The sequence below is a fragment of the Pacificimonas flava genome, assembly GCF_000342165.1.
GTDB lineage: Bacteria > Pseudomonadota > Alphaproteobacteria > Sphingomonadales > Sphingomonadaceae > Pacificimonas > Pacificimonas flava.
Genome location: NZ_AMRV01000002.1, coordinates 1 through 228,562 on the forward strand (window position 1 = coordinate 1; position 228,562 = coordinate 228,562).

The 228,562-nt window shown below is 66.0% G+C and carries 206 protein-coding genes, 1 tRNA gene, 5 pseudogenes and 2 riboswitches (1 of these 214 cut by a window edge); of the genes and pseudogenes, 116 read left to right on the forward strand and 96 right to left on the reverse strand.

The genetic code is table 11. The features are described 5' to 3' along the window. Positions 1–1,782 (forward strand): Tn3 family transposase (locus C725_RS02770; RefSeq protein ID WP_038281383.1); only part of this gene is annotated, 1,782 nt, incomplete at its 5' end. A 303-nt stretch (positions 1,783–2,085) separates the two neighbouring features. Here the strand turns inward: C725_RS02770 and C725_RS15630 are convergent. The 10 genes from C725_RS15630 to C725_RS02825 all read right to left on the reverse strand — a co-directional run bounded on the left by C725_RS15630 (position 2,086) and on the right by C725_RS02825 (position 17,843). Then, the gene (locus tag C725_RS15630; RefSeq protein WP_008600017.1) at positions 2,086–5,268 is read right to left on the reverse strand and encodes an SDR family oxidoreductase; all 3,183 of its coding nucleotides are present in this window, start codon (positions 5,266–5,268) and stop codon (positions 2,086–2,088) included. Continuing rightward, on the reverse strand, positions 5,268–6,629 hold the full coding sequence (locus C725_RS02780) for an NAD(P)/FAD-dependent oxidoreductase (protein WP_149864518.1): 1,362 nt from the start codon (positions 6,627–6,629) through the stop codon (positions 5,268–5,270). Before C725_RS02780 ends, C725_RS15630 begins: the two co-directional genes overlap by 1 nt. Positions 6,630–6,824: 195 nt before the next feature. Continuing rightward, positions 6,825–8,327, reverse strand: a complete 1,503-nt coding sequence (locus tag C725_RS02785) for an efflux transporter outer membrane subunit (protein WP_008600019.1) — start codon at positions 8,325–8,327, stop codon at positions 6,825–6,827. Then, complete coding sequence (locus C725_RS15165; RefSeq protein WP_008600020.1) at positions 8,324–11,602, reverse strand: efflux RND transporter permease subunit; 3,279 nt, start codon at positions 11,600–11,602, stop codon at positions 8,324–8,326. The genes C725_RS02785 and C725_RS15165 overlap by 4 nt, the downstream gene beginning before the upstream one ends. 20 nt (positions 11,603–11,622) lie before the next feature. Continuing rightward, positions 11,623–12,771, reverse strand: a complete 1,149-nt coding sequence (locus tag C725_RS02800; protein ID WP_008600021.1) for an efflux RND transporter periplasmic adaptor subunit — start codon at positions 12,769–12,771, stop codon at positions 11,623–11,625. Between the two features lie 190 nt (positions 12,772–12,961). Continuing rightward, positions 12,962–14,272, reverse strand: a complete 1,311-nt coding sequence (locus tag C725_RS02805; RefSeq protein ID WP_008600022.1) for a phospholipase A — start codon at positions 14,270–14,272, stop codon at positions 12,962–12,964. Position 14,273: 1 nt separating this feature from the next. Beyond that, positions 14,274–14,984 (reverse strand): ABC-type transport auxiliary lipoprotein family protein, encoded by a 711-nt coding sequence (locus tag C725_RS02810; RefSeq protein ID WP_008600023.1) that lies wholly within the window; start codon positions 14,982–14,984, stop codon positions 14,274–14,276. Continuing rightward, the gene (locus C725_RS02815) at positions 14,981–15,916 is read right to left on the reverse strand and encodes an MlaD family protein (RefSeq protein ID WP_008600024.1); all 936 of its coding nucleotides are present in this window, start codon (positions 15,914–15,916) and stop codon (positions 14,981–14,983) included. Before C725_RS02815 ends, C725_RS02810 begins: the two co-directional genes overlap by 4 nt. After that, a complete protein-coding gene (locus tag C725_RS02820; protein WP_038281386.1) occupies positions 15,916–16,701 on the reverse strand; it encodes an ABC transporter ATP-binding protein in 786 nt (261 codons plus the stop codon). The genes C725_RS02815 and C725_RS02820 overlap by 1 nt, the downstream gene beginning before the upstream one ends. Beyond that, complete coding sequence (locus C725_RS02825; RefSeq protein WP_008600026.1) at positions 16,698–17,843, reverse strand: MlaE family ABC transporter permease; 1,146 nt, start codon at positions 17,841–17,843, stop codon at positions 16,698–16,700. The genes C725_RS02820 and C725_RS02825 overlap by 4 nt, the downstream gene beginning before the upstream one ends. A gap of 607 nt (positions 17,844–18,450) precedes the next feature. On the opposite strand from C725_RS02825, the gene C725_RS02835 reads away from it, so the two are divergent. Beyond that, a protein-coding gene (locus C725_RS02835; protein WP_149864519.1) for an IS3 family transposase occupies positions 18,451–19,622 on the forward strand; the annotation gives its coding sequence in 2 pieces (ribosomal slippage) (positions 18,451–18,715 and positions 18,715–19,622; 1,173 coding nt in all). A gap of 57 nt (positions 19,623–19,679) precedes the next feature. On the opposite strand, the gene C725_RS02840 is transcribed toward C725_RS02835, so the two are convergent. Beyond that, positions 19,680–19,976 carry a type II toxin-antitoxin system RelE/ParE family toxin gene (locus C725_RS02840; protein WP_008600030.1) on the reverse strand — a complete coding sequence of 99 codons (297 nt, stop codon included), beginning with the start codon at positions 19,974–19,976 and terminating at the stop codon, positions 19,680–19,682. Between the two features lie 18 nt (positions 19,977–19,994). Then, a complete protein-coding gene (locus tag C725_RS02845; protein ID WP_008600031.1) occupies positions 19,995–20,258 on the reverse strand; it encodes a type II toxin-antitoxin system Phd/YefM family antitoxin in 264 nt (87 codons plus the stop codon). Positions 20,259–20,573: 315 nt separating this feature from the next. On the opposite strand from C725_RS02845, the pseudogene C725_RS16095 reads away from it, so the two are divergent. Next, positions 20,574–21,358 (forward strand): annotated as a pseudogene (locus tag C725_RS16095) (IS5 family transposase). A gap of 364 nt (positions 21,359–21,722) precedes the next feature. On the opposite strand, the gene C725_RS02860 reads toward C725_RS16095, so the two are convergent. After that, positions 21,723–21,799 (reverse strand) — tRNA-Arg (locus C725_RS02860). A gap of 263 nt (positions 21,800–22,062) precedes the next feature. Continuing rightward, the gene (gene nth / locus C725_RS02865; RefSeq protein WP_008600034.1) at positions 22,063–22,698 is read right to left on the reverse strand and encodes an endonuclease III; all 636 of its coding nucleotides are present in this window, start codon (positions 22,696–22,698) and stop codon (positions 22,063–22,065) included. 48 nt (positions 22,699–22,746) lie between these two features. On the opposite strand from nth, the gene C725_RS15170 reads away from it, so the two are divergent. Continuing rightward, positions 22,747–23,196 carry a DUF2244 domain-containing protein gene (locus tag C725_RS15170; RefSeq protein ID WP_008600035.1) on the forward strand — a complete coding sequence of 150 codons (450 nt, stop codon included), beginning with the start codon at positions 22,747–22,749 and terminating at the stop codon, positions 23,194–23,196. Between the two features lie 58 nt (positions 23,197–23,254). Here the strand turns inward: C725_RS15170 and C725_RS02875 are convergent, their stop codons facing one another. Beyond that, positions 23,255–24,559: a UDP-glucose dehydrogenase family protein gene (locus tag C725_RS02875; RefSeq protein WP_008600037.1), complete on the reverse strand. Its 1,305-nt coding sequence runs from the start codon at positions 24,557–24,559 to the stop codon at positions 23,255–23,257. Between the two features lie 131 nt (positions 24,560–24,690). Here C725_RS02875 and C725_RS02880 point away from each other — a divergent pair, with 131 nt between their 5' ends. Then, entirely contained in the window at positions 24,691–25,125 is a 435-nt protein-coding gene (locus C725_RS02880; RefSeq protein WP_008600038.1) for a DoxX family protein, read from the forward strand. Here C725_RS02880 and C725_RS02885 read toward each other — a convergent pair. After that, positions 25,122–26,756 carry an alkaline phosphatase D family protein gene (locus C725_RS02885; protein WP_038281391.1) on the reverse strand — a complete coding sequence of 545 codons (1,635 nt, stop codon included), beginning with the start codon at positions 26,754–26,756 and terminating at the stop codon, positions 25,122–25,124. The two genes, C725_RS02880 and C725_RS02885, sit on opposite strands and share 4 nt — an antisense overlap. A 49-nt stretch (positions 26,757–26,805) precedes the next feature. Between C725_RS02885 and C725_RS02890 the strand changes: the two genes are divergently transcribed. From C725_RS02890 to C725_RS02900, 4 genes and pseudogenes are all read left to right on the forward strand, one after another. Then, positions 26,806–27,393, forward strand: a complete 588-nt coding sequence (locus tag C725_RS02890) for a TIGR04282 family arsenosugar biosynthesis glycosyltransferase (RefSeq protein WP_008600042.1) — start codon at positions 26,806–26,808, stop codon at positions 27,391–27,393. After that, on the forward strand, positions 27,390–28,067 hold the full coding sequence (locus C725_RS02895) for a TIGR04283 family arsenosugar biosynthesis glycosyltransferase (RefSeq protein ID WP_038281394.1): 678 nt from the start codon (positions 27,390–27,392) through the stop codon (positions 28,065–28,067). The genes C725_RS02890 and C725_RS02895 overlap by 4 nt, the downstream gene beginning before the upstream one ends. A gap of 73 nt (positions 28,068–28,140) precedes the next feature. Further along, positions 28,141–28,269 (forward strand): annotated as a pseudogene (locus C725_RS16895) (DUF2256 domain-containing protein); the annotation flags it as partial. Beyond that, entirely contained in the window at positions 28,254–29,033 is a 780-nt protein-coding gene (locus tag C725_RS02900; RefSeq protein WP_008600045.1) for a class II aldolase/adducin family protein, read from the forward strand. The pseudogene C725_RS16895 and the gene C725_RS02900, both read left to right, overlap by 16 nt. A gap of 16 nt (positions 29,034–29,049) precedes the next feature. On the opposite strand, the gene C725_RS02905 is transcribed toward C725_RS02900, so the two are convergent. The 12 genes from C725_RS02905 to C725_RS02960 form a co-directional block, all read right to left on the reverse strand. Continuing rightward, positions 29,050–30,099, reverse strand: a complete 1,050-nt coding sequence (locus tag C725_RS02905; RefSeq protein ID WP_008600047.1) for a GGDEF domain-containing protein — start codon at positions 30,097–30,099, stop codon at positions 29,050–29,052. Positions 30,100–30,191: 92 nt separating this feature from the next. Beyond that, complete coding sequence (locus tag C725_RS02910; protein ID WP_038281527.1) at positions 30,192–31,601, reverse strand: DEAD/DEAH box helicase; 1,410 nt, start codon at positions 31,599–31,601, stop codon at positions 30,192–30,194. Between the two features lie 117 nt (positions 31,602–31,718). Next, positions 31,719–32,222 carry a pantetheine-phosphate adenylyltransferase gene (gene coaD / locus C725_RS02915; protein WP_008600049.1) on the reverse strand — a complete coding sequence of 168 codons (504 nt, stop codon included), beginning with the start codon at positions 32,220–32,222 and terminating at the stop codon, positions 31,719–31,721. Between the two features lie 114 nt (positions 32,223–32,336). Continuing rightward, positions 32,337–33,233 carry a polyprenyl synthetase family protein gene (locus C725_RS02920; RefSeq protein ID WP_008600050.1) on the reverse strand — a complete coding sequence of 299 codons (897 nt, stop codon included), beginning with the start codon at positions 33,231–33,233 and terminating at the stop codon, positions 32,337–32,339. A gap of 11 nt (positions 33,234–33,244) precedes the next feature. Beyond that, positions 33,245–33,514 carry an exodeoxyribonuclease VII small subunit gene (locus C725_RS02925; RefSeq protein ID WP_008600051.1) on the reverse strand — a complete coding sequence of 90 codons (270 nt, stop codon included), beginning with the start codon at positions 33,512–33,514 and terminating at the stop codon, positions 33,245–33,247. Between the two features lie 115 nt (positions 33,515–33,629). Then, positions 33,630–34,394, reverse strand: coding sequence for a hypothetical protein (locus C725_RS02930; protein WP_008600052.1), 765 nt, complete (start codon positions 34,392–34,394; stop codon positions 33,630–33,632). Between the two features lie 46 nt (positions 34,395–34,440). Continuing rightward, positions 34,441–36,132 (reverse strand): AMP-binding protein, encoded by a 1,692-nt coding sequence (locus tag C725_RS02935; protein WP_008600053.1) that lies wholly within the window; start codon positions 36,130–36,132, stop codon positions 34,441–34,443. Between the two features lie 78 nt (positions 36,133–36,210). Continuing rightward, the gene (locus C725_RS02940) at positions 36,211–37,284 is read right to left on the reverse strand and encodes an MBL fold metallo-hydrolase (protein WP_008600054.1); all 1,074 of its coding nucleotides are present in this window, start codon (positions 37,282–37,284) and stop codon (positions 36,211–36,213) included. A gap of 133 nt (positions 37,285–37,417) precedes the next feature. Beyond that, a complete protein-coding gene (locus C725_RS02945) occupies positions 37,418–38,149 on the reverse strand; it encodes a cell cycle transcriptional regulator TrcR (protein ID WP_008600055.1) in 732 nt (243 codons plus the stop codon). Positions 38,150–38,256: 107 nt separating this feature from the next. After that, positions 38,257–39,309: a glycosyltransferase family 4 protein gene (locus C725_RS02950; RefSeq protein WP_008600056.1), complete on the reverse strand. Its 1,053-nt coding sequence runs from the start codon at positions 39,307–39,309 to the stop codon at positions 38,257–38,259. A gap of 12 nt (positions 39,310–39,321) precedes the next feature. Further along, the gene (locus C725_RS02955) at positions 39,322–40,158 is read right to left on the reverse strand and encodes a UDP-2,3-diacylglucosamine diphosphatase (protein ID WP_243442695.1); all 837 of its coding nucleotides are present in this window, start codon (positions 40,156–40,158) and stop codon (positions 39,322–39,324) included. A gap of 216 nt (positions 40,159–40,374) precedes the next feature. Continuing rightward, positions 40,375–41,382, reverse strand: coding sequence for an NAD(P)H-quinone oxidoreductase (locus tag C725_RS02960; protein ID WP_008600058.1), 1,008 nt, complete (start codon positions 41,380–41,382; stop codon positions 40,375–40,377). Between the two features lie 155 nt (positions 41,383–41,537). On the opposite strand from C725_RS02960, the gene C725_RS02965 reads away from it, so the two are divergent. The 10 genes from C725_RS02965 (at position 41,538) to C725_RS03010 (ending at position 52,121) form a co-directional block, all read left to right on the forward strand. Further along, a complete protein-coding gene (locus C725_RS02965; RefSeq protein WP_008600059.1) occupies positions 41,538–41,729 on the forward strand; it encodes a DUF1192 domain-containing protein in 192 nt (63 codons plus the stop codon). A 73-nt stretch (positions 41,730–41,802) separates the two neighbouring features. Beyond that, positions 41,803–42,906 (forward strand): acyl-CoA dehydrogenase family protein, encoded by a 1,104-nt coding sequence (locus tag C725_RS02970; protein WP_008600060.1) that lies wholly within the window; start codon positions 41,803–41,805, stop codon positions 42,904–42,906. A gap of 14 nt (positions 42,907–42,920) precedes the next feature. Continuing rightward, positions 42,921–44,138 carry an acyl-CoA dehydrogenase family protein gene (locus C725_RS02975; protein ID WP_008600061.1) on the forward strand — a complete coding sequence of 406 codons (1,218 nt, stop codon included), beginning with the start codon at positions 42,921–42,923 and terminating at the stop codon, positions 44,136–44,138. Between the two features lie 292 nt (positions 44,139–44,430). Continuing rightward, positions 44,431–45,315, forward strand: coding sequence for an MBL fold metallo-hydrolase (locus tag C725_RS02980; RefSeq protein WP_008600062.1), 885 nt, complete (start codon positions 44,431–44,433; stop codon positions 45,313–45,315). Beyond that, positions 45,315–45,929 carry a DUF4230 domain-containing protein gene (locus tag C725_RS02985; protein ID WP_008600064.1) on the forward strand — a complete coding sequence of 205 codons (615 nt, stop codon included), beginning with the start codon at positions 45,315–45,317 and terminating at the stop codon, positions 45,927–45,929. Before C725_RS02980 ends, C725_RS02985 begins: the two co-directional genes overlap by 1 nt. A 13-nt stretch (positions 45,930–45,942) precedes the next feature. Beyond that, positions 45,943–46,941, forward strand: coding sequence for a quinolinate synthase NadA (nadA, locus tag C725_RS02990; protein WP_038281537.1), 999 nt, complete (start codon positions 45,943–45,945; stop codon positions 46,939–46,941). 99 nt (positions 46,942–47,040) lie between these two features. Beyond that, positions 47,041–49,125: a prolyl oligopeptidase family serine peptidase gene (locus C725_RS02995; protein WP_008600067.1), complete on the forward strand. Its 2,085-nt coding sequence runs from the start codon at positions 47,041–47,043 to the stop codon at positions 49,123–49,125. Positions 49,126–49,164: 39 nt separating this feature from the next. After that, positions 49,165–50,520, forward strand: a complete 1,356-nt coding sequence (locus tag C725_RS03000) for a DUF2254 domain-containing protein (RefSeq protein WP_008600069.1) — start codon at positions 49,165–49,167, stop codon at positions 50,518–50,520. Between the two features lie 7 nt (positions 50,521–50,527). Continuing rightward, complete coding sequence (gene nadC, locus C725_RS03005) at positions 50,528–51,376, forward strand: carboxylating nicotinate-nucleotide diphosphorylase (protein WP_038281540.1); 849 nt, start codon at positions 50,528–50,530, stop codon at positions 51,374–51,376. Continuing rightward, entirely contained in the window at positions 51,357–52,121 is a 765-nt protein-coding gene (locus tag C725_RS03010; protein WP_008600071.1) for a ribonuclease T2 family protein, read from the forward strand. The genes nadC and C725_RS03010 overlap by 20 nt, the downstream gene beginning before the upstream one ends. Here C725_RS03010 and C725_RS03015 read toward each other — a convergent pair. From C725_RS03015 to C725_RS16345, 7 genes are all read right to left on the reverse strand, one after another. Continuing rightward, positions 52,118–52,573: a DUF4112 domain-containing protein gene (locus tag C725_RS03015; protein ID WP_008600072.1), complete on the reverse strand. Its 456-nt coding sequence runs from the start codon at positions 52,571–52,573 to the stop codon at positions 52,118–52,120. The genes C725_RS03010 and C725_RS03015 overlap by 4 nt on opposite strands. Positions 52,574–52,579: 6 nt before the next feature. Then, positions 52,580–53,287: a superoxide dismutase family protein gene (locus tag C725_RS03020; RefSeq protein WP_008600073.1), complete on the reverse strand. Its 708-nt coding sequence runs from the start codon at positions 53,285–53,287 to the stop codon at positions 52,580–52,582. Positions 53,288–53,360: 73 nt separating this feature from the next. Further along, complete coding sequence (locus C725_RS03025) at positions 53,361–54,845, reverse strand: NAD(P)(+) transhydrogenase (Re/Si-specific) subunit beta (RefSeq protein WP_008600074.1); 1,485 nt, start codon at positions 54,843–54,845, stop codon at positions 53,361–53,363. A gap of 24 nt (positions 54,846–54,869) precedes the next feature. Beyond that, on the reverse strand, positions 54,870–55,157 hold the full coding sequence (locus C725_RS03030; RefSeq protein WP_008600075.1) for an NAD(P) transhydrogenase subunit alpha part 2: 288 nt from the start codon (positions 55,155–55,157) through the stop codon (positions 54,870–54,872). An 18-nt stretch (positions 55,158–55,175) separates the two neighbouring features. Further along, positions 55,176–55,544, reverse strand: coding sequence for a PH domain-containing protein (locus C725_RS03035; protein ID WP_008600076.1), 369 nt, complete (start codon positions 55,542–55,544; stop codon positions 55,176–55,178). Beyond that, positions 55,544–56,674: a Re/Si-specific NAD(P)(+) transhydrogenase subunit alpha gene (locus tag C725_RS03040; protein WP_008600077.1), complete on the reverse strand. Its 1,131-nt coding sequence runs from the start codon at positions 56,672–56,674 to the stop codon at positions 55,544–55,546. The genes C725_RS03035 and C725_RS03040 overlap by 1 nt, the downstream gene beginning before the upstream one ends. Before the next feature lie 13 nt (positions 56,675–56,687). After that, positions 56,688–56,825, reverse strand: a complete 138-nt coding sequence (locus C725_RS16345; protein WP_008600078.1) for an aa3-type cytochrome c oxidase subunit IV — start codon at positions 56,823–56,825, stop codon at positions 56,688–56,690. 156 nt (positions 56,826–56,981) lie between these two features. Here C725_RS16345 and C725_RS03045 point away from each other — a divergent pair, with 156 nt between their 5' ends. Beyond that, entirely contained in the window at positions 56,982–58,457 is a 1,476-nt protein-coding gene (locus tag C725_RS03045) for a sigma-54-dependent transcriptional regulator (protein ID WP_008600079.1), read from the forward strand. 18 nt (positions 58,458–58,475) lie between these two features. On the opposite strand, the gene C725_RS15175 is transcribed toward C725_RS03045, so the two are convergent. From C725_RS15175 to gcvT, 6 genes are read right to left on the reverse strand one after another with little or no spacing between them, the layout of a single operon-like run. After that, the gene (locus C725_RS15175) at positions 58,476–59,459 is read right to left on the reverse strand and encodes a class I SAM-dependent methyltransferase (RefSeq protein ID WP_008600081.1); all 984 of its coding nucleotides are present in this window, start codon (positions 59,457–59,459) and stop codon (positions 58,476–58,478) included. Further along, the gene (gene gcvPB / locus C725_RS03055) at positions 59,460–61,037 is read right to left on the reverse strand and encodes an aminomethyl-transferring glycine dehydrogenase subunit GcvPB (RefSeq protein ID WP_008600083.1); all 1,578 of its coding nucleotides are present in this window, start codon (positions 61,035–61,037) and stop codon (positions 59,460–59,462) included. Further along, positions 61,034–62,401 (reverse strand): aminomethyl-transferring glycine dehydrogenase subunit GcvPA, encoded by a 1,368-nt coding sequence (gcvPA, locus tag C725_RS03060; RefSeq protein WP_008600084.1) that lies wholly within the window; start codon positions 62,399–62,401, stop codon positions 61,034–61,036. The genes gcvPB and gcvPA overlap by 4 nt, the downstream gene beginning before the upstream one ends. Positions 62,402–62,415: 14 nt before the next feature. Next, a complete protein-coding gene (locus C725_RS03065; protein ID WP_008600086.1) occupies positions 62,416–63,171 on the reverse strand; it encodes a class I SAM-dependent methyltransferase in 756 nt (251 codons plus the stop codon). A gap of 5 nt (positions 63,172–63,176) precedes the next feature. Next, positions 63,177–63,548 carry a glycine cleavage system protein GcvH gene (gene gcvH / locus C725_RS03070; RefSeq protein WP_038281556.1) on the reverse strand — a complete coding sequence of 124 codons (372 nt, stop codon included), beginning with the start codon at positions 63,546–63,548 and terminating at the stop codon, positions 63,177–63,179. 42 nt (positions 63,549–63,590) lie between these two features. Beyond that, complete coding sequence (gene gcvT, locus C725_RS03075; RefSeq protein ID WP_038281397.1) at positions 63,591–64,709, reverse strand: glycine cleavage system aminomethyltransferase GcvT; 1,119 nt, start codon at positions 64,707–64,709, stop codon at positions 63,591–63,593. 54 nt (positions 64,710–64,763) lie between these two features. Next, positions 64,764–64,890, reverse strand: a riboswitch (glycine riboswitch). 3 nt (positions 64,891–64,893) lie between these two features. Further along, positions 64,894–65,002: riboswitch (glycine riboswitch) on the reverse strand. A 182-nt stretch (positions 65,003–65,184) separates the two neighbouring features. Here gcvT and C725_RS03080 point away from each other — a divergent pair. Continuing rightward, a complete protein-coding gene (locus tag C725_RS03080; protein WP_008600090.1) occupies positions 65,185–65,925 on the forward strand; it encodes a hypothetical protein in 741 nt (246 codons plus the stop codon). A gap of 13 nt (positions 65,926–65,938) precedes the next feature. Here the strand turns inward: C725_RS03080 and hemF are convergent, their stop codons facing one another. Further along, entirely contained in the window at positions 65,939–66,832 is an 894-nt protein-coding gene (gene hemF / locus C725_RS03085) for an oxygen-dependent coproporphyrinogen oxidase (RefSeq protein ID WP_008600091.1), read from the reverse strand. Positions 66,833–67,082: 250 nt separating this feature from the next. On the opposite strand from hemF, the gene petA reads away from it, so the two are divergent. The 5 genes from petA to C725_RS03110 all read left to right on the forward strand — a co-directional run bounded on the left by petA (position 67,083) and on the right by C725_RS03110 (position 71,394). Beyond that, complete coding sequence (gene petA / locus C725_RS03090; protein WP_008600092.1) at positions 67,083–67,652, forward strand: ubiquinol-cytochrome c reductase iron-sulfur subunit; 570 nt, start codon at positions 67,083–67,085, stop codon at positions 67,650–67,652. Continuing rightward, entirely contained in the window at positions 67,652–68,962 is a 1,311-nt protein-coding gene (locus C725_RS03095; RefSeq protein ID WP_008600093.1) for a cytochrome b, read from the forward strand. Before petA ends, C725_RS03095 begins: the two co-directional genes overlap by 1 nt. 17 nt (positions 68,963–68,979) lie before the next feature. Then, on the forward strand, positions 68,980–69,885 hold the full coding sequence (locus C725_RS03100; RefSeq protein WP_008600094.1) for a cytochrome c1: 906 nt from the start codon (positions 68,980–68,982) through the stop codon (positions 69,883–69,885). 115 nt (positions 69,886–70,000) lie between these two features. Then, the gene (gene mtnP / locus C725_RS03105; protein ID WP_008600095.1) at positions 70,001–70,864 is read left to right on the forward strand and encodes an S-methyl-5'-thioadenosine phosphorylase; all 864 of its coding nucleotides are present in this window, start codon (positions 70,001–70,003) and stop codon (positions 70,862–70,864) included. Further along, on the forward strand, positions 70,861–71,394 hold the full coding sequence (locus C725_RS03110; protein WP_008600096.1) for an adenine phosphoribosyltransferase: 534 nt from the start codon (positions 70,861–70,863) through the stop codon (positions 71,392–71,394). The genes mtnP and C725_RS03110 overlap by 4 nt, the downstream gene beginning before the upstream one ends. Positions 71,395–71,418: 24 nt before the next feature. Here C725_RS03110 and C725_RS03115 read toward each other — a convergent pair whose 3' ends face one another. Continuing rightward, positions 71,419–71,868, reverse strand: coding sequence for a MaoC family dehydratase (locus tag C725_RS03115; RefSeq protein WP_008600097.1), 450 nt, complete (start codon positions 71,866–71,868; stop codon positions 71,419–71,421). A gap of 54 nt (positions 71,869–71,922) precedes the next feature. Here C725_RS03115 and C725_RS03120 point away from each other — a divergent pair, with 54 nt between their 5' ends. Beyond that, entirely contained in the window at positions 71,923–73,605 is a 1,683-nt protein-coding gene (locus C725_RS03120) for a M20/M25/M40 family metallo-hydrolase (RefSeq protein ID WP_008600098.1), read from the forward strand. Positions 73,606–73,845: 240 nt separating this feature from the next. On the opposite strand, the gene C725_RS03125 is transcribed toward C725_RS03120, so the two are convergent. Together C725_RS03125 and ychF are read right to left on the reverse strand one after the other, a co-directional pair. Next, complete coding sequence (locus C725_RS03125; protein ID WP_008600099.1) at positions 73,846–74,037, reverse strand: DUF933 domain-containing protein; 192 nt, start codon at positions 74,035–74,037, stop codon at positions 73,846–73,848. Positions 74,038–74,204: 167 nt separating this feature from the next. Next, entirely contained in the window at positions 74,205–75,305 is a 1,101-nt protein-coding gene (ychF, locus tag C725_RS03130; RefSeq protein ID WP_008600101.1) for a redox-regulated ATPase YchF, read from the reverse strand. A 172-nt stretch (positions 75,306–75,477) separates the two neighbouring features. Between ychF and C725_RS03135 the strand changes: the two genes are divergently transcribed. Continuing rightward, positions 75,478–77,907: a zinc-dependent metalloprotease gene (locus C725_RS03135; RefSeq protein WP_008600103.1), complete on the forward strand. Its 2,430-nt coding sequence runs from the start codon at positions 75,478–75,480 to the stop codon at positions 77,905–77,907. Between the two features lie 49 nt (positions 77,908–77,956). On the opposite strand, the gene C725_RS03140 is transcribed toward C725_RS03135, so the two are convergent. The 4 genes from C725_RS03140 to C725_RS03155 form a co-directional block, all read right to left on the reverse strand. Then, on the reverse strand, positions 77,957–78,433 hold the full coding sequence (locus tag C725_RS03140; protein ID WP_008600104.1) for a membrane-bound O-acyltransferase family protein: 477 nt from the start codon (positions 78,431–78,433) through the stop codon (positions 77,957–77,959). Positions 78,434–78,565: 132 nt separating this feature from the next. Further along, positions 78,566–79,201 (reverse strand): PEP-CTERM sorting domain-containing protein, encoded by a 636-nt coding sequence (locus tag C725_RS03145; RefSeq protein WP_008600105.1) that lies wholly within the window; start codon positions 79,199–79,201, stop codon positions 78,566–78,568. 227 nt (positions 79,202–79,428) lie between these two features. Next, on the reverse strand, positions 79,429–79,998 hold the full coding sequence (gene pth / locus C725_RS03150; protein ID WP_008600106.1) for an aminoacyl-tRNA hydrolase: 570 nt from the start codon (positions 79,996–79,998) through the stop codon (positions 79,429–79,431). A gap of 92 nt (positions 79,999–80,090) precedes the next feature. Further along, positions 80,091–80,762 carry a 50S ribosomal protein L25/general stress protein Ctc gene (locus C725_RS03155; protein WP_008600107.1) on the reverse strand — a complete coding sequence of 224 codons (672 nt, stop codon included), beginning with the start codon at positions 80,760–80,762 and terminating at the stop codon, positions 80,091–80,093. A gap of 202 nt (positions 80,763–80,964) precedes the next feature. Here C725_RS03155 and C725_RS15180 point away from each other — a divergent pair, with 202 nt between their 5' ends. The 4 genes from C725_RS15180 (at position 80,965) to ppdK (ending at position 87,838) form a co-directional block, all read left to right on the forward strand. Then, positions 80,965–81,753, forward strand: coding sequence for a PIG-L family deacetylase (locus tag C725_RS15180; protein ID WP_008600108.1), 789 nt, complete (start codon positions 80,965–80,967; stop codon positions 81,751–81,753). A gap of 36 nt (positions 81,754–81,789) precedes the next feature. Next, positions 81,790–82,725, forward strand: coding sequence for a glycine--tRNA ligase subunit alpha (locus tag C725_RS03165; RefSeq protein ID WP_184460215.1), 936 nt, complete (start codon positions 81,790–81,792; stop codon positions 82,723–82,725). Then, positions 82,722–85,058, forward strand: a complete 2,337-nt coding sequence (gene glyS, locus C725_RS03170; protein WP_038281568.1) for a glycine--tRNA ligase subunit beta — start codon at positions 82,722–82,724, stop codon at positions 85,056–85,058. The genes C725_RS03165 and glyS overlap by 4 nt, the downstream gene beginning before the upstream one ends. A gap of 92 nt (positions 85,059–85,150) precedes the next feature. Beyond that, entirely contained in the window at positions 85,151–87,838 is a 2,688-nt protein-coding gene (ppdK, locus tag C725_RS03175) for a pyruvate, phosphate dikinase (protein WP_243442685.1), read from the forward strand. 274 nt (positions 87,839–88,112) lie between these two features. Here the strand turns inward: ppdK and C725_RS03180 are convergent, their stop codons facing one another. Next, positions 88,113–89,027, reverse strand: a complete 915-nt coding sequence (locus tag C725_RS03180; protein ID WP_008600112.1) for a LysR substrate-binding domain-containing protein — start codon at positions 89,025–89,027, stop codon at positions 88,113–88,115. A 300-nt stretch (positions 89,028–89,327) separates the two neighbouring features. On the opposite strand from C725_RS03180, the gene C725_RS03185 reads away from it, so the two are divergent. From C725_RS03185 to bla, 4 genes are all read left to right on the forward strand, one after another. Continuing rightward, a complete protein-coding gene (locus tag C725_RS03185; protein WP_160165707.1) occupies positions 89,328–89,636 on the forward strand; it encodes a hypothetical protein in 309 nt (102 codons plus the stop codon). A 190-nt stretch (positions 89,637–89,826) separates the two neighbouring features. Beyond that, positions 89,827–91,461, forward strand: a complete 1,635-nt coding sequence (locus C725_RS03190) for a thiamine pyrophosphate-dependent enzyme (protein ID WP_008600115.1) — start codon at positions 89,827–89,829, stop codon at positions 91,459–91,461. A gap of 109 nt (positions 91,462–91,570) precedes the next feature. After that, a complete protein-coding gene (locus tag C725_RS03195) occupies positions 91,571–92,653 on the forward strand; it encodes a DUF5694 domain-containing protein (RefSeq protein ID WP_008600116.1) in 1,083 nt (360 codons plus the stop codon). Positions 92,654–92,803: 150 nt separating this feature from the next. Beyond that, positions 92,804–93,583, forward strand: a complete 780-nt coding sequence (bla, locus tag C725_RS03200) for a subclass B1 metallo-beta-lactamase (RefSeq protein WP_008600118.1) — start codon at positions 92,804–92,806, stop codon at positions 93,581–93,583. A 70-nt stretch (positions 93,584–93,653) separates the two neighbouring features. Here bla and C725_RS03205 read toward each other — a convergent pair whose 3' ends face one another. Continuing rightward, a complete protein-coding gene (locus C725_RS03205) occupies positions 93,654–94,259 on the reverse strand; it encodes a hypothetical protein (protein WP_008600119.1) in 606 nt (201 codons plus the stop codon). Positions 94,260–94,596: 337 nt separating this feature from the next. Between C725_RS03205 and ffh the strand changes: the two genes are divergently transcribed. From ffh to C725_RS03275, 14 genes and pseudogenes are all read left to right on the forward strand, one after another. Then, positions 94,597–96,045, forward strand: coding sequence for a signal recognition particle protein (gene ffh, locus C725_RS03210; RefSeq protein ID WP_008600120.1), 1,449 nt, complete (start codon positions 94,597–94,599; stop codon positions 96,043–96,045). A 92-nt stretch (positions 96,046–96,137) separates the two neighbouring features. After that, the gene (rpsP, locus tag C725_RS03215; RefSeq protein ID WP_008600121.1) at positions 96,138–96,593 is read left to right on the forward strand and encodes a 30S ribosomal protein S16; all 456 of its coding nucleotides are present in this window, start codon (positions 96,138–96,140) and stop codon (positions 96,591–96,593) included. Positions 96,594–96,623: 30 nt separating this feature from the next. Beyond that, the gene (gene rimM / locus C725_RS03220; protein WP_008600122.1) at positions 96,624–97,121 is read left to right on the forward strand and encodes a ribosome maturation factor RimM; all 498 of its coding nucleotides are present in this window, start codon (positions 96,624–96,626) and stop codon (positions 97,119–97,121) included. Between the two features lie 117 nt (positions 97,122–97,238). Beyond that, entirely contained in the window at positions 97,239–98,066 is an 828-nt protein-coding gene (locus C725_RS03225; RefSeq protein ID WP_149864522.1) for a DUF5818 domain-containing protein, read from the forward strand. Positions 98,067–98,071: 5 nt separating this feature from the next. Beyond that, complete coding sequence (locus C725_RS03230; protein WP_008600125.1) at positions 98,072–98,566, forward strand: hypothetical protein; 495 nt, start codon at positions 98,072–98,074, stop codon at positions 98,564–98,566. Beyond that, positions 98,563–99,078 carry an ATP-dependent zinc protease family protein gene (locus C725_RS03235; protein WP_008600126.1) on the forward strand — a complete coding sequence of 172 codons (516 nt, stop codon included), beginning with the start codon at positions 98,563–98,565 and terminating at the stop codon, positions 99,076–99,078. The genes C725_RS03230 and C725_RS03235 overlap by 4 nt, the downstream gene beginning before the upstream one ends. Next, complete coding sequence (rimK, locus tag C725_RS03240; protein WP_008600127.1) at positions 99,075–99,980, forward strand: 30S ribosomal protein S6--L-glutamate ligase; 906 nt, start codon at positions 99,075–99,077, stop codon at positions 99,978–99,980. The genes C725_RS03235 and rimK overlap by 4 nt, the downstream gene beginning before the upstream one ends. A 157-nt stretch (positions 99,981–100,137) precedes the next feature. After that, positions 100,138–100,395, forward strand: coding sequence for an AbrB/MazE/SpoVT family DNA-binding domain-containing protein (locus C725_RS03245; RefSeq protein WP_008600128.1), 258 nt, complete (start codon positions 100,138–100,140; stop codon positions 100,393–100,395). A 3-nt stretch (positions 100,396–100,398) separates the two neighbouring features. Further along, on the forward strand, positions 100,399–100,779 hold the full coding sequence (locus C725_RS03250; protein WP_038281405.1) for a PIN domain-containing protein: 381 nt from the start codon (positions 100,399–100,401) through the stop codon (positions 100,777–100,779). After that, positions 100,776–101,516, forward strand: coding sequence for a tRNA (guanosine(37)-N1)-methyltransferase TrmD (trmD, locus tag C725_RS03255; RefSeq protein ID WP_008600130.1), 741 nt, complete (start codon positions 100,776–100,778; stop codon positions 101,514–101,516). Before C725_RS03250 ends, trmD begins: the two co-directional genes overlap by 4 nt. Before the next feature lies 1 nt (position 101,517). Then, positions 101,518–101,880 (forward strand): annotated as a pseudogene (rplS, locus tag C725_RS03260) (50S ribosomal protein L19); the annotation flags it as partial. A gap of 504 nt (positions 101,881–102,384) precedes the next feature. Next, on the forward strand, positions 102,385–103,947 hold the full coding sequence (murJ, locus tag C725_RS03265) for a murein biosynthesis integral membrane protein MurJ (protein WP_008600135.1): 1,563 nt from the start codon (positions 102,385–102,387) through the stop codon (positions 103,945–103,947). Positions 103,948–103,991: 44 nt separating this feature from the next. After that, a complete protein-coding gene (gene trpS, locus C725_RS03270) occupies positions 103,992–105,002 on the forward strand; it encodes a tryptophan--tRNA ligase (protein WP_038281407.1) in 1,011 nt (336 codons plus the stop codon). A 234-nt stretch (positions 105,003–105,236) separates the two neighbouring features. Further along, positions 105,237–105,881: a DUF4136 domain-containing protein gene (locus tag C725_RS03275; protein WP_008600137.1), complete on the forward strand. Its 645-nt coding sequence runs from the start codon at positions 105,237–105,239 to the stop codon at positions 105,879–105,881. Positions 105,882–106,095: 214 nt separating this feature from the next. Here C725_RS03275 and C725_RS16625 read toward each other — a convergent pair whose 3' ends face one another. Continuing rightward, the gene (locus C725_RS16625) at positions 106,096–107,001 is read right to left on the reverse strand and encodes a redoxin family protein (protein WP_008600138.1); all 906 of its coding nucleotides are present in this window, start codon (positions 106,999–107,001) and stop codon (positions 106,096–106,098) included. A gap of 19 nt (positions 107,002–107,020) precedes the next feature. On the opposite strand from C725_RS16625, the gene argH reads away from it, so the two are divergent. From argH to C725_RS03315, 7 genes are all read left to right on the forward strand, one after another. Next, entirely contained in the window at positions 107,021–108,388 is a 1,368-nt protein-coding gene (gene argH / locus C725_RS03285; RefSeq protein ID WP_038281579.1) for an argininosuccinate lyase, read from the forward strand. After that, the gene (locus tag C725_RS03290) at positions 108,385–108,633 is read left to right on the forward strand and encodes a hypothetical protein (RefSeq protein WP_008600140.1); all 249 of its coding nucleotides are present in this window, start codon (positions 108,385–108,387) and stop codon (positions 108,631–108,633) included. Before argH ends, C725_RS03290 begins: the two co-directional genes overlap by 4 nt. An 18-nt stretch (positions 108,634–108,651) precedes the next feature. Continuing rightward, a complete protein-coding gene (gene lysA, locus C725_RS03295) occupies positions 108,652–109,926 on the forward strand; it encodes a diaminopimelate decarboxylase (protein ID WP_008600141.1) in 1,275 nt (424 codons plus the stop codon). Then, complete coding sequence (locus C725_RS03300; RefSeq protein WP_038281409.1) at positions 109,908–112,280, forward strand: DUF4175 family protein; 2,373 nt, start codon at positions 109,908–109,910, stop codon at positions 112,278–112,280. The genes lysA and C725_RS03300 overlap by 19 nt, the downstream gene beginning before the upstream one ends. Further along, a complete protein-coding gene (galU, locus tag C725_RS03305; protein ID WP_008600144.1) occupies positions 112,280–113,143 on the forward strand; it encodes a UTP--glucose-1-phosphate uridylyltransferase GalU in 864 nt (287 codons plus the stop codon). The genes C725_RS03300 and galU overlap by 1 nt, the downstream gene beginning before the upstream one ends. A 5-nt stretch (positions 113,144–113,148) precedes the next feature. Continuing rightward, entirely contained in the window at positions 113,149–113,898 is a 750-nt protein-coding gene (locus tag C725_RS03310) for an esterase/lipase family protein (protein WP_008600145.1), read from the forward strand. A gap of 69 nt (positions 113,899–113,967) precedes the next feature. Continuing rightward, a complete protein-coding gene (locus C725_RS03315; protein WP_008600146.1) occupies positions 113,968–114,672 on the forward strand; it encodes a class I SAM-dependent methyltransferase in 705 nt (234 codons plus the stop codon). Here C725_RS03315 and C725_RS15185 read toward each other — a convergent pair. After that, positions 114,662–115,966: an O-antigen ligase family protein gene (locus tag C725_RS15185; RefSeq protein WP_008600147.1), complete on the reverse strand. Its 1,305-nt coding sequence runs from the start codon at positions 115,964–115,966 to the stop codon at positions 114,662–114,664. The two genes, C725_RS03315 and C725_RS15185, sit on opposite strands and share 11 nt — an antisense overlap. 156 nt (positions 115,967–116,122) lie before the next feature. Here C725_RS15185 and C725_RS15190 point away from each other — a divergent pair, with 156 nt between their 5' ends. Further along, entirely contained in the window at positions 116,123–117,166 is a 1,044-nt protein-coding gene (locus tag C725_RS15190) for a phosphatase PAP2 family protein (RefSeq protein ID WP_160165708.1), read from the forward strand. 48 nt (positions 117,167–117,214) lie between these two features. Here the strand turns inward: C725_RS15190 and C725_RS03335 are convergent, their stop codons facing one another. The 8 genes from C725_RS03335 to C725_RS03370 form a co-directional block, all read right to left on the reverse strand. Continuing rightward, the gene (locus C725_RS03335; protein ID WP_008600149.1) at positions 117,215–117,616 is read right to left on the reverse strand and encodes a F0F1 ATP synthase subunit epsilon; all 402 of its coding nucleotides are present in this window, start codon (positions 117,614–117,616) and stop codon (positions 117,215–117,217) included. Between the two features lie 186 nt (positions 117,617–117,802). Next, a complete protein-coding gene (atpD, locus tag C725_RS03340) occupies positions 117,803–119,257 on the reverse strand; it encodes a F0F1 ATP synthase subunit beta (protein WP_008600151.1) in 1,455 nt (484 codons plus the stop codon). A 20-nt stretch (positions 119,258–119,277) separates the two neighbouring features. Then, positions 119,278–120,156: a F0F1 ATP synthase subunit gamma gene (locus tag C725_RS03345; protein ID WP_008600153.1), complete on the reverse strand. Its 879-nt coding sequence runs from the start codon at positions 120,154–120,156 to the stop codon at positions 119,278–119,280. Positions 120,157–120,228: 72 nt separating this feature from the next. Then, positions 120,229–121,758, reverse strand: coding sequence for a F0F1 ATP synthase subunit alpha (atpA, locus tag C725_RS03350; RefSeq protein ID WP_008600154.1), 1,530 nt, complete (start codon positions 121,756–121,758; stop codon positions 120,229–120,231). After that, on the reverse strand, positions 121,758–122,309 hold the full coding sequence (locus C725_RS03355) for a F0F1 ATP synthase subunit delta (RefSeq protein WP_038281415.1): 552 nt from the start codon (positions 122,307–122,309) through the stop codon (positions 121,758–121,760). Before C725_RS03355 ends, atpA begins: the two co-directional genes overlap by 1 nt. A gap of 242 nt (positions 122,310–122,551) precedes the next feature. Beyond that, complete coding sequence (gene msrA / locus C725_RS03360; protein ID WP_008600156.1) at positions 122,552–123,169, reverse strand: peptide-methionine (S)-S-oxide reductase MsrA; 618 nt, start codon at positions 123,167–123,169, stop codon at positions 122,552–122,554. Continuing rightward, positions 123,166–123,675 (reverse strand): peptide-methionine (R)-S-oxide reductase MsrB, encoded by a 510-nt coding sequence (msrB, locus tag C725_RS03365; RefSeq protein WP_008600157.1) that lies wholly within the window; start codon positions 123,673–123,675, stop codon positions 123,166–123,168. Before msrB ends, msrA begins: the two co-directional genes overlap by 4 nt. 124 nt (positions 123,676–123,799) lie before the next feature. Then, positions 123,800–124,261 (reverse strand): GntR family transcriptional regulator, encoded by a 462-nt coding sequence (locus C725_RS03370; RefSeq protein ID WP_008600158.1) that lies wholly within the window; start codon positions 124,259–124,261, stop codon positions 123,800–123,802. Between C725_RS03370 and C725_RS03375 the strand changes: the two genes are divergently transcribed. From C725_RS03375 to C725_RS03385, 3 genes are read left to right on the forward strand one after another with little or no spacing between them, the layout of a single operon-like run. Continuing rightward, positions 124,260–125,918: an FAD-dependent oxidoreductase gene (locus C725_RS03375; protein ID WP_008600160.1), complete on the forward strand. Its 1,659-nt coding sequence runs from the start codon at positions 124,260–124,262 to the stop codon at positions 125,916–125,918. The genes C725_RS03370 and C725_RS03375 overlap by 2 nt on opposite strands. Further along, positions 125,918–127,594 carry a cation:proton antiporter domain-containing protein gene (locus tag C725_RS03380; RefSeq protein ID WP_008600161.1) on the forward strand — a complete coding sequence of 559 codons (1,677 nt, stop codon included), beginning with the start codon at positions 125,918–125,920 and terminating at the stop codon, positions 127,592–127,594. Before C725_RS03375 ends, C725_RS03380 begins: the two co-directional genes overlap by 1 nt. Continuing rightward, entirely contained in the window at positions 127,578–128,144 is a 567-nt protein-coding gene (locus tag C725_RS03385; protein WP_008600162.1) for a hypothetical protein, read from the forward strand. Before C725_RS03380 ends, C725_RS03385 begins: the two co-directional genes overlap by 17 nt. A 3-nt stretch (positions 128,145–128,147) precedes the next feature. On the opposite strand, the gene mutS is transcribed toward C725_RS03385, so the two are convergent. After that, the gene (gene mutS / locus C725_RS03390) at positions 128,148–130,841 is read right to left on the reverse strand and encodes a DNA mismatch repair protein MutS (RefSeq protein ID WP_008600164.1); all 2,694 of its coding nucleotides are present in this window, start codon (positions 130,839–130,841) and stop codon (positions 128,148–128,150) included. A 646-nt stretch (positions 130,842–131,487) separates the two neighbouring features. Here mutS and C725_RS03395 point away from each other — a divergent pair. Next, a complete protein-coding gene (locus C725_RS03395; RefSeq protein WP_008600165.1) occupies positions 131,488–133,764 on the forward strand; it encodes an NADP-dependent malic enzyme in 2,277 nt (758 codons plus the stop codon). Between the two features lie 105 nt (positions 133,765–133,869). Continuing rightward, positions 133,870–134,649, forward strand: coding sequence for an alpha/beta hydrolase (locus C725_RS03400; RefSeq protein WP_008600168.1), 780 nt, complete (start codon positions 133,870–133,872; stop codon positions 134,647–134,649). Positions 134,650–134,653: 4 nt separating this feature from the next. Here the strand turns inward: C725_RS03400 and rpoN are convergent, their stop codons facing one another. The 4 genes from rpoN to C725_RS03420 all read right to left on the reverse strand — a co-directional run bounded on the left by rpoN (position 134,654) and on the right by C725_RS03420 (position 138,532). Next, complete coding sequence (rpoN, locus tag C725_RS03405) at positions 134,654–136,186, reverse strand: RNA polymerase factor sigma-54 (protein WP_038281418.1); 1,533 nt, start codon at positions 136,184–136,186, stop codon at positions 134,654–134,656. A 15-nt stretch (positions 136,187–136,201) separates the two neighbouring features. Further along, on the reverse strand, positions 136,202–136,990 hold the full coding sequence (gene lptB / locus C725_RS03410) for an LPS export ABC transporter ATP-binding protein (RefSeq protein WP_008600171.1): 789 nt from the start codon (positions 136,988–136,990) through the stop codon (positions 136,202–136,204). A 124-nt stretch (positions 136,991–137,114) separates the two neighbouring features. Then, positions 137,115–137,771 carry a prolyl hydroxylase family protein gene (locus C725_RS03415; protein WP_008600172.1) on the reverse strand — a complete coding sequence of 219 codons (657 nt, stop codon included), beginning with the start codon at positions 137,769–137,771 and terminating at the stop codon, positions 137,115–137,117. Continuing rightward, positions 137,768–138,532 carry a prepilin peptidase gene (locus C725_RS03420; RefSeq protein WP_008600174.1) on the reverse strand — a complete coding sequence of 255 codons (765 nt, stop codon included), beginning with the start codon at positions 138,530–138,532 and terminating at the stop codon, positions 137,768–137,770. Before C725_RS03420 ends, C725_RS03415 begins: the two co-directional genes overlap by 4 nt. A gap of 201 nt (positions 138,533–138,733) precedes the next feature. On the opposite strand from C725_RS03420, the gene C725_RS03425 reads away from it, so the two are divergent. Further along, a complete protein-coding gene (locus C725_RS03425) occupies positions 138,734–138,949 on the forward strand; it encodes a DUF2061 domain-containing protein (protein ID WP_008600177.1) in 216 nt (71 codons plus the stop codon). A gap of 22 nt (positions 138,950–138,971) precedes the next feature. Here C725_RS03425 and C725_RS03430 read toward each other — a convergent pair whose 3' ends face one another. After that, a complete protein-coding gene (locus C725_RS03430; RefSeq protein WP_008600179.1) occupies positions 138,972–139,985 on the reverse strand; it encodes a mechanosensitive ion channel family protein in 1,014 nt (337 codons plus the stop codon). Positions 139,986–140,060: 75 nt separating this feature from the next. Then, positions 140,061–140,540: a (2Fe-2S)-binding protein gene (locus C725_RS03435; protein ID WP_008600181.1), complete on the reverse strand. Its 480-nt coding sequence runs from the start codon at positions 140,538–140,540 to the stop codon at positions 140,061–140,063. A gap of 32 nt (positions 140,541–140,572) precedes the next feature. On the opposite strand from C725_RS03435, the gene C725_RS03440 reads away from it, so the two are divergent. The 13 genes from C725_RS03440 (at position 140,573) to C725_RS03500 (ending at position 151,974) form a co-directional block, all read left to right on the forward strand. After that, entirely contained in the window at positions 140,573–141,385 is an 813-nt protein-coding gene (locus tag C725_RS03440) for a crotonase/enoyl-CoA hydratase family protein (RefSeq protein WP_008600182.1), read from the forward strand. Between the two features lie 76 nt (positions 141,386–141,461). Next, positions 141,462–141,998, forward strand: coding sequence for a DUF421 domain-containing protein (locus C725_RS03445; protein WP_008600183.1), 537 nt, complete (start codon positions 141,462–141,464; stop codon positions 141,996–141,998). A 95-nt stretch (positions 141,999–142,093) separates the two neighbouring features. Further along, positions 142,094–143,278: a cytochrome c oxidase subunit II gene (gene coxB / locus C725_RS03450; RefSeq protein ID WP_243442687.1), complete on the forward strand. Its 1,185-nt coding sequence runs from the start codon at positions 142,094–142,096 to the stop codon at positions 143,276–143,278. Between the two features lie 32 nt (positions 143,279–143,310). Beyond that, positions 143,311–144,975: a cytochrome c oxidase subunit I gene (ctaD, locus tag C725_RS03455; RefSeq protein ID WP_008600185.1), complete on the forward strand. Its 1,665-nt coding sequence runs from the start codon at positions 143,311–143,313 to the stop codon at positions 144,973–144,975. Then, on the forward strand, positions 144,975–145,922 hold the full coding sequence (locus C725_RS03460) for a heme o synthase (RefSeq protein ID WP_008600187.1): 948 nt from the start codon (positions 144,975–144,977) through the stop codon (positions 145,920–145,922). Before ctaD ends, C725_RS03460 begins: the two co-directional genes overlap by 1 nt. After that, positions 145,919–146,041: a hypothetical protein gene (locus C725_RS16800; RefSeq protein ID WP_008600188.1), complete on the forward strand. Its 123-nt coding sequence runs from the start codon at positions 145,919–145,921 to the stop codon at positions 146,039–146,041. Before C725_RS03460 ends, C725_RS16800 begins: the two co-directional genes overlap by 4 nt. Further along, positions 146,041–146,601: a cytochrome c oxidase assembly protein gene (locus tag C725_RS03470; protein ID WP_008600189.1), complete on the forward strand. Its 561-nt coding sequence runs from the start codon at positions 146,041–146,043 to the stop codon at positions 146,599–146,601. Before C725_RS16800 ends, C725_RS03470 begins: the two co-directional genes overlap by 1 nt. A gap of 3 nt (positions 146,602–146,604) precedes the next feature. Then, positions 146,605–147,432: a cytochrome c oxidase subunit 3 gene (locus C725_RS03475; protein ID WP_008600190.1), complete on the forward strand. Its 828-nt coding sequence runs from the start codon at positions 146,605–146,607 to the stop codon at positions 147,430–147,432. Next, entirely contained in the window at positions 147,419–147,790 is a 372-nt protein-coding gene (locus C725_RS03480) for a DUF983 domain-containing protein (RefSeq protein WP_243442688.1), read from the forward strand. Before C725_RS03475 ends, C725_RS03480 begins: the two co-directional genes overlap by 14 nt. Continuing rightward, positions 147,787–148,452 carry an SURF1 family protein gene (locus C725_RS03485; protein WP_008600192.1) on the forward strand — a complete coding sequence of 222 codons (666 nt, stop codon included), beginning with the start codon at positions 147,787–147,789 and terminating at the stop codon, positions 148,450–148,452. The genes C725_RS03480 and C725_RS03485 overlap by 4 nt, the downstream gene beginning before the upstream one ends. 11 nt (positions 148,453–148,463) lie before the next feature. After that, positions 148,464–149,888, forward strand: coding sequence for a threonine synthase (gene thrC / locus C725_RS03490; protein WP_038281606.1), 1,425 nt, complete (start codon positions 148,464–148,466; stop codon positions 149,886–149,888). Beyond that, the gene (locus tag C725_RS03495) at positions 149,888–151,117 is read left to right on the forward strand and encodes a M16 family metallopeptidase (RefSeq protein WP_008600194.1); all 1,230 of its coding nucleotides are present in this window, start codon (positions 149,888–149,890) and stop codon (positions 151,115–151,117) included. The genes thrC and C725_RS03495 overlap by 1 nt, the downstream gene beginning before the upstream one ends. Next, on the forward strand, positions 151,114–151,974 hold the full coding sequence (locus C725_RS03500) for an RsmD family RNA methyltransferase (protein WP_008600195.1): 861 nt from the start codon (positions 151,114–151,116) through the stop codon (positions 151,972–151,974). Before C725_RS03495 ends, C725_RS03500 begins: the two co-directional genes overlap by 4 nt. Before the next feature lie 4 nt (positions 151,975–151,978). Here C725_RS03500 and rnr read toward each other — a convergent pair whose 3' ends face one another. Continuing rightward, a complete protein-coding gene (gene rnr / locus C725_RS03505; RefSeq protein ID WP_008600196.1) occupies positions 151,979–154,147 on the reverse strand; it encodes a ribonuclease R in 2,169 nt (722 codons plus the stop codon). 306 nt (positions 154,148–154,453) lie between these two features. Here rnr and C725_RS16925 point away from each other — a divergent pair. The 4 genes and pseudogenes from C725_RS16925 to C725_RS03525 form a co-directional block, all read left to right on the forward strand. Continuing rightward, a pseudogene (locus C725_RS16925) lies at positions 154,454–155,794 on the forward strand (DEAD/DEAH box helicase); the annotation flags it as partial. A gap of 549 nt (positions 155,795–156,343) precedes the next feature. After that, on the forward strand, positions 156,344–156,970 hold the full coding sequence (locus C725_RS03515) for a trimeric intracellular cation channel family protein (RefSeq protein WP_008600198.1): 627 nt from the start codon (positions 156,344–156,346) through the stop codon (positions 156,968–156,970). A 134-nt stretch (positions 156,971–157,104) separates the two neighbouring features. Next, the gene (locus C725_RS03520) at positions 157,105–157,419 is read left to right on the forward strand and encodes a DMT family transporter (protein ID WP_008600199.1); all 315 of its coding nucleotides are present in this window, start codon (positions 157,105–157,107) and stop codon (positions 157,417–157,419) included. Between the two features lie 44 nt (positions 157,420–157,463). Continuing rightward, on the forward strand, positions 157,464–158,252 hold the full coding sequence (locus C725_RS03525) for a polyphosphate kinase 2 family protein (protein ID WP_008600200.1): 789 nt from the start codon (positions 157,464–157,466) through the stop codon (positions 158,250–158,252). Between the two features lie 52 nt (positions 158,253–158,304). Here C725_RS03525 and topA read toward each other — a convergent pair whose 3' ends face one another. Continuing rightward, positions 158,305–160,944 (reverse strand): type I DNA topoisomerase, encoded by a 2,640-nt coding sequence (gene topA / locus C725_RS03530; protein WP_008600201.1) that lies wholly within the window; start codon positions 160,942–160,944, stop codon positions 158,305–158,307. A 143-nt stretch (positions 160,945–161,087) separates the two neighbouring features. Here topA and plsY point away from each other — a divergent pair, with 143 nt between their 5' ends. The 3 genes from plsY (at position 161,088) to C725_RS03545 (ending at position 163,856) form a co-directional block, all read left to right on the forward strand. Continuing rightward, positions 161,088–161,813, forward strand: coding sequence for a glycerol-3-phosphate 1-O-acyltransferase PlsY (gene plsY / locus C725_RS03535; protein ID WP_008600204.1), 726 nt, complete (start codon positions 161,088–161,090; stop codon positions 161,811–161,813). Continuing rightward, on the forward strand, positions 161,806–162,906 hold the full coding sequence (dprA, locus tag C725_RS03540) for a DNA-processing protein DprA (protein ID WP_008600205.1): 1,101 nt from the start codon (positions 161,806–161,808) through the stop codon (positions 162,904–162,906). The genes plsY and dprA overlap by 8 nt, the downstream gene beginning before the upstream one ends. Positions 162,907–162,989: 83 nt before the next feature. Beyond that, positions 162,990–163,856 (forward strand): bestrophin family protein, encoded by an 867-nt coding sequence (locus C725_RS03545; RefSeq protein WP_008600207.1) that lies wholly within the window; start codon positions 162,990–162,992, stop codon positions 163,854–163,856. Between the two features lie 180 nt (positions 163,857–164,036). On the opposite strand, the gene C725_RS15195 is transcribed toward C725_RS03545, so the two are convergent. Beyond that, on the reverse strand, positions 164,037–164,423 hold the full coding sequence (locus C725_RS15195; RefSeq protein ID WP_051051206.1) for a DUF6314 family protein: 387 nt from the start codon (positions 164,421–164,423) through the stop codon (positions 164,037–164,039). A gap of 103 nt (positions 164,424–164,526) precedes the next feature. Between C725_RS15195 and C725_RS03555 the strand changes: the two genes are divergently transcribed. Together C725_RS03555 and aat are read left to right on the forward strand one after the other, a co-directional pair. Then, complete coding sequence (locus tag C725_RS03555) at positions 164,527–165,264, forward strand: class I SAM-dependent methyltransferase (RefSeq protein WP_008600209.1); 738 nt, start codon at positions 164,527–164,529, stop codon at positions 165,262–165,264. Beyond that, entirely contained in the window at positions 165,261–165,914 is a 654-nt protein-coding gene (gene aat / locus C725_RS03560) for a leucyl/phenylalanyl-tRNA--protein transferase (RefSeq protein ID WP_008600210.1), read from the forward strand. The genes C725_RS03555 and aat overlap by 4 nt, the downstream gene beginning before the upstream one ends. On the opposite strand, the gene C725_RS03565 is transcribed toward aat, so the two are convergent. The 5 genes from C725_RS03565 to C725_RS03585 form a co-directional block, all read right to left on the reverse strand. Then, on the reverse strand, positions 165,842–166,294 hold the full coding sequence (locus C725_RS03565) for a DUF2155 domain-containing protein (protein ID WP_051051207.1): 453 nt from the start codon (positions 166,292–166,294) through the stop codon (positions 165,842–165,844). The genes aat and C725_RS03565 overlap by 73 nt on opposite strands. Before the next feature lie 5 nt (positions 166,295–166,299). Further along, complete coding sequence (gene mlaD, locus C725_RS03570) at positions 166,300–166,899, reverse strand: outer membrane lipid asymmetry maintenance protein MlaD (protein WP_078056142.1); 600 nt, start codon at positions 166,897–166,899, stop codon at positions 166,300–166,302. A gap of 5 nt (positions 166,900–166,904) precedes the next feature. Further along, positions 166,905–167,306: an NADH:ubiquinone oxidoreductase subunit NDUFA12 gene (locus C725_RS03575; RefSeq protein ID WP_008600212.1), complete on the reverse strand. Its 402-nt coding sequence runs from the start codon at positions 167,304–167,306 to the stop codon at positions 166,905–166,907. A gap of 117 nt (positions 167,307–167,423) precedes the next feature. Further along, the gene (locus tag C725_RS03580) at positions 167,424–167,924 is read right to left on the reverse strand and encodes a DUF192 domain-containing protein (protein WP_008600213.1); all 501 of its coding nucleotides are present in this window, start codon (positions 167,922–167,924) and stop codon (positions 167,424–167,426) included. A gap of 2 nt (positions 167,925–167,926) precedes the next feature. Further along, on the reverse strand, positions 167,927–168,541 hold the full coding sequence (locus C725_RS03585) for a cold-shock protein (protein WP_008600214.1): 615 nt from the start codon (positions 168,539–168,541) through the stop codon (positions 167,927–167,929). 114 nt (positions 168,542–168,655) lie between these two features. Here C725_RS03585 and C725_RS03590 point away from each other — a divergent pair, with 114 nt between their 5' ends. From C725_RS03590 to C725_RS03600, 3 genes are all read left to right on the forward strand, one after another. After that, on the forward strand, positions 168,656–169,405 hold the full coding sequence (locus C725_RS03590; RefSeq protein WP_008600215.1) for an SRPBCC family protein: 750 nt from the start codon (positions 168,656–168,658) through the stop codon (positions 169,403–169,405). Between the two features lie 18 nt (positions 169,406–169,423). Then, positions 169,424–170,347 carry an XdhC family protein gene (locus C725_RS03595; RefSeq protein WP_008600216.1) on the forward strand — a complete coding sequence of 308 codons (924 nt, stop codon included), beginning with the start codon at positions 169,424–169,426 and terminating at the stop codon, positions 170,345–170,347. A 65-nt stretch (positions 170,348–170,412) separates the two neighbouring features. Further along, entirely contained in the window at positions 170,413–171,930 is a 1,518-nt protein-coding gene (locus C725_RS03600) for an NTP transferase domain-containing protein (RefSeq protein WP_008600217.1), read from the forward strand. Between the two features lie 5 nt (positions 171,931–171,935). Here C725_RS03600 and C725_RS03605 read toward each other — a convergent pair whose 3' ends face one another. Beyond that, positions 171,936–172,505 carry a regulatory protein RecX gene (locus C725_RS03605; RefSeq protein ID WP_008600218.1) on the reverse strand — a complete coding sequence of 190 codons (570 nt, stop codon included), beginning with the start codon at positions 172,503–172,505 and terminating at the stop codon, positions 171,936–171,938. Between the two features lie 201 nt (positions 172,506–172,706). Here C725_RS03605 and C725_RS03610 point away from each other — a divergent pair, with 201 nt between their 5' ends. The 13 genes and pseudogenes from C725_RS03610 to C725_RS03675 all read left to right on the forward strand — a co-directional run bounded on the left by C725_RS03610 (position 172,707) and on the right by C725_RS03675 (position 183,931). Then, the gene (locus tag C725_RS03610; RefSeq protein ID WP_038281622.1) at positions 172,707–174,464 is read left to right on the forward strand and encodes a fatty acyl-AMP ligase; all 1,758 of its coding nucleotides are present in this window, start codon (positions 172,707–172,709) and stop codon (positions 174,462–174,464) included. A gap of 10 nt (positions 174,465–174,474) precedes the next feature. Then, positions 174,475–175,389, forward strand: a complete 915-nt coding sequence (locus C725_RS03615) for an NAD-dependent epimerase/dehydratase family protein (protein WP_008600220.1) — start codon at positions 174,475–174,477, stop codon at positions 175,387–175,389. A 34-nt stretch (positions 175,390–175,423) separates the two neighbouring features. Further along, positions 175,424–175,672 carry an acyl carrier protein gene (locus tag C725_RS03620; protein WP_008600223.1) on the forward strand — a complete coding sequence of 83 codons (249 nt, stop codon included), beginning with the start codon at positions 175,424–175,426 and terminating at the stop codon, positions 175,670–175,672. An 18-nt stretch (positions 175,673–175,690) separates the two neighbouring features. Beyond that, positions 175,691–176,896: a serine palmitoyltransferase gene (gene spt / locus C725_RS03625; RefSeq protein ID WP_008600224.1), complete on the forward strand. Its 1,206-nt coding sequence runs from the start codon at positions 175,691–175,693 to the stop codon at positions 176,894–176,896. A gap of 387 nt (positions 176,897–177,283) precedes the next feature. Beyond that, positions 177,284–177,760, forward strand: coding sequence for a (2Fe-2S)-binding protein (locus tag C725_RS03635; protein WP_008600225.1), 477 nt, complete (start codon positions 177,284–177,286; stop codon positions 177,758–177,760). Then, positions 177,757–178,530, forward strand: a complete 774-nt coding sequence (locus tag C725_RS03640; protein WP_008600226.1) for an FAD binding domain-containing protein — start codon at positions 177,757–177,759, stop codon at positions 178,528–178,530. Before C725_RS03635 ends, C725_RS03640 begins: the two co-directional genes overlap by 4 nt. Continuing rightward, positions 178,527–178,835: pseudogene (locus C725_RS03645) on the forward strand (heavy metal-binding domain-containing protein); the annotation flags it as partial. The gene C725_RS03640 and the pseudogene C725_RS03645, both read left to right, overlap by 4 nt. Positions 178,836–179,013: 178 nt before the next feature. Continuing rightward, positions 179,014–179,778: a hypothetical protein gene (locus C725_RS03650; protein WP_008600228.1), complete on the forward strand. Its 765-nt coding sequence runs from the start codon at positions 179,014–179,016 to the stop codon at positions 179,776–179,778. A gap of 45 nt (positions 179,779–179,823) precedes the next feature. Further along, on the forward strand, positions 179,824–180,570 hold the full coding sequence (locus C725_RS03655; RefSeq protein WP_008600229.1) for a YebC/PmpR family DNA-binding transcriptional regulator: 747 nt from the start codon (positions 179,824–179,826) through the stop codon (positions 180,568–180,570). A 10-nt stretch (positions 180,571–180,580) separates the two neighbouring features. Further along, positions 180,581–181,072 carry a crossover junction endodeoxyribonuclease RuvC gene (ruvC, locus tag C725_RS03660; RefSeq protein ID WP_008600230.1) on the forward strand — a complete coding sequence of 164 codons (492 nt, stop codon included), beginning with the start codon at positions 180,581–180,583 and terminating at the stop codon, positions 181,070–181,072. Further along, complete coding sequence (ruvA, locus tag C725_RS03665) at positions 181,069–181,668, forward strand: Holliday junction branch migration protein RuvA (RefSeq protein WP_008600231.1); 600 nt, start codon at positions 181,069–181,071, stop codon at positions 181,666–181,668. Before ruvC ends, ruvA begins: the two co-directional genes overlap by 4 nt. Before the next feature lie 209 nt (positions 181,669–181,877). Continuing rightward, on the forward strand, positions 181,878–182,858 hold the full coding sequence (gene glpX / locus C725_RS03670; protein ID WP_008600233.1) for a class II fructose-bisphosphatase: 981 nt from the start codon (positions 181,878–181,880) through the stop codon (positions 182,856–182,858). 17 nt (positions 182,859–182,875) lie between these two features. Beyond that, positions 182,876–183,931, forward strand: a complete 1,056-nt coding sequence (locus C725_RS03675; protein WP_008600234.1) for a glycoside hydrolase family protein — start codon at positions 182,876–182,878, stop codon at positions 183,929–183,931. 9 nt (positions 183,932–183,940) lie between these two features. Here the strand turns inward: C725_RS03675 and paoC are convergent, their stop codons facing one another. Genes paoC through paoA form a run of 3 tightly spaced genes read right to left on the reverse strand, consistent with a single transcriptional unit; the run spans position 183,941 to position 187,739 of the window. Further along, entirely contained in the window at positions 183,941–186,133 is a 2,193-nt protein-coding gene (gene paoC / locus C725_RS03680; RefSeq protein WP_008600235.1) for an aldehyde oxidoreductase molybdenum-binding subunit PaoC, read from the reverse strand. Between the two features lie 4 nt (positions 186,134–186,137). After that, on the reverse strand, positions 186,138–187,100 hold the full coding sequence (locus tag C725_RS03685; RefSeq protein ID WP_008600236.1) for an FAD binding domain-containing protein: 963 nt from the start codon (positions 187,098–187,100) through the stop codon (positions 186,138–186,140). A gap of 3 nt (positions 187,101–187,103) precedes the next feature. Beyond that, positions 187,104–187,739, reverse strand: coding sequence for an aldehyde dehydrogenase iron-sulfur subunit PaoA (paoA, locus tag C725_RS03690; RefSeq protein ID WP_038281428.1), 636 nt, complete (start codon positions 187,737–187,739; stop codon positions 187,104–187,106). 350 nt (positions 187,740–188,089) lie between these two features. Between paoA and C725_RS03695 the strand changes: the two genes are divergently transcribed. Then, a complete protein-coding gene (locus tag C725_RS03695; RefSeq protein WP_008600238.1) occupies positions 188,090–189,523 on the forward strand; it encodes an MFS transporter in 1,434 nt (477 codons plus the stop codon). 3 nt (positions 189,524–189,526) lie between these two features. Here the strand turns inward: C725_RS03695 and dacB are convergent, their stop codons facing one another. The 4 genes from dacB to C725_RS03715 form a co-directional block, all read right to left on the reverse strand. Further along, on the reverse strand, positions 189,527–190,957 hold the full coding sequence (gene dacB, locus C725_RS03700) for a D-alanyl-D-alanine carboxypeptidase/D-alanyl-D-alanine endopeptidase (RefSeq protein WP_038281628.1): 1,431 nt from the start codon (positions 190,955–190,957) through the stop codon (positions 189,527–189,529). Positions 190,958–191,035: 78 nt separating this feature from the next. Beyond that, positions 191,036–191,920, reverse strand: a complete 885-nt coding sequence (locus C725_RS03705) for a LysR family transcriptional regulator (protein ID WP_008600240.1) — start codon at positions 191,918–191,920, stop codon at positions 191,036–191,038. A gap of 51 nt (positions 191,921–191,971) precedes the next feature. Beyond that, entirely contained in the window at positions 191,972–193,642 is a 1,671-nt protein-coding gene (locus C725_RS03710) for an N-acyl-D-amino-acid deacylase family protein (RefSeq protein WP_008600241.1), read from the reverse strand. Further along, positions 193,642–196,026 (reverse strand): penicillin acylase family protein, encoded by a 2,385-nt coding sequence (locus tag C725_RS03715; RefSeq protein ID WP_008600242.1) that lies wholly within the window; start codon positions 196,024–196,026, stop codon positions 193,642–193,644. The genes C725_RS03710 and C725_RS03715 overlap by 1 nt, the downstream gene beginning before the upstream one ends. A 340-nt stretch (positions 196,027–196,366) precedes the next feature. Between C725_RS03715 and C725_RS03720 the strand changes: the two genes are divergently transcribed. After that, a complete protein-coding gene (locus C725_RS03720; RefSeq protein WP_008600243.1) occupies positions 196,367–199,312 on the forward strand; it encodes a TonB-dependent receptor domain-containing protein in 2,946 nt (981 codons plus the stop codon). 175 nt (positions 199,313–199,487) lie between these two features. Next, entirely contained in the window at positions 199,488–200,438 is a 951-nt protein-coding gene (locus C725_RS03725; RefSeq protein ID WP_038281431.1) for a formylglycine-generating enzyme family protein, read from the forward strand. Positions 200,439–200,552: 114 nt separating this feature from the next. Here C725_RS03725 and C725_RS03730 read toward each other — a convergent pair whose 3' ends face one another. Then, positions 200,553–201,701 (reverse strand): glycoside hydrolase 5 family protein, encoded by a 1,149-nt coding sequence (locus C725_RS03730; protein WP_008600245.1) that lies wholly within the window; start codon positions 201,699–201,701, stop codon positions 200,553–200,555. 196 nt (positions 201,702–201,897) lie between these two features. Here C725_RS03730 and C725_RS03735 point away from each other — a divergent pair, with 196 nt between their 5' ends. From C725_RS03735 to C725_RS03745, 3 genes are read left to right on the forward strand one after another with little or no spacing between them, the layout of a single operon-like run. Continuing rightward, positions 201,898–203,502, forward strand: coding sequence for a sulfatase (locus C725_RS03735; protein WP_008600246.1), 1,605 nt, complete (start codon positions 201,898–201,900; stop codon positions 203,500–203,502). A gap of 37 nt (positions 203,503–203,539) precedes the next feature. Continuing rightward, complete coding sequence (locus C725_RS03740) at positions 203,540–204,682, forward strand: aldose epimerase family protein (protein ID WP_008600247.1); 1,143 nt, start codon at positions 203,540–203,542, stop codon at positions 204,680–204,682. Continuing rightward, on the forward strand, positions 204,682–205,779 hold the full coding sequence (locus tag C725_RS03745) for a glycoside hydrolase family 43 protein (protein ID WP_008600248.1): 1,098 nt from the start codon (positions 204,682–204,684) through the stop codon (positions 205,777–205,779). Before C725_RS03740 ends, C725_RS03745 begins: the two co-directional genes overlap by 1 nt. A gap of 87 nt (positions 205,780–205,866) precedes the next feature. Here C725_RS03745 and C725_RS03750 read toward each other — a convergent pair whose 3' ends face one another. The 3 genes from C725_RS03750 to C725_RS03760 form a co-directional block, all read right to left on the reverse strand. Continuing rightward, the gene (locus C725_RS03750) at positions 205,867–208,641 is read right to left on the reverse strand and encodes a TonB-dependent receptor (protein ID WP_008600249.1); all 2,775 of its coding nucleotides are present in this window, start codon (positions 208,639–208,641) and stop codon (positions 205,867–205,869) included. Positions 208,642–208,907: 266 nt separating this feature from the next. Beyond that, positions 208,908–209,891, reverse strand: a complete 984-nt coding sequence (locus C725_RS03755) for an alpha/beta hydrolase (protein WP_008600250.1) — start codon at positions 209,889–209,891, stop codon at positions 208,908–208,910. Between the two features lie 35 nt (positions 209,892–209,926). Next, positions 209,927–210,988, reverse strand: a complete 1,062-nt coding sequence (locus C725_RS03760; protein ID WP_008600251.1) for a family 43 glycosylhydrolase — start codon at positions 210,986–210,988, stop codon at positions 209,927–209,929. Positions 210,989–211,127: 139 nt separating this feature from the next. Here C725_RS03760 and C725_RS03765 point away from each other — a divergent pair, with 139 nt between their 5' ends. Beyond that, the gene (locus C725_RS03765) at positions 211,128–213,101 is read left to right on the forward strand and encodes a glycoside hydrolase family 2 protein (protein ID WP_008600252.1); all 1,974 of its coding nucleotides are present in this window, start codon (positions 211,128–211,130) and stop codon (positions 213,099–213,101) included. 30 nt (positions 213,102–213,131) lie between these two features. Here the strand turns inward: C725_RS03765 and C725_RS03770 are convergent, their stop codons facing one another. After that, positions 213,132–214,487 carry a chloride channel protein gene (locus tag C725_RS03770; protein WP_038281433.1) on the reverse strand — a complete coding sequence of 452 codons (1,356 nt, stop codon included), beginning with the start codon at positions 214,485–214,487 and terminating at the stop codon, positions 213,132–213,134. 162 nt (positions 214,488–214,649) lie between these two features. Here C725_RS03770 and C725_RS15200 point away from each other — a divergent pair, with 162 nt between their 5' ends. Next, positions 214,650–215,609 (forward strand): GGDEF domain-containing protein, encoded by a 960-nt coding sequence (locus C725_RS15200; protein WP_051051209.1) that lies wholly within the window; start codon positions 214,650–214,652, stop codon positions 215,607–215,609. Between the two features lie 124 nt (positions 215,610–215,733). Here the strand turns inward: C725_RS15200 and C725_RS03780 are convergent, their stop codons facing one another. Next, positions 215,734–216,384 (reverse strand): PEP-CTERM sorting domain-containing protein, encoded by a 651-nt coding sequence (locus tag C725_RS03780; RefSeq protein ID WP_008600255.1) that lies wholly within the window; start codon positions 216,382–216,384, stop codon positions 215,734–215,736. 248 nt (positions 216,385–216,632) lie between these two features. Between C725_RS03780 and C725_RS03785 the strand changes: the two genes are divergently transcribed. The 3 genes from C725_RS03785 to C725_RS03795 all read left to right on the forward strand — a co-directional run bounded on the left by C725_RS03785 (position 216,633) and on the right by C725_RS03795 (position 220,297). Beyond that, complete coding sequence (locus C725_RS03785; RefSeq protein ID WP_038281435.1) at positions 216,633–218,630, forward strand: TonB-dependent receptor; 1,998 nt, start codon at positions 216,633–216,635, stop codon at positions 218,628–218,630. A gap of 75 nt (positions 218,631–218,705) precedes the next feature. Next, on the forward strand, positions 218,706–219,554 hold the full coding sequence (locus C725_RS03790) for a cytochrome b/b6 domain-containing protein (RefSeq protein WP_051051210.1): 849 nt from the start codon (positions 218,706–218,708) through the stop codon (positions 219,552–219,554). Further along, on the forward strand, positions 219,551–220,297 hold the full coding sequence (locus tag C725_RS03795; protein ID WP_008600258.1) for a molybdopterin-dependent oxidoreductase: 747 nt from the start codon (positions 219,551–219,553) through the stop codon (positions 220,295–220,297). Before C725_RS03790 ends, C725_RS03795 begins: the two co-directional genes overlap by 4 nt. A 61-nt stretch (positions 220,298–220,358) precedes the next feature. On the opposite strand, the gene wrbA is transcribed toward C725_RS03795, so the two are convergent. After that, entirely contained in the window at positions 220,359–220,958 is a 600-nt protein-coding gene (wrbA, locus tag C725_RS03800; RefSeq protein ID WP_008600259.1) for an NAD(P)H:quinone oxidoreductase, read from the reverse strand. Between the two features lie 22 nt (positions 220,959–220,980). Further along, complete coding sequence (locus tag C725_RS03805) at positions 220,981–221,679, reverse strand: pirin family protein (RefSeq protein ID WP_008600260.1); 699 nt, start codon at positions 221,677–221,679, stop codon at positions 220,981–220,983. A gap of 94 nt (positions 221,680–221,773) precedes the next feature. On the opposite strand from C725_RS03805, the gene C725_RS03810 reads away from it, so the two are divergent. Then, positions 221,774–222,685 carry a LysR family transcriptional regulator gene (locus C725_RS03810; protein WP_008600261.1) on the forward strand — a complete coding sequence of 304 codons (912 nt, stop codon included), beginning with the start codon at positions 221,774–221,776 and terminating at the stop codon, positions 222,683–222,685. A gap of 10 nt (positions 222,686–222,695) precedes the next feature. Here the strand turns inward: C725_RS03810 and C725_RS03815 are convergent, their stop codons facing one another. Continuing rightward, on the reverse strand, positions 222,696–223,736 hold the full coding sequence (locus tag C725_RS03815) for a 2-hydroxyacid dehydrogenase (RefSeq protein ID WP_038281648.1): 1,041 nt from the start codon (positions 223,734–223,736) through the stop codon (positions 222,696–222,698). 88 nt (positions 223,737–223,824) lie between these two features. Between C725_RS03815 and C725_RS03820 the strand changes: the two genes are divergently transcribed. Continuing rightward, positions 223,825–224,343 (forward strand): SH3 domain-containing protein, encoded by a 519-nt coding sequence (locus C725_RS03820; protein WP_008600263.1) that lies wholly within the window; start codon positions 223,825–223,827, stop codon positions 224,341–224,343. Between the two features lie 11 nt (positions 224,344–224,354). Here the strand turns inward: C725_RS03820 and C725_RS03825 are convergent, their stop codons facing one another. From C725_RS03825 to fsa, 3 genes are all read right to left on the reverse strand, one after another. Continuing rightward, positions 224,355–225,266 (reverse strand): tyrosine recombinase XerC, encoded by a 912-nt coding sequence (locus C725_RS03825; RefSeq protein ID WP_008600264.1) that lies wholly within the window; start codon positions 225,264–225,266, stop codon positions 224,355–224,357. After that, positions 225,245–225,808 (reverse strand): DUF484 family protein, encoded by a 564-nt coding sequence (locus tag C725_RS16115; protein ID WP_008600265.1) that lies wholly within the window; start codon positions 225,806–225,808, stop codon positions 225,245–225,247. The genes C725_RS03825 and C725_RS16115 overlap by 22 nt, the downstream gene beginning before the upstream one ends. An 87-nt stretch (positions 225,809–225,895) precedes the next feature. Then, positions 225,896–226,549 carry a fructose-6-phosphate aldolase gene (fsa, locus tag C725_RS03835; protein ID WP_008600266.1) on the reverse strand — a complete coding sequence of 218 codons (654 nt, stop codon included), beginning with the start codon at positions 226,547–226,549 and terminating at the stop codon, positions 225,896–225,898. Positions 226,550–226,695: 146 nt separating this feature from the next. On the opposite strand from fsa, the gene C725_RS03840 reads away from it, so the two are divergent. Then, on the forward strand, positions 226,696–228,562 hold the 5' portion of the coding sequence (locus C725_RS03840) for a primosomal protein N' (RefSeq protein ID WP_008600267.1). The gene runs 329 nt beyond the window's last position; the window shows 1,867 of its 2,196 coding nt (coding positions 1–1,867); the start codon lies at positions 226,696–226,698; its stop codon lies beyond the right edge, outside the window.

Below are 228,562 nucleotides of genomic sequence, written 5' to 3' on the forward strand. Positions count from 1 at the left end.
GCCCCCGACTTGCTTGAAGCGCTCCACTTCAGGGCTGGAAAGGGCAGCGCGAAAACGATCGCCGCTATCGAGATGCTGCGCGACCTCAACAGGTCGGGCAAACGCGATCTGCCTGCCGACGCTCCGATGCCCTTCCGCAAGGAATGGCGGAAAATCGTCGTGGGCGATGACGGCAAGATCAACCGGCGGCTTTGGGAAATCGCGACGATCGCGCATCTGCGCAACAAGCTGCGTTCCGGGGATATCTGGGTGGAACGATCGGCGGGATACCGCCGGTTCGACAGCTACCTGCTCAGCGAACCGAAAGCCAAGCCGATCGTGTCGGCTCTCGGCCTTCCACCCACAGCCGGCGAATGGCTCGAACAGCGGGGGCGCGAACTGGACTGGCGGCTAAAGAAATTTGCCCAGCGCCTGAAGCGCGACGCTCTGGAGGGTGTGCGATACCGCGACGACCGCCTCCAGATATCACCCGTTCGCACGATCGCGATGCCTGACGCCGAGATGCTGGCTGACCGGCTTGATGCCATGATGCCACGCATTCGCATCACCGAGCTGCTGCATGAGGTGGCGCAGGAAACCGGCTTTCTTGCGGCGTTCACCAACCTGCGCACCGGCGAGCCGTGTCCAAATGAAAACGCCCTGCTCGCCACCATTCTCGCCGATGCGACCAATCTTGGCCTGTCGCGCATGGCGGCCGCGAGCCAAGGCGTCACGCGCGACCAGCTCCTGTGGACCCATGACGCCTATATCCGCGACGATAGCTACCGCGCGGCGTTGGCCGTCCTCATCAACGCACACCACTGCCTACCATTCTCGCGGGTGTGGGGCGATGGCACCACGTCCAGTTCCGATGGCCAGTTCTTCAGGGGCGCAAAACGCGGCGCATCGGGGGGTGACATCAACGCCCGCTATGGCGTCGATCATGGCTCCAGCTTCTACACCCATGTTTCCGATCAGCGCGCGCCCTATCACGTCAACGTGATCTCAGCGGCGACGCATGAGGCGCCCTATGTCCTCGACGGCCTCACTACCCACGGCACCGATCTGAAAATCGCCGAGCATTACACTGACACCGGCGGGGCGACCGATCATGTTTTCGCCCTGTGCGCCATGCTGGGATTTCGCTTCTGCCCGCGCCTGCGCGACTTTCCCGACAGGCGGCTCGCGCCGATGGCATCGGTCATGGCCTATCCGTCCATCGCTCCGCTATTGGGCAAGCGTATCCGCACCGACATCATCGGTGAGCAATGGGACGACGTGCTACGCCTCGTAGGGTCGATCAAGGCCGGCCATGTCGCACCATCGGTCATGCTGCGAAAGCTCGCCGCCTACGAACGGCAGAACCAGCTCGACGTCGCTCTTCAGGAAATCGGGAAGATCGAGCGAACGCTGTTCATGCTGGACTGGCTGGAAAATCCCGATCTGCGCCGGCGATGCCATGCCGGCCTCAACAATAGCGAGCAGCGCCATGCTCTGACGCAGGCGATCTACACATTCCGCCAGGGCCGTATCATCGACCGCAGCCATGAGGCGCAGAAATATCGGGCATCCGGCCTCAATCTGGTCATCGCGGCGATCGTCTATTGGAACACGATCTACATGGACGCCGCAGCCCAGCATCTACGATCAACATTGGTCCCGGTGCCTGATGATCTCCTCGCCCATACCTCCCCCGTAGGTTGGGAGCATATTGCTTTCTCCGGCGATTTCCTCTGGGATCGTGCAGCCGCTTCCGCTGGCCGCAAGGCCCTCAATCTCCCGCCGGATAGCCGCGCAGCCTGAGTGTTCGCTGATTGTTCGCCCTTAGCGTTGTTTAGCGTACCATCAACGCTATGCCCTCAATCTCTTGTTCCGCTGAATAACCTTCTACGTCCCCGTCTGAGCCCGCGAATTTCCTCCAGATGAAGTGGAATTTGGTCGCACAAGATGTGGCAGAGGCGACCTGAACCTACGGCGGCTTATACCCAGCTTCTCTGATGCTTTGTCCCGTTCCGCGGCTTCGCCCAACTGACGGACAAGCGCATGGGCCATTTCACGAAGGGCGCCGGCGCACCGAGAACGGCGGGGGATCTACCGCGGACTGCCTTATGTCCGGGTTTGGGATTCCCGTGCCGATTCCTTTGGCGAATCCTGCACCAGATGGACCATCCGGGTGGGGAAGGCGATCGCCAGCCCGGCCGCTTCCAGCCGCCCGAAGATAGCCAGGAGAAGCTCTTGCCGGATGAACACGCTCTCGGTGAAATCGCCGACGGTGATGTAGGAGAACACCTCGATGTCGAGCGAGCTTTCGCCGAAATTGCCCAGGCATGCGCGGGCGCCGTCATTGTCGATCTTATCGTGCTCCCTCAACACCTGTTCGACGATCCCGATGCCCTCGCGCAGCTTGGCGGCCGAAATGCCGTATTCGACGCCGATCGTGGGATTGAACAGGAAGCGGTCGCGCTTGGCGAAATTCTCGATCTTCTGGGAGGAGAAATCGCCATTGGGGATGGTGACCACGGTGCGCTCGAGCGTGCGGATCCGGGTCGAGCGGATGCCGATATCCTCCACCGTGCCGACCATGTCGCCCACCCGGCAGAAATCGCCCGCCTGAACCGGACGATCGGCGATCACGCTGACGCTGCCCACCAGGTTCTCGATCGTTTTCTGCGCGCCCAGCGCCAGCGCGATGCCGCCAATGCCGAGCGCGGCGATGCCGGTGGTGACATCGACGCCGAACGTGTCGAGGATGGCCACGACCGCAATGATGAACAGCAGGATCTTCGCGCTTCGCCGCAACAGGGTGACCATCGCCACCGCCTGCCGCCGCTCCTGGCGTTCCAGGCGCGTCTTGGTGACCTGCGCGACCGCGTCGACCAGCCGCAGGAGAAACCAGGCCAGCGCTACCCAGGCGATGATGCCGATATAGCGCTGCAAGGTCTGCCGGGCGACGATCGACGCCTCCACGCTCTCGGCCCAGAACTGGAAGCCGATCACCGCGAGGAGCAGGCTGAACGGTGGCAGCGCCGCACTGGTGAAACGGTAGAACGAACTCTTCTCGCGATCGGCGATCGTCGCCCGCATCACCGCGAGGATGGCCGCCGAGATCAGCCAGAACACCACGAAGCTGCCCGCTGCGATCCCCAGCAGCAGCGCCCAGTCGGACAACGGCGCGCCCGCCACGAGAACGGCATCGGCATCGGCGGGCTGGTCCAGCGCGTCGGCGGGAGGACCCTCGCTTTCCAGTGCGTTGATGGTCTGGCTCGAGATGCGCCAGATCGGGGTTCCATCGGCACTTTCGCTGCGGCTCAGGAGGATCGGAACGGCCTCCTCGCCACCGAACGCGCCTACCTGTTCGGCATCGACGGACAATCCGTCATCAATGCGGCCGCTCGCCTGATTGGAAAGCGCCGCGAAGGACAGCAGCGTTCCGCCGTGATCGAGCGCCGCCTGGAATTGCTGCGCCAGTTGCGCGCCTTGCTCCGCTTGCTCCGAATCGTCCTCGAGCGGCAGATCGAAATAATAGGCGCTGCGGGCATAATCGCGCGCGGCCAGCGCATCGATCAGGCCGGTCACCGTTCCGCGCGGGGTAAGGCGCCCCATCGGATCGGTGGGAGCGGCCGCGGCGTCGCTCTCCGGCTCGGGCGCGAGCTGTGCCGATGCCGGCGCGGCAAGGGCGAGCAGCGCCGCAACCGTCGCAAGCATCGTCCACAGCGCCGCCATCAAGCGCGGCATCGCCGGACGGCGAAGCGCGCGCACCGAGCGGGCGCTGCCGTCGCGCCGCGGCGAATCCGCGCGAGGGGACACAGATCCTATCGGGATTTGCTGGAGCGCCTCGTTCATATCGTAGCGGTCCGCCGCTGCGGGAGATTGCCGGCCAGTGAGCCCGATCGACACCGCACAACCGATCCGGAAGCGCGAATTGCCGCCTTCCGTGCCCGGGCAGTCTGCAGGCCCGAACTCGTCTCGCCAAATGGACGGCACCGAGGCGCAACTCCGTCGGCGCTGCTGAATTCGGTCACCGCCCGATGCCGGTGGAGCGTCGGTCGGCAGCGACAAAGTCATCTCGCCTCCGCTTCCTCGCCCGCCTGAGCATCGGTGCGCGGTTCGGCGGTGCGCGCGATCCAACCCGTGAAGCGCTCGACCCAGCGATCGAGGAAGGCCGCGGTACGGGCATCGGTCACTTGCCCCTCGGGGCCGAAAAGCTCCTCTTGGTACTGAAAGTAGATTTCGGGCTGCCCCATCAGCACCATGTCGCACACGGTGACCAGGCCTTTCAGCGCGTTCTGCCCGGCAGCACCGCCGCTCGCGCCCGGCGAGCAGGCCCGCGCCCGCCTTCGCTGCAATCTTGATTGCGGGCCGCGTCTCCAGCGCCGTGGCGAGGCTGGTCTCGCGCACAAAGATGTCCGATCGCACCCGGCCGTTGGCGATCGGCGTATAGAGGCTGTCGGCATGGGGGCGCTGGCGAGCCTGCTTCATGGCATCGCTGCCCCGTGCCGCCAAGCGCTGGTAAAGCCCAGGGAAACTGCGTGCGAAAGCGGTGGCGAGGATGCCGGCCGAGCCCACCGTCACCTCGCGCAGCGGCCGGGTGGCGGCCGTAAGGATGGCGTCGGCGACGATCTCGTGCGCATAGGCTATCGGCATGGCAAGCTGCCAGTCACCCAGGTCGCGGCCATGTTCGTGAATGCCCGGTGTGCCGATCATGCTCGGCTTCACCAGCGTCAGCGAAACCGGCTCGCGCCTGGCCAGCACCTCTAGCCTCAGCGAGTTGGTATAGGCGCGCACCGCATGCTTGGTGGCGCTGTGGACGGTGAGCAGCGGCGAGGAAAAGTCGGAAGCGATCGAGCCGACATTGATGATCGCTTCGGCTCCGCCCCGGGCGCGGAAATGCGCCAGCGCGGCAAGCGAGCCGAACACCGTGCCCCAGTAATCGGTCCGCAGCACGCGCTCGTGATCGGGGGTGGAAAGCGCGCTGGGATCGCCATGCACGGCGATTCCGGCATTGTTGACCCAGCTGTCGATCCGCCCGAACCGTGTCACCGCGGCCTCGGCAAGCGCCTTCATCGCCGCCTCGTCATCGACGTCGGTGGGGACCCCCAGCGCCCGGCCGCCCGCGCTTTCGATCTCGCCGGCGATGCGCGCCAGCACCTCGCCGTCGCGCCACGCCAGCACCACCGCCGCGCCGCCCGCCGCCGCTTGGCGCACGGTGGCAAGACCGATGCCCGAACTGGCGCCGGTGACGACGATCACCTGCTGGTGGAGCGGCTTCAACCGCAATCTGCCAGCCATCACGGCTCTCCGATTCCGATCTCGTCGGTCGGTAACGAATGAGGGGCGGCCTGCGTTTCGCGCATCAGCAATCTGGCGCCGCGACCATAGGTGAACCACGCCCAGGACCAGTTGACATAGACCAGCAAGCGGCTGCGGAAATCCACCAGCAGCAGCAGATGCACCAGCGACCAGGCCAGCCAGGCGACAAACCCCTTGAGCTGCATCCCGCCAAGCCTGGCCACCGCACGGGCGCGGCCGATTACCGCCATGGTGCCGTGATCGCGATAGCGGAAAGCTCCTGGCTCGCTCCGGCCGGCGACACGCGCGGCCAGCAGGCGGCCGACATGGGCACCCTGCTGCTTGGCCACCGGGGCCAGACCGGGCAATGGACGGCCCTCGCCCCCATCGAAGCTGGCGACATCGCCGATGGCGAAGATCTCGGGATGGCCGGGCACCGAACAATCGGTCTCGACCTGCACCGCGCCATTGCGGGCGGCCTCGGCGCCCAGCCAGCGGGCGGCCGGGCGCGCCTCGGTTCCCGCGCACCACAGCACCGCGCCCGCATCGATCCGCTCCTCGCCCAGCATCAGGCCGGTGGAATCGATCGCCTCCACGGCCGTGCCGGTTCGCACCTCGACGCCAAGCGAGGCGAGAGCGTCCGCCGCATAGGCCGAGAGCGCCGGATCGAAGGCCGAAAGCAGCCGCTCGCCCGCCTCGCACAGCACGACGCGGGTGCCCTGCGGGTCGATACAGGTGAAATCGCGCGCCAGCGTGGTGCGGGCAAGCTCGGCGATGGTCCCGGCGAGTTCCACGCCGGTCGGGCCGCCGCCGACGATGGCGAAGGTCAGCAGGCGGCGGGTCTCGGCCGGATCGCTCGATTGCTCGGCCCGCTCGAACGCATCGAGCAGCCGCGCGCGGATGGCGAGCGCGTCTTCCAGCGATTTGAGCACCATTGCGTGCTCGCGCCATTCATCGTGCCCGAAGAAGCTGTAAGCCGCCCCGGTGGCAAGGACGAGGTAATCGTAAGGCAGCCGGCGCCCGTCGCGCAGCAGCACCGCGCGGGTTGCGGTGTCGATCCCCGTCACCTCGGCCATAAGCACGCGCATGTTGGAACTGCCGCGCAGCAGCACGCGATTGGCCGTGGCGATGTCGGCGGGCGAGAGCGCGGCGGTGGCCACCTGATAGAGCAGCGGCTGGAACAGGTGATGATTAGTGCGATCGACCAGCGTCACCTTCGCCGATACGCGACGCAGCGCCCGCGCCGCGGCCATGCCGCCGAAGCCGGAGCCGACGATGACGATCCTGGGTCTGTCTGCCGGCATGCCTTGTCCCGGCTTCGCTGAACGGCCGGCACGAGGAGAGGCAGTTTCGGTCGTCATCGGCAAGATTTCTGATCTCTCTTCCGTCGGGCCGGGCGCGGGCTGCGATTGGGCCTGCCCGCGCCGACCGGTGCTACCAGGTCCTGCCGGAAAACGAAACGACCCGGTTCTGTTCAACTCGCGTGACCCCAATCGTTCCCGGTTACCATCGTGCCGCGAGCGCCGGGCCGTGCAGCGCTTCCGGGCGCGTTCCTTTCAGCTTCCTTGATCCTGCTCTGTCAGGACAATGCTCCCGATCGGCTCCACGCTCTCCGCCCACCAGCCGCCAAGCGCGAGATTGAGTTCGATGAACTGGTCGCGCAGTGCGCGCTCTACCTGCACGAGGTCGGTGCGCGCGGTCAGGTATCTCTGGCGGATCTGGGTCACGTCGAGAAGGCTGCTCTCGCCATAGCGATAGCGCAGCAGTTCGACCTCATAGCGGCGCTCCAACTGTTCGACGCGGATGGTGAGCTCTTCGTGGCGCAGCCGCAGGGTGGCGCCGCGATCGAGGCTGTTTTCAACTTCGCGAAAGGCCTGGAGGGCGACGCTTTCGTAATTGGCGACAGCGCTTCGCACCCGGGCATCCGCCAGTTCCGCCTGCGCCACCTCCTCCCAGCCCGAAAAGAGCGGCACGTTGAGCCCGGGGCCGGCACTCAGGAGAGTGGCAGCCGGATCGAATATACCGTCGAGCGTCTGCGAGATGAGCTGGATCATGCCAGTCAGGCTGAGCGAGGGCAGCGACGCCTTGTCGGCCTGCTCTTCCCGATAAAGCGCCGCCGCGACGCGGCGCTCGGCGGCATACAGATCCGGCCGTCTTTCGAGCAGCGCCGCCGGCACGCTCGCACCGGGCGGACGTGGCACTTCGGGGAAATAGGCTCCGTTGCCGAGTTCGGCGGCCGGATAGCGCCCCAGCAGCACTTCGAGCGCGCGGATCGCCTGCCTGCGGCTGCGCACCGCCTGGGCCAGACCGTTCCTGGCGCTGGCCAGTTCCGCCCGGGCGAGCGCGCGCTCGGCGGCGGCGATCTCGCCCACTTCGACCTGAAGCGAGACGAGCCGGTAAAGCGTCGCGGCTGTTTCGACCGTCTCTTCCGCCAGTTCCTGCTGCGCTGCGGCCTCGATCGTGGTCAGATAGGCTTGGGTGACCGAGGCTGCCACGGATTGCTGCGCGCCGCGAAAATCGGCCCGGGCTGCGGCGAGGTTCTCCAGCTCAGCATAATAGCCGTCGCGGATGCGGCCCCATAGATCCACTTCCCAGCTGGCCGACGCCCCCAAATTTGCACCGACGCCCTCGCTGGTGATCGAAGAAGGAAGCTGCGCCGCATCCATTCCGATGCCGTCGGTGAGCCCTTCCAGATCGAGTTCGATCCGCGAGGCAGTCATGGCGGCCGAGGCCGAAAGTGTCGGATAGAGGCCAGCGCGGGCGATCGCCGCCATCGCCCGCGCCTGTTGGACGTTAGCCACGGCCGTCTGGAGGTCGGTACTGCGGGCCTGCGCCTCCTCGACCAGCGCCAGCAGGCGCGGATCGTCGAACGCGCGGACCCAGCCATTCTCCACCGGACCCGCGGCGGTGGCGATCGCCCGCCAGCGCTCCGGAACCTGGGGCAGGGCGGCGCGTGCGCTTTCCACCGCGCCTTTGCCAACACTGTCGCCGCTGGCGCAGCCGGACAGGGCCAGCGAAACCGCCCCGGCGATTAAAGCGGTGCGAACGAGAGGTTTCATGCGTTGGCCTCCTCCTGGCGGGATGCGGCTTTGTGCATGTCTTCCTTCCGATCGGCGCTGATGCGGAAGAACATGGCGTAAAGCACCGGCACAACGATCAGCGTAAGGATGGTGCCGAAGCTGAGGCCGAAGGCGAGCACCACCGACATGGATTTGAAGAATGCGTCGAAATAGAGCGGGATGACGCCCAAAACGGTTGTGAGCGAGGCGAGAACGACCGGCGGCGCACGGTCGACCGTACCATCGACGATCGCTTGGAAGCGGTCCTTCCCGCCTGCGATCTCCAGATCGATCTGATCGACGATCACGATGGCGTTCTTGATTAGCAGGCCGGACAGGGACAGCACACCCAGGATGGCGACGAATTCCAGCGGTACCTGCAGCAGCAGCAGCCCGATCGTCACCCCAATGATCGCCAGCGGCACGATCAGCAGGATCACCAGCGGCTGTCGCAGCGCATTGAACAGCAGGATAAGTGTCAGCACCATGGCCAGGCCGGCATAAGGAAGCGCCGTTAGGAGAGATGAAACCGCCTCCTGCTGATCGCCGTACTCGCCGTCCCAGTTGAGATCATAGCCGCGCGGGATGGGCAGGTCCTCCACTTGCGGCTGGACCCGGTCCAGCAGTTTGGACGCGGTATCCTCCGGGCCCGGATCAGCCTGCGCATTGATCGTCCAGCGCTGGTTGATCCGCTTGAGGATCGCCTGGTCCCATCGAGTCTCGATGCCTTCGACCACCTCGGCGAGCGGCACGGTCTCGCCGCTGGCGCTGAAGACGGGCACGGTTTCCAGATTAGTGGCTTGCCTTGTTTCGTCTTGCGGTGCGCGGGCCACGATCGGGATCAGGTCGTCGCCTTCGCGAAAGGTGCCGATCCGGCGCCCGGAGAAATTCGCCTCGAGCGCCTGCGCAACGGCCTGCCTGCTGACGCCCAGGCGCCGCGCGCGCGCCTCGGCATAGAGCGGGACGATGGTCGGCACCGCCTGCCCCCAATCGTCCTTGACCATGATGGCATAAGGGTCGTCGGCCATGACTGCCTTGGCCCTTTGCGCCAGGATCGGCAGCGTTTCGGGATCGGGACCAGAATATTGCGCTTCCACCGCAGACTGCCCGCCCGGACCAAGCTTGAAGAGCCAGACCTTGATCCGGGCGAGCGGGAATTCACGGGTCAGTTCGCGCTGCAGCTCGACCTGCAGGCGATCGAGGTTCGATGCGTCCTGCAGCTGCACGATCACCTGCCCGAACCAGGGCTTGGGCGGTTCGGGAATGTAGGTGAGCTTGTAGCGCAGCGTGCCCGAGCCGACGACGGTCTGGAGTCCGGCGACATTGTCGAGTCTGGCGAGGCGGCGCTCCATGCGCTCCAGATCCTCGCTCGTGCGCTCGATCGCGCTGCCGGCCGGCAGGCGATAATCGATCAGAATGTGCGGCGTGGTCGAAGCGGGGAAGAAACCCTGCTCGACATAAGTGAACCCGAAGGCAGACAGCAGGAACATTCCGGCCGTTGCCAGCACCACCAGCTTTTTATGATGCAGCGCGGAGGTGAGCTGGCGCCGGTACCACCCCTCAAGCCTGCTGCCGAAGCCGCCACCTTCACCGTTTTCGTCTCCCGTCCAGGAACCGGGCAGCCGAGCGCGCAGGTCTCGCCGCCAGCCGGACAGACGATCGCCTACAACCGCCAGCGCTGCTCGGGCGCGGGCGAAGACTCCGCTTTCGGCCGTGCCTTGGCCGTCCGCTGTATCCCGCGTGTCCGCCTCGTCGAAGTCCTCCGCTCTGGCTGCGTGCGCTTTGCTCTCGAACAGCAAGTCGGAAAGGTAAGGCGCCACGGTCAGCGCGAACACCCAGGAGGCGAGCAGCGAGATCATCACCACCAGGAACAGGTCGCGCATGAATTCTGCGACCTGGCCGGGCGCCATGCCGATGGGCGCGAAGGCGATGATGCCGATCGCCGTTCCGCCAAGAAGCGGCCACAGCATCTGCCTGGCGATGGAGCGTGCGGCCTCCAGCCGGCTTTCCCCCCGCCGGATGCTCTTCAGCATCCCCTCCACGATGACGATCGCATTGTCGACCATCATGCCTAACGCGATGATCAGCGCGCCCAGCGAGATGCGATGCATCGCGATATCCTGGAGATACATCACGCCCAGGGTGGCGGCCACGGTCAGCAACAGGACCGCGCCGATGATAAGCGCCGGCCGCCAGCCCATGAAGAGCAGCAGCACGACGAACACGATGACGAAGGCGGTTGCCACGTTCACGAGGAATGCGTCGATCGATTCCGAGACCACACTGCCCTGGTGGTAGAATTCGTGGACTTCCATGCCCACCGGCCGCTCATCGAGCGTCTCGGCCAGGCGCCGGTCGATCAGCCGGCCCACCTCCACCACATTGGTGCCGGTTGCGTTGGAAGCGCCCAAGCCGATCGCCGGCTTGCCATTGTATCGCATCAACTGGTCGAGCGGTTCGGCATAGCCGCGCTCGACTGAGGCGATCTCGCCCAGTCGCACCACGATACCTTCCTGGTTGGTCGAGACCGGCAGGTTGCGCAGTTCCTCAACCGAGCTGATCGCACCGCTGGGATTGATTTCCAGGCGCAGGGGTCCGACCCGGGCCTCTCCGGCCGGCTCGACCAGGTTCTGTTCCGACAGGCCTTCGTAGATCCGCTGGACCGAAACCCCGATCTGCGCGATCCTTTCGCGCGAGATCTCGACATAGAAGGTTTCGGGCCGCTCGCCCGCGAGCACCACGTTGCCGACTCCCTCGACCGCGCTCAAATCGGTGCGCAGGCGCTCCGCGTAAGCGTAGAGCTCCGCCGGCGAATAGCCGGTGCCGGTGATGAAATAGAACAGGCCGAAGACGTCGCCGAAATCGTCGTTGACCGATGACGGCCCGGCGCCGGGCGGCAGCAGGCTGCCCGCGTCGTTCACGCGATTGCGCAGATCGGTCCAGACCTGGTCGAGTTCGGTTTGGTTTCTGGCATATTCATATTCGATTTCCACCTCGATCCGCGAATTGCCGGCCTGCGAGGTGGAGATGATCTCTTTCACCTCCTGCATCTGGCTGATTTCGCGCTCGAGCTGTTCGGTGACCTCGGTGGCCACCTCTATCGGCGTGGCGCCCGGATAGGGCGTGTCCACCACCGCCTGGCGGATCGTGAACTGCGGATCCTCGAACCGGGAGAGGCCGTTATAGGCGAGCAGCCCCGCCCCCATGACCAGCAGGATGAAGACATTCGTCAGCAGGCGATGCCGGATGCTGAAGACGGCGGGGTTGAAGGCCATGTTGGTTCGGGTCCAGGTGTTCAGTTCAGATCGAGGGGGCGGATCTTGGTGCCCTCTTCGAGGTTCGCCGCGCCCGTCGCCACGATGGTTTCGCCGCGGCGCAGGCCTTCCACCACCGGCACGAACTCGCCTACGCCCTCACCCAGTTCCACGATCCGCCGGCGTGCCGCGCGGGTTTCGGGATCCACCACCCAGACGAAGGTCTCGCGGCCCAATTCGTCCACCGCGGTGATCGGCACGGCCAATTCCGGACCTGGCGCGTCGCCGCCGCCGGGTTCGACCGCCACGACCAGCGTGCCGGTCATGCCCGGCCACACGGTGACGCCCGCCGGCGGGGTGAAGGTGAATTCCGCCTCGTAAGTGAGCGAGCCGGGGCTCGTCTGGCGGCCGATCGAATCGAAACGCGCCGGGATGACGACATCCTCCGCCGAATCCATGATCAGCCGGGTCCTTGCCGAAACCAGTGAACGATCGCGGCCGAGCATTGTCGCGGGAACCTGCACGACGGCTTTCGATGGTCCGGTGCTTTGCAGGGTGACGATGGTTTGTTGCGGCGTGACATATTCATAAAGCTCGACCTGGCGGCTGCCGATCGTTCCCGAGAACGGCGCGCGCAGCACGCGGTCGCTCAATCGCTCGCGCGCTGCTTCGAGCTGGCTTTGCGCATTATTTAGCTCGGTCTGCCGCTGCTCGTAGACGGCGCGCGCGATCGCGCCCGCCTCGATCAGCGCCTGGGCGCGCTCGAACGCGTCCCGCGCCAGTTCGACATGGTTTTCCGCCTGCTGAATTTCCTCGCGGATCTGCGATTGATCGAGCACCGCGATGATCTCGCCGCGGCGCACGAAATCGCCTTGTTCGACGGTCAGACGCTCCACCCGGCCACTCTGGTTGGAAAAGGAGAGCCCGGCCTCGCGTGCCGCCTCGACGACGGCGGGAAACCGGAAGGTGCGCAGGTCATCGGTCGCATCGAGCGTGTAGAGCCTGGCCGGCCGACTCTCCGGCGGCTGCGGCTCAGGTTCGCTGCCGCAAGCCCCCAGTGCGGCGAGAGAGGCGAGGGCGCAGGCCAGCCCGGGCAGTTTCGGGCGCCGGGCGAAGGCTTGGCAGCGTTGACGGGCTTGATAGGGACGAAGCCCGGCATCACGGCCATTGCGATCGAAATGCTCGGGCATTGCGCTCCTCGCGGTAAGGGACGTCAGAGTAGAGGCGACGACAGACCATCTCGGCCGTCCCCCCCGGTCGAGAGGCGTGGCCGGATCGCCACCTGGACGGAACGGCGGTGACAAGCAGCGCCAAGGCCGAGACGAAGTACAACACCAGAAATTCTCCTGCTTGGCCTGGGCGCCCGCTGCCCCAGAACATTCAGCGCACCAGTGCAAAGCCGACGCGAAAGCGCGTCGTGTGGACATCGTAATCGAGCAGATTTTCGCCGTAGCCGACAAAGCCCTGACCGAAGAGATACAGGTCCGGCCCGCCGCCCAGCAGTCTGTCGAGCGGATAGGATAAGTTCGCTTCGAGCGCGCCCTTGCCGCTGCCCAGATTGGCCCGGCCGTAGGCCGACAGGCGCACCCCGTCCTGCTTGCCCAGTTCGGCGAAGAAGCCCGTATTGCCGCGATAGTCGCGAATGTCGGGATTGTCCGAAAGGTCGCCGGCGAAAGCGCGGAGGCGCGGTCCGAAGGTGATGCGGTAGCCATCGCCGAGCGGCGCCGAAAGTGCCGGATGAAGGTAGATCGTATTCAGGCTGCGCGATTCGCTGCCTTCGCGGCCGTTCGATTCATGGCGCACGCCCGCCTGCACGCCCAGGCGGACATTATCGGCGATTTCGCCGGCGTCGAGCGCATAGAACATTTCGGGCTGAAAATCGATGTTGCGGAAAGGCGAGGAATCCGCCTCCACATTCCAGAACATGCGCTGCGTATAGCCGAAATGCAGGCCATTGAGCCATTCCCGCCCCTCGCTGCCTTCGGAAAGTTCGCCGAAAAGCTGGTACTTGAAGCTGATCTGCAGCCGCACGGCGCTGTTGGTGCCAGGGCCGTAGACAGCATAGATCGGCGCATAGGCCGAAAGATTGCGCAGAAAGGCGTTGCCGGTCGCGCGGTCGGTTGGCGGTGGCGGGACGGATGCGGGATCCGGCTCCTCGCGACCGGGTTCGCCCACCGGCGACGGCAATGGCGTAGCGCCGGAATCAGCCTGCGCCAGCACCGGTGCCTGACGCCAGCGCCCGGCGGGAAGCAGCGCCACGGCCTGCGACTGCCAGGCGGGGATCCAAATGGTTGTTCCGGCAGCCATCTGTTCTGCCGGGCGCAAGCGGTAGCGCACCGTGGCGAAACCGCCGGGCGGCAGTTCGATCAGGCGGTCCTGTCCTTCCAGCAGGTGCAGCGAAGTCTGGCGCGCCCCGGCATCCAGTTCGGCCGTGACCGTTCGGGGGATCGGCACGCTCCGCGCTTCCCGCGTGCGGTTCAACATGTGCACCTCGATCAGCGTCCAGCCCTCGGCATCCGGGGGATGAACACGGCCGAGCAGCGTCTCCAGCCCCGACAGTTCGGCGGGGATAGAGGCCGGTGCTTCGGCCACCGATCGCGCCGGAGCCTCGGCACGGCCGTGGCCCGGCACGGCAATGGCGGCCAGCGCGATGGCCGTGGCGCGCAGCGGAGAAACGCAGAAGCTTTTCATGTCAGGGCTCCCCGTCCGATCGGACAGAGCCGCTTTCACCCTTGTCCGGCCCGGTCACGTTGCGGGCCGGAGCAGCGGCGATTGCGGCTTGCGTCCAGTCGGCCAGTTCTGCGGCGGCGGTGGAAACGCCCTCGGCATGCGCATCGACGATCGCGCTCACCCGATTTTCCCGCGCCGGGACTGCGCTGGAGAAGGATCGGACCGCGACCGGCTCGCGACCCCGCCCTCGAAGGCGCGCTTCGCCCGCGAAGATCGCCACCGGCGCCGCTTCGCTCTCGACGTCGGTGCCCGCCGGGTAGCGCGCCTCGAAGCGCGTCACATGCACTTCGAGTGCGAATTCGGCGCCCGCATTGTCGCGCCGGTCGGCGAGCAGCAAGGCGGGAGCGCGCACGTCGAACGCGCTGGCGAGCGCATCGCTGACGAGGCTGGGCGCGGGCGCGACCCAGCGCGCATCCTTTATGTAGAACGCTTCGCGGCCGCGCCCGGCGAGCATCCGGTCGCCCTCGATCTCGGGGGCGAAGGACAGCGGGAGCAGCACGATTGCCGTGCGTTGTGCCGCGGGCACGCCGGCGGCGCTGCCGCCTTGCGAGGCCGGCAGTTCCGCCTGCAGACGATAGAGCTGGTCGGAATCGCCCTCTCCCAGCAATCCGCCGACGCAGCCTGCGACAAACGGCAATGCGGCCAGTGCGATTGCTGCACGCGGAACAATCATTGCGGTATCTCCAGTTCTCGGCCGCCGCTCTTGCCCAATGTGCCTTGCGGGTCGCGGCGGATGTCGTCGATCAGCCCGTCGAGAGATTCGGCGGTCTCCTCGATGCTGCGCATCGTGCTGTCTATCGTGGGCAGCGTTTCGGCCCCCAAGGCATCGGACTGGTCGCCAAGCGATGCCAGCGTGGCGCGTGCATCGCTTGCAGCGAGTTCGATTTCGCGGGCTGCACGCGATATGTCGGCAATTGCCTGGCGCCCGTCGCCCTGCACCATCTCGCGGATCGATGCGGAGACCTGCTGGACATCGCCGGCCGCGGCGTCGAGCTTGGCCAGCGCCGATGCGGCATCGTCGAACATCGCCCGGTTGGCGGCGAGCGATTCGCTGGTGGCCCGCATTGCCGCTATCGCCGCATGCAGGTCGGCGATGGTCTCGTCCGCCAGCACGCGGTTGACGCGAGTCACCGCCTCGTTGACGTTCGTCAGAACCTCGCCCCCGCCTTGCAGAAGCGACGAAAGTGCGTTGGGTTCGCTCGGGATGATGGGCCGTTCGCGGTCTGAAATCCGCTTCAGCAACGGCTGCCCTTCCGATCCGGGGCTGATCTGGATCGCTCTGATCCCCGAAATGCCCTGCAATTCGGTCGAAGCCTGCGAATCGCTGCGAACCGGCGTGCTGGCATCCACTTCGATATCGACGACGACCTTGCTCGGCGCCTGATCGTCGAGCGCGACGCGCTCGATCTCGCCCACCTTGATGCCATTGAACAGCACGTCGCCCCCTTCGCTCATGCCGTTCACGGGCCCTTCGAACAGGATTCGGTATTGGTCGTATTGCTGGTTGAACTGGGCGCGCCCGAGCCAGACCACGAACACGATGGCGGCGATCAGCACCCCGATCGAGACGACGCCCACCAGGGCATAGTGCGCGTGGCGTTCCATCAGCTCTGCTTCTCCCTGGCGGCGCGGCCGCGCGGCCCGCCGAAAAATTCGCGGATCCAAGGATGGTCCGAGCGCTCCATCTCGGCCACCGGTCCGATCGCCGCGACATGCCGGTCGGCCAGCACCGCAACCCGGTCGCAGATGGCGTAGATCGTATCGAGATCGTGGGTGATCATGAAAACGGTCAGGCCCATCGCATCGCGCAGATCACGCACGAGCGTGTCGAAACTGGCCGCGCCCACCGGGTCGAGGCCGGCGGTCGGCTCGTCGAGAAACAGCAAATCCGGGTCGAGTGCGATCGCCCGCGCCATGCCGGCGCGCTTGCGCATGCCACCGGAGAGATCGGCCGGGCGCTTGTCCCCCGCGCTCGCCTCCAGCCCCACCAGGCCGATCTTGAGCCGGGCCAGGTCGCGAACGAAATCGGGCGGCAATCGAACGTGTTCGAGGAACGGCGCCTCGACGTTCTCGATCACGGTGAGTGTGGAATACAAAGCGCCGTTCTGGAACAGCACGCCGGCACGCCGCTCCAGTTCGTCGCGCGCCTTCTCGTCCGCAAGATCGCGGCCGAACACCTCGATTGCGCCACCATCGGGTTCCTTGAGCCCCAGGATCGTGTTGAGCAGCACCGACTTGCCCGATCCCGATCCGCCGACCACGGCGAGGATCTCGCCCCGGCAGACGTCGAGGTCGAGATCCTCGTGCACGACATGCTCGCCGAAGGCGGTGCGCAGGCCACGCACGCATATGGGCGGGACTGCCGCGTCGCCGTTCCCCGGATCGCTCACAGGTCGAGCACCATGAAGATCACCGCGAAGATCGCGTCGAACATGATGATCAGGAAGATCGCGTGGACAACCGCCGCCGTCACGTGCCGCCCGAGGCTCTGCGTGTCGCCTTCCACGAGCAGGCCTTGGCGGCAGCCGATCGCGGCGATCAGCAATGCCAGGAACGGGGCCTTGCTCATCCCGATCCAGAAATGGCGCAGCTCCACGGTCTCGATCAGGCGGCTGATGAAGAAGGTCGGGCTCAGATCCATCGTGATCCAGCTGACCAGAAGCCCGCCCACCAGGCCGCCGATATCGGCCACGAAGGTGAGGATCGGCATCATCAGCAGCGCCGCCAGCACTCGCGGTACGACCAGTGCATGGAACCGGTCGACACCCATTACCTGCATGGCATGCGTTTCCTGGTTCATCCGCATGGATCCCAGTTCGGCCGCGAAGGACGAAGCCGATCGTCCGGCAAGCAGGATCGCCGCGATGACCACCCCGAACTCGCGCAGGATGGCGACACCGACCAGTTCGACCGTGAAGACCGAAACCCCCAGCGTCGTCAGCAAATTGGCGCCGACCAGCGCGATCACCGCGCCGATGAAGAAGGTCATGGTGAAGACGATCGGCAAGGCGTTGACGCCCACCGCCTCCATCATCGCGAACAAGGGCGTAAGCCGCAGCCGCCGCGGTGCCGCGAGCGTGTGGCCGAGCGTGAGGGTCAGGCGTCCGGCGAACACCATGCTGCCATAGGCTTCGTGCCACAATGTCTCGACCCGCTCACCGGTGCGCACGAAGAAGCCGAACAGGCCGTGCGGCCTGGTCTGGCGGGGCGCTTCCGGTTCGCCGGAACGCTCGATCAACTCGGCAAGGCGATCGAGGTCGTCGCGCCCCGAGTTACGCAACGCCGCGGCGCCTCCGGTGAGGCGCGCAAGCGCAAAGGCCCCGGCGGTGTCGACCTCGCCCATATGGGAAACGTCGAGCCGCGCTCTTTCAGTGCGGTGCGCGCCGAGCTGTCCCGTCACGCCGCTCAATTGAGTCACGATCCAATCGCCGGAGGCGATTAGACGCAGGTCCGGGTGTTCCTGCCACTCGACCCCGGCCGGAGCACGACGATCCGGCGACGCTTCGTTGGCCGCCGCTTGGTCCGTCACCATCGACAAGCTCCACATTCCGGCTTGGCGGCACCCGAAGCGACCGACCCGGAACGCAGCCAGACCCGGTCCCCGGAGCGCCTCTGCCACGAACATGAAAAAGCTCCACCGAGCCGCTGTGCCAGAACGGTCATGGCACGGTATATGGGGCCCGAGACGAACAGCGACCGATCACTCCTGAAGCAAGACCGACCTTGGTCTAGCACGGTCTTTCCGAGAACGAAACGGTCTGGTTTAGTTAAAAAGGTTAGGAGCGCCTCGGGCGCGAAGCAGGCAAGCGCGAAGTGGCCAATGCTTTCGTGTGCATAGCGAGCGGTTCCCCGGTCCGGCGTGTGCATAGCGAGCGGTTCCCCGGTCCGGGAATTGTCAGGCCTGCTTCTCGCTCCTGGAAGTGCGACATCCGGTCGGCGTGCCGGCGCGTAGTGCAACCATGATGAAATCGAGTGTTTCGTCGAACCACGCATTTCCCGGCTCGAGAAGATCGGGAGCCATTCCGCTCACGATCTGGTGATGCGGGCTTATTACCAGAAAATCGAAGATGATCCGTGAGGTGGTGCCGGAAATTCGGACAGGGTGTTAAGCTCATCCCGACCTGAAGGAATGGACGGGAATGAAGACGACGAGGAAGCGCTACAGCGCGCAGTTCAAGGCCAAGGTGGCGATGGAAGCGATCCGGGGCGACCTGACTCTGGCGGAGCTGGCAGCGAAGCATGGCATCCACCATACGATGATCGGGACCTGGAAGCGTCAGGCGATGGACGGCATGGCTGGCCTGTTCGAAGGTGGCGATCAGGGTTCGAAGGCTGCCAGCGAGGCGGAAATCGAGAAGCTGCATGCCAAGATCGGGGAGTTGGTCGTGGAACGCGATTTTTTAGCCAAAGCCTCCGGTCGATGAGCGTGGCACGGAGGCGGTCTATGATCGAACCTGCTCATCAGCGCCTGTCGATCGCGGCGCAGTGCCGGCTGTTGTCGATCAGCCGGTCGTCCTATTATTACGCACGGGTGCCCGAGACCGAAGTGACGCTGGCGCTGATGCGGAGGATCGACGCGACGTTCCTGGACTGTCCCTGGTATGGCAGCCGGCAGATGGTCCGGCACCTACGGCGCAATGGCCACGACGTTGGGCGACGACGGGTGCGCCGGCTCATGGCAAAGATGGGCTTGTCGCCGATCTACCAGCGGCCGCGCACGAGCGATCCACACCCGCAACACCGGGTCTATCCCTATCTGCTGCGCAATCTGGCGATCGAGCGGCCGAACCATGTCTGGTGCGCGGATGTGACCTATATTCCGATGCGTCGGGGCTTCCTCTATCTGGTCGCCATCATGGACTGGGCGACAAGGAAGGTGCTGGCCTGGCGATTATCGAACACGATGGACACCGGCTTCTGTGTCGCGGCATTGGAGGAAGCACTGGCGCGCTTCGGCAGACCCGAGATCTTCAATACAGACCAAGGCAGCCAGTTCACCAGCTTCGCGTTCACCAGCGTGCTGCGCGATGCCGAGGTGCGCATCAGCATGGATGGCCGAGGCCGCTGGATGGATAACGTCTTTATCGAGCGACTGTGGCGATCTCTCAAATATGAATGCGTCTATCTCCACGCCTTTGAGACCGGTTCTGAGCTGCGGAACGGCCTTGCCCGGTGGGTCACCTATTACAACACGCAGCGACCGCACTCTGGTCTGGCGGGGCAAACCCCGGCAGAGGCCTATGGGCGGATCGAAGAAACAGATCATGGGGGGCATGCCCCCCATGATCTGATGACGAAACTGGCGGCATAATCACTACAAGGATGAGCTTAACTTCGCCGCCAAACTGTCCAAAAAGGCGGGACCACCTCAGAAGTCGCGGCGGCTATCGGCTACGATCAGCACGGTGACAAAAGTGTTATCCGGCAGGTAAATCACGCGATAAGGCGGTAGCGACAGCTGGCGGTAGGCACGGATCCCCAGCGCCTCTAGTTCCGGCGGCACGCAACCGCGCTCGGGATAATCGATCAGTTCCTCGATGCCCTTTACGAGCCGGTCGAGAAGTGCCTCTGCTCCATCGCTGCCTTCTGCACCGCGCTGTGCCAGGCGACGCCGGTAAATGCCCGAGAGGTCATGTTCGGCGCCCGCCGCAAGGCGGACCTGCACCTTGCTCTTCCCCACGGGTCAGCGACCACGGATACGGTCGGCCAAACCTTCCACGGAACGCGTCTGCTCTGCCGCCATCTCGTCTTGGCCAAGCGCCAGCAACTTGAGCAGTGCCAGGGATTCCTGGGTCGTCTCATAGCTGCCAACGTCCTGCAAAACGGCCTTTGCCTCGCCGTTCTGGGTAATGACCAACGGTGGCGCGCCGTCGCCCAGTTCACGGATCAGGTCGGCGCTGTGCGCCTTGAGGTAGCTGATTGGCTTGATACGGGTTTCGAGGTTCATATGGATAGTCCGGCCAGAATTTGGTCAGAATATAGTCCAGATAGACGCTTTCTTCAAGTACATGTTCGGCTTTCTGCAACCGCGAACAAAGCGGCCGTTTCCGGAGCCAAGTCGAGCCGTCGAAACCCGCCCTTCGTTCATTACCGTGATTGTCGGTTCAATGGCCGGTCTCAGGCGTCGCTTCTGGCCATCTCAGCGGCGAAATTGTCGTGGAAAGCAGTAACCGATCACCTGTTTCTGATGTGACTAGGCTTCGTGGACAAAGCTTGACCTGAGACTGAGCGCTTGATTCAAGGCTACCTTTTGGAGGCAGCGTTGGGCGAGCGGATCGGTGTAGCGGATGAGGAGTGGGCGCTGATCGGGCCGCTGCTGCCTGCTGAGCGCGGCCGTGGCTGCCGCCCTGCACAGGATAATCGCCGCTATTTCGAGGGCATGATGTGGATTGCCCGGACCGGTGCGCAATGGCGGCATTTGCCGGACGAGTATGGCAAGTGGAACAGCGTCTTCAGGCGGTATCGACGATGGGTCACGACCGGCGTGTTCGATGCCATGCTCGAGACGCTGGCCGAACTGGCAGGGCGCGATATCGCTGCCGACATGATCGATAGCACCGTGGTCCGGGCACATCATTGTGCAGTCGGCATAAAAAGGGGACTCAGCAAACCGAGGCTCTCGGCCGATCGCGCGGAGGCTTCACCACCAAGCTGCACGCCAGATGCGACGCGAGGGGCCTCCCGCTCGGCTTCGTGCTGACGCCCGGCCAGACGCATGATGTGCAGGGCTTTGGGCCCCTGTTCCGAATGATCGGCGAGCGGGTCGAGGCATTCCTGGCCGATCGCGGCTACGATGCCGACGCCATCCGCGAGCAAATCGCGGCCGCTGGCGTTGAAGCGGTGATCCCGGCCAAGAGCAATCGCCGCAATCCGGTCCCGCATGACCCGACTAAATACCGCTGGCGCAACCTGGTCGAGCGCCTGTTCAACAAACTGAAGAACTGGCGCAGGGTCGCCACCCGCTACGACAAAACCAAGGAATCCTATCTCGGCTTCGTCGCTCTCGCTTCAATCAAGCTCTGGATACCCTTTGTCCACGAAGCCTAGTTGGCTCGGAAATTGCGGGGCGATACAAGGTAGTCGCGATCAGCGAGCCAGTTCCAATCGGCACCAACTTATCAGCAGGTGAACCAGAGATGGGAATCGAAATCTGCGTCGAAGAAATCTAGGGATAGGCGAGCTTAACTTGCGTCCCGTCTGCTGAAGCTGCGCTAGAGAGTGGGCCAGTCAAGATTCGGGCGCAAAACGGAGATGATTAGCGCGCCAAAAATTGCCTTCACGCACCAAGAAGCGTCCCGGAAAGCCCCAGAATGTGCTGGAAAAGCCCGCACATTGTGTGGGGCCAATCGTAGGAACGCTTTCTACAATTCTGCTAAGAGTTGTTTAAAAACAAGACACTAAGGCAGTTGACTGGCGCACCCGACAGGATTCGAACCTGTGACCTCTGCCTTCGGAGGGCAGCGCTCTATCCAGCTGAGCTACGGGTGCATCTGTGAGTGCTGCGGGCGCTTAGCAAAAGGCGGGGTGCGAGGCCAAGCGCTATTCCTTGCCGGCGTGAAATTAGCGTGGCTGCGGCGGCGGCTCGGGCGCATGGCGGCAGAACCCAGAAAATGGACGGCATCCTGAAAGTGGACGGGGGCCGCGCGCCGGAACTCTGGCGCGCGGCGGACCCCTTTACGCAACAGATCGCCAAACTCCGCGATCCAGAGCCCATTCAGCATGCGCGGGGTGAATACCCGGTTTACGAACTCTTAAGCCGTGGTTTTGCCCTCATAGGCGCACAGGTCCGCCACCGGACACCGCCAGCACTCGGGCCGGCGCGCCTTGCAGAGGTGCCGCCCGTGCAGGATCAGATAGTGATGCGCATCCATGATATGCGCCTTCGGCACCACCGACATCAGCCGTTCCTCGACCGCCTCCACCGTCTTGCCCGGCGCAAGACCCGTCCGGTTCGACACGCGGAAGACATGGGTGTCGACGGCAAGCGTCGGTTCGCCGAACGCAGTGTTGAGAACGACGTTCGCGGTCTTGCGCCCTACCCCGGGAAGCGCCTCCAGCGCGGCGCGGCTGGACGGCACCCGGCCGTCATGTTCGGCGAGCAGCTTTTCCGACAGCGCGATGACGTTCCGCGCCTTCGAATTGTAGAGGCCGATCGTCTTTATGTGTTCGCGCAGCCCCTCCTCCCCCAGGGCGACCATGGCCGCGGGATCACGCACGTCCTGGAACAGAGCGCGGGTCGCCTTGTTGACGCCGACGTCGGTCGCCTGTGCGGACAGCACGACCGCAACCAGCAGCGTGAAGTCGTTGACATATTCCAGCTCGGTCTGGGGGTCGGGGTGCGCCTCTGCCAACCGGTCGAAGAAGGTCTCGATATCCTGCGTCTTCATGCCGCCCTGCCTAGCGTCCCCGGCGGGGGCTGATAAGATCGGCCGGCCATGGCGCGCGATTCCTTCGACCTGACGCTGCAGCCGCCGGCGCCGCTGGGCACCGATGCCGCACGGATCGTGATCGGCGTTACCGCGCTCGTCATGCTCCTCGCCGCCCTGCGCTTTCTCCTGGTGGGAGCCTGGCTCGTTCTGCCCTTCATGATCGTCGATCTGGCACTGCTCGTCTGGGCGTTTCGGGCCAGCCGCCGCGCCGCTCGAGCCTTCGAGCGCCTGCGCTTGACGGGCGATCGCCTGCTGGTCGAGCGTACCGATGCGCAGGGGCGGCAGGAACGCTGGGAACTGCCCCGCGCCTGGACGCGCGTCGAACTGGAGCAGCACGCGCCGCAGAACAGGCTCTGGCTGCGTCATCGCAGCCGGCGTCTGCTGATCGGCCGGCACCTCAACCGGCGCGAGCGCGGCGAAGTCTACGACGTCATCGCCGGCGCGCTCAATCGCTGAGGTCCGGTCGGCATGTCCCGGGGTACGGGCGACCACCGGCCGCCCGTGATCCGGTCTGTCAGCTTCGGCCGATGGAGCTGTATTCGAAACCCGCCTGGCGCATGTCCTCAGACGGGTAGACATTGCGCAGATCGACGAAGACCGGCGTCTCCATACTGTCCTTCAAGCGGCGAAGATCGAGCGCGCGGAACTCGTTCCATTCGGTGATCAGAACGACCGCGCTCGCGCCCTCGATCGCCTCATAGGCGCTGCCAACCATCTCGACGTCCGGCAGCATGGGCGCGGCAAGCTGCATCGCCGCCGGGTCATAGGCCGCCACGGAAGCACCCGCCTCGATCAGCCGCGGCAGGATGTCGAGCGACGGAGAATCGCGCATGTCGTCGGTGTTCGGCTTGAAGGCCAGGCCGAGCGCGGCGATGCGCTTGCCCTTTACCGAGCCGCCGCACGCCGCGATCACGCGGTCGGCCATGGCAAGCTTGCGGTCGTTGTTGACGTCCACGGTCGCCTGCACGATCCGCACCGGGGCGCCCGCCTCTTCGGCCGTGCGCAACAGGGCCAATGTATCCTTCGGAAAGCAGGATCCGCCATAGCCCGGCCCGGCATGCAGGAATTTCGGGCCGATGCGGTTGTCGAGGCCAATGCCCTTCGCCACCACCTGCACGTCCGCGCCGACCTTTTCGCACAGGTCGGCCATTTCGTTAATATAGCTGATCTTCACCGCCAGAAACGCGTTCGCGGCATATTTGATGAGCTCCGCTGTTTCGCGCTCCGCCACCAGCAGCGGCACTTCCCGCAGGGAGAGAGGCCGATAGATGCCCCGCAGCACCTCCTCGGCATGCGCATCGCTGACGCCCACGACGACGCGGTCGGGCCGCATGAAATCCTCGATGGCCGATCCCTCGCGCAGGAATTCCGGGTTCGAGGCCACCGAGATTTTCTTGTCCGGCGCCGCCTTGCGGGCGATGTCCTCGACCTCGCGGCCCGTGCCGACGGGAACGGTCGACTTGTTGACGATGACGCATGTTGCCGGCGCGGCCCTGGCGATCTCCTCCGCCGCGGCGTAGACATAGCTGAGATCGGCATGGCCATCGCCACGCCGGCTGGGCGTTCCAACCGCAATGAAGACCGCATCGGCATTTGCGACCGCGTCCTTCAGATCGGTGGTGAAGCGAAGACGGCCCGCCTCCACATTGCGTTCAACCAGCTTATCGAGGCCGGGCTCGTAGATCGGGATCTCGCCCTTGTCGAGGCGGGCAACGATCGTCTCGTTCTTGTCCACGCAGACGACGTCGTGGCCGAACTCCGAGAAACACGCGCCGGAAACAAGGCCGACATAGCCGGTGCCGATCATGGCGAGACGCATTGGCAGAACCCCTTTTCGTAACTGTATATCCGCGAATGGACGTAGCGTCCGGCGCGGCTCCTGACCAGCACCTTCGCACATGCAGCATTAGGTGGCATTCCCAGTTTCGGACGGGACGTTAGAAAAGACCGATGAACAGGCGTATCGAAACCCTTCGGCGCATGCTGCGCTTGCTGCTTGCCGCTGTCTTCGCCGCCGCGGGTGCCCTCCACATCATGGCGCCCGCCCCCTTCCTGTCGATCATGCCCCCCTGGGTGCCCGCGGCGACGGGCGTCATCCTCTGGACCGGCATCTGCGAGCTGCTGGGCGCTGCCGGTCTCCTGCTGCCGCCGCTCCGGCGGACAGCGGCCCTGGGCCTCTCGCTTTATACGGTTGCCGTCTACCCTGCGAACGTCCAGCACATGCTGAACGATATCGGCAGCGGGACCGGCCTTGGATGGAGCTATCACGCCCCGCGACTCTTGTTTCAGCCGGTCATCGTCTGGTGGTGCCTCTTCGCGGGCAGTCTGGTCAGCTGGCCGTTCCGCCGGCCACCGGAGACCTCGGGGCCGCCCGGCCAGGGCTAGACGGCCGAAAGCCGGTTGCGGCCATACTGCACCCTCATGCTGCGTCCTGCGGTCGCGGACGCGCTGCGTTGCTTCACGCTGCGGGTGAATATCCAGTCACAGCGCGCCTCCTCGCGCGTCAGCGTCACATGCCCATATCCCCGCTGCGCCGTATCGGCCCAGACGAGTTCAGGCGAACTATCGACCACGCCCCGCGCCACGACGGCGGGATCGGTGCGCGTAAAATAGGCCTCGAAGCCGGGTGAGGTGACCGAGGGCACGCCGAACTCGGCCCCGGCCGGCTGCCCACCCTCGAACAGGTCGAAGGCCCAGCTATTGTGGCTGTCCCCCGCCAGCACGAGCAGATTCGCGTCGGCCGCCTGGGCGCTTTGAAGCAGGCGCGCCCGGGCCGCCGGATAGCCGCCCCAGGCATCGAGATTGCTGGGTATGCCGAGCTTGGCGAGGCCGATGGCGGCGGCGACACGCTGCTGCACCGCCGGGGGCGCTGCCGGATCGATCCAGTCGCGGATCGCGCCGGGCGTCATTGCGGACCCCATGACGACCTGCTGCGCCAGAACCTGCCAACGCGTTCCGGTTCTTGTCGAGGCGGCCAGGCCTTCGGCCAGCCAGCGCTCCTGCTCGGCGCCGAGCATGTGCCGCGCGGGGTCCGGCCACACCTTGCCATGCAGGCGCGCCATCCCCGCCTCCAGACTTCCGGCTTCGGCGAACAGGGCCGGCAGGTCGATCTGCGCATCCCGTCCGGTGATTCGCGTTTCCAGCCGGAACAGGGTCGCGAGTTCGCCGATCTCATAAGCCGCATAGGGGGCGTCCGACATGGGCAGCCAATGATGATGGGCTGCCAGCGCAGCCGCCTTTCGCGCCGCCCACGGCCCCTCGGTCTCCGGCTGATGGTTCTCCGCTCCACCCGCCCAGGCATCGTTGGCGAACTCGTGATCGTCCCAGATCGCAATCATGGGATAAAGCTGATGCAGCCGCTGCAAGTCGCGGTCCGCGCGGTAGACCGCGTACCGCGCGTGATAGTCGGCCAGCCTGATCATCTCCGTGGCAGGATCGACATGGCGGCCGTCCACAATGTCCGCTTCCGCCGGATAGGTGCCGTCCGGATATTCGTAGAGGTAGTCGCCCAGATGCAGCACCAGGTCGATATCCTGCCGCCCGGCCGCGTGCGCATAGGCATTAAAGTAGCCGTAGGGCAGGTTCGAACAGCTGAAGACGGCCATGCGGAAGGGGTCCGACCCTTCCGCGGGAAGGGTCCGCGTACGGCCGACCGCCGAGACGCTGCCGTCAGGCGAGCGGAACCGGTAGAAATACCAGCGCGCCGGGTCGAGCCCGCCGACGGGCGCCTTCGCGCAGTGGTCGGTCTCTGCGGAGGCGCGCGCGGTGCCGGTCTTGACAATTCGCCCGAACTCGCTGTCCTCCGCGATCTCCCAGACCAGTTCCGTCCCGGCGTCCCCGAGCCCGACGAAACGCGTCCACAGCAGGATTGAATCCTGCGCCGGTTCCCCGGAGGCGACCCCATGGGTGAAGCCGCGCCCCATCGTTGCCGCCCGCAGGCCGTTCGGCAGGGCAAGCCCGGCGGCACCTCCCAAACCGGCAGCAAGGAAGTGGCGACGACGCAATTCAATGGACATGAGGCTTCTCGCCCTCCCCCGATGTGGAAAGTTCGCTTAGACCGCATTTATGACGAGGACTTTACGCCCCATCATCTTCGCCCGCTATCCCCGGCCCGGCCGCTGCAAGACGCGCCTGGAACCGGAACTTGGAGCCCACGGCGCCGCGGCGCTGCACGGACGGCTCGTCATGCACACTCTCTCCGCGCTTGCGCCCCTCGCCCCGCGACTGGCCTTTACGGGTGCGGAGGGAGCCGACGTGCGCGCCTGGCTGGGCGGCGATGTCGATATTCTGGAGCAAGCCGCAGGTGATCTTGGCGAAAGGCTGCTCGTCGCCATGGCCCGTCCGCCAGCCCTGATCGTCGGCAGCGACATCCCCGACATCGACGCCGCCGCCGTGGAAAGCGCCGCGCGGCATCTGTTCGACCACGACCTGGTCCTGGGGCCGGCGGAGGATGGCGGCTTCTGGCTGATCGGCGCGCGAGACGCACCGCCCCCCACCCTCTTCGACCATGTCGCATGGGGGACATCCACAGTTCTGGAGCAGGTGGAGGCGAATGCCGCCGCGCTCCGGCTGTCCGTCGCGCGGGCCAAGACGTTGGCCGACCTCGACCGCCCGCAGGATCTGGAGCGCTGGCCGCAGTTCAGACCGACATGAGGTTCGCCGTTATCATCCCCGCCTTGAACGAAGCAGACCAGATTGGTGGCGCAATCGCTTCGGCAGCAGGGGCGCAGGTGATCCTGGCGGACGGTGGCAGCACCGACGAGACGGCTGCGATCGCGGAGCGCGCAGGGGCCTCCGTCGTGGTCGAGACCAGCGGCCGGGGGCGTCAGGCGAACGCCGGCGCAGCCGCCGCGATCGCGCTGGGGGCGACTGCGCTCCTCTTTTTGCATGCCGACAGTCGGCTGCCGCCGGATTGGATGCCAGCCGCGGTCCGTGCGCTCGATCAACCGGACGTAGCGCTCGGCGCGTTCTCTCTGCGCATTGCCGATGCCCGCGTGCAAGAGCGCGTCGTTGCAGCGGGCGCCAATCTGCGCAGCCGCCTCCTCCGTCTTCCCTATGGGGACCAGGCGCTGTTCCTGCGACAGGACATGTTCGGCGCGCTAGGCGGTTTTCGGGCGCTGCCGATCATGGAGGATTTCGACCTGGTGCGCCGAGCGGGGCGCATTGGGCGCGTTCTTACACTGCCGCAGCGGGTTACCACGTCGCCGCGGCGCTGGCGCCGCATGGGCACCCTGCGCAGCGTCGCTCTGAATCAGGCAATGCTCGCCGGCTGGTCGCTCGGCATCGCGCCGGACCGGCTTGCAAGTCTCTACCGGCAAACGCGCTGACGGCGAGGATGCCGGCGACAGGCCGACCTGCCGCGCAAGACCCGCCCGCCGCGAGCCGGCCCATACCTGACGCAAGAGGTGGGCGCGCAAGTGGCAGAATGTTGTATATTGCCGCGAACGCTGCCGTTCCGGCACGGAGCGGGAGGCTTCGGATGGCGGCCCCCAAAAACCGGGAGAGGATATTTCATGGCGACGCAGTTGAAGACCCCGACCGACGTGAAAAGCCGGGTTTCGGAGGAGGAGTGGCAGGTGCGCACCGACCTTGCCGCCGCCTACCGGCTGGTGGCGCTCTATGGCTGGGACGACCTGATCTTCACGCACCTGTCGGCGCGCGTGCCGGGGCCGGAGCATCATTTCCTCATCAACCCCTACAATCTGATGTTCGAGGAGATCACCGCCTCCAGCCTCGTCAAGATCGATACGGAGGGGCATCCGGTCATGGAGACGCCCTACCTGACCAACCCGGCCGGCTTCACCATCCATTCGGCCATTCATATGGCGCGCGACGACGCCCATGCCGTTCTCCACCTCCACACCCCGCACGGTCAGGCGGTCAGCGCCATGTCGGAGGGACTGCTGCCGCACACGCAGACGGCGATGATCGCCAAGCACAATGTCGCCTATCACGACTATGAGGGCATCGCGACCGACCTGGAGGAGCGCGAGCGTCTGGTGGCGGACCTTGGCGAGAAGCACGCCATGATCCTCAGGAACCACGGCACGCTGACGGTCGGCGAGCGGGTCGCGGACGCCTTCCTGCGCATGTACTTCCTGGAACGGGCGTGCGAGGCGCAGGTCTACATGCTGTCGGCGGGGCGGGAGAACCTCAACACCCCGCCGCAGGGCGTGGAGGAGAAGGTCGCCGGCCAGACCGCGCCGCAGGGCATGGCAGCGGTCAGTCAGATGCTTGCCTGGCCCGCTCTTCTCAGAAAACTCGACCGCATCGACCCCGGCTTCCGCGACTGAGGCGCGCCGGGGCGTTTCAGGCCGCCTTGGAGCGGAGTTCGCTTTCGAGGCAGGTCCGGTCGCGGCCCTTCTGCTTTGCCAGGTAAAGCGCCGCGTCCGCCCGCATCTGGAGATTCTCCAGCGAATCGCTCGAGTTCAACTCGGCAATGCCGACCGAGAGGGTCACAGGGCCGACGCGTTCGCCATGTTCCTGCACGTTCAGGCGCTGGGTGCCGATGAAATCGCGCACCTGCTCACAAATGTCATGCGCCGCATCCAGGTCCTTGCCCGGCAGAACGATGACAAACTCCTCACCGCCATAGCGCGCCGGCAGGCCGATGCCGTGACAGAGTTTCTCAAGGTTCTCGCCGACCATGCGCAGCACCTCGTCACCGGTCCTGTGCCCCCATGTGTCGTTGAACACCTTGAAATTGTCTATGTCGCAAAAGGCCAGCGTCAGCGGCCGGCGATCCGCGACCGCGCGCGCGGCCTGAGCTTCCAGATAATTCTCGAACGCCTTGCGGTTGGCGAGACCTGTCAGCACGTCGATGCGACTCTCGGAGCGAAGCCGCTTCATGTCGCGCTTCAGCTCCATGATTTGCGTGCCGGAAATATCGAGGAGACGTTCGAGCGCGTTGCTCTTCTCGATCATCGCCTCCGTTGCCGTCAGCACCTCCTCCAGGCTGGGGAGCCCGCCCGACCGATCCTCCCGCTCGCGCCGCTCACTTGCGGCATAGAGATCGAACAGGCGCATGGAGAACCGGCGGGCATCGGCATCGGCGCCCTCCACGGCCTTTACGATGCGGCGCATCTGCGCCTGCGCGCGGGCCAGGAAATCCCACAGCTCCGGCTCTCCAATATCACCGTAAAGCTCGCGGCGAATCGCGTTCATCTCGCGGGGCCCAACGCGCCCTGCCTGGCGCTGAAGCGCCTCGACCGCGGAAACCAGATCGGGATCGGCACCCGTTACATAGCGATACCAGAAGTCGTAATTGGCCGGCGTCGGCTCAATCCCACCCGCCTGCATCAAAGCGCCGATCCGCTCCCAGATCCCCGTTTCCCGCATATGATCGTCGCTCGCCGTCATCCTGACGCAGCTATACGCGGGAGAGAGTTAATTTCGCCTTGTCGGCAAACGGCATTTCGCGCCTGCCTATCGCTTTCTCGGGGGCGGGCAGCCTATTTCAGGAAGGAGGGAATCGGACCGTTCCAGTCCGCGACCGCATCGTCGGCCGTGGGTTCGCCGTCCGCGCTACGCGCCGCCGAATCGCGCCCACCGCGCCTTGACCGCTCGTCCTCCCGCGCGCGCTTCGGCGGCGTGTCCTTCGCCGCCTTGCCCTTCCCGGCCGATTCCTTTGGGTCCTGCTTCGCATCGGCGCCGGCCGCCGCTTTGCCGCCGCCGCCCCTGCGGGAACGGGACCCACCGGGCGCCTTGGCCTTCGCCGGTACGTCTGCGTCCTTCTGCGCATCCTCCGCAGCAACGGCGTCGCCGGCGATCTTCTGTCCGATCAGCGACTCGATATTTTCCAGCAGTTCCGTATCGGAATCGGTGACCAGCGTCACAGCCACGCCTGTCGCGCCTGCGCGGCCCGTCCGGCCGATACGGTGGACATAATCCTCCGCATGAAGCGGAACGTCATAGTTCACCACATGGCTGACGCCCTTCACGTCGAGGCCGCGCGCAGCCACGTCGGAGGCGACGAGGACGTTGATCGCATCCGCCTTGAAATCCGCCATGGTCGCCATGCGGTCCTTCTGATCCATGTCGCCATGAATCTGGCCGGCCCGGAAACCGGCATCCTTCAGAACGTCCGTCAGCGTTTTCACATCGCGCTTCCGGTTACAGAAGACGATGGCGCTCCGCATGCCTTCGCTGCCGAGGATCTTGCGAAGCGCGCCGCGCTTGCCGCGCGGCCCGACATGCTGAACGGACTGCTCGATATTCTTGTTGGTGGACGACTGTCGCTCCACCTCGATCTGCTTCGGTGACGACATGAACTTGTCGGCCAGCTTCTTGATCGGCGGCGGCATGGTCGCGGAAAACAGCAGCGTCTGCCGGTTGCGGCCCAGCAGGCCGCAGATGCGCTCGACATCCGGGATGAAGCCCATGTCGAGCATGCGGTCGGCCTCGTCGATGACGAGGATGTCGACGCCCGACAACAGGATCTTGCCGCGTTCGAACTGGTCCAGAAGCCGGCCCGGCGTCGCGATCAGCACATCGACGCCCTTCGCCAGCGCCTTGTCCTGATCGCCGAAGCTGACGCCGCCGATGAGAAGCGCCATGCTGAGCTTCGAATTCTTGCCGTATTTTTCGAAGTTCTGCGCCACTTGATCGGCAAGCTCGCGCGTCGGCGCGATGATCAGGCTGCGCGGCATGCGCGCGCGGCTGCGGCCCTGGGACAGGATATCGATCATGGGCAGGACGAAGCTTGCCGTCTTGCCTGTGCCCGTCTGCGCGACGCCGACCACGTCCTTGCCCATCAACACAAGCGGTATCGCCTGCCGCTGAATGTCAGTGGGATCGGAGTATCCGCTGTCGGCGACTGCGCCGAGAAGCTCGTCCGAGAGGCCGAGTTGGTGAAAGCTCAAGGGTTCCGGGTTTCCGCTATTGCCGCGAATGATCAACGCGCGGCTTCGTCGAGGGCGCGGCGAAAGTCAAGGAAAGCGCGCGGGGCGAGCGAATGCGAAATGGAACCGCACCGCCCGTCAATGGCCGGCGGCCCTCTGCTCCGACACGCGCCGCTCCACGGCGCGGCGAATGTCGGGCGTGACGAAGGGTGTGATGTCACCGCCGAAAATCGCGATCTCCTTGACCAGACGGCTGGCGATGGGCTGCAGCGCGACGTCTGCCATCAGGAAGACGGTCTCGATCTCGTCGTTCAGCTGCTGGTTCATGCCCGCCATCTGATATTCATATTCGAAGTCGCTGACGGCGCGCAGACCGCGGACGATCATGCTGGCCCCCTGGCGCGCGGCGAAATCCATCAGAAGACCGTTGAAGGTGACGACCTCGATCGTGCCGTCGGCGATCTCCTTCACCTCGGCTTCGACATGCGCCTTGCGCTCGTCCAGGGAAAACATCGCGGTCTTGGAAGGATTGGTGCTGAGACCGATGAGAAGCTTGTCGACCAGCTTCGCGCCGCGGCGAATGATGTCGAGATGCCCGAGCGTGATGGGGTCGAAGGTCCCCGGATAGACGCCGATGCGCATGAAAGCTTCCCCTCCTCCATTGGCCGGCCGTTCGACCATCGAATGCGGGCGAAGGCAACAGGTTAGTTTTTGCAGTGCATCAAAATTCCGGCATCGTAACGCGCCGGGCACGTTTCAGTGATCGCGGGCGATCGCGAAGCGGGCCACGGCGCGCAGCAGATCGGCCTCCGCGCCGAAGCCATGCAGATGGTCGATCGCCTGATCGATCAGCATCCCCGCCTGGCTGCGCGCACGGTGAACGCCGAGAAGCGACACGAATGTCGCCTTTCCCTGCGCCGCATCCTTGCCGGCCGCCTTTCCGAGCGCGGAGGCGTCCCCCTCGACGTCGAGCAGATCGTCGGCAATCTGAAAGGCAAGGCCGAGATCGTGTGCATAGCCGCGAAGTTTCGTCCGGGCGGACGCGGAGGCCTTGCCCATGATCGCGCCCGCCTCCACGGCAAAGCCGATCAGCGCGCCGGTCTTCAACTGCTGTAGGCGCGTCGTCAGATTGAGGTCGAAACCGCCCTCTTCCGCCATCAGGTCCATCATCTGGCCGGCCGCCATGCCGCTGGTTCCGCTCGCCCGTGCAAGCTCCAGGCACAGGTCCGCGCGGACGGCCGCATCCTCGTGCGTGGCCGGATCGGCCAGAACTTCATAGGCAAAGGCCTGCAGCGCATCGCCGGCCAGAACCGCCGTCGCCTCGTCGAACGCCAGGTGCGTCGTGGGCTTGCCGCGTCGCTGGTCGTCGTCGTCCATGCACGGCAGGTCGTCGTGGATCAGCGAATAGACATGCACGCTTTCGGCCGCGATGGCGACGCGCAAAGCGCGCTCCTTGTCGACATGGAACAGGTCGCATGCCGCCACGCAAAGAAGCGGCCGCATCCGCTTGCCGCCGCCCATCGCTGCATAGCGCATCGCCTCCACCAGCCGCCGGCGCGGATCGGACGGGACCGGCAGCATCCGGTCGAATCGGCTGTCGACCGCTTGCGCCATCGCATCGAGCGCGGGCTTGAGCTGCGCGGCGGGGGTCATGTCCGGCGCCCTCAGGCGGGATCCAGCGGCTCGGTGCCAGCCGGATTCCCGGCGGCGTCCAGCCGAATCTTCTCGACGCGGACCCGCGCAGCCTCCAGCTTGCGCGCGCAAAGGTCCTTCATACGCTGGCCCTGCTCATAAAGTTCGATTGATTTTTCGAGCGGTGCGTCACCGCGTTCCAGCGTCTGAACGATCTGCTCCAGCCGCTTCAACGCAGCCTCGAAGTCCATATCGTCGCCGGCGTCTGCGGGCTCCCTCGGCGTTCCGGTCATCTCGCTCATGCTCGTCGTATTGGCTGCCGTACGGTGGACGGTCAACAGGGCTTGGAAGGGTGGCGGCGGCCGGCCGCGAGCCACCCCCGCAGCCGATGCCCGCCGCGCGAGGCCGGAGCGGAACTTATCGGTGATCCATGCCGCCCTGCCGCGCATAACGGGGTCCAGCCGGCAGCGGTTCGTCGAGGCCGTCTTGGGAGAGGTGCGGGGCAACATCGCTGCGGGCCGAGATCGACGCGTCGAGGGCTATGACGAGCGGATGGACCGCGAAGCCACGAAGCGCTGTCAGCAGCATGATCGTGGCCCCGCCGAACTCCGCCATTTCCTCGCTCAGGCTCCAGACCGGGTTCGGCCACAGCACGTTTGGCACGATGTCGATGACGACCCCGCCGAGAACGAGCAGGGCAAAGCCTGCCAGAAACGGCGTCTCCAGACTCCGCCAGCGAACCGAACTGCGCAGGAACGGGAGCAGGCACGCAAGAAGCGCCACGAGTCCCCCGCCCAGGAGCAATCCTTCCAGATGCAGTTTGCCCTCCGAACGGGTGTCGATGCTCGCCGGCTCGAAGAGCTTGCTGCGCACGAATTCCTGCGCGCGCTCATGCACGCTGGCAATTTCGTCGATGCCGAGGAAAAGGAGGAGAAGAGCGAGGAGGACCAGCGCCCGCTGGCCGCGTTCCGCCTCCTCCCCCAGCGCGAACACGCCAAGACACAGAGCGATCATCGAAAGCTTCAGGCCGGCATAGGCGGTCGGCAGCGAGTTTTCGAGCGGAAGGCCGAACAGCTCGGGAAGGGCGTAGGTCGGCATGGCCCCGGCCCACACTGCGGTCCCCGCCGCCAGCAGCACCAGGTCGGCCAGGACAACGGCCCAAACCATTCTCGCGATGTTCATAAAATTCCCCCCTTTTCCCAAAGGATAGGCGGGTTTCATAAAACTGTCACATCAATTCCGTCGCGGCACGCTTTGCCGCCTCTTCCTCCTCCAGTTCCTTGCGGCTCAGCTTTCCGATCATGGTTTTCGGCAGCGCGTCCCAGATTTCGAGCGCGGCGGCGCGCTCGTGCTTGCCGACATGCGCATTCAGGAAGGCGAGCAAATCCTCGACGTTCGCCGCCGCGCCCTCCTTCAAAGTGACGAAGGCCTTGGGCCGCTCACCGAGGCGAGCATCGGGGATGCCGATGACCAGCGCCTCCTTCACCGCCTCGTGCCGGTAGAGCACCGCCTCAAGGGCGCTCGGATAGATGTTGAAGCCGCCGACCAGGATCAGGTCCTTCAGCCGGTCGACGATATAAGCGTAGCCGTCGGCATCGAGATAGCCCACGTCGCCGGTACGCAGGCGCCCCTCCACGAACGTCGTTTCATTCGCCTCCGGACGGTTGTGGTAGCGCGTCAGGATTTGCGGCCCGGCTATGGTGATTTCGCCGCGCTCCCCCTGCGGCAGCACGGTTTCGGGATCCTCCTTGTCGACGATGACGATGCTGGTGCCCGGCAGCGGCTGGCCGATCGAGCCCGGCTTGCCGCCGGATTCATACGGGTTGCAGGACACGACGCCCGCGCTTTCCGTCAGGCCGTAGCCCTCGACAAGCTTCGCGCCCGTTTTTTCGATGAACGCGTTCCGCAATTCTTTCGCCATGGGAGCCCCGCCCGAAATGCAAATCTCGAGGGACGTCAGATCGTGCTTCGCGATATTCGGATGATCGAGAAAGGCCTGATACATGGTCGGCACGCCGGGTAATGATGCGATGCGGTGCCGCTCGATCAGGGCAAGCGCCTCCGTCAGCTCGAACTTGGGCATCATGACGATCCAGCCGCCCGCGATCACAGTGCGGTTGAGAACGCAGGTGTTCGCGAAAACATGGAAAAAGGGCAGCGCGCCGAGAATGGAATTGTTGCCCGGCGTGCCGGGGTCGATGCTGTTCACCTGCGCCGCGTTCACCGAAAGGTTCGCATGGGTAAGGACGGCCCCCTTCGGCCGGCCGGTGGTCCCGCCCGTATATTGAATGAGGGCGGTGTCGCTGTGGGCATCGAGGGTCTCGGCCTCGGCGAGCGGCGGGCCGTCCAGCAGGTCCGAAAATCGGCGGACGGTCGGCCCGTAATCGACGGCCGCCCGGTCGCCCCCCCGCAGCGCCCGGTAGGCCAGACCCTTCACCCGCGGCAAAACCTCCGGCAGATTGCCTACGACCAGAGTTTTCAGCTCTGTCTTCGCCTTGACCGCCGCAATCAGCGGATACAGTTGTTCCAGGTCGAGCGTGACCATGATCTCGGTGCCGGAATCCTGCACCTGAAAGATCAGTTCATCCTCTGAATAGAGCGGCGAGAAATTGACCACCGTTCCGCCCGCCATCAGCACCGCGTAATAGGCGATCACATATTGCGGGCAATTGGGCAGGAACAGACCGACCCGGAACCCCTTCGACACGCCCATCCGGCGGAACCCGGCCGCCGCGATGGCAACCTTCTCGGCAATGTCGCCATAGGTGAAGCGCCGACCCATGAAATCCAGGAACGGAGCGCCCGGCGCCTTGCCCGCCTGTTCGCTCAGGAGCTCATGGAGAAGGCGGGGCCGGAAGGCGGTATCCCATGGCACCGGGTGGTCGTAACGAAACGGCCAGGCCTTGCCGGTCTCTGACATGAAAGCGCTCCCTCGCATCGATGCTCGTCCCCCGCCGCGCTTCTAGCGCGCTATTGTCATCGGTGCCAATAGCTTTCGTCAGGCCTGCCAAAGGTCTGCGGCGCCGCGCTTGACGGTGCGGCTGGCAAGCCCTGCGTCCTCCAGCCAGCGAAGGTGGGCCATCGCCTCCCCGACCGCCATGCCCATCTCGCGATCGTCGATCTGTCGGCCGAACAGGATTTCAAAGGTTTGCATCGCCGTTCGCGGCCGGTCCGCCAGGTATCGCCGCAGCATGTCCAGCTTGTGCCGGTGATCCGCGTCCAGTTGCGACAGCCGCTCATGCAGACCGTGAAACGGAAATCCATGCGCGGGCAGCACGAGAAGATCGTTCGGCAGCGCGCGCAGCCTTTCGATCGAATCGAGCCAGTCGCCCAGCGGATTGGCCATGGGCTCGGTCTGGTGGACGGAGACGTTGGAGGTGATGCGCGGCAGCACCTGATCGCCCGCGATCATCAGCGTTCCGGCATCGTCGACCAAGCACGCATGTTCCGGCGTGTGACCGCTGCCGACGACCACCCGCCAGCGCCGCGCGCCGATCGTCAGGACGTCGCCGTCGGCAATGCGGGTATATTCGTCCGGCAGCGGAGAAATGGCGCTGGCGAACCGGCCCCAGCCATCCTCGCGCATCTTATCGAGCTGCGCCCGCGAATAGCCGGCTTTCTCGCTGAAGCGCATGGCGGCCTCCGGCGGCTCCTCGCGACGATCGCCCAGCAGCATGCGCGCGGTCAGATATTCGGTGCGGGTCATGACGAACTCGGCGCCCGTCTTGCGGCACAGCCAGCCGGCGAGGCCCAGATGATCGGGATGGTAATGCGTCGAAATCAGGCGCCCGACGGGTTTCTCCGCCAGGAGCTTTGCAAGGACGCCGCGCCAAACATCCTTGCAGGAGGACGCCGGAATGGCGGTGTCGACCAGCGTCCAATGATCGCCGCCGTCCAGAATCCAAAGGTTGATGTGGTCCAGGCTGAACGGCATCGGCATGCGCAGCCAGAAGACGCCGCTCGCCACCTCGTGCAGGTCGCCCGGCTCCGGGTGCCAGCGGCCCAGCGGGTAATGAAGGCCGCGGCGGGTTTCGCCCCGATCGGGCGGCTGGCTCAGGGACGTTTCGGTCATTCACCCGGATGTAGGCGAAGCCACGGGCTACGGACCCTATCTGTTTTCGGCGCCACCGGGGAACGCCGGGCCCGGGGACAGCGCGCCATCCGGGCGGCGCGCTGCCCTTCATTGGGCCTTTGCCGTTCGGGCCTCAGCCCTTTGCGAAGGGGTCGACCTGGTCCTGCGCGGCCGGAACGCCGTCCGACGCGCCCTCACCCGTCAGCATGTCGGGATCGACGCCCAGCGCCTCCGCCTGCGCTGCGCGGTCGGCGGCATCGGCCGCCTCCTGACGCTCGCGCCGCAGTTCCTCCAGCATGGCCGCGCGGTCGCTCTCGAATTTCGGATCGCTGATCTCGACGCCCGCCTTCTTCGCCGCTGCCTCGACGAGCACGTCGAGATCGCGCTGCGAACACAGGCCCAGCGCCACAGGGTCCTTCGGAACGATATTGTCCATGTTCCAGTGCGACTTGGTCCGGATCGCCTGAATGGTGTTCTTGGTCGTGCCGATCAGCTTGGCGATCTTCGAATCGGGAATGTCGGGATGATTCTGCACCAGCCAGGCAATGCCCTCCGGCTTGTCCTGACGCTTCGACACGGGCGTGTAGCGCGGCCCCTTCGTCCGGCGCTTCTGGTCAGGCCCCTTGGACAGCTTCGGCGTGTAGTTCTCGTCCGCCTGGGCCTTCTCCAGCTCCTCGCGCGACAGTTCGCCCGCCTCGATGGGGTTTCGCGGAATGTGGCGGTGCTGCGCGGTCTCATCGGCGATGGACTGGATTTCCAGTACGTGCAGGCCGCAGAAATCGGCGATTTGTTCGAACGTCAGCGTCGTGTTCTCGACCAGCCATTCGGCGGTCGCGTTCGGCATGAGCGGATGCCCGTCTGCCATGTTTCGTCTCCCGGATAAAAGAAGGGCCGCCCCTCCCGGGACGGCCTTCGACACCAGCCGATATATGGCAGCGCCCGCCAGTGATCAAGCACGCTGGCGAGGTATCTCTACGCGGCCAGAGGCATTGGGGCCGCAGCCGATCGCCGTTCCGAGGCCGCGAAGCAGGCAAGCGCGCCGCGGAATTCATCCGCCGCCGCCGTCCAGGTAAAGCCACGCCCATAGGCTCGGCAGCGGGCGCGGTCCTTTTGGAGCGCCTCCCGGATCGCGGCGGACAGATCCTCCGACAGGGCGCCGACCTCGCTCGTAACCAGATCGACCGGTCCCTGCACGGGATAGGCCGCAACCGGCGTGCCGCTCGCCAGCGCCTCGATGATGACCATGCCGAACGTGTCGGTGCGACTTGGAAAGACGAAGACGTCCGCATGCGCGTAGGCAGCCGCCAGGTCCTTGCCATGCCGCGCACCCGGGAACCGCGCGTTCGGATAGGCCGCGCTCAGCCCTGCGCGCGCTGGCCCATCGCCGATCAGCACCTTCGTCCCCGCCGTGTCGGCGCGCAGAAACGCCTCCAGATTCTTCTCGACCGCGATGCGTCCGACATACAGCTGGATCGGCCTTGGCAAGCCGGCGAAGTCCGACGGCTCGGGTGGCGGCGAATCCGGAAACGCCGTCAGGTCGACGCCGCGCCCGAACGGCAGCAGCGGCCCGATGCCCTCGCTGGCGAGTTGCACGCGCAGGCTGGGCGTCGCGGCGAGCGTCGCCGCGGCCGGCGCATGAAACCAGCGCTCGAACCGCCAGAAGAGGCGCGGAGAGAGGCCCGTTCGCGCCGCCACATAATCCGGAAACTGCGTGTGATAGGCGGTGGTGAAGGGCAGGTCCCGCCGCAGGCACCAACGCCGGGCGGCAAGGCCGAGCGGCCCCTCCGTCGCGATGTGGATGGCGTCGGGTCGAAAACGCCTGAGACGGGCGCCGACGACGCCCGACCAGGCCAGCGACAGACGGATTTCCGGATAGGACGGACAGGGAAGAGAGGGATAGAGATCCGGCGAGATCACCTCCACCACGTCGCCGCGACGTTCCAGTTCCGCGCGCACCGACTGCAGCGTTCGCACGACCCCGTTCACCTGCGGCGTCCAGGCATCGGTGACGATGGCGATGCGCATTGGCCGCCCCCCTCAGGCGGCCTCGGCCCGAACCAGGGGTACGGGCCTATCCCGCTCGGCCATGATCTCCGCCCAGTTGAGGATTTCCATGCGTCCGTCGAAATGCTCGACCAGCGCGTTGCATCCCTCCACCCAGTCCCCGTCATTATAGTAGGTGACGCCGTCGATCTCGCGCGTTTCGGCGGTGTGGATATGGCCGCAGACGACGCCGTCCAGCCCGCGCACGCGCGCCGCCTTCGCCACCGCCTCCTCAAAGCGGCCGATGAACTCCACCGCGTTCTTGACCTTGTGCTTCGCGTGTTTCGACAGCGACCAATAGGGCAGGCCGAACCGCTGGCGCACCTGATTCACCAGCCAGTTCAGCTTCATCATGGAGATGTAGGCCGCATCGCCGAGGAGCGCGAGCCAGCGGGCGTAGAGGACCACGGCATCGAACTCGTCGCCGTGGCAGATCAGCAGGCGGCGTCCGTCCGCCGTCTCGTGCACCGCCGTGCGCTTGATGGCAATGCCTCCAAAGCTGAGGCCGACGAACTGGCGAAACGCCTCGTCATGATTGCCGGGAATGAAGACGACCTCCGTCCCCCGCTTCGCGCGTTTCAGGAGGCGCCAAACGACATCATTATGCTTTGGCGGCCAGTACCAGCTTTTCCGCAGCCGCCAGCCGTCGATAATGTCGCCGACCAGATACATGCGTTCGCTGTCGGTGCTGTCGAGGAAATCGATCAGCATGTCGGCATTGCAGCCGCGCGTGCCGAGATGAACGTCGGAAATCCAGATCGTGCGGTAGCGCGTCCGCTCCCGGTCGCGGCGTTCCGGCACGGACAGACGAGCATCGCCGCCAGCCAGCATTTGCCGCATGGCCTCGGCGCCCAGCGCGCCCCCGGCCTCGCCGGCGTTCCCCAATTCCGCTGCCTTCGTTTTCCAGCCGAGCATTGCATACCCCCGCTTTCGGTGTCGGGGGCGCATAAAGCGCATCTATGTTACGATTGTGCACCGCAACATAAATCTTCACGAAAACGTCATTGGAACGACACGAAGGGCGGCGGGCGCGATTCGCGCAAAGCCCTATTCGCCGGCAACGACCAGGACGATCTTCCCCACATGCGCGCCGGATTCCATGTACCGGTGCGCCTCGGCCGCTTCCGCGAGCGGGAAGGTCTTGTCGGTCATCGGCTTCAGCGATCCGTCCGCGAAGAGCGGCCAGACCATCTCCGCCAGCGCGTCCGCGACCATGGCCTTGAACTCCGGACCGCGCGGTCTCAGCGTGGATCCGGTCAGCGTCAGACGTTTCTGCATGACCTTCCAAATCGGCACCTCCGCCACCGAACCGCGCTGCACGGCGATGGAGACGTGCCGGCCGCCGACGGCCATGCAATCGACGTTGCGCGCGACATAATCGCCGCCGACCATGTCGAGGACGACATCGACGCCGTCGGGCGCGATTTCCTTGACGGCCTCGGCGAAATCCCGTGCCTTGTAGTTGAGGGCGTGCGACGCACCCGCGCGAAGGGAGGCCTCGCATTTTTCGTCGCTGCCATTGGTCGTGATCGCCGTGATGTCGAAGGCACGGCATAGCTGCGTCGCGGTCGTGCCGATGCCGCTCGTGCCGCCATGGATCAGCGCGATCTCGCCGTCCTTCGCGCCGCCACGCTCGAACAGGTTGGACCAGACGGTGAAGTAGGTTTCCGGCAGGCCGGCGGCATCGATCAGCGAAACACCGTCCGGCACCGGCAGGCAGGAGCCTTCCGGTGCGCAAACATAGTCCGCATAGCCGCCGCCGGGCACCAGAGCGCAAACCCTCTGTCCGGACGACAGATGCTCCGCACCTTCGCCGACTGCGACGACGGTTCCCGACACTTCCAGGCCGGGGATGGACGGCGCGCCAGGCGGCGGCGGATAGGCGCCCTTGCGCTGCATGACATCCGGGCGATTGACGCCGGCGGCGGCAACGCGGATCAGCACCTCTCCCGCGCCAGGCTTCGGAACGGGTCGCTCGGCCAGGCTCAGCACCTCCGGCCCGCCGCTCGCCTCCGGGTCGATGGCCTTCATTCTCGCCGGAATCTCGCTTGTCATGATGCCGCTCCCCTCGCTTCGTGATGCTCCCAACGTCGCCGCTATCCCAGTTGTTTCGTTTAGGGAACAGCATCGCGGCGACTGCCGAGGCTTTCCGGGATGCCAGACTGGCGCTGGACGACCCGCGGACGCGGGGTCTATGATCAGCGTGCGCGATGGATGAAGACGACCTGCCCCGCCCCGGCGATCCGCTGGATACGCTGATGAAGAGCGACCTCGACCGCCTGTCCGTGCACGAGCTCGAAGCCCGCATTCGCATGCTCGAGGCGGAAACGGAGCGGACCCGCGCCAAGCTGGCGGGCGCGAAGGACTTTCGGGCGGGCGCCGACGCGCTGTTCAAAAGCTGAGGCCCATCACAAGTAAGGGTCACTTCCCGCCCTCGGCGCAGCGCATAGTCCGCGATCTTGGGAAGGAGACCAGATGAATTTCGATTTTTCGGACGATGCCCGCGCCTTGCAGGACAGCGCGCGCCGGTTCTTCGACGAGAAGGCCGGGCCGACTGCCGCCCGGCGCGTCATGAACGGCGATGCGCCTTACGATGAAACGCTGTGGCAGGGCGCGGCGGGCCTGGGCCTGACCGGCATCCGTATCCCCGAAGAATTCGGCGGCGTCGGCCTGGGCGCCGAGGAGGCGTGCCTGATGGCGGAGGAGATCGGCCGCAGCCTGGCGCCCGCGCCCCTCATCTCTACCATGCTGTTCACCGAGGCGCTGCTGATCGCCGGCTCGCGGGCGCAGCAGGAACGCTGGTTGCCCGGAATTGCCGACGGATCGATCATCGGCTGCGTCGGCTGGGGGGAGGAAAGGAGCCAGATTCCGACAAGCATGCCGGACACGCGGCTCGGCAAGTCCGGCGTCAATGGCATCAAATGTCCGGTCGCAGACGCCGTCTCCGCTCACGTCGCGGCGATCACCGTGGCGGGCGATGACGGCCCCGCCCTTGCCCTTCTCGATCTTGCGCAGGATGCGGCGGCGGTCGAACCGGTCGAAACGCTCGACCTCGTTCGTCCCCATGCCCGCATTTCCTGCCGCGACGCACAGGCGGAGGCGATGGGCGGAACGGACGCGTTTCAGGATTTCCTCGACCGGGCCGCGGTGCTGCTCTCCTTCGAGGCGATCGGGACGCAGGACGCGGCGATGGCGATGGCCGTCGATTATGCGAAGGAGCGGGTCGCGTTCGGTCAGCGTATCGGCCGCTATCAGGGCGTGAAGCACAAGGCCGCCGACATGTATGTGAAGCAGCAGCTTGCCCGCGCGCATGCGATGCACGGGGCCTGGGCCTTTCAGGCGGGCGCACCGGAACTGCGCCAGGCCGCGGCCGCCGCGCGCACGGCCAGCCTGGACGCGCTGACCTACACGGCAGAGGAAAACGTGCAGATGCACGGCGGCATCGGCTTCACATGGGAATCCGACTGCCAATTCTACTATCGGCGCGCCCGCGCCATTTCGGCGGCTCTCGGCAGTCGGGGCTTCTGGTCCGACCGCCTGGTTCGCGCGCTGGAACAGCGCAACCGCATGGCCGCCTGAGGGAGAACGGGAAGATGGATTTCAACGACAGCCCCGAAGAGGCCGCGATCCGCGAGAAGGTCCGCACCTGGATCGCCGAGAACAGCCGAGAGTATGACGATCTGGCTCCGCCGCGATCGAACGAGGAATTCGTGGCGCGGCAGAAAAGCTGGCAGAAGAAGAAGTACGACGCAGGCTATGCCGGCATCACCTGGCCCAAGAAATTCGGCGGGCAGGGCAAGGGGCCGATGGAATCCATCATCTTCAGCCAGGAGGAGGGCAAGTCGCCCGCGCCGACGGGACTTTACGCCATCGGCCTCGGCATGTGCATTCCCACCGTCTTCACCCATGGCAATCAGGATGTCATCGACCGTTTCGTGCCGAAGGCGCTCTCCGGCGAGGAAATCTGGTGCCAGCTCTTTTCCGAACCGGCCGCCGGCTCCGACCTTGCCGGCATCCGCACGAAGGCGGAACGGGACGGGGGCGACTGGGTCATCAATGGGCAGAAGGTGTGGACCACCAATGCGCATCTTTGCGACTATGGCATCATCGTCACACGCACGGACGCCTCGCAGCCCAAGCACAAGGGCCTCACCATGTTCATCGTGGACATGCACGCGAAGGGCGTGGAGGCACGGCCGCTGAAGCAGATGTCGGGCGGCAGCGACTTTAACGAGGTGTTTTTCGACGATGTCCGCGTGCCGGACAGCTGGCGGCTGGGAGAGGAAGGCGAGGGCTGGAAGGTCGCGCTGACGACGCTGATGAACGAGCGGCTGGCGGTCGGCGGAAAGCCGCGCTACTCGCCCGACTGGCGCGCGCTGATGGACCTTGCGCGCGAGATCGAGACCGCGCTCGGCCCTGCCTCCGAACAGGCCGACGTGCGAGAGGAAATCGCCAAGGCCTATATCAACGATCAGGGTGTGAAACTGACGCAGCAGCGTGCGCTGTCGGCGCTCAGCCAGGGGCGGACGCCCGGGCCTGAACAATCGATCGCCAAGGTCGTGGTCGCCAAGCAGATGCAGGAAATCAGCCGGCTGGCGCTCGACCTGTCGGAAAGCCAGGGATTCGTGAAGGCGCCCCAGGGTTCGGCGCTCGACCGTTTCCAGTCCAGCTATTTCGGGGCGGCGGGCCTCAGGATCGCCGGCGGCACGGACGAGATCCTGCGCAATATCATCGCCGAACGCGTTCTCGGGCTGCCCGGCGACCTACGCCCGCCGAAGGATCAGCCCTTCAACGAAGCAAAGCCGGTCTGAGCGCGCGACAAGTCGCAGAACCCTCAAAAATGAATTAAACATTTTTTAACGGAACCCGAAACGATCCGCGCCGTTCTACAGGCATCGGCATCACCGAGTAGCGTTTAGGTGAGCCAAGAGTATCTAAGCCGGATCCGACCGCCACCCCGCTGGCCGTCGCATCCGGCTTTCCTCGTTTCGGCTGGCGCCTCTCCGCGCGGCGCTCCCTCCGAACCCAAATGCCTGCCGCAGGATCAGCGTGAGGGCCCACCCCCTCAGAGCCATTGCGGCAACGGCCGGGAGACGCCATCTGATGATCATGGACGTAAAGGACGCCATTGCCGCCGCCCCCTACGAAGCCTGCGAGCGGCTTTCCCCGCGGATTCGCAGGGTTCTGGCGCGCAACCCCAGTGCCTTCACCTATCTGGGCACGGGCACGTTCATCGTCGGCTCCGGCACCGTGGCCGTCATCGACCCCGGCCCGGACGAGGATGTCCACCTGGACGCGATCCTCGCCGCCACGCGGGGCGAGGACATCAGCCACATCCTCGTAACCCACACGCACAAGGATCATTCCCCCCTTGCCGGCCGGCTCTCGGAGGTGTCGGGGGCGCAAATCGCCGGCTGCGCCCCGCTCGTCCTCGAAGATTCCGGCCCGCGTTCCGATGCGGCGTTCGATACCAGCTATGCCCCCGACCGGGTTCTGGCGGACGGCGACAGCGTGTCGGGCCCGGACTGGACGCTGACCGCCGTGCATACGCCCGGTCACACGTCGAACCATCTCTGTTTTGCCCTGCCGCAGGAAGAGGCGCTCTTTTCCGGCGACCACATCATGGGCTGGTCCACCACGGTCGTCTCACCGCCCGACGGCGACATGACGGCCTACCTCGCCAGCCTGAAAAAGCTGCAGGCCCGCGAGGACAGGATTTATTATCCCACCCACGGCGCCCCCGTCACCGAACCGAGGAAGCTCGTGCGCGGCTATCTGATCCACCGCAAGCAGCGCGAGAACCAGATCCTGACGTTGCTGGAGGACGGGCCGCAGACGATCGAAACCATGGTGAAGGCCATGTACGCCATGGTGAACAAGGCCCTTCATCCCGCCGCCGGCCGTTCGGTGCTTGCGCATCTGATCGATCTGGAGCGGCGCGGCTCCGTCGTCCGGGCCGACGAAACGCAGTGGCGGAAGGCGGCCTGATGCGGACACTGCTTGCACTCGTTGCCGGGATCGCGCTGGGCATTGGCGGCTTATGGCTGGTGCTGAAGCCCGGCGATCCGCTGGCCCCCGATGTGAACAGCATCGCCGCTGCCAGCCTGAACGCCGTGCAGGCGCAGAACCGCCTGTCGGTTTTTGCCGGCCGCTTCACCGTGGCTGTCACCAGCCGGGCTGAGCGCCTGGGCTTTTCCGCCGAAAAGACGATGATCGTGCCGGCGACGGTGAAATACGAGATCGATTATGCGAAGCTGGGCCCGGACGATATCGCCTGGGACCCGGTGACGAAGAAGATGATCGTCGATCTGCCGCCCATTGAGATTTCGGAGCCGGAGATCGACATGAGCCGCGTGCGCGAATACGGCGCCGGCACGGTCATGCTGACCGTCGGCGGCGCCAACGAGGCGCTGGACCGCGCGAACCGCGCGAAAGTCCGCGGCGCCGTGATGAAGGAGGCGCAGGCCCCCATCATGCTGGACATGGCGCGCCAGTCTGCGCGAGAGGCGGCCGCCCGCAGTTTTCGCCTGCCCCTGCAGGCCGCGGGCGTGTCCGCGACGGTAACCGTACGCTTCCCCGACGAGGCCGGAAGCGCGATGTGATGAGGATGAAGTGGTGAATGCACCGGTAAGGGACAATCTGACGGGCGTCGACCTGAGGGCGGAGATCGATCGCCTGCGCAAGGAGCGCAACGCCGTCATCCTGGCGCATTACTATCAGGACCCGCAGATTCAGGACCTCGCCGATTTCGTCGGCGACAGCCTCGACCTGTCGAAAAAGGCGGCGGAAACCGACGCCGACGTCATCGCCTTTTGCGGCGTGCGCTTCATGGCGGAAACGGCAAAGATCCTGTCACCGGAAAAGACCGTCATCCTGCCCGACATGGACGCCGGCTGCTCGCTGGAGGACAGTTGCCCGCCGGAGCAGTTCCGCCGGTTCCGGGAGGAGAATCCGGACCATATCGCCCTCACCTACATCAATTGCTCGGCGGAGGTGAAGGCGCTCTCCGACATCATCGTGACGAGTTCGTCGGTCGAGAATATCCTCAATCAGCTGCCCAAGGACCAGAAGATCATCTTCGCGCCCGACCGGCATCTCGGCGGCTATTTCAACCGCGTCACGGGTCGCGACATGCTGCTGTGGCCCGGCGCCTGCATCGTGCACGAGGCCTTCAGCGAAAAGGAACTGCTGAAGCTGAAAGCGGAGCATCCGGACGCCCCCGTCGCCGCGCATCCCGAATGCCCGCCGCACATTCTGGACCACGCCGATCATGTGGGTTCCACCAGCTCGATCCTGTCCTACGTGCTGGGTAGCCCGTCCGATAAGGTGATCGTCGCCACGGAGGCGAATATCCTGCACCAGATGGAGAAGGCGGCGCCGCACAAGACCTTCATCGGCGCGCCGGGCGCGGACGGCAATTGCAACTGCAACATGTGCCCGTTCATGGCGATGAACACGATGGAGAAGCTCTATATCGCGCTGCGCGACCTGGAGCCGCGGATCGAACTGCCGGAGGATGTGCGCGTCGCCGCCAAGAGGTCGCTCGACCGAATGCTGGACATGGCGTCCGCCACGGTTGGAAAGGGCGATCTCGGCGCGATCGACGGCGACTGATCCGCTCCGGTCCGCGGCGGCGACTTGCCGGATGCGGGCGCTTTTCCCATAAGGGCGCGCAGTTCGCGTTTTCGTACCTAGGGGGAATTTCCGATCGTCATGCGCCGCCTTCTCGCTGCAATGCTTCTCGTTTCCGGCTGCGCCGGCACTGGTCAGTCCGATCTGGCAGGTGCCGACGCGCCCGATCCCTATCTGTGGCTTGAGGAGGTCGAGGGCGACCGCGCCCTGACGCAGGTCCGCGAGTGGAACGACGAAACCGCGGCCAAGCTGACGGCAACGCCGAGCTTCGAGGATTACAAGCAGCGCGCCTTCGAAATCCTCGCCAATCCGGAACGTATCAGCGTACCCAGCCAGATCCTTGGCGGGCAGGTCACCAATTTCCGCTCGACCGCCGAGAACCCGCAAGGGTTGTGGCGCGTCGCCGCCATCGACGACGTTCTGGCCGGTACGCCCATGTGGCGCACGCTGATCGATCTCGACAAGCTCTCCGCCGAGGAGAACAAGAAATGGGTGTGGAAGGGCGCCAGCTGCCTCGCGCCCGAATATCAGCGCTGCCTGGTGCGCCTGTCGGATGGCGGCAGCGACGCCGGCGTCATTCGCGAATTCGACATGAGCGCCGGCCGCTTCGTCGAGGGCGGCTTCTACGCGCCGACCGCGAAGCACGATTCCGGCTGGGTGAACCGCGACACGGTCCTCCTCTCCAGCGATTTCGGGCCGGGCACGCTGACCGAAAGCGGCTATGGGCGAGAGGTGCATGTCTGGCGCCGGGGAACCGATCCGCAGGCGTCCGACAAGCTGCTGGAGATCGACCCGTCGGAGGTCGGCTTCAGCATCTTCACGCCGTCCACGCGCGGCAAGCGCTATCCGATGGTCCAGCGCAACATCACCTTCTGGGATTCGGAATATTTCCACTACAAGCCGGACGGCACGCTGGCGGCCGTGCCGCTGCCAAAGACGGCGGAGATCGAGGATCTGTTCGCGGGCAAGGCCATCGTGAAGCTGAACGAGGATTGGGGCCAACATAAGGCCGGATCGCTCGTCGCCTACGACCTCGACGCCTTCATCGAGCGCGGCGAATTCGGCGTCGAGCCCGTCTTCACCCCCTCCGGCAGCCAGGCAATCCAGGGTGTCTCGGCCGGCGCGGACCGCCTCTACATCACGCTTCTCGACGATGTCAGCGGCCGCATGTTGGCGCTCGACAGCAGCTGGAACGCGAGCGATGTCGAGGTGCCGGAGAACGGTGTCGTCTCGCTCGCGGCGGCCGGCGGCAAGCAGGACATCGCCTTCTTCACCGCCGAAAGCTTTGCCCAGCCGCCCAAGCTGTTCGCCACCCAGTCCGGCGAAGTACCGGCACTGGTGGAGGCGCGCTCGCCCGTTTTCGATCCGGACAGCATCGATGTGCAGCAGCGCTTCGCCACCTCCTCCGACGGCACGCGCATCCCCTATTTCGTCGTCCGCAAGGCGGGCGCGACGGGTCCGCTGCCCACGATCGTACACGCCTATGGGGGCTTCCGCATTCCGCAGCTGCCGGAATACCTCATCAATCATCCCGCGCGCCTGGGCCCCATGGGTCTGTTCTGGGTCGAGGAGGGCGGCAGCTTCGTCATCGCCAATATTCGCGGCGGCGGCGAGTACGGGCCGGAATGGCACGAGAGCGTCCTCAAGGAAAAACGCCAGCTCGCCTATGACGATTTGCGCGCGGTCGGCGAGGATCTGAAATCCTCCGGCCTTTCCTCCACACTCGCCGCGTCCGGCCGTTCGAACGGCGGGCTTCTGGCCGGCGTCGCCTATACGCAGCAGCCGGACCTGTGGGACGGCATCATCATGGGCGTGCCGCTGTCCGACATGCGCCGCTACAACAAGATGCTGGCCGGCGCGTCGTGGATGGGGGAATATGGCAACCCCGACATTCCCGCCGAATGGGCCTATATCCGCGAATATTCGCCCTATCAGAACCTGGTGCCGGGCAAGGATTATCCGCCCATCATGATCTACACCTCCACGAAGGACGACCGCGTTCATCCGGGCCATGCGCGCAAGATGGCCGCGAAGATGGAGGAGTATGGCTACCCCTTCTACTATTACGAGAATATCGAGGGGGGCCATGCCGGCGCGGCCAATCATGAGGAGGAGGCGTACCGCGCCGCCCTCATCATGGCCTATGCCAATACGGTCCTGAAATAGACGCTCGGAAAGGGTCTCGCCAGCGATGAAGACAGCGGCATGACCCGGCACATGAGCCGTTACGGCGCGAAGCTGATCGATGCTTTCGGTCAGCTTCGCGGCAGTTACGGCTTCGTCCCCGCGCTGATGACCGTGGGTGCGCTGCTTCTGGCGGCGCTGGCGCTGCAGGTGCCCGAGTCCGTCGGCAATGCCGTGGCGGACATCTTCGGCCTGCCGCCCTCGCCGAAGGCGGAATCGATGCGCGATCTCATCGGTCTGATTGCATCCGCCACGATCGGCACGGGCGGCGTCGCCTTTTCCATGATGGTCGCCGCGACAGTCACCGCCGCGACCCAATACGGTCCGCGCCTGCTGACGAACTTCCTGGCGGACCGGGCGACGCAGCTGACGCTGGGCGTGTTCGTGGCGACGTTCGTCTATGCCGTTTTGGTCTACGCTGCCATTCGCGACGACAATGTCCGCAGCTTTGCGGGGCTGATCGCCATGCTTCTCGCACTCGCAAGCGTCGCGGCTCTTGTCTACTTCCTGCACCACGCCCCCGCCACGCTGCGAATCAATCACGCCATTTCCAGCATCGGCGGCACGCTGCTTGCCAATATAGAGACGCGCTTTCCCGCCAATTGCGGCCAGCCGGCGCGCGGAAAGCGCATGGAGCCGCCACCGCAGGGCGAGCCCACGCAGCAGCTTCTGTCGGCAAAGGCGGGCATCCTCTCGATCATCGACGGCGAACGGCTGGCGGAGGAGGCGGCCGCCGCCGGCGTCGTGATCGTTATCCGCACCCGGCCGGGCCAGTTCCTCAGCACCGGACAGGCGATGGCCGACGTCTACGGCCCCATCCTGTCCGACAGGCGTCGCAACGACATGGTCGGGCAGTTCGCCGTGGCAAAGCTGCGCACGCCCAGCCAGGACAATGAATTCCTTGCCGACGAGCTGGTGGAGATCGCTCTTCGCGCATTGTCACCGGGCATCAACGATCCGGTGACGGCCTCGGCCTGCTTCGACTGGCTGGGGGCTTCGCTCGGCCGCATCGCCGGGTCGGAGCCCCCGACCGCCTGGCGCGGTCCGCAGGACCGCAGCGCGCGCATCTATGCGCAGCCGCTCGCCTTCCCCGCCTATCTGGAGCGCACGTTCGGCCGCATCCGGCAGCCGGCGTCGGGCAATGTCCATGCGGCAGAGGCCTTTCTTCGCGGCCTGGCCACCATCGGTGTCGAGGGGCGGGAGAACACCGCCGCCATGCGCCTTGTCGTGGAGCAGGCTCGCGCCCTGCTGGCGCAGGCGGAGCTGGCATTGTCGGGGCCGGACCTCGAATCCGTCCACCTCTATGCCCGCCGCTTCGACGCTGTGCTGGCGGAGCGGCCCGTCGCGCTGGACAAATTCGCGCCGGCCGATGAATGAGGGCTCGATGAGCATGCCCATACCCGGCGATTTCGATGTGGATGCCTTCATCCGCGCCGCCCTGTCCGAAGATGCCGGTGCGGGCGGGGATATCACATCGGCCGCCATCATCCCCGCCGGCGCGCGCTTTACCGGAGAAATGGCCGCGCGCGATGCGCTCGTCGTCTGCGCCCTGCCGCTTGCCGCCGCCTTCTTCCGCACGCTCGATCCGGGTGCCGACATCGACATTCTGACGCCGGAGGGGACGCGGGCGGAACCTGGCACCGTGCTGATGCGGATCGCGGGCGATGCACGCGCGCTGCTGACGGCGGAGCGCCCTGCCCTCAATACCGTGCAGCATCTCGGCGGCATCGCCACCATGGCGCGCCGCTATGTCGACGCGGCCGCCGGCACCGGCGCGGTCATCCTCGATACGCGAAAGACGCATCCCGGCCTGCGCGTGCTGCAAAAATATGCCGTGAAAACCGGCGGGGCCACGAATCACCGCATGCGGCTCGACGACCAGCCGATGATCAAGGACAATCACGTCGCCGTTGCCGGGTCCGTGGAGGAGGCGGTGAGGCGGGCGAAGGTGGCCGGACTGTCCGATATCGTCGTGGAGGTAGACCGGCTCGATCAGATCGAACCAGCGATCGCGGCGGGTGCGGACCGCCTCCTCCTCGACAATATGGGCCCTGCTATGCTGCGGGACGCGGTTGCTATGGTGACCGGCCGCGTTCCGACGGAGGCGTCGGGCGGCGTCAATCTGGAAACCGTGCGGGCCATCGCGGAAAGCGGCGTCGACTATATTTCCGTCGGGCGCATCATTCAGTCCTCACCGGCGGTCGACATCGGCCTTGATTTCGCGCCCGCCTAGCCTGCTCGCGACGGCCCTGGGCGCGGCGCTCCTGCTCGGCGGCTGCGACGGGCTGGACGGTATCGCCGCAAGCGCGGAAACGGCGGAAACGGCAGCGCAATGTTTCGTGCCGCCCGATCTGGCCGTTGCCACGACGGCGACGCCACCCGACCGCACGCCCGATGCCCCCGCAACCGGACATGTGCTCGCCATGAGCTGGTCGCCGGAATTTTGCCGCTTCCGCAGTGATCAGCCTCAACATCGGGGCCAGTGCCAGGATAACCGCTTTGGCCTGATCGTGCATGGGCTGTGGCCGCAGGCCGGTCGCGGACCGCACCCACGCGCCTGCGCCCTGGCACAGCCCGTCCCCGCCCCCGTGTTGACGGCGCACTACTGCATGATACCGTCGGCCGCCCTGATGCAGCATGAATGGGCCGCGCACGGCACCTGCGCCTGGCAGGAACCCGACGCTTATTTCGCCGATGCCGCCGAGCTTTGGGATCGCTATCGCCGGCCCGATCTTTTCCGCCTCAGCCGTCAGGATGGTCTGTCGGCCGGCGATGTGCGATCGGCATTTTCGCGAGCGAACCCAAACGTCGCGGACGCCGCCATCGGTTTGAAGATCAACGCGCGCGGCTGGCTGGAGGAGGTCTATCTCTGCCTCGACCTCGACTATGCGCCCCGGCGCTGCAATGCGCGGGAGGCGGGCCCTTCGGCAGCATCTGGCGCGGGGGATAAGCGGCGCGGCGCGCAGCGTGCCCCCTAAAGCGGTTCGGCGTCGATGATTGCGGTTTCCGGGTGATGCTTGTCGAGATGCTTGCGGACGATCCGCAGGTTCTTCGTGTTGGAACGAAAGAACACATCGGCCGCGTCACCGACGAACGGGATGAACCCCAGAAGCGTGTCGACCACGGTATTCGCGCCCATGCGCGTCAGATGCCATTTGGACATTCCGAGGTTGCGCGCTTCCCAGATCAGGTAACTGGACATGATCCCGGCGATGATATCACCGCCGACGGGGAGCAGGCCGAGAATGGCGTCCAGCCCGATCCGGTTCCCGAGGCCCGGCACCCGGAACGGCAGTTTCACCGACCTTTCAAGAACACCCTCCAGCACCTCGACCCGGCGTCGGACCGCCGCTGGCGAGCGCGCGCCGGTGCCGAGGCGGCGCACAGCCTCCTCGAACACCTGCTGATCGATTCCCGATGGACGCGCCATGCGAGATCAGTTCATGGAAATCCCGCCGCATGCGAGACGGGCGCCCGCATCGCCCGAAGGCTGGCTTTCCAGATCGTCCATGCCGGTATGCAGGATCATAGCCGATCCATCATCGTCCATGACCGGCATTTCGCTTCCATCCAGCGTCACGCCCTCGATGGTTGCGGTGAGCTCGCCCGAGCCGTTCGACCCGATCGTCACATTGCCAAGGTCACCCTTGTGTTGCGGATGCGGCTCGTTTGTGGGGTTCCAGTGACCGCCCGCGCTCGTAAAGTCGGGCGCGGTACAAGTGCCCGTCTGATGGATGTGAAGGCCGTGCGTGCCGCTTGGGACCTCCATCAACTCCGTGGCAACCTCGATTCCGTTCGCATATTCCGTCAGGGTCGCGCGGCCATGGACGGTGCCGTCGGCGCCCTTGAGTTCGGCCATGGCGGTCTTGCCAGTTGCCTCGCCGAGCGCGCCCGCATCCGCGCCCTCGCCGGCGGCACTGCCATTCATGGCCGCGGTGTCTTCGGACATGGCGTCGCCGGCCATGGCACCGGTCATGTCGGTGTCGGACATGCCGCCCTGGGCCATACCCTCGCCCTCCATCGCGCCCGGCTCCATCGTCGTGTCCGCAGCCGGATCCTGCGTGGCGGCATCGTCAGAGCTGTCGGCGCAGGCGGCCAAGGATGCAATGGCACCGGCGGCAAGCAGAATTCCAATTTTACGCATAGTTTCGTCTCCCTTTCGCGCCCCAACGCCCGGCGGTGATTTTGGTTCACCGCCCTTTCCCGGCGACCCCCGCCTAGAGCGCCTTCACGATATCCTCGACCATCTTCTTCGCGTCGGCCAGCAGCATCATCGTATTGTCGCGGAAGAACAGTTCGTTCTCCACGCCCGCATAGCCCGCCCCGCCCATCGACCGCTTGATGAACAGGGTCGTCTTGGCGTTTTCGACATCCAGCACGGGCATGCCGTAGATGGGGGAGGCCTTGTCGGTTTTCGCCGCCGGATTGGTCACGTCGTTCGCGCCGATGACGAAGGCGACGTCCGCCTGTCCGAAATCGCTGTTGATATCCTCCAGCTCGAACACCTTGTCATAGGGCACGTTCGCCTCTGCCAGCAGCACGTTCATATGGCCCGGCATGCGCCCTGCGACGGGGTGGATGGCATAGCGCACGTCGACGCCCTGCTCCTCCAGTTCCTCCGCCATCTCGCGCAGCACGTGCTGCGCCTGCGCCACCGCCATGCCGTAACCGGGGACGATGATGACCTTCTCCGCATTCTTCAGCAAAAAGGCGGCGTCGTCGGCGCTGCCGCGCTTGAACGGCCGGTCGGCGGCGCCGGACTTGTCCGCCCCGCCGCTGCCCGCATCCGAACCGAAACCGCCGGCGATGACGCTGATGAAGCTGCGGTTCATCGCGTGGCACATGATGTAGCTGAGAATGGCGCCGGACGACCCGACCAGCGCGCCGGTGATGATCATGGCCGTGTTCGACAGGGTGAAGCCCATTGCCGCAGCCGCCCAGCCCGAATAGCTGTTCAGCATCGAGACGACGACCGGCATGTCCGCGCCGCCGATGGGGATGATCAGCAGAAATCCGACCAGAAAGGCGAGGGCGGTGACGATCCAGAACATCTGGTTCTCGCCCGGCCCGGCGCTTGCCGACAGGGCGAACAGCGCGGTCAGAACGATGATGCCCAGCAGGATGCCGAAATTGATCAGGTGCCGCGCCGGCAGGATGATCGGTGCGCCCGACATATTGCCGTTCAGCTTTGCAAAGGCGATGACGGAGCCGGAGAAGGTGATGGCGCCGATGGCGGCGCCCAGCACCATTTCCACGCGGCTGACCGCGAAGATATTGCCCGTCTGGTCCAGAATGCCGAAGGCACCGGGATTGAGGAACGCCGCCGCCGCGACCAGAACGGCGGCCAGTCCGACCAGCGAATGAAAGGCCGCCACCAGCTGCGGCATGGCGGTCATGGCGATTCGCCGCGCCGTGGTCAGGCCTATGGCCGCACCAATCCCGATCGCGATCAGGATTTCGGCGAGCGCAAGACCGTCCAGCCCGTCCGCCAGCGTGCCAGCCGCCTCATCATAAAGGGCGGCGCCGGGATAGTGCACGATCAGCGTGGTCGCCACCGCGACCAGCATGCCGATCATGCCATAGCGGTTTCCCTGCCGGCTCGTTTCCGGGCTCGACAGGCCGCGCAGGGCCAGGATGAAGCAGATGCCCGCGGCCAGATAGGCGATCATGGCCCAGGCCGGCGTCGTCGATACATGGTCCATTCTTCGCGCCCTCCCCGGCCGGCCTCAGGCCTTTTTCTCTTTTTTCTTGTACATGGCGAGCATGCGCGCCGTGACGGCGAAGCCGCCGAAGATGTTGACGCTGGCCAGCACCACCGCGATCAGCCCCAGCCATTTGGCCCCCGGTACGCCCGCCGCCGCCGCCGCGATCAAGGCGCCGACGATGATGACGGAGGAAATGGCGTTGGTGACGGCCATCAGCGGCGTGTGAAGCGCGGGCGTCACCGACCAGACGACGTAATACCCCACGAAACAGGCCATCACGAAGATCGACAGGATCGATATGAAGTCCATCTTATTCCTCCCCCTAACTCAGCCGATGCCGAGGATTCGCCCCGCCAGCACCTGCTGCACGCGCGCGGCATCCGCCTTTCGCGACACCTTCACCTCGATCGGTGCGGATCGGCTGGACACCCAGATTTTCAGATCGGCATCCAGATCGAGCGTTCCCGCGCTCTCGACGCTGAACCTGACGATGGAGCGATAGGGCACGGACTGCACATCCACCTTGCTGCCCGTCACACCCTGAACATCGACGAGGACGAACCGGTAGTTCGTCAGGAAGGCGGTATCCCGCACAGTGCGAAAGGCGACCAGCACCTCCTCGCCCTCCACCAGATGCTGGCCGAACCTCTCCATGATCTCGGCCGGTGTCACTTCGTGGGCGCTGAACAGTCCCATCAGGCGTTCAGCCGCTCGTTCGAGACCTTGCCGTCCTTCACCACCGTCACGCCGCGTACGATGTCGTCATCGTCCGGCCAGACGAGGGACTTCGCGTCGCCGTCCCAGAACGCGCTGAGGAAATTCCACAAATTGCGGGCGTAAAGCTGGCTCGACACCTCCGCCAGGGACGCGTTGATGTTGGTCGGCGCCATCAACGTGACGCCGTGCTTCCTTACGGTTTCGCCGGGCACGCAGCCCTCCACATTGCCGCCCTGCGGCGCCGCCAGGTCGACGATGACGCTGCCCGGCTTCATGCTGGCAAGCTGCGCATCGGAAATCAGGCGCGGCGCGGGACGGCCCGGAATCAGCGCGGTGGTGATCACAATGTCCTGCCTGGCGATATGATCGCTGACCAGTTTCGCCTGCGCGGCCTTGTATTCCTCCGACATTTCGCTGGCATAGCCGCCCGTGCCCTCGCCCTCGATGCCCTCCACATCCTTGACGAAGATCGCCTTCGCGCCGAGCGACTCGATCTGTTCCCGCGTCGCCGCGCGCACGTCTGTCGCGGACACCTGCGCACCCAGCCGCCGCCCCGTCGCGATCGCCTGCAGGCCGGCGACGCCGACGCCCATGACGAACAGTTTCGCCGCCGACACCGTACCGGCGGCGGTCATCATCATCGGAAATCCGCGGCCATATTCATGCGCCGCGTCCAGAACGGCACGGTAGCCGGCAAGGTTCGCCTGGCTCGACAGCACGTCCATCGACTGGGCGCGCGTGATGCGCGGCATGAAATCCATCGCCATGGCCGTCAGGCCCGCGTTCGCATAGCCGGACAGCGTGTCCCCGGCCTGAAACGGGTTCAATATGGCGGCAAGAATCGCGCCCGCCTCCGCGCCGGAAAGGCTGGCCGGATCGGGCGCCCGCACGGCCAGAATGATATCCGCGCCCCCGACTGCAGCGGCGCGGGAGGGGGCGATCGTCGCCCCTGCCGCTTCGAAGTCCGCGTCCGGCATGCCGGACGGCGCGCCGGCACCGGCCTCGATGGAGATTTCGGCATCCCAGCCCGCGAACCGCTTCACCGTTTCGGGGCTGGCGGCCACCCGCCGTTCGCCCGCGTCCGTTTCCTTCAGTACCGCGAGCTTCATGCCGTTCTCCCCCTCAGGCTGCGAAGATCGCCAAGCCTAGAAGGACGACGACGACCAGGCCAATCCCGAATTTCAGCAGCTTCATGAAGCCGAAATAGGTCTCGGCGTGGTCCTTCATCGCCTTGTCCGTATAGGGTTTTCTCGTATCCATTCGGTCCTGTCCCTTTTTGACACAATGGTGTAAACCGCTGTTTCCCGCTTCTCTTAACGCATCGGCAGCGCGTGTGAAGCGGGAGAGGTGCCGAGTGGGTCCGGCGCCGAAGGGGGGCGAAGGTTTTGTTAGGCGTACCGTGTTAGGGTCGGGGCTATGGCAAATCATGTTTTGATCGTCGATGACGAACCGGGCCAGCGGCGCCTGGTGCGCCTGATTGCCGAAAAGAACGGCTATCAGGTGCTGGAGGCCGATTCGGGGATCAGCGGCCTCGATCAGCTGACGGAGCATGGCGACGAGATCGGCGCCGTCATCCTGGACCATTCCATGCCGGACATGAGCGGCCTCGACATGCTGCGCCGGCTGCGCATCGACCGGCCGCACCTTCCGGTGGTGATGCTGACGGCGCATTCGTCCGTTCGCATCGCTGTCGAGGCGATGCAGGCGGGCGCGACCGACTTCCTGATCAAGCCGGCAAAGCCCGACAAGCTGATCGCATCCCTGAATGCCGTCATCGCCGGCGCGGGCGGCGAGTTGCAGCCGCTGTCCGAAAAGCTGCCCATGCATGTCGCCTTCGAAAATATCGTCGGCGACGCCCCCGCCTTTCAGGCCGCGCTGGAAATCGCGTCGAAGGCGGCGAAGCGCAATGTTCCCATCCTGATCGAGGGCGAGAGCGGCACCGGCAAGGAGGTGATCGCCGGCGCCATTCACGCGGCCAGCCCCCGGGCGGACAAGCCGCTCGTGATCGTCAATTGCGGCGCGATCCCGGTGAACCTCGTTGAATCCGTGCTGTTCGGGCATGAAAAGGGCGCCTTTACCGGCGCGACGGCAAAGCATATCGGCCGCTTCGAGGAAGCGGATGGCGGGACGCTGTTCCTCGACGAAATCGGCGAACTGCCGCTGGAGGCGCAGGTCAAGCTGCTGCGCGCGCTGCAGACCGGTCAGATCGAACCGGTCGGCGGCCGCGGCCACCGCAAGGTCGACGTGCGTATCGTCGCGGCGACCAATCGGGACCTGAAGCTGGAGGTGGCGGAGGGCCGCTTTCGCGAGGATCTCTACTACCGCCTCGGCGTCGTGCCGCTGACGATCCCGCCGCTGCGCGACCGCCGCACGGACATTCCGGCGCTGGCGCTGCATTTCACCAGCCAGCTGCACGAGGAAGGCGACATTCCCGCGCACGGGATCGATCAGAACGCGCTGCGCCTGCTGACCGCCTATGACTGGCCGGGCAACGTCCGCCAGTTGCAGAACGCCATCTTCCGTGCCGGCGTGCTGTGCGACGGAGAGGTGCTGACGCTGCAGGACTTTCCCGAAATCTCGCGGCAAAGCGGCCGTGTCATATCATTGCGGGAAGAGCCCGGCGCACCAATGCCTGCCCCGACCCCGACAAGCGGCGACGGCAACGCGGAGAGGGCGCATTTCGCGCTCACGCCGGGCGGCCATGTGCGGTCGCTTGCGGAGATCGAGGAGGAGCATATCCGCCTCGCCCTGAAACATTATCGCGGCCGCATGAGCGAGGTTGCTCGTCGGCTGGGGATCGGACGGTCGACTCTCTATCGAAAGCTCGGCGAATACGCCTTGGACGAAAGCGATGGAGCCGAAGACGCGCAGCGGAAAGAGGGCGCCGCCTGACGGGGACGGCGGCCGCGCCTAGGCCGCCCGCCGCGCCTTCAGTCGATAGCCGATCAACGCGTCCCCGTTCATCGCGTTTTCCCAAGAGGCGTCTTCACAGCCGAGCGCGCTCAGGTCTCTTGCCATGTCGGCGCAGTCCTCGGGTGATACGGCCGCATTCAGCAGCGCCTGAAGCCGCCCGCGATGCGCGGCGATTTCGAGGCGCACCTCCTCGGCCTTCTCCTCCAGCGCGGACAGGGGCGCCAGTTGCCGCTTGGTATGGGCATCGATCAGAACGCGGGCGCTGTTCTTCAGCATTTCGGGGTCGGAGGCGGTTTCCAGTCGTTCTCCCGTTCGCTTCAAGGCTGTCTCGAATGCGGTCAGCGCGCTCCGTGCGCGGCGCTCCTCCGCCTCGACAAGGCTCTCCCCCTGCTCCGCCTTTGCCACGGCCCGAAAACAGGCCAGCGCCGCAGCGGGCAATCGCGCATCGTCGAGCAGAAAATCCGCGTCGTCCATCGCCGCCTTGGCCCGCGCGGCGACGGTGCCGTCCGCTGCATGCATGACAAGGGCAATACGCCCGCCCGGACGCAGGACGCGAACCGCCTCCGCCAGGGTCTCGCCGCGCGGTGCATATTCCGCCCCATATTGGCTGACCACAGCATCGAAGCTTTCATCGCCGAACGGCAGGCTCTCGGCCGCGACGCCGCTCCGAAAATCGATGGTCCTGAGCGCATCGGCGTGACGGCTGACATAGGCGGCGGGGTCGATGGCCGCCTTGTCGATGCCGGTGATGGCAAAGCGGCGCCCATCCTCAGCCGCTGTCTCCGCGGCGATCAGCGCAAGTGCACCGTTGCCGGTGCACAGATCCAGGATGGCGGCGCCGTCCTGACATTTCGCGAAGAATGCCTTCCAAGGCGCTGCGACGGGCTCGCTATAGTTCGCCCGGCCCTCATCGAAGCAGGACGCGATACGGTCATAGTGCCAATAGCGATCCCAGACCCAGCCGTCCGCGCGCTCCGGCACTCACTCGGCCGCCTCGGCAAGGTCCGGTTCGCTCCAGACGAGGCGCGGCTTTCGCGCCGCCTGCGTCTCGTCCAGGCGGCGCAGCGGCGCGTAGAAGGGGGCGCCCTTGAACCGGTCGGTTTCGCCGGCCTTCGCAGCCTCGGCGAGGGCGCGGACCGCACCGATGAACTGGTCCAGATCCGCCTTCGATTCGGTCTCGGTCGGCTCGATCAGCATCGCGCCCTCGACCACTAGCGGGAAATACATGGTCATCGGATGATAGCCCTCGTCGATCAGCGCCTTCGCGACATCCAGGGTTGATAGCGAGGTGCCCGCCATCCATTTGTCGCTGAACAGCGCCTCGTGCATGCAAGGACCGCTTGCCGCGAAGGGCGCCGACAGCACGTCCTCCAGCCGGCGCAGCACGTAGTTCGCGTTAAGGACGGCATCCTCCGCCACCTGCGCCAGACCGTCGGCGCCATGCGATTTCATATAGGCGAGCGCACGCACGAACATGCCCATCTGGCCATGGAAGGCGACCATGCGGCCGAAGCTGTCGCCGTGGCTGCGTCCCTCCGCAACCGCCTCTTCCTCGACCAGCTCGTACCCGTCCGCGCCCTTCCGCACGAAGGGAAGCGGCGCGTAGGGAGCGAGGCGCTCCGAATAGACGACTGGCCCCGACCCCGGTCCGCCGCCGCCATGGGGCGTGGAGAAGGTCTTGTGCAGGTTGATGTGCATCGCATCGACCCCCAGGTCTCCGGGGCGCACCTTGCCGACGATGGCGTTGAAATTGGCGCCGTCGCAATAGACATATGCACCCGCCTCGTGCACCGCGGCGCAGATTTCGATCATGTCGCGCTCGAACAGGCCGCACGTATTCGGATTGGTGATCATCACGCCCGCGACGTCAGGGCCCAGCCGTTCCTTCAGCGCCGCCAGGTCGACGCGCCCCTCCGCCGTCGCGGGAATCGGCGCGACCTCATAGCCGCAAAAGGCTGCCGTCGCGGGGTTCGTGCCATGCGCCGATTCGGGCACCAGCACCACCTTGCGCGGATCGCCGTTCGCCTCGTGCGCCGCGCGAATGGCGAGCATGCCGCACAGCTCGCCATGGGCGCCCGCCTTCGGGCTCATCGCCACTTCGGGCATGCCGCACAGCGTCTTCAGCCAGTCCGCCAGCTCGTCGATCAGCTCCAGCGCGCCCTGCACCGTCGGAATAGGCTGCAATGGGTGGATGTCGGCAAAGCCCGGCAGCCGCGCGACCTTCTCGTTCAACCGCGGATTGTGCTTCATGGTGCAGCTGCCCAGGGGAAACAGTCCCATGTCGATGGCGTAGTTCATGCGCGACAGGCGCGTGAAATGCCGCATGGTTTCCGGCTCCGACAGGCCGGGCAAATCGATGGCGCCGTCCCGTTCAAGTCCGCCAAGGCGCGCGCCGGTCAAATCGGCTTTCGGCAGATCGACGCCCGTGCGGTCGCTCGCGCCGATCTCGAAAATCAGCGCCTCGTCCAGTTGCAGCGCGCGGTTGCCGGTAAAGGTCTGCGGCGCGCCCTCTATGGCTGCGCCGACGGTTTCGCGGCCTTCCCTGTTCATCCCGCTCATTTTGCGGCTCCTTCATAGGCGGCGACCAGCGCCTCGATATCCTCGTCCGTCGCGGTCTCCGTCACCGCCACGGTGACGCAGCCGGCAAGCGCCTCATGCTCCGGGTACAGGCGTCCCAGCGAAACGCCGCCCAGAACGCCGCCTTCCGCCATCCTGCGGATCAGCGGCCGGCTGTCCGCCTCCAGCTTGACAGTGAACTCGTTGAAGAACGCCCTGTTCAGCAGCGTCACGCCGGGCAGCGCCGCCAGCCGGTCCGCCACCTCGCAGGCGCGCCGATGGTTGAGCGCGGCCAGCCGGCGCATTCCCTCCTCGCCCAACAGCGTCATGTGCACAGTAAAGGCCAGCGCCATCAGCCCGCTGTTGGTGCAGATGTTGGATGTCGCCTTTTCGCGCCGGATATGCTGCTCGCGCGTCGACAGGGTCAGGACGAAGCCGCGCCTCCCCTCCGCATCGACCGTCTCCCCGCACAGCCGGCCCGGCATCTGCCGCACATGTTTCTGGTTGCACGCGAACAGGCCCAGATAGGGGCCGCCGAAATTCAGGCCGCCGCCGATGGACTGCCCCTCGCCCACGACGATGTCGGCGCCCATCTCGCCCGGCGATTTCATGGCACCCAACGACACGATTTCCGTCACCACCGCGATCAGCAGTGCGCCCTTCTCGTGACAGGCATCGGCAAGGTCCGACAGGTCCGCGACATGGCCGAACAGGTTGGGGTTCTGCACGACGACGCAGCTCGTCTCCTCGTCGATCGCGGCGATCAGCGCCGCCAGATCGTCGCCCGGCGCGCCGTCCGTCAGCACCGGATCGTGCAGGTCGATCTCGTCGTCGGTGAAATGCGTCAGCGTCTTCGCGACGGAGGCGTAATGCGGATGCAGGCCGCCCGACAGAATGGCCTTTTTCCGCCGCGTCACGCGCCGCGCCATGAAGATCGCCTCGACGCAGGACGTGGAGCCATCGTACATGGAGGCGTTCGCCACATCCATGCCGGTCAGGCGCGCAACCTGCGTCTGGAATTCGAACAGATATTGCAGCGTCCCTTGCGCGATTTCCGGCTGATAGGGGGTGTAGCTGGTCAGGAACTCGCCGCGCTGGATGACATAGTCGACCGTCGCGGGCACATGATGCTTGTACGCGCCGCAGCCCAGGAAGAACGGCGCCTGCCCGGCCGCAAGGTTCTTCGCCGCCAGCCGCGACAGGTCGCGTTCCACGGCCATCTCGCTGGCATGCAGCGGCAGCCCCTCGATAGGGCCGGACAGGCGCGCTGCGGCGGGGACGTCGGGGAACAAATCGTCGATACCGTCCGCGCCGACCGCGTCCAGCATGGCGCGGCGGTCGTCGGTCGTCAGGGGCAGGTAACGCAAGAGCCTAGTTTCCTTCAGGGTTTCCGCGCCAGAAAGCGCAAGCGTACATAGTCGGCGGTCCATCGGCCGCTGGAATCGCGCAGGATCGGCCGCAGCAGCGCCGCCGCCTCCGCGATGATCTCCTCGGCATGCGCCGCCGGGATGAAGCCGTGGCGGAAGGTGCGGAACCAGTCCTCGACACCGCCAGGCAGCGGCGTCGGCCGGGGCACGATCTCGCATTCTTCCACGACGAAGCCGGCCGCCTCCAGCTGCGCCCGCGCCGTCTCGGCAGAGGGGTAGGTCTGCAATTCGGGCTCACGGTGACCCAGTCGCGCCATCGCCGCCGACAGCGCGGTCCGCAGCGCGGCGATGTTGCCGTGCCCGCCGCACTCGCAGGCAAAGCGACCGCCCGGCTTCAGCGCGCGAAAAGCACCGGCATAAACCGCCGGCTGATCGGGCATCCAGTGCAGCGCCGCGTTCGAGAAGACGGCGTCGAACTCCGCTTCGAAAGACAGCGCCTGCCCATCCATACGGCGCACGTCGAGGCCGCGGTCCCGCGCCGCAGCCAGCATCCCGGCATCGCTATCGACCCCAAGCACGTCGGCGCCCGTCGCGGCGATCTCGGCCGTCAGCGTGCCATTGCCGCAGCCCAGGTCCAGGATGCGCTCGCCCGCCCTGGGCGACAGCAGCGCCATGACGGGGCCGCCGAGAGCCGGCACGAATGCAGCATGTTCCGCATAGGCGGCCGGATCCCAGCCATGGCCCGACCCGCTCTGACGGTTCACGTCCATGGGGATCAAAGGTCCTTCACGAAGTCCTTGTACGCCGCCTCGTCCATCAACGCCTCGAGTTCCGCCGAATCGGACAGTGTCATCTTCAGGAACCAGCCGCCGGTTTCCGGCGCGGAATTGACGAGCGAGGGGTCCGCCTCCAGCGCGCCGTTCGCTTCGGTGACCGTACCGGCCACCGGGGCGTAAACCTCCGACGCGGCCTTCACCGATTCGACGACGGCGATCTCGTCGCCTTTCTTCACCGTCTTGCCGGCATCCGGCAGCTCGACGAAGACGACATCACCCAGCTGGTCCTGCGCATAGGCCGTGATGCCGACGATCGCGGTGTCGCCTTCGACACGGACCCATTCATGGCTTTCGGTGAAACGTACGGTCATCATTGTCCTCCTCGAAACATGTCTTTTCGGATGTGCCCTGGCTCAGCGGACGTAGCGGTGCGGAACGAAGGGCATGGGCACGACCCTGGCGGCCAGCCGCTTGCCGCGCACCTCGACCTCCAGCGCCGTGCCGTCGGCGGCGTCGGCGTCCGCGACATAGGCCATGGCGATGGGCGCGCCGACCGTCGGCGCGAACCCGCCGGAGGTGACGACACCAGTCTTCGCGTCGCCGGAGAACACGGACGCGCCCTCCCGCGCGGGCAGCTTGCCGTCCAGCTTCAGGCCGACGCGGCGGACCTTCGTACCGTTATGGATCTGCCGGCCGATGCGCTCGTCGCCCGGGAAGCCGCCCTCCATCTTGCGCCGCTTCGACACCGCAAAGGTCAGCCCCGCCTCGACCGGGGTCGACACCGGCGACAGGTCATGGCCGTACAGCGGCAGGCCCGCCTCCAGCCGCAGCGAATCGCGCGCGCCGAGCCCGATGGGCTTCACGTCCGGATCGGACAGGAGCAACCGGGCAAGCTTCTCCGCCTTTTTCACCGGCACCGAAATCTCGAATCCGTCCTCGCCGGTATAGCCGGAACGGCTCATCCAGATTTCGCTGCCCTTGATGCGAATGGGATTGCCGCGCATGAACGTCATGGTGTTCACTTCCGCGCCCAGCCGCGCGACGACATCCGCCGCCTTCGGCCCCTGCAACGCCAGCAGCGCCAGATCCTCGCGCTCGCGCACGCTGATATGGCCGGGCAGACGCCGGGTCAGGTGCGCGATATCGTTCTTCTTCGTGGCCGCGTTCACCACCAGGTAGAAATGATCGGCGCGGCGCGTCACCATCAGATCGTCGATGATGCCGCCATTGTCGTCCAGCAGCAGCGAATAGCGCAGCCGCCCTTCCTTCAGGCCGATGAAATCGCCGGGCATCAGCGCCTCCAGCGCGGCCGCGGCATCCTTCCCCGACACCTCCAGCTGGCCCATATGGCTGACATCGAACAGGCCTGCGCGGCTGCGCACCCACTCATGCTCGGCCATAATCCCTTCATATTGCAGCGGCATCATGAAGCCGGCGAACGGCACCATCTTGCCCTTCAGCTCCTTGTGAAGCGCGTGAAGCGGCAGCTCTTTTGCGTTTTTCTGTTCTGTCTCGGCCACTTGATACTCCATGACATTGGTGTCGCGAATCGCACGCGGGCGACATTGCCGCCGCTTCTGAACGATTGCTTCCCCTCTGTCATGGGACCTGAGAGTTTCACGGGAATGGCGTCGCTGCGCCGCCCCCGCTTCCCCCGTCGGTGGGCGGACAGGCCGGACACCCGCCTTGCCGCCACTTTCCAGATCGCCGCTTGCTGCACCCTGCGCGGTCCGTTTGCGCCTGAGAGATTCCGGGGAAGGCTTGCTCCTTCGGCGGCGGGCACCGTCCCTTGCCGGACCGGCGCCGCATCTCCCACGCCGGGTGCCGGGCCTGCGTGCCCCCTTGGGGTAACGCGCGCCCGCCGGCTGGCACTTAACTGGATTCGGCGGCGGCGAGAGTCAATCGCGCGCACCGTCTGCGGCCGCATCTGCGGCGGCGGGATCGGGCGCCTCATCAATCGTACCGTGCGGCATTGCCGTTTGCGCGGGCGTCGCCTATTCCGTGCAAATGTCGATAAGCACTGGCAAACTCTCGCTGAACCAGCTCTGGAAGGATGTGCAGGCGCTCGTCGCCGCGCGCGGCAGCGACCTCCTTCTGCCGGCAGCGGCCTTCATCTTTCTTCCCAATCTGGCGCAGGGGCTCTTCGTGGCGCAACCGGCCAATCCGGCGCAGCCCGATCCCGAATATTCGCTGACCGCTATCGTCGTCGGCCTGATTGGTCTGGCGGCGACGCTCAGCATCATCGCCATGGTCTTCGATCGCCGCATGGAAACCGGTGCAGCGCTTCGCCTCGCCTTTGCCCGTTACGGCCGGGCCCTGGCGGCCGCCATCATCACCGGCCTGATCGTCTTCGTCGGTCTGCTCGCGCTGATCGTGCCCGGCCTCTACCTTCTCAGCCGGCTCTGGCTCGTCATGCCGGCCGTCACGATAGGCGACGGCGACGGCGAGGGGCTGCTCGGCCCGCTGAAGGCCAGCTGGCGGGCCACGCAGGGACAGGCGCTGCGCAGCTTCGGCATCTTTCTGATCGTCGTTTTCGGCAGCCTGCTGCTGGCCGTCGTTGCCGCAGCGGCAGCGCTTCTCGATCCGCTGATCGGTTCGGGGGACATGAATGCGGGACGGCTGGGCCTGTTCGGCGCCCTTGCCGCGGCAGTCGTCTCCTCGATCATCGGCATTTATTTCGCCGTGACCCAGGCGCGCGCCTATCAGATGTTGACCGGCCGCGCCGATCCGGACGCGCCGCGCGTCTGACCGCTCGCGCCCCCTATTCCCAGGCGGCAAGCGGCGGCAGGCTCATCAGGATCGCATCGACATTGCCGCCCGTCTTCAGGCCGAACTGCGTGCCGCGGTCATAGACCAGGTTGAATTCGGCATAGAGCCCGCGATAGCGCAGCTGCGCCGCCCGGTCCTCCGCCGACCAGTCGCGCGCCATGTTGCGCCGAACCAGCGGCGGATAGGCTGCCAGGAAGGTCTCGCCCACATCCCTGGTAAAGGCGAAGTTCCCGGCCCAATCCTCCGACTGACCCGCGCCCCCCTCGCCAAGGCCCAGCCTGTCGTAGAAAATACCGCCGACGCCGCGCGCGCGCTTGCGGTGCGGGATATAAAAATATTCGTCGCACCAGGCCTTGAAGCGCTCGTAATGATCCGGGCCGTGCCGGTCGCAGCAATCCTGCCACGCCGACAGCCAGTCTGCGGTGTCCTCCGCGCGCGGCAGCGGCGGGTTCAGGTCCGCGCCGCCGCCGAACCAGTCCGTTGTCGTTGCCAGATAGCGCGTGTTCATGTGCACTGCCGGCACGTGCGGGTTCTTCATATGCGCCACCAGGCTGATGCCTGCGGCGAAGAAACGCGGATCGTCCGCTGCGCCGGGAATCGACCTGGCGAACTCCGGCTCGAACACCCCCTCAACGACGGAGATGTTGACGCCGACCTTCTCGAACAAACGCCCCTTCATCAGGCCCATCGTCCCGCCGCCGCCCGGCTCTCCCGAAGGGTCGGGGCGGTCCCAGTCGGTATAGACGAAGCGGCCCGGCGCGCCCGGGCCGTAACGCTCGTCGCCGGCGGCCTCGTCCTCCAGTCTCTCGAATTCGGCGCAAATCCGGTCGCGAAGGTCGCGGAACCAGGCGCTGGCGCGAACGCGCCGCTCGGCAAGATCGTTCATGTCGGCTCCTCTGCCAGCGCGACGTGCCGGCCTGCAAGACGTGTTTAGGGATTGGGCCGATCGGCCGTTTTGACATGCCGCAAAACGGCCACGCCGGGCAGCGGGAAGACGAGCGCGCCAATTTGACCATTGTATTTCGGCCCCTCCGGGGGCTATCAGGCCGCCGACAACTCTTGGGTTCATGGGTTCTTCATGTTCGCGGGCGGGGGTTCGCCGAACGTAGGGACCGAAGACAAAACAGGACAGGTTCATGGCAACTGCCGACGACGCCGTTAATCAGGCCGTCACTGACAAGGACGATGGCGTTCGCCGCCGCGACTTCATCTATATTGCAACGGGCGCCTTCGCCGGTGTCGGCGCCGTGGCCGCCATCTGGCCCTTCGTCGACCAGATGAACCCGTCCGCCGACGTGCTCGCGCTGGCCTCGGTCGAGGTGGACGTTGCGCCGATCGCGGTCGGACAGGGCATCAAGGTGTCCTGGCGCGGCAAGCCGGTCTTCATCCGACACCTGACAGAGCGCGAGATTGCAGAGGCGCAGGCCGTCGACGTGGCGTCGCTGCGCGATCCGGCGACGTTCGACGAGCGTACGCAGGAGGGGCATCGCCAGTACCTGATCCAGATCGGCGTCTGCACCCATCTCGGCTGCATTCCCATGGGCGTCGCGGACGGCGAGCCCAAGGGCGATTATGACGGCTATTTCTGCCCCTGCCACGGCTCGCACTACGACAGTGCCGGCCGCATCCGTAAGGGGCCGGCGCCCAAGAACCTGGTGCTGCCGGACTATGAATTCACCTCTAAGACGAACGTGAGGATCGGCTGATGTCGTTTGGCTGGGCGAAACCCTACGAACCGAAGACCGATCTCGGCCGCTGGTTCGACGAGCGGCTGCCGGTGCCGCGCATGGTCTGGAACTCTCTTGGCGGCGGCTATGAGGTTCCCAAGAACATCAACTATTTCTGGAACTTTGGTGTTCTGGCCGGGGTGGCGCTGGTCATTCAGATCGCCACCGGCGTCGTTCTCGCAATGCACTACGCGGCGAACACCGACATCGCCTTCCAGTCGGTCGAGCACATCATGCGCGACATCAATTATGGCTGGCTGCTGCGCTACATGCACGCGAACGGCGCCAGCTTCTTCTTCATCGTCGTCTACATCCACATCTGGCGCGGTCTCTGGTACGGATCCTACAAGGCACCGCGGGAACTGGTGTGGATGCTCGGCCTCGTCATCTTCCTCCTGATGATGGCGACCGCCTTCATGGGCTACGTCCTTCCCTGGGGTCAGATGAGCTTCTGGGGCGCGACGGTGATCACCAACCTGTTCTCCGCCATACCCGTGGTGGGCGACACGATCGTGACCTTCCTCCTAGGCGGCTTCGCGGTCGACAACGCCACGCTGAACCGCTTCTTCTCCCTGCACTTCCTGCTGCCGTTCGTCATCGCCGGCGTCGTCATGCTGAAGATCTGGGCGCTGCACATTCCGGGGTCCAACAACCCCACCGGCGTCGAGGTGAAGGGGCCGGCGGACACGGTGCCGTTCCACCCCTATTTCACGGCGAAGGACGGCTTCGGCCTCGGCATCTACCTGATCGTCTTCTCGATCTTCCTGTTCTTCCTGCCGAACTATCTCGGCCACCCGGACAATTACATCGAGGCGAATGCGCTCTCGACGCCGGCGCACATCGTTCCCGAATGGTATTTCTGGCCGTTCTACGCGATCCTGCGCGCCTTCACGGTGGACTTCATCCTGCCGGCGAAGCTGTGGGGTGTGCTGGCCATGTTCTCGGCCATCATCCTCCTCTTCTTCCTGCCCTGGCTCGACAAGTCGGCGGTGAAGTCGATGAAGTACCGGCCGCAGATGAAGCTGTGGATGTACGTGCTCCTCGTCGATCTCGCGATCCTCAGCTATTGCGGCGGTGCGCCGGCGGAGGAGCCGTTCGTGCGCATCTCGCAGATCGCGGCGATCTACTATTTCGCGCATTTCCTCATCATCCTCCCCATCGTGTCGGCGCGCGAAACGCCGCTGCCGCTGCCCAACTCGATTGCCGAGGCGGTGCTGAAGGGTAAGGAATCGACCGGGGCGCCTGCGGGCGCGCCTGACACCGGCGCCGCGGCGCAGCCGGCAGAATAAGGGATTAAGGACGACCCATGGTTCGACTGATTGGCTTTGCTGCCGGCATCGTGTTCGTGTTCGTGCTCGCGCTTGCCGCCCTGGCACCGCGCGAGGCGTCGGTGCCCGACCCCACCGAGGAATTCCATGAGCATCCGGAGGATATCCACTGGTCCTGGGAAGGGCCGATGGGCCTCGGCGTGTTCGGCGGCTTCGACAAGGCGCAGCTGCAGCGCGGCTTCAAGGTCTACCGGGAGGTTTGCTCCTCCTGCCACAGCCTGAAGCGCGTCGCCTTCCGCAACCTTGAGGATCTCGGCTTCAACGAGGCAGAGGTGAAGGTGATCGCGGAGGAATGGCCTATCGAGGTTCCTGCCGTGAACCCGGACACGGGCGAGGCGACGACGCAGCCGGCGACGGCATCCGACCGCTTCCCGCTCGTCTATCCGAACGAAGTGGCCGCGCGCGCTGCGAACAACAATGCCGCGCCACCGGACATGTCGCTCCTCGCCAAATCGCGTGAGGGCGGTGCGGACTATATCCATGCACTGATCACGGGCTACGAGCCGGTTCCCGCCGAATTCCCGCAGGACCGCGTGCAGGAGTCGCTGCACTACAATCCGCAGTTCCATTCCCTGTGGATCGCCATGCCGCCGCAGCTGTCCGACGGCCTCGTCACCTATGACGACGGCACGGAAGCCACGGTGGACCAGATGGGCCGCGACGTCGCCGCGTTCCTCTACTGGGCTGCGGAACCGAAGCTGGAGCAGCGCAAGGCCATGGGCCTCGGCGTGATCATCTTCCTGATCGGCTTCAGCGTCTTCGCCTATCTGGCCTACCGCAAGGTCTGGGCCGACGTGAAATCCGCGAACGTTGGCGGACCGGGCACCCGGTCGCAGGTCGACGACAAGGGGCTGCATGCCCGCGGGCCCGGCGAACGGGGCTGACGAGAACGAAAAGGGCCGGCCCTTCGCCGGCCCTTTTTTTTATCCGCGGGCTGGCGGGGCCGGCTATACCCGCCCGGGGGGCGCACGGTTCCGAAGCTGAGAAGGGAAACACGCCATGCGCCTCGGCATCATCGGCGGCAGCGGTCTCTATGACCTCGACGATCTGGACAGCGCCGAATGGCGGCGGATCACGACCAGCTTCGGCGACCCATCCGACGACCTTCTGTTCGCGAACGCATTCGGCGCGGAGTTCGTGTTCCTGCCCCGCCACGGGCGCGGTCACCGTCTGTTGCCGCACGAGATCAACTACCGCGCGAACATCGCCGCGCTGAAGATCGCCGGTTGCACCGACATCCTCTCCGTGTCCGCCTGCGGCTCCTTTCAGGAGACGCTGGCTCCCGGTGATTTCCTGCTCGTCGACCAGTATGTCGATCGGACGCGCGGCCGCGAACGGACATTCTTCGGCGGCGGCATTGCCGGCCATGTCTCGCTCGCCGATCCCAATTGCGGCCGTCTGCGCGACGAGGTTGCGGACGCCGCGCGCCGAACCGGCATCCCCGTCCAGAACGGCGGCACCTATCTGGCCATGGAGGGTCCCGGCTTCTCCACACGCGCCGAATCGCGCCTCTACCGCCAGGCGGGTCTCGACGTCGTCGGCATGACGGCCATGCCGGAGGCCGCGCTCGCGCGGGAGGCGGAGCTTTGCTACGCCACGCTGGCCATGGTCACGGACTGGGATAGCTGGCGCGATGCGGAGCGCGGCGCGGCGGTCTCCGACATCCTCGCCGTCATGCATGAGAATGTGACGCGCGCGCGCCGGATCGTCCGCGCGCTGATCGCTGCCCTTCCCGGCAGCCGGCCGACCTGTTCGGCAGGCTGCGACCGCGCGCTGGAGCACGCGATCGTGACCCCGCCGGACCTGTGGCCGGAAATGACGCGGACGGCACTGCGCGACGTCGCCGGGCGGGTCATCGGATGACGACCGAGCATCTGAAATCCCTGATCCGCACCATCCCGGATTTCCCGCGGGAGGGGATCCGGTTTCGCGACGTTTCGACCCTGATGGTCGACCCTGACGGCTTTACCGAAGCGGTGGAGCGCATGGCTTCGATCGCGCCGCAGGACATCGATCTCGTCGCGGGGATCGAGGCGCGCGGTTTCCTCTTTGCCGGCGCGGTCGCCACGAAACTGTCCGCCGGCGTCCTGATGGTCAGGAAGGGCGGCAAGCTGCCCGGCGACGTGCATGGCCGCGACTATGCCCTGGAATATGGCGACGACCGGCTGGAGGTGCAGGTCGGAAATGTCCCGCGCGGGGCGCGCATCCTCCTTGTCGACGATCTGATCGCCACCGGCGGCACCGCGCTGGCCGCCTGCGAGCTGATGGAGGATGCCGGCGCCGAGGTGGCCGGCGCCGTTTTCCTGATCGATTTGCCGGACCTTGGCGGCGCCCAGCGTCTGCGCGACAGCGGCCTCGACACCCACGCGCTCATCAGCTTCGAGGGGGAATAGGGTGGCAAGCGGACGCTGCCCCCGTCATTCCTTCGGACGCGTCGCCATCAGACCGATTGAGTTCATCCGCAGCACCGGCTCGTCATGCTGGTTGAACACCGTCAGTTCCGAATGGATCGAGCCCATTTCCGGGCGCGAGCGGGAGGGACGGACCTCCTTCAGTTCGCTTTCGCAGCGCAGCGTGTCGCCGGGATAGACCGGCTTCAGCCAGCGCAGGCCGTCGAGACCGGGTGACCCGAGACCGGCATGGTTCTCGCCGGTCAGATTCTCCACCAGCATACGCATCGTCATGGCGCAGGTATGCCATCCCGATGCGCTCAATCGTCCGAAATGCGTTTTCGCCGCCGCCTCGTCGTCCAGGTGAAAGGGTTGCGGATCATATTTGGCGGCGAAGTCGACGACCTCCTCGCGCGTCACCTCATACCGGCCGAACGCGGCTTTCGTCCCGACCACCATGTCTTCCAGATATTTCATGATGCGCGCATTCCTTTCACCGCGAGAAGGCTGGACAGTTCCGGCCCTCGGGCTATGCCCGTGCCGCCAGGCTCGCAACTGTCGAACTGGCAAGTGTCACATCCCGGGGGGAGCCGTATCATTCCGACCATCATCCGCCGCCGTTCGCGCGCGGCCCTTCTTGCCGCCGTCATATCCCTGCCGCTCGCCGCCCAGGCCGCTCCGACGGACGACCGGATCGCCCGCATCGCCGACGAGGGGTACGCGCATTCGAAGGTCATGATGACCGCGCATGAACTGATGGACGGGATCGGCGGCCGCCTGACCAACTCGCCGGGTCTGCACCGGGCGCAGGACTGGGCGGAGGCAAAATTTCGCAACTGGGGCCTGTCCAACATCCACCGGGAGGAATTCCTGTTCGGACCGGGCTGGGAAATCCGCTCCTCCTACGCCCGCATGATCGAGCCGCGTCCCATCGAAATGACAGCCATTCCGGTCGCCTGGACGCCCGCGACGGAGGGCGCCATCCGCGCGCCCATCGTCGTCGCGCCCATGTCGAAGCCTGAACATTTCGCGGAGTGGCGCGGCAAGCTGTCGGGCAAGATCGTTCTTGTCGACCTGCCGGGTACGGGCGACGAACCGAACCGCGCGCCCTTCCGCCGCCTGGATTCGAACGCCATCGCAGAGCGCGACACGTACGAGCAACCCGACTACGATCCCGACGCGGGCGAGGAGCGCATGGAGCGGAATGCCGACCGCGAGGAGCTTCTGCGCCTGAGCGCTGCGGACGGCGCGCTCGCCATCGCCAGGAAATCCTACCGCGACGGCAAGCTGCTGCACGGATCGGGCTATACGCATTGGCCGGACAAAGCCGCGCCGCTGCCGATCGTGGAAATCGCGGCGGAGGATTATCGCCGCCTCACCCGCCTCGCAAAGACCGGGCCCGCCCCCGTCATCGAGATCAACAACGATGTTCGCTTCGTGAACGACGACGTCATGGCGGAAAATCTGTTCGCGGAGATTCCGGGCAGCGATCCCGATGCCGGCTATGTCATGGCGGGCGCGCATTTCGACAGCTGGATCGCCGGCGACGGCGCGGTCGACAATGGCGCGGGCTCGGTCGCGGTGATGGAGGCCGCGCGCATCCTGAAATCGCTCGGCATCCGGCCAAAACGCACCATCCGCTTCGCGCTGTGGTCGGGCGAGGAGCAGGGCCTGCACGGCTCGCTCGCCTATGTGCGCCGCCACCTCGCCGACAAGCCGGCGCTGGACGATCCGCAGGCGGACCACGACACCTGGACGACGCGCTGGCCACTGACGAAGAAGCCCGGCTATGACGATCTGAAGGCTTATTTCAACATCGACAACGGCTCCGGAAAGCTGCGCGGCATCCATGCGGAGGGCAATCTGGGCGCCATTCCGATCCTGAAGGACTGGACCGCCCCCTTCGCCTCCATGGGCATCGAACGCGTGGTCGCCGGCGACACCAGCGGCACCGACCATGTCTACATGCAGGCCGTCGGCATCCCGGCATATCAGTTTGTGCAGGATCCGCTCGATTACGGCTCACGCCTGCACCACACCAGCATCGACACGCTCGATCATATGAAGGCGGACGACATGCGGCAGATGTCCGTCGTGCTGGCCGGCATGCTGTGGCAGGCGGCGAACGACGAGCGCGAACTACCGAAGCCCCCCTTCCCCACCGAACCGTCCCCCCGCGACCCCTTCGCCTATGACGACCCCGACGAGGGGTAAGCCGCAGGACGCCTCAGGGGGGTAAGGGGCAGGACACCCGAGCAGCGGGGGAGGCGACGCAAAGGTTGAGGGCCGGCAGGCTGGCGATCCGGCGCCACGGAGGAGCTGCCGCACCGCTGCCTTCGTTTCTTCACTCGTCGCCCCTGCGCAGGCAGGGGCCCAGGGCAGTGAAAATACGGCTCGAAGTCTGGTCAAAGGCAGGCGATATGGGCCCCTGCCTGCGCAGGGGCGACGGTTTTTCTACCGACGGAAAAAGCCCGCAAGCCAAGCGCGGCTCTTTTGCCTCGCCTTGCCCCAGACGTTGAAGCGGAAGTGGAGGACATCGCCATCCTTCACCAGATACTCCTTACCCTCAGCGCAGGCGGCGCCGGGGATGGAGGCGGCCTGCAGGTTGGCGTCCGGCGCCACTGATAGACTGCCGAACCGCTCCATCCCCCCTCTTCACTCGTCGCCCCTGCGTAGGCAGGGGCCCAGGGCCGTGAAAGCGCGGCCCGACCTCCGGTTAAGGGCGAGGCGGTATGGGCCCCTGCCTTCGCAGGGGCGACGGTTTCTCTATAGAGGACTGGCCCTCACCCCAAGGCCGCCCTTTTCGCCCCGCCTCAAACGTTGAAGCGGAAGTGGAGGACGTCGCCGTCCTTCACCAGATACTCCTTGCCCTCCAGGCGCAGCTTGCCGGCCTCCTTGGCGCCGCCCTCGCCGCCGCAGGACACGAAATCGTCGAAGGCGATGGTTTCCGCGCGGATGAAGCCCTTTTCGAAGTCCGTGTGGATCTCGCCCGCTGCGTTCGGCGCGGTGGCGCCCTTGTGCGTGGTCCAGGCGCGCGATTCCTTCGGCCCGGCGGTGAAGAAGGTGATGAGGTCGAGGAGGCCGTAGCCCGCCTGAATGATCCGCGCCAGGCCGGTTTCGCCAAGGCCCAGCTCGTTCAGGAACTCGCCGCGCTCGGCCGGATCCATCTGGCTGATCTCGGCCTCGATGGCCGCCGAGATCACGACTGCCGCCGCGCCCTCCGCGTCCGCCTTCGCCTTTACCGCCTCGCTGTGCGCATTGCCGCTCGCCGCCTCGTCCTCGCCGACATTGCAGACATAAAGGACGGGCTTCGCGGTCAGCAGCTGCGCCTGCCGCAGCACGCGCGCCTCCTCCGCATCCTTCGGCTGGGTCAGCCGCGCCGGCTTGCCGTCGCGCAGCAGCCCCAGCGCCTGGCCCAGCACGCTGGCCTGGATCTTCGCCTCCTTGTCGCCCTGCGCCGCCTTCTTCTCCGCCGTCGGCACGCGCCGCTCCAGCGATTCGACGTCGGCCAGCATCAGCTCGGTCTCCACGACCTCCGCGTCCGCCACCGGGTCGACGCGCCCCTCCACATGGGTGATGTCGTCATCCTCGAAACAGCGCAGCACGTGGACGATGGCATCGACCTCGCGGATGTTCGCCAGGAACTGGTTGCCCAGCCCCTCACCGGCCGACGCGCCCTTCACGAGGCCGGCAATGTCGACGAAGGCCAGCTGCGTCGGAATGATCTTTGCGGATTTCGCGATGGCCGCGATCGTGTCGAGGCGCGGGTCCGGCACGGCGACATTGCCGATGTTCGGCTCGATCGTGCAAAAGGGGAAATTGGCGGCCTGCGCGGCGGCCGTCTCGGTCAGCGCATTGAAAAGCGTCGACTTGCCGACGTTCGGCAGGCCGACGATGCCGCATTTGAAACCCATGATCGTTCCTTGAAACTGGTGAGGCGTTGGGGCCGCCCGGCGCCGGGCGGACTGTCGAGGACGGCAGATACGCAATCGGGCGCTGCTTCGCTAGGGGAAGGCGCGCCTCTCGACACCCGCGCACCCGCTTCGTAAGCCCGGACGCACGAAAAGGGGTTTCAGGGGGACTTTCATGCGTTCGATGTTGCTTGCCGCCGCCGCGGCGTTCGCTCTGGCGTCCGGCAGCGCGCCGGCTCTCGCCGACATGAGGCCGGCGGCCGAAGTCCTGAAAGGAACGAGCGAGCAGGACGGGCTGCTTCCAGTCCATGTTTCGCCCTCGGACGGCCGCATCCTCGTCGAACTGCCGAAGGCGGGGGCGGACGGCCTGATGGCCAGCCTCATCCACATTGCGACCGTCGAGACCGGCCTCGGCTCCGCCCCCATCGGCATCGACAGGGCGCTGAACGGCGGCGCGCAGATCGTCAACTTCCGGCGCATCGGCGGCAAGGTGGTCGCCGAGATCGAAAACAACCGCTTTCGCGCCACGGGCGCCCCCCAGGCCGAACAGGATTCGGTCGCCAGCAGCTTTGCCGGCTCCACCATCTGGACTGGCGACATCGCAGCGGAAACAGCATCCGGCGGCGTCATCGTCGACCTGTCGAGCTTCCTCACCCGCGATGCGCTGGGCCTCGCCGGCGCCATGAAAAACGAGGGCGGCTATCGCCTCTCCTCCGACCTCTCCGTCGCCGACAGCAATTTCGTGAAGGTATTCCCGAAGAACATCGAGCTGCGTGGCCGTCTGACCTTCACCAGCGACGATCCCGGCGTGGAAATCCGCAACATCGCGCCCGATCCCGGCCACGTCACCATCAACGTGCGCCATTCCTTTCTGGCCCTGCCTGAACCCGGCTACACGCCGCGCCGCTACGATCCACGCGCCGGCAGCTTCGGCACGCAGGTGGTGGATTTCGGCGCACCGCTCGGCCAGCCGGTCGTCTACGAACTGGCAAATCGCTTCCGGCTGGAAAAAACGGACCCCGCCGCCGACCGCTCGCCAGTCAAAAACCCCATCACATTCTACATCGACGATGCCGCGCCGGAGCCTGTGCGGCAGGCCCTCTATGACGGCGTCAGCTGGTGGACGGACGCCTTCGACGCCGCCGGGCTGGTCGATGCCTTCCGCGTCGAAATCCTGCCGGCGGACGCCGACCCGCTCGACGCGCGCTACAACACGGTGAACTGGGTGAACCGGGCGACGCGCGGCTGGTCCTACGGTCAGGCGGCGACCGACCCGCGCACCGGCGAAATCATCAGCGCCGCCGTCCTCCTCGGTTCGCTGCGCGTGCGACAGGACCTCCTGATCTTCGAGGCGCTGGTCGGCGCCAACCTGACGGGCACCGGCGATCCCAACGATCCCATCACAGCCGCGCTCGCCCGCATTCGCCAGCTCGGCGCGCACGAGGTCGGGCATGCCATCGGTCTTGCGCATAATTTCGCCGGCAGCATGGGCGGCCGACAATCGGTGATGGATTATCCCGCCCCCAGGATCAGCCTGACGGACGGCCGCCCCGACATCACCGATGCCTATGGTGTCGGCGTCGGTGCATGGGACAGGTTCGCCATCGACTGGCTCTACGGCGCGGATACGGAGGCGGAGGCCGCCGAAACCATGCAGGCCCGCCTCGCGGGCGACCTGCGTTTCGTCAGCGATGCCGATTCGCGCGGCAATGCGGCGGCGCAGCCGCTCGGTAGCCTGTGGGACGACGGGGCCGACCCGGTCGCCGAACTCGACCGCATGATGACTGTGCGCCGCGCCGCGCTGGACCGGTTCGGCCCCGGCGCCATCGCCGCCGGCCAGCCCGTGTCGCAGCTTCGCCGCGCCTTCGTACCCATCTGGCTGCTTCACCGTTATCAGGTGGAGGCCGCGGTAAAGCTGCTCGGCGGCGTCGACTATTCCTATGCGCTGAACGGCGACGGGATGGAGGCGGCGACGCCCGTTCCCGCATCGGCGCAGCGGGCCGCGCTCGACGCGCTTCTCGGCACGCTTTCGAACGAGGCGCTCACCGTGCCGGCGGGGGCGCTGCCCTATCTTTCGGCCGGCTATCCGGGTTCGAACGACCGGCAGACGGCGATCGAGATCATGCCGACGCTGGGCGGCGCGGTCTTCGACCCGCTGGCGGCGGCGGAGATCGGCGCGCTGGTGGCGCTGGAGCCGATGTTCGACCCCGCCCGCCTGGCCCGGCTCGACCTGCAACACGGCGCGGAGGGCCGCGTACCGAGCGCGCTTGAAACAGTGGACGCGGTCCTCGCCAGCACCTTCGCTTTTCCCGGACGGGACGAGGCCGCTGAGGCGCGTCAGCGCCGTATCGCCACGGTGTCGGCGCTCGCACTGGCCCGCACCGCGCTCGGCGACGCCGCCTCTCCCGCCCTCGCCGCGATGTTGCAGGACCGGCTGGCGACGCTCGCGGACGAACTGTCAGCCGCGCGGGGCGACAGCGAGCAGGCGCGCTGGTCGCGCGGCTTCGCAGACCTGCTGCGCGACCGCGACCGCCTCATGGCAGCCACGAAGGACCGCGAGGCGCTGCCTGAGATCCCGCCCGGCATGCCCATCGGCTCGGAATGAGAGGGCGGCGCAAATCCTTGGACAGGGATGTCCTGGCGCCGCCTGCCTTTCAGGCTGCGAGCGCGGTCGAAAGCAAAAGCGACAAGCAGAGCGCAAGACCCAGATGGAAGCCGTGTATCGCCGCTCGGCGGCGCCAGGACCAGTCGGCAAACTTCAAATTCAGAGCCTCCCCGACAAGGATGCCGAACGCCACGAGCACGAACCAGGGCGTGAAGATGAAGGCCGGTTCGCTGCGCAAGGCCATAATAACGCTATCGTGAATCAAGCCGCTGACAGCGAAAGTTAGAACGACCGCAAGCCACGGGGGCATGAAACCGATTAGCGGTCGAAAGACGAAGCGCGACAGGCCGTAGCTCCAGATCGGATTCCAGTGCCGCCAGAACCCGGCCAGCGTGCTTGCACCGAACGCACGGTGCAGCATGTTTCGCAGCGACCCCTTCGCACCGGCCGGCAGACCGTTTCTCCGGCGGACATACTGCCAGAGACCGATTCCGGGCGCAGGCTCTCCGGCATCCCGAAGATTCATATGTCTCGTGCCCCCACGCTTTCTCGCTCGCCCCCCCTTAAAGACCGCCCCCTCGCCCGAAGATACTCTGGCCACAATAAAAAAGGGGCGCACGCCGGAAGCGAACGCCCCTCTTCTATTTACTGAACGCGGTCAGGCCGTACGGCGACGGGCCGCTGCTCCGAGGCCGAGGAGACCGAGGCCGAGCAGGCCCAGCGCGCCGGGTTCCGGCACCGAAGCATCCTGCAGGTTCGTGAACGTCACCTCGACGGCCGCGCCGAGGTCGCTAAAGCCGCAGGAGAAGAAGACGCACGCGCCTTCACCGAAAACCGCGTCTTCCACCTGAATGCCGAGCATGCCGTCGTTCAGCGCGCCGTAGGACATGCTGAATGCGCCATTGTTCGCCCATTCCAGAACGCCGCCGGTCACGCCGAACAGAACATTCCCGAGGAGGATCTGCCCGCTCGTCTCACCGCCGGTTCCCGCACCGCTATTCGGCAGCGGCTGCGAGAAGGTCAGCCCCAGCGTGATCGGCTGCGGCGTGGTATCATCGCTGTTGAACGCATCTTCCGGCGTCGAAATGCCGAACAATGTGTAGGTGACGGACTGCCCCTCATCGAGGTCGAACGTCGTGGGTACGGAGAGAAGATCGTCAATATCGATCTCGAGCCCATTGTTGGACGGAGACCCGTAGGCATCGAGCGTGTAGCTGCTCAGCGTGAAGGTCGTCGCCGCAGCCGGCGCCGCGATCATCGCCGCGCCCATGATGGTCGGTATCAGGATTTTCATGTCATATCCCCAATTTGTGTTTTGTTTCCCGCTCTGGGATCAAACAAGAAGCAAGGGGCATGCCAGTTGACATCCAGCGGCGGAATCTCCGCCGTTACAGGGACGAACCAAAATGGAGGCAATGGAGACGTGTAAAGCTGACCGACTAATGCGGATTAACGTTTCATAAGAATTGATCCGGGCGAGAATCGCCTGCACCTCGCAGCGTTTCGCCGAGACGTTTCGGCCTAGCGGTGCATTCTCATGGCGACATCGCTGAGAAAGCGTGGATCATCATCCTTGGCGAGTTGGCCGACTTCCGCCCCCACTGCCCCCAGCAGGTCCGCCAGGTCGTCCATTTCCGCCTTTGCAAAATTGCCGAGGACGTGCGGCGTCACCCGGTCGCGGTGCCCCGGATGGCCAATGCCCAGGCGCACGCGGCGGAAATCCTCGCCGATGTGCGCGATGGTGCTGCGAATGCCGTTATGGCCCGCCGCGCCGCCGCCGCGCTTCACCTTCACCTTGAAGGGGGCGAGATCCAGCTCGTCGTAGAACACCGTCACGTCCGCCGGGGTCAGCCTATAGAAACGCATCGCCTCGCCGATCGCGCGGCCGCTTTCGTTCATGAAGGTCTGCGGTTTGAGGAGGATCACCCGCTCGCCGGCAATGTCGCCGGCGGACAGCTCGCTCTGGAACTTCTTGGTCCAGGGGCCGAAGCGGTGGATTTCGTGCACCGCATCGATCGCCATGAAGCCGATATTGTGACGGTGCAGGCGGTATTTGTCGCCTGGATTGCCGAGGCCGGCGAAGATCAGCATCGCACGCTCCTGCGGGGCCTTGTCGGTGAAGGCCGAAAAGATGGAGGGACCGCCCGGGCGGCAGCGCCGGGGCGGCCCCGTCCTTCGCGAGCTTACTCGCCCTTGCCCTCTTCGCCGTCACCTTCCTGCCCGGTGGTCGGCACCTCGTCGGCGGCGGGCGCTTCGCCCTCGGCCTCGCCCTCTTCCGAGCGCAGCGCGGACGGCGCGACGATGGTCGCGACGGTGAAGTCGTGATCGCCCCAGTCGACCTCGACGCCTTCCGGCAGCTCGACCTGGCTGATGTGGATCGAGTCGCCGATCTCCAGCCCCTTCAGCGACACCGTCAGTTCCGACGGGATCAGCGACGGACGGCAGTGCACCTCGACCTCGTGGCGAACGATGTTCAGAACGCCGCCACGCGTCAGGCCGGGGCTGTCATCCTCGCCCTCGAAATTCATCGGCACGTTCACGGCGATCTTCTGACCCTTGGCAAGGCGCATGAAATCGACATGCATCGGACGGTCGGTGACCGGGTGAAGCTGCACGTCCTTCGGCAGGGTGCGGTGCTCTTCGCCGCCCTCGACCTCAACCATCACCACGCTGGACAGGAAGTGGCCGGTGTTCAGCAGCTTGCGGAGGACCTTCTCCTCGACATGAATGCTGATCGGCTCCTTCTTGTCGCCATAGATCACGGCCGGCACACGGCCCTCGTTACGCATCGCGCGGGAGGCTCCCTTGCCCGCCTTTTCGCGCAGCTGCGCCGCGATTGTCATCGCATCGCTCATAATTCATCTCCAATAGCAAAAGCCCCGCTCTGACAGCGCCCTCCAGGGATGTGCGCCGCCGCGGGGATGGGCGTCTGATACGCGCGCGGGGGTGAAAGTTCAATGGTTTCGTGAATCGAAAGGCAAAGGCCGCGCCGCCTGGCATTGCACCGCACTCCAGCGCCGCTAGTTTCGCTGCCAAGTCCTTGGGGGAGTTCCTATCTTGAAATCCGTTTTGCCCGCCCTCGCGGCGGCGCTCGCCATCCTTGCCACGCCCGCCGCCCGTGCGGAGACGCTGCTGGCCGTGTTCGCGCATCCCGACGACGAGCTGACCGTCGCGCCGCTCCTAGCGAAATACGCGCGGGAGGGGCATGCCGTTCACATCGCCTATGCCACCAGCGGCGACCGCGGACCGGGTGTCAGCGGCATGCAGCCCGGTGCGCAGCTTGGCGCCGTCAGAGAGAATGAGGCGCGCTGCGCGGCGAAGGCGCTCGACCTCGACACCATCAACTTCGCCGGCTTCGGCGACGGCACGCTTGGCGCGGCGACCGACCCGCCCGGCGCGCCGCTGTCCCAGCTCGCGGTAAAGGTCGGCCAGCTGATCAACGCCATTCGCCCGGACACCATCCTGACATGGGGGCCCGACGGCGGTTACGGTCACCCCGACCACCGGCTGGTCAGCGCGGTCGTGACGCAGGCGATTCAGGCCAGCGGCCCGGCCGCGCCGCGCCTCGTCTATCCCGGCATCGCGGCCGTCGACCCCGCCGCCTTGCCGCCACAATTCGCGAACTGGGCAACGACCCATCCGGGCCGGCTGAACATCAGCGTCGCCTATACGGACGCCGACCTCGCCGCCGCCGCGTCCGCCTTCCAGTGCCACGAGACGCAGTTCCCGGCCGATTACCGCCAGGGCGCGCCCGCCCTTCTGCACCGGTCGGTGTGGCGGGGCCGCATTTCCCTGCGCGACGCCTTTCCCCGCCCCGCCTCGGCGAGCCTATTCGAAGGAAAGTAGGTCCGCGCGCGCTTGAATGCGGGCGGGGCGGTGGGTATGCCCGGCGCACCCGCCTCCACTCCAGCAGAAGCAGCCCTCCGCCCCGTGGCCCTATCCTTTCAAGACATCATCCTGACCCTGCAGCGCTACTGGTCGGAGCGCGGCTGCGTCATCCTTCAGCCCTATGACAAGGAAATGGGCGCCGGCACCTTTCACCCGGCGACGACGCTGCGCGCGCTGGGGCCGGAAGGCTGGAACGCGGCCTATGTGCAGCCCTGCCGCCGCCCGACAGACGGCCGCTACGGCAAGAATCCGAACCGGCTGCAACATTATTACCAGTTCCAGGTCATCATGAAGCCCTCTCCGCCCGACCTGCAGGACCTCTATCTCGGCAGCCTGCAGGCCATCGGTCTCGACATGACGGCGCATGATTTCCGCTTCGTGGAGGACGATTGGGAAAGCCCGACGCTCGGCGCCTGGGGCCTTGGGTGGGAGGTCTGGTGCGACGGCATGGAGGTGACGCAGTTCACCTATTTCCAGCAGGTCGGCGGCTATGACTGCAAGCCCGTCGCGGGCGAGCTGACCTACGGCCTCGAACGCCTCGCCATGTACATTCAGGGCGTGGAGAGCGTCTACGACCTGGCCTATAACGATGCCGGCACCAGCTATGGCGACGTGTTCCTGGCAAACGAACAGCAGCAGTCGGCCTATAATTTCGAGCAGGCGACCACGGACAAGCTGTTTGCCGAATTCCGCGCCGCGCAGGACGAATGCGCGAAGCTGCTGGAGGCGCAGCTTCCGCTGCCGGCCTATGACCAGACCATCGCGGCCAGCCATCTGTTCAATCTGCTCGACGCGCGCGGCGTCATCTCCGTGGCGGAGCGGCAGGCCTATATCGGCCGCATCCGCGATCTCGCGAAGGGCAGCTGCGAGGCGTACATGAAAAAGAACGAGGCCCGCTGGAGCCGCGAGTTTCCGGAGTGGGCGGCATGAGCGACTTTCTTCTCGAACTCCTGTCCGAGGAAATTCCCGCGCGTATGCAGAAGAAGGCGTGCGCCGATCTCGAACGCCTGTTCACGGAGCAGCTCGCCGCCGCCGGCGTGCGGGCCGACACGTTCGAAACGCACGCGACGCCCCGCCGCCTCGCCCTCATCGCGCGCGGCCTGCCGCAGCGGACGGAGGCTGCGCGGGAGGAGCGCCGCGGCCCGCGCACCGATGCGCCCGATAAGGCGGTCGAGGGCTTCCTGCGGGGCGCCGGCCTCAGCCGCGACCAGCTTGAGACGCGCGAGGAGAAGAAGGGCAGCTTCTACTACGCCGTCATCGAAACGCCCGGCCGCGCCATGGCGGACATATTGGCGGAGGCGGTCCCCGCCATCGTCCGGTCCTTTCCCTGGCCGAAATCCATGCGCTGGGGCGAGGCGAGCCGCACGGGCGGCGCGCTGCGCTGGGTGCGCCCGCTACAGGGCATCGTCGCGCTGCTGAACGGCGACATCGTCCCCTGCGCCGTCGGCGACATCGAATCGGGCCGCGTGACGCGCGGCCACCGCTTCCTGTCGGAGGGGCCGATCGAGATCGAGGACGCGGACAGCTATGAGGACCGCCTGCGCGCCGCCCGTGTCATCTTACGCACGGAGGAGCGGGAGGCCGCCATCTTCGCCGGCGCGACGGAGGCGTGCGCCGAGGCCGGGCTGACCCTGATCGAGGACGATGCGCTGCTGTCCGAAAACGCCGGCCTGACCGAATGGCCGGTGCCGCTCCTCGGCCGTTTCGACGCGGATTTCCTCGCCGTCCCGCCGGAAGTCATCCAGCTCGCCATGAAGACGCACCAGAAATATTTCTCGGTCGCGGACGAAACCGGCACGCTGACGAACGCCTTCGTCTGCACGGCGAATATCGAGGCGAAGGCGAGCGGCCGCCACATCGCCGCCGGCAATGAAAAGGTCCTCGCCGCCCGCCTCGCCGACGCCCGCTTCTTCTGGGAACAGGATCTGAAGCTGGGGCTGGAGGCCATGGCCCCGAAGCTGTCCGACATCGTCTTCCACGAAAAACTCGGCACCACCGCCGACAAGGTCGCCCGCGTCGCGAAACTGGCCCGCTGGCTAGTGGAAGAAGGTATCGTCCGCTCCACTCCCGTCACCCCGGCGAAGGCCGGGGTCCAGATCGAAGGACGCAGCGCCGTACCAGATGATCTGGATCCCGGCCTTCGCCGGGATGACGAGGGAGACAGAGCCAGCCTCGCAGATCAGGCCGAACGCGCCGCGAAACTGTCGAAGGCCGACCTCGTCTCCGGCATGGTCGGCGAATTCCCCGAACTGCAAGGCATCATGGGCGGCTATTATGCCGAGGCCGCCGGCGAAGACCCCGAAATCGCCGCCGCCATCCGCGACCACTACAAACCCGTCGGCCAGAACGATGATGCCCCGACCGCGCCAGTGACAGTCGCGGTGTCGCTGGCGGACAAGCTGGATGTTTTGGTGAGGTTTTTTGAGATTGGAGAGCGGCCTACGGGTTCCCGCGATCCGTTTGCGTTGCGAAGAACCGGACTATCAATAATTAAGCTGATAGTGCAAAACTCCCTAAGAGAGCATTTGGATGTTCTCTTTTTTTCGGCCGCTGAGAATAGAACCTTAGTTCAACACTTAATGAAAGGTGACGGCGGTTTTTACGACTTCTTTGCCGACCGCCTGAAAGTGCAGCAGCGCGAGGCGGGGGTTCGGCACGATCTGATCGACGCGGTGTTCGCGCTGGGCGGAGAGGACGACATTGTCCGGCTGCTCGCGCGCGTGAAGGCGCTGCAGGGCTTCATGGAGGCGGAGGCGGGCGCCGCGCTGCTGACCGGCTACCGCCGCGCCGCGAACATCCTGAAGGCGGAGGACAAGAAGGGCGCGCTGCCCGCCAATGTCCGCGCACTCATGACCGCCGCGACTGCCGCCTCTGCACCCTCTCCCGTCACCCCTGCGAAGGCAGGGGTCCAGGGCGAAAGACCCGAGGGTGGGACAGATGATCTGGATCCCGGCCTTCGCCGGGATGACGATGTGGGAGAAGCGAAGGCCGCCTCCTTCCCCTACACCCCCGAACCGGCCGAGGCGGCGCTGTCGGCGGCGCTGAACGCCGCCGTGCCCGCCGCTCGCACGGCCGTTGCCGAGGAACGCTTCGCGGACGCGATGACCGCGCTTTCGGAACTTCGCGCGCCGGTCGACCGATTCTTCGACGACGTAACGGTGAACGACGAGGATGAGGTCAAGCGCGCGCACCGGCTGGCGCTGCTCGCAAGACTGACGGCCGCCGCGCACGCGGTCGCCGATTTCTCACAGATCGAAGGTTGAGGACAACAGGCCGCGTTCCGAAACGAGAATGCTGCCACCGGGGAGGGTTGGTGCCGCCAGAGGCGCCGAAACCCTGTGGAATGCGAAAGGGCATGGATCAGATGACGACCAAATGGGTCTACAAGTTCGGGGGCGGCGACGCCGACGGCGGTACGGGCGACAAGAACCTTCTCGGCGGCAAGGGCGCGAACCTCGCGGAAATGGCCGGCATCGGCCTGCCCGTCCCGCCCGGTTTCACCATCACCACCGAAATGTGCACGCGCTTCTACGAGCTGGGCGAGGATTTCCCGGACGACCTCGATGCGCAGGTCCAGGCGGGCATGCAGCATATCGAGAAGATCACCGGCCGCCGCTTCGGCGACACTGCCGCGCCGCTTCTCGTCTCCGTGCGTTCCGGCGCGCGCGCGTCCATGCCGGGCATGATGGACACGGTCCTGAACCTCGGCCTCAATGACGACACGGTAGCCGGCCTCGCCGCCGAATCGGGCGACGAACGCTTCGCGTGGGACAGCTATCGCCGCTTCATCCAGATGTATTCCGACGTCGTCCTCGGCCTCGACCATTATCTGTTCGAGGACGCAATGGAGATCGCCAAGGAGGACAAGGGCGTCTATCTCGACACCGAGCTTGAGGCGGACGACCTGAAGGCCCTCGTCGCCGTCTACAAGGAGAAGGTGGAGGAGGAGCTTGGCCGCCCCTTCCCCCAGGACCCGAAGGACCAGCTGTGGGGCGGCATCCGCGCCGTCTTTTCCAGCTGGAACACGGAGCGCGCGAAGGTCTATCGCCGCCTCAACAACATTCCGCACGACTGGGGCACGGCCGTCAACGTGCAGGCCATGGTGTTCGGCAATATGGGGGACACCTCCGCCACCGGCGTCGCCTTCACCCGCGACCCCTCGACGGGCGAGAACCGCTATTACGGCGAATTCCTGATCAACGCGCAGGGCGAGGATGTCGTCGCCGGCATCCGCACGCCGCAATATCTGACCAAGGCGGGGAAGGACGCCGCCGGCGCCGACAAGCCCGCCATGGAGGAGGCGATGCCGGAGGTCTATGCGCAGCTTGCGGATACCTTCGCGCTCCTCGAAAAACATTACCGCGACATGCAGGATATCGAGTTCACCGTGCAGGAGGGGACGCTGTGGCTGCTGCAGACCCGCAACGGCAAGCGCACGGCCCCGGCCGCGCTGAAGATTGCCGTCGACATGGCGGCGGAGGGCCTGATTACGGAGGAGGAGGCGGTGTGCCGCGTCGACCCGCAGGCGCTCGATCAGCTTCTGCACCCGACGCTCGATCCCGATGCGAAGCGTGACGTGATCGCCACCGGCCTGCCCGCCTCCCCCGGCGCAGCTTCCGGCATCATCGCCTTCACCGCGGACGAGGCCGAGCGCCGCGCCAGCCTGGGAGAGGACGTGCTGCTCGTGCGCGTCGAAACCAGCCCCGAGGATATTCACGGTATGCACGCGGCAAAGGGCATCCTGACCGCGCGCGGCGGCATGACCAGCCACGCCGCCGTCGTCGCGCGCGGTATGGGCCGCCCCTGCGTTTCCGGCGCGGGCAGCCTGTCCATCGACCGGCAGACGAAGGAAATGACCGTCGGCGGCCGCACCTTCAAGGAGGGTGACAGGCTGACCATCGACGGCGGCACCGGAGAGGTGATGGCCGGAGAGGTCGCGACCGTTCAGCCGGTCCTCGCCGGCGATTTCGGCACGCTGATGGACTGGGCCGACAAGAAGCGCCGCATGAGGGTCCGCACCAACGCCGAAACGCCCGCCGAATGCCACACCGCGCGGGAATTCGGGGCGGAGGGCATCGGCCTCTGCCGGACCGAGCACATGTTCTTCGAGGCGGACCGCATCACCGCCGTGCGGGAAATGATCCTGTCGGAGGACGAGAGCGACCGGCGCAAGGCGCTCGCAAAGCTGCTGCCCTCGCAGCGCAGCGATTTCGAGGAGATCTTCCGCGTCATGGCGGGCCTGCCCGTCACGGTGCGTCTGCTCGATCCGCCGCTGCACGAGTTCATGCCGCAAAGCGATGCGGATTTCGACGAGGTGGCGCGCGCCTCCGGCTTCTCCGTCGAACGGCTGAAACGCCGCGCCAGCGAGCTTCACGAATTCAACCCGATGCTCGGCCATCGCGGATGCCGCCTCGGCATCACCTACCCCGAAATCTACGAGATGCAGGCCCGCGCCATCTTCGAGGCGGCGCTGACCGTCGCGGAGGAGAATGACGGGGACGGCGACACGGTGCTGCCGGAAATCATGGTGCCGCTGGTCATGACCGCGGGCGAACTCTCCACCATCCGCGCGCTTGTCGAGCGAACGGCGGACGCGGTGTTTCAGGAACGCGGCCGCCGTATCGCCTATCTGGTCGGCACGATGATCGAACTTCCGCGCGCGGCGCTCAAAGCGCACGAGATCGCCGCCCATGCGGAGTTCTTCTCCTTTGGCACCAACGACCTGACGCAGACGACACTGGGCATCAGCCGCGATGATGCCGGCCGCTTCCTGGGCGATTATGTCGACAAGGGGCTGCTGGCCCGCGACCCGTTCGTTTCCATTGACGAGGGCGGCGTCGGCGAACTCGTGGCGCTGGCCGCCGAACGCGGCCGCTCGACGGCGCCGGAGATCAAGCTGGGCATTTGCGGCGAGCATGGCGGCGACCCCGATTCGGTCGCGTTCTGCGAGAAAACCGGCCTCGCCTATGTCAGTTGCTCGCCATATCGCGTGCCGATCGCACGACTTGCCGCCGCACAGGCCGCGCTAAGATCCTCTGATTAATCGTATAAATAAGAGTTTGCAAAACATGCAACGAACCCCCGTTTCTTCGCAATTGCAACATTGCGGGTTCGGACGCATGTTCGGGAGGCCTTAACGGCAATCCTCCCCAAGGATTTCAGACTGGGTCGGCTCTTCGGAGCCGGCCCATTTTTTTCTGTCCGATGCGAATCGGCGCGGCAATCTCGCTGCACCTGCGAAATATGATGGGATGGACGCCTACGTCCCGCACGCGCGTCTCTGAACGTCCGGCGCAGCGAAACTTCTGGTGCGCGGGTCAGGCCGTCAGAGGCTCCGTCTGCGCGGCACGTTCGGCCTCGGCCTCGGCCATCACCCAGTCCCGGAACCAGCGCATCGCCTGCCGGCTGCCGGAGGCGTGGCGAATGGCGAGATAATAGCTGTAGGGCGTTTCCACCCGCTCCCCGAAGGGTCGCACCAGACGCGGGGTCTGGCCGGGATAGAAGGCGACCATGTCCTCCAGCACCAGCGCGACGCCCAGGCCGCTTTCCGCCGCAGCAACCATCACCGGGCCGCTGTCATACTCGTCGATGCGGCTGCCCGGGGCGGAGTCCAGCCCCATGGCAGCCATCCAGTTCGGCAGGATGTGCGACAGGCCGGAATGAATCAGCAGCGGCTGGCCCTGCATGCGCTCCGTCAGCGTGCCCGCATCCGGCAGCACGCCGGGCGCGGCGACGGCAAAGGCGGCCTGCGGCTTCAATTGCCGCATCTCCAGCCGCTCCTCTTCCCGGTCGGCGAACAGGATGATGGCATCCAGGCTGACGCCCAGCTTCGACTTGGGGGACCCGGACGAATCGAATTTCAGGTCGACGTCCGGGTGCGCCTTCCGAAACCGGTGCAGCCGCGGCATCAGCCACGCGCCCGCGAAGGACGGCGGCACACCCACGGAAATACGGTAGTCATGGTCCTGCCGCACCTCCTCCAGCGCGGACACGAGCGCATCGTAGGGCACCTCGATCATCTCCAGAAGCTGGGTGCCGGTCGGGGTCAGGCGAAATTCGTGATGCCGCCGCTCGAACAGCGGCTTGCCGACATGCGTTTCCAGCGACTGCACCCGGCGGCTGAGCGCGGAGACCGACAGGTTCAGATCCTGCGCCGCCTCCGTCAGCGTGCCCGCGCGCGTCACGGACAGGAACGCCTCGATGGCGCCATTGGGCGGCAGGCGCCGGGTCATGCGCCCGTCGTCTCGCGGGAATGGCAGGAAATTGCCCGGAAGTGGCGAGACGACGTCATGAACATTTCATCAATCTATGCCGACGCACGCCGGAAACAATAGAATTGTTGCGGCGCAACACGCGAAAACTGCTCCTCAACATGCCCGCGCAAACAAGATTTGTCCGACCATCCACATGATTTCCCGGAAGATTGCACAATCTGCAACCTCTTTGAAGTGCTAATCAATTTCCGGGTCGCAACATCTTTGACATGTTGCAACGCACAACGAACGCAACCGACCGCATACAGGGGATCTATGATGAAGAGCTTTTTTCTTGGCCTCGCCACCGCCGCCAGTCTGCTGACCGCCGCCGTTCCCGCCGCTGCGGCCGGTCCGCTCGAGACGACGCGCTTCAGCTTCACCGAACCGCAGAGCGGCTATGAAGTGCGCGCGCGCCGCAACGCCGCGGGCACCATGTACCTGCATGGCGAGCATCCGCAGACCGGCGAGACCTTCAAGCTGCGCGTTTCCAGCGCTGGCCGCGTGACGGGCGAGTTCGCTGGCCGCGACGTCGACTACATGCTCGGCGAGGGGCAGGCCGCGACCCTGCTCGCCGCTGCCGAATAGGACGTACCGCGACCAGCAGGGGCGCCGCGCGGCCGGGGGGCGAACGCGCGGCGCCCCTTCCCTTTGCGGGTGTTCCCGCGTCTCGATCCGGCCATCTCGGGAAACGCACCGCCCATTCGGGACCCCGCCTACCAGGCTTCGTCCTTTCGCGAATTGAAACCCGCGCACGCCTCGGCCATAGCCCATCCCTATGCCGACCGTAGCCCAGACCATCGTCGCCGCCCTCGCCGCAGAAGAAACGAGCCATGTTTTCTGCGTGCCGGGCGAATCCTACCTCGCCGTCCTCGACGCCCTTTACGACGCGCAGAAAGACATCGCGCTAATCACCTGCCGGCACGAGGCCGCCGCCGCGAACATGGCGGAGGCTTACGGCAAGCTGCGCGGCCGCGCGGGCGTCGCCATGGTGACGCGCGGGCCGGGGGCGACGCACGCGTCCATCGGCATCCACACCGCATTTCAGGATTCGACGCCCCTCGTCATGTTCGTCGGCGATGTCGGCACCGACATGATCGGGCGGGAGGCGTTTCAGGAAATCGATTATGGCCGCTACTTCGGCAGCTTCGCCAAGGGCGTGATCGCGCTCGACCGGCCCGAACGCGCCGGAGAGCTGGTCGCCCGCGCCTTCGCCCTCGCCCGCTCCGGACGGCCCGGCCCCGTCGTCGTGACCCTGCCTGAGGATCTGCTGCTGGCGGAGGCGCAGCCCGCCCTGGCCCGGCCCGCTCAGCCCGCCGAACCGTCACCCGATGCCGGCGCCATCGGCCGGCTTGCGCAGATGCTGGAGACCGCCCAGCGGCCGGTCCTGTGGCTCGGCGGCCCCGGCTGGACGGCAGAGGACCGCGCCAATGCCGCCACCTTCGCCCAGCGCGCGAACGTGCCCGTCGTGACCGCGTGGCGGCGAAAGGCGCATTTCGACAATGGCCATTCGCACTATGCCGGCGAATTGGGCCTCGGCGCCAATCCGAAGCTGGTGGAACGGGTGAAGGACGCCGATCTGATCGTCGCGCTCGGCACCCGGTTGGGAGAAGTGACGAGCCTCGGCTACACGCTGCCGGCTGTCCCGGAACCGCAGCAGACACTGGTCCACATCCACCCGGACGCCGACACGCTGACCGACGTGCGCCGCCCCGCCCTCGCCATCCAGTCCTCCAGCCGGCTGGCCGCCCATGCGCTGGCGGAGCTTGGCTATATGCTGGACGGGTCCGCACGCGCGTCGTGGGTGGAGGATGCACGCCGGGATTACGAGACCTGGATGCAGCCGACGCAGGTTCAGGCGGGCGTCAACATGGCCGCCGTCATCGCCGTTTTGGACACGGCCCTGCCCGATGAGACCGTCTTCACGAACGGCGCCGGCAATTTCGCCGCCTGGCTGCACCGGTTCCACCAGCACCGCCATGTGGGAACGCAGCTTGCCCCGACATCGGGCGCCATGGGCTACGGCGTCCCCGCCGCGATCGCCGCCGCGCTGCTGACGGGCGGGCGCAGCGTCTGCGTGGCGGGCGACGGCGATTTCCTGATGTCGGGCAGCGAACTCGCCACCGCCGTCCGCTACGGCGCGAAGACCCTGTTCGTCGTCGTTGACAACGGACAGCTCGGCACCATCCGCATGCATCAGGAGCGGGAATTCGCCGGCCGCCAGTCCGGCACCGCGCTTACCAACCCCGACTTCGCCGCCTATGCGGAAAGCTTCGGCATACCCGGCTTTACCGTCACCGATACGAAGGCGTTTTCGGATGTCCTCGATCAGGCGCTCGCCGCGCCCGGCCCCGCCCTCATCTGCTGCCGCACCGACCCCGCCGAAATCGCGCCGGGCCGGCGTCTCGGCTGACGGCCGCGGCGCAGGCGGCACTGGACCGGTCCAGCCCGCCGCTACCTGTATTGCGCGACTAACACTCCCATGTTAGCCGAACCGGGCCGATGCAGAGGGAGCGGCCGAAATGAAGTATCTGCCAATCCTTTCGATAGCGATTGCCGCCGTGGCCGCCGCGAGTTCGTCGGCGCAGAATTATCGACCGTCATTCCGGCCCGATGAGCTGAACGACCGGCCCGTGGGCGAACCGAACCGGGTCATGGTCCTGGGGTCACCGCACCTGTCGCAAATGCCGGACAGCTTTCAGCCCCGAATGGTGGAACCCCTGGTATCCCGGCTCGTGGACTGGAAACCCACGGCAGTCACGACCGAAACCAATGCGGGCCTTCTATGTGATGCCATGCGGCGTCAGCCCGCACGATACGACAGCGACGATCTGAGTTACTGTTTCGACACCGCGGACGCCAATAGAGCGACCGGGCTGAATGTACCGGCTGCGACCGCGGAGGCGGAGCAGACGCTCGCGGATTGGCCGCAAGAACCGACACCGCAGATGCGTCGTCGGCTCGCAGTCGTCTTTCTGGCGGCGGGGGAGCCGGCGTCGGCACTGGTTCAATGGCTTCGCTTGCCCGATGAGGAGCGGAGGGCCGATGGCGCCCTGACGCCCGAACTGGCGAGCGAGCTTGATAAGCGAATCGCCAGGAAGAACGAAACCGATCTGATTGCCGCGCGTGTCGCTGCACGCTCCGGGCTGGAGCGGGTCTGGAGCGTGGACGATCAATCGACCTATATGGGCCCGTTGCAGGACGAGGACGCTTACGGTGCCGCCCTGTCCTCCGCCTGGGACACTCCGGCGACGGAGACGCGCCTGGCGCGAGCGGAGGCTCTGGAACGGAAAATCGGAGAGCCCGGCGGCCTCCTGCAAATATACCGCGCATACAACGCGCCGTCCTATGCGGCAGAGGCCTACCAATCGGATTGGGGCGCCGCTCTCACCGAACCCTCTCCGCAGGCCTATGGCAGACGATATGTCTCCTATTGGGAAACCAGGAACCTGCGCATGGTCGCCAATATGCGGGAGGTGCTCGGCCGGCAGCCCGGAACCCGGATGCTTGCCATCGTGGGCGCGTCGCACAAGGGCTATTACGAGGCGTATCTGAACCAGATGCGCGACGTCGAACTCGTCGATGTAATGCCCTTGCTCCGATGAACCGCCGTGACACGCGGGGTCGGGTGGCGGGGCTGTATTCCGGCTGAACTGAGCCGAACGGCGTGATCCCGGGCGACGCTTCTCCGTTCACGATGCGGACGGGATCGAGTACGAGGTCGTCATCGCCGCCCCTCATAGAAAGCCCCGCCCATGCCACGCGCCCTTCCCCTCTCGCTCGCCGCCCTGGCCCTCGTGGCCGGCTGCACGGGGCCCGGCGACGATGTGTCAACGGCCGCTGCGGATACGGCCGCCACGGCGGAGGCCGTTCCCCCCGTTCGGGTCGAGCCGCTGGCGGACGGGGTGTGGATGCACACCAGCTATGAACGGATCGGCGGGGCGGCGGTCCCCTCGCACGGGCTGATCGTCCGGACGGGCGACACCGTCTTGCTGGTCGACACGGGCTGGAACGACGACCAGACGGCGGAAATCCTGGACTGGGCGGACGCGCACGACCTGACCGTCACCGAAGCGGTCCTGACGCACGCCCATTCCGACAAGATGGGCGGCGTTCCGGTTCTGAAGGCACGGGGCGTCCGCACCTTCGCGCACAATCTCGCGAACGAGGATGCGCCGGCGCGGGGGCTGGAACCCGCGGAAACGGGTCTGTTCCTGAACCCCGGCGACAGCAGCATGGTCTGGTCGGGGGTGGAGGTCATGTATCCCGGTGCCGGCCACACGCGCGGAAACCTCGTGCTCGGAATCAGGGGGCAGGGCATCGTCTTCGGCGGCTGCCTGATCCGTCCCGGCGATGCGACCGATCTCGGCAACACGGCCGACGCCGACGTTCCGGAATGGGCCGCCTCGGCAGAGCGGGTGGGCTGGCGTTTCGAAGACGCCGGAACGATCGTCCCGAGCCATGGCGACCCCGGGGGACGCGATCTTATTGCCCACACGGTCGCTCTTGCGAAAAAGGCCGCCGCGACCCGGTAGGGCAGCGACGGCCTTTCGAAAGCCGGATTTTGCGGGAAGCGGCGCAGGGCCGCCTCCCACCCCTTTTGTCTTAGAAGTGCATCACGACGGCTGCGTTCGGACGCAGCGATTCGAAATCGTCGAACGTGTCGACGCCCAGGCGCAGGCGCACGCCGCTGTTGCCGGTGATGCCGCCCAGGCCGATGTCCTGCGGGCCGACCTCGACGCCGATACCGTAGAGCATGCCGTCGGCATCATAGGCGCTTTCGGAACCATCGTCGGGGTCGGTGTCGATGAAATCGTCGCCCGGGTCGTTCTCACCCTCGATCCACATATAACCGACGCGGCCGAAGAACATGCCGCTGTCGCCGACGCGAACGCCGAAGCGGCCGGCTGCGCCATATTCCCAGTCGATATCGCTGAAGCCGTACGACCCAAAGCCCTCGGCACCGACGAAGACCGGACCCAGCGGCACATTCGCACCGACCGTACCGTTGATGAACGCGCCCTCGGCGCCGCCACGGAAGCGTTCGATATCGTCGTCATTGCGATCGAAGTCGTGATAACCGCCACCGATTGCGATGTACGGTTCAAAACCGAAACCTTCGCTGCCGTCGGGGGCTTCGACATCCTGGGCCTGGGCGGCAAGCGGAAGGGCACAGGCGGCAACGGCCGCCAGAATGGATTTCTTGAACATGTAGGCAAATCCTTAAGCAACTAATCTACTTGTTCGCGGGGAGGCGGCCGGCGCCTTCGCCGGGCCGCACGAACAGCATGGATAACGAAGGCTTCATCGTGCGGTTTCCTGCAATCCGAAGATCGGGAAGATAGTGTTGCCTGCGCGCAACACGGCAAGCCGCCGCCTTGACCTGATGCTGCGCGCGATCTATGTGCTGCCGCGCTTACACGTGAAGCGACCCATGTGATCTGACGCCTTCCGCTCCATTCGGAACGCGCCGCCGGCCAGCGAAGACTCGCCCGCCGGCGTTTTTTGCGTTGGGCCCGCCTCTCGAAAGCGAACTGGAGACGTTGATTTGTTCGAGAGCCTTTCCGACCGCCTTGGCGGCGTATTCGACAAGCTAAGGGGGCGCGGCGCGCTGACCGAGGCGGACGTGCGCGCGGCCATGCGGGAAGTCCGGATCGCGCTGCTCGAGGCCGACGTCGCCCTGCCCGTCGCCAAGGACTTCATCGAAAACGTCACCCAGCGCGCTATCGGCGCCGAGGTTACGAAGTCCGTGACGCCGGGACAGCAGGTCGTGAAGATCGTCAGCGACGAGCTGACCGCCATGCTGGGCGGGGAGCAGGAAGACCTGCATCTCTCCGTCAGCCCGCCCGCCGTCATCATGATGGTCGGCCTGCAGGGGTCCGGCAAGACCACGACCACGGCGAAGATCGCCCGCCGGTTGAGGACGAAGGACGGCAAGAAGGTCCTGATGGCCTCGCTCGACGTCAATCGTCCGGCCGCGCAGGAGCAGCTTCGCGTGCTCGGAGAGCAGGTCGAGGTGCCGACCCTCCCCATCGTGGAGGGGCAGCAGCCCGTCGACATTGCCCGCCGCGCCCTTCAGTCGGCGAAGCTGCAGGGTTTCGACGTGCTCATGCTCGACACGGCCGGCCGCCTGCACGTCGATCAGCCGCTGATGGCCGAGATGCAGGCCGTCGGAGAGGTCGCCCGGCCCGCCGAAACCCTGCTCGTCGTCGATGCGCTGACCGGTCAGGACGCCGTCAACGTCGCCACCAGCTTCACGCAGCAGGTGCCACTGTCCGGCGTAGTCCTCACCCGCATGGACGGCGATGCACGCGGCGGCGCGGCGCTTTCCATGCGCGCCGTCACTGGCCGCCCCATCAAGTTCATCGGCACGGGCGAGAAGGTCGACGCTCTCGATGCCTTCGATCCGTCGCGCGTCGCCAGCCGCATCCTCGGCATGGGCGATGTCGTCAGCCTGGTCGAGAAAGCCAGTCAGGTCGTCGAGGCCGAAGAGGCCGAGAAGATGGCCGCGAAATTCGCCAAGGGCGAATTCGACATGAACGACCTGCGCCAGCAGCTGACGCAGATGCAGAAGATGGGCGGCATGGGCGCGCTGATGGGCATGATGCCCGGCCTCGGCAAGATGCGCGCGCAGGCGGAAAAGGCCGGCGCCGACGACACCATGCTGCGCCGGAACGTCGCCATCATCAACTCCATGACGCCGAAGGAGCGCTCTCGCCCGCAGCTCCTCAACGCAAAGCGCAAGATCCGCATCGCCAACGGCGCCGGCACAACCGTGCAGGAAGTCAACAAATTGATAAAGATGCACAAGGAAATGTCGACCGCCATGAAGAAGATCAAGAAGATGGGCGGTCTGAAGGGCTTCGCGAAGATGCTGGGCATGGGCGGCGGCGGCATGGGCGGAATGGGCGGCATGGGCGGCGACATGCCGGAGCTTCCCACCGGCGCCGGCGGCATGCCGAAGCTGCCGCCCGGTTTCGACAAGTTCGGCAGGTAGGACGTCCCCGCCTTCCGGAGTTCACGACATTACCAGAACCCCGGCACCCCGCCGGTTTCAAGACAGATCAGACACAAACAAGGAAGAATATCATGGCAGTCGTAATGAGGCTTTCCCGCGGCGGTGCGAAGAAGCGCCCCTATTATCGCATCGTCGTTGCCGACAAGCGCGCCGCGCGCGACGGCAAGTATCTGGAGCGTGTCGGCAGCTACAATCCGCTGCTGCCGAAGGATTCCGAGGAGCGCGTGAAGATCGATACGGAGCGCGCGCAGCACTGGCTGTCCGTCGGGGCCGTGCCGTCCGACCGCGTCGCCCGCTTCCTGGACGCCGCCGGCCTTTACAAGCGTGAGGCGAAGAACAACCCGAAAAAGGGTGAGCCGGGCGCCAACGCGAAGGCCCGCCTCGAGGAGCGCGCCGCCAAGGAAGCCGAGCGCAAGGAAGCCGAGGAGGCCGCGAAGGCCGAGGCTGAATCCGCACCGCCTCAGGTCGAACCGGCCGAGGGCAGCGAAGAGACCGCTCCCGACGAAGGCGCCGAGAAGGCCGAATAATCCGGCATCGCTCCGGCGAACCGCGCCCCTATGAGTGACGACCGTTCCGACCCGCCCGTCATGCTCGCCGCCATCGCCGGCGCGCATGGCGTTGGCGGAGAGGTGCGCCTGAAGCTGTTCGCCGAAGGCGTCGACAGCCTGCGCCGGCATCAGCGGTTCGACGCCGCCGGCCGCACGCTCGTCCTCAAGGGGTTGAAGCAGGCCGGCAAATCACTCGTCGCGCGTTTCGAGGGCATCACGGACAGGGACGCGGCCGAAGCGCTTCGCGGCACCCAGCTGACCGTCCCTCGAAGCGCCCTGCCCTCACCGGGGCCGGACGAGATCTACATCACCGACCTCGTCGGACGCGCCGTTCTCGATCTCGACGGCGCGCCGCTCGGCCGTGTCGTCGGCGTCGAAAATTACGGCGCCACCGATCTGCTCGATATCGAGGCGGCGGACGGACGCCGCAGCCTGGTGCCCTTCACGAAGGAGGCGGTGCCGGAGACAGATCCCGATCTGCGCGTCGACCCCGACTTTCTCGCCTGATCCCGGCTGGCCGGATGGCCACGATGCCCGCCTTTTGTCATGAAACCCTGCGCCGCCCTTTCCGGTTATAGGGTGCGCGTGCCCCATGTTTCGATCCGCCGAATGGAGACAGTCCGAATGTCGAGGATGACGCCCCTTTTTCGTGCGCCCTTATCCACACCGTCCGCCCCGCTCCCCCCTGTCCGGCACACCCTGATCGCCTGCGCATCCTCGGCCCTCCTTCTTGCCGCGTGCAGCGGCGAGAAGGTGGAGGATCGCGAGCCGCCGAACTTCGAGGACAGCCCCTCTGCGGACGCGTCGCCTCCCCCGGTTGAGGCCGATGCCCCAGGGGCCGCCGGCAATGACGACGGTGACGCCAACGCCGCCCCGGCCGGCGCGCAGCGCCTCATTTCGGTGGAGGGGCGCGTATCCACGGGCGCGGAATGCCCGATCATCGAGACGCCTGACGGCACCGTCTACGCCCTTGGCGGAGAACGGAGCTATGAGGACGGCGCCCGCCTGCATGTAGAGGGCGAAATTGCCCGCGCCAGCTTCTGCATGCAGGGGGAGGGCACGCTCGTCCCCCTGAGCATCGAGGAACTGTCCGGCGACGACGAGATGTCGGCCGACGCGCCGATGCGCCTCGCGCTCACCGGACGCAAACTCGCCGGACGGTGGATCGCCTCCGGCGGCGACTGCGCGGAGCCCGCCTTCACCATCACCGAGAGCGATGGCGGCGCCGCGCCTCGATTGACGACGGACATTCGCGGCGAGACGAAAACCGGCACCGTCGACCTCGGCCCGGCGCCTTCCATCCGCCTCGATGGCGGCATGATGTCCGCCGCCATCGAGCCCAGCGGCACGGACGACATCAATGTCACCCCGCCCGCCGGCGGCACGATCGAGCTTGGCGGAGAGATGGTTCTGGGCGCGGGCCGCACCTTCGAGAAATGCCCCGCGGGGTGAGGAGCGTGCGCCGGCCCCGCCATTCCTTTCGCGCAGCGTGCGGAGCGGCTGTCGTCGGCGGCGCCGCACTGCTGGCGGGCTGCGACGGTTCCCCCCCGGCCCCCGTTGTCCTCGACAGCGACGGCGAAGCCTTTGTCCCTGTGGACGCGCTGGAGCCGCAACAGCTGACCGGCGCATGGTCTTCCCCCGGTGGGCGCTGCGCGGAGCCCGATTTCACCATCGCCGAAGATGAAAGTTCGGCCGAACGCGGCCTCGCCGTGCGTGCGGAGTTCAACGGCTGGACCCGGACCGGCCGACTGCGGCTGGAGGCGGGGCCGGACATCCGCTTCGTCGACCCCGAGCGCATCCTGCCCGTTTCCCTGCAGGCGGGCGGCCTTCTCATCGACGCACCGTCCGATGGCCTCGCCGTACTCGGCAGCCGCAATATTTTCGAGGGGGGGGTCACCTTCATGAAATGCGCCCCCCAAGCAGACGCCGCACCGACGGGCGGCGCGGAGTGAGCGAGACCGACCGCAACGCGCCCGGCCGCCCCCTGCCGCTCGTGGGCCGGATCGAGCAGGTCGGCTTTCCCGCTCTCGGTATTCCCTTCGTGCGCGCGAAGGTCGATACCGGCGCGCGCACCAGCGCGCTTCACGCCGCGCGCATGCACCATTTCGAAAAGGACGGCCGCCAGTGGATTCGCTTCACCGTTCCGGCGCGCCGCGGCCGGCCGGCCGTTCGCGTCGAAGCGCCCCTCGTCGGCGTCAAAAAAGTGAAGAGTTCCAACGGGCAAACGCAAAAGCGCTTCGTCATCAAAACGATGCTTGAAATCGGCACGCAAACCTTCGAAGCGCAGGTGACGCTGACGAACCGGGCGCAAATGGGATATGCCATGCTGCTGGGACGCACCGCGCTCCGTCGCCGCTATCTCGTCGACGTTTCGAAATCCTATTTGCAAGGCGGCGGCCCCTACAAGGATACCGCAAAGGCCGGTTCCCCGAATGCCGAGCGCGAAGGAGGCGCGGCGCCATGAAATTGTTGATGCTTGCCCGCAATGCCAATCTCTACTCGCACAAGCGGCTGGTGGAGGCGGCGGAGCAGCGCGGCCACACGCTCGACATCGTCAACACGCTGCGCGTCTACATGAACATCACCTCGCACCGGCCGCAGGCATTCTACGACGGCAAGGCGCTGACGGGCTATGATGCGGTCATCCCCCGCATCGGCGCCTCGATCACCCAGTACGGCCTCGCCGTGCTGCGCCAGTTCGAAATGATGGGCGTCTGGCCGCTCAATGAGAGCGTCGCCATCGGCCGCAGCCGTGACAAGCTGCGCAGCCTGCAGATCTTCGCGCGCGCCGGCCTCGGCCTGCCCGTCACCGCCTTCGCGCACGATCCGAAACAGACGGACGAGGTGCTGAAGATCGCCGGCGGCGCGCCCGTCGTCATCAAGCTGCTCGAGGGGACGCAGGGCATCGGCGTCGTCCTCGGCGAAACGGAAAAGTCCGCCCGCTCCGTCATCGAGGCGTTTCGCGGCGCGAACGTCTCCGTCCTCGTGCAGGAATTCATCAAGGAGGCGAGCGCCACGGACATCCGCGCCTTCGTCGTTGGCGGCAAGGTCGTCGGCGCCATGCAGCGCACGGGCGCGGAGGGCGATTTCCGCTCCAACCTCCACCGCGGCGGCACCGCCAAAATGGTGAAGATCACGCCAGAGGAACGCTCCACCGCCATCCGCGCGGCCAAGAAAATGGGCCTCAACGTCTGCGGCGTCGACATGCTGCGCTCGAATCACGGCCCCGTCATCATGGAGGTGAACTCCTCCCCCGGCCTCGAGGGCATAGAGGGCGCGACGGGCAAGGACATCGCCGGCCAAATCATCGACTACATCGCCGCCCACGCCAAGGAAGGGAAAACCGCGACAAAGGGCAAGGGGTAACGACAGCAGACTTCACGCCCTCTGCCCTACCTCCCTCCCGTCATTACTGCGAAGGCAGGAATCCACTCCTCAGCGGAGATGCCCCTCCTCAGCGCCTCACCCCTGGCGCATCGGCGGGCCGCACTGTATATACGTCGTATACACAGGAGGGCGCGTCATGATCGACTTCGCAATCACCCGGATCTTCAAATCCGGCAACTCTCTCGCCGTCCGCATTCCCAAGGAATTCGGTCTCGAAGCGGGCCACGAATATGAACTGAAGCGCGTCGGCGATCAGATCCGCCTTCTACGCCGAGGACGAAAGATCGATACGAGTGGCTTCGCAGGAACGGCGCCCGACATGCGTCCCCGCTCGCCGGACGAGGGGACGTTCGAAGAGGCTGAGCGGGACTGGCCGGCGACGGAACGGAGCTAGGCGCTGGCTGCCCGTTATCATCTCGACACGAACTGCTGCATCTATCTTTTCGCCGGCAGCCATCTCCGATTGACCCAGCGTGTGGGGAACACCCGGGCCGGTGATCTGGCGATCAGCAGTATCGTCCTTGCCGAACTGCGCGTCGGGATGGCGCGCGGCTTTGGTCCATCTGACGAGGCGCTCATGAATTTCCTGTTCGATATCGAGCTTCTGCCCTTTGGAGAGCGAGAGGCGGCGGCCTATGGTGCCTTGCCTTTTGCCCGCGGCAGCTACGATCGCCTGATCGCCGCCCATGCCGTCGCCGCCGGCGCGGTTCTCGTCACGAAGAATGCCCGGCATTTCGGCAATATACGCGGGCTTTCGACCGAAGACTGGACCGTATGACCTTCGCCGCCACCGTCCTCACCCTCTACCCGGACATGTTTCCCGGCCCGCTGGGACAATCGATGGCGGGGCGCGCGCTCGGCGAGAAACGCTGGTCTCTGGACACGGTACAGATCCGCGATTTTGCCGAGGACCGACACAAGTCCGTCGACGACACGCCGGCGGGCGGCGGCGCGGGCATGGTGATGCGCGCCGACGTTCTTGCCCGGGCGGTGGACCATGCACTCGCAGCCCGCCCCGACGCGCCGCTTCTCTACATGAGCCCGCGCGGCGCGCCCCTCACCCAGGCCCGCGTGCGCACCCTCGCCGCCGGGCCGGGCGTCAGCATCCTCTGCGGCCGGTTCGAGGGAATCGACCAGCGCCTGCTCGACGCCCGGCCCATCGAGGAAATCTCCATCGGCGACTATATCCTGTCGGGCGGCGAGATGGCGGCGCTTACCCTGCTCGACGCTTGCATTCGGCTGATTCCCGGCGTAATGGGCGCGGCCGCGAGTGGAGAAGACGAGTCGTTCGAGACCGGCCTTCTGGAATACCCGCACTACACCCGACCTCAGGAGTGGGAAGGGCGCACGATCCCTGAAGTGCTGCGATCGGGGGATCATGCGAGGATCGAGGCATGGCGAAAGAGCCAGGCCGAGGCCATCACACGGTTACGGCGACCGGACCTTTGGGAGCGTCATGAGGGCGCTCGGGACCGATCGCCCTCTGGCGCGCAGCGAGAGAAGAAAGACGAGTGAGATGAATCTCATCCAGCAGATCGAGGCCGAACAGGTCGAGAAGTTCGCCGGCCAGAAGGACATTCCCGATTTCCGCGCCGGTGATACGGTTCGCATCGGCGTCCGCGTCGTCGAGGGCACGCGCGAGCGCATCCAGTATTTCGAGGGCGTCGTGATCGCCCGCTCCAATCGGGGCATCAACTCCAACTTCACCGTGCGCAAGGTGTCGTTCGGCGAGGGCGTTGAGCGCGTCTTCCCGCTCTACAGCCCCATCGTCGCCTCCATCGAGCTGCGCCGCCGCGGCGTCGTGCGCCGCGCCAAGCTCTACTATCTGCGTGAGCGCAGCGGTAAGTCCGCGCGTATCGCAGAGCGGCGCATGGTGCAGAAGGACGCGCCGGCGAACGCCGCCGAGGCCCCGACCCCCGAAGCCGGCAAGACCGGTTCCGTCGTCCCCGACGCCGACGCGCCCGAGGTGGTGAAGGAAGAGGCGGCAAAGGAAGCGCAGGCCGAATAAGCGCTCGGCGCCATACCGACAGGATACGGCCCCGGCTGCGCACCCGCGCACCGGGGCCTTTCTGTTTATGGACTGTTGCGCTTGGCGGCGCCAAAGGCATGCGCCTGCAAGGCCCCCGTTCCCGGGAGGGCGCCAGGCGAGAGACGTAAAGCGTTCATTCGTTCCTCGTCACCATACGGTCCCGCGCCCGCTGCTCAGGTCTCGGGTGTCGGCAGCGGGGCACGATTGCGATTGTGCACGAGGCCTCTGCTGAAGCGGTCTTGGGCGTTCGCGCCCCACTTGCCGCCCGCATCCCCAACCCAGCTTCAAACCCGCGCGCGGAGCCGCTAGAGGTCGCCGCTTCGCCAGACTGGTTCCCGAAAGACCCGCGCGCCCATGTCCCTTGTCAAAAATGTCGGCACCATCGGCGGCCTGACGCTCGTCAGCCGCGTCTTCGGCTTTGCCCGCGACATGCTGCTGTCGCGCCTCCTTGGCGCGGGCACCGGCGCGGATGCCTTTTTCGTCGCCTTCAAGCTGCCGAACATTTTTCGCCGCCTGTTCGCGGAGGGCGCGTTTTCCGCCGCCTTCGTGCCCATGTTCTCGACGGAACTGCACGGTGAGGGCGGGCGCGAGGCGGCCATCCGCTTCTCGACTCAGGTGCTGTCCGTGTTCCTGCCGATCCTCTTCCTGTTCACGGCGGTCGCGGAAATCTTCATGCCTTGGATCGTCGAGGCGATGGCCGGCGCCTACCGGGAGGTGCCGGGCAAGTTCGAGCTGACCGTCGCGCTCAGCCGTCTCACCTTCGTCTACCTCCTCCTCGTCAGCCTCGTCTCGCTCCTTGCCGGCATCCTCAATTCCATGAGCCGCTTTGCCGAGGCCGCCGCCGCGCCCATCCTGCTCAACATCTGTCTGATCGCCGCCATCGTCTTCTTCGGCAGCACGGATACGGGGGACAATTTCGGAACGGCGCGCGCGCTCTCCGTCGCCGTCGCGGTGGCAGGCGTCTTCCAGTTCGTCTGGCTGCTGCTCGCCGTGCGCCGCGCCGGCATAGAGCTGCGCCTGCTGCCGCCGCGCATGACGCCGCAGGTTCGGCGCCTTCTGCGCATCATCCTTCCCGCCACCTTCGGCGCCGGCATTTACCAGATCTCCCAGCTTATCGACGTGTTCTTCGCCACCCGGCTGCAGGAGGGGGCGATGAGCTTCCTCAACTATGCCGACCGGCTGAACCAGCTTCCGCTCGGCGTCATCGGCATTGCGCTCGGCACCGCCATCCTCCCGGCCCTGTCCCGCCTCGTCGGTCGCGGCGATGCGGACGGCGCGCAGCGTCTGATGGGAACGGCGCTGGAGCTTTCCATGCTTCTCACCATCCCCTCCGCCGCCGGCCTGATGATGTGCCGCGATGCACTGACGAGGGCCTTTTTCCTCGGCGGCCGCTTCGACGCCGCCGATGCGGCGATCACCGCCGACGTCATGGCGGGCCTCGCAGTCGGCCTGCCCGCCTATGTCCTCATAAAGGTGTTCACGCCCGGCTATTTCGCGCGCGGCGACACGAAAACGCCAGTCTACACCGCGCTCGCGGCGCTCATCGCCAACATCGCGCTGATCCTCCTCCTGATCGAGCGGTTCGACATTGTCGGCCTGGTCATCGCCAGCGCGGCGGCGGCGTGGCTGAATGTGGCGCTGCTCTATGCCGGCCTTCATCGCCGCGGCCAGTTCCACCTGACCGCCCCCTCGGCGCTGCGCATCGGCAAGCAGATCCTGGCCGCCGCGCTGATGGCCGCCCTTCTCTGGTGGCTCGCCGTGCCGCTGGCCCCGCACTTCGGCGGCAATGTGTTCGAGCGGGTGTGGAGCATCGCCGCGCTGATCCTGCCCGGCGCGGCGCTATACTTCGCGGCGCTGTGGGCGCTGCGCGGATTCGACCGGGATCAGATCGCCCGCTTCCGCCGGCCCGCGGCCTAGCGGCCCGGTTGACCGGCGCGGCAAACCTTTCCAAAGGACCGCGCATGACCAAGACGCGCGTTTTTTCGGGCATCCAGCCCACCGGCAACCTGCACCTCGGCAATTATCTCGGCGCGATCGTCAACTGGGTCGCCATGCAGGACACGCACGAATGCCTGTTCTGCGTCGTCGACATGCACGCCATCACCATGCGGCACGACCCGAAGCAGCTCGCCGCGCAGACGCGGGAGCTGACGGCCGCCCTCCTCGCCAGCGGCATCGACCCCCAGCGCGCGATCCTGTTCCACCAGTCGGCCGTGCCCATGCACGCGCAGCTCACCTGGATCCTCAGCTGCGTCGCGCGCGTCGGCTGGCTGGACCGCATGACGCAGTACAAGGACAAGAAGGGCAAGGACCGGGAGGGCGCGTCCGTCGGCCTCTACACCTACCCCATTCTCATGGCCGCCGACATTCTCGGTTACCGGGCGCAGGCCGTGCCGGTGGGCGAGGACCAGAAGCAGCATCTGGAGCTGGCGCGCGACATCGCCATCCGCTTCAATCAGGACTTTGGAGGCGGCGAGGATTTCTTCCCCCTGCCCGAACCGCTGATCCAGGGGCCGGCCACCCGCGTCATGAGCCTGCGCGACGGCACGGCCAAGATGTCGAAATCCGACCCGTCCGACATGAGCCGCATCGCCATGACCGACGATGCGGACGCGATCATGCGCAAGGTGAAGAAGGCGAAGACCGACGCAGACGCCCTCCCCTCCGAACCGGCGGGCCTTGCCGGGCGGCCGGAGGCGAAGAACCTCGTCAACATCTACGCCGCTCTCGCCGGCAAGACCGATGCGGACGTCCTCAAGGAGTTCGGCGGTCAGGGTTTCGGCGTCTTCAAGCCCGCTCTCGGCGAACTGGCGGCGGAAACGCTCGCCCCCGTCACGGCCCGCTTCCGCGAACTGAAGGCCGACAAGGGCGCGCTCGACCGCATCCTTCGGGAAGGGGCGGCAAGAGCCGACGCCATCGCCGCGCCGATCCTTGAAGAAACGAAGCGCGCCGTCGGCTTCCTGCGCGGTTGACGCTCGCGGCGGAACCTCCACGTTTGCGTCGCTTCGGCGAAAGCCGGGACGCACGCCTGGAGCAGACACCCGTCCTGCGCGGTTCGCAACGCCAGTGCCGCTGCCAGTGCCGGTGCCGCCGACGACAATTCCGCGCAGGGTGCATCCGTTCAGTGTTTGTTCAACGTATTTCCGGCACAAACGAACGCAAAGACAGTTGAACAAACGTACTTCGTGCGTGGGAGCTTGACCGATATGAATATTCTGAAGGGCGCCGTTCTTGGCGCCGCACTAACCCTCACCGCCGCGTGCACGACGCCGTTTACCGCCGATGTCAGCCGGTTCCAGCGCCTGCCCGCACCCACCGGCGAGACCTTCGCCATCGTGCCGGCCGACGAATCGCTGAACAACAGCCTCGAATTCCAGAACTATGCGCGTCTCATCGCCGGCGAACTGGTCGAGGAGGGCTACCGCGAAGTGGCGAGCGCCGACGGCGCCTCCATGGTCGTCTCGATGGCCTATGGCGTCGGCAATCCGCGTGAGAAGATCGCGTCCCGCCCCAGCGGCCGCATGGGCTTCGGCTATGGCGGCTGGGGCAATCCCTGGTGGGGCGGCTATGGCGGCTGGTACGGCCGGGGCTGGGGCTACGACCCGTTCTTCTACGGCGGCGGGTTTGCCGACCGCGACGTCTACAGCTACACGGTCTACAATTCCTATCTCGACCTCGACATCCGCCGCCCGGGCGGGGAGCCGCTGTTCGAGGGGCGGGCCGTCGCCGCCACGCGCGACGACAACCTGCCGGAAATCGTGCCCGATCTGGTGACGGCGATGTTCACCGACTTCCCCGGCATGAACGGCCGCACCATCACCGTGAAGGTGCCCGAGGAAGACCGCCGCTAAGCGAGACCATGCGCGGGCCGCTCCAACCCGGAGCGGCCCCGCCGGTTTCAGGGGCCGGGGGTCTTGCTAGAAACGGTCATCCACACCCCACCGTTTCTAAACGTCGCCCCTGCGTAGGCAGGGGCCCACCTCCTTTTTATCCCCCCGGTGCATCCGCACCGAAATGCCCCTCCTGCCTTCGCAGGGGCGACGACGTTGTTCAGGACCGCCCAGCTCAGACGGGCCCGCCGCAGCCCGCATATGTCTTCCCGTCCAGTACCATCGTCACGCTGTTCGGATAATCCCGCCCGCTCATTGAATCCTCGCACGGTTCGTCGCTGACCGTCACCGCCAGCCGATGCCCCTCGTTCTGCTGCTCCAGCGTGAACGGCGCCTCGCCGGGTGCCTCCGCCGGCGCCGGAAACGCCATCTTCACTGCGCCGTAATCCGCCTCTACCTGCACCGATTCCCCCGGTGTTACCGTCAGCAGCCATCCCGGCTCCTGCCCGCGCGCCACATAGGCAGCGCCCTTGGCCGACAGCGCCCGGTCGGCAGCGCCCTGTCCGGCCGCGTCCGCATTTTCCGTCCGCACGGGGGGCAGGCCGCCCTCCTCGTCCCACTCGCGCGGTCCCGCGACGCGCCAGACTTCCTTCCCCGCCTCGTCGTAAAGGACCGTCAGCGGCAATCCTGCCACGCCCAACGCAGAGCCAAGCTCCCCGTCCGGGTCCGCCAGCACGGTAACATGCTCCAGAGGCGTCCGCTTCAGGAATGGCCGCACCGCCTGCCACCCCTCCATGTCCTGGCTGACGGCGAGCACCGTCAGGTCGTAGCCCTGCGCCTCCGCCAGCCGGTCGAGCGCGGGCAGTTCCGCGACGCAGGGGGCGCACCAGGTCGCCCACAAATTCACGAGCACCGGCGTGCCGCGAAAGGCCGCCAGCGTGGAGGGGCCGCCATCCTCGCGCAGCAATGTCACGTCGGGCGCCGGCGTTCCGGCCTTGCCCCGGTCGGGCTCGCCATTGGGCACGGCGGGTGCGCCCGGCGCTTGCGGCTCGCCAGCGCCTTCCCTATCGCCTGCGGGGGCGTCGCAGGCGGCGACGCCCAGCACGGCACCGGCGGCGACAAGAAGAAGAGGTATACGCATGGCAGAGGGCTCCAACAGCATGTGGGGCGGCCGCTTCGCAGAAGGGCCGGCCGCGATCATGCAGGAGATAAATGCCTCCATCGGCACGGACAAGCGCATGTGGCGAGAGGACATCGCGGCCAGCCGCGCACATCTCGCCATGCTGGCCGAAACCGGCATCGTCAGCCGCGCGGATGCCGCCAAAATAGACGCGGGACTGCAGGAGATCGCGGACGAATGGTCGCAGGGCCCGATCGAGGAGGATCTGGCGCTCGAGGACATCCACATGCATGTGGAGGCGAAGCTGCGGCAGAGGCTCGGTCCCGTCGCCGGCCGCCTGCACACCGCCCGGTCGCGCAACGATCAGGTGGCGACCGATTTTCGCCTGTGGACCCGCGCGGCGGCGGACCGCGTCGATGCGGGCATCGCGGCCATGCAGGATGCGCTGCTGACGCGAAGCGAGGAACATGCGGATACGCTGATGCCCGGCTTCACGCATCTTCAGGGCGCGCAGCCGGTGACGCTCGGTCACCACCTGATGGCCTATTACGAGATGCTGCGCCGCGATCGCGGCCGCTTCGCCGATTGCCGCCGCCGCCTGAACGAATCGCCGCTCGGCAGCGCCGCGCTCGCCGGCACCGGTTTCCCGGTGGACCGGCAGATGACCGCGCGCGCGCTGGGGTTCGACGCCCCGACACGCAACAGCCTCGATGCCGTCAGCGACCGCGATTTCGCGCTGGAGTTCGCCTCCGCCGGCCTGCAGCTGTCCCTGCATCTGTCCCGCCTTGCGGAGGAGATCGTCATCTGGGCCTCGCAGCCCTACGGCTTCGTGACGCTGCCCGACAGCTTCTCGACCGGCAGTTCCATCATGCCGCAAAAGCGCAACCCGGACGCCGCCGAGCTGATCCGCGCCAAGCCCGGCACGCTGCTGGCCGCCGTCACCCGGCTCGCCACGATGATGAAGGGTCTGCCGCTCGCCTACGCCAAGGACATGCAAGAGGATAAGGCCCCGGTTTTCGAGGCGCACGACACGCTGATCCTGTCGCTTGCCGCCATGACGGGCATGATCCGCGATATCGACTTCGTTCCCGCCCGCATGGGTGCGGTCGCCGGCGCGGGCCACTCCACCGCCACCGACCTTGCCGACTGGCTGGTGCGGGAGGCGGACGTACCGTTCCGCGACGCGCATCACATCACCGGCCGCGCCGTCGCCGCCGCCGACGCGGCGGGCTGCACCCTCGCCGAATTGCCGCTGGACACGCTAAGGGGCTTGGACGAACGCATAGACGAGCGCATATTCGGGGTGCTTTCGGTGGAACGCTCGGCCGCCAGCCGTACCAGCTATGGCGGCACCGCGCCCGATCAGGTACGCGCCCGCGTCGCCGAGGCGAGAAAGGAACTGACATGATCCGCGCCGCGTCCCATGCGACGCTTGCCCTGCTGCTCCTCGCCGGCCTTTCCGCCTGCGGCTCGACCGGCTCGCTGAAATGGCCGGATGGAAATCCTGCGCCGGCCATGGTGGGCGCAAGCGAAGCGCCGACCGTCGAGCGGATGCTGACGCCGCCGCCGCAAGCTGCCCCCGAGCGCCTCGACGATCCGGTGAAGGAGTCGGAACTGCGCGAGGACGACCCCTTCGACCTGCCGCCGACCTAGAAGAGCGCGACCGGACTCATGAACCATTTCGAACTGAAGGACGGCGTCCTCCACGCCGAGGATGTCAGCCTGCCCGCCATCGCGGACCAGGTCGGTACGCCCTTCTACTGCTATTCCCTTTCCACGCTTCAGCGGCATTACCGTGTCTTTGCGGAGGCTGTGGCACAGGCCGGCAATGCGCCCCCCCTCGTCGCCTATGCCGTGAAGGCGAACCCCAATCAGGCCGTGATCGCCGCCCTCGCGGCGGAGGGGGCGGGCGCCGACGTCGTCTCCCTCGGCGAAATGAAGCGCGCGCTCGCCGCCGGCGTCCCGGCTGACCGGATCGTCTTTTCCGGCGTCGGCAAGACGCGGGCGGAAATGGACGCCGCGCTTGCCGCCGGCATTTTCCAGTTCAACCTCGAATCCCTGTCTGAGGCGGACATGTTGTCGGCCGCCGCGCAGGCCGCCGGTCGCCCCGCACGCGCCGCCTTCCGCGTCAATCCCGATGTCGACGCCGGCACGCATGCGAAGATTTCCACTGGCCGGGCGGAAAACAAGTTTGGCATTCCCATCGACACGGCGCGGGACGCCTTCGCCCATGCCCGAAGCCTTGGGCATATCGACCTGGCCGGCGTCGCGGTGCACATCGGCAGCCAGCTGACAGACCTGGCGCCGCTGGAAACCGCGTTCGGTCACGTCGGCGCGCTGATCGCCGATCTGCGCGCCGACGGGCACGACATCCGCACCGCAGATCTGGGCGGCGGCCTCGGCATCCCCTACGCCCCCGGCGATCCGGAGCCGCCGCTGCCGAAAGCCTATGGCGAGATGGTCCAGCGTACAGCCGCGGGCTGGGACGTGCGCCTGGTCTTCGAACCCGGGCGCCTCATCACCGGCAATGCCGGCGTCCTTGTATCCCGGGTCGTCCGACTGAAGCAGAATGGCGAGCGCCGCTTCGTCATCGTCGATGCGGCCATGAACGATTTGATGCGACCGGCGCTCTACGACGCCTATCACCAGATTTCCGCAGTTCAGCCCGGCGGCGAGACATTCACCGCCGACATCGTCGGTCCGGTCTGCGAAAGCGGCGACACCTTCGCGCAGCAGCGCGGAATGGACAGGGTGGACGCCGGGGACCTTCTCGTCTTTCGCACGGCAGGCGCCTACAGTGCCACCATGGCATCGACTTACAACACCCGTCTCCTCGCGCCGGAGGTGATGGTGTCGGGCGCGGACTGGTCGGTGATCCGGGCGCGCCGCTCCTATGAGGAGCTGATCGCCGCCGACAGCATACCGGAATGGATACGCACGCGGTGACGATGGAGGCGCGGCGGCAGGGCGGTGACGGCCTTCGCCCGGCCGCGCTGCGCCGCCTGCTTCCCGCCGCGGTCGTCATCTGGGCGGAGCGTGCGTTCGCCGCCGAAATCGGCTGGACGGCCGCGCTTTGGCTCGGGTGGACGGCGCTGGCGCTGACCGGCGTCCTCGGCGCCCTTCCCGGGGGACTGCGCATCGCGCTGTTCGCCGCGCTGATCCTGACGAGCGCCGCGGCTGTCCTGCGGGCGGCGATCCGCATCGCCCTGCCCCGCCGGCAGGACGTCTTCGCGCGCCTCGACCGTGGTGGCGGCCTCCTTCTCGGCTCCACCAGCTTCACCGGCGCCGCCCCGGCCGCGGTGGAGGGGGACATCGGCGCCGCGCTTTGGCGCCGCGCTCAGGCCGATGCTGCCCGCCGCCCGCCGCGCATCGGCCTGCCGCGCCCGCAGCTTTCCGGCGACCTGCGCGCCGCTCTTGTGGGCCTGTCCGCCCTCACGCTGCTCGGCCTCGTGCTTGCGGGTCGTGAGGCCCCCTCCCGCCTAGAACGCGCCTTCTCGCCATGGGCCGTGCCGCTCACCGCCTATAGTTTCCGGGGAGAGGTCGCGCCGCCGGACTATGCGCCCGGCCCCGCGCGGCAGTTCGAACTCACCGGCGGCGGCACGCGCGCCATAGAGCTTCTGTCCGGCGGCCGCATCGAGATCGAACGGCTCGCCGGCCCGGGCGACTGGCATATCCTGTCCCCGGCCGGGACGCGCGTCGATCCCGCCTTCGTCCCGCGCCGCGGCGGCGTCTGGCGCATCGTCACGGACGGCGGGCGCACCCTCGCCGCCTTGCGCATTGGCCTCGCCAGCGACGGCGTGCCGGAGGTGCGGTTCGACGGCGACCCGGTCCGCAACGCGACCGGCGCTCTGTCGCTCGGCTACCGGCTGACGGATGATCACGGTACGCTCTCGCTGGCGCTGGAGGTGAGCGGCGGCCGGGCGCCGGCGCGCACCTATTCGCTGGCGGAGGCGATCCAGCCCGGCACCGGCCGGGTCTTCGCCGACCTCAGCGCCGATCCACGTGCCGGGGAGCGGGCGCGGCTGACACTGATCGCCGCCGACGGGGCGGGCAATATCGGCCGCTCTCCGCCCCTTCTCGTCGAACTGCCGGTAAAGACGTTCACCGATCCGGTGGCCCGCCGGATCATCGCCATCCGAAAGCGGCTGATGCAGGGGGATGCGATCAGCCGGGTCGTGCGCGACCTGACGGAAATCGCGGTTCGCCCGGAGAGCTTCGACGAGCGCACGGACATTTTCGTCGGTCTGCGCAGCGCCGCGTGGCGCCTGCTGCACTCGCCGGAGGAAACCGCTCGTCCCCAGGTGGCCGACATTCTGTGGGACGTGGCGTCCGATCTTGAGGATGGCGGCACCAGCCGGGCGCTGGAGGATCTGCGCGCGGCCATGGAGCGCCTCATGCAGCAGGCGGACTCGGGCGACGACGAACTGCTCGCGGAACTGACGCGCCAGCTCGAAAACGCCATGGGCGAGTATCTGCGCCGCCAGATCGAGGCGGCGATGAAGGCTGGGGAGGTCCCGCCCGCCGCCGCAGCGATGCAGAACATGGCGCCCAGCGTCGACACCAGCTTCCTGCAGGCGATGATGGAGGATCTGAAGGACCGCCTCGCTGCCGGCGACACGGAGGGCGCGCAGCAGGCGCTGCAGAACCTGCGCGGCCTGATGGAATCCATCCAGTTCGGCGCCTCCGCCCCCGATCCGCAGGCCGCCATGCGCGCGGAAGCGATGCGGGAGGCCGCCGACAAGCTGCGGCAGGCGGAGGCGCAGCAGGGCCAGCTGCGGGACGATACGATCGCCGAGGCGGTGCGCCAGGCGATTCGCGAGGACGAGGCCATGCTGGAGGCGCTTGGCGGGCAGCAGGAGGAAATCGGCGAGATGGTCGGCGCCGCCGCGCGGGAAATGGAGGCGCTCGGCGCCGGGGTGCCGGGCGAGTTGGGGGAGGCGCGCGCCGCCATGCGCGCCGCTGCCCGCGCGCTTGGGGATGGCGACGCCGCCACGGCCGCGCAGGCGCAAAGCGAGGCGCTGCGCAAGCTGGGCGAGGCCAGCGACAAGCTGCAGCAGCAGGCCGAGCAGATGGCGCGGCAGGCGGCGGGCGGCCTGCCGCAGCCCGGCCAGTCCGGCAGCGGCGTCGATCCCCTCGGCCGCCCAGGCCAGGGCTTCGGCATGGGCAATGTGACGATCCCGGACGAGCAGCGGATGCGCCGTGTGCAGGAAATTCGCAGGATTTTGGAGGAACGCGCCGCGGACCCCTCGCGTAGTGAGGCGGAACGCTCCTATTATCTCAGGCTATTAAAGAGGTTTTGATGCAAAAGGTTCGTACCGCCGTTTTCCCCGTCGCCGGCCTCGGCACCCGCTTCCTGCCCGCCACCAAGGCAGTGCCGAAGGAGATGCTGCCCGTCGTCGACAAACCGCTCATCCAATATGCCGTGGAGGAGGCGCTGGAGGCCGGCATCGAACAGCTCGTTTTCGTCACCGGGCGCGGCAAGTCCGCCATCGAGGATCATTTCGACATCGCCTACGAGCTCGAGGCGACCATGGATTCGCGCGGCAAGGACAAGAGCGCGCTCGCCGGCACGCGCCTCGGGCCCGGCCGCATCGCCTATGTCCGCCAGCAGGAACCGCTCGGCCTCGGTCATGCCGTCTGGTGCGCGCGCTCCGTCGTCGGCGACGAGCCGTTCGCCGTCATCCTGCCCGACGAGCTTCTGGTCGGCCAGCCCGGCTGCCTGAAGCAGATGATGGACGCTTATGAGAAGGTCGGCGGCAACATCGTTTGCGCTCTGGAGGTCGATCCGGCCGAAACCTACAAGTACGGCGTGGTCGACCCCGGCGCCCGCGACGGCGCCCTGACGGAGGTGAAGGGCCTCGTCGAGAAGCCGAAGCCGGAAGATGCGCCCTCCAACCTCATGCTGCCCGGTCGCTACATCCTGCAGCCGCAGGTGATGGAGATCCTGAAGGATCAGGAAACCGGTGCCGGCGGGGAGATCCAGCTGACCGACGCCATGGCCGCCATGATCGGCACGCAGCCCTTCCACGCCTTCACCTTCGAGGGGGAGCGGCACGATTGCGGCGACAAGGCCAGCTTCGTCAACGCCACCCTCGCCCTTGCCCTCGCGCGGGACGACATCGCGCCCGCCGTGCGCGCCTTCGCGGCCGAACGCCTGGGATAGGCCGCATGGCCGCCGCGCCGCCGCCGCTCGGAAAGTATCTTGGAGAGATACGCGCCCTCGGGGCGCTTGCCAGCTTCCTGTGGAGCGGCGCGGGCGCGGCGGCCGACGCGTACCTGCCGCGCGGCGACGGCCATCCCGTCATCGTCTATCCGGGGCTTCTCGGCTCGGACCTGACAACGCAGGCGCTGCGCAGCCGGCTCGCGGGCCTCGGCTACGAGGTGCATGGCTGGGGGCTGGGCCAGAATCTCGGCCTCAAACCCGACACCCTGTCGGAAATCCGCTCGCAGCTCGTCGCGGTGACGCGCGCGGCCGGTCGCCCCGCCAGCCTGTTCGGCTGGAGCCTCGGCGGCCTTTTCGCGCGGGAGGTGGCGAAGCGCCGCCCCGACTGCGTGCGCCTCGTCATCACGGCCGGCACGCCCTGCATGGGCGATCTGCACGCCACCAATGCCTGGCGCACCTACGAGCGGCTGAATCGCCACGCCATCGACGATCCGCCCATCGATATCGACCTGGAAACCCTACCGCCCGTTCCCGTCACCTCGATCTATTCGGAGGAGGATGGCATCGTTTCGCCGGGCTGCGCCGATATTGGCTGCGGCGCGCGCCACGAGACGATCCGCGTCGACTCGACGCACATAGGGCTCGTCTGGAGCGCAGAGGTGCTTGCCATTGCCGCCGACCGTCTGGCACAGGTCGAGGGGGAGTGGGCGCCCTATACGACCGATGGCGCGGGACACGCCGCGTCGCCGCTTTAGAACACGCCGCTTAGAACACGCCGCATGCAACCTGGGCTGCCCGCCCGCAGCAGGACGACCCTTACACCGATGCTGACCGTTTATCTGGGCGAGCGTGCCCGCGCCGCCTCCTGGTTCGACAATCTGAAATCCGGGTACGTCCGCTGGGCGCATGAGCGCGGCCACACGCCAAAGGGCCGGGCGCTCCTCGCCCGCGGCGCGGCAGCGCCGCTATCCAGCTGGACCGCCTTTCGCGCCAGCCAGCTCGCCATTTGCGACCTGCCGCGCATGATTGAGGTGGATGTGCCCTGGTGGAACCGCCAGGCCGCGCTCGCTGTCGACCGCTTCCTCGCGGAAAGGGAGGCCCCGCGCGTCTTCGAATTCGGCAGCGGCGCTTCCACCGTCTGGCTCGCCCGCCGGGCCGCGCATGTCGTCAGCGCCGAACCGTTTCAGGAATGGGCCGATGCGCTCGCGCCCCGGCTCGAACCCTATGGCGACACGCGGCTCGTCGTCCGCCCCGTCCGCGCGGGCGGCGGACCCTTCGCCGAGAGCATTGCAGAGGTCGGCGGCCAGTACGACCTGATCGTTGTCGACGGCCGCGAGCGCGTCGCCTGTCTGCACCGCGCGCTGCCGCACCTTGCGCCCGGCGGCATGATCCTGTTCGACGACAGCGCCCGCCCCCGCTACCGCGCCGGCATCCGGGAGGCGCTGACCCGATCCGGCCTGCGGGAAACCCGCCACTTCGGCCCCGCCTTCGCCAAGCCCTACCCGGACCACACCAGCATCATTCGCTGACGCCTAGCGCATCTCTTGCAATCAAGGCCGTCATGCCCAGCACCAGCATCATGAGCGGGTAGGGATAGAACATTGCGCCGTCATATAGCGACATTGTCAGAAGCCCTGCGATCATCATGATCGGCGGCAACGCCCGCTCGCCCGATTTCCACGCCGCTTTGCCCGCTTTCGTCAACGCCCACAGCAACAAGGCCAGAAACGGCGCGGCACCGACCGCGCCCCACTGAAAGGCAGTTTGAAGCATCACATTGTGCGGATGATTGAATGCATTGTCCGCGAGCGCCCGCCGGAAGCGCCCCTGTCCATGTCCAAACAGGGGGCGCTTCGCAATCGCTTCGCCCGATCTCTTCCACAGCGTTACCCGGCCCGAACTCAGCGCGTCCACACTTTGCTGCCGCTCTGGACCAATCGACCCAACAATACGCGCAAGGCCATATTGCGGCGCCGGGGGCGTCCATATTGCGGCGATTGGCACAGCGACGAGCACACCGCCCGCCGCGATGGCGAACAGGCGCAGGCGCCTTGCGCGCCGCAAAAGCATGGCACCCGCGACCAGGCTCATCGCGAAAGCGGCAAGCGGACCTCGGGACCCCGACCAAATGCTAAGTCCCAAAAGAATTCCGGCCGCCAAGATCCAAAGCATCGTCTGACACCTGCCGCCCGCCGTTACAGCCAGGCCAATGGAAAGCGTTGCTCCGACGAGCGAATAATAGCCCAGATGCCGCACGTTCGTGCTGGCAAGACCGAAGTGGCCCCAATCGAAATCCGGTACGCTGAGCGCACGCACGGCAAAAGCGATGACCAAGACGCAGAACGGCAACAGCGCCGCAGCGATTCCCGCCCATAGCTGCCGGTCGGTCTCGCCCGATGCCCCGGCGGAGCGGGTCAGGATCGCATAGCAGGACAGCCCGAACAGACCATGCAGGCACCAACTCGCCAGTTCCAAGAGGCCGATGATCGTTCCGGGACCCGGACGCAGCAAACTCGCGCCGGCCAGCAGGAACAAGGCGGCCGCGCTCACCGCTGCCCGGCGCGGCAACAACGCCCATAGCTCCCGAAGCCCGAATCCGCTCGCATGGGCGCGCAGAACGACCAGGAACTCCGCAAACAGCACTGGCACGGAAAAGAATTTCAGGATCGAGACGTTCCCCGCCGATTGCCACAGGTCCCAGGACATGATCGCGAAGAGCAGCGGCGCCGACAGGACGATGATCCGCATCTGCGCGCTGGGATCAATTTTGATCCCGCGAAGCCGCCGCGCGGAGAAATCGCCGATCCCTGGTCTGGTCTGCACGTGCGTCCTCTCCGCCTTCCGCGCACTCTTTTTATCCAACAACTCTTGCGGACCGGTAAACCATTCCCCCTCGTCGTTAAGACCGCCTTTACGACGCGGCGACTAACCCCGGAACGAGCGGGATGCGCGCCGAGCGCCCCCGCAGTAGACGGGACAATGCCGATGCACGCAGTCAGGTTCGAACGCCGGACGCCGCAAGAGGCCGCTCAATTCGGCATCTCCGGGGCGGACGCTCGTCATTCCCATTGGCGCGCGCGGTGGCAGCGATATGCGGGACCGGAACTGACCTTCGTTGCCCTGCTGACGCTTATCGGCGTCGCCCTTGCCATCACGCATGGTGTGTCCATCGCCCTTCCCGGCGCTGCGACGCTCGCGATTTTCGGAATACACTATCTGGTGCCGGTTGCGACAATGGGCATCTGGGCCGGGGTGCTGTTCGTCCAGCGTCGCTCAGGCGAGATCCTGTATTACGCGCTCGTCTTCGCAGCCTACCTGCTGCTGCTCGTCCTGCATTTCAATCTGAAGCTATGGATTCCGGTGCTCAATCCCGCGGCCTGGGACGATGTCTACTGGCAGACGGACAGGGCGATGCAGCCGGTCATTGCGCTTGCCTATGCCGGCCACAACTGGCTGCAATCGGCGTTCGGCAATATCGACAGCTGGTATCTGTTCGGCTTCGTGCTGATGTTCTACTTCAGCTATATCCTGCACGCGGTGCAAAGCCCGCTCGTGTTTCGCCGGCTCGTCCTCTCCTCCTTCCTGGTGCAGGGACTCGGCGGCCTTGCCTATCTGGTTGCCCCGGCCGTGGGACCTTTTATCTATCAGGAGGGGGCGAACGCGCTCGCCACCGAAACCCAGGCGGACATGCTTGCCGCGCATCAGGCCATCCGGCACCAGGGGGCGAGCTGGCTCAACCTGAACGCTGAGCATATCCTGACCGGCGGCCTCGCCGCCATGCCATCGCTGCACACGGCGGCGTCAGCGGTCTTTCTCTACTTCGCCTGGCGCTATCTGCCGGGCCTCGTCGTCCTCTATCTGCCGGCCTTCGGCTTCATCCTGATGGAGGCGGTCGCAACGCGCTGGCATTATATCGTCGACCTGCCCGCCGGGGCTGCGCTGGCTGCCTTTTCCATCTGGGCCGCACATTGTCTTTACCCCGACGAGGATAGCAGACGCCGGGCGGAGGTGCTGAAGGTCTGAGGGAGGCCCGCCGGAAGAAACAGCGGTCTCGGATCGCGCGAAGAGGCTTCAGTTCGCGGCGACGTCTCGCTTCGTGCGCAGGGTGTTCAGGCGCTTTTCGGCCTGGGCACGCTCGCTGTCATTGTCGGCGCGGGCGAGGCGCTGCTCGGCGCGCTCGATCTCGGCGGTCAACTGCTCGGCATCGATGTTCGCGACCGGCTCGGCCCGCTCTGCAAGGATCGTCAGGCCCGTTTCGTTCACCTCGGCAAAACCGCCCTCGATGAAGATGCGCTCGGCCGGGCCGCCGGCGGCCTCGTAGACCTCGATCGCGCCGGCGCGGATGGTCGACATCATCGGCGCATGGCCCTCCAGCACGGCGAAATCGCCCTCGGCGCCCGGCACGACCACCTGGTGGACCGTTCCCGACCGCAGCTGCTTTTCCGGGCTGACGAGTTCGAACTGAAGCGCCATCGTTATCCGTGCCTATTCATGCCGCCGCCGCGCCCGTCTGCCGGGTGCAGCGGCCTGGGTTGAGTGCGCCCCGCCGCGCGGCGGCTGCGGGACCGTGGGAGTTGGGCGGCGCCTGCTTGACGTGGCGGGCGCCGTCCCTCTCCCCAGCATGACGGGGAGCGGGCCGCGACCCGCCCCCGCCATGTGTTACGCCGCGTCGGCCGCCATCTTGCGCGCCTTCTCGCGCGCTTCGTCGATGCCGCCGACCATGTAGAATGCGCTTTCCGGCAGGTCGTCGTGCTTGCCCTCGACAACTTCCTTGAAGCTGCGGATCGTGTCCTCCAGATCCACGAACTTGCCGGGGATGTTGGTGAACACCTCCGCAACGTGGAACGGCTGCGACAGGAATCGCTGAATCTTGCGCGCGCGGGCAACGGTCAGCTTGTCCTCCTCGGACAGTTCGTCCATGCCCAGAATGGCGATGATGTCCTGCAGCGATTTGTATTTCTGCAGGATTTCCTGAACGGCGCGGGCCGTCTCGTAATGCTCCTGACCGACGGTGCGCGGCTCCAGAACGCGGCTGGTGGAATCGAGCGGATCGACCGCCGGGTAGATACCCAGTTCCGAAATCGCGCGGTTGAGAACCGTCGTCGCGTCGAGGTGGGCGAAGGAGGTGGCGGGCGCCGGGTCGGTCAGATCGTCGGCCGGCACGTAGATGGCCTGCACGGACGTGATCGACCCCTTGTTCGTCGAGGTAATGCGCTCCTGCAGATTGCCCATGTCGGTGGCCAGCGTCGGCTGATAGCCCACGGCGGATGGGATGCGGCCGAGGAGCGCCGACACTTCGGAGCCCGCCTGCGTGAAGCGGAAGATGTTGTCGACGAAGAACAGCACGTCCTGATTCTCCTGGTCGCGAAAATATTCCGCGATGGCGAGGCCGGACAGCGCGACGCGCGCACGGGCACCCGGCGGCTCGTTCATCTGGCCGTAGACCAGCGCGACCTTGGAGCCTTCGGAAATGGCGTTACCTTCAGCGTCCTTCGCGATGACGCCCGCATCCAGGAACTCGTGATAGAGGTCGTTGCCCTCGCGCGTGCGCTCGCCGACGCCCGCGAAGACGGAGGTGCCGCCATGGCCCTTTGCGATGTTGTTGATCAGCTCCTGGATCAGCACGGTCTTGCCGACGCCCGCGCCGCCGAACAGGCCGATCTTGCCGCCCTTCGCATAGGGGGCGAGAAGGTCGATGACCTTGATGCCCGTCACCAGGATGGAGGTTTCGGTGGACTGGTCGATGAACAGCGGCGCTTCGGCGTGGATCGGCGCCCGCTGCTTCGCGCCGATAGGGCCGCGCTCGTCGATCGGCTCGCCGACGACGTTCATGATGCGGCCGAGCGTTTCCGGGCCGACCGGCATCAGGATCTGCGCGCCCGTGTCGGTCACTTCCTGACCGCGAACCAGGCCGTCCGTGCCGTCCATGGCGATGGTGCGGACCATGTTCTCGCCAAGGTGCTGCGCAACCTCCAGGACGAGGCGCTTGCCATTGTTCTGCGTTTCCAGTGCCGACAGGATTTCCGGCAGCTCGGTGTCGAACTGCACGTCGACGACGGCGCCGATCACCTGAGCGATGCGGCCGATATTGTTCGTGGTGGGCTGCGTTGCCATGCTCTTCAGTTCCTTGCGGTCTACAGCGCTTCGGCGCCGGAAATGATCTCCACCAGCTCGGTCGTGATGACGGCCTGGCGGGTACGGTTATACTGGATGGTGAGGGTGTTGATCAGGTCGCCGGCATTGCGCGTGGCATTGTCCATGGCGGTCATCGAGGCGCCCTGCTCCGATGCGGCGTTCTCGAGCAGCCCCTTGAAGATCTGCACCGCGACGTTACGCGGCAGCAGCTCGTCGAGGATCGCCTCTTCGGACGGCTCGTACTCGATCGGCCCCGTCGCGCGCTCCGCATCGGCGTCGGAGGATACCGGCACGGGGATGATCTGCTGCTCGGTCGGCTGCTGGACGAGCGCGCTCTGGAATTTCGAGAAGAAATAGTGCGCCACGTCGAACTCGCCCTCACGGAAGCGGGCGACGAGATCCTGCCCCACGCGGCGGGCATATAGGAAATCGACGTTCTTCACGTCGGCGAAGTCCTGGAAATGCACGATGCGGCCCGGATAGATGCGGTTGATGACCGCGCGGCCCTTCTTGCCGATCAGGTAGAACTTCACCTCCTTGCCGGCGGCGATCAGCTTGTCGGCCGTCTGGCGCGCGCGCTTGACGATGTTCGCGTTGAACGCGCCGGCAAGGCCGCGGTCGGAGGTCGCGACGACCAGCAGGTGCACGTCCGCCTTGCCCGTGCCCACGAGGAGCGGGGAGGCCCCCGGCCCCGGCGTGATGCGCTGGCTCAGCGAGGCCATCACCTCGCCCATCTTCTCGGCATAGGGACGCGCCGCCTCGGCCGCTTCCTGCGCACGGCGCAGCTTCGCGGCGGCGACCATCTTCTTCGCCTTGGTGATCTTCTGGGTCGATTTGACCGAGGAGATCCGGTTCTTGAGGGTCTTCAGGCTGGCCATGTGGCTTCGGTCGGCTTCCTACTTCGTGGCGCCGCCCCGGCAGCGGGCCGGGGCGGCGATGGTCCGGATGGATCAGGCGAAGGTGCGCGTGAATTCCTTCAGGATTTCGTGCAGCGACTTCACCGTGTCGTCCTCCAGCTTGCCGGACGTGCGGATCGAGTCCAGCACATCCTTGTGGTTCGCCCGCATGTCGGTGAGGAACGCGCTTTCGAAGCGGGTGACGTCGTCCGTCGGGATGCCGTCCAGATACCCCTCGACGCCGGCGAAGATGGAGACGACCTGCTCCTCGACCGGCATCGGCGAATACTGGCCCTGCTTCAGCAGCTCCGTCAGGCGCGCGCCGCGGTTCAGCAGCTTCTGCGTCGACGGGTCGAGGTCCGAACCGAACTGCGCGAAGGCCGCCATTTCGCGGTACTGCGCCAGATCCAGCTTGATGGAGCCCGCGACCTTCTTCATCGCCTTGGTTTGCGCGGCACCGCCGACGCGGCTGACTGACAGGCCCACGTTGATGGCCGGACGGATGCCCTGATAGAACAGCTCCGTCTCCAGGAAGATCTGGCCGTCGGTGATCGAGATGACGTTCGTCGGAATATAGGCGGACACGTCGCCGGCCTGCGTCTCGATGATCGGCAGCGCGGTCATCGAACCCGCGCCGTTCGCCTCGTTCAGCTTCGCGGCCCGCTCCAGCAGGCGGCTGTGCAGGTAGAAAACGTCGCCCGGATAGGCTTCGCGGCCCGGCGGACGGCGCAGCAGCAGCGACATCTGGCGATAGGCCACGGCCTGCTTCGACAGATCGTCATAAACGATCAGCGAGTGCATGCCGTTGTCGCGGAAATATTCCGCCATGGCGCAGCCGGTATAGGGCGCCAGATACTGCAGCGGCGCCGGCTCGGACGCGGTGGCGGCGACGATGATGGAATATTCCATCGCGCCGTTTTCCTCCAGCGCGCGGACGAGCTGCGCGACCGTGGAGCGCTTCTGGCCGATTGCGACATAGACGCAGTACAGCTTCTTCGATTCGTCGTCGCCGGCGTTCACGCCCTTCTGGTTGATGATCGCATCGACCGCGACGGCGGACTTGCCGGTCTGGCGGTCGCCGATGATCAGCTCGCGCTGGCCGCGACCGATGGGGACGAGCGCGTCGACGGCCTTCAGGCCTGTCTGCATCGGCTCGTGCACCGACTTGCGCGGGATGATACCCGGCGCCTTCACCTCGACCAGCTTGCGCTCGACATTCTCGATCGGCCCCTTGCCGTCGATCGGGTTGCCCAGACCGTCAACGACGCGCCCCAGCAGGCCACGGCCGACCGGCACGTCGACGATCTCACCGGTGCGGCGAACCGTGTCGCCTTCTTTGATACCAGCGTCGGAGCCGAAGATGACGACGCCGACATTGTCGCTTTCCAGGTTCAGCGCCATGCCCTTGATGCCGCCGGGAAACTCGACCATCTCGCCGGCCTGCACCTGGTCGAGGCCGTACACGCGGGCGATGCCGTCGCCGACCGACAGCACTTCGCCGACCTCCGAAACCTGCGCTTCGGTGCCGAAATCGGCGATCTGCTGCTTGATGACGTCGGAAATCTCAGACGGGCGAATGTCCATTATGCTGCGCCTTTCATGGCCCGACCGATATTGTCGAGCTTGGTCTTCAGTGAGGAATCGATGAGGCGGCTGCCGACCTTGACGATCAGCCCGCCCAGAATGTCGGGATCGACGCGGGTGTCGAGCGCCACGTCCTGGCGATAGCGCGCGCGAAGCTGCGCCTTCAACGCATCCTCCTGCGTCGCGGTCAGCGGATGGGCAGAGGTCACCTCGGCGGTGATCTCTCCGCGCGCGGCGGCCGCCAGCGTCTGATAGGCGCGGATGATCTGCGGCAATGCGGCCAGGCGCCGGTTGCGCGCCAGGACGCCCAGGAACTTCACGACCAGCGGATGGAGGCCCAGCCGCCCTGCGACCGCCTCCATCGCGCGCGCGGCCTCCTCGCGCCCCAGCAGCGGCGAGGAGATGAGCGCGCGCAGCTCGTTCGAATCGGCCAGCGCCGCCTTCAGCGTCGTCATGCTGGCCTCGACCTCCGCCTCGCGCTTCTCTTCGCGGGCGAGTTCGTAAAGCGCAGTGGCGTAACGGCCGCCAAGGCCGTGCACAACGCTTCCCATATTTGCAGAGCTAATCGTGTCCACGCCCTATACCACGCCCCGTTTCGTCAAGCCCGTCGTCCGGCAGTCTGAGTGAGTCGATTGCCGAAGCGCATAAGAAATAGGGCGCCGCCTCCATACGAGAGACATGGCACCCTTCCGCTCCAACGGCGCCCCGGCTAGCAAACGGGGGCCGTCAAAGCAAGTCGTGAGGGAGTCGCCGCGCCCCGGGCACGGCACGTCGTCGGACCGCGTTCGCGGGCCTACCCCCCGCCCCAGACCTCCGCCAGTCGGCCGTCGCGGCCGCAGGTGGTGCGATAGAATTTATAACGCAGCGGATTCTTTCGGTAATAATCCTGATGATAGGGTTCGGCCGGATAGAAATGGCGCGTCGAGACGATTTCGGTCGCGACCGGTCGTCCCAACGCTTCCGTCACCACGCGCTTCGATTCGGTCGCCAGTCGCCGTTCCTCGGCAGTCGTGGGAAAGATGGCCGATCGGTAGCTGTCGCCCTTGTCGCAGAACTGCCCCTCGGCATCGAACGGATCGATATTGTGCCAGAAGACATCCAGCAGATCCTGGTAGGTCAGCTTTCTGGGATCGTAGCTGACGCGTACCGATTCGTAATGGCCGGTGCCGCCTGCGGTTACCTGTTCGTACGTGGGTTCCGGCACCGTCCCGCCCGCATAGCCGGACACCGCCTCATAGACGCCGGGCAGCTTTTCGAAGTCGGCTTCGGCGCACCAGAAACAGCCCATCGCAAAATAAGCGCGTTCCTCTGGCGCGCCCTCCGGGACGCCGCCGCTTGCGGCAAGCGCGGCGGTGGCGGTGGCGGTCAGCGCGAGCGCGCCGGCCGCGGCGAGGCGAAAGACGGGGATCATGCCTTCGGCACCGGCCTGAACGTCAGGGCGACGCCATTGATGCAGTGGCGCTTCCCCGTGGGCGGCGGCCCGTCGTCAAAGACATGGCCGAGGTGGCTGCCGCAGCGCGCGCAGTGAACCTCCGTGCGGCTCATGAGCAGGCTGTCGTCCTTCATGGTGCCGACCGCGCCCATCACCGGCGCATAGAAGCTCGGCCAGCCGGTGCCGGATTCGAACTTGGTCACGGACGTATAGACCCGGTTGTCGCAGCCGGCGCAGTGAAAGACGCCGCGCCGCTTCTCGTCGTTCAGGGGGCTGGTAAAGGCGCGTTCCGTGCCCGCCTCGCGCAGCACATGATACTCCGCTTCGGTCAGCATCTCCCGCCACTCCCGCTCGGAGTGGGAAACCGGAAAATCGCCCTTTGCCACCGATCCGGCGCGCACGGGCCATGCCGCGGCTGCAGCGCACAGACCGGCGCCGGCGCCCAGAATGCCGCGTCTCGTGAATTGCATGCGTTCGGCCTGCACCCGCTTCTCCCTCATCTTTCCCGAAGGAACGAAACGGATACGTGTTCGGATGCAGATTTTCCCTCGCGGCGCCGCCCGCCCGCGGGCGGAGCCGAAACATGAAGCCGCGCCGGCGGGGGCTGGTTCAGGCGTCCTCGCTCGCCATCAGATCCTCGACGCTAAGGCCCAGACGCCGAACATGCGCGTGGATGCGCGGCCAGTCCCCCGTCAGGAAGCTGCGCCGCTCGTCGCTCACCAGCTGTTCGCGCGCGCCGGCCACGACGAACAGGCCCAATCCGCGGCGTGCCTCGACCAGGCCTGCCGCCTGCAGTTCCTGATAGGCCTTTGAGACGGTCAGCGGATTGACCGCTTCCTTGGCGGCCAGCGCGCGAACGGAGGGCAGCGCCTCGCCCACGCGGAAATTCTCGTCCATGATTCCCGCCGCAATGCGGTCGCGAATCTGCAAATAGATGGGTCGTTCGGTCTGCCACATGACTGTAGTAAGATAATAGCACAGCAACTCACGCGCAAGCGCGCCCTCGCTTCGCGCTGGCGCGACCTTCTGCCGCGCATTATCTGTTCGGTCGATGGCAGGTCCCGAAACCATGACAGAGGATGCTCTTTCGCCGGACGACCCTTATGTCCGGCAGGCGCAGACCTACCCGACGCTCGCTTCGGACAAGGTCGCCAGGCTCTGTCGATTCGGCGACAGACGCACCTGCCGGGCCGGCGACATGCTGTTTCGTCGCGGCGATCGCGGCGCCAGCTTCTTCCTGATCCTGTCCGGTGGCTGCGAGACGTTCGACGAGACGGATCGCGGAGAGGCGCGCCGGCTGACGCTGCACGGCGCCGGCCAGTTCACCGGGGAGCTCGATCTTTTCAACGACCGAAAGACCCTCGTTTCCGCGCGCATGGTGGAGGACGGGGAGGTTCTGGCCGTCCCGCGCCAGAAATTTCGGCAGCTGATCCAGGCCGAACCCGACATTGGCGAGATCATCATGCGGGCGTTCATTCTGCGCCGCGTCGGCATGATGCGCCACCGGCGCGGCGGTGTCGTGCTGATCGGGCCGGGCCGGGCCGCCGACACGCTGCGCATCCAGCGTTTCCTGTCGCGCAACGGCTATCCCTTCCGGCTTCTCGATACCGACGTCGATCCGGACGCGGAGGGCTTTCTGGACTGCTTCGCGCTCGGCGCCGATGACCTGCCGGTGGTGATCGCCGAACGCACGCCGCTGAAGAATCCCGCCAATCCACATCTTGCCGCCGCGCTGGGCCTCGTCGAGCCGCTCGATGCGGATCATGTCTGGGACGTTGTCGTCGTTGGCGCGGGTCCCGCCGGTCTTGCCGCGTCCGTCTATGCCGCGTCCGAGGGGCTGAAGGTGCTGACGCTGGAGACCCACGCCCCCGGCGGGCAGGCCGGCACCAGTTCGAAGATCGAGAACTATCTCGGCTTCCCGACCGGCATCTCCGGTCAGGCGCTCGCCGGCCGCGCACAGGTGCAGGCGCAGAAGTTCGGCGCCCATCTCGCGATCGCGCGGGAGGCGGTGTCCCTCGACTGCGAGGCGGTCCCCTACAGCATCGGCCTGGCGACCGGGGAGGCGGTGCGCACGCAGGCGGTGATCCTCGCGCCCGGGGCGCGCTATCGGCGGCTCGCCCTCGAGGGGTATGACCGGTTCGAGGGCGCGGGCATTCACTATGCGGCCACCAATATGGAGGCCGAGCTTTGCGCGGGCGAGGAGGTCGTGGTCGTCGGCGGCGGCAACAGCGCCGGCCAGGCCGCCATCTTCCTCGCGCGCCTCGCCCGCCATGTGCACATCGCGGTACGTTCGGGCGGCCTTGCCGCCAGCATGTCGGATTATCTGGTGCAGCGCATCGACGCGGCGCCGAACATCACGCTCCACACGCACACGGAGGTTTGCCGGCTTGCGGGCGGGGACGGCCTCGAAGAGGTCGCGCTGACGAACGGCGACGGCGTGGTCCGGACGCTTGCCTGCCGCAATCTGTTCGTGATGATCGGGGCCGTGCCCAATACCGACTGGCTGGACGGATGCCTGCCCCTCGACGAGCGCGGCTTCATCCTGACCGGCAAGTGCGGGCGCGGCACCAATCTGGACAGTCCCTATGCCACATCCCGGCCGGGCATCTTCGCGGTCGGCGATGTCCGCTCCGGCTCGGTGAAGCGCGTGGCAAGCGGGGTCGGAGAGGGTTCGGTCGTCGTTCAGGCCGTGCACCGGTTCCTGTCGCCGGCGGACATCGCCTCCTGATGGCTGCCGAATCGGCAGCGGGCGCGCACGGCGTCGTGCAGGTGCTGCAACCGGCGATCATGCTCCTCGGCCTCGGCATCCTGTCCGCTCTCGCGTCGAAGGCGCTGCGGCTCAGCCCGATCGTGGGTTACATTCTGGTCGGCGCGGCCATCGCCGCCGCCGGGTTTGCCTCCGCCTTCCGGGGTCCGATCGTCTCCGCCCTGGCGGAAGCGGGCGTCATGTTCCTGCTCTTCAATCTCGGGATGCATTTCTCGCTCAGCCGTATCCTCGAGGAGGCGGGCAACATCTTCGGCTTCGGCGCGCTGCAGATGCTGGTGGCCGGCGGCGGCTTTTCCGGTCTTGCCGTGCTCGCCGGCCTTCCCCTGCCCGCCGCCCTTATCACCGGCTTCGCGCTCGGCCTCTCCTCGACCGCAGTCGTCATCGGCATCATTCGGGAGCGCGATCAGGAGGATTGTCCCGTCGGCCGCGCCGCCCAGTCCATCCTGATCTTTCAGGACATCGCCGCCATCGCGCTTCTGGTGGTGGCGGGCGCGCTCGCGGCGGGGGCCGGCGGAGGCGCCGCGCTCGCGCCCGCGCTCGCCATGGCGGCCGTGAAGGCGGTCGTGGCGTTCATGGCCGCGCTGCTCTTCGCGCGTTACCTGACGGAGCCGCTGTTCCGGCTGATCTCGCGCACCGCTCTTGGAGAGGTTTATACCGCCACCGCGCTGTTCCTGGCGCTCGCGGCCGGCTGGGCGACGGGCCTTGCCGGCCTGTCGCTCACCCTCGGCGCCTTTCTCGGCGGCGTCGCGCTGGCCGAATCGCGATATCGCGTCCTCGTCCAGACGGAGATCGAGGCGTTTCGCGGCCTGTTCCTCGGCTTCTTCTTCATGACCGTGGGCCTGTCGCTCGACATTCCGCTGCTCGCGCGCAGCTGGCCACTGGTCATCGCCGCCGCGCTGCTCCTCACCGCCCTCAAATGCGCGCTCAACATCATTGCCGGACGTCTCAACCGCTGGTCGGTGCCGGGCTCCGTGCAGCTCGGCTTCCTGCTCGGCCAGGGCTCCGAATTCGCGCTGGTGATCTTCGCCATTCCCGCCGTCGCCGCCCTCCTCGGTGCGCAGACGGTCGGCGTCCTCGTCGCCGCCATCGCGCTCAGCCTCGCCCTCACCCCGGCCGTCTCCAACCTCGGCCGCAATCTCGCCGGAAAGCTGCGCCGGGGTCCGGCCGACAGGAAGCTGCCCGGCGACGACGCACCCGTCATCATCGTCGGCCTGGCGGAGACGGGCCGGGCGCTTGCCGACGCCCTGACGGAGGTGGGGATCGACTATCTGGCGCTGGAGCCCGACCGCGACCGCTTCGAAACCGCCGTCGCGGACGGCTACCAGGTGCATTACGCCACCAGCGGCGATCCGCGCAGCTGGGACGTCCTCTCCCTCACCCGCCGCCGCGCCATCGCGCTGACCACGCCGCGCGTCGAGCGCGTCCTCGAACTGTCGCCGCTGGTGCAGGAGCGGCTGCCCGGTCTCGCCCGCTTCGTGGCGCTCGACGGCGCGGAACATCATGATATGATCCGCGAAAACGGCGCGCTGCCGGTCGATATCAGCGGCGAGACGGGGCACGGCGCCCTGATCGCGGCGGTTCTGGATGCGCTCGGCGCCAATGACGACAAAGAGGATTTCGATGCCAAAGCCGCTTGAAACCGCCGCCGTCCTTCTGGCCGGCACCGTTGCCTTCGCCGCGCCGGCCGCCGCGCAGGTGACGGAGGACGCCGTGATGCGCTGCGCCGTCATCGTCGCGGGCGAGGAGCGGCTGGCCTGCTTCGACGAGATCGCGCGCGGCCTCGGCCCGGACGCGGCGCAGCAGATCGACGCCCGCCGGGCAGAGGAGGCCGCCGCCGCCCGCGCCGCAGCCGAAGAGGCCCGCCTCGCCGCCGAACGCGCCGCCGCGGAGGCCGAGCGCGAAGCCCAGCTCACTGCCGAGGAGGCCTATGGGCGAGAGGATTTCGCCCCCGGCGAGGGCTATCAGGGCAAGGCGCTCGACGAAATCAGCGCCACCATCACCCGCGCCGACCGGCAGTCCGGCGACGAATGGATCCTCTACCTCGACAATGGGCAGGTCTGGCGGGCGGACGAAAGCATCCCTGTCGGCGTCCGCGCGGGCAAGGAGGTGGTCATCAAGCGCGGCTTTGCCGGCAGCTATCGCATGACGGTCGGCAGCCGCTCGTCTCAGGCGACGCGCATCCGCTGACCTCTACCCCTCCTCCGCCAGCCCGCGCAGTTCGTAGATCAGGTCGAGCGCGGCGCGCGGGGTCAGTTCGTCGGGCCGAACCGCACCCAACCGTTCGCGCAAGGGGTCGGCGGCCGGCGTTTCCGCAGCGCGACTGGCCGAGAACAGCGGCAGGTCCTCCAGCCCGGCGGCGATCCCGCCCGTCTCCGCGCGCCGGCTTTCGAGTTTCGCCAGCACCTCGCCCGCGCGCTTCACCGCGCCGTCCGGCATGCCCGCCAGCCGCGCCACGGCAAGGCCATAGCTTCGGTCCGCCGCGCCGGCGATGACCTCGTGCAGGAACACGAGCTCGCCCTTCCATTCGCGCACCCGCACCGTCGCCAGCGCCAGCGCGTCCAGCCGCTCCGCCAGCGCCGTCAGTTCGTGGTAATGGCTGGCGAACAGGCAGCGGGCGCGAAGTTCGTCATGCACCGATTCCAGCACCGCCCAGGCGATGGCGAGGCCGTCATAGGTCGACGTGCCGCGCCCCACCTCGTCCAGGATGACCAGCGACCGGTCCGTCGCCTGCCGCAGGATGGCCGCCGTCTCGACCATCTCCACCATGAAGGTGGAGCGCCCCTCCGCCAGATTGTCGGACGCGCCGACGCGGCTGAACAGCCGGTCGACGACGCCGATCCGGGCCGAGGCCGCCGGCACGAAGCTGCCCGCCTGCGCCATGATGGCGATCAGCGCATTCTGCCGCAGAAAGGTCGACTTGCCGGCCATGTTCGGTCCCGTCACCAGCCAGGCACGCTGCGCCCGCGACAGGTCGCAATCATTGGCAACGAAGGTGCCGGACTGCAGCGCGGCCTCCACCACGGGATGGCGCCCCTTCTCGACCGCGAAATCATGGCCGCCGTCCACCACCGGCCGCACCCAGCCGCGCCGCGCCGCCAGTTCGGCAAGGCCCGCCGCCACGTCCAGCCGCGCCAGCGCCGCCGCCGTGCGCTCGATGACCGGCGCATGCGCCACCACGCTCTCGCGCAGCGCCGCGAAATGCTCCGCCTCCAGCGACAGGGCGCGGCTCTGCGCCTGCGCGATTCGCGTCGCCAGTTCGGCCAGCGCTTCCGAATTGAAGCGCACCGCGTTCGCCAGCGTCTGCCGGTGCGTATAGGGGCTGTCCGCCGCCATCAGCGCATCGGCATGTTTCGGGGCCACCTCGATGAAATAGCCAAGGACGTTGTTGTGCTTCACGCGCAGGGTCTGGACGCCGGTTTCGCTTCGATACTCCGCCTCCAGCGCGGCGATGTGCCGGCGCGCGTCCTTCGCCAGGCTGCGATGCTCGTCCAGCGCCTCGTCATAGCCCTCGGCGACGAAGCCGCCCTCGTTCACCGACAGGCCCGGCTCCGGCACCAGCGCGCGGCTCAACCTCCCCGTCAGTTCGCCATTCGGGCCGATCGCGGCGAGCAGGTCGGCCAGCATCGGCGGCGGCCCCAGCAACGTCGCGACGGCCAGCCGGTCCCGAATCTCGTCCGCGCGCATCAGCCCATCGCGCAGCTGCCCCAGGTCGCGCGGACTGCCGCGCCCCGCCGCCAGCCGGCCGAGCGCGCGTTCCAGATCGGGCACCGCCTTCAGATCCCCGCGCAATGTCCCGCGCACCGCGCCGCCCGCCTCGAAGGCGGCGACCAGATCAAGCCGCGCCGCGATCCGTGCCGGGTCCGTCAGCGGCGCGGCGATGTCCGCCGCCAGCAGCCGCGCGCCCGCTGCCGTGCGCGTCTCGTCCAGACATCCGGTCAGCGATCCCTTGCGCTCGCCCTTCGCCGTGCGCGCGATCTCCAGGCTTTCGCGCGTCGCGGCGTCGATGGCCATGAAGCCCCCCGGCAATTCGCGTTCGGGCGCGCGCAGGCGAACGGCGGCGGCCATCTGCGTCGCCTCGACATAGGCAAGGAGCGCGCCGGCCGCGGCGATTTCCGCGCGCGTGAAATCGCCCAATCCCTTCAGCGCGCCCACGGCGAAGCGGGATTTCAGCGCCGCCTCGCCGCGCGCGGAATCGAAATCGCCCTTCGGTAGCGGGGTCAGCGGCCATTCGCCCGGCACGTCCGCCCCCTCCGCCACGATCAGTTCGGCCGGGTCGAGGCGCGCCAGCTCCGCGCCCAGCGCATCCGGCGTGACGGGCGCGGTGCGAAAGCCGCCCGTCGACATGTCGCACCAGGCGAGCGCGCGTTCTCCGCCCACTTCGGCCAGCGCCGCCAGATGATTGGCCGCCCGCGCATCCAGCAGCGCCTCCTCCGTCAGCGTGCCCGGCGTCACCACGCGCACGATTTCCCGCCGCACGACGGATTTCGACCCGCGCTTCTTCGCTTCCGCCGGGTCCTCGACCTGATCGGCGATGGCGACGCGGAAATCCTTGGCGATCAGGCGCGCCAGATAGCTTTCCGCGCTGTGCGCCGGCACGCCGCACATCGGCACCGGCTCGCCCGCATGTTCGCCCCGCTTCGTCAGCGCGATGTCCAGCGCCGCGGCCGCCCGCACGGCATCGTCGAAGAACAGTTCGAAAAAATCGCCCATGCGAAAGAACAGCAGCGCACTCTCCCCCGCCTGCGCCTTCAGCGACAGGAATTGCTGCATCATCGGCGACGCGGCCGCCGCCTTCGGTGCCGTCTTTTCAGCCATATCGCTCTTGCCCGTATCGGGCGCGGTATCGGGGGCGGCATCGGAGGCGCTGGTCTTCGCTGTCGGCATGATGCGCGCTCATAGGCCCCGCCGCCGCCGCCGTCATCACGCACGTCACCCCGCACGCGGACTTCCATAATAGGATCTCATCCCGCATCCTGCCGGCAGGCGGGCTGGCCCCCCGCCGCGCCGCCGCCGATGCGCCGATGCGAAAGAGGCCCCTGCCTCCGCAGGGGCGACGACTTGGAGAGAGGGCGAATGAAAAGACTAGCGGAACATCGTCGCCCCCTGAACATCTCCCCCTGCCGTCGCCCCTGCGAAGGCAGGGGCCCATCCACAGAGCTGCGGGAAAGAACCGGCCCCAAAACCCCCGCACCCGCCCGCATACGAGTGTCCAACTTGTCAACTTCGCGTCGGCGGCCCTGTGTCCACGTCGCGTCAACTTCGCGAAGACATGGAAGACCCTCTCCCCTGCCGTCGCCCCTGCGAAGGCAGGGGCCCATCCGCAGAGCTGCGGGAAAGAACCGGCCCCAAAACCCCCGCACCCGCCCGCATATGAGTGTCCAACTTGTCAACTTCGCCCCGCACGACGTGTGTCCACTTCGTGAAGATTCCGCCGTTCTCGCGCCGAAATGGGCCGCCGCCCTTGCCGCCCCCCACCGCTTTCGCCAAAGCGGGGTCAAGCGAGAGATTTGGTTAGGGAAGTCGATTACACGTGGCTGACAAGAAGAAGACGGGTGGCAGTTCGGTTCAGTTTTCGGATGCGGAGGCGCTGCGCTTCCATTCGCAGGGCCGCCCGGGAAAGATCGAGATCGTGGCCTCGAAACCCATGGCGACGCAGCGCGATCTCAGCCTCGCCTACTCCCCCGGCGTTGCCGTCCCGGTGCAGGCCATCGCCGACGATCCCGTCACCGCCTATGACTACACGGCAAAGGGCAACCTCGTCGCGGTCATCTCGAACGGCACGGCCATCCTCGGCATGGGCAATCTCGGCGCGCTTGCCTCGAAGCCGGTGATGGAGGGCAAGGCCGTCCTCTTCAAACGCTTCGCCGACGTCGATTCCATCGACATCGAACTCGATACGGAGGATGTCGAAAAGTTCATTTCCGCCGTGAAGCTGATGGAGCCGAGTTTCGGCGGCATCAATCTGGAGGATATCGGCAGCCCGGACTGCTTCGAGATCGAAAGCCGCCTGCGCGACGAGATGAACATCCCGGTGTTCCACGACGATCAGCATGGCACCGCTATCATCTCCGCCGCCGGCCTGTTCAACGCGCTGGAATTGACGGGCCGCAAGATCGGGGAGGTGAAGCTGGTCGTGAACGGCGCCGGCGCCGCCGCCATCGCCTGCACCGAACTCTTCATCGCCTCCGGCGTGCCCCGCGCCAATGTGCGCATGTGCGATCAGCACGGCGTCATTCACAAGGGGCGGACCGACCTCAATCAGTGGAAATCGACCTACGCCATCGACACGGACGAGCGTACGCTGCGGGACGCGCTGAAGGACGCCGACGTCCTCGTGGGCCTGTCGGTGGCCGGCGCCGTCAGCCAGGACGACATCAAGGGTATGGCGCCGCAGCCCATCATCTTCGCCATGGCGAACCCGGTGCCGGAAATCCTGCCGGAAAAGGTCTATGAGGTGCGTGAGGACGCCATCATGGCGACCGGCCGCTCCGACTATCCGAACCAGGTCAACAACGTCCTCGGCTTTCCCTACATCTTCCGCGGTGCGCTCGACGTGCGCGCGACGACGATCAACGAGGAAATGAAGATCGCCGCGGCGCAGGCGCTCGCCGACCTCGCCAAGGACGCCGTGCCGGACGAGGTTGCCGCCGCCTATGGCAAGCAGCTCTCCTTCGGGCCGGACTACATCATCCCCGCACCCTTCGATCCGCGTCTTATCGAGGCGGTGCCGTTCGCGGTCGCGAAGGCGGCGATGGCGACCGGCGTCGCGCGGCGCCCGATCATCGACGAGGACAGCTACAGGACCGAACTGCGCGCGCGCCTCAATCCGACGACGGCCGTCCTCGAACAGAGCTTCAACGCCGCCCGGGCCAATCCGAAGCGCATCGTGCTGGCAGAAGGCGAGGAGGAGGTGGTGCTGCGCGCCGCCCTCGCCATCAAGGCGAACGGCTACGGCATCCCCGTCCTCGTCGGCCGCGACGAAACGGTGCACGAGAATATGAAAAAGCTCGGCATCGAGGATCTCGACATGTTCGAGATCCAGAACAGCCGCGACAACCCGCTCGTGCCGGGCATGACCGAACATCTCTATCGCCGCATGCAGCGAAAGGGCGCGCTTCACCGCGACGTGCAGCGCTGGGTCAATCAGGATCGCAATTATTTCGCCGCCCTTCTCGTCGCGCTCGGCCATGGCGATGTGCTCGTCACCGGCGTCACACGCCATTTCCAGCAGACCATGCGCCTCGTCGGGGAGGTCATCGATCCCAGCCCGAAGCACAATCCGTTCGGCATCCACATGGTCGTGGGCCGCCACGACACCTATCTGATCGCCGATACGGCGGTGACGGAGCGGCCGACGGCGGAGCAGCTTGCCGATTATGCGGAGCAGACCGCCGCCGTGACCCGCCGCATGGGCCGCACGCCGCGCGTCGCCTTTCTCAGCTATTCGAACTTCGGCAATCCGGAGGGCGAGAATGTCGAAATGGTGCGGCGTGCCGTGAAGCTGCTCGACGATCGCCGCGTCACGTTCGAATATGAGGGGGAGATGTCGGCGGACGTCGCGCTGAACCCCGACATGGCGAAGCTCTATCCCTTCTCCCGCCTGACGGGGCCGGCGAACGTCCTCATCACGCCGGGTCTGCAAAGCGCGAATATCGCGTCGAAGCTCTTGAAGGAACTGGGCGGCGGCCGCGTCATGGGGCCGCTCCTCATGGGCATGTCGAAACCGGTGCAGATCGTTCCGATGACCTCGAACGCCAACGACATCGTGACCATGGCCGTGCTGGCCGCCAGCGGCGTGACGGACTGACAGGGCGGAGGAACGGCGCTAGCGATTGAGACGAACGGCCCCGCCCGCTAGACGGGTGGAAAATCAGACCGCGTACGAACCGAATTTGGGGATCAGGACCGACCTATGACCAAGCCGCCCTTGTTTTTCATTCACGGCATGTGGTCGACCCCGAAGATCTGGGATTGGATGCGGGAGCGGTACGAGGCGCGCGGCTACCGCGTTGCCGCGCCCACCCTCCCGTTCCACGATGCCGACCCGCAGGACGCGCCGGACCCGCTTCTCGCATCCACCAGCGTGCAGGACTATGCCGACGCGCTGTTGGCGCAGGTGCGGGAACTGGACCGGAAGCCTGTCATCGTCGGCCACTCGATGGGCGGCATGCTGGCGCAGCAGATCGCCGCGGCGCACGGGGCGGCGGGCCTCGTCCTTCTTTCGCCGGCGCCGACCGCGCAGACCAGCAGTCTTGCGCTCAGTCCGCTGCGGACGCTGCTCGGCGTCACGACGACCGCGAATTGGTGGCGTTCGCCCACCCGCATCGACGAGGAGCGGGCCCGCTGGGGCATCTTCAACAATGTTCCCGAAACGGAAACGCGGGATGCGCTGGGCGAACTCGTCTGGGATTCTGGCCGGGTGCTGTTCCAGATTTCCATGCCCTTCGCCGACAGCAGCAAGGGGACGCAGGTCGATTATGATCTCCTGACGATGCCCGCCACGGTCGTCGTGGGGAACGAGGATCGGATCACGCCGGTCGGCACCGCCCGCGCGACCGCGCGCAAGCTGAAAGGTGCGGTGGACTACCGCGAACTCGATGGTATCGGCCATTGGCTGTTCCACCCGCCGGTGCGCGAGACGGTGGCGGACGAAATCGACCGGCTGCTACAGCGGGTCGAGGGAAGGATCTGATCGCTCAGGCCGCGCGGCTGGCGGCCCCCAGCTTGTAGGCGCGCCGCCGCTGCACGGAGCTGCCGATGTTCAAGGATTCCCGGTACTTGGCCACGGTGCGCCGAGCAATATCGAACCCTTCGGCCTTCAGCAGCGTCACCAGCTTGTCGTCGGACAGCACCTTCTTGGGCGATTCCGCGCCGATCAGTGCAGAAATGCGGCTCTTCACCGCCTCCGCCGAAACATCCTCTCCCTCCGCCGTTCCGATGGCGCTGGTGAAGAAATATTTCAGCTCGAACAGACCCCGCTCACAGGACAGATATTTGTTCGACGTAACGCGGCTCACCGTCGATTCGTGCATCTCGATCTGGTCCGCGACTGCCCGCAGCGTCAACGGCCGCAGCTTCGAGACGCCGTGGCGGAAAAACCCGTCCTGCTGCTTCACCAGCTCGGTCGCCACCTTGACGATGGTGCGCTGCCGCTGGTCGAGAGCGTTCATCAGCCAGTTCGCGGAGGACAGGCATTCCGACAGGAACGCTTTCGTTTCCTTCGACCTGGCGCCGTCCGCCGCCAGCGTGGCGGCATAGGTGCGGTTGACGAGGATCCGCGGCAGGGTGGCCTGGTTCAACTCGACCTTCCAACCGCCCTCGGCATCGGCGCTGATGAAAACGTCCGGAATGATCGGCGCCGCGTCGCCGGCGGCGCCATAAGCGAGGCCAGGCTTCGGATTGTAGCCGCGCAGCTCTGCCAGCATGTCGGCCATGTCCTCGGCATCGACCCGGCACAGCCGTTGCAACGCGGCGAGTTCGCCCCGCGCCACCAGATCGAGGCGTGACAGCATCATCTTCATGGCCGGATCGTAACGATCCGCCTCCTTCGCCTGAATGACGAGGCACTCGGCGAGGTCGCGGGCGCCGACCCCGGTCGGTTCGAAGGTCTGGATCGCCAGAAGCACCGCCTCGACCCGCGCTTCCGGTACGCCGAGCCGGTCGGCCGCTTCCGTCAAGCTGCCGGTAAAATAGCCGGCCGGATCGATGGAATCGATGATGTCGCTGGCGATGATCTGATCTGCGCGGATCAACAGGCCCGCCTGCTCCAGCAGGAAATCGTGCAGCGAACGCGCGGCGGCGTTGATCTCCCCGGGGTCGACGAAATCCTCGCCGCCACCAGAACCGATTCCATAGTCGCTGCCGACCGTGTACCCGCCATCCGGATCCCGGACCGGTTGGTCGCTGACGCCGTCATGGTGAAAGGTCTCGGCGCCGTAGTCGACGTCGAGCGGCGCGTCCCTTTCCGACCCGCCGGCGGCGATAAGCTCGTCCGTCCCTGCGCTTTCGGCAGCGCTCGCCCGCTCCCTTGCGTCAGCATCCGTCCCGCCGGTTTCGCCAGAATCTGGCGCATCGCTGCGGTCGAGAAGCGGGTTCTTCTCCAATTCCCCCTGAAGAAATCCCTCCAATTCGACATTGGACAGGGCGAGCAGCTTGATCGCCTGCTGCAGCTGGGGCGTCATCACCAGCTGCTGCGACTGTCTCAGGTCAAGGCGGGGTCCGAGTACCATCTATGGAAAGGCGGACTAGCGCTGAAATCCTTCGCCAAGATAAACGCGCCGCACTTCCTCGTTCTGCACCAGCGCTTCCGGGGTCCCCTCGAACAGCACGCGCCCATCATAGATGATGCAGGCACGATCGACGATATCGAGGGTTTCGCGCACATTGTGATCGGTGATGAGGACGCCGATGTCGCGGTCCTTCAGATGATAGACCAGGTCGCGAATGTCGCTGATCGAAATCGGATCGATGCCGGCAAAGGGCTCGTCGAGCAGCATGATGGAAGGGTCGGCCGCCAGTGCGCGCGCGATCTCGCAGCGCCGCCGCTCACCGCCCGACAGGGCCATGGCGGGCGCGCTGCGCAGCCGGGTGATGGAAAATTCCTCCAGCAGTTCCTCGAGCCGATCCCGGCGGGCGGACGTGTTGGGCTCGGCAATCTCCAACACGGCCATGATGTTCTGCTCGACCGTCATGCCGCGAAAAATGGAGGTTTCCTGCGGCAGATAGCCGAGCCCCAGCGCCGCCCGGCGATACATGGGCAGCCCGGTAATATTGATTCCATCGAGAAGGATGCGTCCGCGGTCCGGCTTCACCAATCCCATGATGGAGTAGAAGCACGTCGTCTTGCCCGCGCCGTTCGGCCCCAGCAGGCCGACGACCTCCCCTCGGCGAACGCCGAGCGAGACATCACGCAGCACGATGCGCTTGTCGTAACTCTTGCCGATGGAGATGACAGCGAGCCCGCCACCTTCATCCTGTTCGCGCGACTCCTGCGCAATCTTCTGCGCTTCGTCGATGACCCCAACCTCGTTCATGGCCTCAGACTTAGCAGCCCGGCGTGCAAGGACAAACGCCGATTTCACTGAATTGGCGCGATTTATGCAAGGTTTGCGGCCAGTGTTGCCGGCATGGCACAGGCCGCGCAGACATCCCCGCGGGTCAGCCTCGTCCGCTCGGCCAGGGGTGCTCGCAGAACCATTTGGTCAGAACATATTTGCGTCCCGCCCGAATCTTCATGGCGTGGTGGAGCGTGGAGGGGTTCACGGATCCGTCTGCCCGGCGATTGTTCCAGGCCAGCATCATGCCGGCGACGGGCTGAATGGTTTTGCCGATGGCCTTGAACCGCGTAGCGCCGCCGGCCTCGGGCGTATTGAGATAGACCATTGCGGTCCAGGTTCTCTGCCCCATGACGCTGCGCGTGCTTTTCAGGTCCATGCCACGCGGGTCGAAATAGTCGGTGTGCGCCTTGAATTCCTGACCCACCAAATAGCGCTGCCCCTGAAGCGGCTCGCCAAGCGCGGCATCGATTCCGAGAATTTCGCAGAAGCGAAGATTGATGCGCGCAACGACGGGATCCGCCTCGTCCATGTCGCAGGTTTCGCTGGTTCGGAAGGCGGCATCGCCCGACGTGTCGTCGGACAGGGTCGAGGGCCGTCGCCGGCGTTCGATCATGTCGATCAGCGCCGCGCACTCCTCATCGCTTGCAAAAGCACGCATGCGAAACAGGTCTAGCTTCGGCGTCGGAACCTTCTGCACGTCCGGCCGCGATTCCAGACGCGCTTTCGTGGCTTCCCCCGTTGCTAAAATCGAAGTCATGGAACGGGAATGCCGTAGGCCAACGAAACCGGCAAGTGCGTCAGAAAAACGTAACATGCCGTACCGGCGATCAGGAACATCCCGAACGGCAACTTCGTGTTCCGGGAAACGGATCGGCCCAGCACCAACATTATGGCGGCGGCTGTGAGGCCAAGAAGCGAGCCGAACAGAAGGACGAGGGGCAGCGCCCCGGGTCCAAGCCAAGCCCCGATGGCCGCAAGCAGCTTTGGATCGCCGCCGCCGAGGCCACGCCGCCGGCGAAGCGCGGTATAGATCGCCGAAAAGAGAAAAAGCATCGTGAACCCCGTCAGGGCGCCGGCCAAAGACAGTAAGACATAGCCCTGCAGCGCCGCGACGGCGAGACCGGCGAGCGCCAGCGGCACGGTCAACCGGTCCGGCAACCAGAGCGCGCGCATGTCGAGAAGGGCGAGCGCGATCAGCGCCCATGCAAATCCGGCCCAGGCAAAATCGAATGGCTGCCGCGCAGCGGCGAAGCTGATCGCGCCAGCGCCTGCCGCCAGGAGTTCCACCAGGGGCAAGCGGCGCGGAATGCGGGCATGGCAGCCGCGACAACGCCCACGCTGGACCAGGTAGGAGAACAGCGGCACCAGTTCGTGCGGGCCAAGTGTCTTCTCGCACGCCTCACAACGCGATCGGCCGCGCGACACCTGTTCGCCGCGCGGCCATCGCTCGCCCAGCACACCTATGAAGCTGCCGACGACGAGTCCCGCCAGTGCGCCGATAACCGCCATCGCAATCATTGAGGGTTCTTTCGCCGAGACGGCAGGCAACGTCCAGTCACGCGTTCCGCCGCGCATGATCGCGAGGCCTCATCTCCAGGGCGCGCGCATCTCCAAGGCGCACGCGATGACATTCAATATGTCGATAAGTGAGACAAGAAAGATCGGTTTCCGCAATATTGGGGCATGCGCCATAGAGACGATGAAAGGATATTGACGTCCATGTCTCGCGATCTCACCAAGACCTTCAGCTATATGTGTCTGCACCTTCTCGTCGGATTTACTGTCGCCTATGTTCTGACCGGCTCCTTGGCCGTGGCTGGCGGCATCGCCCTCATCGAGCCGCTGGTGAATACAGTGGCATTCTATTTCCACGAACGCGCCTGGTCAGGAGGCAAGGGCCCGCTTCGCCTCGCACACGCACACGCACACGGTTGAACGCGGGCGCACCAAAGCGGCTCTAGGCCGCGTCCGCCTCTTCCCCCGAGTTCCTGTCGCGCCGGATTGACAACGGCTCCTTGAAGGTGAGGGTTTGATAGGGGAACGGAATTTCGACGCCGGCATCGTCGAGCGCGCGCTTGATCCTGCGAATCACCTCGTCACGGCTGCGATGCATGTCCGCGATTTTCGAACCCGACCACCAGCGCACCGTATAATCGATGCTGGATGCACCGAATTCGCGCGCGAAAACATCCACGGGTTGATCGTCCAGAACCTTCTCACAGCCCTCGACGGTTTTCTGGATCAGACTCTGCGCCATGTCGGCATCCGTATCATAACTGACGCCGACGATGATCTCGTGTCGACGTATGTCCGCATCGGTCAGGATTTCCATCGGATTTTTGAACAGGAAGCTGTTGGGTACAACCGTCGTCTCGTTCGAGGGCCGGCGCAGGTAGGTCTCGCGCAGGCTGATATGCGTCACTTCGCCCTCGACGCCCTGACAGATGATGTAGTCGCCGACACGCATCTTCTCCCGCACCATCAACAGGATGCCGGCCAGAAAATTCTCGAAGATGTCCTGAAACGCGAATCCGATGGCCAGCGTGCCGACGCCGAGAGCCGCAATGATGCTGCCGAGTGTCATCGACGGAAACACGATTGTCATGACCAGAAGAATGCCGAACACCCAAACAATGACCTTCGTCAGCGTCCGCGCGAGGTCAGCCAAGGAGCGGCGACGGCCTGCCCGTTCTGCGGCGCGTCCGGCCAGCGCACTGAGATTTTTCGCAAGGACACCGACAATCGCCAGCACGACGATGGCGATGACAATGTTCGGCAGAAGCTGGATCAGGCTGCGCGCCATCTCCACAAGTTCGTTGGTCAGTGTTTCGAAAACGCCGAATTTCCCGACGACGGTCTCGGTAACGGCGGGAGCGGCCTCTGAGGCGGCGGGCGGCGCGGCGGTGGCCTGCTCCTGAAGCTGTCTGCCAGCCTGGGCGGCCGTTTGTGCCCCAGCACCACTATCCTGCATATTCCTGCCTCCAAACCCTTAATGTGACGAATTATCGGCAGGTTCAGGAGGTTCCGCGACCCGCGTCCCCGCGGTTTATTCGGCGGAGGGCTGCCCCTCTTCGCCCTCAACGCCAGCCGACACCCGTCGTACAGCCTTTAGAATACGGGGATAGGTGCCGCACCGGCACAGGTTCGTGATGCCGCTGCGCACCTCCTCGTCGGTGGGCTTGGGCGTCGCCTTCAGAAGAGCCGCGACCGCCATGATCATTCCCGACTGGCAATAGCCGCACTGGGGCACCTGCTCCGCAACCCACGCCCGCTGAACGGGATGATCGCTATTCTCCGACAACCCCTCGATCGTCGTTACGAACGCGCCCTCGATGTCACCGATCCTCACTTGGCAGGATCGCCGCGCCTCTCCGTCGACATGAACCGTACAGGCGCCGCACAATCCTCTGCCACATCCATATTTCGTCCCTGTAAGATTGCTGGCGTCGCGGAGCGCCCAAAGGAGCGGCGTATCCGGTGCAAGCTGATATTCGACAGGGTTGCCGTTGACGGTGAAGCGGGTCATGCGGGACGCAAATTAGGGAGGACGCGCCGAAAATGGAACTCGAAACCCTGTCGCTGAGCGTGGAAGCGGGCATTGCCCATGTCCGGCTGACGCGCGGCGAGGCTCTCAACACCATGACGCCCCAATTCTGGGAAGACATGATCACCGTCTTCGGGCGAATCGAGGAGGACGGTTCCATTCGCGCCGTGATCCTGTCCTCGACCGGGCGTCATTTCACGGCGGGACTGGACCTGAAATCTGCGAGCAGTCTGGGTGACGGTCGGGGCGACGTCGCCCGCCAGCGCGCGCACTTCCTGAAGCATGTCAAGCGGCTGCAGCATGCGTTCACAGTCATCGACGAATGCCGCGTACCCGTCATCGCCGCCATCCAGGGCGCGTGCATCGGCGGCGGTGTCGACCTCGTTACGGCATGCGACATGCGGGTGGCCTGTGAAGACAGCTATTTCACCATTCAGGAAATCAACGTGGGCATCGTTGCCGACGTCGGGACATTGCAGCGTGTCCCCCATCTGCTGCCGCAGGGAATCGTTCGCGAACTGACCTATACCGGGCGCAAGTTTCCTGCGGAGGAGGCGCAGCGTTACGGCTTCGTCAACCGAGTCGCTCCCGATCACGAAGCGGCCATCGAAGCCGCCTTCGAACTGGCGCGCCAGATCGCCGCCAAATCGCCGGTCGCGATCATGGGGTGCAAGGCCGTCCTCAACCGCGGGCGCGGTCAGACGGTGGAGGCCGGTCTCGACTATGTCGCGGTATGGAACGCCGCGTTCCTGCAGGGTGACGATATGAGGGAGGCGATCGGCAGCCAGATGGAGAAGCGCCCGGCGTCCTTCGCCGACATCAGTTAACGGCGGCGCCCGCGAGGATATCGGCCGGTACACATAGGCTGTTGCTGCGCGCTCGCCACTGTCCGAAGGGGTTCGTATGTTCGTTGACAATTCCCTTCTCGACACCGTGCTGCGCGGCACCCTGCTGGCTGCCCTCGCCATGATGTGGATCACTCTGCTCGTCCGGATCGTCGGACTGCGCTCCTTCTCGAAAATGACGAGCTTCGACTTCGTCATGACGCTCGCCTGCGGTTCGCTGCTTGCAGCCGCGGCGCAGGCGACGGACTGGCTGCCCTTGTTGCAGATCGCCGCCGCGCTCGCCGCACTGTTTGCGGCGCAATTCGCGGCCGCCCGGCTGCGGCGTCGCTCCTCGCCGGCAAAGCGCGCAATGGAGAACGTCCCCACGATCCTTATGGAGAACGGAGAGTTCGACGAAGCCGCGCTGGATGCCGAGCGAGTCGCGAAGGGAGACGTTCTTGCCAAGCTCAGGCAGGCGAACGCTCTCGATTTTAAAAGAGTGCGCGCAGTTGTTCTGGAGACGACCGGCGACATATCCGTCCTCTATGGCGACACCGCTCCCGACGAACGTCTGCTTGCCGGCCTGCGGCGGTCGCGCCCCCCTGCGGCAAGCTAGCGCTTGTCCCTTGCGCATCTGCCTTCTATAGCCGCGATCACGTACGAATGGCGGGCGACGTGCGTCCGCGGGCAATCGACCAGATTAGGGATCTGATGGGACGCTGGACAAACATCGCCGCCGCCGTGGCACTTTCCTTTGCCGCCGTTTCTGCCTCGGCGCAGACTGCGGACGCGGCGCAGAACGAGCTGGAGCCGGTCACGGCCGGCCAGGTGCAGCAGAACGCGGATGAGGAGAGCCGCACCGCACCGCAGGGCATGACGCAGGACGAGGCGATTGCCGCGACGCCGGACGAGCCGGCGGCCGTTCCCAGCGTCGGCGGCGGTCTCGCCAATGCCGGCACCGTATCGGATGCCGCCCTCGGCCAGCCGCTCGGCGGTCACAATATTCAGCCGCAGGTCACCGAGCTCGGGAAGCGCGCGAACAACTTCAACATCGCGCTTCTGATCATTATGGGGATCGTCACGGTCTTCGTATTCGCGCTGCTCCTGTGGTCGATCCTGAAATATCGCCGCAAGGACGGTGTGCTGCCGTCGAAGACGACGCACAATGTGCTGATCGAAGTGATCTGGACGGTGGTTCCCGTGCTGATTCTGGTCGGCATCGCCATTCCCTCCTTCCAACTTCTTGCAGCCCAGTACGATCCGCCGGAGGCGGACGTGACCGTGAAGGCGATCGGCCACCAATGGTATTGGGAGTATGAATATCCGGACGAGGGCGGCTTCTCCTTCGACGCCATCATGCTGCCCGCCGATCAGGCGGCCGAGCGTGGCGAGCCCCGTCTGCTGGCCACCGACAACCGCGTCGTGGTGCCCGTCGGCGCGAACGTGAAGGTTCTCGTCACGTCCGTCGACGTCATTCACAGCTGGGCCATGCCCGCCTTCTGGGTGAAGATGGACGCGGTTCCGGGCCGCATCAACGAGACTTGGTTCCGTGCGGAACAGCCGGGCGTCTACTACGGTCAGTGCTCCGAGCTCTGCGGCACGCAGCACGCCTTCATGCCGATCGTGGTCGAGGTGGTTGAGCAGGATGTCTATGACGCCTGGGTCGCCCGCCGCCAGGAGGATGCCGGTATCGACCCGGCCGAACTCGCGGAGAGCGTGACGCCCGAAGCCGTCGAACCCACCGCGGACGAATCCGGCGTTCCCACGGCCGAGGCTGTCGAGGCGGACAGCGACGAAGGCGCCGATGTCGGCGACGAAACCGCCGCGCCGACAGGCACGGTCATCGAACAGTCTGCCGGCGAGACCAGTTCGCCCGCGCAGAACCCCACCGAGTAAGCGAAGACAAAGCCAAGAGCGGATCAACAGATATGGCAACTCAGGCCCCCACCCATGATTTCGACGCCGCACATGGCCATGATGACGCGCATCACGACGCCGATCACAAGCCCGGCTTCTTCGCGCGTTGGTTCCTTTCGACGAACCACAAGGACATCGGCACGCTCTACCTGATCTTCGCGCTGATCGCGGGCATCATCGGCGGGGCCATTTCGGGAATCATGCGCGCCGAACTCGCCGCGCCGGGCATGCAGGTCATCACCGGCATGACGGATGGCAATCTCGACGCCGCCTATCACATGTGGAACGTGTTCATCACCGCGCACGGTCTGATCATGGTCTTCTTCATGGTCATGCCGGCGATGATCGGCGGTTTCGGCAACTGGATCGTGCCGCTGATGATCGGCGCGCCCGACATGGCGTTCCCGCGCATGAACAACGTGTCCTTCTGGCTGATCGTGCCGGCGTTCCTGCTGCTGCTGGCCAGCCAGTTCGTGCCCGGCCCCGCCGGCTTCGACGGCGCGGGCACCGGCTGGACCGTGTATCCGACGCTCTCCACCATCGGGCACCCCGGACCGGCGGTCGATCTCGCCATCCTGTCGCTGCACCTTGCGGGCGCCAGCTCGATTCTCGGCGCGATCAACTTCATCACGACCATCTTCAACATGCGCGCACCCGGCATGACGATGCACAAGATGCCGCTGTTCGTCTGGGCCGTGCTCGTCACGGCATGGCTGCTGCTGCTCTCGCTCCCGGTTCTTGCCGGCGCGATCACCATGCTGCTGACGGACCGCAATTTCGGCACGACCTTCTTCGACCCGGCCGGCGGCGGCGATCCCGTCCTCTACCAGCACCTGTTCTGGTTCTTCGGCCATCCGGAGGTCTACATCATGATTCTCCCGGGCTTCGGCATCGTCAGCCAGGTGATCGCCACGTTCAGCCGCAAGCCTGCCTTCGGCTATCTCGGCATGGCCTATGCCATGGTCGCCATCGGCTTCATCGGCTTCGTCGTCTGGGCGCACCACATGTACACGGTGGGCCTCGATGTGAACGTGAAGCTGTACTTCACCGCCGCCACGATGATCATCGCCGTTCCGACGGGCGTGAAGATCTTCTCGTGGATCGCAACCATGTGGGGCGGCTCCATCAGCTTCGAGACGCCCATGCTGTGGGCCATCGGCTTCATCGTCATGTTCACCCTGGGCGGCGTCACCGGCGTCATCCTGTCGAACGCGGGCGTCGATACCTACATGCACGACACCTATTATGTGGTGGCGCACTTCCACTATGTGCTGTCGCTGGGCGCCGTCTTCGCCATCTTCGCGGGTTGGTACTATTGGTGGCCCAAGATGACGGGCAAGATGTACAACGAGCTTCTCGGCAAGCTGCACTTCTGGATCTTCTTCATCGGCGTGAACGTGCTGTTCTTCCCGATGCACTTCCTGGGTCAGGACGGAATGCCGCGCCGTATTCCGGATTACCCCGACCAGTTCGCCGGCTATAATCACATCGCCTCCATGGGCTATGTGATCATGGCGATCGGCCTCATCCCGTTCTTCCTGAACATCATCATCTCGCTGGCGGCCGGTCGTAAGGCGGCGGGCAATCCCTGGGGCGAGGGTGCAACGACGTTGGAGTGGACGCTGTCCTCGCCGCCGCCGTTCCACCAGTTCGAAACCCTGCCCGAGATCAAGTAATGGCGGAGGCGTCCACCACAGCAGCGGCGCCGGCGGCGCTGCCGCTGGCGGGGGACGCCGCCGGCGCGGCGTGCGGCGACTGGCGCGATTATCTCGCCCTGACGAAACCGCGCGTCATGGGCCTGGTGGTCTTCACCGGCCTTATGGGCCTGCTCGCGGCGCCCGGTCACGTGCATCCGGTTATCGCGTTCACCGCGATCCTTTGCATCGCTGTCGCCGGCGGCGGCGCCGGCGCCTTCAATCAGTGGTACGAGGCGGACCTCGATGCCCGCATGAAGCGCACGCGCGGGCGCCCCCTGCCCGCCGGGCGGCTGGAACGCGGTCAGGCCTTTGCGTTCGCCAGTTTCCTGTCGCTCGGCTCGGTGACAATCATGGCACTGGCGGTCAATCTGCCCGCGGCCGTGCTGCTGGCGGCATCCATCCTCTTTTACGTTTGCATCTACACGGTTTGGCTGAAGCGCCGGACGCCCCAGAACATCGTGATCGGCGGGGCCGCCGGCGCCTTTCCTCCGATGATCGGGTGGGCCGCCGTGACGGGCGACGTGACGCTGCTGCCGGTTCTGATGTTCGCGATCGTCTTCCTGTGGACGCCGCCGCATTTCTGGGCACTCGCCCTGTTCGTGAAGACCGACTACAGCGCCGCCGGCGTGCCGATGCTGCCCTGCACGCATGGCTTGGCCGAAACACGCAGGCAGGTTCTTCTCTACACCTTTCCGCTCGTCATCGCGGCGGTGGCACCTTGGCTGCTTGGCATGACAGGCGCGCTCTACGGGGCCGCCGCCGTCACGCTGAACGCCATGTTTTTCCTGCTGGCGCTGCGCGTGTTCGCGAACCGCGCCGAGGACCCGGCGGGAATGAAGCCGGAGAAGCAGCTTTTCGCCTTCTCCATCCTTTATCTTTTCGTCCTGTTCGCCGCGCTCGCAGCAGACCGGATAGTGCTGTCATGACGCCCGAAGAAGAAACCGAACTCGCCCGCCGGCGCAAGCAGCGCAATTACGTGCTTGGCGCGATTCTCGTCGGGCTTTCGCTGCTGTTCTATTTCATCACGATCGCACGGATGAGCTGATGAGAAAGAATGCCCGAACCGGCGCCATCGCCTTTGGTATCGCTGCGGCCATGCTGGGTGCGGCCTACGCGTCCGTGCCGCTCTACCGCCTGTTCTGCCAGGTGACGGGTTTTGCGGGTACGACGCAGGTGGCGTCCGCCGACACCGTGGTCGAGGAAACGGGCGTTGAGCTCGGGATCCGCTTCGACGCGAACGTGGCGCCCGGGATGGGATGGGACTTCAAGCCCGTTCAGGTGCGCGACCGGCTGAAGATCGGCGAACGCAAGATGGCCTTCTTCCAGGCGACCAACACCAACGATTATCCAGTGACCGGCACCGCCGTGTTCAACGTATCGCCAGATACGGCCGGCAAGTATTTCAACAAGATTCAGTGCTTCTGCTTTACCGAGCAAACGCTGCAACCGGGACAGACGGCCTCAATGCCGGTCAGCTATTATGTCGATCCCGCGATCCTCGACGATCCGAGCGGCAAGCGGATCGAGGAGATCACCCTGTCCTATACCTTCTTTCCAGCACGCGAGCAGACCGCTAGTAAGCCCGCGACCGACACAAGAGGATAAGCAATGGCCGGCGCCAAGAACCACGACTTCCATATCCTTCCGCCGAGCCCGTGGCCCATGCTGGGATCGTTCACGGCGCTCATCATGGCGGCCGGCGCGATCATGTGGATGCATGAAATCCAGTTCGGCGCCTGGGTCTTCGGTCTCGGCACCGCCGGCGTGCTGTTCACCATGTACAGCTGGTGGGCCGACGTCGTACGCGAAGCGAATGCGGGCGACCACACGCCAGTGGTGCAGCTGCATCACCGCTATGGCATGATCCTGTTCATCGCGTCGGAAGTGATGTTCTTCGTCGCATGGTTCTGGGCCTATTTCGCCGCTGCCCTCTATCCCGACACCGGCTCTGCCGTCGGCGGCGTCTGGCCGCCGGAGGGGATCGAGGTGCTCGATCCCTTCGTCTATCCGCTTCTCAACACGCTGATCCTGCTGCTGTCCGGTACGACCATCACCTGGGCGCACCATTCGCTGATCGAGGGCGACCGGGAGGGTCTGAAGAAGGGGCTGTGGCTGACCATCATCCTCGGTCTGATCTTCTCCAGCGTGCAGGCCTATGAATATATGCACGCCGCCTTCGGCTTCGCCGGCAACATCTACGGCGCGACGTTCTACATGGCGACCGGCTTCCACGGCTTCCACGTCGTGGTGGGTACGATCTTCCTGATCGTCTGCCTGATCCGCACCTATCGCGGCGATTTCACGCCTCAGCACCATTTCGGGTTCGAGGCGGCGGCCTGGTACTGGCACTTCGTCGATGTGGTGTGGCTGTTCCTGTTCCTGTCCATCTACATCTGGGGCAGCGATTTCGGCGCGGCCGTTGGTGCCCACGGATAACGCACGCGACGCGAAGCTCCTGTCCGCGGCGCTGGGCAAATGCCCGCGCTGCGGAGAAGGACCGTTATACAAGAATTTCACGGAATTCCGTCCCGCCTGCCCCGTGTGCAAGCTGGATTACGACCGCTTCAACGTCGGCGACGGCGCCATCGTCTTTCTGATCCTGATCCTGAACACCATCGGCATGGTCGGCGCCCTCATCCTCGAATTTTCGGTGCACCCGCCCTATTGGGTGCACCTGGTCATCTGGCCTCCAATCCTGATCGCTCTGACCATCATAGGCCTGCGGGGCGGCAAGGGGCTGCTGATGGCGCTGGAGTACCGCCATGACGCGCGCGAGGGCACGCTCGGCGAATGAAGCTGCCGGTCCTGCCGACGATTACGGTGCTGATCGCGGTTCCCATCCTGATCGCGCTCGGCTTCTGGCAGCTCGACCGCCTGGCCTGGAAGGAGGCGCTGCTCGTCGATCTGGCCCATGCGCCGCAGAAGCCGCCTATCGATCTCGATCAGGAGGGCGTCGCGCCGGAAAATTTTCGCCGCGCCGACATCACCTGCCGCGCCGTCGGCATGCCGCAGATCGTCGCCGGCCGGTCACTGACGGGCCAGGCGGGTTTCAGCTACCGCATTCCCTGCCGCTCCGTGCACAGCGCCAACAGCATCATGCTCGACCTCGGCTGGGCTGCGCGTCCCGATACCGCCGCGCGCGTCGGCCTGTTCGGCACCTATAGCGGTCTGCTGGTCGACCGCTTCTCCGACGAGGGGACGAGCGCGGCGCGCTTCCTCCTTGTTCCCGACCGGCCGGTGCTTGCCTCGCTCGGCGCCAGCGCTCCGCCGCAGATGGACGCCATTCCCAACAATCACCGCGCCTATGCCGTGCAGTGGTTCGCCTTCGCTGGCGTCCTGATCGCGATCTACATCCTCTTCCTGCGGCAGTGGCGACGGCGCGGCGACGCTGACGAGAGCGCCCCCATGGGCGGCGAAGGCGATAGCCGCGTTGCCCCCCCGCGCCGCAAAGGCTAGCGATGCCCGGCATGAAATACGTTTCCACGCGCGGTGACGCGCCTGCCCTCGATTTCGCCGATGTCACCCTCACCGGGCTGGCCGCCGATGGCGGTCTTTATGTGCCCGAGGAATGGCCGGTCCTGGACGCGGATGCGATCCGCGCGCTTCGCGGGCTCGACTATGTGGAAACGGCCGTCCGCGTGATGCAGCCCTTCGTCAGCAGCGACCTGACGGAAGCGGATCTGCGCAACCTGTGCCGCGCGGCCTATGACGGCTTCGATCATGCCGCCGTGACGCCGCTGCGCCAGCTGGATGCGGACCAGTGGCTGCTGGAGCTGTTTCACGGTCCGACGCTGGCCTTCAAGGACGTGGCGCTGCAACTGCTCGGCAGGTTGTTCGAACAATTTCTGAGCGGAGCGGGGCGGCAACTCACCGTCGTCGGCGCCACCTCCGGCGATACCGGCTCGGCGGCCATTCACGCTCTGGCCGGCCTCGACAGCGTCGATGTGTTCATGATGCACCCCAAGGGCCGTATTTCCGATGTGCAGCGCCGGCAGATGACGACCGTCATGGCGCCGAACGTCCATAATATGGCCATCAATGGCAGTTTCGACGACGCACAGGCGCATGTGAAGCGCATGTTCCGCGATCCGCAGCTTCGCGGGTTCGAAATCAGCGCCGTCAATTCCATCAACTGGGCGCGGTTGATGGCGCAGGTGGTCTATTATTTCTACGCAGCGGTCCGCCTCGGCGCGCCGGAGCGCAAGATCGCCTTCTCCGTACCCACCGGAAATTTCGGCGACGTCTTCGCCGGCTATGTGGCCCACCGCATGGGCCTGCCGGTGGAGCGGCTGATCGTTGCCACCAACGTCAACGATATCCTACACCGCGCGCTGAGTGCGGGGGATTACAGCGCCGGCGCTGTCACGCCCACCGCCTCCCCGTCCATGGACATTCAGGTCTCCTCCAATTTCGAACGCCTGCTGTTCGAGATGGCCGGGCGCGACGGCGCGCGCGTACGAACCATGATGGAGTCCTTCGACAGCGAGAGGCGCCTGTCCCTGCCCGCCGACATGAGAGCTCGCGCAGCGCTGTTTTCGAGTGCCCGCATCGATGCCGACCAGATGGCGCTGGCACTCCGCTGGGCGCGAGAGGATGCGGACATGCTGATCGACCCCCATACGGCAATCGGCCTCGCCGCCGCACGCGCAGCGTCGGGACGCAAAGATCTGCCCGCCGGCACACCCATCGTGACGCTCGCCACCGCGCATCCGGCGAAGTTTGCCGAGGCCGTGGAACGGGCCGCGGGCGAGCGGCCGCGGACGCCCGAACGCATCGCCGGGCTGATGGACCGGGAGGAGCGATTCCAAGAGCTGGCGGCGGACTACGAGACCGTTCGTGACTTCGTGGCCAGTCGTGCCCGGCCGAGGGCGGCGCACGCCGAAACCCTCTGATGCAGAAGCTGACAACACTCCCGAACGGACTGCGTATCGTCACGCGCGAGATGCCGAGCGTGGAAACGGTCGCGGTGGGCCTGCACTGCACCGTGGGTTCCCGCTACGAAACGGTGCGGGAGAACGGCCTCGCCCATCTGTTCGAACATATGGTGTTCAAGGGGGCGGGCGGTCGCTCGACGCGGGCGCTGGCCGAAGCGGTCGAGGATGTGGGCGGCGACCTCAACGCCATGACGGGACGGGAAGGGACGGTCTTCTCCGCCCGGCTGCTCGCAGGGGATCTGCCGCTGGGCATGAACCTGATCGCCGACATGATCCTCGACCCGCATTTCGACGTGGACGAACTGGAACGCGAGAAGGGCGTCGTTCTTCAGGAACTGGCCGAGGTCAACGACATGCCGGGCGACCTGATCTTCGACGACCTGCAAGCGGCCGCCTATCCCGACCAGCCGATGGGGCGCTCCATTCTGGGCGATGCGGCGTCGATTGGCGGCCTCAATCAATCCGATCTGGTCGCGTGGCGCGATCGCCACTATCGGCCGGGGGAAATGATCGTGGTGGCAGCCGGCAATCTGGAACATGACCAGATCGTTGATATTGCCGCAAAGCGCTTCGGACCCCTCGGGGGCGGGGACGCGGCCGCGCTTGAAGGGGCTCGCTTTTCCGCCGCCAGAACCGCGAGACATCGTCATATCGAGCAGGCGCATCTGACACTGGCATGGCCGGGTCCCGCCCTGCGGGAAACAGGCCTGTTCGCCGCCCGGCTGTTCGGCGAGGCGGTCGGCGGCGGCATGTCGTCGCGCCTGTTTCAGGAATTGCGGGAGGAGCGCGGCCTTGCCTACACCGTTTTCGCCAGCCACGCGCCGTTCCTCGATACCGGCCTTTTCACGGTCTATGCGGCAACGGCGGAGCGGGATTCGCGGGAGGCCCTGTCGCTCATGCAGGATATTCTGCGCAGCGCGCCGGAAACGCTGACACAGGCGGAACTCGACCGTGCGCGCGCTCTTGCCAAGTCTGGCCTGCTGATGTCGCTCGAAAGCTGCGAAGGTCAAGCGAGCTACATCGCACGCCAACTGCTGGTGGAAGGGCGCATGATCGAGCCCTCCGAGGTGGTGAAGCGGATCGATGCCATCACGCTGGACGAGGTTCGCACGGCCGGAGCGGTCATGATGGCCGGCAATCCGGCCGAGGCGACGATCGGCGCTGTGTCAGAGGACGACGCGGCGTGAGCCTGACGACGCTCGTCACCGAATCCTGGGATGATTACGGCCTGCTCGATTCCGGCGGCGGGCGGAAGCTGGAACGCTATGGCCCCTACCGCTTCATCCGACCGGAGCCGCAGGCCATGTGGCAACCGGCGCAGGAGGATTGGCGCGCGGATGGTGAATTCATCACAGCCTCCGACCTTGAAGGGGGCGGCCGCTGGCAGCTTGAGAAATCCGTGCCCGCAAGCTGGCCGCTTTCGCGCGGGCCGGTTCGCTTTCACGCCGTGAACACACCGTTCCGGCACCTCGCCTTCTTCCCCGACATGGCGCCGCAATGGGACTGGATGCGGGCGCGAACCGGTCAGGGCGACGAGGTCCTGAACCTGTTCGGCTATACAGGGGTCGGGTCGCTGCTCCTGTCGGAGCGCGGCGCGCGCGTCACGCATGTAGACGCATCGAAGAAGGCCGTGGCGGCGGCGCGGGAAAACCAGAACCTCAGCGGCATGCAGGACAGGCCGATCCGCTGGCTAGTCGAGGACGCGCTGAAATATGCGCAGCGCGAAGTGAAGCGCGGGCGGCGCTATGACGGCATCCTGTTCGATCCGCCAAAATTCGGCCGCGGGCCGAAGGGCGAACGGTGGGACCTGAACGAGGGCCTGCCGGAACTGGTGGAGACGCTGCGCAGCCTGCTGGATGCGGAGTCCAAATATCTCGTTCTCACCGCCTATGCGGTGCGGATGAGCGCGATTGCGCTGCAGGAACTGTTCCGGCAAGCGCTCGCGCCCCTCGGCGGAACCGTTGAGGCCGGCGAGATGACGGTGCGGGAAGAGGCGCGGGGGCTGCTGCTGCCGACGGCCATCTTCGCGCGCTGGTCGCGCTGAACCGTCAGGACTTCCTGCGGCCGCGTTTCCTGATCGGCTTCGGGGGACGCGTGCCGGGCGTCTTGCGCCCCTTCCCGACCCGTTTCCCCGACGGTTTTCCGCGCGTCGGCAGCGACGAGGCGCTGGCGCCGTCCGGCAGTTCGAAGACAAGGCCGCCGGTGATCGGGTTCGCCTCTGCAATCCGAAGATCGAGACGCTGGCCGATGCTGTAGACCGTTCCCGAGCGTTCACCCTCGATCGTTCGCGAGACCTCGTCGAACCGGAAATAGTCCTGCCCCAGCGCCCGCATCGGTAGCAGCCCGTCGCCGCCAACCCCGTCGACCGTCGCGAAGATCCCGTGCTTCGTGACGCCGGTGATGCGGGCGGTTACCGTCTCGCCCGCCCGCTCCGAGAGATAGGCAGCGACATAGCGATCCGTCGTGTCGCGCTCCGCCTCCATCGCGCGCCGCTCCGTCTGCGAAATATGTTCGGTGATCTGCGGCAGCTCGGCCTCCTCCGCATCCGTCAGGCCGCCCGGACCGAGATCATAAGCCCGCACCAGCGCCCGGTGCACCAAGAGATCGGAATAACGACGGATGGGCGAGGTAAAATGCGCATAGCTGGCCAGGGACAGGCCAAAATGCCCCATATTGTCCGGCGTATAATAGGCCTGCGTCTGCGTCCGCAGAACCTCCGTGGAGACCTGCTCACGCAGGATCGGATCGGTCAGCGCGTCCAACATGCGGTTGAAGAGCGAAGGCTGGATCACCTGTCCCTTGGCGAAGGGCACGCCGAGCGTTTTCAGATAGTCGCGCAGCGAATCGATCTTCTCACGCCCCGGCGTCTCATGCGCCCGGTAGACGACCGGCGAGCGCTTCTTCTCCAGCGCCTTCGCGGCCGCGACATTGGCCGCGATCATGTAATCCTCGACCAGCCGGTGTGCGTCGAGGCGTTCGCGGATGCCGATCGACACCACCTTCCCCCTGGCATCCAGTTCGACGCGGCGTTCGGGGATGTCGAGTTCCAGCGGCTCTCGGCGCTGGCGCGCGGCAAAGAGCGCACGCCATGCCTCCCACAGGGGTTCCAGCCCCTCATAATCCGCGGCCTCTTCATAGGCGATGTTCGCCTTACAGCGGATCAGCGCACGGGCGAAGCGCCAGTTCGACAGGGTGCCGTCCTGTGCGATGTTGAGATGGCAGACCAGCGCGGCGCGGTCTTGCTGCTCGACGAGCGAACAGGCCCCGGCCGACAGGACCTCCGGCAGCATCGGAACGACGCGGTCCGGGAAATAGGCGCTGTTCCCGCGCTTCCGCGCTTCCTTGTCGATGGGCGATCCGGTGCGAACATAGAAGCTGACATCGGCGATCGCGACAACGGCGTTCCACCCACCGTTGCCGTCCGCCTCGGCCCAAAGCGCATCGTCATGATCGCGCGCATCTTCGGGATCGATGGTGACGAACGGCAGATGACGCAGATCCTCCCGCTTTTCGCCCAATGGCTGTTCCGCCGCCTTCTCCGCTGCCGCCAGAACGCCGTCCGAAAAGATATGCGGCAGTCCCTTGGCATGAATGGCGATCAGCGAAATTGAACGCGGCTCGAACGGATCGCCCAGCCGCTGCGTCACGCGCGCGCGCCGCCCCTCGGCCTGCGCCAGGACGAGGTCGCCGGGCCGCGCATCGCCGATTTCATCGACAGCGAAGGTCTTGCGCATGCGCTTGTCGACCGGCTGCAGGAAATGACCGCGCTCGTCGGCCCGCAGGATGCCCAGCACCTCCTCTGAGGCGCGGCCGATCCGCTTCATCAGATGACCGCGATAGCCCCGCCCCGTATCCTCGATACGGGCGAGGATGCGATCCCCCTCACCCAGCGCACGGCCGCCCTTTTTCTCTCGCACCAGCACGCGCGGGGGCGGCTCTGGATGATCCCACTGAACGGGAACGGCGAACGGGCGGCCATCGTCGACATGGGTGACCTGCAAGACGGTGACCTTCGGCAGGCCGCCCCCCTCATGCACGCTCTTGCCGCGTCCGATCTCAAGCACGCCTTCCTCAGCAAGGGTGTTCAGGAATTCGCGCAGTTCGCGGCGCTGGTCACCGCGTATACCGAATGCCTTTGCGATCTCCCGCTTTCCGACAGGCCCGCTGCTCTCCCTGACGAATTCCAGAATCTCGGCGCGTGATGGAAGCTGGTTCATAAGTGTTGCCTACAACGGCTGATATCGGCCGCAAGGTCCGTTCCCATTGACAGGATGACCGGGCGGCGCCATATGCCGCCTCGCATCAGTGCTGCACCGCAGCGCATGGGCGGAGCGGCGTGAAGCGCCGGGGGCGAGACAGCCCATGCCGGATAGGCTCCCCCCTTTAGAGTTGCAGCCTCCCAGAACGTCCCAATTCACGCGGGCCGTCCCCGCAAGACGGACGCGCGGATGATTCCGTGCGGCTTCGTGCGTTCACGCGCGCTGCCCATCAAAGCCGGGCGGCGCCGACCCGAAAGTATTAGAATGACAAAATTTAACGACTTCAACCTGTCGCCGAAGATCGCCGAAGCGGTCGCAAGCGAAGGATATGAGACGCCGACGCCGATTCAGGCGCAGGCGATCCCCATCGGTCTGTCCGGCCGCGACCTTCTTGGCATCGCGCAGACCGGCACGGGCAAGACGGCGGCATTTGCGCTGCCCATTCTCAACCGGCTTGCCGAGGAACCCTACAAGCTGACGCCGAAGGCGCCGCGCGTCCTCGTCCTGGCCCCCACCCGCGAACTCGCCACGCAGATCGCGGAGAGCTTTCGCACCTATGGCCGCAAGCTGCGCCTGAATATCGAGACAGTGTTCGGCGGCGTGAAGGACGGGCCGCAGAAGCGCCGCCTTGCCGCGGGCGTCGATATTCTCGTCGCGACGCCGGGCCGCCTGCTCGACCTGATCGACCAGCGCGCGCTCAGCCTGCACGAGGTGCAGGTCCTGGTGCTGGACGAGGCGGACCAGATGCTCGACCTCGGCTTCATCCATGCGCTGCGGAAAATCGTTCCCATGGTGCCGAAGACGCGCCAGACGCTGTTCTTTTCCGCCACCATGCCGAAGCAGATCAGCGAACTTGCCGGCAAGTATCTGACGAACCCGGCCAAGGTCGAGGTGCAGCCGGAATCGACGACCGCCGAGCGCGTCGAGCAGCGTTGCACCTTCGTCAATGCGAAGGAAAAGCAGGCGCTTCTGACCCTGACGCTGGAGCGGACGGAGTTCGACCGCGTCCTTGTCTTCACGCGCACCAAGCATGGCGCTGACCGGGTCGTCCGCAATCTGGAGGGTGCCGACATCCGCTCCGCCGCGATCCACGGCAACAAGAGCCAGGCACAGCGCACACGCGCGCTCGATGCGTTTCGCGAGGGCAAGGTCCGGGTTCTGGTCGCAACCGATATCGCCGCGCGCGGGATCGACATTTCCGGCGTCAGCCACGTGATCAACTTCGAAATTCCGGAAGTGCCGGAGCAGTATGTGCACCGGATCGGCCGTACCGCCCGCGCCGGCGCGGACGGCGAGGCGATCAGCTTCGTCGCGCCGGACGAAAAATCCGACTGGAAGGCCATCGAGAAGGTCACGCGCCAGCGTATCGAGGTCGCGCCCCTGCCGGAGAATTTCCGCGCCGAGGTCGAGCGTGTCGGGCAGATCAAGCTGCCGCCGCGCGGCACGAGCGGCGAGGAACGCCGCAACGATGGCGGCAATCGTCGCAGCCGCGGCGGCGCCAATGGCGGCGGCGGTCGCGGCCGCAAACCGCGCTTCTCCGCCGAACGGGAAGATCGCGGCCCGCGCGGCAATCCGGCCAGACAGGGCCGCGCGGCACATGGCGGTCGCGGCGATGACGCACGAGGCGACGCACGGGCGGACCGTGGTCCGCGCGGGGACGGGCAGCGTCGAGACGGGCAGCCCAGAGACGCTCAGCCCAGAGACGGACAGCGCAGAGACGGGCAGCGCAGAGACGGGCAGCGCAGAGACGGACAGCGCAGAGATGGGCCACGCGGTGAAGGGCAACGTGCCGGTGGTCCGCGCGATGGCGCCCACCGCAACGCCGGCCACCGCGACGGCGGACCGCGCGAGAACCGCCGCGATGGCCACCGGGATCCCGGCCGTGATGCCCCCCGCGGCGACCGGCCGCAGCGCAGCGGTGGCAAGGGCGGCCCTGGCGGTTCCGGCAACAAGCGGCATGCCGGCGGTCCTCATCGCGGGGGCAAGCCCGGCGGTACGCCGGCCCGCCAGCGTTCGGGCGGTGATCGCGGCCCGCGCTGATCTGCGCACGCGCCGCCGCCCAGGTGGCGGCGCGCATGTCATGCCGATTTGTGACCGCTCTGCCGGTGCCGGGAATATTCCGGGCGCCGGCAGAGTGCGTTATGGGCTAGGCGAATGAACGAACTGTTTTTCTGGTATGCGGCCATCGGCACGGCCGTCTTTGCCGTGTCCGGCGCCTTGCTGGCGCTGCGAAAGGGCATGGATATCGTCGGCGTGTCGTTCATCGCCGCCGTCACCGGCGTTGGCGGCGGCACGGTTCGCGACATCCTGCTGGGCGACACGCCCGTGCGCTGGGTCACGCGGCCCGCCGATATCGCCATCTGCATCGCCTGCGCGGTTCTGGTCAGCGCATTCAACAAGAGGCTGCTCGGCCGGCGCATGGACTGGCTTCTCTATGCCGACGCCGCCGGCCTTGCGCTTTTCGCGGTGCTGGGCGCCGCCAAGGCGGAAAGTTACGGCGCGCACGCTTTGACGGCAATTCTGTTCGGCGCCATGTCGGCGACGTTCGGCGGCATCATTCGCGATATCGTCTGCGGCGAACGGCCCATATTGTTCGCAAAGGAACTCTACATCACGCCGGCCCTTGTCGGCGGCGCCGTCTATATCCTTCTGCCGGAGGCGCTGGGTTTCGATATTCGTGCGATCACCGGTCTGTTCTGCGCTCTCTTCTTGCGGCTTCTCGCCATCCGGTTGCAATGGAGCCTGCCCTTCCCCCGTTACCGCGCGCCGCTCGACGAATAGCGGCGGCCATTGCGCGCCGCGCGTGCATCTCTAAATAGCGTCGAACGCGGCGACCACGTTCCCGCACCCGGCCGCCGGCCGGGCCTTCAAGACCGGGACGGCCCGGCACCCCTTTGATGCGCGGTGGAAGGTTTATGTCCTGGATTTATCTGTGTCTCGCTGGCCTGCTGGAGGTCTGCTGGGCCCTTGCCATGAAGGCCTCTGACGGCTTCTCGCGGCCCGTGCCGACGCTGCTGATGGCCGCGACAATGGCCGCCAGCTTTTGGCTGCTTGCGCTGGCCATGCGCACCTTGCCGCTTAGTACGGCCTATGCCGTATGGACCGGCATCGGCGCAGTGGGCAGTTTTCTGGTGGGCATCATCATACTTGGCGAGCCGGCAGGCGCACTGAAGATGACCGCTGCCGCCCTGATCGCCGGCGGCATCGTCCTGATGAAGGTCGCGGGCTGACGGGCGCATTGCCGTTCGACAGCCCCTGCGGATAGCATCGGCCCATGACGATTCGACTGGAAGACTACGAAACCGGTGCCCCGCCGCCGAAGGGACACAAGAAACGGCTGAAGGCGCTGCAAAAGCGCCTTTTCCATCTGCAGGTCGCCCATATCGTGCACCGGCGACGCGCCATCATCATGTTCGAAGGGTGGGACGCCAGCGGCAAGGGTGGAACGATTCGCCGGCTGACGCGCAAGTGGGATCCGCGCTATTTCGAGGTGTACCCCATCGCCGCGCCGACGGAGGCCGAGAAGGCGCGGCACTTCCTGTGGCGCTTCTGGCAGCGCCTGCCCGCTTGGCGGAACCTGTCCGTGTTCGACCGTAGCTGGTACGGGCGGGTGCTGGTCGAGCGTGTGGAGGGCTATGCATCGCCGGCCGAGTGGCCGCGCGCCTATGACGAGATCAACGCATTCGAGGCGGAACAGATCGCGGCGAACACGCCGGTCATAAAGCTGTTCATGCACATCGATCAGGACGAGCAGGATCGCCGTCTCGCCAGCCGCCTCGACAATCCGTGGAAGCGCTGGAAGACGGGTCCGGATGATTATCGCAACCGCGCGCAGCGGCCGGCCTATCTAGAGGCGATATCGGAAATGCTCGAGCGTACGGACACGGCAACCGCGCCGTGGAAGATCCTCGATGCGAACGACAAACGGAGCGCGCGGCTGGAGGCGCTCTCCTATATCGCCGACCGTCTGGAGGCGAACTGCCCCGCGAGCCCGCCACCTCTCGATCCGTCCGTCGCCGCCTTGGCAGAGACGGCGTTCGGCTATTCCTCGGACGAGGGATAGGAAGCGACGATCATTCTGACGTTGATCGATTCGGGTCGCGAACCGCTTGACGTCAGCCGGCTGTCTTCGCCGCAGCCTTTTTCTTGGGAGCAGTCTTTTTCGCGGCAGCTCCCTTGGCCACGGTTTTCTTGGCAGCCGTCTTCTTGGTGGCTGCCTTCTTCTTTGCCGGCGCCTTGCGCTTTTTCTTTGCCGGGGCCTTTGCGGCGCGTTCGTCGATCAACGTCGCCGCCTGCTCCAGCGTCAGCGCGTCCTGATCCATATCCTTCTTCAGGCTGGCATTGGTCGTCCCGTCGGTGACGTAGGGGCCGTAGCGCCCCTCCATCAGGCGGATCTCTTCGCCCGATACCGGATGCGCGCCCATGATCTTCAGCGGCTCCGCCTTCTTGCGTCCGCCCTTTTCCGCGGCCTCCGCCAGCTTCACGACTGCGGCGTTCATGCCGGTTTCGAACACCTCTGCCGTGGAGGTCAGGCGCGCATATTTTCCGTCGTGCCGCAGATAGGGACCGTAGCGCCCGATCGACGCCTCGATATCCTTGCCGGTTTCCGGGTGCTGACCGATAATGCGGGGCAGCGAAAGCAGCTTGACGGCCATGGCGAGGTCCACGTCCGCGACATCGATATCGCGGGGAATGGACGCACGCGGCGGCTTCTTGTCCTCCTCGCCATGCTGGACGAACAGGCCGAACCGGCCGGAGCGGAGCGAGACGGGTTCGCCGTCCTCCGGATGCGCGCCGAGCGTCTTCGGCAGTTCGCCGGCAACCTCGTCGCCCTCCCCGCCTTCCTTGCCATAGGGCCGGGTATATTTGCAGTCGGGATAGTTGGAGCAGGCGATGAACGGCCCGAATTTGCCGCCGCGCAGCGCCAGTCGCCCGTTCTCGCAGGACGGGCAGGCGCGCGGGTCGCTGCCGTCCTCCTTCTCCGGAAACAGAAACGGCTCCAGAAATTCATCGAGCGCCTCCGTCACCTCCGACGGCTTCAGCTCCATGATCTCCTGCGTCTTGGGAAAAAAGTCCTGCCAGAAGGCGCGCAGCACCGCCTTATACTCGGCATCGCCAGCCGAAATCTCGTCCAGCTGCCCCTCCAGCCCGGCGGTGAAGTCATATTCGACGTATCGCTCGAAGAACCGCTCCAGAAACGCCGTCAGCAGCCGGCCCTTTTCCTCGGGTTTGAAGCGCTTCTGTTCCAGGACGACATAGTCGCGGTCCTTCAGAACCTGCAGGATGGAGGCGTAGGTCGACGGCCGGCCGATACCGAGTTCCTCGAGCTGCTTGACGAGGCTCGCCTCCGAATAGCGGGGCGGCGGCTGCGTGAAGTGCTGGTCGGCGCTGGCATCCTTGATCGCCGGGGACGACCCCTTGTCGATCTTCGGCAGCGAACGGTCGTCCTCGTCCTCCTCGCCGCTATCGTCGCGCGTTTCCTGATAGAGCGCCAGAAAGCCGGGAAAGACGGTCACCTGGCCCGATGCGCGCAGCTCCGCCCGGCCGTGCTTGTCCTGCAACAGCACCGTCGTACGGTCGAGCTTGGCGCTGGCCATCTGGCTGGCAAGCGTACGCTTCCAGACGAGATCGTACAGGCGCCGCTGCGCGTCCGGCAGGCTGGCGACCTGCTCAGGCCCTTTTGTGAGGTTCACGGGACGGATAGCCTCGTGCGCCTCCTGCGCATTCTTCGCCTTCGACTTGTAGACGCGCGGGCTGGCCGGAACGTGCCGCTCGGAATAGCGATCCTTGATGACGGCGCGCGCCTCGGCGATCGCCTCGCCCGCCATCTCCACACCGTCGGTACGCATGTAGGTGATGTAGCCCGCCTCGTAGAGCGCCTGCGCGGTCCGCATCGTATCCGAGGCGGATATGCCGAGCTTGCGGCTTGCCTCCTGCTGCAGCGTCGAGGTGGTGAAGGGCGGATAGGGGTTGCGGGTGACGGGTTTCGTCTCGACGGCGGCAACCTGATATTCGCCGGCCAGGACATCGGCCTTCGCCTCAGCCGCCAGCGCCGCCTTGGACAGAGTGAACTTGTCGAGCTGCTTGCCCTGCCAGCGGACGAGGCGCGCTTCGAAACCCTGCCCCTTCTCCGTTTCGAACTGGCCCTTCACGGTCCAGTATTCCTGCGCCCGGAAGGCCTCGATCTCGCGCTCGCGCTCGGTGATCAGGCGCAGCGCGACGGACTGCACGCGGCCGGCGGACTTGGCACCCGGCAGCTTGCGCCACAGTACGGGGGACAGGGTAAAGCCGACCAGATAGTCGAGCGCGCGGCGCGCCAGATATGCCTCCACCAGCGGACCGTCGAGGTCACGCGGCGCCGCCATGGCCGCCGAAACGGCGTTCTTGGTGATCTGGTTGAAGGTGACGCGCTGCACCCGCTCCGGCAGCGCCTTCTTCGATTTCAGATGCTCGTAAAGGTGCCAGGAAATCGCCTCCCCCTCCCGGTCGGGGTCGGTGGCGAGGATGAGTGTGCCGGCCTTCTTCGCCTTCTCGGCGATCTCCTTCAGCTGCTTGGAGCGGTCCGACTGGACCTGCCACTTCATGGCGAAATCGGCATCGGGATCGACCGACCCGTCCTTTGGCGGCAGGTCGCGTACATGGCCATAGGAGGCCAGCACCTCGTAATCGGAGCCGAGATATTTGTTGATCGTTTTCGCCTTGGCGGGCGACTCCACGATGACGAGATTGCTGGCGATGATCGGCTCCCTTCTCAAGCCGCGGGATATAGAGTGCCGCAAGCCGGTAGCAAGAGGCGCGGCCCGGCCACGCCCTCGGCAGCGCCGCCTTGCAGCTTTGCGCATCCTCGGCGCGAAGCGCGCGATTGCAGGGCGCGCACGCTGACCGTAGAAGCGGGCGCATGGGGACCGACTTTCTTTCCTTGCCGTGGTTCTGGCTGATCGCCGGCTATATCCTCGGCTCGATTCCGTTCGGCCTGATCGTCACCGCCCTCGTCGGAAAGGGCGACGTGCGAAAGGTGGGTTCTGGCAATATCGGCACCACCAACGTGCTTCGCGCCGGGGGCAAGGGCGCAGCCGCGGCGACATTGATCCTCGATGCCGGCAAGGGTGCACTCGCCGTCTGGCTGGGCGGACGCTACGCCATGGGCGGCGATATTCTGGGCGGCATCGGCGCCTTCGTCGGGCACTGTTTTCCGATCTTCCTGATGTTTCGCGGCGGCAAGGGCGTCGCGACCTATCTGGGCATCGCACTGGCGCTGCAGCCCCTTGCCGGCCTCGCCTTCGCGGTCGTCTGGCTCCTGACGGCCGCGCTGTTCCGCTATTCCTCGCTCGCAGGTCTGGCCGCCAGCATCGCTGCCCCGCTCGTCCCCCTGGCAATGGGCCGCTGGGACGCCGCGCTGCTGCTTGCCGGCATGGCCGCGATGGTGATCGCCAAGCATGAGGACAATATCGGCCGCCTGATGCGCGGCGAGGAATCGCGCCTCGGGCGCAAGCCCGCCGATTCGCCCGCACATCGGAGCGGTGACGATGATGAGGATGAATGGGATCGGCCCGGAGCGGACGGCGATGATCTGAGGCCTGCCGAACGCGCCGGCGATTACGGCGGACCGCGCCTGCGTGGCTAGGGGCGGGGCGCGAGAGCGGCTCGATCGTCTCCAGCTGGCGCGTACGCCGCGTGTCGGACCCTTCACCTACCGGCAATTGATCGCCCGCTTCGGCAGCGCCGGCGCGGCCATAGAGGCTCTGCCCATGCTGGCCCGGCGCGGCGGTGGCCAGCCCAAGACCCCGCCCCCGCGAAGCGCCATCGAGGACGAGTGGCACCGGACGGCGGACCTCGGCGCGGATTTTGTTTTTCTGGGCGACGACGACTATCCGCCGCTGCTGGCGGAGATCGAAAGCGCACCGCCGGCGCTGGCGTTTCGCGGCGACCTCAGCCTGTCGCGGCGGCGCACCGTTGCCATCGTCGGCGCGCGAAATTCCAGCGCGGCCGCGATTCGGTTCACCAGAGAAATAGCGTCCTCTCTGGGACATGCCGGGTTCGTCGTGGTGTCTGGCCTGGCAAGGGGCATCGATGCGGCCGCCCATCTCAGCGCCCTGCAGACGGGCACGATCGGCGTCATTGCAGGCGGGATCGACGTGCAATGGCCGCCCGAGAACCGCGCCCTTCACGACGACCTCTACGCGCGCGGACTGGTGCTGGCGGAACAGCCGCTCGGCATGGAGCCGCGTGCGGCGCATTTCCCGCGCCGGAACCGGATCATCAGCGGCTTGTCGCTCGGCACGCTGGTGATGGAGGCGGCGCCGCGCTCGGGCAGCCTGATCACCGCGCGCATGGCGAACGAGCAGGGCCGCGAGGTCATGGCCGTGCCGGGATTCCCGCTCGACCCGCGCGCAAGGGGATGCAACAGCCTGATCCGTGAGGGGGCGACCCTGGTGCAAAGTGCGGACGATGTCGCGGAGACACTGTCGCCGCTTCTCGCCCCGCTGCATATGTCTGCGCCAGCCAGTGACTATACCGCTCCTGCAACGGGCGATCCTGACGATAGGGAACGCGGCGCGGTTGGCAGTTTGATTTCGATGACGCCTGTGCCCGTGGACGAACTCGTCCGCCTCAGCGGACTGCCAGCCGCGACCGTAGCAGCGGTTCTTCTGGAACTGGAACTCGCGGGCCGGCTCGAGCGTCATGCGGGCGGGCGTGTCAGCGGCCCGGGTGCATAGCATCGCCGCTACCTGCGCCTGTGACCTGACAACCCCGGCTGCGGCATTCGCCAACGCCCCTCCCTTCCGAAGAAGGTCCCGCCTTGTACGTCAAACGTAACCTCACGCCAGGCTTCGTACTGCGCTACACCTGGCCATCCATTCTATGGACCACAGCCTATACCAGCGCCGTCTTCATCGCGTTCTTCGCCTTCGACGTGAAATGGATCGACATTCCGTTCGATCTGGTCAGCGCGGTGGGAATCGCGGTCGCCTTTCTGATCGGCTTCAAGAACAACCAAGCGTATGACCGGTTCTGGGAAGGCCGAAAGATCTGGGGGCAGATCGTCAACTATTCGCGCGTCTGGGCGGCGCAGAGCATCAGCCTGGTCAAGGCGCCGGCAGGCAATGACATCAACGTGCCGGACGTGCAGCGGACCCTGGTGCACCGGCACCTCGCGTGGATCAACGCGCTGCGGATCCAGCTTCGCCAGCCCAACGCCTTTGCGGTGCGCGAGAATATTCTCGTGGAGCGTCTGGTCGCGAAACACGATCCAGGCGAGAGCGTCCTTGGCACGATCGCCCCGTTCGTGTCCGACGAGGAGCGAGAGGCGCTACGCGGGCGCAAGAATATCGCCACGCATCTCGTCAAGCGTCAGGCGCAGGACCTCGCCGATCTGCGGCGGGCGGGCGCAATCGACGGATTCGACCAACTCATGATGATGGAAACGCTGGAGAAGGCATATGATCTGCAGGGCATGTGCGAGCGCATCAAGAACACGCCCTTCCCGCGCCAGTTCGCCTTCTTCTCGCACATGTTCACGGTCCTGTTCTGCCTGCTTCTGCCGCTTGGTTTTGTCGACGTGTTCGAGCGGGAAATCGCCACCGGCGCGGCGTCCGAGCTCAGCCCCTGGATACAATATGCGAAAATCCCCCTGGCCGTACTGACGTCGTGGATCTTCCTGACCTAGGAGACCGTCGGCAACAGCTCGGAGGATCCATTCGAGGGGCGGCCGCACGACGTATCGATGACGGCGCTGTGCCGCACGATCGAGATCGACCTGCGCGACATGCTGGACGAGCGCTCCCTGCCCGGTCCAATAGCGCCGAAGGACCACGTTCTTTATTAGCAACCCCACCGGCGGGGGGCGTCATCCAGCACGGCGGTAGCGGGTCAAACTGATATAGTCCTTTCGCGGCCCACGGACCGTCCAGGCTTCCCGCCATTCGCCGTCGCCGAACAGAAACCGTCCACGATAAAGGTCGTTGCCGCAAAGGTGGCGGACATGCTGACGCGCCCGCTCGTCTATACCGACAAATGCGCGGTCGTCGGGAAAGCGGACCTGAACGCCGCCGCCTGCGGGATGCAATATATAGGTTCGGTTCGCATCGAAGGTGCCATGCGAATGGTAGACCGTACACCGCTCCTCGAACGCGGTGCGCGTCACCTCCGCCGTTCCGTCGAACACCGTCTCATCCCCCGTAAGCCGGTCAAAAACGCGGCGCCGGAGATGCCAAAGACCCAAGAAGGAAATCACGCCGCGTTGTCGCCGGACGCAAGCTGCGATGCAAGGGACGGCGCGGCATAGTGCAAAGCCCCACCGAATGGCGGCCGGCCGGGTTTTATGAGATGGTCGCTCGATGGATGCGACATACGACCGTATCGGCGGCGATTATGCAGCGACTCGCCGCCCTGACCCGCGTATCGCGGCAGCGGTCGAGCGCGCGCTTGGGAATGCGGACATCGTCCTGAATGTCGGGGCGGGAACGGGCGCCTACGAGCCGGAAGACCGCCGTACAGTCGCGGTCGAACCCTCGATCACGATGATCCGCCAGAGACGCAGCCGAGGGTCCGCGCTCGCCGTGCAGGGGCGGGCAGAGGCGCTACCCTTTGCCGACCGGCGATTCGATGCCGCAATGGCACTGCTGACGATCCATCATTGGACCGACCCGGTCAGGGGCCTGCAAGACATGCGGCGCGTGACGCGCGGCCGTATCGTGCTTCTGACCTTCGACCCGGCAAGTCGCGGCACATGGCTGACGGACTATCTGCCCGGCCTGATCGCACTCGACGCGGCGCAGCTGCCGGCGATGTCGTTTTATGGAGAGTATCTGGGGAAGGTCGATATCCTGCCCGTGCCGATACCGGATGATTGCACGGACGGTTTCCTTTACGCCTTCTGGCGGCGGCCCTCCGCCTATCTGGATCCGGCCAGGCGCGCCGGCAGTTCGTCCTTCTGGGCCTTGCCAAACGTGGACGCGGCCATGTGGAGGCTGGAGGACGATCTGAAAAGCGGCGTATGGACACGGCGCTACGGCCATTTGCTGAAGGAAGAGGTTTTCGATGCCGGATACCGATTGGTCGTGACTGCCCGATGAGCGCGCCGCTCGATCCCGATCTCCTGATCCGCGCCTATGCCGCCGGCGTCTTCCCCATGGCGGACGATGCGGATGCCGAGGATGTATTCTGGGTAGAACCGCGCCGGCGCGGCGTGCTGCCGCTCGATCATTTTCACCTGTCCCGCAGCCTTGCCAAGACGTTGAAGCAGGAGCGATTCGAGCACCGTGTCGACACGGCTTTCGACACCGTCGTCAGCGCCTGCGCCGACCGCGACGGAACGTGGATCAACGGACAGATCCGCACGGGCTACAGCAAGCTGCACGAACGCGGCCTTGCGCACTCCGTCGAATGCTGGGCGAATAACGAACTTGTGGGCGGCCTCTATGGCGTACGGCTTGCCGGGGCATTCTTCGGCGAAAGCATGTTCACGCGCCGGACGGACGCGTCAAAGGCGGCGTTTGCCCATCTGGTGGCGCGGCTGCGCGTCGGTCAGTTCACCCTTCTCGACACCCAATTCCTGACCGATCACCTCGCCTCGCTGGGTGCGGTGGACGTTTCGAAAGCGCGCTACCGAACGCTGCTGGATGCCGCACTGAACATCGATGCCGATTTCAATCAGTTGACCGAAACGGTATCCGGGCCCGTCTCCGGAAAGGACATCGTGCAGCTTTTAACCCAAACGTCATAGGCCGGATTGTCGAAACTGTTCAGTGATGGGCTTTCCTTGAACAGCCAACCCGAGAAGATTCGGCGCGGCTGATCCTGCCCATTGCTCTTCGCATCGATCTGTAGAAACGCGCCGGTCAGCGGTCGCGGTTCCCAAGGGGGCGTCGTTTCGCAGGCCTGCATGCGGATGCTGAGCGCGCGGAACTGGATACGGTCTCCGGGCCGGACTTCATATTCGGCGGTCTTCTGGCTGACCTTGTCCAGAACGGCGACAACGGCCACGCGCTCGGCCATCGGCGTCGGCTCGGGCTGCGCCTCCTCCGCCTGTTGCTGCGCGGCCGCAGGCAGTTCGCCGGCCGCCAGAACGGCAAGGCAAACGGCGAGACGAAGGACCGCGGGCATGCTCCTCAGCGCGCCTCGTCCGACATACCGAGTTCATCCGCCTGTTCGTCAAGCGTTCCGAACCCGGCCGGATCCTCTTCGAGACCCCCGCTGCCCATGCCGCCGCCCATACCGCCTTCCATGCCGTCGCCGCCGGACGAATCGCCGCCACCCTCACCGCCGGTATTGTTGATATACTGGCCGACCATCGACATCAGGTCCACGGACCCCTGCGTGTCCATGATCTGGTCGCCATCGCGCAGCGTTTCCGGAGCGCCACCGGGGCTGAGGGCGATATAGGTGCCGCCGAGAATACCCTCCGACGTGATCGAGGCGCTGCTGTCGAGCGGCAGCTTGTAGCGTTCGCTGATCGCAAGACCCAGCTTCGCGCGGAATGGAAACTCGTCCTCCAGCGAGTGGCTGACGACCGAGCCGACCGTCACACCCGAAACCCGCACATCGGTGCCGACATTCACGCCGGCAGCATTCTGAAACAGAGCGGACACCGTGTAATGTTCGCCAAGATCGGATGCGCTCGTCCGCTGATAAAAGAACAGCACGGCGACGACCGCGACCACCAGCACCACAAAGCCGATGACCGCCTCGACCAGGTTCTGCCGGAACATCTGGTTCACGCAGGATCCTCCTCGGGGGACCAGGATTCGTAATCGCCTAGAGTTTTGGGACGGGACTTGCCGGTCGGCAGCGCGCCGGGGCGCAGATAGGCCTGGTCGGAGCCGGTCAAATTCGCGCGATGTTCGCGAATCCAGGGCTTCGCCAGATCCTCCTCGCCCTGCGGCACGTGGTCATGCGTGAAATGCAGCCAGCCGTGCCAGCGCGGCGGCACGCGGCTCGCCTCGTTGTCGCCGTTGTAGATGACCCAGCGCCGCTCTCGCTGGCGACCCGCTTCCTTGCGGTAGTAGACATTGCCCTGCGCATCGCGGCCGACTTCCTCGCCGTTCCGGCTGGACCAGAGACGCGTGCCGATCGTGGGACCGTCCCACCAGGTGAAGATCGATTTCAGAAGGCCCATAGGCCACCTTTCGAAAAACGGGTTAGTTTGGGTGTAGAACCGAATTGGGGCGCCTTAAAGGCGTCCGCGGCGGGCATGGCAAGAGCGCTTCGTCATTGGCGAGAGTTCCCGCCGGCCTCAACCGCCGTTCGCATCGAGGTCGTAGATGACCTTGTCCCCTGGCGCCGCACCGATCCGCGCGGCTTCTCCGGCATTCAGCTCCAGCACGGCGGCAACCGGCCCCTGCGAACGATAAGGCTGGGTGGACATCGGCACGGTGTCGGCCGCGATGCTTTCGATCCGCCCGTCCTGCGTCAGGAAGATCATGTCGAGCGGCAAATAGGTATTCTGCATCCAGAAGGAGGCCTGACGGGGCGGCGAAAACGGGAAGATCATCCCGCGGTCCTGCGCCATGGTCTGCCGGTACATCAGCCCCTGTGCCTGCTCCTGCGGCGTGCGCGCCACCTCGACGCGATATTCGTGCCGTCCGCTGTCCGAAACGATCGCCAGTGGAACCAGCCCCGCCTCCGCGGTCTTCTCCGCCACCTCCGACGTGTCGGACATTGGCGTGCAGGCGGACAGGGCTGCAAGCGCGGCCAAGAACAGGGGCAGATGCGCCTGGCGAAACATCGTCATCATTATCAGGAATCCATTCCTCCGACCACGCGAAGCGGCGTTCCACCGCCGGCCTCGACAGGCGTGCTGATTTCCACCGCAAGCGGACCGCGCTCTCCGTCGGCGATCCGGGCCAGCAGCGCCTGCCCCGGTTCAAGCTCGTTCAGGCCCGCCCGGCGCACCGTCTCCATGTGCAGGAAGATATCCGCGCTGTCCTGCCCGCGCGTCAGAAAACCATAGCCCTTCAGCCGGTTGAACCATTTCACTTCGCAAGGTTCGGGCGCGCCTGCATCTTCCAGCGCCAGGCGCCGGCGCTGCCGCGGAGCGTCGGGATCGGGTCCGGTCGCCGTGTCAAGGTCGATGTCGAAGACCTCCACAGCCTGCCGGCCCCGCGGACGTTCAACCACTTCGCAGGACACGGTAGCCCCCTCAGGAAGAGCGCGGCGACCATGCGGTTTCAAGACGGAGAAGTGGATGAGGACGTCCCCGTCATCGACGTCGGGGACCATGAAACCGTAACCGCGAACACCGTCGAACCATTTCATGCGGCCGGTCATGCGCACGCCGACTTCCCGCTCCCCGGCCGTGACGGCACCGGGCGCGGACGAGTCGTCGCTTGAAAAGCCGTTCGAATCGTTCAAACTGCGTCCCCCTGACACCCCTCTTATACGGGCCGTGGTTACCGCGCATAGCATAACGGCCCGTTCTCTTGAAATCTTACCGAATTTCGCAGCCGACGCCAGATAGGACCCGTAATGAAACTTTCCGGTGAAACGATCATAGAGGCCGCGCGCGCCGACGTCTGGGCCGCGCTGATGGATCCCGATGTGCTCGCACGAGCGATCGACGGCGTCGAAACCCTGAAGCGCGTGCCGGAGGACGAGGGAGAGGCCGCCCGTTTCGAGGGCGCCATGAACGCGAAGGTCGGCCCGGTGCGTGCCCGGTTCACCGGTCAGGTTGCGATCACGGAGGCGGACCCGCCCCAACGCTATGTCATTCGCGGCGAGGGCAAGGGCGGCGTTGCTGGCTTCGCCAAGGGCTCGGCCGCCGTGGAACTGGAGGAGACGGAACCCGGCGGACCGACCAGACTCTCCTATGCGGCCGATTCGCAGGTGGGCGGCAAGCTGGCACAGCTCGGCGCGCGGCTGGTGGAGGGCGCGGCCAAGGGTTACGCAGAACGCTTCTTCCAGAATTTCAAGACCATCGTAGAGAACGGCGCCGGCAGCAGCACCGGCGCCGTTCCCATGGCTGCGGAAGCGGCACGTCCGGTCGAGTCCGCGCCGGCGCAGACGTCTGCTCGGCCGGAGGTGGTTCAAGCGACCGGGCCGTCAGGACCAGCCGCTACGCCCACGCCCGGCGCAGCGCAGGCGGCGCACGAGCCGACGATCGGCGCTGTCGACGAGCATGAACCGTTCCGTTCGAAGACGTCCGGCCTGGGACCGGTTGGATGGGGGCTGATCGTCGTGGCCTTCGTTGCCGCCATCATCATCGCACAGCTCGTTTGACCGGAGGATAGGCTGCGCATGAGCGCGGACGACAAACGGCTTTTCGAAACGGCGCTGCGCTGGAACCGCGAAGGCGCTCGCGTGGCCATCGCCACGGTTGCGAAGACGTGGGGATCGGCGCCCCGCCGGCAGGGTGCGCACTTGATCGTGAGAGAGGATGGCCTTTTCGAGGGCTCCGTGAGCGGCGGCTGCGTCGAGGGGGATGTTATTACCGAGGCCGCCGAGGTCATCGCTGGCGCGGCGCCCAAATGGCTGCACTACGGCGTTGCCGATGCCGCCGCATGGGAAGTGGGGCTGGCCTGCGGAGGGGAGATCGAGGTCCTGCTGCAACCCCTGGCGCCCGGCGGGTTCGCCCCGGATCTTGCACGGCGCGTTCTCGATACCCAGCAAAGGGGACGCGAACTCACGCTGTTCACGGACGCAAGCGGCGTCACCCATGACCGAGACAGCGGCGACGCGCGGCTGAAACGGCTCTACTCGCCGCCGCTCGAACTGTTGCTGACGGGCGCCGTCCACATCAGCCAGGCCTTGGCGCCCATGGCGCGGATGCTGGGCTTTGCGGTGAAGATCGTCGATCCGCGCGGCAGCTTCGCCAGCGCGGAGCGTTTCGCGGGCTTTGCCGTCGATGGACGCTGGCCGGACGAGGCGTTCGCCGACTGGAAGCCCGGTCCCGCCAGTGCCGTCGCCGTCCTGACGCACGATCCGAAGCTGGACGATCCGGCGCTGATCGCGGCGCTGCGCTCCGACGCCTTCTACATCGCCGCTTTGGGATCGCGCCGCACTCATGCCGCACGGCTCGAACGGCTTGCTGAAGCTGGTTTCGAAGAGACCCAACTGGCACGCATCCACGGCCCGGCGGGGCTGCCCATCGGAGCGGCGAACCCGCCGGAAATTGCCTTGTCCGTCGCCGCGCAGATGATCGCCGCCTGGCGGGGGCGCTGACCATCGAATTCGGTCGCCTGCCCCTTGAGGCCTGCGAAGGGGCCATCCTTGCGCATTCTGTCGCGGTGCAGGGTGCGCGCCTGGCAAAGGGAACGCGCCTGACGCGGGACGACCTGCGCGCCGCCCGCGCCGCGGGCCATGAAGAGCTGATGGTGGCAGGGCCGGACGCGGACGATATTCTGGAAGACGATGCCGCGCTCCGCCTGGGCCGCGCGGCGGCGGGTGAAGGCCTGATCGCGCAGCCGCCGGTGCACGGGCGTGTCGATCTGCACGCCGGATCGGCAGGGCTGCTTCGGTACGAACCGGCGCGCGTCGATGCCGTCAATGCGCATGACGAGGCGATCGGCCTGGCCGCGCTGCCGCCGCTCGCGCCGCTACGCGCCGGCGACATCGCCGCGACGCTGAAGATCGTCACCTTCGCCCTTCCCTCACGCGCTCTGAAGGCGGCCGAGCGCGATGCCGCCGCTCACCCGCTGACGCTGGCGCCCTTTCGGCCCCTAGCTGTGCATCTGATCCAGACCGAAGCAGGGGCCGCCAGCGCGAAGATGATGGCGAAGACGTCGCGCGTCACCCGCGCGCGGGTCGAAGCGCTCGGCGGCGTCCTGACGGAAAGCCGGACGGCACATGATGTGGATGCGTTGGCCGCCAGCATTGCGGGCACCCGCGCCGACCTTCTGCTGGTCGCGGGCGCCTCCGCGACAGCGGATCGCCGCGATACCGTCCCTGCGGCCATCTCTTTCGCCGGCGGTGAGACGTTGCGGCTCGGCATGCCGGTCGATCCGGGCAATCTGCTGCTTCTCGGCCGGCGAGGGAACATGCCCATTATCGGAATGCCCGGCTGTGCGCGCAGTCCGAAGCGGAACGGCTTCGACTTCGTGCTGGAACGGCTTTTCGCCGGCATCGGAGTGGAGAGCTCCGACCTCGCCCGCATGGGACCGGGCGGTTATTTGCACGAGGCCGATCGCCCCGACCGCGCCGCAGCCCGGCCGGAGGTGAACATCGTCGGCGCGATCGTGCTCGCGGCGGGCCGGTCGAGCCGCATGGGCGCCAATAAACTCTGCGCCGATTTCGGCGACGGCACGGTCCTCGGCGCCAGCGTTGCGGCAGCGCGCGGGGCCGGTCTGCCCGTCCTGGTCGTGACCGGGCATCAGGCCGGCGAGGTCCGCGCAGCGCTGCCCGCCGATGCCGCGACCGTCCATGCGTCAGGCTATGCCGGCGGCCTCTCCGCGTCCCTTGCCGCCGGTCTTGGGGCCGCGCCGGCGGACTGGGATGCAGCGCTTGTCCTTCTCGGCGATATGCCCCTTGTGGAGCCGGACCTGCTTGCCCGAATGGCGGGCACGGCGGTCCATGCGGACGACATCGTCGTTCCCGTGCATCACGGGCGGCGCGGCAATCCGGTGCTGTGGGGCCGCCAGCATTTCGCGGCGCTGCAGCGCCTGGAGGGCGATGTCGGCGGAAAGGCCGTAATGGCCGCGCATGAGGAGCAACTGATCGAGGTGGAGGCGCCCACGGACGCGATCTTCATGGATGTCGATACGCCCCAGGCTTTGGCCCGCGCACGGGAAAGGCTGCGTCTTCGCTGACGCGCCTATTCCATTTGGGCTTCCGCGAAGGCCTCCGCCGTTTCCGCGTCGAAAAGTTTCTTGACCAGATCGTAACCGTGCCCGGCGCGCAGGCAGGCCGCGAACTGCTTGCGCCGTGCATCGCGGTCGGCAGGCTCGGCCGCAAACGGTCCGATACGCTTTCGCCGGGCAAAGGCCGTCAGGGCAGCATGCGCCTCCACATCCCCGACAATGTCCTGCCTCAGATCGGCGTCGACCCCCGCCTGCCCCAGAGCCAGGCCGACACGCGCCGGTCCGTAACCGCGCGCCGCGAGCGACCGCGCACGCGCCTCCCCGAACAGGCGGTCGTTCACATAGCCGAGTTCCGCGAAGCGGTCTGCCAGCGCCTCTGTGGGAGGCGCGCCCTCGCCCGCCCATCCGCGTTCGCGCAGCTTTCGCTCCAAAAACCGGATCAGCTTCGCGCGGGTCGTGGCGTAGCGCTCCACATAGCGCAGCGCGGCCGCGCGCAGCGTTTCCGCATCGTAGGGCGGGCGCGGTTTGCGCGGCCACGGCCGGCGGCGGCCGGCGGGCGAGGATGACGCTGATGTGTCCGTCACATGAACGAGGCTGCCACACTCAGGCCCAATTCGGAAAGCAGAAAGGGCGTTCGCGCCGAGTGCGCTTTGCTTTGGCGCGCGGCAATATTTGTGTAACAGGCCAACAAACCCAAGGACCGTCCGGTGAGGATTGAAAGTGCAGACCCCAATCTTTTCGCAGGATCTCGCGTGAGCGGCGCCCACAGCAGCGACAGCGAGATGATGCGCGCGGACACGGATCGCAGTGCGGTGCCGGCCCTAACCCGCACCGAAGGCGGCGTGCCGCGTCGTTTCGCCGATTTCGATACGCTCGGCGAGGCGCTCGATTATGCGGCGACCTCCGCATGCGGCCTGAACTTCTTCGATGCGCGCGCGCAGAATCCGCGTGTCCTCAGCTATGCGGAGCTGGCGTCGGACGCGCGGGAGGGCGCGCAGCGTCTGATCGCCAAGGGCGTCCAGCCAGGCGACCGGATCGCGCTGATCGCGGAAACCAGCCCCGAATTCGTCAGCGCGTTCTTCGCGGCGGTCTATGCCGGCGCGCTGCCCGTACCGCTGCCGCTGCCGACCAGCTTCGGCGGGCGTGAAGGCTATGTCGAGCAAATCCGCAATCAGCTGACCTCCTGCGATCCGTCTATGGCGCTGGCGCCGTCGGCGCTGACGGAGTTCGTGTCGGAGGCGGCGGCGCCGCTTGGTGGCATCGAAACGCTGGGCTGGGATGCATTTGCGGCCCTGCCGACCGGCGAGGCGTCGATGCCGAAGGCGAAGCCGGACGACATCGCCTATCTGCAATATTCCAGCGGCTCCACGCGCTTTCCGCACGGCGTCGAGGTCACGCACAGCGCCCTCCTGGCCAACTTGAACGGCCATGCCGTGGGCGTGGGCCTGCAGCCGCGTGACCGCGTTGTGTCCTGGCTGCCCTTCTATCATGACATGGGCCTTGTCGGCTGCCTGCTGTCGCCGGTCGCCAACCAGACCAGCGCCGATTATCTGGCGACCGAGGATTTTGCTCGCCGGCCGCTCAGCTGGCTGACGCTGATTAGCCGCCACCAGGGCACGGCCCTCTCCTATTCCCCGACATTCGGCTATGAGATCTGTGCACGCCGCATTTCCAGCCAGTCCGGCGTCGCCGACAAATTCGACCTGTCGCGCTGGCGCATCGCCGGAAACGGCGCCGACATGATCCGCCCCTCCGTGATGGAGAATTTCGCGCGCACCTTCGCCCCCGCCGGTTTCGATGCGAAGGCGTTCCTGCCCAGCTATGGCCTGGCGGAGGCGACGCTTGCCGTCACGATGACGCGTCCGGGAACCGGCATCGAAACCGACCTGGTCGACGAGCGCAGACTGGCCGGAGAGACGCCGGGCGACGTGCACTCCGGCGAACCGCGGACGCGCCGCATCGTCAATTGCGGCTATCCGCTTCCCGGCATGCGGATCGAGGTGCGCGGCGCGGACGACCGGGTGAAGCCGGAGGGCGAGATCGGCCGCGTCATCATCGCCGGCCCCAGCATCATGCTCGGCTATTTCCGTGACGAGGAGGCGACGCAGGCATGTCTCGACGGCGAATGGCTCGATACCGGCGACATGGGCTATATGAAGGACGGCGCCATCTACATCGTGGGCCGCGCCAAGGACATGATCATCATCAACGGCAAGAACCACTGGCCGCAGGATATCGAATGGGCGATCGAGCAGCTGCCCGGATTCAAGGCCGGTGACATCGCCGCGTTCGCCATCACCACGCCGCAGGGCGAGGAAAGCCCGGCCGTGCTGGTTCAATGCCGGACCAGCGACCCGGACGATCGCGCGAAGGTGCGGGAGGCCATCAAGGCCAAGGTGAAGGCGATGACGGGGATGAGCTGCATCGTCGAACTCGTCCCGCCGCGCACCCTGCCGCGCACCAGTTCCGGCAAGCTGAGCCGTTCGAAGGCGCGCTCTCTCTACCTCAGTGGAGAGATCCAGCCGCTGGCCGTCGCCGCCTGAGGGCGGGGTCGTGGCTGTCCTCGCGATAACGGGTGGTACCGGCTTCGTCGGCGGCCACCTTCTCGATCTCGCGATCCGCAAGGGGCACAAGGTTCGGGCGCTGACCCGGCGCGTGCAGCCGCACCGCGCCGGGCTGACCTGGATTCGCGGGGATCTTTCCGACGATGCGGCGCTTTCCGAGCTCTGCTGCGGCGCGGACGCCGTCATCCACGTCGCCGGCGTCGTGAACGCAAAGGACGAACGCGGCTTTCACGCCGGCAACGTCGCCGGCACCGCTGCCATGTTGAGCGCGGCGGCAGGGTGCAACCTCAGACGCTTCGTCCACGTCTCTTCCCTCTCCGCGCGCGAACCGGACCTGTCGCTGTACGGTGCCAGCAAAGCGGAGGCGGAAGCGCTGGTGCGGCAGAGCGCGTTCGATTGGGTCATCGTGCAGCCGCCCGCCGTCTTCGGTCCCGGCGATACGGAGATGGTTGACCTCTATCGCCTCGCCGCACACGGCCTGGCGCTGCTGCCCGGCCGCGGCCGCTTTTCCATGATCTACGTCGCCGATCTCGCCGCCGCGCTTCTGGCCCTGGCGCTCAGCGACAAGGGATCTCGGCAGACGTTCGAGATTGCCGGCCCGCCCGCCGCGCTCAGCCATGGAGAGGTGGCGGAGATGATCGGTGCCGCGCTCGGCCGCCGCGTCCGCAAGCTGCGCCTGCCCACCTCCGCACTGAAACTGGGCGCCGGCATCGATACGCTGCGCAGCCGGATTTCTGGCCGCCTGCCGAAACTGAGCCGCGACCGCGCCCGCTATATCGCGCATCCGGACTGGATCGCGGACCCGGCGGCCCTTATGGCACTTGGCATCTGGACGCCGGAAACGCCCGTCGCCGACGGCATCCGCCGCACGGCCGACTGGTACCGCGCCGAAGGCGTGCTGTGACGCCGTGCCCGACAAACCTAGCGAGAGAGCCAATATGAGCCTGAGCAAAGACACGGTGCTGCCGCGCCTGATCGAGATCATCGAGCCCTTCAACAAGAAGGGCATTGCCCTTAGCGCGGACACGAGCTTCGCGCGCGATCTGGAACTCGACAGTCTGACGGTCATGGACCTCGTCGCGGAGATCGAGGACGAATATGACATCATCCTGCCGGTGAATATGCTTCCGGATCTGGAGACCATCGGCGACGTCGCCGGCGCGGTCGCCGAGATCAAGAACAAATAAGCCGAAAGCGACAGGCCCGTGCCCGATCTCTTCGACAAGTTCCAGCCGCTGATCGACCAGTATGAAGGTCTGATGGCCAGCGGCATGCGCGATCCCTTCCACCTGAAGATGGAAAAGATCCTGTCGCCCACGCGCGCTGTGGTGGACGGCCGGGAAATCATCCTGGTCGGCACCTATAATTACATGGGCATGACCTTCGACCCCGACGTCATCGCAGCGGGCCAGAAGGCGCTAGAGGAATTCGGCTCCGGCACGACAGGCAGCCGGGTCCTCAACGGAACCTATCAGGGCCATGCGGAGTGCGAGGCGGCGCTGCGCGATTTTTACGACATGGACCACGCCATGGTCTTCTCCACCGGCTACCAGGCCAATCTGGGGCTGATGTCGGCCATGGCGGGGCGCGGCGAGTATATCGTTCTCGACGCCGACAGCCATGCATCCATCTATGACGGCTGCGCCATGGGCAATGCCGACATCGTCCGCTTCAAGCACAACAGCGTCGAGGATCTGGCGAAGCGCCTGAAGCGCATTCCCGAGGACGCCGGCAAGCTGGTCGTGCTGGAGGGCGTCTACTCCATGGTGGGCGACATCGCGCCGCTGAAGGAAATGGTCGCAGTCGCCAAGGAGGCCGGCGCCATGGTCGTCGTCGACGAGGCGCACGCCATGGGCTTTTTCGGTGAGAACGGCCGCGGCGTGTTCGAGGCGGCGGGCGTCGAGGATCAGGTGGATTTCGTCGTCGGCACCTTCTCCAAATCCGTCGGTACGGTGGGCGGCTTCGTCGTGTCGAACCATCCGAAGTTCGACGTGCTGCGCTTCGTCTGCCGACCCTATGTCTACACGGCGAGCCTGCCGCCGGCCGTGGTGGCGTGCGCCGCGACGTCGATCCGCAAGCTGATGCATGCACACGACAAGCGCGCGCACCTGTGGGCCGCCAGCCGCAAAATGCACGCCGAATTGCGCGCCGCCGGCTTCACCCTGGGAACGGCGGAGGCGGAAAGCGCCATCATCGCCGTGAAGATGCCGGATCAGGAACGCTCCGCAAAGATGTGGGCGGCACTGATCGATGAGGGAGTCTACGTGAACATGGTGCCGCCGCAGGCGACGCCCGGCCTGCATCTTCTGCGCTGTTCGCTGTGCGCCGAGCATAGCGATGCGGAGGTCGACGAGATCATCGCGAGGTTCAAGCGGGCAGCAGCGGCGGCAGGTCTGCCTCTTTCCACCTAATACGTTTCATCTGTGCCGTTTCGGCACAGGTGGCGCAGGTGACAATCGCGCCACGAACAGGCGTTAACGATAGTTCCTACGCCAAACCGTCACGAGCGCGAATTGGCACATGCCTTGCTGACATGTCGCTGTCTTCCGGGTCACGGCCCCGACATCGGAGGGCACACCTGGTTCGCCCTTCCGCGCTTCGGCGCCAGGCGGACCGTAAAGAAGTACGGCGGGGGGACTCACGGCCCCGAGAATCCTTGCCCGGTCCTTCATAAAGAAAGGCGGCGATGCCACGGCCCCGGCATCGTCGCCTATCTTCTTTTCAGGACCGGAGAAGACGCCGCTCCTCATCAAATTTTCCGTTCCGCGTAGCCCGCCGCTTCGCTAAGCCATGCGGCCATGGCCATTGAGTTCACGCTGAACGGAGAGCGCGCCGCGCCGACCGCCGACCCCACCGCCCTGCTCGTCGAAGTCCTGCGCGACGAGCTTGGGCTGACAGGCACCCATATCGGCTGCGACACCAGCCAGTGCGGCGCCTGCAACGTGCTGATGAACGGCGAGCCGGTTAAAAGCTGCACGCTGCTCTTGGCGCAAGTGGACGGCGCCGACATCGTCACCATCGAGGGATTGGCCGAGGGCGACACGCTGCATCCGATGCAGCTCGCCTTCAAGGAAGCGCACGGCCTGCAATGCGGCTTCTGCACGCCGGGTATGGTCATGGCGGGCATCGGCATCGCGAAGCGGCACGGCGGCGCGGTCGGTGAGGACACGATCGCGCACGAGCTGGAGGGCAATCTCTGCCGCTGCACGGGCTATGTGAACATCGTGAAGGCGATCAAAGCAGGCGCCGCGGCGAGCGCCGGGGAAATGGCGTGACCTATTATCGCCCCCGGACAGCCGCCGAGGCGGTCGAACTGACGACCTCGGGCGCGGATCCAGCCTATCTGGCTGGCGGTCACACGCTGATCCCGGCCATGAAGGCGAGATTGCGCGATCCTGATCGGCTGATCGACGTGTCGGGTCTGGATGAACTGCGCGGTATGCAGCACGCTGACGGGCGGCTCTGGATCGGTGCGCTAACGCGGCACGCCGATGTGGCGAGGGGCGCAGATGTCTTTCCCGCATTGCAGACAATGGCAAGCATGATCGGTGACCCGCAGGTGCGGAACCGTGGCACGCTCGGCGGCTCCCTGGCCAATAACGACCCCGCCGCCGACTATCCGGCCGCCGTTTTGGCACTGGATGCTCTCGTGGAGACCGACCGCGCCGTCCATGGGGCCGCGGATTTCTTCCAGGGTATGTTCTTCACCGCGCTGGAAGACGGAGAGTTGATCCGGCGCGTCGGCTTTCGCATTCCCCGCCGGGCCGCCTACGCAAAGTTCCGTCACCCCGCCTCCCGCTATGCGCTTGCCGGCGTGTTCGTGGCAGAGTTGGAGGAGGGCTGGCGCGTGGCCGTAACGGGTGCCGGAGGCGAGGGCGTGTTTCGCTGGAGCGAGGCGGAAGCGGCGCTCGGTGCGGGTCAGAATGCACGGGATGTGCCGCCGCCGGACGCCGCCGCCATGTCGAGCGACATCCATGCCGGCGCGGACTACCGCGCGCATCTGTGCACCGTCATGCTCAAACAGGCCGTAGGGGACTTGTCATGATCATCACCACCACTCCGACCGTCGAGGGGCGCCCGATTGCGACCTATCACGCCGTCGTCACCGGAGAGGCGATCATGGGCGCGAACCTGTTCAAGGATTTCTTCGCCAGCATCTCCGATGTCGTCGGCGGCCGCTCCGGTGCCTATGAAAAGGTCTTGAAGCAGGCGCGGCAGGAGGCTCTCGAAGAGCTCGAATATTACGCGAACCACTACGGCGCCGATGCCGTCGTCGGCGTCGATCTCGATTATGAAGTGATCGGCAAGGACGGCAGCATGCTGATGGTCTCCGCCACCGGCACCGCCGTCAGCTTCGCTGCGGAAAGCACCCGCAAGGCATCGCCGGCCGGCTCCGCATCGGAGGCGACGCCGACGCCGACGCCGACGCCGCCAAAAAGTCCCTGGCGCTAGTCCCGATCCCCTGTTCCGGCGCGCCAATCCACAGGAAGGGCAGCGGCCAGGACCGTCGTTCCGTCCCCGTTCGATCATGATCTACGACCGCCCCGCCGATCCCCTTTATCCCCCCTCCTGGCTGGCGGCCGCTTGCCGGCTCATCGCCGGACTGAAGGGACGCTACTGGGCGCTCCTCATCCTCGTCTACAGCGGGCGCGCCATGCTGCCCTTCGCTCCCCTGCCAGGGAGCATCGGCCTCCCGGCAGGATGGGGCCAAGCCTTTTCGGTCGCGATCGCCTTTCTGACGATCTTCTGGATGCCTTACCTGTTCATACGCGCAATGGCCGGCGAGCCGAAGCCGGGCCGCCCGAATCTCGGCTTCCTCTGGTTTGTCCTCGTCGCCGTCCTGATTCGCGCGATCCGCAGCCTTGGCGTAACCGGCGCCCATTGGCTGGCGATGAACGGCGAGCAGGCGGGCGGCGGGGTCGGTGCGCTGCCCCTGTCTCTCCTCTTCCTGCTGTTCGATCTCGCGTCTGCCGCCTTCGTGACACCCCTGCTCTCTCTTTATGCCGGCACGGCGACGTCGCGCCTGTCGCCGCTGGAGCCGCGCTGGCGCCGCGCTGTTCGCCGCGACGGCAGGGCACTGTTCTGCGCCTACGCTCTTGTCGTGATCGCGGTCGCTGCATTGCAGACGATCCTGCCCGGCGTGCCGGTCCTGCATGGTCCGACGCTGGCGGGTATCATTACGTCGCACCTGCATGCCTCCCTTGAGGCTGCGCTGTTCCTGGTCACCCTCGCTCTGGCGCTGGCGGCGGCGAACAGCGCCCTGCGGTTGCCGGAGGACGCTCCGCCGCGCTAAAGCGGCGCGTTCTGGACCAATCCTAGCGGCAAGAAGCGATTTTCGATGGCAGGCCATTCCAAATTCAAGAACATCATGCACCGCAAGGGCGCGCAGGACAAAAAGCGCTCGGCGATGTTTTCGAAACTCAGCCGCGAAATCACCGTCGCGGCGAAATCGGGCCTGCCCGACCCGGAGATGAACCCGCGTCTTCGCGCGGCGGTGCAGGCGGCGAAGTCGCAGTCGATGCCAAAGGACAATATCCAGCGCGCCATCGACAAGGCCTCCGGCGGCGAAGGCGACGATTATGAGGAAATCCGCTACGAGGGTTTCGGCCCCGGCGGCACCGCGCTCATCGTCGAGACGCTGACCGACAATCGCAACCGCACCAATACCAACGTGCGCACGATCTTCTCGAAGAATGGCGGCAATGTCGGCGGGCCGGGCACCGTCACGCACGGTTTCGATCATGTCGGCCTGATCGTCTATAAGAAGGACGCAGCGAGCGCGGAAACGATCTTCGAGGCCGCCCTGGAAGCAGGCGCCGACGACGTGAATTCCGAAGGCGAGGAGCACGAGATCTACACCCAGCTGGAGGCGCTGCACGAGGTGTCGAAGCAACTGGAGGACACGCTGGGCGAACCGGACAGCGCAAAGCTCTACTGGCGCCCCATGGACACGGTCTCTCTCGACGAGGGCAATGCGCAGACGCTGTTCAAGCTGATCGACGCGCTCGACGACGACGACGACGTGCAGACCGTTTACGGCAATTATGAAATCTCCGACGAGATCATGGAGAAGCTGGACGCGTGAGCCAGCGCGCATGATCATCCTCGGCCTCGACCCCTCGCTGGCGGCCACCGGCTGGGGGGTCATCCGCTCGTCGGGCAGCCAGCTCAGCTATGTCGCCTCGGGCACCATCAAGCCGCCGGCGCGCGGGGAGATGCCCGCGCGCCTTTCGGCGCTGTTCGCCGCCGTCAGCAATGTCATAGCGGCGCAGCGGCCCCAGGCGGCGGCATGCGAGGAGGTGTTTTCCAACAAGAACCCACAATCGACGCTGAAGCTGGGGCAGGCGCGCGGCGCGGTTCTGGCGGCCGTCGGCGCTGCCGGCCTGGCCTGCGCCGAATATGCGCCGCGACTGGTGAAGAAGGCGCTGGTCGGCGGCGGTGCGGCGGAAAAGAGGCAGGTGCACGCGATGGTCGAGCGGCTGCTGCCCGGCGCGGCGCCGGGCACTCTTGATGCCTCCGATGCGCTCGCCGTGGCGATCTGCCATGCGAACATTGCGGCCAGTCAGCGCTTGGTCATGCACGCATGATCGCGCGTCTGACCGGCAGCGTCGCAGCGCTGACCCCCGATCATGCCATTATCGACGTTGGCGGTGTCGGCTATCTGGTCGGCTGCTCCACCCGTACCCTGTCGCAGCTGAGCGACGGGGCCGAGGTGCGGCTCCATATCGAAACCGTGGTTCGGGAAGATGCCTTCCTCCTTTACGGCTTCGCGACGGAGGCGGAGCAGGGCTGGTTCCGCCTGCTGCAATCCGTGCAGGGCGTCGGCGCGCGCGTCGCGCTCGCCATCCTCTCCACTCTTTCCGCGAACGAACTGGAGAGCGCGATTGCGAACGCCGACAAGGCCATGGTCGCGCGCACGTCCGGCGTCGGGCCGAAGCTGGCGCAGCGTATCGTCAGCGAATTGGGCGACAAGGTTCTGCCCGGCGCCGGTCTTGCGGTGGCGGGCAGTGCGCCGAGCGCCCCGGTGGGCAGCGTCGCCGCCGACGCGGAATCCGCGCTCGCAAATCTCGGCTTCAAACCCGCGCAGGCGGCAAAGGTCGTCGCCGCCGCCGTCGATGAGCTGGGCAAGGATGCCGGAGTGGAAGCAGTCGTTCGCGTAGCGCTGAAGAAGGCCGCGCGCTGAGGCGGGCCGGCCTCCCAGAACCCCTCCCTTTCTAGCGAGGGGAACGCGCTATTTCTCCCCTCCCTGGCAAGGGAGGGGCCGGGGGGTCATCACCGCCGTGCCGCAGGCTCGTCCCACGTCGCTTTCACCGCCCCCTTACTTGCTACCGTCACGAAGCGCGGCTAGTCGGCTAGTCAGATCTTCCTCCTCCTTTTTTCCGGATATTTTGCATGGCATCGAATCGCAGTCCGCTCGACCGAGTTCTCGTTCTCGAAATGGTGCGCGTCACCGAATGCGCGGCCATGGCGGCCTCGCACCTGATCGGCCGAGGCGATGAGAAAGAGGCAGACGCCGCAGCGGTCGCCGGTATGCGGGAGGCGCTGAACGGCCTCGACTTCGACGGCACCATCGTCATCGGCGAGGGCGAGCGAGACGAGGCGCCGATGCTGTATATCGGTGAGAAGGTCGGCAAGCGGAAGGAGGGCGCGCCGAAGATCGATATCGCGCTCGATCCCCTGGAAGGAACCACCATCACGGCAAAGGCGGGGCCGAACGCTCTGGCCGTGCTCGCCATCGCCGAGGAGGGCGGCCTTTTGAATGCGCCCGATGTCTACATGGACAAGATCGCCATCGGCGGCGGCTACGAACCGGGCATCGTCAGCCTCGACAAGAGCGTCACGGAAAATGTCGAGGCGCTTGCGAAGGCGAAGGGCGTGCCGGCGAACGAGATCATCGCCTGTGTGCTCGATCGCCCGCGTCACGAAGCGATCATCAACGAACTGCGCAGCCTCGGTTGCGGCATCAAGCTGATCCCGGACGGCGACGTGGCCGCCGTCATCGCGACCACCGATCCCGATACGACCATCGACATCTATTTCGGCCAGGGCGGCGCGCCCGAGGGGGTTCTGGCGGCCGCTGCGCTGCGCTGCGTCGGCGGGCAGATGCAGGGCCGCCTCGTCTTCCGCAACGACGACGAGCGCGCCCGCGCGGCAAAATGGGGAATCGCGGATCTCGACCGCATCTACACGCTCGAGGAAATGGCCAAGGGCGACGTGATCTTTGCAGCCACGGGCGTGACGGACGGATCTCTGCTGGAGGGGGTCAAGCACCGCCGCGGCGGCACCATCACCACCGAAAGCGTCGTCATGCGCGCGAGCAGCGGAACGGTGCGCTATGTGAAATCGGAGCACAAGCGCGAGCCGGCCGTCTGATTTTGACGGAATGATTGATGATGAGACGGTTTTTCCGCGCGTCGCTGCCAATGGCGACGGTAGCGCTTTTCGGGTCCCTGACAGCCCCGGCCGCGGCGCAGCTGGAGGCGAATGCGCAGCCCGGCGCGCCGGCCCCGACCTATGTCGACCCGGACAAGGCGTATCTGTTCGCGCATATGAAGTCGGGCAATTACGGGGTGCTTTATTATTCCGTCAGCCGTGAAGGCCTGTATTGGGAAGAACTGAACGACGGCGAGCGCGTGTCAGAGGATTATCACGGCCACGCCTCCATCGCGAAGGGGCCGGACGGGCGCTACTATCTCGTTGGCAACCAGAGCGATGACGACCCGCTGATCCGCTTCTGGGTTTCGGAGGACCTTGTCCAATGGACGCCCTACGGCACCTACGAACCGGATCTGGACGCGGCCGTCGGCCTCGATAACGCGCTCCAGCGAATTGGCGCGCCGAAGCTTTATTTCGACGCACCCTCGGGCCGCTTCCTGCTGATGTGGCATACGCCGACCGTTCCCGGCTCCGAACAGGATCCGGAACGCTACTGGGCGAGCCAGAGGACGCTTTACGTCACCTCCCCGGACCTCAGGACCTTCGCAAAGCCGCCGCGCCGGCTGTTCGATTGGGAAATGGCGACGATCGACACGATCATGCAGCCGAACCCGGAGGGGGGATATTGCGCCGTTCTGAAGGACGAACGCTACCCGTCCTACAATTGGCCGACCGGCAAGACGATCCGCATCACCTGTGCCGAAAACATGCTGGGTCCTTATCCCCCGCCCGGCCCCTCTCTCAGCCCGAACTTTCGCGAGGCGCCGACGCTGGTGCGGGCTCCGAACGGCAAGGACTGGTTTCTCTATTACGAGCAATATGCCGGCACCAGCTATGGCCTCTCCATGGCCCCCCGGCTCGAGGGCCCGTGGATACAGATGTCCGGAAACAGCGGGGTCGAGGCGTGGAACCGGTATGACGTGCCGGACGGCGCACGTCATGGTTCAATGATCGAAATCTCTCGCCAGGAGTATGACCGGCTGGTCTCGGCCTACGGCAAATCGCGCTGATCGGTTGCCTCAGGCAAGTTCCGGCAACCGATCCAGATATTTGTCGAGCGTGATCGGATAATCGCGTACGCGTACCCCGATGGCGTTATAGATCGCATTGGCGATCGCGGCGCCCGGTCCGCAAATCCCCAGTTCGCCCACGCCCTTTGCCTTTAGCGGCGAAACGATCGGATCGAGCGTGTCGAGAAACAGCACCTCCTGATGCGGGATGTCGGCATGGACCGGCACCTCGTAGGTGGCGAGGTCATGATTGGCAAAAAAGCCGAACCGCTTGTCCACGGCCAGTTCCTCCATCAGCGTCGCACCGGCTGCCATGACCATGCCGCCGATAACCTGGCTGCGCGCGGAAAGGGGATTGAGAATGCGGCCAGCATCGCAAACCGCCAGCATGCGGCGGATCTGCGTTTCGCCGGTATAGGCATCGACACCGACCTCGGCGAAATGCGCGGCGTAAGTTCCGACGTCGTAATCGTCCTTGAAGTCGCCGAACTCCATCTTGCCGTCGGCCGACATTTCTCCCGCCGCCGTCAAGGCAAAGCTTTGGTTGCCGGCGCGGATCTCTCCGTCTACGAACTCGGCCCGGTCGGCATCGAAGTTCAGTTTCTCGCCGATCGCGCGGCGTAGATTGACGCAAGCCGCGTAGACGCCCGCCGTCGAACTGGCGGCGCCCCATTGGCCGCCGGATCCCGCAGATACGGGATAGCCGGAATCGCCCAGTTCGACGGAGACACGCTCCAGCGGCACGCCCAGACTTTCTGCCGCCGTCTGGGCGATGATCGTATAACTGCCCGTGCCGATATCGGTCATGTCCGTTTCCACGGCAACCTTTCCATCGGCGCCAAGACGGACGCGGGCGCCTGAGGTCTGCGTCGGACCGCCGCGATAGCCGGCCGCGACACCCATTCCCACCAGCCAGCGTCCCTCGCGCATGCGGCCCGGCACAACGCTTCGTGCCGACCAGCCGAACCTGTCTGCACCCTCGCGAAGGCAACGCGTCAGATGGCGGTCGGAAATGCGTTTGGAAGGCTCGCCGGGCACGCGGTCCTGCGCGTCGTTCCTGATGCGCAGTTCGACCGGGTCCATGTCCAGGGCTTCGGCAAGCTCGTCCATGGCGACCTCCAGGGCCATATGTCCGACGGCCTCGCCCGGCGCGCGCATGGCATTCCCCTCCGGCAGGTCGAGCTGGGTGACATAATTGCCCGTCATGCGATTGGCGCCGGTATAGAGCTTCGGCGTCTGCATGGTGCCGTCTTCACCCTCTTCGCCCGTGATATTGCCCGACCAGTTTTCGTGGGCGATGGCGGTGATCCGGCCGTCCGCCTCTGCGCCGATGCGCAGGTGCTGCATGGTTGCGTGACGGTGCGTCGTATTGTTGAACATCAGCGGACGCTGAAGCGTGACCTTGACCGGTCGCCCCGCCTCCCGCGCCCCAAGCGCAGCAAGCACGGCGTCGGAGCGGATGAACAACTTGCCTCCGAACCCGCCACCCACGAACGGAGAATCGACACGAATATTCTCCGCAGGAATGTCCAGGATCTGACCCATGGCGGTCTTCGCCCAGTTGATCATCTGGTTGGATGTCAGAAGGGTCAGCTTGTCGCCTTCCCACATGGCGATGGTCGCATGGGGTTCCATCATCGCATGTGATTCATCGGGCGTCGTATAGCGAGCGTCGACCTTGACGGGCGCGGCGGCGAAGGCAGCATCGAAATCGCCCAGGGTCGAGCGATCCTGATTTCCATCCGCGCCCTCCGCAGCGGGCGCGGCGGCGGCAAGATCGAAGGTTCCGTCCGTCCGTTCGTAATCGACATGGATCATGTTGGACGCCGCGCGGGCCTGCTCGAAGGTTTCGGCCACCACAAGCGCAACCGCCTGATGATAATGCGCAACCTCCGGACCGCCGAACAGCGGCGCCAGATTCCAGTCGCTTTTTCCGACCGGCTTTCTCTCCGTCGCCAGCAGTACGGACAGGACACCGGGCGCGCGCCGCGCATCGCGTGCATCCATCCTGCGAATGCGACCCTTTGCGATGGCGGCACCCAGGATCACGCCATAGGCGGGATTGGCGACCTCATCACCACGTTCATAGGCATAGGGCGCCGTGCCCGTCGTCTTGCGCGGTCCATCGATACGCGATGTCGATTTTCCGACAATACGCGACCGGTCAAACAGATTGTCGCCAGCGGGGGAGTCGAATTTCATGGCTTCAGCCCTCCTGCTGGGCCGGCGCATCCGACAGGATGCCGGCAAGCGCGCGCTGCGCCAGCGCAATCTTGAAGCGGTTATGTTCCGTGGGCCGCGCATCCGCGAAGGCGCGACCCACGACGGCCTTTGCGCCGCGGGGAAGCTCCGCGTCGGCTTCCGGCATGCGCCACGGTTTGGGCGCGACCCCGCCAAAGGCCACGCGGCCCCGGCCGTCCGGCTGCAGCACCGCGGCCACCGAAACGAGCGCAAAGGCGTAGGAGGCCCGGTCGCGGACCTTGCGATAGACATGGCGACCGCCGATGGGCCGCGGCAGCGTCACATGCGTGATCAGCTCGCCCGGCTGCAAGGCGTTCTCGATATGCGGCGTGTCGCCCCATAACCGATGAAAGTCGGCTATCGGAATTCGCCGCTCGGTACCGTCCGGGGCGATCGTTTCAACGACGGCGTCGAGAACACGCATGGCCACCGCCATATCCCCCGGATAGGTGGCGATGCAGCTGTCCGAAACTCCCACCACGCCCAATTGCCGAGAATAGCCGCCCTGCGCTGCGCAGCCGGCGCCCGGCTGGCGTTTGTTGCAGGGCATGTTGGTGTCGTAGAAATAGGGGCAGCGGGTGCGCTGCAGCAGATTTCCGCCCGTCGTCGCCTTGTTGCGCAGCTGACCGCTCGCGCCTGCCTGAATGGCGCGCGTCAGAACGGCATAGTCGCGGCGAACCCGCGGATGGGCGGAAAGAGCGGTATTGCTGACGAGGGTGCCGATACGCAGGCCGCCGTCGGACGTATCCTCGATTTCCTTCAGGCCGAGCCTGCCCACGTCGATCAGGTGCGTCGGCCGCTCGATCTCGAGCTTCATCAGGTCGAGAAGATTGGTGCCCCCGGCGATGAACTTTGCATTTTCCCGTTCCGCAGCCGCCTTTGCGGCCTCGGCAGGTGTCTGCGCGCGTTCATAGGTGAAACTCTGCATGTTTCAGCCCTCCGCCACGTCGGCCATGGCCTCGGCAATGTTCGAATAGGCGCCGCAGCGGCAGATATTCCCGCTCATGCGCTCCCTCATCTCCATATTCGTCGGCTGCATATCCGCCAGCAGGTCGTCGGTGACGTGGCTGGGAATGCCGCGTTCGATTTCCTGCAGCACCGCCACAGCCGAACAAATCTGGCCCGGGGTGCAATATCCGCACTGATAGCCGTCATGCTTAACGAACGCCGCCTGCATGGGATGAAGCGCGTCAGGCGTACCCAACCCCTCGATGGTGGTGATCTCGTCGCCCTCGTGCATCACGGCAAGGCTGAGACAGGAATTCACCCGCTCCCCGTTCACCATGACCGTGCAGGCACCACATTGCCCATGGTCACAGCCCTTCTTCGTACCGGTCAGGCCGACATGTTCGCGAAGCGCGTCGAGCAATGTTACCCGCGTATCGAGTTCCAGATCGCGCTCTTCGCCGTTGATGTTCAACGAAACGCTTACTGATGGTGGTTCCACAGATCTCTCGACTTGCTGAGCTTTCACATCCGACCATGGTAAATTCGCAGCGGCTACGGAGGCTGTCCCGCCCGCGATCACGCCGCGCCTGGACACCGGAAAGCGTCTGGCCTCGCTCATAATGACTCCCTGCCTCAGTGAACCGCTTCAGGCCGGTTCTTGAGCCAGAGAACGGGAAAGTCCTTCAAAAGTTCACCCGATGCGGCGGCGCGCCTGCGTTTCTGCCTGCTTCGCCGAGCCTTCCGACACAGTCCCATGCGCGCGTGCGCGCGCCGGACGGCAAGGACGCTGATGCATCCGGGATTGACGAAAGCGCCGCGACGCGAAACGGTCGGACGTGTCCGCCCGGTGGTTCGGCGGACGGGGGGAGTTTGTCTTTGTCACCTACCGAAACGGCGATTGATCGGGATGCCGAACCCAAACGGGCCGCGGCGGCGCCCCCAGCGGGACTGACGTCGGAGCCGCGTCGAATGGCGCTGTTCGGAATGCTGGGCTTTTCCGCCGGCCTTCCCTTTTACATGTTCTCCACTGTGCTGGCGCTGCGTCTGCAGGAAAACGGAGTGTCGCTGGTCGTGATCGGCTTCTTCGCGTGGGTCCAGTTGCTGCCGACCTTCAAGTTCGTATGGGCGCCGATGCTCGACCGTTTCGTCGTTCCGGGATTCGGACCGGTCTTCGGCAAGCGGCGCAGCTGGATCATCCTTGCGCAGCTCGGCATCTTTTCCGCCATGACGGCGATGGCGCTTACGTCCGGTGACCGCATGCTGGGCGTAACGGCGCTGTTCGCCGTGCTCCTCGCCTTCTGGACCACGACGCTGGAGGTGGCTGCCGACGCCTGGCGTATCGAACTGGCTCCGACACCCGAAGAGCAGGGTCCGCTTGCGGCCGCCAATTTGTGGGGATACCGCACGGCCATGGTTGCGGCCGGCAGCGGCGCGTTGCTCCTGGCCGACAATAGCAGCTGGACCGCGGCGTATCTTGCTATTGCGGCAGCGGCCCTCCTCCCGTTTCCGGTACTCGTCTCGATGCGGCCGGAAGCCGGCGCGAAGGCGGGACGCCTCGCCGGCCTTTCGGCGGGGCTTGCGGCGAGCGCCCTGATCCTTGCAGCCGCCGCGGCCGTAACCGCTGGCGTCGGATGGGTGTTGCTGAGCGCGGCGAGTGCTGCCGGAATCGATGCGGACGCCAATGTTACGCCGTACGTCCTCGTCCTATGTGCGCTTCCGTTCGCGATGATGACGCTTGCCCTGCCCCGTATCCGCCGCGCCGGGCCGGACGATCCGTGGCGGCGCTCTGCCGCTGTCGGTCCCTACGTCGAATTTTTCTGGCGCTATGGCTTCGGCGCGCTGTTGCTGCTCGCCTTCGTCTCCATTTACCGGATGGGCGATGTGTTGGCGCTGAACCTGTCGAAGCCGATGATCCGGGAGCTCGGCTACAGCCTGTCGGCCATCGGCCGCGCCGATAGCCTCGTCGCCCTGATCGCCAGCATGGCCGGCGTCGGCCTAGGGGGGTGGATGGTGACGCGCATGCGCATGGGCCCGGTGCTCGCCATCGGGGCGGTCTTCGCGGCTATCGGCAATTTCGCCTTCGTATGGCTGGCTGCCAGGCCTGTTGCGGAGGGCTGGCTTTACGCGGCCACAGCCGCCGACCAGTTCGGCAACGGCATGGCGGGCGCGGTCTTCGTCGTTTATCTCTCCATGCTCGTCGACCTGCGCCATGCGGGCGCGCAATATGCGTTCTTGTCCGGCTTCGCCTTCCTGCTGCCGCGCCTGCTCGCCGGTTCGGGCGGCGTCATCGTCAAGAGCATCGGCTTCGACAATTTCTTCCTTCTGTCCGGTATCGCCAGTCTGGCCGCCATCCCGTTCCTGCCGCTGCTCGCCCGCGTGCGCCCCCGCGACGTGGAGGCTTGAGGGCTAGTTCGCGGCCGCCACACGCAGCAGGGCCGCGTCCATGTCATCCGTTGCCGACACGCCGGCGGGCATGTCGTTGGCCAGAACCGAGAAAATGAGGGTGCGGCCGCTCGCCGCGATCAGGAAGCCCGAGAGAGCGGACGCGCCATTGAGAGAGCCGGTCTTCGCGAACAGTTTCCCCTCCAGCGGGGTCCCCTCGAAGCGGCGCGCCAAGGTTCCATCCACGCCGGCAACCGGCAGCGTCTCGCGCCACGCCGCCCCCCAGGGCCGCGTCTGCGTCCAGCGCAGGAACGCCACCGTTCCGCGCGGTGTGACGCGGTTATAATTCGACATGCCGGACCCGTCGGCGAAATCGTAGCGCCAGCGTTCCACGCCCGCCCGGTCCAGCATGGCTTCCTCCTTCAGAAGGCCCGAGGCGACCGAGCCGCTACCGCCCGCTGCCCCCGCGCGGCGCAGCAACAATTCGGCATGAAGGTTCTGGCTCTCCTTGTTGACCCGCAGAATATCCTCGCTCAGCGGAGGCGGGGTCAATTTGGCAAGCGCCGGACCGCGCGGCGGCCGGACCGGTTCGGCTCCGGCCTCGTCTGCCGGCGTCAGCGGCCGATGCCGAACCGTCACTGATCCCGTGACGGTGACGCCGCGATCCTCCAGCATGTTTCGCAGCAGCCAGGCAGCGCGCCGCGCAGGATCCTCGACGCCCAGCCGCATGCGATAGGGCAGTGCGTCCTGCGCCACCGTACCGGCGACGCGCAGGATATCCGTCCCAGGTTGGCGCATCGTCATCAGGTCGGTGCTGTTCCCGACCGTCACCGCGCTGCGAAGCGTGTAATAGCCATCACCGCTCGCCTCCGCCCGCTCTCCGACGGGCGCGGGAGAGAGCGTGAACGTCCATTCATTGTCGTCGACGGTCAGGGCCGAGATCGCGGTGCCGTAGCGCGTCACCATGTTGTTCCAGCTCATCCCGCCCGGCCAGCGCTCATCGGGGAAATAGCTATCGTCCCCGACGACATCGCCGACAGTCCGCACCGTCGCCGCCACGCTGTCGGCAAGCTCCGCCAGGCAATCGACCTCGCAGTCCGCCGCGCTGGACAGGCGGGCATCGCCAAACCCGCTCAGGATGACGTCGGGAGCCCCCGCGGCCGGACGCAGCGACACGCTTGCGCCGCCGCGCTCATCCGGCCCCTCAACGCTCAGCGTCTCGAAGGCGAGCGCCGTGGTGTAGAGCTTCGTGTTCGAGGCTGGCACGAACCGGTCGTCGGCGGCGATGGAGACGATTTCGCGCCCCGCCTCATCCGTGACGTGAAGGCCGAAGCGGGTGCCCGCCTCCGCATCGGCAAACAGGTGCGATGTCTCTTGGCCGGACTGCGCGGCAAGCGGTGAGGAGCAGAAAGCGAAGGCGCCGAGAAGGGCGGCAAGGCGAGACGAGCGGTTCATGCCGCGGACGCTAGCCGCGCGCGCATGCCGGGCCAAGCACCGCCCGTCAGCCTATAACCCACGGGAAAGTCCCGGCCGCTACAGGCTTTCCACGACCTCTCCCATGATCCGGAGGAATTCGCTCGCGAGGGGGCCGAGAGGCCGGCTGAGCAGATACATGGCGTGAATATCAAAGGTGATGGCCGGCCGCAGGCCGCGCATGGCAAGGCCGGGCACCATGGCTGCCTGCGCGGTCAGGTTATCGACCACTGTAATGCCGACGCCTGCGCGAACCAGTTGCGTCGCGATGTAGAAGGTGCGCGCCGAAACCCCTTCGCTCAGAACAAGGCCGCGCCGGCGCAATTCGCTGCTGAACAGATCGCCGATGGGTCCGCTCGCCGCCAGGCTGACGAAGGGCCGGCTGCAAAGCTGGTCCAGGGACAGGCGGTGCGGCGCGCCGGGCATGTCATCCTCCCGGTAGAGGACCACCAGTTCGCCCTCGCCCAGCCACTTGCGGCCCAGCGCGGGGTCGGCCGGAACCTCGTTGGCGATGACGATGTCGCTTTCATGGTCGCGCAGTTCCCGCATCAGATCCTGATGATGAACCGTCTGCAGATCGAAGCGGACGCGCGGATGCGCCTTCAGAAAGCGACTGACGGCAGTGGGCAGTGCCTCCAGCGCGATCGACGGCAATGCGGAGATGCGCAGCAGGCCCCGTTCCTCGCCAAGCTGGCCATGTCCCCCTTCCCGCAGCGCGGCGACTCGCTGCTGAATGTCGGTGACCTCCGCGATCAGCGCATGCGCCTCGTCCGTCGGGACGAGCCGGCCGCCGGTCCGTTCGAACAGCGCGGCCCCGAACAGTGCCTCCGCCCGCCGCAGCGTCTTGGAAACGGAGGGCTGCGAGACGTTCAGCGCCCGCGCCGCCGCGCTGACCGAGCCGTTGACATAAACGGCATGAAAGATCTCGATGTGCCGCAAGTTCATGCCGTGCGGCTATAGGCCCCCTGTAAACCTCTTGTCACGCTGGATCGCCGGCTAGCGATCCGCGAGCGATCCGGCGCAGCCTGGCGGGGTTGGCCTGAGCAGCGCCCGGCCGGCCGCCTCGCCCGTCGCCGTGCCGTCCCGCAGCGCAAGGCGGCCGTTTACGAACAGGGCGGCGACGCCCTCGGCCGGCTGTCTGGGATTTGTATAGTCCGCGCGGGGCACAAACCCTTGCGGATCGAACACGACGACATCGGCGAAATAGCCGGGGCGCAAATAGCCGCGCTCGGGGATCTTGTAGATATCGGCAATCTGACCCGTGGAGCGCCGGATGAACCGGTCCGCGTCGATGACGCCGCGTTCCTGCACATAGGTCTGCCACAGGCGCGGGAAGGTCGCGTACTGGCGGGGATGACCGTTCGAACCGTCGGAGCCCGTCACCACCCAGGGCTGCTGCATGATCAGGTCGACGTCCCTCTCCGCCATGTTGAAAGAGGCGATGCCGCTGCCCCGCGGACCGTCGCCATCCGCGTTCGGAACGCGTAAAATCCGGATCGCCGCCCGTACGGGCGTCAGGTCCCATTCGTTCGCCATGTCGCCCAGCGTCTTGCCGGTCCAGGGCTGCCCCGACACCGTCAGCAGGATAGACTCCTTGCCGCCCCGACGCCTCAGGTTTTCCGCCATTTCCGTTTCGATGCGGTTCAGCGTCTCCGGGTCGTCGAAGCGGGCGATCATTGCGCGGTAGCCTCCGTCGACGGCCCAGCGCGGGACCAGCGCGGCGTCGAGGCTGCTGCCGGACGCCAGCCAGGGATACTGGTCGGCGGTCACATCCTGTCCGGCCGCGCGCGCATCCTCGATCGTCTTGATCAGGGTCGGCGCCTGGCCATGCAAATCGACTCCGAGCGCCTTCAGATGCGCAAAATGGACCGGCATCTGCGCCGCTCGCCCGATCTCCAGCGCCTCCCGCGTCGATTCGATCAGGCCAATGGTATAGCTCGATTCGTCCCGCTGATGCGTATCGTACAGGCCGCCACGCGCCCCGGCCTCCTTTGCAACCGCGATGACCTCGCTGGTTTCAGCGAAACTCTGCGGCGCGTAGAACAGGCCGGTGGACAGGCCGTAGGCGCCCTCGCACATCGCCTTCGCGGCAAGATCACGCTCCTCCTCGAGTTCCGCGGGGGTGGGTGCGCGGTCGTCTTCCCCCATCACCCGCTGGCGGATCGCGCCAAAACCGACCATCGGAACGACGTTGGTGCCGATACCGCTCTGGGCGAGGCGCGCCGTATCCTCCGCAACGTCGGGTGTACCGCCCCCATCGACGCCGATGACGATGGTGGACACGCCCTGCGCCAGCCAGGGCAGGTTCAGCCGCGCCTTGGCATCCGTCGAGCGGATATAACTGTTCGGATGCGTATGCGCGTCGATGAAGCCCGGCGCGACGATCTTGCCGGTCGCATCGATCGTCGTTGCGGCCTGCGTGCCGCGCGGCGGACCGACATAAAGGATTCGGTCGCCGGCGATCTCCACGTCCGCAACACGGGCCGGCTCCTCGGCGCCGGTATAGACCGTGCCGCCGCGTATCACCGTATCGGCCGTTCCGGCGACGCGTCCGGTCTGCGCCGCCGTCTTCTGCGGCAGGGGAACGGGAATGATTGCCGCGCAGCCCTGCAGGGACAATGCCGCCGCAAGAGCGCCGACGGCGATGCGAGGAACCCGCCGCGCCATCAGTCCGGCGCCCCCGGCGTTAGGGTCGTGCGGCTTCTGGCGCTGGCGTCGACCTTGGCTGCGCTGAACGTCATTGGCTGCATCCTTCCCTCGATCCACGGCGCGTAGAAATCGTCGTAATGCGGGGAACGCGGATCCCCCGACTGGCCGGGCAGCAGCAACATCACGCTATTGTCCCACTCGCCGACATCCACCACCATCAAATAGCTGGCGCCGCCCCCGACGTGGTAGCTGGAGGATGGCACCCAGCGCGCCATCGGGGTGTAGGCGTCACCGCCGCTGCCGCCGCCCTCGATCACGGGAAAAGCGGCCGCAATTGCGGGAATGTCCGACAGCGGATGCTTGATCTCGACGCGGTGCAGCGTGTCCCATCGCCAGGCGGCGGGGTCATCGCCCATCAGGCGTACGGCCTCCGCCCACGCTCGTTCCAGCGCCCCCTGCAGCAGCGCATCGCGGGCAGCCGCCGGATCCCGTCCCAAGCGCGCATCGGGATGCGCCAGAAAGCCGAGGAGCACGGATGGCGACAGGGATTCGATCAGCTCACCGGCACGCGCCGGCACGACCGCCTCCCTGAGGCGACGGTCAAGCTCCTTCCACAAAATCTCATGCAGCGCCGCCGCGCCGCTGTTGCCAGCGATACGCCCATCCCAAGCGCGCAGCATTGTCGCCGCACGTCCGGCATCGCCGGGGGCAGCCGCCGGCATCATCGCCGCAAGCTGCCGCGCCGGCGTGGACAATACGTCGTGCTGCAAGGCTACGCTGTCGGCGATGCTGTGCCGCGTCTGGCTCTCCAGAACCTCGGAAACCCGGTCGTAGCGATAGGGGTCGCGGAAGGAGAAGGCGAGCGGATGCGCCTCGAAGGGATAGTCCTCCGGGATATTGTTCTGGTTGGCGGATGCGAACCAGCCGGCGGGCGGATTATACGCGCTCGGCAGCTGGTCGTATTTGATACGGCCGGTCCAATCGTAGCGGCCGTCGCCCGGCACCGGCGTCAGCCCGTCGCCCTGCCGCCGCAGCGGCGCATAGCCGATGACCTGCCAGCCATGATTGCCGTCCCGGTCGGCATAGTGAAAGTTGGTCGGCGACGGGTGCAGTTCAAAGGCCGTCTTCAGCCCCTCCCAATCGGGCGCGAGATTGATGGCGACCATGGCGAAGATTCCGCCCGGTCCGTCCATCATGCCGACGGAGGCGACCGAACTGGCGCGGCGGCGGGCGGGGTCGTGAGAAACGACCGGTCCCTGCACGCTGTAGCGGTGCACGACCTGCCGGGGCGTGCCGCCGGCGACGGGAATCGTCTCTTCCACCCGGTCGAAGGATTTCCATCCGCCCGCGTGCCTGTAGCGTTCCGGGTCGTCCGGATGCGTCTCCAGGATGAAAAGATCCTGCTGGTCGATGTGGAAATTGGTGCGCCCAAAGGCGAAATAATCCGTATGCCCCTGCATGATGCCGGGAAGACCCGGCGCGCCGCCGCCCATGACATCGAGGCCGGGCGCGGTCATATGCGCGATATGGCGCGGCGAAAAGCTGCCGATGCCGAGGTGCGGATCGTTGGCGAGGATCGGCCGCCCCGTGGCCGTGCGGCTGCCCGCGACGGTCCAGGCGTTGCTGCCTGCCTGATCGCGCTCCAGATCGAAGGCGCGGCGATCCGCATCGGTCGCCGGCACCGAATCGGCGAAGGGCAGACCGCGCCGCGAGGCGCGAAGGACGCCAAGATCCGCTTCGCTGACGGCTGCGGTGTCCAGCCCGTCCGGAATCGACAAGGTCCATTTCGGCCTGAGCGGGGTCGTCAGCGCGTCAAGCTCGAGGAGATCGAGGGCGGCAAGGCGCGCCCTGCGGATCTCGTCGTCCATATTGCCGATCGAGGCGCCGCGCGCGACGACGAGGTCGCGTAGCGTCCACCGCAGCGGCGACAGGCCGAGGATGCGGTATTCCAGCGGCAACAGCGCCGGATCGCTCTCCACCTCCGCGACCCGTGCATTGACGCCGGCGACGTAAGCCTCGGTACAGGCGAGCACGTCTGCGGGCACCTGCGCCAGCGCCGCGTCCACATCCCCCTGGTAGAAGAACAGGCGGGCCAGTTCGTCGCGATCCGCGAACCCCTCGCCGAACGCCTCGGCAAGTCGCCCCATGCGGGCGCGGTGTCCGAAATCGATCTGGAACATCCGGTCGCGCGCGACGACGTAGCCCTGACCGAAGAAGGCGTCCGGCTTGGACTGTGCGCGAATGTGCGGAATGCCCCATTCATCGTCGATGATCTCTATCGTCGCCGCCGCGCCGGGCACGGTCTTGCGGCTGCGAACCACATCGCCCTGTGCGCGTGCCAATTCTGGCAGCGCGGACAAGACCGCCGCCGTGCCGATGAAAAAGGACCGCCGATCAAGCAATCGCTTTGCCTCCCTCCTGAAAACCCCCGCCCGATGCAGGGCTCCGATGTCTTGGCTAGGACACGCCCCTCGCTTTATCCATGCCTTGCCCGCCGGCATGCCATGCCTTTCCTCTATACCTTCACAGGCCGGCCCACCCAACCATTCGGCAGGGTTATAGGCTCGCCACGTCCTTTCGCTGCGCCGCTCTTGACGAAATCGACATTTCAGGTCGAGGTCTAACCACAGGAGGACGGATGTGTACGCGGGAGAGGCGCGGTACGCACGCTTATAAGGTTCGAGAAACCGGCCTGGACCGGGCTTTCAGGTCCAGCGCCGTCACATGGAGGGGAAATTCCAAATGAAGAGTATATCGAGCGGCCGCTACGCATCGAAATGGCTGGCGACGGCAAGCCTCCTGTCCGCAGCAATGGTCTGCGCCCCGGCTCTGGCCCAGCAAACGAGGCCAGCTTCGGACCCGGAAAGCTCTGCGCAAACCCCGCCGGAGACCGCACCGCCGGCCACGGCTCGGCCGACGGCCGCAGCGCCGCGCGCTTCCACGGAGGGCGAGATCATCATCACCGGCTCGCGCATCCGGCGCGACGGATTCACCGCGCCGACACCATTGACGGTCGTCAGCCGTGAAGTGATCGAAAGCCAGTCCCCATCCAACAATATCGCCGACTTCGTGAACACGCTGCCCTCGGTCGCCGGCAGCCTGCGGCCGGCAAACTCGCGTCTGGCCCTCAGCTCCGGTCTGGCCGGTATCAACGCCCTCAACCTGCGCAATCTGGGGCTGGAACGCACGCTCGTCCTCCTGAACGGACGCCGCTCGGTCGGGTCCAGCGTGACCGGCCTTGTCGACATCAACACCTTCCCCCAGCAACTTGTTGAGCGGGTCGAGGTGGTGACGGGCGGCGCCTCCGCCGCATACGGTTCCGACGCTGTTGCGGGCGTCGTCAACTTCGTCCTCGACACCGATTTTGAGGGATTCCGCATCAGCGGCGACGCGGGCATCACGGACGAGGGCGACGGCTTCAACTATTCCGTCCAAGGCTCCGCCGGCACCGGGTTCGCGGATGGGCGCGGCCATGTTCTGATCAGCGGCCAATATGCGCATCAGGACGGCATCTTCAGCATCACGCGCGACTGGAACCAGCTCGGCTACCGCACCATCGCCAATCCCGACTACACGAATGACAACGGTCTTCCGCAATATCTGGTGCGCACAATGACCGGCACGTCCAATGCACTGCCGGGCGGCATCATCAGTTCCTCGACCGGCACCGTGCCGGACAGCCTGCGCGGCATCTATTTCGGCCCCGGCGGATCGGTGAACCAGTATGATTATGGCGACCTGACCAGTGGCTCGCTGACCTCTGGCGGCGACTGGGCACTGGCGGACAACAGCCGCCGCATCGGCCTGGCGGCAGAGGATGATCGCCGCGGCGTCTTCGGCCGCGTCAGCTTCGAGCTGTCGCCGGCCATCGAACTGTTCGGGGAGGCTTCCTATTACTGGCAGGAGACCCTGTTCAACGCGGGTCCGCAGTTCACCACCAACATCCTTCTGCAGCCCGACAATGCATTTCTGATCAACGCGCTCGGCGCGGATGCACTGGACGGCGTAACAGGTGTGCGCCTCGGCACCACGTCCGGCGACCTGCCGGTGCGCGGCACGAACAACCAGCGCGACACGCAGCGCTACCTGATCGGGGCGCAGGGCGATTTTGAACTGTTCGGCAGCGACGCGAGCTGGAACGCCTATGCCCAGTACGGCCAGACCAATACGCGCGAGCAGCTGTTGAACATTCAGGATACGAGCAACGTCGCCCTCGCCACGGACGCCGTTTTCGCACCGGAGGGGAATGCGGCAGGGATCGCGCCGGGGACGATCGTCTGCCGGTCGACGCTGAGCGACCCGGGCAATGGCTGCGTGCCGTTCAATCGCCTCGGCATCAACAATCCCGATGTAGCCGTCCTCGACTATATTTTCGGCAATCCCTATCGCGACCAGAAGCTGGAGCAGACGGTCGCGGGCCTCGACCTGTCCTTCTCGCCCTTTTCTACCTGGGCAGGCGCGGTCGATATTGCTGTCGGCGGCGAATACCGGAAGGAGGAAGTGTCCGGCTTCGTTCCCGAGGAGTTCCAGACCGGCTGGCAGGTCGGCAACTATCTGCCGACGCAGGGCGACTACGACGTGAAGGAGGCGTTCCTCGAAACGGCCATTCCGCTCGGCGCGGGCCTGGAATTTAACGGCGCGGTCCGCGCGACCGACTATTCCACCTCCGGCTATGTCACCACTTGGAAGGTCGGCGGCACATGGCAACCGGTCGACGATATCCTGCTGCGCATTACGCGCTCCCGCGATATTCGCGCCCCGAACCTCAATGAACTGTTCCAGGCCGGCACGTCGCGGACGAATACGCTGACCGATCCCTTTACGGGCGAGCAGGGCGTCACCTTTCGCGAACAGACCACGGGCAATTTGAACCTGCGCCCGGAAAAAGCCGACTCCCTGACCGCCGGCGTCGTGCTGACGCCGCGCTTCCTGCCCGGCTTCTCGCTCGCCGTCGACTATTTCGACATCGAGGTCGAGGATGCCATCGGGCAGTTGTTCGCGCAGGACATCATCAACCGCTGCTTCGAAGGCCGCGACGAATTCTGCGATGCCTACGGACCCGACCCGACGGGCGACCGCGAATTCTTCTTCCGTGCAAGCCCCTTCAACTTCAGCGAGCAAAAGGTGAAGGGCATCGACATCGACGCCAGCTACAGCCTGCCCATCGATGCGTGGTTCGATGCCGGAATGGACGACAGCCTGATCGTACGCGGCCTCGCCACCCGCTACATCGACAACATTTCCGATACCGGCGTAAACATTCCCGTCGACAGCGTCGGGGCGCTCGGCTCGGGCGTTCCGAAGTGGCTCTACCGGGTATCGCTGACCTATGACACGCCGGACTTTTCCATCACCGGCGTCGGCCGGGGCGCATCTTCCGGCACCTACAGCAATAGCTATGTCGAGTGCGCCCCCGGGGACTGCCCGGTGGGCCGCGATTCGTCGATCGTCACGCAGTTTCCCACCATAGACGACAACAGCATCCCCGGCGTTTTCTACGCCGACCTCAACTTCGCGGCGAAGTTCGACACGTTCGGCAATGAAGGCAGCGAGTTCTTCGTGCAGATCAGCAATCTGTTCGACGAAGACCCCATATTGCTGCCGGAGGGCGGGCTATCGGCGAACAGCACTTATAGCGACCTTCTGGGCCGGCAGTTCCGTGTCGGCGTGCGCATGCGCCTCTGGTAAGAGCAGGCGGCGGGCAGGGCCTCCCCCTGCCCGCCCATCCTGCCCAAGGATATGATCCGGGCCGCGATCAGCGACGATTGCGCAAGCGGGCCGGAATGTGGGACACTCTGGCAACATGACAGCATCCCCCTCTATCCTTCCCGCCGCAGCGGCGGACGCGCCGCAGCACACCGGCATGATGTTCGTACCCGGCGGCACGTTCGCCATGGGCTCCGACCGCTTCTATCCGGAGGAAGCGCCCGTTCGCACCGTGCGCGTCGATCCCTTCCGCATCGACGAGACGCCCGTAACGAACGCCGATTTTGCACGCTTCGTGGACGCCACCGGATACCGCACGGTCGCTGAAATCGCGCCCGATCCCGCCGATTATCCCGGTCTCGCCGCCGAGATGGCGAAGGCGGGCTCGCTGGTCTTCCACCGTACGAGGGGGCCGGTGGACCTGCACGACCCGTCCGGCTGGTGGTCCTTCGTCTTTGATGCGGACTGGCGGCACCCGTACGGCCCGGATTCCTCACTGGATGGGCTGGACGACCATCCGGTCGTTCATGTCGCCCATGCGGATGCGGCCGCCTACGCCGACTGGGCCGGCAAGGCTCTACCGACGGAGGCCGAATGGGAATTCGCCGCGCGCGGCGGCCTCGACGGTACGGATTACGCCTGGGGCGACGAGCTGGCGCCAGACGGCGAAATGCTGGCGAACTATTGGCAAGGAGCGTTTCCCTTCGCCAACCAGCTTCTCGACGGTTACGAGCGGACATCGCCCGTCCGAACCTATGCCGCGAACGGATACGGCCTGTTCGACATGATTGGCAATGTCTGGGAATGGACCGAGGACTGGTTCGCGCTGCCGCCGAGTCCGAAAAAGAAGACCGCGAAGCGAGGCTCCGGCCCCTCGCCCTGCTGTGTGCCGGCCAACCCGCGCGGCGGGACGCGGCGCCAGAGCGTGGATCCGCAGGATACCGCGCGGATCGCGCGAAAAGTGCTGAAGGGCGGCTCCCATCTTTGCGCCGCCAATTACTGCCAGCGTTATCGGCCCGCCGCCCGCCACGCGCAGGCCATCGACAGCGCCACCAGCCATATCGGTTTCCGCTGCGTCATCCGCGGCGACAACGAGCACAATTTCTAGAAAAAAAGACGGACCGCCGCACGCTCCGCGAGGGGGGTGCGGGGAGCGCAGCGATCCGTCACAGGTGGCGGCCGAACCGGGAGGGAAATCAGCCGGCCGCCGGGGGACCTCGTCCTAGCGCGCGGCGCGCGCGCCGTTCTTTTCGGTTGTCAGGCGGCGGATCAGATCGACCTCGGCCTGGCGATAGGGGGTGCCATCGGCGTGGAACACGTCATGGAACCAGATGGTCGGCTCCTCATAGGTGTAGGGCTTCTTCCAGCTGTCCCACGGGAAGCGCGTCTGGCTCTTGCCGTCCACGAAGCCCCAGTTGATCATGCCGATGTTCTTCTCGGCACCGATGGGCAGCGACCCGTCGAAGGTGGAGCCGTTGCCGCGCGCCATATATTCCGTGCACAGCACGGGGCGGCCATAGCTCAACATCTGATCGGCGCGCTCCTCGAACTGCTCCGGCCAGTTATAGTCGTGAAAGCTCATGACCTCCGACCGGGCGATCTGGATTTTCTCGACGGCGTCCAGCGTTTCCGGCTGGTCCCAGCTTTCGCCGATCCACACGCCGCTGGTCAGCGGCTGGGCCGGGTCGACGCTGTACGCCCAGTCGAACACCTGCCCCAAAAGGCCGGCGACCAGTTCCTTCTTGTTCGGCGTCGGCTCGTAGGAGCCGCCCCCGCCGCCCTCATTGTTGGGCTCGTTCCAGACATCCCATGCAGCGATCCGGTCATCTTCGGCAAAGGTGCCGACGATGTCCTTCACATACGCTTCCAGTTCGTCATAACGGCTGCGGTCGGCAAGCCGCTCGGCGCCCGGGGCCTGCATCCAGCCGGAATTGTGCACGCCGGGGATCGGCGGGCGCTGCGGACCCGATACCGGGTTCGGATCCCAGCAGCTGTCGAACAGCACGAACATGATGCGGATATCGTGCTTCTCGGCAATGTCGAGGAACTGGTTCATGCGCTGCTTCAGCCCCTCGGCGTCCTCTTCCCACAGCATGTTGTGCAAATAGACGCGCATGGTGTTCATGCCGATATCAGCGGCCCAGCCAAGCTCCTGATCGATGGTCTCGGGATCGAAGCTGTCCGCCTGCCACATCTCGAACTGGTTGATCGCCGTGCGCGGATTGTAGTTCGCGCCCACCATCCATGGCTGATCGTCATACCAGGCATTGGCCTCTGCCGCCGTCCACATTTCGCGCGCCGCTGCATCGTTGGCCATGCCGCCGGCCAGCGCAAACAGAGCTGCGCCGGCAATCAGGGTTCCCCGGATCATTGTTTCTCCCATAGTCTCGATCGTTATGCCTGATCGTTTCTTGCCAGGGGACGGGATGTGCATTCCTCTTTCCCCAAGCCCTGTCCTAGCGAATAGACGGTCCTGACGCTTGCGACCAGACATTTATAAGATAAATCTGGACAAAAGCAGCCGCGGCCGGGATGAACTGAGCCCGCAATTGGGGAAGGAGGCTATAATGGAAGGCAGAAATCCGCGCAGGAAGGGCCGTCTCGGCACGCTTCTGTCCGCGACGATCATGATCGCCGCTGCCGGGTGCAGCAGCGTTCCGGGGGCACCGACAGGTGCATCGCAGACCGGACCGCGTTCCGGCGCGGCAGAGCCAACACAGCGGCCAAACGTCGTCATGATTCTGGTGGATGATCTGAAGCCTGCCATCGGCGCCTTCGGGGATCCCACGGCAATCACACCGAATATCGACCGGCTGGCGGCGCGCGGAACGCGGTTCCAGCTTGCCTACGCCAATCAGGCTGTCTGCGCCCCCAGCCGCATGAACCTGATGACCGGCGCGCGCTCGACATCCAGCGGCATCTACGATTTCGGCATGAACCTGCGCGACTACATGCCGGATGCGGTAACGCTGCCGCAGCATTTCCAGGCGGCCGGATATTGGACCGAAAGCATGGGCAAGGTCTACCATATCGGCCACAACACCCGCGCCGACACACGCGGCTGGTCGGTACCGCACCACAAGGATCATGTGGTCGAATATGTCTCCGACGCGGCCGAGGCGCTGGGCCCGACGCGCGAGGCGGCGTTGTTCAACGAATTCGAAGTACCGGAAGGCGACGTCTGGGAATATTCAAAGACCCTGCCGCGCGGCCTGTTCTGGGAAGACCCTGACGTGCCGGACGACGCCTATGCCGATGGTCGTATCGCCGCCCGCGCCGTGCGGCGCCTGCGCGAACTCGAGGAAAAGAACGAGCCCTTTTTCCTGGCCGTCGGCTTCGCCCGGCCGCACCTGCCCTTCTCCGTTCCGAAACGCTATTGGGACATGTACGACGCGGAGGCGTTCCCCCTGCCGACATTCGAGCAGCTGCCGGAGGGCGCGCCCCAATTCGCCGGCAAGGTCGGCGGAGAGATCAATGCCTATGCCCCCATCCCGGTGAACACGCGCGAGGCGAATTATCCTGAGGCGCTGAAGCGCCGCCTGATCCACGGCTATTATGCGGGTGTCAGCTATGTCGATGCGCAAATAGGAAAGGTGATGGACGAGCTTGAGCGCAGCGGTCTTGCGGACAACACGGTCGTCGTCCTGTGGGGCGACCATGGCTATCATCTGGGCGATCACGCCATGTGGACGAAGCACACCAATTACGAGCAGGCGACGCATCTGCCGCTGATCTTCGCCGGGCCGGGCGTCGGCGCCGGGCAGGCGACGGACCAGCCGGCGGAAACGGTGGACGTCTATCCGACGCTGGCCGCCCTTGCCGACCTGCCCGCCCCGGACGGACCGCAGCCCATAGACGGCACCGATTTGTCGGACGTTCTGGAAAATCCGGAGGCCCGCGTCCGCCCCTATGCCTATCACGCCTATCCTCGGCCCAACCGTATCGGTCAGGCGATCCGGACGGAACGCTACCGGCTGGTCCGCTGGACGCATGAAAAGACGGGGGAGCGCGATTACGAACTTTACGACATGGTCCAGGATCCTGGCGAGACACGCAATATCGCGGCCGAGCAAAGGGGCGTTCGCGATCGTCTGGAACGCTATCTGGACGCGCAGCCAAAGCCGAAATCGGTGAATTTGAAAAAGGAACGGCAGGCCGCCGCGGCGAACTGACCCCTCAAGCGGCCGAGCATTTCATGGGAGACGAGCGATGACGAAAAAGACGATGATTGGAAGCGCCCTGATGGCGGCCACGCTGAATGCAGCAGCCCCAAGCGCAGCGACGGAGGTGGAAACGAAGACCTTTGGCACCCTGCCCGACGGCAGCGCGGTCGAGGCTGTCACGCTGCGCAATGACAAGGGCGTGTCGGCGACGATCATCACCTATGGCGCGGCGCTCCAGTCACTGATGCTGCCCGACGACAGCGGCAGTGCCGCCGACATCACCCTCGGCTATTCCACGCTCGACAAATATGTGGAGGAGCCGCAATATTTCGGCGCCACCGTCGGCCGTTTCGCCAATCGCATCGCCCGCGGAACCTTCACCATCGACGGCAAGACCTATCGCACATCGCTGAATGACGGCGAGAACACGCTGCATGGCGGCGACAAGGGTCTCGACAAGGTGAACTGGGATGTTGTTGGAACGGACGACAGCGCCGCAGCCAGCGTCACCATGCGTTACGTCAGCCCCGATGGGGAAATGGGATATCCCGGCGCCCTGACCGTCGATGCAACCTATGCGCTCGACAATCGCAATCAGCTGACCATCACCTATACCGCCACCACGAACGCGCCGACCATCGTCAACATCACCAATCACGCCTATTGGAACCTGTCCGGAGAGGGCGCCCCCGGCGGCGCCATGAACCATGTTCTGACGATCCCCGCCGATCGTTTCACGCCGATCGACGCCACCTCCATTCCCACCGGCGAATTGCTGCCGGTGGAGGGGACGATCTTCGACTTCCGGGACGGCATGGCGGTCGGCGAGCATGTGCGCGACGCGGACAATCAGCAGATCGTGAACGCCCGAGGCTATGATCATAATTTCGTCATCGGAGAGCAGGTGACGGAGGACACGCACCTGATGGCGACAGTCGAGGATCCATCGTCCGGTCGCGGCTTCGAGCTTTGGTCGAACCAGCCGGGCGTCCAGTTCTACTCCGGCAATTTCTTCGACGCGACCGTTTCGGGGAAGGCGGGCAGGCTCTACCGCCAGGGCGATGCCGTCGTGCTGGAACCGCAGCTGTTTCCCGACGCTCCGAATCAGGAGGGCTTCGCATCGGCGCGCCTGAACCCGGGCGAAACCTATCGCAACGTCATCGTCTACAAGTTCACGGGAGCCGAATGATGCGGATGCCTCTTCCTTTCCGGCACGCAGCCGCCCTGCCGGTGGCGGCCATGCTGCTCATGTCCTCGGCCTGCTCCGGCCCCGCGGAGCAGGATGGCGCCGCGCCAGCGGACGAGACCGCCGCGGCGGATGCGGAGGGTGCGGAAAGGGCCGCGACCTTCACAAATCCGCTGCTGCCGTCGGGGCCCGATCCGTGGATCACGCAGGCGGACGGCACCTATTACTACACGCATACGCTCGGCGACCGCCTCGCCCTGTGGCGCACGGACGATATTTCCGACCTGGCCAATGCCGAGCAGAAGACGATCTGGACGCCGCCCGCCACGGGCCCCAACGCGCACATGATCTGGGCGCCGGAACTGCACCATCTGGATGGCAAATGGTACATGTACTACAGCGCCACCGCGTCCGGGTTCGAGGATGATGCGCATCGCGGGGTCTTCGTCCTCGAAAACGACAGCGCCGATCCGTTCGAGGGCGACTGGGAAGACCTCGGCCAGATCGAGACCGAGCATCCGGGCATCGACGGAACCGTCTTCGCCTATGACGGCAAGACGTACTTCGCCTATTCGCCCTATGTTGGAGAGGATAGCGTGATCGCGCTGTCCCGCATGACGGACCCCACCACGCTGTCCGGGGAGGAAACCGTCATCGCCGTGCCGGATCGCCCCTGGGAAAAGCAGGGCGGCCGCCAAATCCTCGAGGGGCCGGAGTTCCTGGAGGGACCGGAGGGAGATCTGTTCTTGATCTATTCGGCAAGCGCCTGCTGGTCGGACGATTATTCGCTGGGCCTGCTGCGAGCGCCCGCCGGCTCCGATCCGCTGGAGGCGAAGGTCTGGACCAAATCGGCAGAGCCCGTGCTGCGGCAGGGAAACGGCGTCTACGCCACCGGCCATAACGGCTTCTTCACCTCTCCCGACGGCGAGGAGAACTGGATCATCTACCACGCCAATCCAGAGGCCGAAATGGGATGCACGCCGAAACGCGCGCCGCACATCCAGAAGTTTTCCTGGGACGAGCGCGGCTATCCCGTCTTCGGCGAGCCCGTCGGAAAGGATACTCCAATCCCGGTCCCTTCGGGTGGCAACAGCCGCTGATCCGACGCTGCCAAGGCAGAGCACCAATGCAAAAGGAGCGCCGAACCGGACAGGTTCAACGCTCCTTTTTTTACGGCGAAGCGCGCCTTACAGGTCGAAGCGCACGCCCAGCGAGAAGACGCGGTCGAGATACCGGCGCCGCACCGGGAACGCATCGCCGGCATCGTTGTAGGGACGGTAAATCTCGACCGGGGTCGCCAGCAGATTGCTGACGTTGAAGTTCACCGTCATGCCCTCGACCGGCGTGACGTTCATGGAGAAGTCCAGGATGCCATAGTCGTCCTGCATCTCACCACGGGCCTGCCCGTCGCCGATGATCCCGTATCCCGTCGTGAACTTGGACCGGAAATTATAGGCGAGGCGGGCGGAGAATTCCGGCCGCTCGTAAAGACCGACCAGATTGTAGTTGTGCTCCGACACGCCGGGGATCGGCTGCTGGCCGGGCAGCGTCGCGGCGAGGCCCTCCGGCAATTCCTGCGAAGCGTCGATATAGGTGTAGTTCGCCTGGAAACCGAAGCCCTGCGCCCATTCGGGCAGCCCCTCGAAATCGAGGAAGCTGGTGAACGCCACCTCGGCGCCGCGAATCCGGCCGCTGCCGCCGTTCTGCGGGATCGTCAGACGCAGCTCGTTATAATCGGGGTCCGGCAGCGTAAAGAGGACGTTCGAGATGAAGCCGTCCACGTCGCGGTTGAAGACGGCACCGGTCAGAGAGCCGGTGCGCGAGAAATACCATTCCAGCGACGCATCGTAATTCTTCGATTCCAGCGGCCGCAGGTCCGGATTGCCGCCGCTTGCCGAGCGGAAGCAGTTCGGGCTGTCGGGAGCCTCCTGACACAGGCCCGAAATCGGATCGTAGATCGTGGAGGGATTGAGCTGCCCGAAGCCCGGACGGGTGCGGGTCTCGGTATAGGCGAGGCGCAGCTGCACCTCCGGCGTAAATTCCACGCGCGCGCTGACGTTCGGCAGCACGTCGGTATAGTCGCGGTCGGCCGTGACCGGCACGATCTCGCCAATCTCGCCATCGGCGAATTCACGCGAATTGCCGGAGATCGCGGTCTCCGTCTTCACCGCACGGACGCCGATCTGGCCGTCGATTGGAATGCCGATGTCGAACGCGTAACCGACCTGGCCATAGGCGGTGTAGGATTTCTCGTTCGCGACGAATGCGTTCAGCGGATCGTAGGGCGCCTGCCCCGCATCGACGCCCGCGATCTCGCGCAGAGCGTCGGCATTTTCGACGATGCTGTCGAACGTCGGCGCGACCCAGCCGCGAATCCGCTGCACGTCGTCGTGCCGGAAGCCCGGCGAGGTCAGCTGATAGACGAGCGGCAGTTCCGGGTAGGTGATGCCCAGCCCCTCGATATACTGGTAGCGCGTGCCGAGACGCGTCTGCGCATCACGGTCGGAATAGCGGATGCCCGCCTGCAACGTCGTCAGGAACGACCAGTCGGTTTCATATTCGACATCGAGCGTTCCCGCCCACTGCTTGCCGGATCCCTCGCGGTTCTGATCGAATAGGCCGCGGAAAATGTAGTTTTCCGGATCGTAAATGTCGAAGTCGCGGAACGAGAAGGCGGGGCCGCCATCGCCATTCGGCGAATCGAAAACGGCATCGCGCACAGGCGAACTCGTATAGCCGAAATCCACATTGGTGGTCTGCGTGGAGAAGGTGCTGTCCGTGTACGACAGATCGCTCGAGACCGTCAGGCCATCCATGCCGGTCCAGATCGCGCCGCCGCCGATTTGGTACGTGTCGGTGTTTGCGACGAGCGTGCTCTGAAAACCTTCCGGACGATACGCGTTCGAAATGGTCGCGCTCTGCAGCTGGTTCGTTCCCTCCTTCAGCACGACATCGGTGAAGATCGGCGATTCGCCCTCCGCCGGGTTGAAGATGGGCGCGTTCAGGAAGCGGTTATCGTCGCGCCCGCGATAGCCCTGGAACAGGCCGTCGACGTAGAATTCCAGAACGTCGCTTGGGCGCCACTGAATCGCGGCATTGACCGAGGGGCGCCAACGCTTGCCCGACCCATAATAGATGCCTTGGCTATCGGGATACACGAAGCCCGGCTGGTCCGTCTGCTCGTCCGTCGCGGTCTGGATCAGAGCGCTCTGCTCGCGCGCGGGATCGAGAAAGCGAATGCGCGTATAGGCGACGTTCACAAGGGCGCCGATCTCACCGATTCCGGTGTCCCAGCGATTGCTGACAAGCAGATTGCCGTTCCAGTCGAGTTCCTGGCGCTCGTCGGTGTGAATGCCGTTCAGCGTCCCAGCGATCTTCAGCCCGTCGAAATCGAAGGGACGGAAGGAACGCACGTTGATCTGGCCGGCGATACCGCCCTCGATGCGCTCGGCGGTGTTCGACTTGAAGACTTCCAGCGCGGACACGGCACCGGCCGGAAAATCCTGCAGCGCAACGGCGCGCCCCTCCGCCGTGAAAATCTCGCGCCCGTTATACGTCGTCGAAAGATCCGGCAGGCCGCGAACCTGCACGCCGGCGGCTTCGCCCGACGCGCGCGTCACCTGCACGCCCGTAACGCGCGCAAGCGACTGGGAAACGGTGATGTCGGGCAGCTTGCCAATGTCTTCCGCAACGATCGCGTCCAGAATCTGCGGCGCGCTGCGCTTCATTTCCTGCGCCGATTCCAGGCTGCGGCGGAAGCCGGTCACGACGATGACATCGGAATCCGGGGCTGTCGCGGTCATACTCGCGGCATCGCTGCCAACGGGTGCCGGTGCAGGGGTCTGCGCAGTGCCGGCCGGCTGCTGCGGTGCGGGGGTCTGCTGCGCCGCGGCAGCAGCGGCAAAGCCTAGCGAGGCGAGGGCCGAAGCCGTCGCCAGCAATTTGATCTTAGGAACGCTCACTCGTTTTATCTCCCATGCACGGCCACTTCGGTGACCGTCATTCGTCATCGCTCTTGGATTCGCGCCGGTTCTGCCCGGCATCTCTCCATCATTCGCACCGGACCCCTGAAGGGGGAGCCGGTAGAATGCTCGGATTCGATGCGCCGCGTCCGCGCGAGGGGGCGGCGCGCGCATTCGTGGCGCGGCCATTGCCCCATTCGGGGATGCTGTCAATTATCGGATAATTAAGAAATCGCCGTTAAAGTGCGCTCTGTGGCATTTTGGCGTCATTCTGCGCCGAACAGGTTCTGATCTGCGGCAAAATTCGTGAACATCTGCGGCCAGGACGACGCTGGCATACGGTCCGGCAGATTGACGCCGAAGCCATGACCGCCCTTTTCGAACAGGTGCAGCGCCGCCGGCCGGCGATGCGCGAGCATGGCATTGTACATCATGATGCTGTTCTGGACGGGTACGATGGCATCATCGCCCGCATGCATCAGGAACACGGGCGGCGTATCCGCGGCGACATTCGTATCGACCGAGAAGCGCTCCACCTCAGCCTCCGCTGGGCTCTCCCCCAGAAGAGCGGCGCGCGAACCGGCATGGGTAAAGGGCGTACGCATGGTGATGACCGGGTAAATCAGCGCCGCAAGATCGGGCCGGGCGCATACCCTGTCCGCTGCATCAACGGCGCGGTAGGATGGCATGTCCCAGCGGGTCGCCAGCATGCCGCCGAGGTGCCCGCCGGCGGAAAAGCCCATGGCACCGACACGTTCGGGATCGATGCCGAAACCTTCGGCCCCAGTCCGGATCAGCCGCATCGCACGCTGCGCATCCTGCAGCGGCACGACGCTACGGTTCCGCCACCCCTCGGCTGGCAAGCGGTAGACCAGGATGAAGGCGGTGATCCCGCGCGCATTCAGCCAGTCCGCCTGACGCGTTCCCTCATTGTCGAAACCCTGGAATTCATAGCCGCCGCCCGGCATCAGCAGCATGGCCGCGCCGTTCGGCCGCTCCGCCCGGCGAACGACCAGGCGCGGCACGGCAACCCCTCGGATCAGGCGGTCGGGATGGCCGGGGGTCTTCGCATGATCCTCGACCTGCGGAACCGGCGGCGTGTCGCCATGACCCGGGGGGAGACCGGGCCACAGCGCAATCTCCTCCTGCATGTCGAGCCGCCGCGCAGCCGCACGGCCCGCATCCAGTGCGGCCAGACCCGCACCGGCAAGGCCGACGAACGCCCGCCTGCTGAGGTCGAACCGGCTCACCGCATCGAACCGTCCCGGTTTCGGCCGCCGCGGTCCTATTCGGCCTCGACCACTTCGGAGCCTTCGCCGTCCGTCATGACGACGGGCGCGATGGAGCCGTCGTCCCGGTATACCAGCCGCTCGATCGCGACATTGCGTTCGCCCTCGAACGGTTCTTCGGTCCCGGCCGGCACGTCCCAGCGGTGATAGACGATGACGGGTTCGCCGGTCTGCGGATCCTCCGCGAAACTGTGGTGGCCCGGCCCCTGATGGGTCTGATCGCTTGTCAGGATGGGCCCGGCATAGGTCCAGGGGCCCGTCGGGCTGGGCGCGGTCGCATAGTGCACCGAATAGTTGCCGCGATTGAAGCGTCCATGGCTGTACGACAGGTAGTAGGTTCCGTCGCGCTCGCTCATGAATGCGCCCTCGGTAAAGTTCTTCGGCGTTTCCACGTCGACCTCTCGCGCCAGCGAGATCATGTCGGGGCCGAGTTCCCAGACACGCAGGGTCGCACCCGCGCTGCCGCCGGCGTACAGATAGGTCTTGCCAGAAGGTTCGTCCGTGAAGACCATCGCATCGATCGCCTCGAAGCCGTCACCACCGGTTATCAGCGGCGCGCCGCTGTCGGTGTACGGCCCCTCCGGACGATCGGCCACGGCAACGCCGATCCGGCTGGGTGTCGGATTCTGGGGGCCGACGGAATAATAAAGATAGTATTTCCCGTCCTTTTCGGCGATCCCCGGCGCCCAAAGCGCGTGGAACTCCGCCCCGTCCTCGTCGATCCAGTCGATATCGTCCATGCAGATCAGCGTCCCGCGATCCGTCCAGGTCTCTAGGTCGGAGGAGGAGTAGGCGTGGAACCGGTCCGCGCTCCAGCTGCCGGTCGCGCTGCCGGTCGGAAAAATCCAAAGCTCTCCGTCAATGGTCATGGAATCGGGGTCGGCGCCGGTGAAGAGCGGGTTTGGGGCGACCGCCGCCGTTTCCGCATCTGCCGCGGCATCGCTTGCGCTCGTTTCGGATGCCGCGCCCTGGGCCGCGCCATCATCGGACGCGGGCGCATTGCAAGCCGAAGCCAGCAGAATCGGCAGGGCTGCAAAGCAGGCGAGGGTCTTGCGCATTGGAAACTCCACAAAGACGGTTTATAGTTTTAGCAGTTTAATCATATAAATTGTTCGAACGCACCTCCGTAAATTCGGATGACCCGAACTTCACAGAACCCATGCGACCGGGCGCCGCCAAAATCCAAAGGGGACATCAGTGACCGTCAAGCCTTTCCGCCTTCTGTCTGCCGCAGCCGCCCTTCTGATGACGGGTACCGCCCTTGCCCAGCCGTCCGTCAATGCCGCGCGAGACGATGCCATCTACACCAGCGACCTCATCACGCGCTGGGGCAAGGATGTAACGGCCGAAAATGCCTGGCAAAGCTATCCCCGTCCGCAGATGAAGCGAGAGCGGTGGCGGAATCTGAACGGCCAATGGGAATACGCCATCCGCCCCACGGCCGCACCGCGTCCGCAGCAAATGGATGGACAGATTCTGGTGCCGTTCGCGCCCGAATCGAAATTGTCCGGCGTGGCGCGGGCCGTGACCCCGGACGACCGCCTTTGGTATCGCCGCACCTTCACGGTCCCGCAGGATTGGCAGGACGACGATGTGCTGCTGCATTTCGGCGCAATCGATTTCGAGGCGCATATTTTCGTCAACGGCAGCCTCATCGGATCGCACAGGGGCGGGTCGGACCGGTTCGCCCTCGACATCAGCGACTATCTGCGCGCCGGCGAGAACCAGCTCGAAGTTCAGGTGACGGACCCGACCTCTACCGGCGCGCAGCCCCGCGGCAAGCAACAGCTTGAGCCGGAGGGCATCTGGTACACGCCCGTCAGCGGCATCTGGCAGACCGTCTGGCTGGAACCGGTTCCCGACCTGCACATCGAGGATGTGAAGATCACGCCGGATATCGACAGCGGCAGCCTGGCGGTCGACGTCGCACTGAACCGCAGCGCCGCGGATACGGACGCGATCCGCATCACGGCGATTGCGGACGGCAAGACGGTCGCTGAGAAGACCGTTCGCGCGAACCGCCCGGCAGTTCTTTCGATCCCGGATGCGCGTCTGTGGTGGCCGGACGATCCCTATCTGTACGATTTGAAGGTGGAGCTGGTGTCCGTCGCCGACCCCTTCGCCGGAGCGGATGACAGCGCCAACCCGCATGGCCGGCGGGGCGACCTGATCCTGACGGAGGTCGAGGCCGATCTTTACGAGGACGCGCAGGTGACCGGCCAGGCACGCGACACGGTGGAAAGCTATTTCGCCATGCGCAAAAGCTCGCTCGGCCGTGGGCCGGTGCGCGGGCAACCCGCCCTTCTCCTCAACAACGAACCCGTCTTTCAGAACGGCACGCTCGATCAGGGCTGGTGGCCGGACGGGCTGCTGACGCCGCCATCGGAAGACGCCATCCGCTTCGAGCTGGACTATCTGAAGAAGGCCGGCTTCAACATGCTCAGGAAGCATATTAAGGTCGAGCCGGCGCAATATTATCACCTGGCCGACAAGATGGGCATCCTCATCTGGCAGGACATGGTTTCCGGCGTGGAGGCGGACAGCCTGGACCAGTTCGTTCGCCGGCCGTCGCAGGACGAGGCGCAGATGCCCATGCGCGTCACGGACGAGTACGAATATGAGCTGCTGCGCATGATCAGCGACCTGCGCAATCACCCGTCCATCGTGACCTGGGTCATCGATAATGAAGGGTGGGGCCAGTATGATTCCACGCGCCTTGCCAAGACGGTGCAGGACCTCGATCCCAGCCGCACCGTCGACAAGGTCAGCGGCTGGCTGGACACAGGCGATGCAGGCACGGACATGTACGACATCCACACCTACGAGGAGGTGCCGCTCGTGCCGCCGCGCCAGCAGGACCGGGCCGTCGTGATTGGCGAGTTCGGCGGCATTGGCCTGCCGGTGGAGGGGCATTTGTGGTTCCCCGAAAAGCGCAACTGGGGTTATCAGACGGCGACCGACAAGGCGGATTATGAGGCGCGCTATCGCCGCAAATATGCGGAGATCGTACGACAGGCCAAGGCGCTTGGTCTCAGCGCGGCCGTCTATACCCAGACCACGGACGTCGAGGGCGAGGTCAACGGCCTACTGACCTATGACCGGGAGGTCAGCAAGCTGCCGGTCGAGACCTTTAATGACATCCACGCACCCCTGTTCGACGAGAAGGACTGACGGCAGCCCTCCTGCCGAAGCGGGCGGCGCCTAGCCCCCGCTCGCTTCGGGTGCCATTGCCGCCTTTCGCCGCGCTTCGGCCTCTCGGGCGGAGGCCGCGAGGGATCGGCGCCACGGTTTCGACAGGCCGTCGTACAGCCGCTCCTTGCAGACGAGCGCAGAGGTCGCATGCGCGATAAGCGCGGCCAGGAACAGCGGAAGGATCAGGCCGCGGCTGGCCGTCGCCTCCACGATGATGATGACGGCCGTCAGCGGGGCGCGCACGACGCCGGTGAAATAGGCGACCATGCCCAAAAGGACGACCGCACCCGCCGGATCGTTCGGGAATAGCGGCCGCAGCAGCACGCCGAGCCCGGCGCCGGTCGTCAGCGACGGCGCGAAGATGCCGCCCGGAAGGCCCGCCGCCGCCGTCGCGAAGGTCGTCAGGAACTTTGCCGGGCCGAACCAGTAGGGTGCGTCCCCGCCCTCCAGAATCGCGCGGGCGGAGGCGTAACCCGTGCCCCAGGTGGCGCCGGTGACGACGCCCAGCACGGCCACCAGGACGCCGCACGCCATCGCCCACAAAACCGGCCGCTCGGTCAGTTGCGGAAACCAGCGGTCGCGGATGGCGCCGAGGTTCAGCACCATGCGCGCGAACAGGCCGCCCGTCAGTCCGCCGATTACCCCGGCGACGGGTGCGATCCGCAGCACCGCATCCACCTTCAGACGCTCACCGATCACACCGAAATAGACATAATCGCCGGCAAGACCCAGACTGACCATACCGGCGATCAGGATCGTCGTCATGACGAGGAGCGCAACGCGCTGCTCATAGGCGTCGGCCAGTTCCTCGATCGCGAAGGTCACGCCGGCGAGCGGCGTATTGAAGGCGGCCGCCACCCCTGCCGCGCCCCCGGCGATCAGCATCGACACGCGCATCGGCGCGCGAAAGATGCGGTGAAACCAGGTCAGGATCGCCGCTGAGACCTGCACCGTCGGGCCTTCACGACCGACGGAGGCCCCGCAAAACAGTGCCGCGACCGTCAGCAGCAGTTTCATGATGGCCGTGCGAACGGACAGGAGCACCCCGACCGCCTGCTTCGGATTCTGCGCAGCCGCGATGACCTGCGGAATGCCGGATCCCGCAGCGCCCGGAAAGGCCCGGCGCGTAATCCAGGTGATGGCCGCGAAGCCCAGGGGCGTCACGATCAGCGGCGCCCAGACATAGGTCTCGGCGAACGCGCCGAACATCTCCGACGCCGCGTCCGCAAGACTGGCGAAGGCGAGTGCAACGAGGCCGATGGTGACAGCGCCGCCGCCCATGGCAAGCCGTCGTCGCCAGATCGGCGATGCGGGGCCATATCGCCGGATCAGGATCCGCCAGCGCCGGGTATCGAGACGTGCCATCGCCACCGGATGTAGGCGGCATTCCGCGCGTCGGCCATGAAAATCTCCAGACAAACCGGGTACGGCAGCGATGCACCAACTGAATGGCATCTGCAGCGGACTGTCATCCGCGGTTCAGCGGACGATTGTTACGCGGCAGGAAGGAAGTATAGGGTGCCTGTCATGAGTTCACGCAGCGTAAGCACGACCGCCGGCGACGCCTCGAAGGCGGACATCTCCGCCGCGATCGCAGCCCTTCGGTCGAAGGACGGCGAGATCGTCGAGACCTATGTCCTGCTGACGACCGCGATGCTGGATGTCGGCACGCGTCCGGCCGAACTGTTGCAATCCATCGCAGATCACGAGCTGCTGCCGCCGATCGAACTGGACGTCGACGTCATGCGGCAGGCGCTACCGTCCGCCCAGGCAACGCGGGTCGGCAAGCTGCTGGAATGTTACCAAGAGTTCCGGGCCTCCTGCATGTCCGCGGCGGAGGCGCTGAGCGATGGAAACGCCGTCCCTCGCGAACTGGTCCGCCGCCTCTCGCAGAACGTCCTCAGCCTGATGCGCGTCATCGAACTGATGAAGGACAGCCTGTGGGAACGCTATGCCCATACGGACCAGCTGACGGGTCTGCTCGACCGCAATGCACTGGAATACCTGCTGCCGGCGGAGCTTTCGCGGGCGGAACGCCTGGCGCAGCCCCTGTGCCTCGCCATCATCGACATCGACAATTTCAAGCAGATCAACGACCGGCACGGCCATGACGCCGGCGATCATATTCTTACCGAGGTTGCGGATCGCCTGATGCGTAGCGTTCGCGCCCATGATCACCTCTTCCGCATCGGCGGCGACGAGATTCTGCTGCTACTCCCCAATACGCATGAAGAGGATGCCAGCTTCCTGCTCGACCGCGCGCGCGCGGTGGTGGCGCAGCAGCCCTTCCCGGTCCCCGGGGGGCGCTTCCTGTCCCTGACGATTTCCGTCGGTTTCAGTCGGCATCAGGCCGCGCACCCGGGGGAACGCACCCGGCGCGCGGCGGACAAGGCCCTTTACGAGGTAAAGGCGTCCGGCCGGAATGCCATTCGGTATCGCGCCGCAAACGCCGCGATCGATGACCTGTCGCCCGTCCAGCCAAGATAAGCGGCTGTTCCGCTGACGCCCGGAGGTAGGCAGCGGGCGCGATCAAGGCACGCTGCCTGGTTTCGGACATGAAAAAGGCGGCCTTTCCGTGGAAAGACCGCCTTTCTGCCCGTTTTTATTCGGCTCAGGCCGCGCGGCCCCGGCGGCTGGCCGCCGCAACACCCAGAAGTCCGAGGCCCATCAGTCCAAGCGCGCCCGGCTCCGGCACATCCGCCGTGATCGGACCGATCAGCAGATCGTAGGACGGCGATCCGTTGAACACGAACTCAAGCGTGTCCGGATTGCCTGCCGCGACGGCGTCGGAGAAGCTGAAGGAGATCTCGCCATTCGCGCCGTTCCCCAGCGTCACGATACCCAGGGAGGTGCCGTTCAGCAGCGCCTCAACCGTCGAATCACCCGATGTCCCGACATTGTTCACGAGCAGGTCGAACCCGGTGATGCCGTTCGTGTCGAACAGCGAATCGATATCGTAGCTCAGCGTCAGCTGGGAATCGACGTTGGAGTCGTTGGCAAGCTCGAGGAGACCCTCGGAAACCGACAGCTCCGAATTGGCACCCGAAGCGACGGTGCCGCCATTGGCGAGCCGCTCGAACAGGATGCTGCGGACGATCCCGTTGGCGAGGGTGGACGTATCGGAATCGCTGGCACCCTCGGCGCCCAGTGTCGCATTGAACGGGTTAGAAGCGAAATCGTCGATGGTGATCGGAGCGGCAGCGGCGCTCGTGGCGGTTCCTGCGAGCACGGCGGCGGCAAGAAGCGTCTTCATATTCTGCATCAAATACTCTCCAAAACTCATACAAATACTGACACACGAGGTGTGCAACCCGCCATGCACGACCGATGCCACGGGTATTTTTTCGCTTCCTATCAAAGGCTTATTTCAAGGACGACAATTTAGGGTTAACCAGTTGTAAAGTATGTCGACACTTCGTGCATCCCATCCGAATTCGGTTGCACGCGCTGCGCGGGGTCTGCTTTGGACGTACCTCTCTTTCTCGCCCTCACCGACAAGTTAAGCTGCCCATGCGCCGATTCCTCCTCCCCTTTCTCGCGCTCTCGCCGCCGACGGCGGCCATGGCGCAGTCCGGTCCGGACCCGATCGTCATCACGGCGGAGGGGCTGCCGGAAACGTCCGGAAGCGCAGCCTATGGAGCCGTCTCGATCGGACGAGAGCGGATCCTGCAGACGCCCGGCACGCGGTTCGAGTATCTCCTCGGCGATGTCGCCGGTCTGCAGCAGTTCCGGCGCAGCGACAGCCGCTCGGCCAACCCGACGGCGCAGGGGTTGAATGCCCGGTCGCTCGGCGGCAACGCCTCCACGCGAACGCTCGTGCTGCTGGACGGCGTGCCGATCACGGACCCATTCTTCGGCTATGTTCCCTTCAGTCAGCTCGTCCCGGACACGCTGCAGGAGGTGCGCGTGACGCGCGGCGGCGGCAGCGGGGCGTTCGGTGCGGGCGCGCTTGCCGGCACCGTCGAGCTCGAAAGCGCTCCGCCCGGCGCTCTGCCGCCGCTGAGTGCCCGCGCCGCCTATGGCAGCCGGGACTCGCGACAGGCCGCCGCCGTCCTGAGCGGCAAGCTGGGATCGGGCGCGGCGTCGGCCTTCGCCAGCTATGATGGAGGCGACGGCTTCTTCACCGCGCCGGCGGACCAGCGCGGACCCGCCGATGTTCCCGCCGCCTATGAAAGCGTTGCCGCCGGTATCCGGGGCGGCGCGCCCCTCGGGGCGAGCTCGGCCTTGTCCGTCAGTGCGCGGCTGTTCCGGGATGATCGCACACTTCGTTTCGGCGGGGCAGACAGCCGTTCGGAGGGGGAGGACGTCTCCCTGCGTGTAACCCGGCAGGCTCCTTGGGCAGTCGATGCTCTCGCTTATGTGCAGCGGCGCGGCTTCTCGAACCGCGTCATCAGTTCCTCGAACTTCAACCTCGTTCTTGATCAGCGCAGCACGCCGTCCACCGGCTATGGCGGCAAGATCGAGATTCGGCCGCCGGTCGGTCCGGCGGCGGTCCTGCGCCTCGGCGCCGATATCCGGGGCGCAAGCGGCGAGCTTTACGAGGACGCCTACAGCGCAGCGACCGGTGCCCGCACGGAGGCGCGCAACGGCGGCGGACGCAATCTCAGCGGGGGCCTGTTCGCGGAAGGCGACCTGACCGCGGGCGACGTGACGCTGACCGCCGGACTCCGCGGCGATCTCTGGCGGATCAAGAACGGCTTCTACACTGCGCGCAGCCCGCAGGGCGTGACAGTCGAGGACGCCCGCTATCCGGATCGCAGCGGCGAGGAATTGACGGCCCGTGCCGGCATACGCTGGGCGCCGAACCCTGCCCTCGCGCTCAGGGCAGCCGCCTATACCGGTTACCGCCTGCCGACGCTGAACGAACTCTACCGTCCCTTCGTCGTCTTCCCCGTCGTCACGCAGGCGAATGCCGATCTCGACACGGAAAGACTGCGCGGGGGGGAGGTCGGTCTCGATGCAGCGCCGCTTCCAGGCGTTCGCCTGACGGCCACGGTGTTCTGGAACGAACTGCGCGACGCCATCGCGAACGTGACGGTGGCGGAAAATCTGCGTCAGCGCCGCAATGTGGACGCGATCGAGGCAAAGGGCGCGGAACTCGGCCTCTCCGCTGAAGTCGGGGTGTTCGACCTGCGGGCCAGCTACGCCTATAGCGACGCGCGGGTCAGGGGAACCGGCGCGGCGGCTGCGCTCGACGGCTTTCGCCCATCGCAGAGCCCGGCACACAGCCTCAGCGCCACGCTCGGCGCAGAACCCCGCCAAGGCGCGCGGCTATCGGCCACGCTGCGCCATGTTGGCGCGCAGTTCGAGGATGACCGGCAGGAAAACCGTCTACCGCCCGCCACGACCGTCGACCTTTTCGCGGCCTGGCCGCTTGGGCAAGGCGTCAGCCTGGTCGGCCGTGCCGAAAATCTGCTGGATGAGACGATTATCACCCGCGATACTGGCGAAGCCATCGACCTCGGCACCCCGCGAACGCTCTGGCTTGGCCTGCGCTATTCCGGTTGACGGAAGCGGAATCGGAACGGGGTGTTGCGCAGCGACCATCCGTAGCGTTCGCTGCGATCTGGAGCGGAGGCGACGATGCGAAGAACCGAGAACCTGACAAGCAGTCCCGGACAGCCCGCACGCAAACGAGGGGTGCATCGGCACGCCCTGCCCGTCAGACTATGGCACTGGCTGAACGTCATCGCCGTTTTCGTGCTGCTCGGCAGTGGCCTCAGCATCTTCAATGCGCATCCGCGGCTTTACTGGGGACAATACGGTGCGAATTTCGACCCTGCGTGGTTGGAGATCGGCAGTCGTGACGGCGGACAGGAGGGATTTCTGCGGATCGGCCCGCTGGAGGTCGAGACGACCGGCATATTGGGCGTGTTCGAGAAGGACGGCTCCCTGCGCCGCCGGGCGTGGCCGCACTATTTGACGATCCCGGCCGACTACAGCCTGGCGCAGGGCCGGCTCTATCACCTGTTCACCGCATGGATTTTCGGCATCGCCGGTCTCGCCTATGCCCTGTGGAGCGTCGCCGGGCGCCATTTCCGGCGCGACCTGCTTCCCGCGCGAAAGGAGATGGCACCCCGGCACATCTGGCATGATGTCAAACAGCATGCCCGCCTGCGCCTTCCAAAAGGGGAGGCGGCTCTGCGCTACAATATCCTTCAGAAGTTCTCCTATCTCTTCGTGCTGTTCGTGCTCTTGCCGATGATGGTGCTGACCGGCCTTGCCATGTCGCCCAACATGAATGCCGCCTGGCCCTGGCTCCTTGATCTGTTCGGCGGACGCCAGTCGGCGCGCTCGTTGCATTTCATCGCCGCTTTCCTGATCGCCGGCTTCATCCTCGTCCATATCATCATGGTGATCGCCGCAGGGCCGCTGAACGAGATACGCTCCATGATCACCGGGCGCTTTCGCATTCGGGAGGACCGACCATGATCCGCCGCCGCAACATGCTCGCCGGTCTCGGCGCCGGACTGACCCTGTCCGCTTGCGAGAAGATCGGATCGACGGCGCCGGCGCAGAAGCTTCTGTCTTCCACGGATCGCTTCACCCTGGCGGCGCAGCGTCTCGTCACCGACAGGGCCGCATTGGCCCCCGAGTATAGCGAGGCGGAGATGAGCCCGATCTTCCGCGCCAATGGCAGCCGCGAACCGGCATCGCCGGAATGGCAGGCACACCGCGCGAATGGTTTTCGCACATGGCGCCTCGCCGTGCGCGGTCTGGTCGCGCGGCCGCTCAACCTGTCGCTGCCGACGCTGATGGCGATGCCGCGCCGTGTGCAGATCACGAAACATGACTGCGTGGAGGGATGGAGCGCCATCGGCAAGTGGCACGGGGTACCGCTGAAATTGGTGCTCGACCGCGCCGGCGTCTCGGACCGTGCCCGCTATGTCCTGTTCCGCTGCGCCGACGCGATTCGCGGCGTGCCTTATTATGAAAGCATCGACATGGTGGAGGCGCTGCACCCGCAGACCATCCTGGCCTATGGCATGAACGGGCAAATGCTGCCCACGGCCCACGGCGCCCCGCTGCGTCTGCGCACGGAGCGGCAGCTTGGCTATAAACACGCCAAATATGTCATGGCGATCGAGGTGATCGACAGTTTCAAGGACATCGCCGGCGGCAAGGGCGGCTATTGGGAGGATGTTTCCGGCTATGAATGGTGGGCCGGCATCTGACGCGGGGGCCGGGGCGGGCTGGCGCGCGGCCCGCACCCTTTCCCTTCCTGCGCCCGCCAATCTAGGCGCTAAGCTTGGCCGCCGTCTGGGCGACGAGCTTGCCCTGAAACCGGGCGCCGTCCAGTTCCGTCTCCGACGGCTGGCGCGATCCATCGCTCTTCGCCAGCGTGGTGGCACCGTAGGGGGAGCCGCCGACGATCTCGTCCATGCGCATCTGCCCCTGAAAGCTGTAGGGCAGGCCCACGATGGTCAGGCCATGATGCAGCAGGTTGGTGATGATCGAAAACAGCGTCACCTCCTGCCCGCCATGCTGCGTGGCGGTGGAACTGAAGGCTGCGCCGACCTTGCCCACCAGCGCGCCCGATTGCCACAGCCCGCCGGTCTGATCCCAGAAGGCCGCCATCTGGCTGGGCATGCGTCCGAAGCGCGTCGGCGCGCCGACGATGATGCCGTCATAATCCTTCAGGTCGCTTATGGCGGCGACGGCGTGATTGTCGTCATACTGGAAGCCCGCCGTCTCCACGATTTCGGGCGGGACCGTCTCGGGAACGCGCTTCACGTCCACCTCCGCCCCGGCTTCGCGCGCGCCCTCGGCAACCGCGTCCGCCATTTTCGCCACATGGCCGTAGCTGGAATAATAAAGCACCAGAATCTTCGTCATTTCCAGTCTCCCTTCTTCGTTTTCAAATCGTGTCGACGAGAACGATTTCGCTGTCCTCGTCCGCGGTGATGGTCAGGTCGGTTACGCCCTCGACGGCGACACCATCGCGCGCATCGGCCCGCTCTCCGTTGACGCGGATGCTGCCGGTCGCCGGCACCAGATAGGCCTTCCGCCCCTTGCCAAGCGCGTAGGTTGCCGTCTCGCCGCTCCGCAGCGTCGTCGCCGCCACGCGCCCGTCGGTACGGATGGGCAGCGCGTCGTCATCGTCCGCCATGCCGCTGGCCAGCACCTGAAAACCGCCGGCGCGGGTTTCACGGGGGAACGGACGCGCCCCCCAGCTGGGCTCACCGCCGGGACGGGTCGGCTCGATCCAGATCTGGAACAGCGTCGTCTGCTCATCCTCCAGATTATATTCGGCGTGCTGGATGCCGCTGCCGGCGGACATGACCTGCACGTCGCCCGCTTCGGTCCGGCCGCTGTTTCCCAAGCTGTCCTTGTGGCTAATGGCGCCTGTGCGGACATAGGTGATGATCTCCATGTCGCGGTGCGGGTGCGGGGGAAAGCCGGACTTTGCCGCAATCTCGTCGTCGTTCCAGACGCGCAGGCGGCCCCAGCCCATACGCGCGGGATCGCGGTATGAGGCGAAGGAAAAATGATGGCGGGCATTCAGCCAGCCATGGTTGGCATGGCCGAGACTTGCGAACTTACGAACTTCAATCATGAGCGGTCTCCCGTCTTTCGTGTTGCGCAAGAGATGAGACACATTCAAAACGAAAGAAATAGAAAGGATCGAAAAACACCTTTTCGATAGATTTATGGATAGCCGCATCGATATCAACGCCTGGGCCGTGTTCGACGCCGTCGCCGCAAGCGGCAGCTTTACGGGTGCCGCGCGCAAGCTGGGCGTTTCCGTCCCGACCGTATCGAAGGTGATCGCGGCGCTGGAGGCGCGCCTGGGCATGGCGCTGTTCCACCGCACCTCTCGCCGCCTGTCCCTGTCGAGCGCCGGAGAGACGGCCCGTCAGCGCGCAGCCTCTCTCGTTGGCGGGTTCATGGAGCTGGAGGAGGATCTGCGCGATGCCGATGGCCCGCCGCGCGGCCTGATCCGCCTCAGTGCGCCGCTCAGCTTCTCGATCCTGCATCTGTCCGGTGTCCTGACGAAATTCCTGTCTGACTGGCCGGAGATCGAGATCGACTTGCATGCCACCGACCGCCGCATCGACATGATCGCGGAGGGGATGGACCTGACGCTGCGCATCGGCAAGCTGGACGACAGCAGCCTGCGCGCACGGCGCCTGTGCGCCATCCGCATCCCGGTCGCCGCCTCTCCAGCCTATCTGGAACGGTACGGAACGCCGACGCGGCCGGAGGATCTGGAGCAGCACAGCGTCATCGCCTATTCGCAGGCGGCGGAGCCGACGCGCTGGCGGTTCCTCCACGATCTGGAGGGAGAGCGCGCGGTCGACGTCTCGCCTCGCCTCCTCGTCGACAATGGTGATATCGGACTGGACGCGCTGCGCGCCGGTATCGGCATAGCCTGTCAGCCGGAATTCTTCCTGTGGAACGACCTGCGCGACGGCACCCTCGTGGAGCTTCTGCGCCCCTGGTATATCGCGCCCGTCGGCGCGTTCATCCTGACGCCGCCAAGCCGCCTGCAACCGCGCCGCGTGCGATTACTGATCGACGCGCTCGTCGAGGCGTTCCGCCGTGTCCCCTGGGCGCTCTAGCCAGGCCGACCTAGGCCCAGCCCTCCAGCACCTGATCGGGCGGCCGGTGACCGTCGGCCCAGACACGAATGTTGGTGATGACCTTGTCGCCCATGGCGCGGCGACCCTCGAACGTGGCGGACCCCATGTGCGGCAGCAGCGTGACGTTCTCCAGATCGAGAAGCGCCTGCGGCACATTGGGTTCGTCCGCGAAGACATCCAGGCCGGCACCCGCCAGCCGGCCGCCAGCCAGCGCCGCAGCCAGCGCGCCTTCCTCAACGATCTCTCCGCGAGCGGTGTTGATCAGATAGGCATGGGGCGGCAGCAGGGCGAGACGTCGCGCATCCATCAGCCCCTCGGTCTCGGCCGTTAGCGGACAATGGATGGAGAGGATATCCACCTCTGCCAGCATCGCGTCGAGATCGTCCCACCATGTCGCGCCGAGTGCCTGCTCCGCCGCCTCCGGCATGCGGTGACGATTGTGGTAGAGAACGTCCATGCCGAAGGCCTGGGCGCGCTTGGCGACCGCCCCGCCGATCCGGCCCATGCCGATAATGCCCAGCTTCTTGCCGCCCACGCGCGTGCCGCGAAGCGATGTCGGCGCCCAGCCTGCCCAGTCGCCCGCGCGCAGCCGCCGTTCCCCCACACCCGTACGCCGCATGGTCGCCAGGATCAGAGCCAACGTCATGTCGGCCGTATCCTCCGTCAGCACGCCCGGCGTGTTCGTGACCATGATCCCCGCCCCGTGCGCAGCCTTCAGGTCGATATGGTTCACGCCGACACCGAAATTGGCGATCAGCTTCAGGCGCGGGCCGGCGCGGGCGATGAGCGCGGCGTCGATCTCGTCCGTGACCGTCGGCACAAGGACATCGGCGTCCGCCATCCCGGCGGCGATCTCGTCCGCGCTCAGCGGCTCGTCGGCATCCCGCAGCTGGGCATCGAACAGGTCCGTCATCCTCGCCTCGGTCTTTTTCGGCAGGCGCCGCGTCACGAAGAGGCGCGGCCGGCCCGGCCGTCCTGCCGCAGCGGGCCCAGCGGCGGAAATGGCGTTGGGATTTGGGGTCTCGGACATGGCGAAATCGCTATGCGGGGCGGGCGGCGCGGTCAAGGCGGCCGCTGCCCCCTTGCGCGAAAGGCCGCACTGGATTCAAATGGATTGCATGACGCGCTTCTTCGGGCTCCTCCTCGCACTCGGTACGCTGCTTCCGGCCGCGCACCCCGGATTCGCCGCCCATGCACAGGATGCGGAGGCCGAACGCGGACGTTCGGGCCTTCCCGTGCCGCGTTTCGTCACCCTGGGCGCGGGGGAAGCCCGGATGCGCACCGGACCGGGCCGCGATTTTCCCGTCGACTGGCTGTTCGTCCGTCGCCATCTGCCGATGGAGGTCGTCGACGAATACGGCATCTACCGGAAAGTCCGCGCACCCGACGGCTCCGAGGGCTGGATGGACAAGGCGCTGCTGTCCGGCGCGCGCTGGGGCATGATCATCGACAAGGTCGCCACCGTGCGCGCCGCGCCGGAAGTGGACGCCCCCCCGGTCTGGCGAGCGGAGCCGGACGTCCTCGTTCATATTCAGGTCTGCTCGGCCGGCTGGTGCCGGGTGCAGGCGGACAATCGCGCCGGCTATATCCGCACCAGCGACATGTGGGGGGTCTACCGCGAAGAAGAGATCGAATAGCCCCCCTCCCGTTACGCACGCGGATGTGCGTTGCGGTAGACGTCGAGAAGATGCGCTGCATCCACCTCCGTATAGATTTGCGTGGAGGACAGGCTGCTATGCCCCAGCAGTTCCTGGATCGTGCGAAGATCGGCGCCGCGCGCCAGAAGGTGCGAGGCGAAGCTGTGCCTGAGCGCGTGCGGCGTCGCGCTTTCCGGCAAGCCGAGGGCCGCGCGCGCCTGCCGCATGGCGGTGCGGACGATGCCGGCGGATAGCGGACCGCCGCGCGCGCCGCGGAACAACGGCTCCTCGGCGGCAAGATCATGCGGACAAGCGCTCCGATAGGCGTCGATTCCCTCCGCAACCGCAGCGAGCAGCGGCACCTCTCGCACCTTGCCGCGCTTGCCTGTCACGCGCAGCGTCTCCCGCCCCAGATCGCCGGGCTTCAACGAAAGCGCCTCGGCGATGCGAAGCCCGGCGCCGTAAAGGGTCAGCAAGACGGCGGCGTCGCGCTTTTCGGTCCAGTGGGCATCCGTGCCCGCCTGCCCCAGGACGGCGGCCTCGTTCGGCGCGATGGGCCGCGGCACCCGCCGCTGGATGCGCGGCGAGGCGAGCGCGTCGATCGCGTCGCAGCGAATGTTCCGCGCGCGGCGGCACCAGCGGAAGAAGGCGCGCAGAACCGCGACTTCGCGGGCGGCCGAACGATTGGACAGGCCCGAACCGCGACGAAAGGCGAGATAGGCGCGGAAGTCGGCAAGCGCCAACGCCTGCAGCCGCTCCCCGTCGACCGCGCCGCCCAGATGCTGCTGCAAAAAATCCAGAAAGCGCCGCACCGTCGCGTCATAGGCGCGCACCGTGTGCGGCGACCTGCGCTCCGCGAGCGTCAAATGCTCCGTAAAATCAGCGGCGAGCGCCGATGCCGTCAGTGAATCGCGAGAAGACACCGCCCGATCATGCGCGAAAGCGCCGTCCCGAGAAAGTCCAGCGTTTCCGTACCGCCCACCGGCCCCGCCGCAAGTGACGCCCGGCTGCCCAGCGCGAGCACGCCGCAGCCAAGCGGCGCGTCCAGCCGCAGCGGCACGATCCCCACGGTGCGGACCGCGCTGCCCTGCTCGCCGAACAGGGGGACATCGCCCATGGAGCCGCGCACCTGTGCGGCGCCCGCGGCGCCGTACCATGCGCGCACGCGGCGGGCCGAGAGGCGCTGGATGCCCGCCGGCCCGGCGCGAAACGCTTCCTCCTGCGCCGCCAGCGCCAGCGCAGCGATCTCGATGCCCAGAATTGACGGCCATTCATGCGTCACCGTGCGCACGATCTGCGGCAGGGTCTCGGCAGTCAGCAACGCCGCGCATGCCGCATGCGCGGCCTCCGCCATGCCGGCGGACCCGGCAGCATAATGCGACAGTTCGGCGTTGGCCGTGCTGAGATCGGCTAGGCGCCGTTCCAGCCGCCGCCTGGCGGCAGCCTCGAAACTTAGGACGTTCATGCGGCGGCGCTTATGCCACGCCCCGCTTACGGTCCGTTCAGCAGAAGGGTTAGCGGCGCCGTAATCATGGCCGGCGCCGCCAAGCCATCAGACGATCGACTGGCCGGTCTTCGCCCAGTCCGCCATGAACGCATCGAGGCCCTTGTCCGTCAGCGGGTGGTTCGCCAGCTGCAGCATCACCTTCGGCGGCAGCGTGACGACGTCGGCGCCGATCTTCGCCGCCTCCAGCACATGCACCGGATGGCGGATGCTCGCAGCCAGGATCTCCGTGCCGAAATCGTAATTGTCGTAGATCAGGCGGATATCGGCGATCAGGCTCATGCCGTCGAAACCGACATCGTCGTGACGACCGATAAAGGGCGAGATGAATGCGGCGCCGGCCTTCGCGGCCAGCAAAGCCTGCGTCGCGGAAAAGCACAGCGTGACATTCACGGGCACGCCGTCATTCGACAGCGCGCGGCAGGTCTTCAGCCCGTCCGGGGTCAGCGGCACCTTGATGGCGATATTGTCGCCGAGCGTCAGGAGCTTCTCCGCTTCCTTCATCATCGTTGCGTGGTCCGTCGCGACGACTTCCGCGCTGACGGGCCCCTCGACCATGCCGGCAATGTCCTTGATGACGTCCAGGAAGTCGCGGCCGGACTTGGCGATCAGGCTGGGATTCGTGGTGACGCCGTCGACCAGACCCAGATCGGCCATGGCGGAAATTTCGGCCGTGTCGGCCGTATCGACGAAGAATTTCATGAGGGGACGGTATCCGCTGCTTCGTGTGGAGGGGGAGGTTCGCGGCGCCAGATAGCGCCTGCCCCCTGCCGGCGCCAGCAGAGTCTCATGTATATGACCGGCACCAATGGCGGGAACGGCGCCCGCTTCCTATAGATAGGCAGCCGATGCCCCTGCCCTCTACCCCTTCAGCGCAGCCCCGCCTTCGCGTTCTAACCCTGAACGCCGCGCTCGGTCCGCTCGACTATGCGCCGCGCCCCGGTCTCGATGCGCCGCCTGGCAGCATCGTGCGCGTCCCGCTCGGCCCGCGGGAAATCAACGGCGTCGTGTGGGAGGCGGACCGGCTGCCGGTAAAGGAGGTGGACGCATCGAAGCTGCGCCGAATCAACGCCGTCTACGACGCCCCGCCGCTTCCGGAGCGGCTGCGCCGCCTCGCCGAATGGGTCAGCGCCTATTATTACGCGCCGCTTTCCAGCGTGGTGCGGATGGCCATGCCCATCCCCTCAGCACTCGACGGCGCGCGCACCATCACCGAATACCGGCTGACCGGCAGCGAGCCGCAGCGCCTGACACCGCAGCGGGCCGCCGCCCTCGATGCGCTGTCGGACCGGCAGGGGGTGGTGCGCGAAATGGCGGAATGGGCGAACGTGTCCGATGCCGTCATTCGCGGCCTCATCAAGGTTGGCGCCATGGAAGCCGTGGACGCCCCGGCGGACACCCTGCCGCCCCGCCCCGACCCCGCTTTTGCCCCGGCCGAGCTCTCCGCCGAACAGACCGCCGCAGCCACGAGGATGATCGCGGCGGTGGAGGCGCGGCGCTTCGCGCCGTTTCTCCTTCACGGGGTGACGGGATCGGGCAAGACCGAAACCTATTTGGAGGCGGTGGCAAAGGCGATCGAGGCAGGTGGCCAGGCGCTGATCCTGTTGCCGGAGATTGCCCTTACCGAACCGCTGGAACGCCGGATCGAGGCGCGCTTCGGCGTGCGCCCGGTGTCCTGGCACAGCGATCTCCGCCAGTCGCAGCGCCGCGCGGCCTGGCGCGCCATTGCAAGGGGCGACGCGAAGCTGACCGTCGGCGCCCGCTCCGCCCTGTTCCTGCCCTATCCCGATCTTCGCTGCGTCGTCGTCGACGAGGCGCACGAATCCAGTTTCAAGCAGGAGGACGGCGTCCTTTATCATGCACGCGACGTCGCCGTGATGCGTGCGAAGCTGGAGCGATTCCCCATCATCCTCGCCACCGCCACGCCGCCGCTGGAAACGCAGGTACAGGCAGAGCGCGGCACCTATGAGGAGCTGGTGCTGCCCAGCCGGTTCGGGGGTGCGGCGATGCCGGACATCCGCACCATCGACCTGCGCGAACATCAACCGCCATCGGGGCAGTTCCTGGCGCAGCCATTGGTAGAGGCCATCGAGGACCGGCTGGAGCGTGGCGAACAATCGCTCCTGTTCCTGAACCGGCGCGGTTATGCGCCGCTCACGCTCTGCCGGCACTGCGGCACCCGTATCGAGTGCCCGAACTGCTCCGCTTGGCTGGTCGAGCACCGCCTGACGCGGCGGCTGATGTGCCATCATTGCGGCCTGACCGAACCGACGCCGGACGCCTGCCCGGAATGCGGGGAGACGGGCACGCTCGTTCCCTGCGGACCCGGTGTCGAACGCATCGCGGAGGAGGCGCAGCAACGCTTTCCGGGCGCGCGCCTGATGCTGGCGACGTCGGACACGATCGGCAGCCCGGCAAAGGCCAGGGCGCTGGTCGATGCCGTGGAAAACCACGAGATCGACATATTGATCGGCACGCAGCTCGTCACGAAGGGCTACCACTTCCCCGAACTCACGCTCGTTGGCGTCGTCGATGCCGACCTTGCGCTGAAGGGCGGAGACCTACGCGCGGGCGAACGAAGCTTTCAGCAGATCGTTCAGGTGGCTGGCCGCGCCGGACGCGGCGCAAAGGCCGGCGAGGTGCTGATCCAGACCCATCAGCCGGAAGCGCCGGTGATCGATGCGCTGGTGCGCGCGGACGCGGCGGGCTTCTACG

What these genes read in the sequence shown, in the direction of transcription:
- C725_RS15630 (WP_008600017.1), bottom strand. Translation starts at nt 5,268, where the DNA reads ATGGCTGGCAGATTGCGGTTGAAGCCGCTCCACCAGCAGGTGATCGTC.
- C725_RS02780 (WP_149864518.1), bottom strand. Translation starts at nt 6,629, where the DNA reads ATGACGACCGAAACTGCCTCTCCTCGTGCCGGCCGTTCAGCGAAGCCG.
- C725_RS02785 (WP_008600019.1), bottom strand. Translation starts at nt 8,327, where the DNA reads ATGAAACCTCTCGTTCGCACCGCTTTAATCGCCGGGGCGGTTTCGCTG.
- C725_RS15165 (WP_008600020.1), bottom strand. Translation starts at nt 11,602, where the DNA reads ATGGCCTTCAACCCCGCCGTCTTCAGCATCCGGCATCGCCTGCTGACG.
- C725_RS02800 (WP_008600021.1), bottom strand. Translation starts at nt 12,771, where the DNA reads ATGCCCGAGCATTTCGATCGCAATGGCCGTGATGCCGGGCTTCGTCCC.
- C725_RS02805 (WP_008600022.1), bottom strand. Translation starts at nt 14,272, where the DNA reads ATGAAAAGCTTCTGCGTTTCTCCGCTGCGCGCCACGGCCATCGCGCTG.
- C725_RS02810 (WP_008600023.1), bottom strand. Translation starts at nt 14,984, where the DNA reads ATGATTGTTCCGCGTGCAGCAATCGCACTGGCCGCATTGCCGTTTGTC.
- C725_RS02815 (WP_008600024.1), bottom strand. Translation starts at nt 15,916, where the DNA reads ATGGAACGCCACGCGCACTATGCCCTGGTGGGCGTCGTCTCGATCGGG.
- C725_RS02825 (WP_008600026.1), bottom strand. Translation starts at nt 17,843, where the DNA reads ATGGTGACGGACCAAGCGGCGGCCAACGAAGCGTCGCCGGATCGTCGT.
- C725_RS02845 (WP_008600031.1), bottom strand. Translation starts at nt 20,258, where the DNA reads ATGAACCTCGAAACCCGTATCAAGCCAATCAGCTACCTCAAGGCGCAC.
- nth (WP_008600034.1), bottom strand. Translation starts at nt 22,698, where the DNA reads ATGAAGACGCAGGATATCGAGACCTTCTTCGACCGGTTGGCAGAGGCG.
- C725_RS15170 (WP_008600035.1), top strand. Translation starts at nt 22,747, where the DNA reads ATGGCGCGCGATTCCTTCGACCTGACGCTGCAGCCGCCGGCGCCGCTG.
- C725_RS02875 (WP_008600037.1), bottom strand. Translation starts at nt 24,559, where the DNA reads ATGCGTCTCGCCATGATCGGCACCGGCTATGTCGGCCTTGTTTCCGGC.
- C725_RS02880 (WP_008600038.1), top strand. Translation starts at nt 24,691, where the DNA reads ATGAACAGGCGTATCGAAACCCTTCGGCGCATGCTGCGCTTGCTGCTT.
- C725_RS02885 (WP_038281391.1), bottom strand. Translation starts at nt 26,756, where the DNA reads ATGTCCATTGAATTGCGTCGTCGCCACTTCCTTGCTGCCGGTTTGGGA.
- C725_RS02890 (WP_008600042.1), top strand. Translation starts at nt 26,806, where the DNA reads ATGACGAGGACTTTACGCCCCATCATCTTCGCCCGCTATCCCCGGCCC.
- C725_RS02895 (WP_038281394.1), top strand. Translation starts at nt 27,390, where the DNA reads ATGAGGTTCGCCGTTATCATCCCCGCCTTGAACGAAGCAGACCAGATT.
- C725_RS02900 (WP_008600045.1), top strand. Translation starts at nt 28,254, where the DNA reads ATGGCGACGCAGTTGAAGACCCCGACCGACGTGAAAAGCCGGGTTTCG.
- C725_RS02905 (WP_008600047.1), bottom strand. Translation starts at nt 30,099, where the DNA reads ATGACGGCGAGCGACGATCATATGCGGGAAACGGGGATCTGGGAGCGG.
- coaD (WP_008600049.1), bottom strand. Translation starts at nt 32,222, where the DNA reads ATGCGCATCGGCGTCTATCCGGGGACCTTCGACCCCATCACGCTCGGG.
- C725_RS02920 (WP_008600050.1), bottom strand. Translation starts at nt 33,233, where the DNA reads ATGACCCCCGCCGCGCAGCTCAAGCCCGCGCTCGATGCGATGGCGCAA.
- C725_RS02925 (WP_008600051.1), bottom strand. Translation starts at nt 33,514, where the DNA reads ATGAGCGAGATGACCGGAACGCCGAGGGAGCCCGCAGACGCCGGCGAC.
- C725_RS02930 (WP_008600052.1), bottom strand. Translation starts at nt 34,394, where the DNA reads ATGAACATCGCGAGAATGGTTTGGGCCGTTGTCCTGGCCGACCTGGTG.
- C725_RS02935 (WP_008600053.1), bottom strand. Translation starts at nt 36,132, where the DNA reads ATGTCAGAGACCGGCAAGGCCTGGCCGTTTCGTTACGACCACCCGGTG.
- C725_RS02940 (WP_008600054.1), bottom strand. Translation starts at nt 37,284, where the DNA reads ATGACCGAAACGTCCCTGAGCCAGCCGCCCGATCGGGGCGAAACCCGC.
- C725_RS02945 (WP_008600055.1), bottom strand. Translation starts at nt 38,149, where the DNA reads ATGGCAGACGGGCATCCGCTCATGCCGAACGCGACCGCCGAATGGCTG.
- C725_RS02950 (WP_008600056.1), bottom strand. Translation starts at nt 39,309, where the DNA reads ATGCGCATCGCCATCGTCACCGATGCCTGGACGCCGCAGGTGAACGGG.
- C725_RS02955 (WP_243442695.1), bottom strand. Translation starts at nt 40,158, where the DNA reads ATGCTGGCTGGCGGCGATGCTCGTCTGTCCGTGCCGGAACGCCGCGAC.
- C725_RS02960 (WP_008600058.1), bottom strand. Translation starts at nt 41,382, where the DNA reads ATGACAAGCGAGATTCCGGCGAGAATGAAGGCCATCGACCCGGAGGCG.
- C725_RS02965 (WP_008600059.1), top strand. Translation starts at nt 41,538, where the DNA reads ATGGATGAAGACGACCTGCCCCGCCCCGGCGATCCGCTGGATACGCTG.
- C725_RS02970 (WP_008600060.1), top strand. Translation starts at nt 41,803, where the DNA reads ATGAATTTCGATTTTTCGGACGATGCCCGCGCCTTGCAGGACAGCGCG.
- C725_RS02975 (WP_008600061.1), top strand. Translation starts at nt 42,921, where the DNA reads ATGGATTTCAACGACAGCCCCGAAGAGGCCGCGATCCGCGAGAAGGTC.
- C725_RS02980 (WP_008600062.1), top strand. Translation starts at nt 44,431, where the DNA reads ATGATCATGGACGTAAAGGACGCCATTGCCGCCGCCCCCTACGAAGCC.
- C725_RS02985 (WP_008600064.1), top strand. Translation starts at nt 45,315, where the DNA reads ATGCGGACACTGCTTGCACTCGTTGCCGGGATCGCGCTGGGCATTGGC.
- C725_RS02995 (WP_008600067.1), top strand. Translation starts at nt 47,041, where the DNA reads ATGCGCCGCCTTCTCGCTGCAATGCTTCTCGTTTCCGGCTGCGCCGGC.
- C725_RS03000 (WP_008600069.1), top strand. Translation starts at nt 49,165, where the DNA reads ATGACCCGGCACATGAGCCGTTACGGCGCGAAGCTGATCGATGCTTTC.
- nadC (WP_038281540.1), top strand. Translation starts at nt 50,528, where the DNA reads ATGAGCATGCCCATACCCGGCGATTTCGATGTGGATGCCTTCATCCGC.
- C725_RS03015 (WP_008600072.1), bottom strand. Translation starts at nt 52,573, where the DNA reads ATGGCGCGTCCATCGGGAATCGATCAGCAGGTGTTCGAGGAGGCTGTG.
- C725_RS03020 (WP_008600073.1), bottom strand. Translation starts at nt 53,287, where the DNA reads ATGCGTAAAATTGGAATTCTGCTTGCCGCCGGTGCCATTGCATCCTTG.
- C725_RS03025 (WP_008600074.1), bottom strand. Translation starts at nt 54,845, where the DNA reads ATGGACCATGTATCGACGACGCCGGCCTGGGCCATGATCGCCTATCTG.
- C725_RS03030 (WP_008600075.1), bottom strand. Translation starts at nt 55,157, where the DNA reads ATGGACTTCATATCGATCCTGTCGATCTTCGTGATGGCCTGTTTCGTG.
- C725_RS03035 (WP_008600076.1), bottom strand. Translation starts at nt 55,544, where the DNA reads ATGGGACTGTTCAGCGCCCACGAAGTGACACCGGCCGAGATCATGGAG.
- C725_RS03040 (WP_008600077.1), bottom strand. Translation starts at nt 56,674, where the DNA reads ATGAAGCTCGCGGTACTGAAGGAAACGGACGCGGGCGAACGGCGGGTG.
- C725_RS16345 (WP_008600078.1), bottom strand. Translation starts at nt 56,825, where the DNA reads ATGGATACGAGAAAACCCTATACGGACAAGGCGATGAAGGACCACGCC.
- C725_RS03045 (WP_008600079.1), top strand. Translation starts at nt 56,982, where the DNA reads ATGGCAAATCATGTTTTGATCGTCGATGACGAACCGGGCCAGCGGCGC.
- gcvPB (WP_008600083.1), bottom strand. Translation starts at nt 61,037, where the DNA reads ATGAGCGGGATGAACAGGGAAGGCCGCGAAACCGTCGGCGCAGCCATA.
- C725_RS03065 (WP_008600086.1), bottom strand. Translation starts at nt 63,171, where the DNA reads ATGGACGTGAACCGTCAGAGCGGGTCGGGCCATGGCTGGGATCCGGCC.
- gcvH (WP_038281556.1), bottom strand. Translation starts at nt 63,548, where the DNA reads ATGACCGTACGTTTCACCGAAAGCCATGAATGGGTCCGTGTCGAAGGC.
- gcvT (WP_038281397.1), bottom strand. Translation starts at nt 64,709, where the DNA reads ATGGAGTATCAAGTGGCCGAGACAGAACAGAAAAACGCAAAAGAGCTG.
- C725_RS03080 (WP_008600090.1), top strand. Translation starts at nt 65,185, where the DNA reads ATGTCGATAAGCACTGGCAAACTCTCGCTGAACCAGCTCTGGAAGGAT.
- hemF (WP_008600091.1), bottom strand. Translation starts at nt 66,832, where the DNA reads ATGAACGATCTTGCCGAGCGGCGCGTTCGCGCCAGCGCCTGGTTCCGC.
- petA (WP_008600092.1), top strand. Translation starts at nt 67,083, where the DNA reads ATGGCAACTGCCGACGACGCCGTTAATCAGGCCGTCACTGACAAGGAC.
- C725_RS03095 (WP_008600093.1), top strand. Translation starts at nt 67,652, where the DNA reads ATGTCGTTTGGCTGGGCGAAACCCTACGAACCGAAGACCGATCTCGGC.
- C725_RS03100 (WP_008600094.1), top strand. Translation starts at nt 68,980, where the DNA reads ATGGTTCGACTGATTGGCTTTGCTGCCGGCATCGTGTTCGTGTTCGTG.
- mtnP (WP_008600095.1), top strand. Translation starts at nt 70,001, where the DNA reads ATGCGCCTCGGCATCATCGGCGGCAGCGGTCTCTATGACCTCGACGAT.
- C725_RS03110 (WP_008600096.1), top strand. Translation starts at nt 70,861, where the DNA reads ATGACGACCGAGCATCTGAAATCCCTGATCCGCACCATCCCGGATTTC.
- C725_RS03115 (WP_008600097.1), bottom strand. Translation starts at nt 71,868, where the DNA reads ATGAAATATCTGGAAGACATGGTGGTCGGGACGAAAGCCGCGTTCGGC.
- C725_RS03120 (WP_008600098.1), top strand. Translation starts at nt 71,923, where the DNA reads ATGCCCGTGCCGCCAGGCTCGCAACTGTCGAACTGGCAAGTGTCACAT.
- C725_RS03125 (WP_008600099.1), bottom strand. Translation starts at nt 74,037, where the DNA reads ATGGAGCGGTTCGGCAGTCTATCAGTGGCGCCGGACGCCAACCTGCAG.
- ychF (WP_008600101.1), bottom strand. Translation starts at nt 75,305, where the DNA reads ATGGGTTTCAAATGCGGCATCGTCGGCCTGCCGAACGTCGGCAAGTCG.
- C725_RS03135 (WP_008600103.1), top strand. Translation starts at nt 75,478, where the DNA reads ATGCGTTCGATGTTGCTTGCCGCCGCCGCGGCGTTCGCTCTGGCGTCC.
- C725_RS03140 (WP_008600104.1), bottom strand. Translation starts at nt 78,433, where the DNA reads ATGAATCTTCGGGATGCCGGAGAGCCTGCGCCCGGAATCGGTCTCTGG.
- C725_RS03145 (WP_008600105.1), bottom strand. Translation starts at nt 79,201, where the DNA reads ATGAAAATCCTGATACCGACCATCATGGGCGCGGCGATGATCGCGGCG.
- pth (WP_008600106.1), bottom strand. Translation starts at nt 79,998, where the DNA reads ATGCTGATCTTCGCCGGCCTCGGCAATCCAGGCGACAAATACCGCCTG.
- C725_RS03155 (WP_008600107.1), bottom strand. Translation starts at nt 80,762, where the DNA reads ATGAGCGATGCGATGACAATCGCGGCGCAGCTGCGCGAAAAGGCGGGC.
- C725_RS03165 (WP_184460215.1), top strand. Translation starts at nt 81,790, where the DNA reads ATGCCCGGCGCACCCGCCTCCACTCCAGCAGAAGCAGCCCTCCGCCCC.
- glyS (WP_038281568.1), top strand. Translation starts at nt 82,722, where the DNA reads ATGAGCGACTTTCTTCTCGAACTCCTGTCCGAGGAAATTCCCGCGCGT.
- ppdK (WP_243442685.1), top strand. Translation starts at nt 85,151, where the DNA reads ATGGATCAGATGACGACCAAATGGGTCTACAAGTTCGGGGGCGGCGAC.
- C725_RS03180 (WP_008600112.1), bottom strand. Translation starts at nt 89,027, where the DNA reads ATGACCCGGCGCCTGCCGCCCAATGGCGCCATCGAGGCGTTCCTGTCC.
- C725_RS03185 (WP_160165707.1), top strand. Translation starts at nt 89,328, where the DNA reads ATGAAGAGCTTTTTTCTTGGCCTCGCCACCGCCGCCAGTCTGCTGACC.
- C725_RS03190 (WP_008600115.1), top strand. Translation starts at nt 89,827, where the DNA reads ATGCCGACCGTAGCCCAGACCATCGTCGCCGCCCTCGCCGCAGAAGAA.
- C725_RS03195 (WP_008600116.1), top strand. Translation starts at nt 91,571, where the DNA reads ATGAAGTATCTGCCAATCCTTTCGATAGCGATTGCCGCCGTGGCCGCC.
- bla (WP_008600118.1), top strand. Translation starts at nt 92,804, where the DNA reads ATGCCACGCGCCCTTCCCCTCTCGCTCGCCGCCCTGGCCCTCGTGGCC.
- C725_RS03205 (WP_008600119.1), bottom strand. Translation starts at nt 94,259, where the DNA reads ATGTTCAAGAAATCCATTCTGGCGGCCGTTGCCGCCTGTGCCCTTCCG.
- rpsP (WP_008600121.1), top strand. Translation starts at nt 96,138, where the DNA reads ATGGCAGTCGTAATGAGGCTTTCCCGCGGCGGTGCGAAGAAGCGCCCC.
- rimM (WP_008600122.1), top strand. Translation starts at nt 96,624, where the DNA reads ATGAGTGACGACCGTTCCGACCCGCCCGTCATGCTCGCCGCCATCGCC.
- C725_RS03225 (WP_149864522.1), top strand. Translation starts at nt 97,239, where the DNA reads ATGTCGAGGATGACGCCCCTTTTTCGTGCGCCCTTATCCACACCGTCC.
- rimK (WP_008600127.1), top strand. Translation starts at nt 99,075, where the DNA reads ATGAAATTGTTGATGCTTGCCCGCAATGCCAATCTCTACTCGCACAAG.
- C725_RS03245 (WP_008600128.1), top strand. Translation starts at nt 100,138, where the DNA reads ATGATCGACTTCGCAATCACCCGGATCTTCAAATCCGGCAACTCTCTC.
- trmD (WP_008600130.1), top strand. Translation starts at nt 100,776, where the DNA reads ATGACCTTCGCCGCCACCGTCCTCACCCTCTACCCGGACATGTTTCCC.
- murJ (WP_008600135.1), top strand. Translation starts at nt 102,385, where the DNA reads ATGTCCCTTGTCAAAAATGTCGGCACCATCGGCGGCCTGACGCTCGTC.
- trpS (WP_038281407.1), top strand. Translation starts at nt 103,992, where the DNA reads ATGACCAAGACGCGCGTTTTTTCGGGCATCCAGCCCACCGGCAACCTG.
- C725_RS03275 (WP_008600137.1), top strand. Translation starts at nt 105,237, where the DNA reads ATGAATATTCTGAAGGGCGCCGTTCTTGGCGCCGCACTAACCCTCACC.
- C725_RS16625 (WP_008600138.1), bottom strand. Translation starts at nt 107,001, where the DNA reads ATGCGTATACCTCTTCTTCTTGTCGCCGCCGGTGCCGTGCTGGGCGTC.
- argH (WP_038281579.1), top strand. Translation starts at nt 107,021, where the DNA reads ATGTGGGGCGGCCGCTTCGCAGAAGGGCCGGCCGCGATCATGCAGGAG.
- C725_RS03290 (WP_008600140.1), top strand. Translation starts at nt 108,385, where the DNA reads ATGATCCGCGCCGCGTCCCATGCGACGCTTGCCCTGCTGCTCCTCGCC.
- lysA (WP_008600141.1), top strand. Translation starts at nt 108,652, where the DNA reads ATGAACCATTTCGAACTGAAGGACGGCGTCCTCCACGCCGAGGATGTC.
- C725_RS03300 (WP_038281409.1), top strand. Translation starts at nt 109,908, where the DNA reads ATGGATACGCACGCGGTGACGATGGAGGCGCGGCGGCAGGGCGGTGAC.
- galU (WP_008600144.1), top strand. Translation starts at nt 112,280, where the DNA reads ATGCAAAAGGTTCGTACCGCCGTTTTCCCCGTCGCCGGCCTCGGCACC.
- C725_RS03310 (WP_008600145.1), top strand. Translation starts at nt 113,149, where the DNA reads ATGGCCGCCGCGCCGCCGCCGCTCGGAAAGTATCTTGGAGAGATACGC.
- C725_RS03315 (WP_008600146.1), top strand. Translation starts at nt 113,968, where the DNA reads ATGCTGACCGTTTATCTGGGCGAGCGTGCCCGCGCCGCCTCCTGGTTC.
- C725_RS15190 (WP_160165708.1), top strand. Translation starts at nt 116,123, where the DNA reads ATGCCGATGCACGCAGTCAGGTTCGAACGCCGGACGCCGCAAGAGGCC.
- C725_RS03335 (WP_008600149.1), bottom strand. Translation starts at nt 117,616, where the DNA reads ATGGCGCTTCAGTTCGAACTCGTCAGCCCGGAAAAGCAGCTGCGGTCG.
- atpD (WP_008600151.1), bottom strand. Translation starts at nt 119,257, where the DNA reads ATGGCAACGCAGCCCACCACGAACAATATCGGCCGCATCGCTCAGGTG.
- C725_RS03345 (WP_008600153.1), bottom strand. Translation starts at nt 120,156, where the DNA reads ATGGCCAGCCTGAAGACCCTCAAGAACCGGATCTCCTCGGTCAAATCG.
- atpA (WP_008600154.1), bottom strand. Translation starts at nt 121,758, where the DNA reads ATGGACATTCGCCCGTCTGAGATTTCCGACGTCATCAAGCAGCAGATC.
- C725_RS03355 (WP_038281415.1), bottom strand. Translation starts at nt 122,309, where the DNA reads ATGGGAAGCGTTGTGCACGGCCTTGGCGGCCGTTACGCCACTGCGCTT.
- msrA (WP_008600156.1), bottom strand. Translation starts at nt 123,169, where the DNA reads ATGATCCCCGTCTTTCGCCTCGCCGCGGCCGGCGCGCTCGCGCTGACC.
- C725_RS03375 (WP_008600160.1), top strand. Translation starts at nt 124,260, where the DNA reads ATGACAGAGGATGCTCTTTCGCCGGACGACCCTTATGTCCGGCAGGCG.
- C725_RS03370 (WP_008600158.1), bottom strand. Translation starts at nt 124,261, where the DNA reads ATGGTTTCGGGACCTGCCATCGACCGAACAGATAATGCGCGGCAGAAG.
- C725_RS03380 (WP_008600161.1), top strand. Translation starts at nt 125,918, where the DNA reads ATGGCTGCCGAATCGGCAGCGGGCGCGCACGGCGTCGTGCAGGTGCTG.
- C725_RS03385 (WP_008600162.1), top strand. Translation starts at nt 127,578, where the DNA reads ATGCCAAAGCCGCTTGAAACCGCCGCCGTCCTTCTGGCCGGCACCGTT.
- mutS (WP_008600164.1), bottom strand. Translation starts at nt 130,841, where the DNA reads ATGCCGACAGCGAAGACCAGCGCCTCCGATGCCGCCCCCGATACCGCG.
- C725_RS03400 (WP_008600168.1), top strand. Translation starts at nt 133,870, where the DNA reads ATGACCAAGCCGCCCTTGTTTTTCATTCACGGCATGTGGTCGACCCCG.
- rpoN (WP_038281418.1), bottom strand. Translation starts at nt 136,186, where the DNA reads ATGGTACTCGGACCCCGCCTTGACCTGAGACAGTCGCAGCAGCTGGTG.
- lptB (WP_008600171.1), bottom strand. Translation starts at nt 136,990, where the DNA reads ATGAACGAGGTTGGGGTCATCGACGAAGCGCAGAAGATTGCGCAGGAG.
- C725_RS03415 (WP_008600172.1), bottom strand. Translation starts at nt 137,771, where the DNA reads ATGACTTCGATTTTAGCAACGGGGGAAGCCACGAAAGCGCGTCTGGAA.
- C725_RS03420 (WP_008600174.1), bottom strand. Translation starts at nt 138,532, where the DNA reads ATGATTGCGATGGCGGTTATCGGCGCACTGGCGGGACTCGTCGTCGGC.
- C725_RS03425 (WP_008600177.1), top strand. Translation starts at nt 138,734, where the DNA reads ATGTCTCGCGATCTCACCAAGACCTTCAGCTATATGTGTCTGCACCTT.
- C725_RS03430 (WP_008600179.1), bottom strand. Translation starts at nt 139,985, where the DNA reads ATGCAGGATAGTGGTGCTGGGGCACAAACGGCCGCCCAGGCTGGCAGA.
- C725_RS03435 (WP_008600181.1), bottom strand. Translation starts at nt 140,540, where the DNA reads ATGACCCGCTTCACCGTCAACGGCAACCCTGTCGAATATCAGCTTGCA.
- C725_RS03440 (WP_008600182.1), top strand. Translation starts at nt 140,573, where the DNA reads ATGGAACTCGAAACCCTGTCGCTGAGCGTGGAAGCGGGCATTGCCCAT.
- C725_RS03445 (WP_008600183.1), top strand. Translation starts at nt 141,462, where the DNA reads ATGTTCGTTGACAATTCCCTTCTCGACACCGTGCTGCGCGGCACCCTG.
- coxB (WP_243442687.1), top strand. Translation starts at nt 142,094, where the DNA reads ATGGGACGCTGGACAAACATCGCCGCCGCCGTGGCACTTTCCTTTGCC.
- ctaD (WP_008600185.1), top strand. Translation starts at nt 143,311, where the DNA reads ATGGCAACTCAGGCCCCCACCCATGATTTCGACGCCGCACATGGCCAT.
- C725_RS03460 (WP_008600187.1), top strand. Translation starts at nt 144,975, where the DNA reads ATGGCGGAGGCGTCCACCACAGCAGCGGCGCCGGCGGCGCTGCCGCTG.
- C725_RS16800 (WP_008600188.1), top strand. Translation starts at nt 145,919, where the DNA reads ATGACGCCCGAAGAAGAAACCGAACTCGCCCGCCGGCGCAAGCAGCGC.
- C725_RS03470 (WP_008600189.1), top strand. Translation starts at nt 146,041, where the DNA reads ATGAGAAAGAATGCCCGAACCGGCGCCATCGCCTTTGGTATCGCTGCG.
- C725_RS03475 (WP_008600190.1), top strand. Translation starts at nt 146,605, where the DNA reads ATGGCCGGCGCCAAGAACCACGACTTCCATATCCTTCCGCCGAGCCCG.
- C725_RS03485 (WP_008600192.1), top strand. Translation starts at nt 147,787, where the DNA reads ATGAAGCTGCCGGTCCTGCCGACGATTACGGTGCTGATCGCGGTTCCC.
- thrC (WP_038281606.1), top strand. Translation starts at nt 148,464, where the DNA reads ATGAAATACGTTTCCACGCGCGGTGACGCGCCTGCCCTCGATTTCGCC.
- C725_RS03495 (WP_008600194.1), top strand. Translation starts at nt 149,888, where the DNA reads ATGCAGAAGCTGACAACACTCCCGAACGGACTGCGTATCGTCACGCGC.
- rnr (WP_008600196.1), bottom strand. Translation starts at nt 154,147, where the DNA reads ATGAACCAGCTTCCATCACGCGCCGAGATTCTGGAATTCGTCAGGGAG.
- C725_RS03515 (WP_008600198.1), top strand. Translation starts at nt 156,344, where the DNA reads ATGAACGAACTGTTTTTCTGGTATGCGGCCATCGGCACGGCCGTCTTT.
- C725_RS03520 (WP_008600199.1), top strand. Translation starts at nt 157,105, where the DNA reads ATGTCCTGGATTTATCTGTGTCTCGCTGGCCTGCTGGAGGTCTGCTGG.
- C725_RS03525 (WP_008600200.1), top strand. Translation starts at nt 157,464, where the DNA reads ATGACGATTCGACTGGAAGACTACGAAACCGGTGCCCCGCCGCCGAAG.
- plsY (WP_008600204.1), top strand. Translation starts at nt 161,088, where the DNA reads ATGGGGACCGACTTTCTTTCCTTGCCGTGGTTCTGGCTGATCGCCGGC.
- C725_RS03555 (WP_008600209.1), top strand. Translation starts at nt 164,527, where the DNA reads ATGGATGCGACATACGACCGTATCGGCGGCGATTATGCAGCGACTCGC.
- aat (WP_008600210.1), top strand. Translation starts at nt 165,261, where the DNA reads ATGAGCGCGCCGCTCGATCCCGATCTCCTGATCCGCGCCTATGCCGCC.
- C725_RS03565 (WP_051051207.1), bottom strand. Translation starts at nt 166,294, where the DNA reads ATGCCCGCGGTCCTTCGTCTCGCCGTTTGCCTTGCCGTTCTGGCGGCC.
- mlaD (WP_078056142.1), bottom strand. Translation starts at nt 166,899, where the DNA reads ATGTTCCGGCAGAACCTGGTCGAGGCGGTCATCGGCTTTGTGGTGCTG.
- C725_RS03575 (WP_008600212.1), bottom strand. Translation starts at nt 167,306, where the DNA reads ATGGGCCTTCTGAAATCGATCTTCACCTGGTGGGACGGTCCCACGATC.
- C725_RS03580 (WP_008600213.1), bottom strand. Translation starts at nt 167,924, where the DNA reads ATGATGACGATGTTTCGCCAGGCGCATCTGCCCCTGTTCTTGGCCGCG.
- C725_RS03590 (WP_008600215.1), top strand. Translation starts at nt 168,656, where the DNA reads ATGAAACTTTCCGGTGAAACGATCATAGAGGCCGCGCGCGCCGACGTC.
- C725_RS03595 (WP_008600216.1), top strand. Translation starts at nt 169,424, where the DNA reads ATGAGCGCGGACGACAAACGGCTTTTCGAAACGGCGCTGCGCTGGAAC.
- C725_RS03610 (WP_038281622.1), top strand. Translation starts at nt 172,707, where the DNA reads ATGCGCGCGGACACGGATCGCAGTGCGGTGCCGGCCCTAACCCGCACC.
- C725_RS03620 (WP_008600223.1), top strand. Translation starts at nt 175,424, where the DNA reads ATGAGCCTGAGCAAAGACACGGTGCTGCCGCGCCTGATCGAGATCATC.
- C725_RS03635 (WP_008600225.1), top strand. Translation starts at nt 177,284, where the DNA reads ATGGCCATTGAGTTCACGCTGAACGGAGAGCGCGCCGCGCCGACCGCC.
- C725_RS03650 (WP_008600228.1), top strand. Translation starts at nt 179,014, where the DNA reads ATGATCTACGACCGCCCCGCCGATCCCCTTTATCCCCCCTCCTGGCTG.
- C725_RS03655 (WP_008600229.1), top strand. Translation starts at nt 179,824, where the DNA reads ATGGCAGGCCATTCCAAATTCAAGAACATCATGCACCGCAAGGGCGCG.
- ruvC (WP_008600230.1), top strand. Translation starts at nt 180,581, where the DNA reads ATGATCATCCTCGGCCTCGACCCCTCGCTGGCGGCCACCGGCTGGGGG.
- ruvA (WP_008600231.1), top strand. Translation starts at nt 181,069, where the DNA reads ATGATCGCGCGTCTGACCGGCAGCGTCGCAGCGCTGACCCCCGATCAT.
- glpX (WP_008600233.1), top strand. Translation starts at nt 181,878, where the DNA reads ATGGCATCGAATCGCAGTCCGCTCGACCGAGTTCTCGTTCTCGAAATG.
- C725_RS03675 (WP_008600234.1), top strand. Translation starts at nt 182,876, where the DNA reads ATGATGAGACGGTTTTTCCGCGCGTCGCTGCCAATGGCGACGGTAGCG.
- paoC (WP_008600235.1), bottom strand. Translation starts at nt 186,133, where the DNA reads ATGAAATTCGACTCCCCCGCTGGCGACAATCTGTTTGACCGGTCGCGT.
- C725_RS03685 (WP_008600236.1), bottom strand. Translation starts at nt 187,100, where the DNA reads ATGCAGAGTTTCACCTATGAACGCGCGCAGACACCTGCCGAGGCCGCA.
- paoA (WP_038281428.1), bottom strand. Translation starts at nt 187,739, where the DNA reads ATGAGCGAGGCCAGACGCTTTCCGGTGTCCAGGCGCGGCGTGATCGCG.
- C725_RS03695 (WP_008600238.1), top strand. Translation starts at nt 188,090, where the DNA reads ATGGCGCTGTTCGGAATGCTGGGCTTTTCCGCCGGCCTTCCCTTTTAC.
- dacB (WP_038281628.1), bottom strand. Translation starts at nt 190,957, where the DNA reads ATGAACCGCTCGTCTCGCCTTGCCGCCCTTCTCGGCGCCTTCGCTTTC.
- C725_RS03705 (WP_008600240.1), bottom strand. Translation starts at nt 191,920, where the DNA reads ATGAACTTGCGGCACATCGAGATCTTTCATGCCGTTTATGTCAACGGC.
- C725_RS03710 (WP_008600241.1), bottom strand. Translation starts at nt 193,642, where the DNA reads ATGGCGCGGCGGGTTCCTCGCATCGCCGTCGGCGCTCTTGCGGCGGCA.
- C725_RS03720 (WP_008600243.1), top strand. Translation starts at nt 196,367, where the DNA reads ATGAAGAGTATATCGAGCGGCCGCTACGCATCGAAATGGCTGGCGACG.
- C725_RS03725 (WP_038281431.1), top strand. Translation starts at nt 199,488, where the DNA reads ATGATGTTCGTACCCGGCGGCACGTTCGCCATGGGCTCCGACCGCTTC.
- C725_RS03730 (WP_008600245.1), bottom strand. Translation starts at nt 201,701, where the DNA reads ATGATCCGGGGAACCCTGATTGCCGGCGCAGCTCTGTTTGCGCTGGCC.
- C725_RS03735 (WP_008600246.1), top strand. Translation starts at nt 201,898, where the DNA reads ATGGAAGGCAGAAATCCGCGCAGGAAGGGCCGTCTCGGCACGCTTCTG.
- C725_RS03740 (WP_008600247.1), top strand. Translation starts at nt 203,540, where the DNA reads ATGACGAAAAAGACGATGATTGGAAGCGCCCTGATGGCGGCCACGCTG.
- C725_RS03745 (WP_008600248.1), top strand. Translation starts at nt 204,682, where the DNA reads ATGCGGATGCCTCTTCCTTTCCGGCACGCAGCCGCCCTGCCGGTGGCG.
- C725_RS03760 (WP_008600251.1), bottom strand. Translation starts at nt 210,988, where the DNA reads ATGCGCAAGACCCTCGCCTGCTTTGCAGCCCTGCCGATTCTGCTGGCT.
- C725_RS03770 (WP_038281433.1), bottom strand. Translation starts at nt 214,487, where the DNA reads ATGGCACGTCTCGATACCCGGCGCTGGCGGATCCTGATCCGGCGATAT.
- C725_RS15200 (WP_051051209.1), top strand. Translation starts at nt 214,650, where the DNA reads ATGAGTTCACGCAGCGTAAGCACGACCGCCGGCGACGCCTCGAAGGCG.
- C725_RS03780 (WP_008600255.1), bottom strand. Translation starts at nt 216,384, where the DNA reads ATGCAGAATATGAAGACGCTTCTTGCCGCCGCCGTGCTCGCAGGAACC.
- C725_RS03785 (WP_038281435.1), top strand. Translation starts at nt 216,633, where the DNA reads ATGCGCCGATTCCTCCTCCCCTTTCTCGCGCTCTCGCCGCCGACGGCG.
- C725_RS03790 (WP_051051210.1), top strand. Translation starts at nt 218,706, where the DNA reads ATGCGAAGAACCGAGAACCTGACAAGCAGTCCCGGACAGCCCGCACGC.
- C725_RS03795 (WP_008600258.1), top strand. Translation starts at nt 219,551, where the DNA reads ATGATCCGCCGCCGCAACATGCTCGCCGGTCTCGGCGCCGGACTGACC.
- wrbA (WP_008600259.1), bottom strand. Translation starts at nt 220,958, where the DNA reads ATGACGAAGATTCTGGTGCTTTATTATTCCAGCTACGGCCATGTGGCG.
- C725_RS03805 (WP_008600260.1), bottom strand. Translation starts at nt 221,679, where the DNA reads ATGATTGAAGTTCGTAAGTTCGCAAGTCTCGGCCATGCCAACCATGGC.
- C725_RS03810 (WP_008600261.1), top strand. Translation starts at nt 221,774, where the DNA reads ATGGATAGCCGCATCGATATCAACGCCTGGGCCGTGTTCGACGCCGTC.
- C725_RS03815 (WP_038281648.1), bottom strand. Translation starts at nt 223,736, where the DNA reads ATGTCCGAGACCCCAAATCCCAACGCCATTTCCGCCGCTGGGCCCGCT.
- C725_RS03820 (WP_008600263.1), top strand. Translation starts at nt 223,825, where the DNA reads ATGACGCGCTTCTTCGGGCTCCTCCTCGCACTCGGTACGCTGCTTCCG.
- C725_RS16115 (WP_008600265.1), bottom strand. Translation starts at nt 225,808, where the DNA reads ATGAACGTCCTAAGTTTCGAGGCTGCCGCCAGGCGGCGGCTGGAACGG.
- fsa (WP_008600266.1), bottom strand. Translation starts at nt 226,549, where the DNA reads ATGAAATTCTTCGTCGATACGGCCGACACGGCCGAAATTTCCGCCATG.